This is a genomic window from Pseudoalteromonas sp. BZB3 (assembly GCF_040104455.1).
Taxonomy (GTDB): Bacteria; Pseudomonadota; Gammaproteobacteria; order Enterobacterales; family Alteromonadaceae; genus Pseudoalteromonas.
The window spans coordinates 230687-461372 of record NZ_JBECOS010000001.1 but is presented as its reverse complement, the minus strand read 5'-3'; the positions used below and the strand labels follow the sequence as shown (position 1 = coordinate 461372).

The 230686-nt window shown below is 42.5% G+C and carries 211 protein-coding genes, 4 tRNA genes and 1 other RNA gene (2 of these 216 cut by a window edge); 146 read left to right on the top strand and 70 right to left on the bottom strand.

From position 1 onward, the window contains the following. On the top strand, positions 1–145 hold the 3' portion of the coding sequence (locus ABMY35_RS02045) for a hypothetical protein (RefSeq protein ID WP_130255620.1). Its footprint begins 95 nt before the window's first position; the window shows 145 of its 240 coding nt (coding positions 96–240); its start codon lies off the left edge, out of view; the stop codon is at positions 143–145. Here the strand turns inward: ABMY35_RS02045 and ABMY35_RS02040 are convergent. Then, positions 128–1039, bottom strand: coding sequence for an AEC family transporter (locus tag ABMY35_RS02040; RefSeq protein ID WP_349284807.1), 912 nt, complete (start codon positions 1037–1039; stop codon positions 128–130). The two genes, ABMY35_RS02045 and ABMY35_RS02040, sit on opposite strands and share 18 nt — an antisense overlap. A 132-nt stretch (positions 1040–1171) precedes the next feature. On the opposite strand from ABMY35_RS02040, the gene ABMY35_RS02035 reads away from it, so the two are divergent. After that, on the top strand, positions 1172–1543 hold the full coding sequence (locus ABMY35_RS02035; protein WP_349284806.1) for a YacL family protein: 372 nt from the start codon (positions 1172–1174) through the stop codon (positions 1541–1543). A 20-nt stretch (positions 1544–1563) separates the two neighbouring features. Here the strand turns inward: ABMY35_RS02035 and ABMY35_RS02030 are convergent, their stop codons facing one another. Further along, entirely contained in the window at positions 1564–2280 is a 717-nt protein-coding gene (locus ABMY35_RS02030) for a 2OG-Fe(II) oxygenase (protein WP_349284805.1), read from the bottom strand. Between the two features lie 29 nt (positions 2281–2309). Here ABMY35_RS02030 and ABMY35_RS02025 point away from each other — a divergent pair, with 29 nt between their 5' ends. Next, a complete protein-coding gene (locus tag ABMY35_RS02025; RefSeq protein ID WP_349284804.1) occupies positions 2310–2699 on the top strand; it encodes a thioesterase family protein in 390 nt (129 codons plus the stop codon). Here the strand turns inward: ABMY35_RS02025 and ABMY35_RS02020 are convergent. The 3 genes from ABMY35_RS02020 to uvrA form a co-directional block, all read right to left on the bottom strand. Continuing rightward, positions 2680–3822 (bottom strand): hypothetical protein, encoded by a 1143-nt coding sequence (locus ABMY35_RS02020; RefSeq protein WP_349284803.1) that lies wholly within the window; start codon positions 3820–3822, stop codon positions 2680–2682. The genes ABMY35_RS02025 and ABMY35_RS02020 overlap by 20 nt on opposite strands. A 53-nt stretch (positions 3823–3875) precedes the next feature. Then, the gene (locus tag ABMY35_RS02015) at positions 3876–4988 is read right to left on the bottom strand and encodes a hypothetical protein (RefSeq protein ID WP_349284802.1); all 1113 of its coding nucleotides are present in this window, start codon (positions 4986–4988) and stop codon (positions 3876–3878) included. 141 nt (positions 4989–5129) lie between these two features. Continuing rightward, positions 5130–7949, bottom strand: coding sequence for an excinuclease ABC subunit UvrA (gene uvrA, locus ABMY35_RS02010; protein WP_349284801.1), 2820 nt, complete (start codon positions 7947–7949; stop codon positions 5130–5132). Positions 7950–8142: 193 nt separating this feature from the next. On the opposite strand from uvrA, the gene ABMY35_RS02005 reads away from it, so the two are divergent. The 4 genes from ABMY35_RS02005 (at position 8143) to ABMY35_RS01990 (ending at position 12807) form a co-directional block, all read left to right on the top strand. Then, positions 8143–8856, top strand: coding sequence for a transporter substrate-binding domain-containing protein (locus ABMY35_RS02005; RefSeq protein ID WP_349284800.1), 714 nt, complete (start codon positions 8143–8145; stop codon positions 8854–8856). Between the two features lie 68 nt (positions 8857–8924). Continuing rightward, the gene (locus ABMY35_RS02000; protein WP_349284799.1) at positions 8925–10292 is read left to right on the top strand and encodes an MFS transporter; all 1368 of its coding nucleotides are present in this window, start codon (positions 8925–8927) and stop codon (positions 10290–10292) included. A 17-nt stretch (positions 10293–10309) separates the two neighbouring features. After that, positions 10310–10975, top strand: a complete 666-nt coding sequence (gene ssb, locus ABMY35_RS01995; protein ID WP_349284798.1) for a single-stranded DNA-binding protein — start codon at positions 10310–10312, stop codon at positions 10973–10975. 176 nt (positions 10976–11151) lie between these two features. After that, positions 11152–12807, top strand: coding sequence for an EAL domain-containing protein (locus ABMY35_RS01990; RefSeq protein ID WP_349284797.1), 1656 nt, complete (start codon positions 11152–11154; stop codon positions 12805–12807). Here the strand turns inward: ABMY35_RS01990 and ABMY35_RS01985 are convergent. Then, on the bottom strand, positions 12793–13707 hold the full coding sequence (locus tag ABMY35_RS01985) for a pyridoxal-phosphate dependent enzyme (protein ID WP_349284796.1): 915 nt from the start codon (positions 13705–13707) through the stop codon (positions 12793–12795). The genes ABMY35_RS01990 and ABMY35_RS01985 overlap by 15 nt on opposite strands. 213 nt (positions 13708–13920) lie before the next feature. Here ABMY35_RS01985 and ABMY35_RS01980 point away from each other — a divergent pair, with 213 nt between their 5' ends. The 9 genes from ABMY35_RS01980 to tldD all read left to right on the top strand — a co-directional run bounded on the left by ABMY35_RS01980 (position 13921) and on the right by tldD (position 26690). Continuing rightward, positions 13921–15987 carry a formylglycine-generating enzyme family protein gene (locus ABMY35_RS01980; protein ID WP_349284795.1) on the top strand — a complete coding sequence of 689 codons (2067 nt, stop codon included), beginning with the start codon at positions 13921–13923 and terminating at the stop codon, positions 15985–15987. Between the two features lie 68 nt (positions 15988–16055). After that, positions 16056–17099, top strand: a complete 1044-nt coding sequence (locus ABMY35_RS01975; RefSeq protein ID WP_058028534.1) for a rod shape-determining protein — start codon at positions 16056–16058, stop codon at positions 17097–17099. Continuing rightward, entirely contained in the window at positions 17099–17938 is an 840-nt protein-coding gene (gene mreC / locus ABMY35_RS01970; protein WP_138481648.1) for a rod shape-determining protein MreC, read from the top strand. Before ABMY35_RS01975 ends, mreC begins: the two co-directional genes overlap by 1 nt. Beyond that, entirely contained in the window at positions 17931–18410 is a 480-nt protein-coding gene (gene mreD, locus ABMY35_RS01965; protein ID WP_138481646.1) for a rod shape-determining protein MreD, read from the top strand. The genes mreC and mreD overlap by 8 nt, the downstream gene beginning before the upstream one ends. Further along, a complete protein-coding gene (locus ABMY35_RS01960) occupies positions 18407–18985 on the top strand; it encodes a Maf family protein (protein WP_349284823.1) in 579 nt (192 codons plus the stop codon). The genes mreD and ABMY35_RS01960 overlap by 4 nt, the downstream gene beginning before the upstream one ends. Then, positions 18978–20450, top strand: a complete 1473-nt coding sequence (gene rng, locus ABMY35_RS01955) for a ribonuclease G (protein ID WP_349284794.1) — start codon at positions 18978–18980, stop codon at positions 20448–20450. The genes ABMY35_RS01960 and rng overlap by 8 nt, the downstream gene beginning before the upstream one ends. Before the next feature lie 15 nt (positions 20451–20465). Continuing rightward, positions 20466–24434, top strand: coding sequence for a YhdP family protein (locus ABMY35_RS01950; protein WP_349284793.1), 3969 nt, complete (start codon positions 20466–20468; stop codon positions 24432–24434). Next, on the top strand, positions 24434–25258 hold the full coding sequence (locus tag ABMY35_RS01945) for a carbon-nitrogen hydrolase family protein (RefSeq protein ID WP_349284792.1): 825 nt from the start codon (positions 24434–24436) through the stop codon (positions 25256–25258). Before ABMY35_RS01950 ends, ABMY35_RS01945 begins: the two co-directional genes overlap by 1 nt. Continuing rightward, entirely contained in the window at positions 25251–26690 is a 1440-nt protein-coding gene (gene tldD, locus ABMY35_RS01940; RefSeq protein ID WP_349284791.1) for a metalloprotease TldD, read from the top strand. The genes ABMY35_RS01945 and tldD overlap by 8 nt, the downstream gene beginning before the upstream one ends. Positions 26691–26766: 76 nt before the next feature. Here the strand turns inward: tldD and accC are convergent, their stop codons facing one another. The 5 genes from accC to cutA form a co-directional block, all read right to left on the bottom strand. Next, positions 26767–28110 (bottom strand): acetyl-CoA carboxylase biotin carboxylase subunit, encoded by a 1344-nt coding sequence (gene accC / locus ABMY35_RS01935; RefSeq protein ID WP_349284790.1) that lies wholly within the window; start codon positions 28108–28110, stop codon positions 26767–26769. 23 nt (positions 28111–28133) lie between these two features. Beyond that, on the bottom strand, positions 28134–28604 hold the full coding sequence (accB, locus tag ABMY35_RS01930; RefSeq protein ID WP_349284789.1) for an acetyl-CoA carboxylase biotin carboxyl carrier protein: 471 nt from the start codon (positions 28602–28604) through the stop codon (positions 28134–28136). A gap of 17 nt (positions 28605–28621) precedes the next feature. Further along, positions 28622–29083 carry a type II 3-dehydroquinate dehydratase gene (gene aroQ, locus ABMY35_RS01925; protein ID WP_349284788.1) on the bottom strand — a complete coding sequence of 154 codons (462 nt, stop codon included), beginning with the start codon at positions 29081–29083 and terminating at the stop codon, positions 28622–28624. A 231-nt stretch (positions 29084–29314) separates the two neighbouring features. Then, positions 29315–31081, bottom strand: a complete 1767-nt coding sequence (gene dsbD / locus ABMY35_RS01920) for a protein-disulfide reductase DsbD (RefSeq protein ID WP_349284787.1) — start codon at positions 31079–31081, stop codon at positions 29315–29317. Beyond that, the gene (cutA, locus tag ABMY35_RS01915) at positions 31081–31401 is read right to left on the bottom strand and encodes a divalent-cation tolerance protein CutA (RefSeq protein WP_349284786.1); all 321 of its coding nucleotides are present in this window, start codon (positions 31399–31401) and stop codon (positions 31081–31083) included. Before cutA ends, dsbD begins: the two co-directional genes overlap by 1 nt. A 187-nt stretch (positions 31402–31588) precedes the next feature. On the opposite strand from cutA, the gene ABMY35_RS01910 reads away from it, so the two are divergent. The 7 genes from ABMY35_RS01910 to ABMY35_RS01880 all read left to right on the top strand — a co-directional run bounded on the left by ABMY35_RS01910 (position 31589) and on the right by ABMY35_RS01880 (position 40648). Then, positions 31589–32119: an FxsA family protein gene (locus tag ABMY35_RS01910; RefSeq protein WP_349284785.1), complete on the top strand. Its 531-nt coding sequence runs from the start codon at positions 31589–31591 to the stop codon at positions 32117–32119. A gap of 150 nt (positions 32120–32269) precedes the next feature. Continuing rightward, entirely contained in the window at positions 32270–32557 is a 288-nt protein-coding gene (locus tag ABMY35_RS01905) for a co-chaperone GroES (protein ID WP_058028548.1), read from the top strand. A 46-nt stretch (positions 32558–32603) separates the two neighbouring features. Continuing rightward, positions 32604–34250, top strand: coding sequence for a chaperonin GroEL (gene groL / locus ABMY35_RS01900; protein ID WP_349284784.1), 1647 nt, complete (start codon positions 32604–32606; stop codon positions 34248–34250). Positions 34251–34432: 182 nt separating this feature from the next. After that, positions 34433–35686, top strand: coding sequence for an endonuclease/exonuclease/phosphatase family protein (locus tag ABMY35_RS01895; protein WP_349284783.1), 1254 nt, complete (start codon positions 34433–34435; stop codon positions 35684–35686). A gap of 244 nt (positions 35687–35930) precedes the next feature. Beyond that, positions 35931–36995: an efflux RND transporter periplasmic adaptor subunit gene (locus ABMY35_RS01890; RefSeq protein WP_349284782.1), complete on the top strand. Its 1065-nt coding sequence runs from the start codon at positions 35931–35933 to the stop codon at positions 36993–36995. Then, entirely contained in the window at positions 36995–40048 is a 3054-nt protein-coding gene (locus ABMY35_RS01885; RefSeq protein WP_349284781.1) for an efflux RND transporter permease subunit, read from the top strand. Before ABMY35_RS01890 ends, ABMY35_RS01885 begins: the two co-directional genes overlap by 1 nt. Positions 40049–40162: 114 nt before the next feature. Continuing rightward, a complete protein-coding gene (locus tag ABMY35_RS01880) occupies positions 40163–40648 on the top strand; it encodes a DUF3016 domain-containing protein (RefSeq protein ID WP_349284780.1) in 486 nt (161 codons plus the stop codon). 75 nt (positions 40649–40723) lie between these two features. On the opposite strand, the gene ABMY35_RS01875 is transcribed toward ABMY35_RS01880, so the two are convergent. The 3 genes from ABMY35_RS01875 to coaBC all read right to left on the bottom strand — a co-directional run bounded on the left by ABMY35_RS01875 (position 40724) and on the right by coaBC (position 45830). Further along, positions 40724–43480: a prolyl oligopeptidase family serine peptidase gene (locus ABMY35_RS01875; RefSeq protein ID WP_349284779.1), complete on the bottom strand. Its 2757-nt coding sequence runs from the start codon at positions 43478–43480 to the stop codon at positions 40724–40726. 365 nt (positions 43481–43845) lie between these two features. Beyond that, entirely contained in the window at positions 43846–44436 is a 591-nt protein-coding gene (slmA, locus tag ABMY35_RS01870; RefSeq protein ID WP_130254124.1) for a nucleoid occlusion factor SlmA, read from the bottom strand. Positions 44437–44642: 206 nt separating this feature from the next. Further along, positions 44643–45830, bottom strand: a complete 1188-nt coding sequence (gene coaBC, locus ABMY35_RS01865) for a bifunctional phosphopantothenoylcysteine decarboxylase/phosphopantothenate--cysteine ligase CoaBC (protein WP_349284778.1) — start codon at positions 45828–45830, stop codon at positions 44643–44645. 132 nt (positions 45831–45962) lie between these two features. On the opposite strand from coaBC, the gene radC reads away from it, so the two are divergent. The 3 genes from radC (at position 45963) to rpmG (ending at position 47313) form a co-directional block, all read left to right on the top strand. After that, positions 45963–46637, top strand: coding sequence for a DNA repair protein RadC (gene radC, locus ABMY35_RS01860; protein WP_058028556.1), 675 nt, complete (start codon positions 45963–45965; stop codon positions 46635–46637). A 272-nt stretch (positions 46638–46909) separates the two neighbouring features. After that, on the top strand, positions 46910–47146 hold the full coding sequence (gene rpmB / locus ABMY35_RS01855; protein WP_058028557.1) for a 50S ribosomal protein L28: 237 nt from the start codon (positions 46910–46912) through the stop codon (positions 47144–47146). A gap of 11 nt (positions 47147–47157) precedes the next feature. Continuing rightward, positions 47158–47313 carry a 50S ribosomal protein L33 gene (gene rpmG, locus ABMY35_RS01850; RefSeq protein ID WP_005493124.1) on the top strand — a complete coding sequence of 52 codons (156 nt, stop codon included), beginning with the start codon at positions 47158–47160 and terminating at the stop codon, positions 47311–47313. Positions 47314–47456: 143 nt separating this feature from the next. Here the strand turns inward: rpmG and asd are convergent, their stop codons facing one another. Both asd and rsgA read right to left on the bottom strand, forming a co-directional pair. Continuing rightward, entirely contained in the window at positions 47457–48314 is an 858-nt protein-coding gene (asd, locus tag ABMY35_RS01845; RefSeq protein WP_349284777.1) for an archaetidylserine decarboxylase, read from the bottom strand. Between the two features lie 60 nt (positions 48315–48374). Further along, positions 48375–49433: a small ribosomal subunit biogenesis GTPase RsgA gene (rsgA, locus tag ABMY35_RS01840; RefSeq protein ID WP_349284776.1), complete on the bottom strand. Its 1059-nt coding sequence runs from the start codon at positions 49431–49433 to the stop codon at positions 48375–48377. A gap of 202 nt (positions 49434–49635) precedes the next feature. On the opposite strand from rsgA, the gene orn reads away from it, so the two are divergent. From orn to alr, 17 genes are all read left to right on the top strand, one after another. Beyond that, a complete protein-coding gene (gene orn, locus ABMY35_RS01835; RefSeq protein ID WP_349284775.1) occupies positions 49636–50181 on the top strand; it encodes an oligoribonuclease in 546 nt (181 codons plus the stop codon). Between the two features lie 96 nt (positions 50182–50277). Beyond that, positions 50278–50353: transfer RNA gene (locus ABMY35_RS01830), tRNA-Gly, on the top strand. Positions 50354–50560: 207 nt separating this feature from the next. After that, positions 50561–50636, top strand: a tRNA-Gly gene (locus ABMY35_RS01825). A gap of 191 nt (positions 50637–50827) precedes the next feature. Further along, positions 50828–51169 (top strand): 30S ribosomal protein S6, encoded by a 342-nt coding sequence (gene rpsF / locus ABMY35_RS01820; protein WP_058028561.1) that lies wholly within the window; start codon positions 50828–50830, stop codon positions 51167–51169. A 29-nt stretch (positions 51170–51198) separates the two neighbouring features. After that, positions 51199–51522, top strand: coding sequence for a primosomal replication protein N (gene priB, locus ABMY35_RS01815; RefSeq protein WP_130254141.1), 324 nt, complete (start codon positions 51199–51201; stop codon positions 51520–51522). Between the two features lie 11 nt (positions 51523–51533). Beyond that, entirely contained in the window at positions 51534–51761 is a 228-nt protein-coding gene (rpsR, locus tag ABMY35_RS01810; RefSeq protein ID WP_010386263.1) for a 30S ribosomal protein S18, read from the top strand. Positions 51762–51797: 36 nt separating this feature from the next. After that, entirely contained in the window at positions 51798–52250 is a 453-nt protein-coding gene (rplI, locus tag ABMY35_RS01805; protein ID WP_138481601.1) for a 50S ribosomal protein L9, read from the top strand. A gap of 266 nt (positions 52251–52516) precedes the next feature. Next, positions 52517–52945 (top strand): type IV pilin protein, encoded by a 429-nt coding sequence (locus ABMY35_RS01800; RefSeq protein WP_349284774.1) that lies wholly within the window; start codon positions 52517–52519, stop codon positions 52943–52945. Continuing rightward, a complete protein-coding gene (locus ABMY35_RS01795; protein ID WP_349284773.1) occupies positions 52929–53393 on the top strand; it encodes a GspH/FimT family pseudopilin in 465 nt (154 codons plus the stop codon). The genes ABMY35_RS01800 and ABMY35_RS01795 overlap by 17 nt, the downstream gene beginning before the upstream one ends. Next, positions 53384–53809: a prepilin-type N-terminal cleavage/methylation domain-containing protein gene (locus tag ABMY35_RS01790; RefSeq protein WP_349284772.1), complete on the top strand. Its 426-nt coding sequence runs from the start codon at positions 53384–53386 to the stop codon at positions 53807–53809. The genes ABMY35_RS01795 and ABMY35_RS01790 overlap by 10 nt, the downstream gene beginning before the upstream one ends. After that, on the top strand, positions 53793–54329 hold the full coding sequence (locus ABMY35_RS01785) for a prepilin-type N-terminal cleavage/methylation domain-containing protein (RefSeq protein WP_349284771.1): 537 nt from the start codon (positions 53793–53795) through the stop codon (positions 54327–54329). Before ABMY35_RS01790 ends, ABMY35_RS01785 begins: the two co-directional genes overlap by 17 nt. Continuing rightward, entirely contained in the window at positions 54326–56149 is a 1824-nt protein-coding gene (locus ABMY35_RS01780; RefSeq protein WP_349284770.1) for a polymer-forming cytoskeletal protein, read from the top strand. Before ABMY35_RS01785 ends, ABMY35_RS01780 begins: the two co-directional genes overlap by 4 nt. Before the next feature lie 155 nt (positions 56150–56304). After that, a complete protein-coding gene (locus tag ABMY35_RS01775) occupies positions 56305–56868 on the top strand; it encodes a sigma-70 family RNA polymerase sigma factor (RefSeq protein WP_349284769.1) in 564 nt (187 codons plus the stop codon). Then, on the top strand, positions 56861–57337 hold the full coding sequence (locus ABMY35_RS01770; RefSeq protein WP_349284768.1) for a hypothetical protein: 477 nt from the start codon (positions 56861–56863) through the stop codon (positions 57335–57337). The genes ABMY35_RS01775 and ABMY35_RS01770 overlap by 8 nt, the downstream gene beginning before the upstream one ends. Positions 57338–57347: 10 nt before the next feature. After that, a complete protein-coding gene (locus ABMY35_RS01765; protein ID WP_349284767.1) occupies positions 57348–58286 on the top strand; it encodes a DUF4097 family beta strand repeat-containing protein in 939 nt (312 codons plus the stop codon). A 145-nt stretch (positions 58287–58431) separates the two neighbouring features. Continuing rightward, positions 58432–59811: a replicative DNA helicase gene (dnaB, locus tag ABMY35_RS01760; RefSeq protein ID WP_058028570.1), complete on the top strand. Its 1380-nt coding sequence runs from the start codon at positions 58432–58434 to the stop codon at positions 59809–59811. Positions 59812–59856: 45 nt separating this feature from the next. Continuing rightward, a complete protein-coding gene (gene alr, locus ABMY35_RS01755; protein WP_349284766.1) occupies positions 59857–60945 on the top strand; it encodes an alanine racemase in 1089 nt (362 codons plus the stop codon). A gap of 34 nt (positions 60946–60979) precedes the next feature. On the opposite strand, the gene ABMY35_RS01750 is transcribed toward alr, so the two are convergent. The 7 genes from ABMY35_RS01750 to yjgA form a co-directional block, all read right to left on the bottom strand. Further along, positions 60980–61408 (bottom strand): secondary thiamine-phosphate synthase enzyme YjbQ, encoded by a 429-nt coding sequence (locus tag ABMY35_RS01750; protein WP_349284765.1) that lies wholly within the window; start codon positions 61406–61408, stop codon positions 60980–60982. Continuing rightward, complete coding sequence (locus tag ABMY35_RS01745) at positions 61405–61872, bottom strand: chemotaxis protein CheX (protein ID WP_138481578.1); 468 nt, start codon at positions 61870–61872, stop codon at positions 61405–61407. Before ABMY35_RS01745 ends, ABMY35_RS01750 begins: the two co-directional genes overlap by 4 nt. Positions 61873–61941: 69 nt before the next feature. Continuing rightward, complete coding sequence (locus ABMY35_RS01740; RefSeq protein WP_058028574.1) at positions 61942–62376, bottom strand: transcriptional repressor; 435 nt, start codon at positions 62374–62376, stop codon at positions 61942–61944. Between the two features lie 140 nt (positions 62377–62516). After that, positions 62517–62888 carry a rhodanese-like domain-containing protein gene (locus ABMY35_RS01735; RefSeq protein ID WP_349284764.1) on the bottom strand — a complete coding sequence of 124 codons (372 nt, stop codon included), beginning with the start codon at positions 62886–62888 and terminating at the stop codon, positions 62517–62519. Between the two features lie 164 nt (positions 62889–63052). Beyond that, a complete protein-coding gene (locus ABMY35_RS01730) occupies positions 63053–63724 on the bottom strand; it encodes an OmpA family protein (RefSeq protein ID WP_349284763.1) in 672 nt (223 codons plus the stop codon). Positions 63725–63902: 178 nt separating this feature from the next. Beyond that, positions 63903–63979: transfer RNA gene (locus ABMY35_RS01725), tRNA-Ile, on the bottom strand. A 330-nt stretch (positions 63980–64309) separates the two neighbouring features. Further along, positions 64310–64831 carry a ribosome biogenesis factor YjgA gene (gene yjgA, locus ABMY35_RS01720; RefSeq protein ID WP_349284762.1) on the bottom strand — a complete coding sequence of 174 codons (522 nt, stop codon included), beginning with the start codon at positions 64829–64831 and terminating at the stop codon, positions 64310–64312. A gap of 130 nt (positions 64832–64961) precedes the next feature. Here yjgA and pmbA point away from each other — a divergent pair, with 130 nt between their 5' ends. Next, entirely contained in the window at positions 64962–66311 is a 1350-nt protein-coding gene (pmbA, locus tag ABMY35_RS01715; RefSeq protein ID WP_349284761.1) for a metalloprotease PmbA, read from the top strand. 58 nt (positions 66312–66369) lie between these two features. Here the strand turns inward: pmbA and mgtE are convergent, their stop codons facing one another. The 12 genes from mgtE to ABMY35_RS01655 form a co-directional block, all read right to left on the bottom strand. Further along, positions 66370–67728, bottom strand: a complete 1359-nt coding sequence (gene mgtE / locus ABMY35_RS01710) for a magnesium transporter (RefSeq protein ID WP_349284760.1) — start codon at positions 67726–67728, stop codon at positions 66370–66372. A 118-nt stretch (positions 67729–67846) separates the two neighbouring features. Then, positions 67847–68122 carry an HPr family phosphocarrier protein gene (locus ABMY35_RS01705; RefSeq protein WP_138481566.1) on the bottom strand — a complete coding sequence of 92 codons (276 nt, stop codon included), beginning with the start codon at positions 68120–68122 and terminating at the stop codon, positions 67847–67849. A 3-nt stretch (positions 68123–68125) separates the two neighbouring features. Beyond that, positions 68126–68974: an RNase adapter RapZ gene (gene rapZ, locus ABMY35_RS01700; protein ID WP_138481564.1), complete on the bottom strand. Its 849-nt coding sequence runs from the start codon at positions 68972–68974 to the stop codon at positions 68126–68128. Positions 68975–68991: 17 nt separating this feature from the next. Further along, a complete protein-coding gene (gene ptsN / locus ABMY35_RS01695) occupies positions 68992–69444 on the bottom strand; it encodes a PTS IIA-like nitrogen regulatory protein PtsN (protein ID WP_349284759.1) in 453 nt (150 codons plus the stop codon). 2 nt (positions 69445–69446) lie between these two features. After that, on the bottom strand, positions 69447–69734 hold the full coding sequence (gene hpf, locus ABMY35_RS01690) for a ribosome hibernation promoting factor (RefSeq protein WP_130255587.1): 288 nt from the start codon (positions 69732–69734) through the stop codon (positions 69447–69449). A gap of 28 nt (positions 69735–69762) precedes the next feature. Further along, positions 69763–71283, bottom strand: coding sequence for an RNA polymerase factor sigma-54 (locus tag ABMY35_RS01685; RefSeq protein WP_349284758.1), 1521 nt, complete (start codon positions 71281–71283; stop codon positions 69763–69765). 47 nt (positions 71284–71330) lie between these two features. Then, entirely contained in the window at positions 71331–72056 is a 726-nt protein-coding gene (gene lptB, locus ABMY35_RS01680; protein WP_138481556.1) for an LPS export ABC transporter ATP-binding protein, read from the bottom strand. A gap of 2 nt (positions 72057–72058) precedes the next feature. After that, positions 72059–72583, bottom strand: a complete 525-nt coding sequence (gene lptA / locus ABMY35_RS01675; protein ID WP_349284757.1) for a lipopolysaccharide transport periplasmic protein LptA — start codon at positions 72581–72583, stop codon at positions 72059–72061. After that, positions 72573–73127: an LPS export ABC transporter periplasmic protein LptC gene (gene lptC, locus ABMY35_RS01670; RefSeq protein WP_349284756.1), complete on the bottom strand. Its 555-nt coding sequence runs from the start codon at positions 73125–73127 to the stop codon at positions 72573–72575. The genes lptA and lptC overlap by 11 nt, the downstream gene beginning before the upstream one ends. After that, positions 73124–73675, bottom strand: a complete 552-nt coding sequence (kdsC, locus tag ABMY35_RS01665; RefSeq protein ID WP_349284755.1) for a 3-deoxy-manno-octulosonate-8-phosphatase KdsC — start codon at positions 73673–73675, stop codon at positions 73124–73126. The genes lptC and kdsC overlap by 4 nt, the downstream gene beginning before the upstream one ends. Beyond that, positions 73676–74647, bottom strand: a complete 972-nt coding sequence (locus tag ABMY35_RS01660) for a KpsF/GutQ family sugar-phosphate isomerase (protein WP_349284754.1) — start codon at positions 74645–74647, stop codon at positions 73676–73678. Between the two features lie 14 nt (positions 74648–74661). Further along, on the bottom strand, positions 74662–75621 hold the full coding sequence (locus tag ABMY35_RS01655) for a calcium/sodium antiporter (RefSeq protein WP_349284753.1): 960 nt from the start codon (positions 75619–75621) through the stop codon (positions 74662–74664). Between the two features lie 224 nt (positions 75622–75845). Here ABMY35_RS01655 and ABMY35_RS01650 point away from each other — a divergent pair, with 224 nt between their 5' ends. From ABMY35_RS01650 to murA, 7 genes are read left to right on the top strand one after another with little or no spacing between them, the layout of a single operon-like run. Further along, a complete protein-coding gene (locus ABMY35_RS01650; protein ID WP_083496624.1) occupies positions 75846–76652 on the top strand; it encodes an ATP-binding cassette domain-containing protein in 807 nt (268 codons plus the stop codon). Beyond that, positions 76649–77428: a lipid asymmetry maintenance ABC transporter permease subunit MlaE gene (gene mlaE, locus ABMY35_RS01645; protein ID WP_349284822.1), complete on the top strand. Its 780-nt coding sequence runs from the start codon at positions 76649–76651 to the stop codon at positions 77426–77428. Before ABMY35_RS01650 ends, mlaE begins: the two co-directional genes overlap by 4 nt. 15 nt (positions 77429–77443) lie before the next feature. Further along, entirely contained in the window at positions 77444–77989 is a 546-nt protein-coding gene (gene mlaD, locus ABMY35_RS01640) for an outer membrane lipid asymmetry maintenance protein MlaD (protein WP_138481544.1), read from the top strand. Between the two features lie 2 nt (positions 77990–77991). Continuing rightward, positions 77992–78666, top strand: coding sequence for an ABC transporter substrate-binding protein (locus tag ABMY35_RS01635; protein WP_349284752.1), 675 nt, complete (start codon positions 77992–77994; stop codon positions 78664–78666). After that, the gene (locus ABMY35_RS01630) at positions 78653–78952 is read left to right on the top strand and encodes an STAS domain-containing protein (protein ID WP_349284751.1); all 300 of its coding nucleotides are present in this window, start codon (positions 78653–78655) and stop codon (positions 78950–78952) included. Before ABMY35_RS01635 ends, ABMY35_RS01630 begins: the two co-directional genes overlap by 14 nt. A 5-nt stretch (positions 78953–78957) precedes the next feature. Further along, positions 78958–79215: a BolA family iron metabolism protein IbaG gene (ibaG, locus tag ABMY35_RS01625; RefSeq protein ID WP_058028609.1), complete on the top strand. Its 258-nt coding sequence runs from the start codon at positions 78958–78960 to the stop codon at positions 79213–79215. Positions 79216–79225: 10 nt separating this feature from the next. Further along, positions 79226–80485 (top strand): UDP-N-acetylglucosamine 1-carboxyvinyltransferase, encoded by a 1260-nt coding sequence (murA, locus tag ABMY35_RS01620; protein WP_349284750.1) that lies wholly within the window; start codon positions 79226–79228, stop codon positions 80483–80485. A gap of 143 nt (positions 80486–80628) precedes the next feature. On the opposite strand, the gene ABMY35_RS01615 is transcribed toward murA, so the two are convergent. From ABMY35_RS01615 to ABMY35_RS01605, 3 genes are all read right to left on the bottom strand, one after another. Next, positions 80629–81714 (bottom strand): trypsin-like peptidase domain-containing protein, encoded by a 1086-nt coding sequence (locus ABMY35_RS01615; protein ID WP_349284749.1) that lies wholly within the window; start codon positions 81712–81714, stop codon positions 80629–80631. Positions 81715–81849: 135 nt separating this feature from the next. After that, complete coding sequence (locus tag ABMY35_RS01610; RefSeq protein WP_349284748.1) at positions 81850–83202, bottom strand: Do family serine endopeptidase; 1353 nt, start codon at positions 83200–83202, stop codon at positions 81850–81852. Positions 83203–83363: 161 nt separating this feature from the next. Next, entirely contained in the window at positions 83364–83822 is a 459-nt protein-coding gene (locus ABMY35_RS01605) for a YhcB family protein (protein WP_349284747.1), read from the bottom strand. 153 nt (positions 83823–83975) lie between these two features. On the opposite strand from ABMY35_RS01605, the gene zapE reads away from it, so the two are divergent. From zapE to ABMY35_RS01565, 8 genes are all read left to right on the top strand, one after another. After that, entirely contained in the window at positions 83976–85064 is a 1089-nt protein-coding gene (gene zapE / locus ABMY35_RS01600; RefSeq protein WP_349284821.1) for a cell division protein ZapE, read from the top strand. Positions 85065–85474: 410 nt separating this feature from the next. Beyond that, positions 85475–85903: a 50S ribosomal protein L13 gene (gene rplM, locus ABMY35_RS01595; RefSeq protein WP_058028614.1), complete on the top strand. Its 429-nt coding sequence runs from the start codon at positions 85475–85477 to the stop codon at positions 85901–85903. An 11-nt stretch (positions 85904–85914) separates the two neighbouring features. Further along, the gene (gene rpsI, locus ABMY35_RS01590; protein WP_058028615.1) at positions 85915–86304 is read left to right on the top strand and encodes a 30S ribosomal protein S9; all 390 of its coding nucleotides are present in this window, start codon (positions 85915–85917) and stop codon (positions 86302–86304) included. A gap of 499 nt (positions 86305–86803) precedes the next feature. Beyond that, positions 86804–87391 (top strand): ubiquinol-cytochrome c reductase iron-sulfur subunit, encoded by a 588-nt coding sequence (gene petA / locus ABMY35_RS01585; protein WP_138481527.1) that lies wholly within the window; start codon positions 86804–86806, stop codon positions 87389–87391. Further along, the gene (locus ABMY35_RS01580) at positions 87391–88689 is read left to right on the top strand and encodes a cytochrome bc complex cytochrome b subunit (protein WP_130255570.1); all 1299 of its coding nucleotides are present in this window, start codon (positions 87391–87393) and stop codon (positions 88687–88689) included. Before petA ends, ABMY35_RS01580 begins: the two co-directional genes overlap by 1 nt. Further along, positions 88686–89423, top strand: coding sequence for a cytochrome c1 (locus tag ABMY35_RS01575; protein ID WP_058028618.1), 738 nt, complete (start codon positions 88686–88688; stop codon positions 89421–89423). The genes ABMY35_RS01580 and ABMY35_RS01575 overlap by 4 nt, the downstream gene beginning before the upstream one ends. Positions 89424–89523: 100 nt before the next feature. Beyond that, positions 89524–90150, top strand: coding sequence for a stringent starvation protein SspA (gene sspA, locus ABMY35_RS01570; RefSeq protein WP_058028619.1), 627 nt, complete (start codon positions 89524–89526; stop codon positions 90148–90150). Then, positions 90150–90575: a ClpXP protease specificity-enhancing factor gene (locus tag ABMY35_RS01565; RefSeq protein ID WP_349284746.1), complete on the top strand. Its 426-nt coding sequence runs from the start codon at positions 90150–90152 to the stop codon at positions 90573–90575. Before sspA ends, ABMY35_RS01565 begins: the two co-directional genes overlap by 1 nt. A gap of 469 nt (positions 90576–91044) precedes the next feature. On the opposite strand, the gene dolP is transcribed toward ABMY35_RS01565, so the two are convergent. Genes dolP through ABMY35_RS01545 form a run of 4 tightly spaced genes read right to left on the bottom strand, consistent with a single transcriptional unit; the run spans position 91045 to position 94476 of the window. Then, the gene (gene dolP / locus ABMY35_RS01560) at positions 91045–91611 is read right to left on the bottom strand and encodes a division/outer membrane stress-associated lipid-binding lipoprotein (protein WP_349284745.1); all 567 of its coding nucleotides are present in this window, start codon (positions 91609–91611) and stop codon (positions 91045–91047) included. Further along, positions 91611–92198, bottom strand: a complete 588-nt coding sequence (locus ABMY35_RS01555) for an SIS domain-containing protein (protein ID WP_349284744.1) — start codon at positions 92196–92198, stop codon at positions 91611–91613. The genes dolP and ABMY35_RS01555 overlap by 1 nt, the downstream gene beginning before the upstream one ends. A gap of 2 nt (positions 92199–92200) precedes the next feature. Further along, positions 92201–92566, bottom strand: a complete 366-nt coding sequence (locus ABMY35_RS01550; protein ID WP_138481517.1) for a YraN family protein — start codon at positions 92564–92566, stop codon at positions 92201–92203. A gap of 23 nt (positions 92567–92589) precedes the next feature. Further along, complete coding sequence (locus ABMY35_RS01545) at positions 92590–94476, bottom strand: penicillin-binding protein activator (RefSeq protein WP_349284743.1); 1887 nt, start codon at positions 94474–94476, stop codon at positions 92590–92592. A gap of 64 nt (positions 94477–94540) precedes the next feature. On the opposite strand from ABMY35_RS01545, the gene rsmI reads away from it, so the two are divergent. The 4 genes from rsmI (at position 94541) to ABMY35_RS01525 (ending at position 98657) form a co-directional block, all read left to right on the top strand. After that, on the top strand, positions 94541–95401 hold the full coding sequence (rsmI, locus tag ABMY35_RS01540) for a 16S rRNA (cytidine(1402)-2'-O)-methyltransferase (RefSeq protein WP_349284742.1): 861 nt from the start codon (positions 94541–94543) through the stop codon (positions 95399–95401). 49 nt (positions 95402–95450) lie between these two features. Then, an RNA gene (rnpB, locus tag ABMY35_RS01535) (RNase P RNA component class A) lies at positions 95451–95811 on the top strand. A gap of 230 nt (positions 95812–96041) precedes the next feature. Then, on the top strand, positions 96042–96776 hold the full coding sequence (locus ABMY35_RS01530) for a transporter substrate-binding domain-containing protein (RefSeq protein WP_349284741.1): 735 nt from the start codon (positions 96042–96044) through the stop codon (positions 96774–96776). Positions 96777–96995: 219 nt separating this feature from the next. Further along, complete coding sequence (locus ABMY35_RS01525) at positions 96996–98657, top strand: H-type lectin domain-containing protein (protein WP_349284740.1); 1662 nt, start codon at positions 96996–96998, stop codon at positions 98655–98657. A 76-nt stretch (positions 98658–98733) separates the two neighbouring features. Here the strand turns inward: ABMY35_RS01525 and ABMY35_RS01520 are convergent, their stop codons facing one another. Beyond that, positions 98734–100026 (bottom strand): metallophosphoesterase, encoded by a 1293-nt coding sequence (locus ABMY35_RS01520; protein ID WP_349284739.1) that lies wholly within the window; start codon positions 100024–100026, stop codon positions 98734–98736. Between the two features lie 45 nt (positions 100027–100071). Continuing rightward, positions 100072–102858, bottom strand: coding sequence for a TonB-dependent receptor (locus ABMY35_RS01515; RefSeq protein ID WP_349284738.1), 2787 nt, complete (start codon positions 102856–102858; stop codon positions 100072–100074). A gap of 323 nt (positions 102859–103181) precedes the next feature. Between ABMY35_RS01515 and ABMY35_RS01510 the strand changes: the two genes are divergently transcribed. Both ABMY35_RS01510 and ABMY35_RS01505 read left to right on the top strand, forming a co-directional pair. Beyond that, on the top strand, positions 103182–104093 hold the full coding sequence (locus tag ABMY35_RS01510; RefSeq protein ID WP_349284737.1) for a GGDEF domain-containing protein: 912 nt from the start codon (positions 103182–103184) through the stop codon (positions 104091–104093). Beyond that, positions 104090–105100 (top strand): AraC family transcriptional regulator ligand-binding domain-containing protein, encoded by a 1011-nt coding sequence (locus ABMY35_RS01505; RefSeq protein ID WP_349284736.1) that lies wholly within the window; start codon positions 104090–104092, stop codon positions 105098–105100. Before ABMY35_RS01510 ends, ABMY35_RS01505 begins: the two co-directional genes overlap by 4 nt. A 17-nt stretch (positions 105101–105117) precedes the next feature. Here ABMY35_RS01505 and ABMY35_RS01500 read toward each other — a convergent pair whose 3' ends face one another. The 5 genes from ABMY35_RS01500 to ABMY35_RS01480 all read right to left on the bottom strand — a co-directional run bounded on the left by ABMY35_RS01500 (position 105118) and on the right by ABMY35_RS01480 (position 109800). Next, positions 105118–106596: a HAMP domain-containing sensor histidine kinase gene (locus ABMY35_RS01500; protein WP_349284735.1), complete on the bottom strand. Its 1479-nt coding sequence runs from the start codon at positions 106594–106596 to the stop codon at positions 105118–105120. Then, positions 106593–107327, bottom strand: a complete 735-nt coding sequence (locus tag ABMY35_RS01495; RefSeq protein ID WP_138566159.1) for a response regulator transcription factor — start codon at positions 107325–107327, stop codon at positions 106593–106595. The genes ABMY35_RS01500 and ABMY35_RS01495 overlap by 4 nt, the downstream gene beginning before the upstream one ends. A gap of 91 nt (positions 107328–107418) precedes the next feature. Next, positions 107419–108129, bottom strand: coding sequence for a spondin domain-containing protein (locus ABMY35_RS01490; RefSeq protein WP_349284734.1), 711 nt, complete (start codon positions 108127–108129; stop codon positions 107419–107421). A gap of 10 nt (positions 108130–108139) precedes the next feature. Then, positions 108140–108844 carry a spondin domain-containing protein gene (locus ABMY35_RS01485; protein WP_349284733.1) on the bottom strand — a complete coding sequence of 235 codons (705 nt, stop codon included), beginning with the start codon at positions 108842–108844 and terminating at the stop codon, positions 108140–108142. Positions 108845–108969: 125 nt separating this feature from the next. Beyond that, a complete protein-coding gene (locus tag ABMY35_RS01480) occupies positions 108970–109800 on the bottom strand; it encodes a LysR family transcriptional regulator (RefSeq protein ID WP_349284732.1) in 831 nt (276 codons plus the stop codon). Positions 109801–110018: 218 nt separating this feature from the next. Here ABMY35_RS01480 and maoP point away from each other — a divergent pair, with 218 nt between their 5' ends. From maoP to ABMY35_RS01465, 3 genes are all read left to right on the top strand, one after another. After that, positions 110019–110363 (top strand): DUF413 domain-containing protein, encoded by a 345-nt coding sequence (gene maoP / locus ABMY35_RS01475; protein WP_171037223.1) that lies wholly within the window; start codon positions 110019–110021, stop codon positions 110361–110363. A 138-nt stretch (positions 110364–110501) separates the two neighbouring features. Beyond that, positions 110502–111548, top strand: a complete 1047-nt coding sequence (gene gshB / locus ABMY35_RS01470; RefSeq protein ID WP_058028645.1) for a glutathione synthase — start codon at positions 110502–110504, stop codon at positions 111546–111548. Beyond that, a complete protein-coding gene (locus ABMY35_RS01465; protein ID WP_349284731.1) occupies positions 111532–113517 on the top strand; it encodes a flavohemoglobin expression-modulating QEGLA motif protein in 1986 nt (661 codons plus the stop codon). The genes gshB and ABMY35_RS01465 overlap by 17 nt, the downstream gene beginning before the upstream one ends. 53 nt (positions 113518–113570) lie before the next feature. On the opposite strand, the gene ABMY35_RS01460 is transcribed toward ABMY35_RS01465, so the two are convergent. The 4 genes from ABMY35_RS01460 to ABMY35_RS01445 form a co-directional block, all read right to left on the bottom strand. Then, positions 113571–117860: a PAS domain-containing protein gene (locus tag ABMY35_RS01460; RefSeq protein WP_349284730.1), complete on the bottom strand. Its 4290-nt coding sequence runs from the start codon at positions 117858–117860 to the stop codon at positions 113571–113573. A 164-nt stretch (positions 117861–118024) separates the two neighbouring features. Beyond that, positions 118025–118624 (bottom strand): TetR/AcrR family transcriptional regulator, encoded by a 600-nt coding sequence (locus ABMY35_RS01455; RefSeq protein ID WP_349284729.1) that lies wholly within the window; start codon positions 118622–118624, stop codon positions 118025–118027. Next, positions 118621–119484 carry an alpha/beta fold hydrolase gene (locus ABMY35_RS01450; RefSeq protein WP_349284728.1) on the bottom strand — a complete coding sequence of 288 codons (864 nt, stop codon included), beginning with the start codon at positions 119482–119484 and terminating at the stop codon, positions 118621–118623. The genes ABMY35_RS01455 and ABMY35_RS01450 overlap by 4 nt, the downstream gene beginning before the upstream one ends. 178 nt (positions 119485–119662) lie before the next feature. Continuing rightward, the gene (locus tag ABMY35_RS01445) at positions 119663–120865 is read right to left on the bottom strand and encodes a hypothetical protein (RefSeq protein ID WP_349284727.1); all 1203 of its coding nucleotides are present in this window, start codon (positions 120863–120865) and stop codon (positions 119663–119665) included. Positions 120866–121103: 238 nt separating this feature from the next. On the opposite strand from ABMY35_RS01445, the gene ABMY35_RS01440 reads away from it, so the two are divergent. Next, positions 121104–123824, top strand: coding sequence for an ATP-binding protein (locus ABMY35_RS01440; protein ID WP_349284726.1), 2721 nt, complete (start codon positions 121104–121106; stop codon positions 123822–123824). Positions 123825–123859: 35 nt separating this feature from the next. On the opposite strand, the gene ABMY35_RS01435 is transcribed toward ABMY35_RS01440, so the two are convergent. After that, positions 123860–126829, bottom strand: a complete 2970-nt coding sequence (locus tag ABMY35_RS01435) for an EAL domain-containing protein (protein ID WP_349284725.1) — start codon at positions 126827–126829, stop codon at positions 123860–123862. A gap of 480 nt (positions 126830–127309) precedes the next feature. On the opposite strand from ABMY35_RS01435, the gene mraZ reads away from it, so the two are divergent. From mraZ to lpxC, 16 genes are all read left to right on the top strand, one after another. Further along, the gene (gene mraZ / locus ABMY35_RS01430; protein ID WP_349284724.1) at positions 127310–127768 is read left to right on the top strand and encodes a division/cell wall cluster transcriptional repressor MraZ; all 459 of its coding nucleotides are present in this window, start codon (positions 127310–127312) and stop codon (positions 127766–127768) included. A gap of 24 nt (positions 127769–127792) precedes the next feature. Then, complete coding sequence (rsmH, locus tag ABMY35_RS01425; RefSeq protein ID WP_349284723.1) at positions 127793–128728, top strand: 16S rRNA (cytosine(1402)-N(4))-methyltransferase RsmH; 936 nt, start codon at positions 127793–127795, stop codon at positions 128726–128728. After that, positions 128728–129051: a cell division protein FtsL gene (gene ftsL, locus ABMY35_RS01420; protein ID WP_349284722.1), complete on the top strand. Its 324-nt coding sequence runs from the start codon at positions 128728–128730 to the stop codon at positions 129049–129051. The genes rsmH and ftsL overlap by 1 nt, the downstream gene beginning before the upstream one ends. Beyond that, positions 129048–130865: a penicillin-binding transpeptidase domain-containing protein gene (locus ABMY35_RS01415; protein WP_349284721.1), complete on the top strand. Its 1818-nt coding sequence runs from the start codon at positions 129048–129050 to the stop codon at positions 130863–130865. Before ftsL ends, ABMY35_RS01415 begins: the two co-directional genes overlap by 4 nt. After that, entirely contained in the window at positions 130855–132339 is a 1485-nt protein-coding gene (locus ABMY35_RS01410) for a UDP-N-acetylmuramoyl-L-alanyl-D-glutamate--2,6-diaminopimelate ligase (RefSeq protein ID WP_349284720.1), read from the top strand. The genes ABMY35_RS01415 and ABMY35_RS01410 overlap by 11 nt, the downstream gene beginning before the upstream one ends. After that, positions 132336–133739 (top strand): UDP-N-acetylmuramoyl-tripeptide--D-alanyl-D-alanine ligase, encoded by a 1404-nt coding sequence (gene murF, locus ABMY35_RS01405; RefSeq protein ID WP_349284719.1) that lies wholly within the window; start codon positions 132336–132338, stop codon positions 133737–133739. The genes ABMY35_RS01410 and murF overlap by 4 nt, the downstream gene beginning before the upstream one ends. After that, positions 133733–134815 carry a phospho-N-acetylmuramoyl-pentapeptide-transferase gene (mraY, locus tag ABMY35_RS01400; protein ID WP_349284718.1) on the top strand — a complete coding sequence of 361 codons (1083 nt, stop codon included), beginning with the start codon at positions 133733–133735 and terminating at the stop codon, positions 134813–134815. The genes murF and mraY overlap by 7 nt, the downstream gene beginning before the upstream one ends. Beyond that, a complete protein-coding gene (gene murD, locus ABMY35_RS01395; protein ID WP_349284717.1) occupies positions 134816–136141 on the top strand; it encodes a UDP-N-acetylmuramoyl-L-alanine--D-glutamate ligase in 1326 nt (441 codons plus the stop codon). After that, a complete protein-coding gene (ftsW, locus tag ABMY35_RS01390; protein ID WP_349284716.1) occupies positions 136138–137313 on the top strand; it encodes a cell division protein FtsW in 1176 nt (391 codons plus the stop codon). The genes murD and ftsW overlap by 4 nt, the downstream gene beginning before the upstream one ends. 2 nt (positions 137314–137315) lie before the next feature. Next, a complete protein-coding gene (murG, locus tag ABMY35_RS01385) occupies positions 137316–138371 on the top strand; it encodes an undecaprenyldiphospho-muramoylpentapeptide beta-N-acetylglucosaminyltransferase (protein WP_349284820.1) in 1056 nt (351 codons plus the stop codon). After that, complete coding sequence (gene murC, locus ABMY35_RS01380) at positions 138372–139829, top strand: UDP-N-acetylmuramate--L-alanine ligase (RefSeq protein WP_349284715.1); 1458 nt, start codon at positions 138372–138374, stop codon at positions 139827–139829. Further along, positions 139826–140734 carry a D-alanine--D-alanine ligase gene (locus ABMY35_RS01375; RefSeq protein ID WP_349284714.1) on the top strand — a complete coding sequence of 303 codons (909 nt, stop codon included), beginning with the start codon at positions 139826–139828 and terminating at the stop codon, positions 140732–140734. Before murC ends, ABMY35_RS01375 begins: the two co-directional genes overlap by 4 nt. 1 nt (position 140735) lies before the next feature. Further along, complete coding sequence (locus ABMY35_RS01370) at positions 140736–141515, top strand: cell division protein FtsQ/DivIB (protein ID WP_349284713.1); 780 nt, start codon at positions 140736–140738, stop codon at positions 141513–141515. Then, positions 141512–142744, top strand: a complete 1233-nt coding sequence (ftsA, locus tag ABMY35_RS01365; protein WP_130255531.1) for a cell division protein FtsA — start codon at positions 141512–141514, stop codon at positions 142742–142744. Before ABMY35_RS01370 ends, ftsA begins: the two co-directional genes overlap by 4 nt. A 21-nt stretch (positions 142745–142765) precedes the next feature. After that, a complete protein-coding gene (gene ftsZ, locus ABMY35_RS01360; RefSeq protein ID WP_138566229.1) occupies positions 142766–144001 on the top strand; it encodes a cell division protein FtsZ in 1236 nt (411 codons plus the stop codon). 84 nt (positions 144002–144085) lie between these two features. Next, positions 144086–144997 carry a UDP-3-O-acyl-N-acetylglucosamine deacetylase gene (gene lpxC / locus ABMY35_RS01355; protein WP_058028665.1) on the top strand — a complete coding sequence of 304 codons (912 nt, stop codon included), beginning with the start codon at positions 144086–144088 and terminating at the stop codon, positions 144995–144997. Positions 144998–145033: 36 nt separating this feature from the next. On the opposite strand, the gene ABMY35_RS01350 is transcribed toward lpxC, so the two are convergent. Beyond that, positions 145034–145519, bottom strand: coding sequence for a DciA family protein (locus ABMY35_RS01350; protein ID WP_349284712.1), 486 nt, complete (start codon positions 145517–145519; stop codon positions 145034–145036). Between the two features lie 350 nt (positions 145520–145869). Between ABMY35_RS01350 and secA the strand changes: the two genes are divergently transcribed. The 5 genes from secA (at position 145870) to ABMY35_RS01325 (ending at position 155922) form a co-directional block, all read left to right on the top strand. Next, positions 145870–148578 carry a preprotein translocase subunit SecA gene (gene secA / locus ABMY35_RS01345; protein ID WP_349284711.1) on the top strand — a complete coding sequence of 903 codons (2709 nt, stop codon included), beginning with the start codon at positions 145870–145872 and terminating at the stop codon, positions 148576–148578. Between the two features lie 61 nt (positions 148579–148639). Next, complete coding sequence (gene mutT / locus ABMY35_RS01340) at positions 148640–149032, top strand: 8-oxo-dGTP diphosphatase MutT (protein WP_349284710.1); 393 nt, start codon at positions 148640–148642, stop codon at positions 149030–149032. 349 nt (positions 149033–149381) lie between these two features. Next, positions 149382–151973: a family 20 glycosylhydrolase gene (locus ABMY35_RS01335; RefSeq protein WP_349284709.1), complete on the top strand. Its 2592-nt coding sequence runs from the start codon at positions 149382–149384 to the stop codon at positions 151971–151973. Between the two features lie 195 nt (positions 151974–152168). Next, positions 152169–153497, top strand: coding sequence for a sugar MFS transporter (locus ABMY35_RS01330; protein WP_227009199.1), 1329 nt, complete (start codon positions 152169–152171; stop codon positions 153495–153497). A gap of 211 nt (positions 153498–153708) precedes the next feature. Next, positions 153709–155922, top strand: coding sequence for a YgiQ family radical SAM protein (locus tag ABMY35_RS01325; RefSeq protein WP_349284708.1), 2214 nt, complete (start codon positions 153709–153711; stop codon positions 155920–155922). A gap of 112 nt (positions 155923–156034) precedes the next feature. Here the strand turns inward: ABMY35_RS01325 and ABMY35_RS01320 are convergent, their stop codons facing one another. Further along, positions 156035–156328 (bottom strand): prephenate dehydrogenase, encoded by a 294-nt coding sequence (locus ABMY35_RS01320; protein ID WP_349284707.1) that lies wholly within the window; start codon positions 156326–156328, stop codon positions 156035–156037. 72 nt (positions 156329–156400) lie between these two features. Between ABMY35_RS01320 and ABMY35_RS01315 the strand changes: the two genes are divergently transcribed. Next, complete coding sequence (locus tag ABMY35_RS01315; RefSeq protein ID WP_058028673.1) at positions 156401–156610, top strand: hypothetical protein; 210 nt, start codon at positions 156401–156403, stop codon at positions 156608–156610. A gap of 15 nt (positions 156611–156625) precedes the next feature. On the opposite strand, the gene epmB is transcribed toward ABMY35_RS01315, so the two are convergent. Then, positions 156626–157639 carry an EF-P beta-lysylation protein EpmB gene (gene epmB / locus ABMY35_RS01310; RefSeq protein WP_349284706.1) on the bottom strand — a complete coding sequence of 338 codons (1014 nt, stop codon included), beginning with the start codon at positions 157637–157639 and terminating at the stop codon, positions 156626–156628. Positions 157640–157681: 42 nt separating this feature from the next. On the opposite strand from epmB, the gene efp reads away from it, so the two are divergent. Together efp and epmA are read left to right on the top strand one after the other, a co-directional pair. Beyond that, positions 157682–158248 (top strand): elongation factor P, encoded by a 567-nt coding sequence (efp, locus tag ABMY35_RS01305; RefSeq protein ID WP_058028675.1) that lies wholly within the window; start codon positions 157682–157684, stop codon positions 158246–158248. Between the two features lie 86 nt (positions 158249–158334). Next, positions 158335–159309, top strand: coding sequence for an elongation factor P--(R)-beta-lysine ligase (epmA, locus tag ABMY35_RS01300; RefSeq protein ID WP_349284705.1), 975 nt, complete (start codon positions 158335–158337; stop codon positions 159307–159309). A 168-nt stretch (positions 159310–159477) separates the two neighbouring features. Here the strand turns inward: epmA and ABMY35_RS01295 are convergent, their stop codons facing one another. The 3 genes from ABMY35_RS01295 to ABMY35_RS01285 all read right to left on the bottom strand — a co-directional run bounded on the left by ABMY35_RS01295 (position 159478) and on the right by ABMY35_RS01285 (position 162314). Beyond that, positions 159478–160686 carry a methyl-accepting chemotaxis protein gene (locus tag ABMY35_RS01295; protein ID WP_349284704.1) on the bottom strand — a complete coding sequence of 403 codons (1209 nt, stop codon included), beginning with the start codon at positions 160684–160686 and terminating at the stop codon, positions 159478–159480. Between the two features lie 72 nt (positions 160687–160758). After that, on the bottom strand, positions 160759–161451 hold the full coding sequence (locus tag ABMY35_RS01290) for a glycerophosphodiester phosphodiesterase family protein (protein ID WP_349284703.1): 693 nt from the start codon (positions 161449–161451) through the stop codon (positions 160759–160761). Next, complete coding sequence (locus ABMY35_RS01285; RefSeq protein WP_349284819.1) at positions 161451–162314, bottom strand: DMT family transporter; 864 nt, start codon at positions 162312–162314, stop codon at positions 161451–161453. Before ABMY35_RS01285 ends, ABMY35_RS01290 begins: the two co-directional genes overlap by 1 nt. A 152-nt stretch (positions 162315–162466) precedes the next feature. Here ABMY35_RS01285 and ABMY35_RS01280 point away from each other — a divergent pair, with 152 nt between their 5' ends. The 7 genes from ABMY35_RS01280 to rlmB all read left to right on the top strand — a co-directional run bounded on the left by ABMY35_RS01280 (position 162467) and on the right by rlmB (position 189443). Continuing rightward, positions 162467–163567, top strand: coding sequence for a histidine kinase (locus ABMY35_RS01280; RefSeq protein WP_349284702.1), 1101 nt, complete (start codon positions 162467–162469; stop codon positions 163565–163567). Continuing rightward, positions 163564–164166, top strand: a complete 603-nt coding sequence (locus ABMY35_RS01275; protein WP_349284701.1) for a response regulator transcription factor — start codon at positions 163564–163566, stop codon at positions 164164–164166. Before ABMY35_RS01280 ends, ABMY35_RS01275 begins: the two co-directional genes overlap by 4 nt. 139 nt (positions 164167–164305) lie before the next feature. After that, complete coding sequence (locus ABMY35_RS01270) at positions 164306–166492, top strand: ATP-binding protein (RefSeq protein ID WP_349284700.1); 2187 nt, start codon at positions 164306–164308, stop codon at positions 166490–166492. Positions 166493–166811: 319 nt separating this feature from the next. Further along, entirely contained in the window at positions 166812–181742 is a 14931-nt protein-coding gene (locus ABMY35_RS01265; protein WP_349284699.1) for an SdrD B-like domain-containing protein, read from the top strand. Next, a complete protein-coding gene (locus ABMY35_RS01260) occupies positions 181735–185811 on the top strand; it encodes an OmpA family protein (protein ID WP_349284698.1) in 4077 nt (1358 codons plus the stop codon). Before ABMY35_RS01265 ends, ABMY35_RS01260 begins: the two co-directional genes overlap by 8 nt. A gap of 342 nt (positions 185812–186153) precedes the next feature. Next, the gene (rnr, locus tag ABMY35_RS01255; RefSeq protein ID WP_349284697.1) at positions 186154–188700 is read left to right on the top strand and encodes a ribonuclease R; all 2547 of its coding nucleotides are present in this window, start codon (positions 186154–186156) and stop codon (positions 188698–188700) included. A 5-nt stretch (positions 188701–188705) separates the two neighbouring features. Further along, on the top strand, positions 188706–189443 hold the full coding sequence (gene rlmB / locus ABMY35_RS01250; RefSeq protein ID WP_349284696.1) for a 23S rRNA (guanosine(2251)-2'-O)-methyltransferase RlmB: 738 nt from the start codon (positions 188706–188708) through the stop codon (positions 189441–189443). Between the two features lie 331 nt (positions 189444–189774). Here the strand turns inward: rlmB and yjjG are convergent, their stop codons facing one another. The 3 genes from yjjG to ABMY35_RS01235 all read right to left on the bottom strand — a co-directional run bounded on the left by yjjG (position 189775) and on the right by ABMY35_RS01235 (position 192006). Continuing rightward, a complete protein-coding gene (gene yjjG, locus ABMY35_RS01245) occupies positions 189775–190461 on the bottom strand; it encodes a pyrimidine 5'-nucleotidase (protein WP_349284695.1) in 687 nt (228 codons plus the stop codon). Positions 190462–190468: 7 nt separating this feature from the next. Further along, positions 190469–191005 carry an inosine/xanthosine triphosphatase gene (gene yjjX, locus ABMY35_RS01240; protein WP_349284694.1) on the bottom strand — a complete coding sequence of 179 codons (537 nt, stop codon included), beginning with the start codon at positions 191003–191005 and terminating at the stop codon, positions 190469–190471. Between the two features lie 101 nt (positions 191006–191106). Beyond that, positions 191107–192006, bottom strand: coding sequence for a phosphoribulokinase (locus tag ABMY35_RS01235; RefSeq protein WP_130255511.1), 900 nt, complete (start codon positions 192004–192006; stop codon positions 191107–191109). Between the two features lie 224 nt (positions 192007–192230). Between ABMY35_RS01235 and ABMY35_RS01230 the strand changes: the two genes are divergently transcribed. From ABMY35_RS01230 to ABMY35_RS01205, 6 genes are all read left to right on the top strand, one after another. Next, positions 192231–193097, top strand: coding sequence for a hypothetical protein (locus ABMY35_RS01230; RefSeq protein ID WP_349284693.1), 867 nt, complete (start codon positions 192231–192233; stop codon positions 193095–193097). A gap of 74 nt (positions 193098–193171) precedes the next feature. Then, positions 193172–194182, top strand: coding sequence for a UDP-glucose 4-epimerase GalE (gene galE, locus ABMY35_RS01225; RefSeq protein ID WP_349284692.1), 1011 nt, complete (start codon positions 193172–193174; stop codon positions 194180–194182). A 421-nt stretch (positions 194183–194603) separates the two neighbouring features. Continuing rightward, positions 194604–194744: a hypothetical protein gene (locus ABMY35_RS01220; protein WP_349284691.1), complete on the top strand. Its 141-nt coding sequence runs from the start codon at positions 194604–194606 to the stop codon at positions 194742–194744. 248 nt (positions 194745–194992) lie between these two features. Next, positions 194993–195175: a hypothetical protein gene (locus tag ABMY35_RS01215; RefSeq protein ID WP_349284690.1), complete on the top strand. Its 183-nt coding sequence runs from the start codon at positions 194993–194995 to the stop codon at positions 195173–195175. Positions 195176–195188: 13 nt separating this feature from the next. Then, a complete protein-coding gene (locus tag ABMY35_RS01210) occupies positions 195189–195743 on the top strand; it encodes a hypothetical protein (protein ID WP_349284689.1) in 555 nt (184 codons plus the stop codon). Positions 195744–195752: 9 nt separating this feature from the next. Continuing rightward, the gene (locus ABMY35_RS01205; protein ID WP_349284688.1) at positions 195753–196112 is read left to right on the top strand and encodes a hypothetical protein; all 360 of its coding nucleotides are present in this window, start codon (positions 195753–195755) and stop codon (positions 196110–196112) included. A 58-nt stretch (positions 196113–196170) separates the two neighbouring features. On the opposite strand, the gene ABMY35_RS01200 is transcribed toward ABMY35_RS01205, so the two are convergent. Next, positions 196171–196635, bottom strand: coding sequence for a helix-turn-helix transcriptional regulator (locus ABMY35_RS01200; protein WP_349284687.1), 465 nt, complete (start codon positions 196633–196635; stop codon positions 196171–196173). 167 nt (positions 196636–196802) lie between these two features. Here ABMY35_RS01200 and ABMY35_RS01195 point away from each other — a divergent pair, with 167 nt between their 5' ends. The 11 genes from ABMY35_RS01195 to ABMY35_RS01145 are packed head-to-tail and all read left to right on the top strand — an operon-like array spanning position 196803 to position 202419. Continuing rightward, positions 196803–197081 (top strand): AlpA family phage regulatory protein, encoded by a 279-nt coding sequence (locus tag ABMY35_RS01195; RefSeq protein ID WP_349284686.1) that lies wholly within the window; start codon positions 196803–196805, stop codon positions 197079–197081. Then, a complete protein-coding gene (locus ABMY35_RS01190) occupies positions 197078–197332 on the top strand; it encodes a pyocin activator PrtN family protein (RefSeq protein ID WP_349284685.1) in 255 nt (84 codons plus the stop codon). The genes ABMY35_RS01195 and ABMY35_RS01190 overlap by 4 nt, the downstream gene beginning before the upstream one ends. Before the next feature lie 3 nt (positions 197333–197335). Beyond that, the gene (locus ABMY35_RS01185) at positions 197336–197581 is read left to right on the top strand and encodes a hypothetical protein (RefSeq protein ID WP_349284684.1); all 246 of its coding nucleotides are present in this window, start codon (positions 197336–197338) and stop codon (positions 197579–197581) included. Then, a complete protein-coding gene (locus tag ABMY35_RS01180) occupies positions 197581–197844 on the top strand; it encodes a hypothetical protein (RefSeq protein ID WP_349284683.1) in 264 nt (87 codons plus the stop codon). Before ABMY35_RS01185 ends, ABMY35_RS01180 begins: the two co-directional genes overlap by 1 nt. After that, positions 197835–199883 (top strand): hypothetical protein, encoded by a 2049-nt coding sequence (locus tag ABMY35_RS01175; RefSeq protein ID WP_349284682.1) that lies wholly within the window; start codon positions 197835–197837, stop codon positions 199881–199883. Before ABMY35_RS01180 ends, ABMY35_RS01175 begins: the two co-directional genes overlap by 10 nt. Then, the gene (locus ABMY35_RS01170; RefSeq protein WP_349284681.1) at positions 199871–200065 is read left to right on the top strand and encodes a hypothetical protein; all 195 of its coding nucleotides are present in this window, start codon (positions 199871–199873) and stop codon (positions 200063–200065) included. Before ABMY35_RS01175 ends, ABMY35_RS01170 begins: the two co-directional genes overlap by 13 nt. 3 nt (positions 200066–200068) lie before the next feature. After that, the gene (locus tag ABMY35_RS01165) at positions 200069–200422 is read left to right on the top strand and encodes a hypothetical protein (RefSeq protein WP_349284680.1); all 354 of its coding nucleotides are present in this window, start codon (positions 200069–200071) and stop codon (positions 200420–200422) included. Further along, on the top strand, positions 200403–200600 hold the full coding sequence (locus tag ABMY35_RS01160; protein ID WP_349284679.1) for a hypothetical protein: 198 nt from the start codon (positions 200403–200405) through the stop codon (positions 200598–200600). The genes ABMY35_RS01165 and ABMY35_RS01160 overlap by 20 nt, the downstream gene beginning before the upstream one ends. Further along, the gene (locus ABMY35_RS01155) at positions 200587–201147 is read left to right on the top strand and encodes a hypothetical protein (protein WP_349284678.1); all 561 of its coding nucleotides are present in this window, start codon (positions 200587–200589) and stop codon (positions 201145–201147) included. The genes ABMY35_RS01160 and ABMY35_RS01155 overlap by 14 nt, the downstream gene beginning before the upstream one ends. A gap of 28 nt (positions 201148–201175) precedes the next feature. Continuing rightward, positions 201176–201718 (top strand): hypothetical protein, encoded by a 543-nt coding sequence (locus tag ABMY35_RS01150; protein ID WP_349284677.1) that lies wholly within the window; start codon positions 201176–201178, stop codon positions 201716–201718. Continuing rightward, complete coding sequence (locus tag ABMY35_RS01145) at positions 201715–202419, top strand: hypothetical protein (protein WP_349284676.1); 705 nt, start codon at positions 201715–201717, stop codon at positions 202417–202419. Before ABMY35_RS01150 ends, ABMY35_RS01145 begins: the two co-directional genes overlap by 4 nt. 31 nt (positions 202420–202450) lie before the next feature. Here the strand turns inward: ABMY35_RS01145 and ABMY35_RS01140 are convergent, their stop codons facing one another. After that, positions 202451–203158 carry a right-handed parallel beta-helix repeat-containing protein gene (locus ABMY35_RS01140; protein WP_349284675.1) on the bottom strand — a complete coding sequence of 236 codons (708 nt, stop codon included), beginning with the start codon at positions 203156–203158 and terminating at the stop codon, positions 202451–202453. A gap of 125 nt (positions 203159–203283) precedes the next feature. On the opposite strand from ABMY35_RS01140, the gene ABMY35_RS01135 reads away from it, so the two are divergent. The 14 genes from ABMY35_RS01135 (at position 203284) to ABMY35_RS01070 (ending at position 210171) form a co-directional block, all read left to right on the top strand. Then, positions 203284–203496: a hypothetical protein gene (locus ABMY35_RS01135; protein WP_349284674.1), complete on the top strand. Its 213-nt coding sequence runs from the start codon at positions 203284–203286 to the stop codon at positions 203494–203496. 208 nt (positions 203497–203704) lie between these two features. After that, a complete protein-coding gene (locus ABMY35_RS01130) occupies positions 203705–204538 on the top strand; it encodes a major capsid protein P2 (RefSeq protein WP_349284673.1) in 834 nt (277 codons plus the stop codon). Between the two features lie 9 nt (positions 204539–204547). Further along, positions 204548–204817, top strand: a complete 270-nt coding sequence (locus ABMY35_RS01125) for a hypothetical protein (protein WP_349284672.1) — start codon at positions 204548–204550, stop codon at positions 204815–204817. Between the two features lie 2 nt (positions 204818–204819). Continuing rightward, positions 204820–204966: a hypothetical protein gene (locus ABMY35_RS01120; RefSeq protein WP_349284671.1), complete on the top strand. Its 147-nt coding sequence runs from the start codon at positions 204820–204822 to the stop codon at positions 204964–204966. Then, entirely contained in the window at positions 204966–205172 is a 207-nt protein-coding gene (locus ABMY35_RS01115; protein WP_349284670.1) for a hypothetical protein, read from the top strand. The genes ABMY35_RS01120 and ABMY35_RS01115 overlap by 1 nt, the downstream gene beginning before the upstream one ends. Then, positions 205159–205533 (top strand): hypothetical protein, encoded by a 375-nt coding sequence (locus tag ABMY35_RS01110; protein WP_349284669.1) that lies wholly within the window; start codon positions 205159–205161, stop codon positions 205531–205533. Before ABMY35_RS01115 ends, ABMY35_RS01110 begins: the two co-directional genes overlap by 14 nt. Next, a complete protein-coding gene (locus ABMY35_RS01105) occupies positions 205523–207124 on the top strand; it encodes a hypothetical protein (RefSeq protein WP_349284668.1) in 1602 nt (533 codons plus the stop codon). Before ABMY35_RS01110 ends, ABMY35_RS01105 begins: the two co-directional genes overlap by 11 nt. Further along, complete coding sequence (locus ABMY35_RS01100) at positions 207124–207747, top strand: hypothetical protein (protein ID WP_349284667.1); 624 nt, start codon at positions 207124–207126, stop codon at positions 207745–207747. Before ABMY35_RS01105 ends, ABMY35_RS01100 begins: the two co-directional genes overlap by 1 nt. Beyond that, complete coding sequence (locus ABMY35_RS01095; RefSeq protein WP_349284666.1) at positions 207744–208193, top strand: hypothetical protein; 450 nt, start codon at positions 207744–207746, stop codon at positions 208191–208193. Before ABMY35_RS01100 ends, ABMY35_RS01095 begins: the two co-directional genes overlap by 4 nt. Continuing rightward, on the top strand, positions 208190–209002 hold the full coding sequence (locus ABMY35_RS01090; RefSeq protein WP_349284665.1) for a hypothetical protein: 813 nt from the start codon (positions 208190–208192) through the stop codon (positions 209000–209002). Before ABMY35_RS01095 ends, ABMY35_RS01090 begins: the two co-directional genes overlap by 4 nt. A 9-nt stretch (positions 209003–209011) precedes the next feature. Further along, positions 209012–209293 carry a hypothetical protein gene (locus ABMY35_RS01085; protein ID WP_349284664.1) on the top strand — a complete coding sequence of 94 codons (282 nt, stop codon included), beginning with the start codon at positions 209012–209014 and terminating at the stop codon, positions 209291–209293. A gap of 57 nt (positions 209294–209350) precedes the next feature. Then, on the top strand, positions 209351–209758 hold the full coding sequence (locus ABMY35_RS01080) for a hypothetical protein (RefSeq protein WP_349284663.1): 408 nt from the start codon (positions 209351–209353) through the stop codon (positions 209756–209758). Positions 209759–209867: 109 nt separating this feature from the next. Beyond that, positions 209868–210032 (top strand): hypothetical protein, encoded by a 165-nt coding sequence (locus ABMY35_RS01075; RefSeq protein WP_165385473.1) that lies wholly within the window; start codon positions 209868–209870, stop codon positions 210030–210032. Further along, on the top strand, positions 210013–210171 hold the full coding sequence (locus ABMY35_RS01070) for a hypothetical protein (RefSeq protein ID WP_349284662.1): 159 nt from the start codon (positions 210013–210015) through the stop codon (positions 210169–210171). Before ABMY35_RS01075 ends, ABMY35_RS01070 begins: the two co-directional genes overlap by 20 nt. A gap of 36 nt (positions 210172–210207) precedes the next feature. Here the strand turns inward: ABMY35_RS01070 and ABMY35_RS01065 are convergent, their stop codons facing one another. Continuing rightward, the gene (locus ABMY35_RS01065; RefSeq protein WP_349284661.1) at positions 210208–211011 is read right to left on the bottom strand and encodes a hypothetical protein; all 804 of its coding nucleotides are present in this window, start codon (positions 211009–211011) and stop codon (positions 210208–210210) included. Positions 211012–211023: 12 nt separating this feature from the next. Then, the gene (locus ABMY35_RS01060; protein WP_349284660.1) at positions 211024–212094 is read right to left on the bottom strand and encodes a site-specific integrase; all 1071 of its coding nucleotides are present in this window, start codon (positions 212092–212094) and stop codon (positions 211024–211026) included. Between the two features lie 111 nt (positions 212095–212205). Between ABMY35_RS01060 and dusA the strand changes: the two genes are divergently transcribed. The 7 genes from dusA (at position 212206) to ABMY35_RS01025 (ending at position 217295) form a co-directional block, all read left to right on the top strand. Then, entirely contained in the window at positions 212206–213219 is a 1014-nt protein-coding gene (gene dusA / locus ABMY35_RS01055; RefSeq protein ID WP_349284659.1) for a tRNA dihydrouridine(20/20a) synthase DusA, read from the top strand. Between the two features lie 401 nt (positions 213220–213620). After that, positions 213621–214310, top strand: coding sequence for a PspA/IM30 family protein (locus ABMY35_RS01050; RefSeq protein WP_349284658.1), 690 nt, complete (start codon positions 213621–213623; stop codon positions 214308–214310). Between the two features lie 80 nt (positions 214311–214390). Then, the gene (locus ABMY35_RS01045; protein WP_349284657.1) at positions 214391–214591 is read left to right on the top strand and encodes a PspC domain-containing protein; all 201 of its coding nucleotides are present in this window, start codon (positions 214391–214393) and stop codon (positions 214589–214591) included. 38 nt (positions 214592–214629) lie between these two features. Continuing rightward, entirely contained in the window at positions 214630–214953 is a 324-nt protein-coding gene (locus tag ABMY35_RS01040) for a hypothetical protein (protein ID WP_349284656.1), read from the top strand. Positions 214954–215030: 77 nt separating this feature from the next. Continuing rightward, positions 215031–215534 (top strand): copper chaperone PCu(A)C, encoded by a 504-nt coding sequence (locus ABMY35_RS01035; RefSeq protein ID WP_349284655.1) that lies wholly within the window; start codon positions 215031–215033, stop codon positions 215532–215534. A 9-nt stretch (positions 215535–215543) separates the two neighbouring features. Continuing rightward, positions 215544–216530 carry a DUF2333 family protein gene (locus tag ABMY35_RS01030; RefSeq protein WP_349284654.1) on the top strand — a complete coding sequence of 329 codons (987 nt, stop codon included), beginning with the start codon at positions 215544–215546 and terminating at the stop codon, positions 216528–216530. A 3-nt stretch (positions 216531–216533) separates the two neighbouring features. Beyond that, the gene (locus tag ABMY35_RS01025; RefSeq protein ID WP_349284653.1) at positions 216534–217295 is read left to right on the top strand and encodes a TIGR04219 family outer membrane beta-barrel protein; all 762 of its coding nucleotides are present in this window, start codon (positions 216534–216536) and stop codon (positions 217293–217295) included. Between the two features lie 427 nt (positions 217296–217722). On the opposite strand, the gene ABMY35_RS01020 is transcribed toward ABMY35_RS01025, so the two are convergent. After that, entirely contained in the window at positions 217723–218598 is an 876-nt protein-coding gene (locus ABMY35_RS01020) for a TIGR03899 family protein (protein WP_349284652.1), read from the bottom strand. Continuing rightward, a complete protein-coding gene (locus ABMY35_RS01015) occupies positions 218595–218981 on the bottom strand; it encodes a hypothetical protein (RefSeq protein ID WP_349284651.1) in 387 nt (128 codons plus the stop codon). The genes ABMY35_RS01020 and ABMY35_RS01015 overlap by 4 nt, the downstream gene beginning before the upstream one ends. Before the next feature lie 388 nt (positions 218982–219369). Between ABMY35_RS01015 and ABMY35_RS01010 the strand changes: the two genes are divergently transcribed. After that, entirely contained in the window at positions 219370–221562 is a 2193-nt protein-coding gene (locus ABMY35_RS01010; protein WP_349284650.1) for an EAL domain-containing protein, read from the top strand. Between the two features lie 308 nt (positions 221563–221870). Here the strand turns inward: ABMY35_RS01010 and ABMY35_RS01005 are convergent. Next, positions 221871–221946: transfer RNA gene (locus ABMY35_RS01005), tRNA-His, on the bottom strand. Between the two features lie 174 nt (positions 221947–222120). On the opposite strand from ABMY35_RS01005, the gene ABMY35_RS01000 reads away from it, so the two are divergent. From ABMY35_RS01000 to ABMY35_RS00970, 7 genes are all read left to right on the top strand, one after another. Beyond that, a complete protein-coding gene (locus ABMY35_RS01000; RefSeq protein WP_349284649.1) occupies positions 222121–222936 on the top strand; it encodes a mechanosensitive ion channel domain-containing protein in 816 nt (271 codons plus the stop codon). Positions 222937–222954: 18 nt separating this feature from the next. Further along, a complete protein-coding gene (locus tag ABMY35_RS00995; RefSeq protein ID WP_349284648.1) occupies positions 222955–223731 on the top strand; it encodes a DUF481 domain-containing protein in 777 nt (258 codons plus the stop codon). 125 nt (positions 223732–223856) lie between these two features. Beyond that, the gene (locus ABMY35_RS00990; protein WP_349284818.1) at positions 223857–226460 is read left to right on the top strand and encodes an SLBB domain-containing protein; all 2604 of its coding nucleotides are present in this window, start codon (positions 223857–223859) and stop codon (positions 226458–226460) included. Positions 226461–226476: 16 nt separating this feature from the next. Beyond that, entirely contained in the window at positions 226477–227412 is a 936-nt protein-coding gene (locus tag ABMY35_RS00985) for a Wzz/FepE/Etk N-terminal domain-containing protein (RefSeq protein ID WP_349284647.1), read from the top strand. A gap of 16 nt (positions 227413–227428) precedes the next feature. After that, entirely contained in the window at positions 227429–228478 is a 1050-nt protein-coding gene (wecA, locus tag ABMY35_RS00980) for a UDP-N-acetylglucosamine--undecaprenyl-phosphate N-acetylglucosaminephosphotransferase (protein ID WP_349284646.1), read from the top strand. Between the two features lie 25 nt (positions 228479–228503). Beyond that, positions 228504–229790, top strand: a complete 1287-nt coding sequence (locus tag ABMY35_RS00975) for a hypothetical protein (RefSeq protein WP_349284645.1) — start codon at positions 228504–228506, stop codon at positions 229788–229790. Between the two features lie 58 nt (positions 229791–229848). Beyond that, positions 229849–230686: the 5' portion of a glycosyltransferase family 1 protein gene (locus ABMY35_RS00970; protein WP_349284644.1), read on the top strand. 239 nt of this gene lie beyond the right edge of the window; the window shows 838 of its 1077 coding nt (coding positions 1–838); its start codon is at positions 229849–229851; its stop codon lies beyond the right edge, outside the window.

The window sequence follows — 230686 nt, the reverse complement described above, 5'->3', positions numbered from 1 at the left end:
AGCACTTATTTTTGCAATCATTGTGTTTGGTGGGTATGCGCTTTGGTTTTTAGTACTTCCAGCGATTATTGCAGCGGTTGCACACTTATGGGCAATCATAGATGCAGCGAAATACACTAGCTATCGTTCACGGTACGAGCGCTAGCAACCACACACTTAAAGTAAAGACGCTGAGCAGTGTTGATAATACAACACTGCTGGCAGCAACATCTTGTTTTACTGATAATTGCCTTGCAACTAAATAAGCATTCACACCCATTGGTGATGCAGCCATCAGAGTGATAACGGCAACATGCGCTGTGGGTAGATTCAACACCCAAGTTGCGAAGGAAAAAACAGCGGCGGGTAGCAGACCGAGTTTAATAACGCTGATTATTAGTGCGCCTTTCCAAGCTTCTTTCACCGAGTATTGGTTTAAACTGGCGCCTAACACAAATAATGCCCCTGCGATTGCTGGCTCACTTAGTAAATCTAGCCCATTGATAAAGGTTGTAGGCAGTGGAAATGACATGGCATTTGCCACAATACCTAAGCTAATACTCAGCACGACAGGGTTGAGTATTAAGGGCTTTAATAACATACCCAAACTCCCTTTCACGTTACTACTTAAAATGAAGGTCAATGCAAACAAGAGTGCGCTATGAAAAGTGATCACCATAAACACTAATGCGCCATAATGCTCACCAAGTGCCATAATTATAATTGGCAAGCCAACTAATACCGTATTTGAATAACACCCAGAAAGCGCAAGAACTGCAGATTCAGCCACTGACAGCTTACCAAACACTTTAAATGCTACGCACACAGCTAAATATACAAGCACCACAGGCAGATAAAAGCTGAGTAGTAGATTGAGTGACAATGCCTGTTGTAAATCGGCTTTGTACATACTAAGAAAAAGAAAAACGGGAATGGCCAAATTGAAAATAATGGTACGCAGCCCTTCAAAATGAACTGAGGATAAGAATTGTATTTTGGCACAAATAAACCCAGCGGTGACCACGAAGATCAGCGGGAACAGAATATCAATTGGGTTCATATCTACTCGAAATAGTGTCGGAGCGTGAATTATCCTGTTTACGCGATGAAAGCTCAAGTCGCTGGGCAGTTTATGCCATGCAAAGTATAATATTCTTAGTTTATAAGTTTATTAATTTTGAGAGACAGTCGTATGGAGTATCAATTTATTCGTGACCCAATCAGTGGTTTCAGGGTCAAGATCAGTGACGAGCAAGCTTTGATTGGTCGCTGGTTTAACGAAGAGCTGGCTCACAATGAAGTTAAAGACTTACTTGCGCAATGTCGTAATATTAAGTCATTAAACACACCTTTGGTCAGACTGGGCAAAGAAGTACGCTTTAAGTTGTGTGAGCAAGAGGCATTATTTGAAGCGCATAGCTTATTTCATAACAACGATGACTTAGCGCAATATCAAGATGATGCACTTGAGCTAGACGAGCATGGCCTAATGGCAGTCTGTGGTTTTGAGGATTTTGTTGAGCTGTTAGAGGATTGGAGCGAATTTATAGGAAGAAGCCGCTAAGGCTTCTTCCAAGGTCAATCTTACATGGTGGCTTGCTCTGGTGGTGCACCGTAGATTTGTTCGGCCCTGTTAAATAGGACCCAAGACGTCAATATATATTTATCATTAGAAACAGGAATGCAGCCTCGGTGTGTATGGGTGAAATAAGCCGGTGCGACAACCATAGCGCCTTTCTTAGGGGCTATTTTTTTATTTTGATAGTGAAACTCAGTTTCTCCACCTTCTTCAACATCATTCAAATAAAACATAAATAACAGCACGCGATGAAGTGCTTCATTATGACCGACTTGTGGGTAAACCTCACTGTGCCAGTATAGATAACCGCCTTTTCCTGCTTGATATTTTTGCGCTTGAATGTTGCCTAAACGAAATAGCTGTTGGGTAAGTACATGAATTTGTGGTTTACCAACTTCTTCGAAATTATCGACAGTTAAGTCAACAGGTTGCCCTGTTTTTGGGTGGTACACCTTTAAACCAAATGCACCAATCATCATAAAGAAGTGCTCTTCAATATACTTAAACACATGCTGTGCGGTGACTTGTTGAATGTGTTGTAAAGTCTGTGCGTACTCAGGGTGTGCATTTAAATACAGATCGTGACTAATTTTTTTGTTTAGATCGACACCACCAGACGTGACCCCTTGCTTTAAGTGAGGGCTTTGGTCAAACTGCTGCACAAATGTATCGCAAAAGTCAGTTGAGAGTGCGTTGTCGTAAACGCGAATAAAATCTGTCATCTGAGTACCTACAGGATATTAGGATTATTATGTTGTCAGAAAAACTCATGCCGCGTTTTAGTGAAACCGACGTGCTCGGACACATCAACAATACCGCACTACCGGTTTGGTTTGAAGCCGCGCGTGTGCCTATTTTTAAGATTTTTACCCCAGACCTAGATCCAAAGCAATGGAAATTGATTGTTGCTAAGGTCGAAGTGACTTTTAAAGGCGAGTTGTTTTATGGTCAAGAAGTCGAAGTTAAAACTGCCATTGAGCGCATAGGGTCAAGCTCATTTGTGATTTTACAGCAAGCCTGGCAGCACGGAACGTGCTGCGCTGAGGGCAAAACCGTGATGGTACGTTATGATTTTGCGAATAAAGGCTCAGAACCATTAAGCGAAGAAGAAAAACAGCAGCTTACTGCTTTTCTTCTATAGGTATTGAAGCCGAAGATTTAAATTGGTGGCCAATGGCCACCGAAATACAAGGCTTGACTTCGTATTTATAGGTACGCTCTTGCTCAGATAGTTGCGTGATCTCTAAAATCTCATAATCATTTAGCTCTACCATGCGGCTCCCCTCAGTGACCTGACAGCGAGAATAGCTATCAGCTTCTAGTTCGTAGATAAAATAAGCCAGAATGGCTTTGATTTTATTATCGTATGCTTCGGCACGTTCAGAGAGTGAAATGGTTGCCGCATCACCTTCTCCGATATTCACAGAAAGCACCGGGCTTTGATCTTGCTGCGCTTGAGCAATGGCTTGATCGACTTGTTCTGCATTCACTTCTTTTGGCTTCGCTGGTTCAGACAGTTCTTTGTCAACTTCCTCGGTTACATTTGTGCTTACTGTGGTATTACTAAAACTTTCGATCACATTCGTGAACATAGTGCTCATGCCACCAAACATACCCGACGTGAATGTGAACATAAGTACAAAAACAAAGAGCATGACACACAGTGTCATACGCACAAAGCTGGTAATAATTGGAAATCGGTATTCTGGTGGGTGCCACATTGTGTGTAAACCAAAAGGGCGCATGAATAACAAAAGCAAGACATAGAAGGGCTGTAACAGTGGCACTAACAGTAAAATAGTCAGTGTGCTGATGAAGAACCAAGACGGTAAAGACAGCATTAAACTGAGGTTGTGGGTATATGGGAAGTGATCGGCACTGACTCCCGTAATATCATTAATTGCACCAGCCGCATAAGCTAACGCATAGTTGGCGATAAATGCGTAGAAAATCAATATGACGGCTTTGCCTGGTAGACTGTCCCAGAACTTCATTAACTTTGGCCAAAGCTCATTGAGTAGCGCAGAAATAATAATAGTGACCAATAAAAAACTTGAAGGTGAGAACATATCCTCCATCATTTGTGCATTTTCAGATACACCTGGTGGTGGGGTTGTTTCGCCGTTGATTTGATAGATGAAAAAAACAATAGCTGTTAGGTATAGGCGTTGAGAAAACGTCAAAGAGCGCCAGAACGTGAGCCACCTAGTTTTTAAACTATAGTAAAAACCTGATAGATGCTTGGGAGAAGGGAGCTTTTCCATGAGTTGGTCCGTTTTCTTATTATTTATCATTGTGAGCAGATCTTTATTCTTAACTAATATAGCGCTTTAGCTTGGCTAGACAAATGAAGTTCTATACCGGGTGAGATACAAGGCTTCACTTCAAAGTGATAGGCTTTTTCTTTACCCTCTACTGGCCAGATTTCCAAAATATCGTAATCATTGAGCTCTACAACACGTCTTCCTGATGTGACCTGACATCGAGAGTAGCTATCGGCTTCTAGTTCATAAATAAAGTAAGCAAGAATTTGCTTTATACGGTTGTCGTAGCTGTTAACGCGTTCGTTGTAGAGTTTTAGTTCTTTATCAACCTCATCAGAGTCTGAATTAAGTGTAGTTTTACTTTTTTCAGGGTTCGATATAGCTGAGCTATCGATATCTGAAGGTTGTTCTTGGTTAAATTTTCTAATGCCATAGGTTACTTTTACCGGCGTAAAATTACTAACTAAGGTGCTGAAAATAGTATTCATACTGCCAGCAACACCAGAAGACAAAGTTATAAAGTAAAAAAGGGCTGCGAGAAGTGTACATAAAAACATACGCAAAACACTCGTTATGACAGGGAACCTATATTCGGGTGAATGCCAGCGAGTGTGAAGCCCGAAGGGTCTCATTAACAATAGAAAGGCCATATAAATAGGTTGTAATAATGGTATCAGAACAAGCACCATAAAGGTGCTGAGCATAAACCAAGTCGGTACTGATAAGATTAAGCTCAAATTGTGGGTATATGGGAAGTGCTCAGCACTGACACCTGTAATTTCATTAATGGTGCCAGAGGCATAAGCCAGTGCATAGTTAGCTAAAAAAGCATAAAAAATAAAAGTAACGGTTTTACCGACAATACTCGCCCAAAACTTTATAATTCTTGGCCAAAGCTCGCATATTAATCCAACAAGAATAGCTAGCGTAAGCAAGTAAGTACTCGCACTGAATGAATCGGCCCAAATTATGCTTTTACTATTTTTATGTGCGTCATGGTCTCCAAAAAGCCCTGAAATAAAATCAGGCATTTCAGGAGAAAAAATTAGAAAAGCAATTAGATAAAATCTCTGTGGGAGTGTCAAAGACTGCCAAAAATTCACAACTTTACTGGCTAAATTTTTTATCGTTGTAGAGGCGCTTTTAATATTTGCTAGGACTTGCATGAATACATCCGTTATTCGTTTTATTATTTTTATTCTGGCTTTTCAATCTTTCAAAGATAAGAAAAAGGCTTGCCCCTATTATGAAGGCAAGCCTTAAAAAATTAAATAAAATTTAACACTATGCTAATTAGAGCGGAACCGCTAAAGCAAGGGTTTTAAATATCTACCTGTGTGAGATGCGTCACATTCAGCTACCACTTCAGGTGTACCCGAGATAAGAATTTGACCACCGCCAGCGCCACCTTCAGGGCCTAAGTCGACAATCCAATCAGCTGTTTTTATCACATCTAAATTGTGTTCAATCACCACTATGGTATTACCGTGGTCACGCAAGCGATGCAGTACTGCCAGTAATTGCTGGATATCGTGGAAGTGTAAGCCTGTGGTCGGCTCGTCCAAAATATATAAAGTTTTACCGGTGTCGCGTTTAGATAATTCTCTAGCGAGTTTTACACGCTGTGCTTCACCACCAGAAAGGGTGGTAGCAGCTTGACCTAAACGAATATAGGTTAAGCCTACATCCATTAGTGTTTGCAGTTTGCGGCTGATCGCTGGAATTTTATCGAAGAATTCACGGGCATCTTCAACCGTCATCTCTAGCACTTCATGGATGTTTTTACCTTTATAAAGTACTTCTAAGGTTTCACGGTTATAACGCTTACCCGCACACACATCACATGGTACGTATACATCAGGTAAGAAGTGCATTTCTACTTTGATAACACCGTCACCCTGACATGCTTCACAACGACCACCTTTTACGTTAAAACTAAAACGGCCGACTTTATAGCCACGGGAGCGCGCTTCTTGTGTGCCCGCAAACAGTTCACGAATGGCCGTGAAGATACCGGTATAGGTTGCAGGGTTTGAACGAGGAGTACGACCTATTGGGCTTTGATCAATGTCGATCACTTTATCGAAATGTTCAAGGCCTTGAATATCTTTGTGTGGTGCAGGCTCAGCCGTGGTCGCTCCATTCAGTGCTGTGTGAGCCAGCTTAAATAGTGTGTCATTAATAAGGGTTGATTTACCAGAGCCAGACACACCTGTGATACAGGTCATTAAACCAAATGGAATACGTAGGTCGACATTTTTTAAGTTATTACCTGTGGCGCCAAATAGTTCTAGCCATTTATCTTCTGGCTGGTGGCGTTGTTCTGGAACGACAATGGCTTTTGCGCCACTTAAGTACTGACCTGTTAAAGATTTAGTTGATTTAAGAATGTCTTCACGAGAACCCTCTGCAACGACATGGCCACCGTGTACACCTGCACCTGGGCCGATATCGATAATATGATCAGCTGCGCGAATTGCATCTTCATCGTGCTCAACCACAATCACGGTGTTACCTAAGTCACGTAAATGAGTTAACGTGCTAAGCAAGCGGTCGTTATCACGTTGATGAAGACCAATTGAAGGTTCATCAAGCACATACATAACGCCGACGAGGCCAGCACCAATTTGACTGGCAAGACGAATACGCTGCGCTTCACCGCCTGAAAGGGTATCAGCACTGCGCTCTAGTGATAAATAATTCAAACCAACATTGATTAAGAAAGATAATCGGTCGCGGATCTCTTTTAAGATTTTTTCAGCGATTTGTGCACGTTGCCCAGTGAGCTCTAACTCATCGAAGAAGGTCATTGCATCGCCGATGCTCATAAGCGTTACATCTGGCAGCGTTGTTTTACCTATAAACACATGACGTGCTTCTTCACGTAAACGTGAGCCATTACAGCTAGGACACGCTTGATTGGTTTGATACCTGGCAAGCTCTTCACGAACAGAGCTGGATTCAGTTTCACGATAACGGCGACTCATATTATTTAGCACGCCTTCAAATTCGTGATTACGAGTGATCACATCTCCGCGGTCATTGCGATAGTTAAAGGCAATCTTAGTTTTACCTGAGCCTTCTAGTACAACTTTTTGCGCGTCTTTAGATAACTTCTCAAAAGGTACTTCTAAGTCAAAATCATAATGCTCAGCCACAGATTGCAGCATTTGGAAGTAATAGAAGCTGCGTTTGTCCCAGCCTTTAATTGCACCGCCACTTAAGCTAAGTTCAGGATTTTGTACCACGCGACTTGGGTCGAAGTATTGTCTCACACCTAAGCCATCACAGCTTTGACAAGCGCCTGCCGGGTTATTGAACGAGAATAAACGCGGCTCTAGTTCAGTCATCGCATAGCCACAAGTCGGGCAGGCAAAGTTAGCAGAGAAAGTAAGCTCTGCTTGTTCTGTGTCGTCCATATTCGCAACAACAGCCACACCACCCGATAATTCTAATGCGGTTTCGAATGATTCAGCCAAACGTTGTTGTAAGCCATCTTTCACTTTAAAGCGGTCAACAACCACTTCAATGGTGTGTTTTTTATGTAATTCGAGGGTTGGTGGATCGCTTAAATCACACACTTCACCATCAACACGGGCGCGAATGTAGCCTTGAGCACTCAATTGCTCGAATAGTTTGACGTGTTCACCCTTACGGTTTTTTACCACAGGCGCCAACAGCATCAGCTTGCTACCTTCAGGTTGCTCTAAAACAGTATCTACCATCTGGCTGATAGTCTGTGCTGCAAGCGGTAAATCATGAGTCGGACAGCGAGGCTCACCCACACGTGCGAATAGTAAGCGCAGGTAATCGTAAATCTCGGTGATAGTACCCACAGTAGAACGAGGGTTGTGAGACGTTGATTTTTGCTCAATGGAAATTGCAGGTGAAAGACCTTCAATATGGTCTACATCGGGTTTTTCCATCAAAGATAAAAATTGGCGCGCATAAGCAGAAAGCGACTCGACATAACGGCGTTGGCCTTCTGCATATAAAGTATCAAACGCAAGAGAGGATTTGCCTGAGCCAGATAAACCTGTGATAACAATCAACTTATCACGTGGAATAGTCAGTGAAATATTCTTCAGGTTATGGGTGCGGGCGCCTCTTACTTCTATATTATCCATGATGCTCCAGTAACTGCTTGAGGGTGTAATCAAACTTCGCCACAGTATCGCACATTTTTGTGAAAATTATCGCTTCTTTATAAAAGCATCTACACTGAATAAGTGGTAAAAATGTGGCTAATAAATTTTGAAAAGTCTATACGTATCCTCTTTCTTTTTGGTTTTCAGTCTCAATACGCAAGCGCTTACGGACATGCGTGTTAACTCTGAGTGCAATATAGTGGTGCGTTTTGAAAATTTTGCTCGTTACAGTAACCAAGCCGACGCTTTGAGCTGGCACGGCCTAGACGTTGATTTTGCCAAAGCGCTTTTAGAAGAAGCAAACTGTAGCTATAGATTTGTAAGTTTACCTTGGGGCCGTTCAATCAAAATGCTTGAAACAGGTGAGATAGGCATGATGCTCAGTATGTCACCAACCAAGCAGCGTGAGCGGTTTGCTTATTTTATTGGCCCTCAACGCAACGAAACCATTGTGCTTGTGACTCATAAGTCTCGGCCTTATACACTTAAGAGTTATCAGGATTTATTGACATTACCAGCTCCAATCGCAATTCATCGAGATGCGGTTTATGGTCCTAAAGTTGACGCACTGTTAAAAAATACGCCGAATATAGAAGAGCGCTTTACAGTGATCACAAATAACAAACTGCGTATTAGCATGTTAAAGCATGGTCGAATCTCAGGCTTTTTTGCTGAGAAATATAATATGCTCTACCAATCTGAAAATAATCCAGATTATATGCAAGTAGAAATAAACCCTTTCGTCATTAATCGAGAGCCTGTTTACATTGCTCTTAGCAAGCAGAGTGTCTCTCCGAAAACGAAAGCGCGTTTGGAGCGGGCTTTAGAGCGACTAAAGCAAACAGGCAAAATTAGAGCAATTTTAAAAAAATACAAATTAGATTAAGTTTTTTGTAACGGCTATTTTTTTGTTAAACTGTCGCGCGCATTTGCGAGTCAGTTATAACGAGAATTATGTCTAACCAATCATTAAACGCCTTAGAAAAACGTGCTGCTTTTTCGCTAGCCAGTGTATTCGCATTCAGAATGCTCGGTTTATTTATGCTGATGCCTGTGCTCGCTATTTATGGTCAGTCACTTGAGCATGTCTCGCCAATGTGGATCGGTTTAGCAATCGGCGCATATGGTTTAACACAAGCTTTATTGCAGATCCCGATGGGCTGGTTATCCGATAAAGTGGGTAGAAAACCGGTCATCATTGGTGGCTTAGTCGTGTTTGCTATCGGTTCAGTGATTGCCGCAGTCGCAGATTCAATTTACTGGGTCACAGTTGGTCGAGCTTTACAAGGTATGGGCGCCATTGCCAGTGCTTTGTTGGCTTTAGCTGCAGATTTAAGTCGAGATGAGCAACGCCCTAAAGTGATGGCCGTGATAGGTATGTGTATCGGTCTAAGTTTTGCGGTTGCTATGCTACTTGGGCCAATGGTGGCGGCATCATTTGGTATTTCTGGGGTATTCTGGTTAACGGCAGGGCTGGCAATATTAGGTATTGTGATAGTGTCTTTTGTAGTTCCGAATGCTTTAAATCGCGCCCCAAAAGGCGATACAGTCGCCTCTGTTGCTGATATTAAACGACTTGCAAAGCATCCGCAGTTAGTTCGCTTAGATCTTGGTGTGATGTTACTTCACCTCACACTCACAACCTTATTTGTAGTCTTGCCGGGTCAGTTAATTATTGGCGGCTTAGCGGCTGAAAGTCATTGGCAGCTCTATATTCCCGTTTTATTGGCGGCATTTATTTTAATGGCGCCTTTGATGATCATTGCTATTAAAAAACAAAAAGAAAAACAGGTCTTTTTACTTTCTATTTTCGTGCTAATTTTTAGTGCCTTAGGCCTTATTTTGTTGCCAACATCAATCATGAGCATTGCCTTGTGTATGTTGTTTTACTTTATTGCCTTTAACTTCCTTGAAGCGACCATGCCGGCATTGGTATCGCGTATAGCCCCTGCTAATCAGAAGGGCTCTGCCATGGGAGTGTTCTCATCGGGACAGTTCTTCGGGGCATTTTTAGGTGGTATTTTAGGGGGTTATCTAGCGCAAATCGGTGAAGCGAATACAGTGTTTGCGGCTGCAGCAGGAGTTGGGGTAATATGGCTATTTATTGCATGGCAAATGCAGATCCCTCCTAAGAGTAAAGTGATCAGTTTAATGGCTGATTTATCCGACCCACATAGAGCCGAGCAGTTAGCTGAGCAATTGGTGGCGCTACCGGGAGTGATCGAAGCAACAATGGTGAACGATGAGAATCGTAGTTACCTAAAAGTAAATGATAAAGAATTTGATATAAACCAAGCAAAGCAAATACTTGGCTTGAATTAGTGTGAGGAGAGTGCGTCATGGCACGCGGTGTAAACAAAGTAATTTTGGTTGGTAACTTAGGCCAAGACCCAGAAGTTCGTTACATGCCAAATGGTAACGGTGTAGCAAACATCAGCATTGCTACAACAGATAGCTGGAAAGATAAAAACACAGGGCAAATGCAAGAGCGTACTGAGTGGCACCGTGTAGTGTTGTTCGGTAAATTAGCTGAAGTTGCAGGTGAATACTTACGTAAGGGCTCACAAGTTTATATCGAAGGTCGCTTACAGACTCGTAAATGGACAGATCAAAGCGGACAAGAAAAGTATTCAACAGAAATCGTTGTAGACATGGGCGGTCAGATGCAAATGCTTGGCGGTCGTGGCGAACAACAAGGTGGTGGTCAGTATCAAGGTCAGCAGTCTGGTGGTTTTAATAACCAACAGTCTCAATATAACCAAGCTCCACAGCAACAGCAGGCTCCACAACAGCAAGGTGGTTTCGCACCGCAGCAGCCAGCGCAACAACAAGGCGGCTTTGCACCTCAGCAGCAATCGGGGCAACAGCAAGGCGGCTTTGCACCTCAGCAGCAGTCGGGTCAACAGCAAGGTGGATTTGCACCAAAACCACAATCAGCACCACAAGGCGGTGCATCAAACCCGATGGAACCACCAATCGACTTTGATGACGATATTCCGTTCTAACGAGTAACTCGTTTATAAAACGAAATAGATTTAATAAAACCCTGCTTTTGCAGGGTTTTATTTTTTCTCTTATTGAAAATTATTTGCCAGTAACCTAATACTAGGCTTTCCGTGCGCTAAACTTGAGTTTTTAAGACTTGTGAACAACACTTAGTCAATGTTGATTGAGGTGTTGTATGGTGATGAAGCCGCTATTTAAACGCGTAACAGACACATTATCTAAGTGGTACTTAGCGATTGCCTCGATATTGCTTGTATGCTTTCTTAATGCACTGCTCATTCATTTATTTCACCTACAGATCCATCAAAGAGGTATGCAGTTTGTTCAGCAAGTTAGTTTACTGTCTGAAGCAGAGCGAACAGATGACAAACTCGATATATTGGCGCGACAATTTAACTTGCAGTTTGTCTCATTCGGCACAAAACCAAGTTCAAATATAAAAAACCTAGACACCTTTGAGTTTGCGGGCTCTACTATTTACGTACAACACACAAAAGTATTGCGGGAGTATGCAAGCACTTTATTGATGTTTAATTTGTTATTTATAGGTCTAATTGTGTTTGGTTATCGCTGGTGGCTGATATATAGAGTGAGACCAAAACCATTTCTTCGCCAACCACAGAAGTCTTTGCCTATCGAAAGAGAAAATGTGCTGCCTTCAATCCAGCAACCAAGAAGTACAGACGAGAACTTGTTTAGTATTTTTGCGTTGATCAAATGGAGCTATCACCTAGAAGAAGGTATCGACGCACAGCAGCATTTCGCGATTCAATTCCACAAGCACTTTTCTAAATATGCCAAATGTTCAGTTAAATACTTAAACTCAGGTGCTTTGGCGGTCACTATCGAGCAAGTTGCTTGGGGGGATGTCTCAGCAGTCAGTAAAAAAATGCACGAAATGGTGTATCAGATCCTGTTTGCCATTCGCGGCGACCTCTCACGTAAAGTGGTTAAATTAGGTGCTTGTTACTATCAGTCAAAATGTGATCAAACTCAGGTTTATCAGCTTGCACGCTCTGCACTGAGTGTTGCTACTAATAACGTGTGGCAGCATATTCACCTTACGCCACTCAATAAAACGCACGAAATATCTATGCAAAACTCAGAATCAGACTTCATTAAATATATTGAGAATGGCCAGTTCATTCTCTTTTTCCAACCCTTATTCTGTTTTGCGACTCAAGAAATTACTCAGAGTGAAGCATTATTAAGAGTGAGGCATGAGAAGCTAGGTTTAATTGCGGCCAAGCAATTTGTTCCTCAGTTACATAGCAAAGAAAGCTTGTGGACATTAGACACTTTTATTGTTGAGCATACTTTTAAGGTATTGAGTAAAGATAAAAGCCATTTGTTGGCGAGTGTGAACATTCATACTATTAATTGGTGCGCTCCTAAGTTTGCTAATTGGCTGTTGGAAAAGTTAGCACAAAGTCAGTTGGCAAAACGGGTGTTATTTGAAATGACCTTAGACGATTTTTGTCAGCAACGTGTATTACTTGAAGACATAGTGTTTAGACTTGAAACAGTTGGTACGGGGTTAGTACTTGACCAAGTATCAGAGTCCTTTAATGTGAAGGACTTAAAGCAAGTGAAATGTATTAAAGCCTTAAAACTGTCTTTTGATCTTGTTCATAACATAGATGAATCACATGCCCAGCAAAAAGTTGTACGTCATATCGTTAGGCAGGGTAAACAGCTTGGCTTACCTGTTTATGCTGTGGGGGTTGAAACACAAACCGAACTACAGTGCTTACAGCGCTTAGGTGTAAAAGGGGCTCAAGGATATTATTTTTCAGAGCCTCTTCAGCAATTAGAGCTAGCGGGTTATTAAGCCGCGATATCTCAAACCGTCAAGACCTTGTAAACCGCCAGTATGTATGGTCATGATACTACTGCCCTGTGGGAAGAAATCTTGGCTTATGAGTTGCCATACAGCAAAGAGCATTTTACCTGTATATATAGGTTCTAAAGGCAGTTGATATGTTTGTTTCATAAGTTGACAAAATGTCCAAACATCATCTGTGAATTTACCATATCCACCGTAATGATGATCTGTTAATAACTGCCAAGGTGCGCCACTGTGGTTATCTGTCAGTAGTAGCGCGATTTCTTTATTAAGATAGTCAGCTTGCTTTAAAACAGCGATGCCCATAACTTGGGTATTGTGTGCGCACCCTTTGGCAAGCCCCGCGACAGTACCTCCACTACCTGTTGCACAAATCACATAGTCTGATTGAGGTAAACTTTTCGCTAATTCAGCCACACCGCTCAGTGCCGCTTTATTAGTACCACCCTCGGGTATGATGAAGCTGTTAGGAAATTCAGTTTGTAGGATTTTCAGATAAGCAGGGTCATGGCGCAATCGATACGTTTTGCGGTTTACCGCATATAAGTTCATACCACAGGCACGCGCCATCTTAATGGTTGGGTTATTTTCATCAATGTCTGGCCCTCGAATAATTGCGTGGCCAGTTAAGTTGAAAGTTTTACATGCCATTGCACTGGCGTATAAATGATTTGAAAACGCTCCCCCAAAAGTGACGAATGAGCCACATCCTTTGTTTTTCATGTTGATCAAGTTGTATTTGAGCTTGCGCCATTTATTACCTGAAATGACCGGATGCAGTAAGTCATCTCGTTTAATTGCGAGCTTGATCTTTTTTTGTTCAAGTAGCGGATGTTGAATTTCTTGAACAGGAGATTCAGGCAATACAAACTGATTATTATCCATACTAATGATGATTGAGTGTAAAACCTCAGTCTAACAGCTGAGATCTTGAGATGAAAATATTTCTAGAAAGGTAGCAAGCGGGTGGATAATAGTTGTAAACTCACATATTAGTGTGTTCAAAGCTTGTGTTTTACTGTTTAAGTACATAGCATAAAGCATTAATTATAAAAAATAACAAAGACCAAATAATCGCCGCTTTTGGGAATGGAAAATATGCGAATCGCTCCTTTATCTTTCTTGATATCTGCTACTTTACTGGCAGCCAATGTATTTGCACAAGATACCGCGACCGTCACAGCAATCGAAGCTGAATTGTCAGTCAAGCAAAACGAATTAGAAAACTATACTCAGATTTTAGATAAGCATCTCAGTGAAGAAACACGTTTAGTGTCACAACTAGACTTACTAAGAAACCGTTCTACCGAGCTAGATAAAGAAAAAAACCAAGCGCTCGATGCAATGAACGAGTTATATCGTAGGCTTATCGATGATCCTTCTTTAAACATCTCAGCCGCTCAAACGCGATATCAAGAAGCGGTTGCTTTACACAAACTGAATAAAGAAGATATCACCATGCAATTGGCGGCGATTGCATCACATCGACAAGATATCAAACAGATTCGCATTACCAAACATACCTTAGTTAACACTCTTGAAAGCTTAAAAGACCAATTAAGCACAGCACGAGTCGAGCGCTTAAGAAACGAATTTAGCCGTGAAGGCACGCTAGAAATCGAACACACCATTAACTGTAAGCGTACAGAAACGCTAGCGGCATGTGAGCAACGTGGTCAGCAGATGGGTCTGCAAAAGTCGACGCAACGTTTTATTGACCAGCTATTTGCAAACTTGACTGAGCAGCGTCTAGTTGAGCCAAAACGCAACTTAGCTGGTGCACAAGTGAAGGTAGTGAGCAGTCATGTCACCGCAAGCTCTTTCAGTGGTCAAGGTAATTACAGCGTAAACTTGAGTGTAACGATGCGAGGCGATGTAAATGCTAGTCGCTTATGTGGCTTACTGAGCGTCGATAACCGCTTCTGTTCAGAATATGGCACGCCATTATCTGGCAGTATTGGGTATCAAAATAGTTACCCAACAACGTTCTCTGACACCCAGTTTAATTACGCAGAAGATAACACTGTAACGCAACCACGTGCGGTTATGCCAGTGGTAGAGCGAGCGCCAACACCTGTTGCATCAGCACCAGTTCAGAAACAAACAGATAAGCTGGTTGAGCTAACATTGCGCTCTAACGTATACGACGATGAAGTATTCATTAATGGTGTGAGTTACGGCTCAACAAAACTGAATATACAAATCCCAGTTGGCATGCATGAAATTGAAGTGCGTAAGTTGGGGTATGAACCTTATAAAACACGTGTGAATATTCGCCGTGCACAAACGATCCATGCGCAGCTTGTAAAAAAGCCTAGAGCGGCAAAGGTAGCTCAACCTTTGTCGTCGAACCCAAAAGTCGAGACTAAAAAGGTAGAGCAACCTGCAGTAAGTCTAGTTTCAGAGTCGCCAGTTACATCTCAGGCAGTGAGTTTGTTAAATCAGTCAGTGAACAACCAAATCAGTATTATTCCTGCGGGCTCATTTAAAATGGGTGATTTAACAGGCAACGGTTTGGCTAATGAAAGACCCGTTGTTGAAAAGGTGTTGAGCAACTCATACGCGATGCAAAGCAAAGAAGTGACGGTTTCTGAATTTCGACGCTTTGTACAAAGCACTGGGTTTACAACCGATGCTGAAAAAGCAAAAGGGTGCGCTTACTACCGAAACGGCGAACCAGTATGGGAGCTAGATTATAACTGGCAAAACCCAGGTTATGAGCAAAGTGAGAACTTTCCGGTTGTTTGTGTGTCTTATGAAGACGCAAAAGCCTATGCAAACTGGTTATCTGGGGAAGAAGGCAAACAATATCGTTTACCTAATGAGGTTGAGTGGGAGTACGCAGCGCGTGCAGGCACAACGTCAGAATATCCTTGGGGTAATGAGATTGGCAAAAACCTAGCAAACTGTGGTTGGTGTGGCAGTGAATGGTCAAATAAGAGTGCAGCCCCTGTTGGTGAGTTTGCACCTAATAACTATGGCCTATATGACACGGTAGGTAACGTGTGGGAGTGGACACAAAAACGTGCCTCTCAGAATGATGTAACTGTACGCGGTGGCGCTTGGAACTTTGCACCAAGTCTTGCGCGTGTATCGACACGTTTGGCGTTAGCACCCGATTTCAGAGCAAATTATATTGGCTTTCGTTTAGTACGAGAGCGCTAAAAATTATTAGTGGCAGCCTATTTGGCTGCCACTGTGTTTAAAAGAATTCTTTAAGGTTATTCAACCTCATGTTTAAAAAATTACGCGGATTATTCTCTAACGACCTATCAATCGATTTAGGTACGGCAAACACCCTTATTTATGTTAAAGAAGAAGGTATTGTACTAAACGAACCTTCAGTAGTGGCCATTCGTCAAGAGCGAGCTGGTGGGCCTAAAAGTGTGGCGTCAGTGGGTACTGCGGCAAAGCAAATGCTCGGTCGTACACCTGGCAACATCAAAGCAATTCGCCCAATGAAAGATGGGGTGATTGCTGATTTCTATGTGACTGAGAAAATGCTACAGCACTTCATCAAACAAGTGCATAATAATAATTTTATGCGCCCAAGCCCACGCGTACTTATTTGTGTACCTTGTGGTGCAACGCAAGTTGAAAAACGTGCTATTCGTGAATCAGCAATGGGTGCTGGAGCTCGTGAGGTATACCTAATTGAAGAGCCAATGGCAGCAGCGATTGGTGCAGGCTTACCTGTATCTGAAGCTACCGGTTCTATGGTTGTTGATATCGGTGGTGGTACAACCGAAGTTGCGATTATCTCTTTAAACGGTGTGGTTTATTCGTCATCTGTGCGTATCGGTGGTGATAAGTTTGACGAAGCGATTATCAACTATGTGCGTCGTAACTTTGGTAGCTTAATCGGTGAAGCAACAGCAGAGACTATCAAGCATGAAATTGGTTCGGCATTTAAGAGCGAAGAGCCAATTGAAATTGAAGTTCGCGGTCGTAACCTAGCGGAAGGTGTACCACGTTCATTTACTCTAAACTCACACGAAATTTTAGAAGCACTACAAGAGCCGCTAATGGGTATTGTGAGTGCGGTAATGGTTGCACTAGAGCAATCTCCACCAGAACTTGCTTCTGATATCTCAGCCCACGGTATGGTGTTAACTGGTGGCGGTGCGCTACTAAAAGACTTAGATAGACTGCTAATGGAAGAAACGGGCATTCCAGTTGTGGTTGCTGACGACCCGCTAACATGTGTTGCTAGAGGTGGTGGTAAAGCGCTTGAAATGATAGATATGCATGGTGGTGATGTATTTAGTTACGACTAATGAACTTATTATTTGGCCGTACGATATCACTACAATTTAGGCTGACCGTCGCGGTCATTTTAAGTATTTTACTGATACTTGGTGATCGCTATACGAGCGGCGGTACTGTATTGCGTACCAGCTTGCATACACTGGTAAGCCCACTGTTGTACTTTGCTAATGTGCCTTATGAGGTGCTGAGCCTAGGTGCGCGCAGTTTACAAACGCGAGATCAACTGCTTGACGAAAATCAAGCGCTCAGAGAAAAGCAGTTACTTCAGAGTGAGCAGCTGCAACAACTCCAATTCCTACAAAAAGAAAATCAAGAGTTAAGAGCGTTATTAAATGCCTCTTCGCGTGAGAAAAGCTCGCGTCTTATTGGTCAAGTACTCTCTGTGCATTCAAATCGATATAGTCACCAAGTGGTGATAAACCGAGGTACTATCGATGGTTTGCAAGTAGGGCAAGCGGTGATTGATGAGCTTGGTATTGTAGGTCAAGTGACGCATACCGGCACCACAACTTCTCGCGTCTTACTCGTGACAGACACCACACATGCAACGCCAGTCCGTATTTTAAGAAATGATGTGCGCACGGTCGTTGAGGGTATGGGTAAATTAAATCAGTTAACCCTGTCACATGTACCTCATAGTTTGGATGTCAGAATAGGGGATGTACTGGTGACTTCAGGGCTAGGTGGTACTTTTCCTGAGGGTTACCCAGTTGCAGTTGTAACCTCCATTGATCGTGATGAAAGTGTGCCTTTTGCGAAAGTGTATGCTGAGCCAATTGCACAATTAGACCGAGTCCGCTTATTGGTGGTATTGGGCAAACAAAGCTTGGAAAATCGTAATGATTAAGCGTCATTATTTATTGATTTGTTTTTCACTTTTTTTAGCATTAGTCATGGCACTGATGCCTTTACCCTTGTCTACAGATATCTTTCGACCTGACTGGGTATTGCTAGTTCTTATGTATTGGTCGTTGGCTTTACCCCACCGAGTTAACATTGGTTGGGCGTGGGTGACAGGGCTTATTATTGATTTAGCAACTGGCTCGCCGCTGGGGGTTAACTCATTGTGTTACTCAATATGTATTTATATTACCGTGAGTAATTTTCAAAAAATTCGTAACTTTTCGATTTGGCAGCAAGCAGTATTAGTTGGTTTGTTCTTAGCCTTATATCATTTGCTACAATTTTGGTTGAATCACTTCTTACTCGATATTTATTTTAATCCTGAGTATTTATGGCCCGCCCTGACGGGAATGTTCTGTTGGCCGTGGATCTTTTTACTACTGCGTAAATATCGAAGACAATTTAGGATCAGATAATGACCACGCTTTACCTCGCTTCAGCTTCAGCAAGACGTAAACAACTGCTTGCGCAATTGGGCTATGAGTTTACCCAATTTTCAGTCGACGCAGATGAATCGCAGCTCACTGGAGAAACGCCATTACAATTAGTTGAACGTTTGGCGCGCCTTAAGGCTCAAACAGGTGTGACTATGGGGTATGATGATAAACCCGTGTTAGGCAGTGATACTGTGGTTGTGGTGGGTAATTTAGCACTGGGTAAACCTGTTGATGAAGAAGATTTCACCGCTATGATGCAGCGTTTATCGGGGCGAACTCATCAAGTCCTAACCGCTATTGCTGTTGCCGATAAACACAAGGTATTGAGTCAAGTTGTGGCGACAGATGTAACGTTCAAAGCGCTAACAGGTGAAGAAATTAGCGCGTATTGGCAATCGGGCGAGCCGCAAGACAAAGCCGGCGGTTATGGGATCCAAGGTCTTGGAGGTCGTTTTGTTACCCAGATGTCGGGTAGCTATTTTGCCGTAGTCGGCTTACCTTTATATGAGACAGATGAATTAATAAAAGCATTTATAGCGGGGGCGCATGAGTAGTGAATTATTAATTAATGTGACACCTAGTGAGAGTCGTGTTGCGTTAATCGAAAATGGCGTGCTGCAAGAAATACAAGTTGAGCGAGTGGGCAACCTAGGTATTGTAGGTAATATTTACTTGGGTAAAGTAAGCCGTGTGTTACCGGGTATGCAGGCCGCCTTTGTAGATATAGGCTTAGAAAAAGCCGCATTTCTACACGCTTCTGATATCGTTAACAGTGCCTCTGTTGAGGAAGGCGTAGACGAACAGCCCGTCAAAAAAGTACAAGATATTCGTGAATTGGTTAAGCAAGGCCAATACATCATGGTACAAGTGGTAAAAGACCCACTGGGCACCAAAGGGGCACGTTTAACCACAGACATTACCATTCCTTCGCGTTATTTGGTGTTTATGCCAGATGCCACGCATGTTGGCGTAAGTCAGCGTATTGAAACTGAAGAAGAACGCGGTCGGCTTAAAAAGATTGTGGCTCAATACAATGATGAAAATGGTGGTTTCATCGTTCGTACTGCTGCCGAAGGCGCGACTGAGGCTGAACTGCAACACGATGCTGAGTTTTTGAAAAAACTATGGCAGAAAATCATTGGCCGTCGTCGAAAAACCAGTAAAGCAGCAATTTTGCATGAAGATCTGACTCTGGCATTTAGAACATTACGTGATTATGTTGGTGAAGACATGGAACGTATCCGTGTTGATTCAAAGCTGACCTATCAAGAGCTTAAAACCTTCACCGAAGAGTTCGTACCACTGTTGTCTAATGCCTTAGAGTACTATCCAGGTGAAAGGCCGATTTTCGATTTATTTGATGTTGAGAGTGAAATTCAAAAAGCGCTTCACCGAAAAGTGGAATTAAAATCAGGCGGTTATCTAATCATAGATCAAACCGAAGCGATGACGACGGTTGACGTAAACACAGGAGCGTTTGTTGGTCATCGTAATTTAGAAGAAACCATTTTCAATACTAATGTTGAGGCTACATCTGCAATTGCGCGTCAACTAAGACTGCGTAACCTTGGTGGTATTATTATTATCGACTTCATCGATATGGTCTCAGATGAGCACAAGCGTCGAGTATTACATTCTTTAGAAACAGCACTAGCTAAAGACAGAGCAAAAGCCAATATTAATGGTTTATCAGCTTTGGGCTTAGTAGAGATGACGCGCAAGCGAACGCGCGAGAGTTTAGAGCACATCTTATGTGATGTATGCCCATCATGTTCAGGCCGCGGCTCATTGAAAACCGTTGAGACAGTCTGCTATGAGATCCTTCGTGAAATTGTGCGAGTAAACCGCGCTTATGATGCTGATAAGTTCATGGTTTATGCATCGGCAGCGGTGAGTGAAGCGTTAATTAATGACGAGTATCACAACCTTGCAGAGCTTGAGCTGTTTATTGGTAAACAAGTTAGTATTCAAACCGAGAACTTGTATAGCCAAGAGCAGTTTGACGTTGTCATGATGTAAGGCGATTAAACACCCATGCAAGTCAAAGCGGTTTGTTTTTTTTGTTTGCGAAAAGTGTGGCAACTGATTGCTGTCACACTGGTTTTGCTTGCCGTTTTGGTTTCTGTTTTTCGCTATAGCTTGCCTTATGCGAATGACTATAAACACGACCTAGAAGTGCTCATTAATGAGCAGTTTAATGTCGACTTACGTATCGGCTCAATCACTGCGAGTTGGGAGGGCGTAGGTCCTGCCTTAGTGCTAGAAGACGTCACCTTTGACGATAACAACAACTCGCCAATTCGACTGCGTATCGATAACACCAGCCTACAAATTAACGTTATTGAGTCTTTGCGCTTTCTGCAACTGAGATCTGACTATTTTGTTTTAGAAGGCTTTGCTGCAGATGTCGATTTAAATGCACTAGATATCTCAACTCAACAAAGCGATACCGAGTTTGAACAACAGGCCTTAATAGAAAGCTTATTTCTGGGGGAATCAGGGCACTTTGCAATCAAAAATAGTAGCCTTAACCTCACGATACGCAATGGCAAAGAGCATACCCTGCTGCTTGAGGATGTTATTTGGCAAAACAATGTGTTGGCACATCGAGGTACAGGTGTGGTTGGGATCCCCGGACTCACCGAAGGGCAATTAAGTGCTGATTTACTCTTAACAGGTAAGAGATTGGCTGAATTAGCTGGAGAGGTTTACTTTCATGCATCCCAAGTAGATCTGCAAGATTGGCTATCGCCTTATTTAGACGAAAATAAACAAGACCTACACACCGATATCAACGGTCAAATGTGGATGTCATTGGCACATGGTAAGGTCAAAAACATTCAGTTGAATATGCAGCCGAGCCATATTCATTGGCAACAAGATAATCAGGCGCAGCAACTTAGCTTAATGCAGGCAAAAGGCTTGATGTTGCCAAGTAAATCAGGGTGGTCGTTACAAAGTTCAGAGATTAACTTCACCCGTAATAATCTTGCTTACTCCGATATTGCGATAGTTGCTGAATTGGCAGAGCGTCAATCCGTATGGTTTAAGGGGTTGGATTTACCACTTATTTCAGAGTTTATTCAATTAACCAATTTACCAAATACAGACTTACTTGCTGAGTTAGCCCCTGAAGGGGCACTAAAAGGCAAGTTAGAATTTGAAACCAATACCGAACCAAAAGTGTGGCTCTACTCTGACAAACTAAAGTGGCAGTATGCTCGAGGTATCCCAGCCACTGAGCCACTTCGCTTAGAAGTGAAAGCGATAGGTGAGCAGGCAGTCATAGAGCTATATTCGCAACAAGGGCAATTACATACTGAGGATATGTTTGCCAAACCGATTGCTTATGAGCAGTTTGCAGGGCGTTTTGATATAGATAAGTTTAATGGTCATTGGCGTGTTACCAGTGACTCTATTTGGCTAGATAATCAAGACTTAACCCTCGCAGCAGAAATGCAGTTGCGGTTACTTGAGCAACCTGAGCTTGATTTATACGTTGAAGTAAAAGGTGGTAACGGGCAAATCGCGAAGCACTATTTTCCACAGACGTTAATGGCTGAATCACTCATCAATTACTTAAATGGTGCCATCAAAGCGGGTCAGCATTTAGGTTCTCAAGTTTTGCTTTCTGGCAGGTTAACAGACTTTCCATATATAGATAAAACAGGTCGATTCGAAGTTTTATCTGAACTCAGCCAGACAGAGTTTGCCTTTGCGCCCGAATGGCCTGCAGTCAAAGAAGCGGCTGCGACACTGCATTTTGTCAATGAGCGCATGGACATTTACGTTGATGAAGGCAAGCTGATCAATCAGTCTATTGATGGTGGTGTGCAAGTTAGTCTGGCAAATTTAGAGCAGGCAAATAACCTCACAGTCGATATCAAACAAACAACGCAAGCACAAAGCTTAGGTGCATTTTTTGCCAAAACGCCTTTAAAAGATCCCTTAACAAACGTCTTTGATGTGGTACAAGCACAAGGTGCGGTGACGGGAGATGTGTTACTTGATATTGACCTTAAAAGTCTCGCTGTAAACGCCACAGGTCGAGTGCTATTGGATGATAACTCTGTCTATTTGGCTCAACCGGGCATGCAGTTAAATCAGGTGAGCGGGACATTAACATTCGATGATGAGGTTATAGATTTAAAGTCGGCGGCCGCGTCTTGGCTAGAGATGCCACTGACCCTATCGGTTCATGGTGAATCACAGGCGCAAGCTTACAAGGTTGAAATAGATACGTTACTAAAAGCGAGTACGGACAATTTATTACCTTATGGACATGGGATCATGGACGGTTACCTAGTAGGAACAACCGACTTAAACACGCAAGTTACATTAGACTTTGCACCACAAGGATTCACATATAACGCCAAATTTACATCAGACTTAATCGGCTTAGAAAGTACTTTACCACTGCCTTACAGCAAAAAAGCTGAGACCAGTTGGCCGTTATCTGGTCAAGTACGTGGTGACGACATTTCAAACCTTATCACGGCGAGTATTCAAGAAAAGCTATTCTTTAATGCCATTTTAGAAAATGAAACCGGTCGTTTTAGCAATACCCATATCATTGCAGCACGACAAGACCGAGGTTTAGCGCAACAAGATTTTCAGGTGTCTATTGAGTTACCTGAAATAGCATTGGTGCCGTGGGTAGATTTTATTGATCGTTTAATCCAGATCAGCGCTCAGCCTTCAGACAATCCTAGTATGTTGCCAAAGCTTCACGAAATTACTGCGCAAATTGATGCGTTAACAGTTTCAGGCTTACCATTTAACGATTTTGAAATGCGTTTAGAGCCAGTTGCAACAGGCACGCAAATCCGTCTCAATGCCAAAGAGTTACGTGCGACGGTCGCGGTACCAGAAGGTGGTTCAAGTCGACCTATCCAGATAGACAGTGATTATTTACGTTTAAATGTCCCTGAGGCCAAACCGGATACTGCCCCCTCAAAACCTGACAGTGCAGAGTCGTTACAATGGCTCACCCGTATGCCTGCCATTGAGATGTTGTGTGCTGATTGCAAAGTGAAAACCTACCAACTAGATAAAGTGTCATTGTCTATGTTTGGTGATGGGGAAAAGTTTAATATTTCAGAGTTAGTGGTTGATAAGCAAGATCATGTATTTAGAGGTCAAGGTAGTTGGCAAGACGGCATGACTGAGATCAGCGGCATCATGAATAGTCGTGATATTGGTGAATTGCTTTCAGAGTTCGACTTAACCTCGTCAATTAAAGATTCAAAAGCCAATATGCACTATCAACTGAGCTGGCAAGGCGCGCCTTATAAAGTCCATGTGCCTAGCCTAGCGGGAGACATTCAATGGGAGTTGGGCGAAGGTCATTTATCTGAGATCAGTGACAAAGGCGCACGGGTGTTCTCATTACTGAGTTTAGACTCGCTAGTACGTAAACTAAAACTCGATTTTCGTGATGTCTTTTCGAAAGGCTTCTTTTACAACAGTATGGAAGGCAGCATACAAATCGCAGAAGGGATCGCGTACACCAAAGACACGAAAATGGATGGGGTTCCCGCTGATTTGACCATTCAAGGCTTTGCCAACTTAGACACCCAAGAAATTAACTATGATTTAGCGGTCGCGCCTCAGGTGACATCGAGTTTACCTGTGATTGTGGGGTGGATGGTGAACCCAGTAACGGGTATTGCCGCTTTGGCACTCGACCAAGTGTTGCACTCGGCCAGGGTTATTTCTGAAATTAAGTTTAAAGTCACAGGTACTATGCAAGAGCCTGTGGTGACGGAGATCGACAGAAAGAGTCGCGAAATCGAGATCCCTAAACCTGCACAAAGTGAACCCCCAGCACCGAGTGAGCAGCCAGCCTCTCAACCAGGTGTTGAAGGTGAGGCCGCAAGTGAGCCTTTTGCGAGTGCCACTTCGGTTAAGGCTGAGAAGTTAGAAGCAGGTCAAATCCCAGTAAAAACACAACAAAACGAACAAAGCAAAAACAAAGATAAAGCGAACGAAGGAGGAAATTAATGCATCCTCAGGCCTTTATTGTGCAGATGTGCTCAACCATGAGCGCAGAGCAAAACTTCAACTATCTGCAACAGCAACTTACCCAAGCAAATTTAAAACAACCGACTTTAGTCTGTTTACCCGAAACTTGGTTATGTTTTAACAAAGACGGCGTAACAACGCTTGAACAGAGTAAAAGCAATCACCTTTGGGTTGAGATGTTAGCGCAACTGTGTCGCCAATTTGGTATTTGGCTTGCTGCAGGCACCATAGCATTACCCTCTGAAAATACTGGTAAATACCATGCTGCCAGCCTACTCTTTAATGAGCAGGGTGAGGTTGTCGCGCAATACAACAAGATCCATTTATTTGATGCGCAAGTACAAGATGGTAGTGGTGGCTATCGAGAGTCCAAATTTACCCAAGCAGGCAGTGATGTGGTAGTTGTTGATTCGCCCTTTGGCAGAATTGGTTTAAGTGTATGTTATGATGTGCGTTTTGCAGGCCTTTATCAGCAGATGATGGCACTGGGTGCAGATATTATTTTAGTCCCTAGTGCATTTACTACAGTCACCGGAAAAGCACATTGGTTGCCTTTACTGCAAGCCCGAGCCATAGAAACACAATGCTATGTATTGGCGGCAGCACAAGTAGGACAGCATGACAATGGCAGAGCGACTTACGGCCACAGTGTTGCTATCTCACCTTGGGGTGAGGTGTTAGCGAATGCCAAAACTGAGCTGACAAACATAGAGTGTCAGCTAGATTTATCAGAACTCCAACAAGTTCGTGCCAGTTTACCTGTGCACCAACATAACCGATTTAAGAGCACGTTTTATGAATAATGTTGAGCAGAACTTATTAACGGATAGCCAGCTTACCAGAGAGCAATTGGAGCAAACTCTAAGCTATATTCACCAACATCAAGTTGATTACGCAGATTTATACTTTCAATCAAGTTATAACGAGACTTGGGTGTTAGAAGATGGCCTCGTAAAAGAAGGCAGTTATAACATCGAGCGTGGTGTCGGTGTGCGTGCGGTATCAGGGGAAAAAACGGGTTTTTCATACTCAGATGCCATCAACATCGAAGCATTAAATAAAGCGGCAATGGCTGCGCGTAGTATTGCGCAAGCGGGCGAAAGCAAAACTGTACAAGTATTTAGTGATGTCTCAGCTAAGCAGCAATTTGCGCCACTGCAACCAATCACCAGCATGAGTGATAACGATAAGGTTGCACTATTAAAAGAGATTGAAAACTACATTCGTGAGCTTGCGCCTGATGCACAGCAGGTTGTCAGCTCGATGTCAGCTGTCTATGAAGAAGTGCTAGTAGCAGCCAGTGATGGCACCTTTGCAACTGACATTCGTCCGCTGATCCGCCTTAATTGTTCAGTATTACTTGAGAAGAATGGCCGCCGTGAGCGTGGCGGTGCAGGTGGCGGTGCACGTCTAGATTATGGCTACTTTAAAGAGCTAGTCGACGGCAAGCCTCGCTGGATGGAATACGCCAAAGAGGCGGTTCGTATGGCAAAGGTAAACCTGGAGGCGATTGACGCGCCAGCAGGCGCTATGCCTGTTGTGTTGGGTGCTGGTTGGCCAGGCGTGTTGTTACACGAAGCGGTAGGTCACGGTTTAGAAGGCGACTTTAACCGTAAAGGCGCATCGGCATTTAGCGGTAAAGTGGGCGAACAAGTAGCTTCTAGCCTATGTACAGTAGTTGATGATGGCACCATGGCTGACCGTCGTGGCTCCTTAAATATTGATGATGAAGGTACGCCAGCGGGTTATAACGTGCTTATTGAGAATGGTATTTTGAAAGGCTATATGCAAGACAAGATGAATTCGCGACTGATGGGCGTTGCCCCAACCGGTAATGGTCGTCGCGAGTCTTACGCGCACTTACCCATGCCGCGTATGACCAACACCTATATGTTACCGGGTGAGCACAGTCAAGAAGAGATCATCAGTACCGTGAAAAAAGGCGTGTTTGCGTCAAACTTCGGGGGAGGGCAGGTGGATATCACGTCGGGTAAGTTTGTATTCTCAGCCTCTGAAGCGTATTTAATTGAAGATGGTAAAATCACGCAACCAATCAAAGGTGCAACCTTAATCGGTAATGGACCAGATGTAATGCATAAGATCTCTATGGTCGGTAACGATTTAGAGCTAGATCGCGGTGTTGGCGTATGTGGTAAAGACGGTCAAAGTGTTCCGGTTGGTGTGGGCCAGCCAAGCTTGAAGATCGACGAAATCACAGTCGGTGGTACAGCTTAAGCAATAGTTTAGTTTCGAATTAAAGACATAAAAAAACCGATATCACTGATATCGGTTTTTTTGTAAAAGCGATGTCTTATTGAAGACCTAGCTTTTTCTCTAGGTAATGAATGTTCGTGCCACCATTTTGGAAGTGCTCATCCGCAAGGATGTCTTTATGTAATGGTGTGTTAGTTTTAATACCATCGATCACTAATTCATTTAAAGCATTACGCGCACGCGCGATTGCAACGTCACGGTTCTCACCATACGTGATAAGCTTACCGATCATTGAGTCGTAATGTGGTGGTACGCTGTAGTCAGCATAAATGTGGCTGTCCCAACGAATACCTAAGCCGCCAGCAGGGTGGAAGCGTGTGATTTTACCCGGTGAAGGAATAAAGCTCACAGGATCTTCTGCGTTAATACGACACTCAATGGCGTGACCTTTGATCACAACATCATCTTGTGTGATTGATAGAGGTTGACCCGCAGCGATTTTCAGCTGCTCTTTGATTAGGTCAACACCAGTAACCATTTCAGTTACAGGGTGCTCTACCTGGATACGCGTATTCATTTCGATGAAGTAGAATTCGCCATTTTCGTATAGGAATTCGAACGTACCTGCACCGCGATAACCGATTTCGATACATGCACGTGTACAACGGTCACCGATGAACTTACGCATTTCAGCTGTGATACCTGGCGCTGGAGCTTCTTCAACAACTTTCTGGTGACGACGCTGCATTGAACAGTCACGCTCACCTAAGTGAATTGCATTACCTTGACCATCAGCTAACACTTGAACTTCGATATGACGTGGGTTTTCAAGGAATTTCTCCATGTAAACCATGCCATTACCAAAGAACTGTTTTGCTTCTTGTTGAGTTAATGCGATTGAATCAATTAACTCTTGCTCAGAGCGAACAACACGCATACCACGACCACCGCCGCCACCTGCTGCTTTGATGATTACCGGGTAACCAATACGCTTAGCGATTTGAATGTTACGCTCGTTATCTTCAGTCAGTGGTCCGTCAGAACCTGGTACACAAGGTACACCTGCTTTACGCATCGCTTCGATGGCTGACACTTTGTCACCCATTAGACGAATTGTGTCGCCTTTAGGACCGATAAATACGAAGCCACTTTGCTCAACTTGATCTGCAAAATCAGCATTTTCAGATAAGAAACCGTAGCCCGGGTGAATTGCAACTGCGTCAGTTACTTCAGCCGCAGCAATAATACGAGGAATATCTAAGTAACTCTCAGCAGCAGCTGGTTTACCGATACAAATCGTTTCGTCTGCAAGTAGCACGTGCTTTAAGTCACGGTCAGCTGTTGAATGTACAGCAACCGTTTTAATACCTAGCTCTTTACAGGCACGCAATACGCGAAGTGCAATTTCACCTCGGTTCGCAATGACTACTTTGTCTAACATAGCATTTGCCTTCTATTGCGTGATTATTCGATGATGAATAGTGGTTGGTCGAACTCTACTGGCTCACCGTTTTCAACTAGGATAGCTTTAACTACACCCGCTTTGTCAGCTTCGATTTGGTTCATCATCTTCATCGCTTCAACGATACATAGTGTGTCGCCAACGTTTACAGACTGACCAACTTCAACGTACTTAGGTGCTTCAGGAGAAGCTGCTGCGTAGAAAGTGCCAACCATTGGAGAAAGTACTTTATGACCCGCAGGCTCTGCCGCTGGAGCAGCTTCAGCTGCTGGTGCAGGTGCAGGTGCAGGTGCCGCCGCGGGTGCAGCTACAGGAGCAGGTGCTGCAGCATAATGCTGTGGTTGTGCTGCGATAACTGGAGCGCTGCTGTGACGGTTAATACGTACCGACTCTTCACCTTCAGTGATCTCTAGCTCTGCAATACCTGATTCTTCTACTAATTCGATAAGTTTTTTAATTTTGCGAATGTCCATAATGGCCCGCCTGTTAGTTAATTTGCGTTATTTTTGTTGTGCAGTAGATGATGTGCGGCATTTAATGCTGCTTCATAACCTAGTGCGCCTAATCCACATATCACCCCTTCGGCCACGTCAGAAAAATAAGACTTATGACGAAAAGGCTCGCGTGCATGTACGTTAGATAAATGCACTTCGAAAAACGGTATGCTGACACTTAATAGCGCATCGCGTAGTGCGATACTGGTATGCGTAAAAGCGGCAGGGTTAATGACAATGGCATCGATAGCTTGCCATGCATCATGAATTGTATTTATTAGCTCTGCTTCACTATTACTTTGTACATGTGTCAGCGTGATATTCAGTTGCTCAGCTTGCTTTTCAAGGTTGTTCACAATGTCAGGCAAAGTCTGTGTGCCATATTTATCAGGCTCTCTACGGCCTAACATATTCAAGTTTGGGCCATTGAGTACTAAAATCTTAAATTTTGCAGACATAATTCGCGAAATTCCTTAAAAGCTATAACAAACTAAAAACTCACTCTATTTAGTTCGTTAAACTAAGCCGTTCGATTGAAAATAGCAACTTTTTCTCACGTTCGCAGACTATTATAGAGAGTTCGTGTTAAATAGCAGCAAAATACTGGTCTAATCAGCAAGGTGATGAGGTAGGTCAATAGCCTAGGCTGCTTGCTGAATTTATCAGCTCACAGCCTAAGGTTTGTATGCTTATTGTACGGTTTGGCGGACTTTTTCTAGATGAGATGTAAATTCTTCGGCGCTTTGAAAGCCAGTGATCCGTAAATTGCTCAGCTCGTTGCCTTGCGTATCAAAAAATAGGATGGCAGGTAAACCAACCACATTAAAGGTTTGGTAAATCTCTTTACTCACCTCATTGGTCACGGTCAGATCGAGCTTCAACAAAGAGAAGTCTTTAAACGCTTGCTTCACTTTGTCGTCTGAGAAGGTGTATTTCTCAAACTCTTTACAGGCGACACACCAATCAGCGTATAAATCGACCATGGCAATTTTACCTTGTTGGTTAGCTTGGGCGACTTCTTCACGAAGTGCAGCTAAATCAGGCAGCAGTTTAAACTTACCATCAGATGCGGTAGCAACCGTTGTTACTTTGGCTGGTGGCATTAATACATGCTTTGCCGTTAATACACCACCTATCATGAATAACACGGCAGCAGCCCAAAGTGTTGTTTTAAGCTTACTGGCTTGCTCTTGGCTTTGCCAATGGTGCAAAAATAGTGCGGTAATAATCAGCCAAACGCTGCCAAGTAAAAGAATGGTATTCCATTCAAGAATACGCTCTAACAAGACTAAAGGCACAACCAGCATCACGAAGCCAAACAGCATTTTCACTTGCTCCATCCAAGCGCCTGCTTTAGGGAGTAATTTACCACCAGATGTACCCAATAGTAACAGTGGTAGACCCATGCCCAGGCTTAGCACATAGAGAGTCAAACCACCCACGAGATAATCGCCACTTTGCGCAACATATAGTAGGGCAGCAGAGAGCGGAGCCGTGGTACACGGTGAAGCAATTAGGCCAGAAAGCACACCCATAAAGAAAACGCCCGTATAGTTACCCCCTTTTTGTTGGTTGCTGATGTTGGTTAGACGCGTCATAAACTTTTCTGGTAGTTTAATTTCGTACCAACCAAACATGGCAAAAGCTAGTAATACAAACAGTAAGCTGAAGCTAATCAGTACCGCAGGACTTTGTAAGTAACCTTGAATTTGCCCTCCAACCGCAGCCACAACCAGACCAAGCGAAGCGTAAGTGACGGCCATGCCTTGTACATACACAAATGACAGTGCGAATGCTTTTTTCGTCGATAACTTTGATTGGCCGGCAATCAAACTAGATAGGATAGGGAACATAGGGAACACACATGGTGTAAATGCTAGCAGCACGCCAACCCCAAAAAACACAGCTAGGTTGGTTAAAAAGTCTTGTTCAGCGAGTTTATTGACGAAGTCGTTACTATTATTACCTGCCGGCGCAGCCGTTTCAGCTGCTTTATTTGGCTTATCTGACACTTTGTTCAGCATAGAAAGCGGAATAGTGATCACTTCAGGTGGATAACAGAGTCCAGCTTCGGCGCAGCCTTGGTAGCGAATTTTAACAACGGCATCTTCACTAATATCACTTAGCCTAGAAACAACAACCAGCTCATCAAAGTACACTTCAGTCTTACCAAAGAACTCATCTTCTATTTCAACACCTGGGTCGAGTTCCGGCACTTTGATTTTGGCGTTCTTCGCAATGATCTCGAGTTTATGCTTATAAATGTAGTAGCCAGACGCAATGTCCCAGCCAGTGAATAAAATAGTACCTTGCTGATCGAAATCGAACTGAAAAGCTTCGTTTACCGGTAAGAAGGTTTGTTGTTTTGGGGCTAAAAGGCTATTTAACACCGTGTTGTTCGTTGCCTGTGCGGGAAGCATAAACAGCAAGCAAAACAAAAATGCCACTATGCGCATTAACTCAGTACCTCATTTATCCAATTAAAATAGTCAGGGTTGCCAGTCGATACATCAAGAACTTGGATCTCAGGCACATCATAGCTGTGGTGGCATTTTATACATGCCATTAATTCTTCCAAGCGTTGTACGTTGGTCTTAATGAAAAGTTTACTTTCTGTTTGTTGTTCAACTTTTCCTTGCCATACATACACAGACTCCACTTCGGGCAAAATGTTTACGCAGGCAGCCAATTTTTTTTCAACGAGTATCACAGCAAGTTTGTGCGCGTCATTTTTAGTCTCACATGTGGTGAGTACAATTTTATAATCGCTTGTCATAAGGTGCTTTTCTCTCAACCAGTTCACCGAAACCACGTATCATACTAGCGCAATGAATGGGCTAGCCCAAACGCTCGTTTACGCAAACTTACAATATAGTTGCCTTATAGAGGTTTATTTTGCGCCAGATTACTTGAAAATAGACCGAACTAGCCATATTTCTCTTTCATTGACTTTAGGAGACCCTATGTTTCGTATTTTATTTTTGCTTTTTATTGTGGTTCCCATTATTGAGATTGCGCTACTTATTCAAGTGAGTGATGTGATCGGTGGGTTTGCGACCATCGCATTAGTTATTATTACCGCCATCATCGGTGCTAAGTGTGTTAAACAACAAGGTCTAGGTGCATATACCAATGTGCAGCAACAAATGGCACAGGGCCAGTTGCCGGGCGAGCACATTTTTACCGGTCTGTGTGTGATCATCGCAGGTGTTTTACTAATGACACCGGGTATCATGACAGACGTACTTGGTTTTCTTTTATTAACCCCAGCTGTGCGCCGCTCATTATCTAAAGCGTTATTGGCACAAGCATCAGTAAAAGTACAAACTGGCTTTGGTGGTGGTTTTGGACAAAGCGGCCAACAAAGCACGCAGCAAAACAATCCTTTTGAGCAGCAAGCAAATCGTCCGTTTGAAGACGCGCAACCTCGTCAACCAGAACGTAACGTTGACGGCTCGAACACCTTTGAAGGTGAATATAAGCGTAAAGATTAAAAATTTTTAATTTTTTCTCTTGGGTTTTGAAAAATACATCCCCATAAAGAGTTGCAACATAGATTTAAAGTTTTTAGCCCAAGGCAATTGGGCTAATTGGTAGAAAATTAATATTCTGTCATTGTTCAAATTGTTAGGAGAACGACACACATGAACATTCGTCCTTTACATGATCGCGTTATTGTTAAGCGTCTAGAAGAAGAAACAAAGTCTGCTGGCGGTATCGTACTAACTGGTTCTGCAGCTGAAAAATCAACACGTGGTGAAATCGTTGCTGTTGGTAACGGTCGCGTGTTGGACAATGGTGAAGTGAGAGCACTTCAAGTAAAAGCAGGCGACACAGTACTGTTTGGCTCATACATTGAGAAAACAGAGAAGATCGAAGGTCAAGAGTACCTGATCATGCGCGAAGACAATATCTTAGGTATTGTTGAATAAGTCGAACTTACGGTTTTTACATACAGAATTTAGAGGAATATAAGACATGGCAGCTAAAGAAGTATTATTCGCAGGTGACGCACGCACAAAAATGTTAGCGGGCGTAAACGTACTAGCAAACGCAGTAAAAGTAACTTTAGGTCCAAAAGGCCGTAACGTAGTACTAGACAAGTCATTCGGCGCACCAACTATCACTAAAGATGGTGTATCTGTAGCGAAAGAAATCGAACTTGAAGACAAGTTTGAAAACATGGGCGCACAGATGGTTAAAGAAGTAGCGTCTAAAGCAAATGATGCTGCCGGTGACGGTACTACAACGGCAACAGTACTAGCACAAGCTATCGTAAACGAAGGCCTTAAAGCAGTTGCTGCGGGTATGAATCCAATGGACCTTAAGCGTGGTATCGACAAAGCCGTAGTTGCTGCAGTTGAAGAACTAAAAGCGCTTTCAGTACCATGTGCAGACGCAACTGCAATCGCGCAGGTAGGTACTATCTCAGCTAACTCAGACAAAGAAATCGGCGACATCATTGCAGAAGCAATGGAAAAAGTAGGTCGTGAGTCTGGCGTTATCACAGTTGAAGAAGGTCAGTCTCTAGAAAACGAACTAGACGTAGTAGAAGGTATGCAGTTTGACCGCGGTTACCTATCTCCGTACTTCATCAACAACGCTGAAAAAGGCCAAGTTGAACTAGATAACCCACACATTCTTCTAGTAGACAAAAAAGTATCTAACATCCGTGAGCTACTGCCTACACTAGAAGCGGTTGCTAAAACAAGCAAGCCACTACTAATTATTGCTGAAGACCTTGAAGGTGAAGCACTAGCAACGCTAGTAGTTAACAACATGCGTGGCATCGTGAAAGTTGCTGCAGTTAAAGCGCCTGGTTTCGGCGACCGTCGCAAAGCAATGCTACAAGACATCGCAATTCTAACTGGCGGTACAGTTATTTCTGAAGAGATTGGTCTAGAGCTTGAAAAAGCAACGATTGAAGACCTAGGTACAGCTAAGCGCGTTGTTATCACTAAAGATGATACAACAATCATCGATGGTGTTGGCGAGCAAGCTTCAATCGATGGTCGTGTTGAGCAGATCAAAGCACAAATCGCAGAAGCAACCTCTGATTACGACAAAGAAAAGCTACAAGAGCGTATGGCTAAACTAGCTGGCGGCGTAGCAGTAATCAAAGTTGGTGCTGCAACTGAAGTTGAAATGAAAGAGAAGAAAGACCGCGTTGAAGATGCGCTACACGCAACTCGCGCAGCGGTTGAAGAAGGTGTTGTACCAGGTGGTGGTGTTGCACTAGTTCGCGTAGCAAGCAAAATTGCTGAGCTGTCAGGTGACAACGAAGACCAAAATCACGGTGTTAAAGTAGCACTTCGTGCAATGGAAGCACCACTTCGTCAAATCGTTTCAAACGCAGGTGACGAAGCATCAGTTGTTGTAAACAACGTGAAAGGTGGCGAAGGTAACTATGGTTACAACGCGGCAAACGGTACTTACAACGATATGATCGAAATGGGTATCCTAGATCCAACTAAAGTAACGCGCTCAGCACTTCAGTTCGCTGCATCAGTTGCGGGTCTTATGATCACAACAGAAGCAATGGTTTCTGAAATCCCGCAAGAAGCACCAGCTGCACCAGACATGGGTGGCATGGGCGGAATGGGTGGCATGGGCGGCATGATGTAATCATTCCTCTAAGCACTAAACGCTTATAAAAAACCTCGCATTTGCGAGGTTTTTTGCGTTAAGGCCTATGCTTAGTGACTCGTCGTAATGCGTTGAGTTATTGAAATTAAGTATTTACTCTAAGGCGATTTTAAATTCTAGCAGTTGCTGAGAACCGGGCTCAGCACGTAAAGGATATTCTCATGAATAAAAGTGTATTGGCGTTTAACTTATTGGCAAGTTTAAGTATGGCGGGGGGGTCGCTGAATCATTCAAACACCGGTGAGCCGGCTGGATTGTCATCTCAAGAAACACAAAGTCAAACCAGTGATTTGGGTGTGCCTGCCAAGCAAGGTGAGCTTCGAGTTGCGGTTTTTAATGCGTATTTGAATCGCAAAAATGCCGGCGATATTCTGGCCGACGTACAAAGCGGTAACGATACACAAATTAAAAAAGTGGCAGAGATCATCCAACGCGTTCGCCCTGAGGTTTTATTACTGGCTGAGTTCGATTATGTAGCCGATGGCAGTGCAGTAAAAGCGCTAAGTAAAAATTACTTAAACGTCAGTCAAAATGGCGTAAAAGGTATTGATTATCCTTATTTTTACCTTGCAGAATCTAACACAGGTATTGTCACTGAATTTGATTTAAATAATGACGGTAAAGTGGGTGTCGGCGGTGGTGACGCTTATGGCTTTGGGGTCTTTCCTGGGCAATATGCCATGGTGTTGTTATCGCAGTATCCAATCATCACAGATAAAGTGCGCACCTTTCAAAAATTCTTATGGAAAGACATGCCTAATGTCACGTTGCCAGTAAATCCAGAGACGGGTGAAGCCTGGTATAACGAGGAAGAGCTTGAAATATTTAGGTTGTCGTCGAAAAGCCATTGGGATGTGCCAGTAAAAGTAGGTGATGAAGTCATTCACGTTCTTGCTAGTCACCCAACACCACCCGTGTTTGACGGTAAAGAAGACCGCAATGGCTTACGTAACCATGATGAAATTCGTTTTTGGTGGGATTATGTAGATCCAAATGCATCAGACTACATTTATGACGATAAAGGTCAAAAGGGTGGGTTAGGCAAGAATAAGCGCTTTGTGATCATGGGCGATTTAAATGCTTCTCCTGATGAAGGTAATGGCACGGGCAACCCGATGGCTAAATTATTTGCCAGCGAATATATTAATGGCAAGCTCGCGCCTGTTAGCGTGGGCGGCGTTGAGAATGCACCCAATAATCAATTTTCTGCGACTCATACTGCTGATTGGAAAATGCGTGCTGATTATGTGATCCCATCAACATTTGGCATTCAGGTTGAGCAAACCGCGGTGTTTTGGCCGAGCAAAACGGATGCAAACTATCATCTAGTTGGGCCGGGTCTGCAAAGCTCAGATCATCGTCTGGTTTGGTCTGATATTACATTAAATAAGCTGGCAACTGATGATACTAAGTAAAGCGGTAAAATAATTTATTACACCGCATTATTTATTTTGAAACTTTCTTGCAAACCGAAGCTCAAAGGCTTCGGTTTTTTATACCTGAAAACGTAAAATATGGCATCTTAGTTGGTAATTAATTTTTAGAATACAGCCTGTTATTCTCATAAAACTTGAAAAGTCGACTAGTATTAATGTCATGTAATTATAGTGAGTTACATCCTGCCCTTTGACATAACAACTACATCATGGTGATAAGACAATGAAAACAAGACAAACGCTTATGATGGTCGCAACTCTGACGATCATACTCACTGGCTGTTCTGAACCGCAAAATGATATGGCCAACCAAGAACAACTAAGGCCAGTCAGAACATTGCAACTCATTAAGCAAACAGAAGGACCATTACAGGAATTTCCGGCTGTTGTGGATGCAGCGAGTACCGCAGACTTGTCGTTTAAAGTGCCTGGCTCTATTACCGATTTATATGTAAAGCAGGGTCAACCGGTACAAGCGGGTGACCTGATTGCGCATATAGATGATACAGATTACAAATTAGCTGTAGACGAAGCACAAGCAAATTTTGATAAGGCTAAAGCCGATTTTGCTCGAGCTGAACAATTGATTGTCTCGGGTACCATTAGTCAGTCAGATTACGATAAATTAAAGTCGCAATTTACTAGCGCTAAAACCAAGTTAGCAAATGCGAAAAACAATCTTGCATATACCACCTTAAAAGCCTCATTTACCGGTGTTGTATCACGAACTCATGTAGAACAATTTGAAGAGATACAAGCCAAACAAGCCATTGCGACATTACAAGATATCGAACACATTAACCTAAAAGTGAATGTGCCTGAAAGCATCATGATCCGCGTCAGTAAAGAAGCGCCAAAACAGGTATTTGCTGAATTTGCTGCGATAAAAGAAGAGCGTTTTCCGCTGGAATTTGTCGAAGTCAGTACACAAGCTGATGAAGCGACAAAAACTTATGAAGTGACTTTTAGTATGTTACCTCCTGAGGGCTACAATATTTTACCTGGTATGACAGCAAAAGTGATGGCGGGTACGCCAAGTCGTACAGCAGCAAACCTGTATTTACCGTTGGCGACTGTATTAAAAGATAGCCAAGGTAATTATGTTTGGACGGTCGAATCTCAAGGAGAAAACAAGGGTAAAATAACGAAAACACCAGTCGTCATTGGCGAAATTTCATCACTAGGCTTTCCTGTTATTTCAGGCGTAGAGCAGGGGGATTTTGTTGTTACCGCGGGTATGAGTAAGGTTACCGATGGGCAAATAGTGAAGTTTTCAGGAGGTAAGTAATGAATATTACTCGTCTCGCGCTAGAGAACAATCGCACCACATGGGTGCTGATCCTAGTGCTCTTATTATCGGGGATCACTGCCTTTGACAAAATGCCGAAAGACTATGATCCAGGCTTTATTATCCGTACTGCGCAAGTGGTGACTTACTTTCCTGGTGCTAGTCCGCAGCGTGTTGAAGAGCTGGTGTCAGATAAAATCGAGAAAGTGGTACAGCAAATTCCTGAGCTCGACTTTGTCAGTAGTACCTCAAAAACGGGGGTATCGATTGTCAGTGTTAACATTAAAGAAAGTTACAAAGAGATGCGGCCGATATGGGATAACTTGCGCCGTAAAATTCAGTCGATAGAAAAAGATTTACCGAGCGACGCACAAGCCCCCATCGTCAATGATGAGTTTGGGGATGTGTTTGGCGTTGTGATTGGGTTAACCGCCGAAGGTTACACCTATCGCGAAATGGAAGAAGTGGCAGAGCAGGTGCGAGATCAATTATTGCGCTTACCAGAAGCCGCCAAAGTCGACATTTTTGGGGTGCAAGAGCAGCGTGTCTTTATTGAGTTTGAAAATGCCAAAATGGCGGCATTGGGTATCACCCCAAATCAATTAAAAGATCAACTTGCGGCTCGTAACATCGTAAACCCTGGCGGTTCAATCTACATTGAAGATGAAACTTTGGCGTTAGAGCCTAGTGGTAATTTTGAGTCAGTGGAAGATATTGCCAATACCATCATTAATGTCTCGGGTAGTCAGCAAGTGTTCTTGCTCAGTGATATTGCCCGTGTCTATCGCGATTACGTCGACCCTGCGAAGAGCAAGGTAAGAGTTGAGCAGCAAAGTGGCATGACTATCGCCATTTCTATGCGTCAAGGTGGTAACAACCTGCTACTCGGTGAGCAAGTCATTAATGCCCTGCACCATCTTGAATCGGTTTATCCGATTGGGGTTGAGTTTAAGCTGCTGTCATTTTTGCCCAAAGAAGTTGAAAAGAAAGTCTCGGACTTTGTGTCTAACCTTTTACAAGCTGTTTTAGTCGTGACTGTGGTCATGTTGTTTAGTCTTGGTCTAAGAACGGGTTTGATTGTTGCGAGCCTTATTCCAATGAGTATGGTGTTAGGCATTTTGGTGATGTCGTTTTTCAATATCAGCATCGACCAAATCTCTTTAGCTGCATTGATCATCGCATTGGGTATGTTAGTAGACAACGGCATCGTAATGTCTGAGAACATCATGGTTCAGATGGAGCGAGGGAAAGCGGCCATAGACGCAGCAGTTGATTCGGCACAGGAGCTGAAAATTCCATTGCTGGTGTCGTCTCTCACAACGGGCGCAGCGTTTTTACCTATCTTTTTAGCAGAATCGACGACGGGGGAATATACCGCCTCGCTATTTAAAGTGGTGACCATTACCTTACTATGTTCTTGGTTATTGGCGATGACCATGATCCCAATGCTGTGTGTGTATTTTACCAAGGTGAAGAAAGAGTCTGCTAATTACGATACTGGTTTTTACCTGTTCTATAAAAACATTTTGGCTGGACTGATTAGGTATCGTTGGCTCACAGTACTCGGCTGTGTTGGAATGTTGTTTATTGCTATACAAGGTATGCAGTACGTGCCTAAATTGTTCTTTCCTCCGTCAGATCGTGATTATTTTAAAGTTGAATTAGAGCTCCCTATTGGTACGCGTATTACTGCGACAGAGTCTGTTGTGCGTGATGTAGAATCGTTTATTGCTAACAACTTAAAAGTAAACGAACAAACAGAGCAAGGTGTTACGGACTGGGTAAGCTATATCGGCAATGGTGGGCCTAGATTTTTGTTAACACATAGCCCTGAGCCAACCAGCTCTAACTATGCCTTAATGATCATCACCACGACGTCTTACCAGCATATTGATAAGGTGATGAAGCAAATTGAAGAATATGCGTTGTCACGTCATCCCGATCTGCTCTTAAAGTTGCGCAAAATCGAAAATGGTGCACCGATAGCCAACCCGGTTGAAGTGAGGTTGCTCGGTGATGACATCAATGTACTGATGGGAATTGTTAATGAGTTAAAATCGAAAATGCGTGAAACTGCGGGCTTAAAGTCAATCAGCGACGATTGGGGATTGCCAATTAAGAAGCTGCAGATCAAAATTGACCAAGCACGAGCTCGCAGAGCGGGCTTGTCGAGCCGAGATATCGCAAACTCTTTACAAACTGGCTTGAGCGGCATGGAGCTTACCAAGTACAGAGAAGGCGATGAGCTTATTCCGATTACCTTGCGTTCAATCGCAGGTGACAGACAAGATATTGGTAAGCTTGAAGCTATGGTGGTGTATTCACAAGCAACAGGTCGCTCTGTGCCTCTGAAGCAAGTTGCTGACATCGAAGTTGTTTGGGAAAGCGCACAAATTTTACGTCGTGATCGCCTAAAAGCCGTTAAAGTTGGGGCGCAAATTGAAGGTATTACCGCCAATGAAGGGTTTGCCCAGCTACTTCCTTGGCTTGAGGAGCAAAAAGCAAATTGGCCATATGGATATGACTATGAACTCGGTGGTGAAGCTGAATCATCGGGCAAAGCCAACCAGTCAATTGCCGATAAGATGCCGATAGCTGTCTTTATTATTGTGATTCTATTAATAGGCCAATTTAACTCAATTCGTAAGTCAGTCATTGTGCTCACAACGATCCCACTTGGTTTTGTCGGGGTTGTGGCTGCGCTGTTACTCGGTCAGTCATTCTTTGGCTTTATGACACTTCTGGGTGTAATTTCACTGGCGGGTATCGTGATCAACAACGCTATTGTATTACTTGAGCGTATTAAGATGGAGTTAGATGAAGATAGTAGTCATCCTATACAAGCCATTATTTATGCAGCACAACAGCGTATGCGACCGATTTTACTGACAACCGCGACAACAGTTTTGGGATTAATTCCTCTGTACTTAGGCGGCGGCGAAATGTGGGAGCCCATGGCGCTGACCATAATGGGCGGGTTGTTGTTCTCGACCCTTTTAACCCTAGGAGTCGTACCTGTGTTGTATGCGTTGCTATTTGGCATGAAAAAGTAGCAAGCTAGAACAGTTCGTGTCTAAGTGTAAAAGTGTGTAATTGTGGCCCTAAAAAGGTTCCCATTACGCATTTTTTTGCTCATTATAGAGAGGAAAGTCTTTTAGGAGGTCATCATGAAAAAGTTATGTTTCACCTTACTCGCTTTGAGTATGCCATTTTTAAGTATCGCTGGAGAGGCGAAAGTTACTTGGAAAGACTTTAACGATTACCGCGATGTCTATCCAGGAAAGGAAGTGAAAGGCGCATATCACAAACGCGTCGCTAAGCAGTTTGAAAAGCATATCAGTAAATTGGCTGAACAGTTACCTGAAGGTTACAAATTAAATGTGACTTTTGATGACATAGACCTTGCTGGCGACGCGAGAATGAACATGCAAGATATACGTGTGATAAAGCCAATTTATTTTCCAAGGTTGACTATAAGTTATACCGTACAAGATAAATCAGGCGCGACGGTAAGTAGTGCTGAAAAGCTAGTATTAAAAGATATGAGCTTTATGGATCGCATTAAGAAAGGTCGTGAGACGTCTTTCTATTATGAAAAGAAACTATTGAGTGAGTGGTTTGAAGATAAGGTTTTGGTCAAAACCAGCGCTTAAACTTTTAATGCACTTAAAATTAAATAATAAAGCCTGCAGTTGCAGGCTTTATTATTGTTATGAGTATTTGTTTAATTACTCTGGTTGGTGTTTAACCCCATCTTTGATCCAATCAGCCGCAGGTTTTCCTTTCAGGTGATGATCAAAGTACTCCATCATACGAATTGAGAAATCCACTTGGTTCGGGAATTTCTTCAAGTGATGTGGCTCGCCCTCGTATTGTAAGAAAATGGCATCTTTATTGTGTCTACGAAGTTCTAAGTAGTATTGAATCCCTTCTTGCCATGGTACCGCGCCATCGTCATCACCAAACATGATCAGCACAGGTGTATTTACTTTGTCGGCAAAGAATACAGGCGAGTTTTCAATGTATAAATCGAGTGCTTGTGTCAGCGGTTTACCAATACGGCTCTGACCAGTTTCATACTGGAACTGACGGGCAAGGCCCGACTTTAAACGAATACCACTATATGCCGATGTCATATTCGATACAGGGGCACCTGATACAACCGCTTTAAACATATCTGTTTGCGTGATCATAAAGGCACTTTGGTAGCCTGCCCAAGAGTGACCTTGTAACCCAATCTTATCAGGGTGGGCAACTCCCATATCAATCAGCTTTTGCGCGGCGTTGATCATGGTTTGAGTTGATGATGGGCCCGGCTTACCAATTTCAAAACGAATATCAGGTAAGAACAATGCGTAACCGTTCGAGGTAAACATTGGGAAGTTCGGTCTGTGGTTTAACTCCATTTTCGGGAAGTTATACATACGTTGGCTCATATAGCGGTAGAAATAAATCACCGTAGGTACTTTATCACCTTCTTTATAGCCAGCAGGTTTGATTAGCACACCTTGTAAGTCTTCGCCGTTATAACCTTTATATTGCACTAATTCAGGTTTGCCACCCCATGCAAAGTTCTTCACTTGTGGGTTTAAGTCTGTCACTTTTTTAGTCTTTGCGAATGTGCTGGTGGTTTGCCAAAAATCAGGGAACTGATGATAGCTTTCTGTGGTGAAAATCAGTTTGTCGGCATGTTTAGCTTTAGCGACTAGTGCATAGCGGGCTTCGCCTTTTAGTACTGTTTTTACTTTACCTGTTGCTAGGTCCAGCGTTGCCACGCCCGACTGTTTATTTTCAGTGTTGTGGGTATGCAGCATTAAGGTGTCATTTGTAGCAAAACCAAGCTGATTTTGATCAAGATACTTTACGCGGTATTGGGTGTTTGTTTCACGACCCTTTGTTAAACGCTTAGCTTGTTGTGTGTTTACATCGAACGCCCAAATATCAAACTTCGAGTAGACATACACAATTGAGCCATCAAGTTGCCAACCCGCAAAGCCATAGCCAGGTTGCTCGCTTGGGTAGTCGTGTTTATCATCGGCGAAAATCGCTTCTCTGATGGCTTTGGTTAGAGGTGAAAGAGACTGAGATGATAGGTCTTTTAACCAAACTTGCTGATCTTTTAAGAATGCAGCATGGCTACCTGTCGGAGACAGGCTTGGTCTAAACGGCGAGCCTTCGATGATCTTGGTTTGCTCGCCAGTTTTTACATTAATGGCTGCATAATCGTTGAAGAAGCCTTCATACATGATGCGTTCTAAATGTGGCTTATCGTTACTTGCGAGTAAGAAGTTCGCTTCGGTGTTTAAGCGAATATTTGGCGCTTGCTCGTTAGCAAGCTGCACAACTTGCTCACCATTTAGATGATAAACTGCTTGATAGTGGCGGTTTTTGTTAGCTTGTTGCCATGTTTTGGCTTCACGAGTTTTAATTTCAGCATCATTATTGTGCCAAACCTGTAGGCCTTTTTGCGCACGAATAGTGTCGAAGTCAGTGAGTGACGCTTCGTCTTTGTACTTCAACTCTTTTGCTTTAGCTTCAAGCTCAGGGCGGTTTTGGAAGTATAAGCGCTCGCCTTGCTCAGACCAGTTGAGTTTAGCTGTTTTACCAGTGAACCAACCTGTTGGGTTGTTAATCTCTTTTAAGGTATTGGTATCACTGTGCCATAGCGTAATTTGATGATCGCGACGGCGAGTATCGTCGTTGACATAATTGGCCATGTTAAAAGCAACAATAGGCTTTTTAGGGTGCCAAACTGCTTGGCTTAAGGTGACCCCTGGCTCGTCGAATAAACTGCTTTGCGTTTGCGTGTTTAAATCAAAAAAGCCAATGTGGTTTTTTGCGCCATGCTTAGCATGAACATTAAATAGTACGCCATATTCTTTAGGGCTCAGCGCAAACTTACCAACATGTTCAATGGTGGTTTTGCTCATATCACGCAGGTTTACGATTACCAGTGAATAAAATTTGTCTTTTTTATCGGCCTTGATTTCGTTTTCAGGCTTGTCAGCTTTTTTGTCTGTTTTATCGTCTTCTGGTTTTTCTTTGGTGCGATAAGCAAGCCAGTTACCGTCATCACTGATTTGGTAATCAACTACTTCAGCAAAGGTAGTTTGCTTATCTGTGTTGGTATTAATCAAAATAAGATGATTTTTTAGTTTCTTCTTATCTTTTTTCTTGGTGGTTTCTTTTTCTAATAGAGTAGGCACTTGGGTGAACGCCACCCAGTTTGCAGCCTTGTTGATCTGTGGCTTAGTGCCTTGCGGAACTCGGGCAATGATTTTGTTTGTTGTTAAGTCATAGACTAAGCCTTCGCTGTTGCCGCGATAAGGCTTTGCAGAAAAAGTCAGAAATTGGCCGTTTTCAGAAAGTTGCTGGCCTTGTGCATAGCGAAAATCAAATACATCTTTAAACTCAAGATTTGATTTCGCCGCAACAGGCAAGCTGCACAGCACACTGGCTGCAATAAGAGAGTGGAACGCCTTCATGGTGCAAACCTAATTTTACTTATAAAGGTTTTTTTTATCACGCAGCAGGTAAAGACAAAAGGGCGATGCGGTCAATAACAGTAAGATACCAATCCTCAATAAGACTTAATCATTTTGAGAGATTAAAACTGACGTTAGCTTTGTTGAAAATTTCTTATTTAGAACAACTAAATAGCAAAATTTTCGCCTTGCCTACATGGAAGTAGGTACCTCAGCGATAGCAGGACGCGTAAGCGGTGCTACCGACAAATTTTACTTGCCTCAAAATAGATCACTTAATTAAGAGGATTGGTATGAGAGGTGAAACAGTGATTTTTGGGCACAAAAAAAGCGACATCTGTCGCTTTTTAGAATTTAATTGGCGATTAAGCTAACCAGATTTTTTGCAACTCTTGCCACTGTGCTTCAAATTGACTGCTTGGGCGAGTTTTAAAATCACTGCGAACAAACTGGTTCATTTTGCCTTCGATGTAAGCTAGGAAGAAATTGGCCAATGCAGCTTCGTCGGTAGTAAAGGCTTTGCCTTCTCGAAGTTTACGTTCACGTAGAACTTGTTTGAACTGGGTTTCTAACTTTTCAAATAGGCCTTGAATGCGTTCACGCAAACGCTCTTGTTCACCTTGAAGTGCATCACCAGTAAGAATGCGAGTGATCCCAGGGTTTTTCTCTGCGAATGCAAGAATGAGCAGCAAGATGTTATAAATACGACCCTGCGTTTCTTTTTCGTTATCTAAAATGATATTGATACGAGAAAGTAGGGTGTCTTCAATGAATTCAATTAAACCTTCAAACATGCGTGCTTTGCTTGGAAAGTGACGGTACAACGCCGCTTCAGATACGCCCACCTCAGCTGCTAATTTAGCTGTTGTGATACGTTGACCAGGGCTGGTTTCAAGCATTTGTGCGAGAGATTGTAGTATTTGCTCTTTGCGATTACTGCGCTTAGTCGCTGGCATGAATGGTCCTTTAATTTATCGTTATTATGTTCTATTTATACTTTGAATTATGCGGCGCATAATTCAGTGCAAACCCCAACAAGCTCACACTTTGTTGGGGATATGTTAATGGTTTATTCAGCTTGGTGCTAGTGTTTTCAAGTGACTTTCATTCATGTTTTGTACTGAAAAAAATACACCTTTGTAAGCCTTTGTTTTAAGGGTTTTTATAGCTTTTCGGCTAGTGCCTTTAGTAGAGACGTTGCTAGCTCAGCTTTACTATTGACTCCTAAATTGCGCTGTTCATCATGCCAGAACAATGTTAACGCATTGTGATCTGAGTTAAAGCCAAGCCCTTCTTGAGAGACATCATTGGCGCAGATCATATTCAGGTTTTTCTTTTCTAATTTGCCCTTAGCATACTTTTCAACATCTTGTGTTTCAGCTGCGAAACCAACCGTATAAGGGCGATGGTTTTTAAGTGCGGCAACTTCGGCAATGATGTCTGGGTTTTTCACCATGGTTAAAGTGATCTCATCACCTTGTTTTTTTATTTTTTGCTCTGCCACATTGGCTGCGCGATAATCCGCAACTGCAGCACAGCCGATAAAAATATCTGAGTTTTGTGCTTGCTCAAGGGCGGCATCTCGCATCTCTAATGCACTACTGACTTGGATAACTTCAGCCTCTGCTGGTGGCGTTAAAGTCACGGGGCCTGAAATAAGGGTTACTTTTGCGCCTAACTTAAGTGCCGCTTCTGCAATGGCATAGCCCATTTTGCCTGAGCTATGGTTGCTGATATAACGCACTGGATCAAGGGGTTCGCGGGTTGGGCCTGCAGTAATTGCAATAGTTTTACCTGCCAGTACGGGTTCAATGTCATCGCGCATACAAAGCTCAACGAGTTCCATTGGCTCTAGCATCCGACCCGCACCCACATCGCCACATGCTTGTTCGCCTTTACCCGGACCCCAAATATCTACGCCACGATTAGCAAGGGTTTTTAAGTTGGCTTGTGTTGCTGCGTGGGCGTACATTTGTTGGTTCATTGCGGGGGCAATAGCGATTTTAGCTGGCGTGGCAAGTAATAATGTGGTGAGTAAATCGTCGGCAATACCTGCTGCCATTTTCGCGATGATGTTTGAACTTGCTGGGGCAACGAGAATTAAGTCAGCCCATTTGGCAAATTCAATATGGCCCATGGCCGCTTCAGCACTCGGGTCGAGTAAAGAATCAGAAACAGGTTCTCCAGATACCGCTTGCATAGTCAGTGGAGTAATAAAATGCTTGGCAGAATCGGTCATAACCACTTTGACATTGCAGTTGCGCTCTTTTAATCGTCGAACTAATTCTGCACATTTATAAGCAGCAATACCGCCACTGATCCCCAAAACAATATTTTTTGCCTGTTTCATAGCTTGTTAAATCCAGTAAAAACTTGCTTAAACTCTACCATAGAGAAGTGACTGAGGGGTAACCTGCTTTTGTCTTTTATGATCCTTTGACTACACTTTAGTGCCTAGGAACAAAGGAATTAAGGACAAACTATGCAATTGAGTGCATTACCAAAACACACCCTACCGAGAGAAAAGTTACTGAAAAAAGGCCCGCATGCATTGAGTGATGCAGAGCTTTTGGCAATATTTTTAAGAACTGGAATCGCCGGCATGAATGCCATTGAATTGGCAGAATCACTACTAACCCAAAGTAGGTCATTACAAAACTTATTTAATGCCAGTTTAAAAGAGTTTTCAGCGTTGAAGGGTTTGGGGGAGGCCAAATATGTACAATTACAAGCCGTACTTGAATTGAGTAAACGCTATATGCGTGAAGCATGCTTGCGCGACACGGTATTCACTTCGCCTGATGCGGTGAATGACTACCTGTGTTTGCAATTAAAAGGGTTAGAGCACGAAGTGTTTATGGCGCTGTATTTAGATAACCAGAACCAACTTATTCATGACGAGATTTTATTTAATGGCACAATAAACGCGGCGAGTGTTTATCCTAGAGAAGTGGTAAAAGCGGCATTGAAGCATAATGCGGCCTCATTAATTTTTGCGCACAATCATCCCAGTGGCATTGCTGAGCCAAGCGAAGCCGATAAGTTAATTACCCAAAAATTACAAAAAGCCCTCGCTTTAGTGGACATTCACGTATTAGATCACCTTATTGTGGCAGGGAATCGCTGCATATCTTTTGCACAGCGAGGCTTGATTTAAGTGATTTATAGAAAGAAAACGTTAAAAAACGCAGCTTTGCTCAAAATATTGCAAATTAGTTTAATTTAAATGCAGTTTTTACTTTCCTAAGCACGATTCGATCATTATAATTGGCCGCTATCAAATTTACATATGAGCTGATTGATAGGACTAGATCCTTGATCTTTGCCTGCTAATGCTGTATAAAGAGCGCCCTCTGATTTACCCCAGGGCAAACAGTTAAGGCCCAAGGGAAAATTAAGCTCGAGCGAAGTTATTGGAGATATATAGACATGTCTAAAGTCTGTCAAGTTACAGGTAAGCGCCCAGTGGTAGGTAACCACCGTTCACACGCGCGCAACGCTACTAAGCGTCGCTTCCTACCTAACCTACAAACGCACCGTTTCTGGGTTGAAAGCGAAAAACGTTTTGTTACTTTACGTACTACTACTAAAGGTATGCGTATTATCGATAAAAAAGGCATCGACGCGGTATTAGTAGATATCCGTGCTCGCGGCGAAAAAGTTTAAGGAGCTGAATCATGCGTGATAAGATCCGTTTAGTTTCAACTGCTGGTACTGGTTATTTCTACACTACCGACAAGAACAAGCGTAACATGCCTGAAAAAATGGAAATCAAAAAGTACGATCCTAAAGTACGTAAGCACGTGATTTTCAAAGAAGCTAAAATCAAGTAATTTTAGTTTTAAAGAATTCAAAAACCCAGCCTCGGCTGGGTTTTTTGTTTTTTAATAAAGCGAGTTTCTAGATTCAAAAAAGCCATCTATACAAAGTATGGTGGCTTTTCTATCTATTTTAATTAACTAAAGTTTAATTAGTATTATTTAATTGTCGCGAATGGTGTGCCCATACGAGTTACTGTTTCAGGCTGCTCGCTACCTAAGAAGTCAGCTTGATCTTTACCCCAAGCTAAAATAACCGTTGAGCCTAGTTTAAAGCGGCCCATTTCATCGCCTTTCTTTAAATAGATTGCTTTGTCGCCTTCAACAGGGTAATTCCATGTCATTACGTCACGACCAGCCGGTGGTGTAACTGTCCCTGCCCAAATCGTTTCAATGCTTGCCACAATGGTTGCGCCGACTAAAGTCATCGCAAGTGGGCCTACTTTGGTATCGAAAATCGCCACGACACGCTCGTTTCGCGCAAACAAGTTAGGCACATTTTTCGCTGTAAGTGGATTTACCGAGAATAAATCGCCCGGTACGTAAATCATCTTACGCAGCGTGCCGTCAATTGGCATGTGGATACGGTGATAGTCTTTTGGTGCTAAATAAATACAGGCAAATTTACCACCCATAAATGGGTCTGCATCATCTTTATCACCACCGTGTAAATCTTGTACGCTGTAGTCATGACCTTTAGCTTGAATAAGCTGACCATCAACAATATCGCCTAATTGACTGATAGCGCCATCTACAGGGTGAGTAATGATGCTTTCATCTTCTGTTAATGGGCGAATGCCTGGTTTTAATGGGCGAGTAAAGAACTCATTAAAGGTTTTATAGTGCGCAGGATCTTCGTAAAGTGCCTCGCTCATATCAATCTTATACTGCTTGATAAACGCCTTAATTAAAGAAGTTGTCACGGAGCCTGCTTCGGCAGAAGCCAATTTACCAACTAGGCGAGAGATCCCATGCTTAGGCATGGCGTATTGCATGGCAATTTTAAATTTATCCATGGGGACTATAAATTCCTAAAAATAATTAGCGCAGATACTAACATAAAAACTGTAAATTTTTTAAACTCTTGGCGCGCGAGCACCCGCGCGGCCATCAGCCATTGATTCTAGAATACGGTGGTAGCTGTCAAAACGTAACTCAGTAATTTTACCCTGCTCAACGGCTTCTACCAAAATACACCCCGGATCATTAAGGTGTTTACAATCTCTAAAACGACAACCACCAATATACTCGCGGAACTCTTTAAAGCACCAAGTTACGCGTTCAACATCTAGATGCCATAGACCAAACTCACGGATCCCCGGTGAATCAATCAAGTTTCCGCCGCTCGGTAAGTGATGTAATCGTGATACAGTCGTGGTGTGCTGACCTAGACCGCTGTTTTCAGAGACTTCTTTGGTAAGAATATCTGCATCAGGCAGAACGGTATTGACGAGCGTTGATTTACCAACCCCTGATTGGCCTACAAAGATGTTGTTTTTACCAACTAAAATTTGCTTAAGCGCGTCAATGCCTTCACCAGTTTTGGTACTAACAAGGTGTACTTTGTAACCTAATTCGCGATAGATATCTAAAATCTCGTTAATGAACTCAAGCCCTTCATCATCAATTAAGTCGATTTTATTGAGCACTAAGATGGGCTCGATACCCATATCTTCACAAGCAACTAAATATCGGTCGATAATTTGCGGGGTGAACTCAGGCAAAATTGCAGACACCATTAAGATTTGGTCAATGTTTGCTGCAACGACTTTAACGCCATCATAAAAGTCTGGGCGGGTAAGCTGTGAACGGCGCTCTTCAATGGCCTCTATAACACCAGCGAGGTCACCATCACTGACTTTGGCACGACGAAAGAATACTTCATCACCGCATACTAAACCGCCAACGGTTCTGCGAATATTACAGCGTAATACTTCGCCGTCAGTGGTTTCTATATCGGCATGTTGGCCGAAACGGCTTATTACCACTGCTTTTTCAGTCTGACCTAAATTGTCGGTTTGCCACTGTGTATCTTGTTGCTCGCTATGCTGCTGTTTAGCTTTTCGCAAGCGTTTTTGATGGTTGGCACTGATCCGACGGGATTGGCCTTTACTGAGTTTCTTTTGTTTTGCCATAGGTACTTAGCTTGTCACTGATCAAAATCGCAATTAATAAAATTGCCTAAAATCACTCTGTTTACTTTGTGAGCATGGCTCAAATGGGCTATAACTCAATTAAATTAAGCGCTTTTAAAAAAAAAGCTTTAGGTAAACAAGTGAAGCTAATATGATATATCTAATTGCATTGGATCTAAAGGAAGTACCGCTAAGGTAGTTTATGTCTTTTAATGAATCAAATTTGATCTGGCTAGATCTTGAAATGACGGGCTTAGAGCCTAAAACAGATAAAATCTTAGAAATTGCTACGGTTATTACTGATGGTGATTTAAATGTATTAGCTGAAGGCCCTGTTATTGCTATTCATCAAAGTGATGAGTTGTTAGATAACATGGACGAATGGTGTACCAATCAACACGGTCGTTCAGGTTTGACAGCACGCTGTAAAGCCAGCAAGTTCACTGAAGACGATGCCATTGCACAAACTTTAGAGTTTTTAAAAGAGTGGGTACCACCTGGTAGCTCGCCTATGTGTGGTAATTCGATTGGACAGGACCGCCGCTTTTTAAATAAGTACATGCCTGAACTTGAGGCTTACTTTCACTATCGCAACCTAGATGTGAGTACAGTGAAAGAGCTAGCTCGCCGCTGGAAGCCTGAATTGCTTAGTGACGTTAAAAAGAAAAGCTCACACCTTGCGCTAGACGATATAAAAGATTCAATAATGGAATTAAAGGTTTATAAAGAAAAGTTCTTTAATCTTTAAAAACTGCTTGCAAAGCACCTGCATTATTGTAGAATCCTGCCCCGCTTAAGAGAGTAACTCTGCGGGGTTTATTATTTCTAGAGCAAATATTGTGATGCGGCACTAGCTCAGCTGGTAGAGCGCGACCTTGCCAAGGTCGAGGTCACGAGTTCGAACCTCGTGTGCCGCTCCAACTTCTTAATCTTGCTTTTACGCAAATTAATTAGTGTATAACTAATTATATGCAGTACTAACTCAGCTGCTATAGGAAATGACGCGACCTTGCGTATTTACCGACAAATTAAGAGTTAATTATGTGATGCGGTACTAGCTCAGCTGCGTCGGGTAATAGACGCGACCTTTGCGATATTACAAACAAATTAAGAGCTAAATATGGAATGCGGCACTAGCTCAGCTGGTAGAGCGCGACCTTGCCAAGGTCGAGGTCACGAGTTCGAACCTCGTGTGCCGCTCCAATCCTCTGCTTCAAATATACCCTTATTCACTTATAATCTTGATTAATAATTAGTCTTTTCTTGCTTTTTTCATTGCCAAAACTCCCAACTCAACGTAGAATACGCGCTCATTTCGGCTATCACATTTAGTTCCTTGCCTTCCCCCGACTGGCCGAAACGGGACAAGGCTATATTAACCGTAAGGAATATCCATGCGTCATTACGAAATCGTATTCATGGTTCACCCAGATCAAAGTGAGCAAGTACCTGGTATGATCGAGCGTTATACTGGTTCTATCACTGAAGCTGGTGGTCAAATTCACCGTCTAGAAGACTGGGGTCGTCGTCAACTGGCTTACCCAATCGAAAAGCTTCACAAAGCACACTATGTTCTAATGAACGTTGAAGCACCAACTGAAGTAATCAACGAGCTTGAAACTTCTTTCCGCTACAACGATGCAGTGCTACGTAACCTAGTTATGCGTACTAAAAACGCTGTAACTGAAGCGTCTCCTCTTGTTAAAGAAGAGAAAAAAGAAGCAGCTTCTGCTTAATCGTTATTGAATCTGGATTGATTAAATAGGTGACACAGCCTGATCTGTATACAAATCAATATGTGCTCTCGGGTACGGTTTGTAAAACACCCAAATTTAGTCAAAGCCCAGCTGGTATTCCACATTGCACGTTTGTACTTGAGCACAAATCAATGCAAGTCGAAGCCGAACTAAACAGAAATAGTTATGTTCGTCTAAGTGTGGTTGCAAGCGGTGCACAATTACAGAATCAAACACAGCATTTATACGTTGGGCAGGCAATACAAGTACGCGGTTTTTTAAATCGTCACGAAAACCGAAATGGTTTAAGTCAACTTGTCTTACATGCACAACATATTGAAAGAATTAATTGAGGAAATTACTCATGGCACGTTATTTCAGACGTCGTAAGTTCTGCCGTTTCAAAGCGGAAGGCGTACAACAAATCGATTACAAAGATCTAGCTACTCTTAAAAACTATGTAACTGAAAGTGGCAAAATCGTACCTAGCCGTATCACAGGTACTAGCGCTAAATACCAGCGCCAGCTAGCAACTGCTATCAAGCGTGCTCGCTACTTAGCCCTTCTTCCATACACTGACTTACATAAGTAAGCAGCGGATTAACTCGTTTTTAAAAGGTGTAGAAACATGCAAGTTATTCTACTAGACAAGATCGCAAACCTTGGTAACTTAGGTGACCAAGTTGCAGTTAAATCTGGCTTCGCTCGTAACTTCTTATTCCCTAAAGGTAAAGCAGTTCCAGCGACTAAAGCTAACATCGAAACTTTCGAAGCTCGTCGCGCTGAATTAGAAGCGAAGATTGCTGAAGAACTAACAGCTGCTCAAGCACGCGCTGAGAAGCTAGAAGCATTAGCTGAAGTTACTCTAGTATCTAAAGCTGGTGACGAAGGTAAGCTATTCGGTTCTATCGGTACACGTGACATCGCTGACGCTATCTCAGCTGTTGGTGTTGAAGTTGCTAAATCAGAAGTTCGTCTACCTCTAGGTACTATCCGTGAGACTGGCGAATTTGACGTTGCAATCTCTGTACACTCAGACGTAACTGCTACTATCAAAGTAATCGTTATTGCTGAAGCTTAATCTCTGATTAAGTATTGAAAAGCCGCGTGTTATGCACGCGGTTTTTATATAAAAAATAAAAACTATCAAACTCCCTCTTCGTTTAAACATCTCACGGATCTGAGCAAACGGTACATTGTGTAATTACATGTAATCCGTTCCTTTTTCATAAACATATATTATGTGGTATTTTAACTGCGGGTTTTGTCATACCTAATAACAAGTTAAGCTTTTGTTCCTTGTTAGGTTTGTGTTAAAAATGACAGCGCTGTTTTTTTGGGTAGAGTATGAATTCTAGAGTAATTACAAAAGGTTTTACGCTAATTGAGCTGTTAATTGTGGTTGCAATTGTTGCGATTACAACGACACTGGCGTATCCATCTTATCAAAAGTATATCCAAGATGGGCATCGTTCAGATGCACAACAAGGTATGTTGCAAACTGCGGCAATTTTAGAGCGAATTTACTCAAGAAACGGTGGTTATCCAGATAGTAATAGCTTTACGGATTTACCTAAATCAGCAGTTTATACGTTCGAGTATAAACATGACCCAGATTTACCGGCAGGGTCACCTGACTTTAGAAGTTTAAAGTTCACCTTAAAAGCAAAGCCAAAAGCCGGTAGTGTCCAGTCTTCTGACAGGTGTGCCGTTTTAGAGATCGACCAAACTGGTAAAACAACAGCAAGTGGGAATGGCAATGACTGCTGGAAATAAGCAAAAGTCACGCGGCTTTACTATGATTGAGTTATTAATCACGCTTGGTTTAGTAAGTATTTTAGCCATGCTAGCCGCTCCATCATTTGCTCAGTTTATAAAACAAGAACGCCTGACTAAAACAGCCAACCAATTAAACGCTGTGTATCGTTACGCCAGAAGTGAAGCGGTAAAGCGAGCTCAAACAGTTATTCTTACTAAACAAGACACTTCTTGGTTAGTAGAAATTGAAGTCGCAGGTGGCAGGGAGACGTTACGACAGTTCGACTCTAATTACCCAACAGTCAGTGCAGAGCTGGTTGATCGTATGATACGTTCAACGGGTGAATTAAATTTACAAAGCAATATCTTAATCTCTGACAACGATACTAATACCGACGATTATCGTTTATGTATTTTGCGAAGTGGGCAAAGCTGGTTAGGTAAGGCAGAAGAAAATTGCGCGTAAATGCTGGTTTTTCATTGCTAGAAGTATTGGTGTCTATGTTTATTGCGAGCATAGCGCTGATTGGTTTGGGTGTAACACAGCTGAAGTCACTGCAGTTCGCTAATAATAGCTTTGATTATACCGTCTCTCTTGTGCAGGCGCAGAATGCGATCGAACGCATGTGGCCGGAGCTTTGTGAAATACAGCATAACGCGCCATCAAAGTTTACAGAGCAATCATTTAGAGAGTCGTTACAGCCACCTGATAGCTTATCTTTTAGGTACGCTTTAACATTACCTGCGGCTTATAGTGGTGAGATGCCCATCACTGTGGCATGGCAAGATTTACGTGTGCCAGAGGAGGCTCAAAAGCAACTGCTTAATCAGGTCACATTGAATGCAAGTTTCGTCGAGGTGCCGAATGTGTGTAACCCATAAAGCGAGACAATCAGGATATACATTACTTGAGATGTTGGTGGCGATGGCGGTCGGCTTGTTTCTACTTGCTGGTGTTGCCATGTCTTATTCGGCGATAAAAAGTACAGTAAGAATGACCCAAGAGCTATCGGATGCGCAAGAGGTGATCCGTTATACCAGCCAAGTATTTACGCGTAGTGTTAAGCAAACGAACAGTGAGCCTATTATTAGCGCAGCCCCTTTGACGATTCAATTTCAGCAACTTGCCAATGTATTATCTTGCCAAGGCACGACCCCAGCTGTGGATTACACTGAAACTTATGCACTTGAAAATGGTTATCTAACCTGTGACATTGGCGATGGTAACGGCGCGCTACAACTGCTCAAGGGCATAGAGGCCATTAACTTTGCATATAATAATCATCTAGTCAGCGTGACGGTCAAACCGATAAATATGCCAAGTCACTTTGGAGTAGGGCTGCAAATAGATATTGCCACCACGCAATTAATTCTGCTCGAAGCATTTAAGGAAAGCGTATGAAGCAGCAGTCAGGATTCACTTTAATCAAAGTCATGTTAATGAGCACGATGGCCAGTGTCGTGGTTTTTGGTGCACTTAAAGAAACAGTGATCCAAGAGCGTTTAACGGGTAACTTTCAAAAAGATATGAATGCACGTTTACTCGCTGAAAAAGGTATTTTTACGGCAGCTAAAAGTTTGCAAACAGCAGTATCAAATAACACCAACTTGACCGTTGATGAGTTAGTTAACCAATATGGTTTACACGCCGGAAACGGTGATATAGGCGATGACACGGCTTATAAAGCACGCTTAAGTAAAAATGCTGATGGGTTACTTGAAATTACGAGTCTAGGTCAGCGCTATTATGGTGATGCGAATCAACAACTTGTTGCGCGTTTTGAATTAAAGCCAGCGGATATCAACTCCCCATTTCAACATGCAGTTACTGGATGTAAGGGCGTTAATCTATCAGGCAGTGGTGTCGTTGATAGTTATGACTCTAGTAAAGGCCCATACTCTGAAACTAACCGCGATTCTTCTGGTCATGTAAATACTGTGATTGGTGACTCGAGTGTCACCATTACTGGAAATTCGCCGATTAAAGGCGATGTGAAAGCATCGGGAGTGATATATCTTAAAGGCTCTTCACCCATTATCGGAGATGTACACTCTAATACCGGCGTTGAGATCAGTGGTGGCGGCGGCACGGGTTATCGTGTTGAAGGTAATGTTTACTCTGGGGGCTTTTTTACTCATCGCGGTGGTGAAGTAAAGGGTTATGTCAGAGCTATAGGCAATGTTGAGATGAAATGGGGCAGTAAGATCATTAATGCAAACAATGATCCTTACGACATTATGTATGGTGGAAGCGGTAGTTTTCCTGCGAGCTATCATTCGCAAGATGTAGTTCAGTTAGAAGATGGCTCGACAAGACAAAATGTACCTTATTCTGATGCTTACTTCAGAAAAATGCCAGAAATAGAGCCTGTTAAAGTGTATGAACCAAGCTCTCCAGATTATGACCCTGCGAAGCCAAATAAAGAGTGTGACCCCTTTGAATTACCTCTGAATATGCCTGACGTGATGGCTCAAAATTCGAATAGAAGTCAAGATTTCGCTGTTGGTGCGACTCAGTTTTATAAGTTTACTCCTGACATAGGCCGCTTGATGACATCTCAAGTTGGCATCAAAAAGGCTGTTGCGTTAGATTCCGAAAAAGCAGAGATCTATTTGTTTGATAACTTAAGTCAACGACATGGCATTACAGGGACGAATGAAGAGCGCGTGTTTGGTATGAAAAACTTTAAGTTATACAGTGATGGGAAAATGACTATCACAGGGGGCGATGTCATCTTTTTAGTCGATGGTGATTTTTTGCTAAGTGGTAATGCCAAGTTAACCATTGAATCTGGCAGTAGTTTAACTGTATTTACTACCGGTAAAGTGATCTTAGGTGCAAGCGGTCAAGTGATCACAGAAAAAGAGGGGCTGACGGTAAGTGGTATCCCCAGTTTGAATTTCTTTTCTTCATATTCTGGCAAAGATGGTTTTCAGGTAAAAGGGGCATCAGATATGTATGCGACAATTTATGCGCCCTTAACACAAGTAAAACTCTCAGGAAGTGGACAACTCTATGGCACCGTTCGTGGCTCAATTATTGACTCTTCTGGTGGTAGTGGTGTGCATTTTGATTCGGCTCTGAAAGATGTGAACTTTGGCTCAGGCGGCGGTAGCAATGAGAAACCTCAGCTTATTTTCAAAGGTTGGTTCTTTGAACCGGCCAAACCTTTGCCTGATCTAGAAGAAGACGAAGGAGAGACCTCTAACACTGATAACTAACAGCATTTCATTGCAAAACCAGTTTTGCTTTGTAATGCTGTCCCCTCAATTTTTTTTAATTTCTTTTAAACCTTTTTAAGCCAAGGTGGCGTCTTAGATAATAATAATGAAGCAAAACGCCAAACTGGGTAGAAACCCGATAAAGGAATAACGTCATGTTAATCGATGCCAAACAGGCATTTTCGAATACGAATAAAGACGAGCAAACAGATGACCTTATACATAGAGTACAACAAGGTGATCAAGCTGCGTTTGCCCAGCTTTACCGTCAGCATGAAAAACCTGTATTTGCTTTATGTTTGAGGCTGCTTGCAGATCAACAGCATGCAGAAGATGTCTCACAAGAAGTATTTGTACAGTTGTGGCATAAAATCTCACAGTTTCAGGGTCAGTCAAAGTTTTCAACTTGGTTGCATAGTGTAACGAGCAATATTGCCATTAGTTATTTACGCAAACATAAAAACTGGCTGCAAAAAGTTGTGAGCTTTGAACAAAGCGGCATGGATGAACAAAGCCTAGCCATGTGTAATGGGTTAAACGGACTAGATAAGCTAATTTTGCGTTTGCCTGAGCGTGCTCGTTTGGTATTTGTACTTCATGCAGTTGAAGGCTATCGCCATGAAGAAATCGGCAATATGTTAGGCATGGCTGTAGGCTCAAGTAAGTCGCAATATCATCGCGCAAGACAATTATTACAGGAGTGGTACGAGCATGAGTAAAGTCAACTTTGACGACTTCTTAAAAGAAGAGCTAGCAAAACCAAGTGAAGTAGCGCCTAGTCGCGACTTATGGCCTGGTATTGAGCGAGCAATTGCAGAGCCAGCTAAGAGCAGTGTCAATGATAAGCAGTATTGGCCTAAGGTGACAGGTATTGCAGCGTGTTTTATCGCGGGTTTATTAGCATGGAATGTCAGTATAATGGGCCCTGAGCAAAACACGATGAGAGATTTAAGTGCATTGTTTGAACAGCAAAAACAAGCATTACTCGTACAGTATGAAGCACAGCCAGCTTTAACAAATGACTGGCAACAACAACTTGATGAACTAGAGCAGGCCGAACAAGCTGTGAAGCTTGCCTTACAAAATGACCCTGAAAATGCCGCGTTGCTTAAGATGCTCGCGCAGGTTTATCAGCAGCAATTAGATTTAATCAACCGTGTACATGCACCAAGTTGGCAACAAATTTAGGAGAAGAAAGATGAAAAAATTACTAACAGGACTGCTATTTTTCCCCATTGCTTGTATTGCCGGTGAAGCCATCGATAAGCAAATTTCAGTACCAGCCAATGGTAAGATTGTAATTGAAAACCAACGCGGTGAAGTAGACATTAAATCTTGGGACAAGTCAGAATTTAAGGTTACGGGCTCACTCGATGATATTGCTAAAGGTTATAAACTTGAGAACAACGGCTCTGTCACCGAGTTTATTGTTGAAATGCCTAAGCGTTATAAAGGCTGGAATAAAGGCGATGGTTCTAAACTGACTATTTATATGCCAAAAAACAGTGAGTTGAGCTTTGAAGGCATAAATGTGAATATCTCTGCGACTGAATTATTAGCGGGTGCCCGTATTAAAACGGTTAACGGTGACATCAAAGCGACGCAGCTTAAAGGTAAAGTAAGCCTTGAAACGGTTAATGGCGATGTTGATGCAAACAATCTATCGGGTGATTTACGCTTTGAAACGGTTAATGGTGACATCAATGATACTAACTCTAAAGGTGAATTGCGATTCAATGCCGTGAATGGTGATATTGAAAGTGACACTGAAGCGACAGATATTCGTCTTGAAAACGTTAATGGCGAAGTAGACTTCAAAGTTGCCTCTTTAAGGGACTTGCGTCTAAATACAGTAAACGGCGAGATTAAAGTACAAGTTAAAGTGCTACAGTCTAATGCTCGCATTAATATGGATACTGTAAGTGGTGATGTTCGCTTGTATTTCCCGAGCGACGTGTCAGCTCGCTTTGATATTGATGCACACTCAGGCGGTCGCATAATCAATGAGTTAAGCAGTGATAAAGTAAAGAAAGCCAAGTATGGCCCGTCTCGTGAATTAGAATTTATGCTCAATGGCGGTGATGCCGATGTTGAAATTGATACCGTCAGTGGTCGTATTGAATTAAAGAAAAACTAGGCACATCGTAAAGTTGATAAGAGGTCTCTATGTGAGGCCTCTTTTATTTAAGCTATTCTAATAATTAGAAAGTCGCTTTACGCTTTTAAGTTGCTTCGCTAGGAGCTAAAATACTTCTCTTAATTCTTTCAGATTGTGTAGTGCTATGGCTAAACCAGATCATCAAGTCGATACCCTCAAAGTTCCTCCTCATTCAATCGAAGCCGAGCAGTCAGTGCTTGGTGGTTTAATGCTTGATAATCAGGCGTTTGACCGTGTTGCTGAGTTGGTTGTATCGCAAGACTTTTACACTCGCACGCATAAATTAATTTTTGAAGCGATGGAAAAGCTGGTTGAGCAAAGTCAACCTATCGACTTAATCACTATCTCTGAAAGCCTAGAAAAGAATAACCAACTGAGTGCTGTGGGTGGTTTTGCCTATTTAGCTGAAATTGCTAAAAACACACCAAGTGCTGCTAACATCGATGCTTATGCTGCGATTGTACGTGAGCGTGCGGTTGTTCGTGAGATGATCACGGTTGCCAATGAAATTGCTGAAGCGGGCTTTAATCCTGAAGGGCGTGATAGCCATGAGCTACTCGATTTAGCTGAAAGTAAAGTATTTAAAATTGCAGAGCAGCGCTCAAAAAGCACTGAAGGCCCACAAAGTATTCACTCAATCTTAGAAAAAACAGTCGATAAGATTGAAGAGCTTTATCAGTCACCGCAGGACGGTGTAACAGGGGTAAGTTCTGGCTATAACGACTTAGACCAAATGACAGCAGGTTTACAGCCGTCAGATTTAATCATCGTAGCGGCACGTCCTTCAATGGGTAAAACCACCTTTGCGATGAACTTGGCTGAGCATGCGGCGATGACCCAAGACAAGCCTGTACTGATTTACTCATTAGAAATGCCCTCAGAACAGATCATGATGAGGATGCTGGCTTCTTTAGGTCGAATTAACCAGACTAAGGTACGTACAGGTCAGTTAGATGATGAAGATTGGGCGCGTTTATCGTCAACCATGGGTCTATTGATGGAAAAAGGCAAGATGTACATTGATGATGCATCAGGCTTAACACCAACCGATGTACGTTCTCGTGCACGCCGTATTGCTCGTGACCATGGCGGTATCAGCATGATCATGGTCGACTATTTGCAGTTAATGCGTGTACCAAGCTTATCAGATAATCGTACCCTTGAGATTGCCGAAATCTCTCGTTCATTAAAAGCACTAGCAAAAGAGTTACAATGCCCGGTTATCGCGCTGTCTCAGCTTAACCGTACCCTAGAGCAACGTGCTGATAAACGACCGGTAAACTCCGACTTACGTGAATCGGGTTCAATCGAGCAGGATGCCGACTTAATCATGTTCATCTATCGTGATGAAGTGTATAACGAAGACAGCCCAGATAAAGGCGTGGCAGAAATAATCATAGGTAAACAGCGTAATGGTCCAATTGGTAAGGTTAGGTTAACCTTCCAGGGGCAATTCTCTCGTTTTGACAATTACGCAGGCCCTGCATTTGATGATGAGTATTAAGCACTAGCAGCTTAATACTTTTGCAGGTCGCACACGAGAGGCAGTATGAGATTAGCAACCGCAGAAATTAACTTAACCGCGCTGGAACAAAACCTCGCGCGTATCAAAAAAATTGCCCCAAACAGCAAAGTGATGGCAGTATTAAAAGCCAATGCATATGGGCATGGATTGGTGACGATTGCACAGCATTTGCAGGGGGCAGATGCATTTGCTGTGGCCAGAATCGATGAAGCTTTGGCTCTTCGAGCAGGTGGCCTGACCAAACCTATCGTCTTATTAGAAGGTTTCTTTGAAGCGAGTGACTTACCTATTTTACTGGCGAATAACTTCGAAACCATCATTCATGACGAGCATCAATTAAGTGCACTAGAGCAGGCCAATTTAGATGCACCGATTGCTACTTGGCTTAAAATAGATACCGGTATGCATCGTTTAGGGGTTGAGCCTGAACAACTAGAGCAGTTTTATGCTCGCCTTAAAGCCACTAAAAATGCTAAGCGTAATGTGCGTTTAATGACGCACTTCCCCTGTGCTGACGATACTAATAACGAAAAAACGCTTTCTCAGATCCAACATTTTTCCAAATTAGTCGGTGATAAAGTCGAACAAACTTGTTTGGCCAATTCTGCGGGCATAATTGCTTGGCCAGATAGCCATGGCGACTGGATAAGACCCGGACTTATGCTATATGGCGTTTCACCTATGCTTGACTCAGTCGGCTCAGAGCATGGTTTATCAGCGGTGATGTCTTTAAAAACACGCGTGATAGCAAAGCGTGCTATTCCTGCGGGAGAGCGAGTAGGCTATGGTGGTCGTTGGCAGAGTCAAACAGCTACACAACTTGCTGTAGTTGCAATGGGCTATGGTGATGGTTATCCGCGTCACGCTCAAGAAGGCACACCGGTTGTGATCAATGGCAAACGATATGGTATTGTCGGCAGTGTGTCGATGGATATGATTACGGTAGACATTGGCGCTGAGAATGACTTAGTTCAGGTCGGTGACGAAGTTGAAATGTGGGGTGAAAATTTATCAGTAGAAGAAGTGGCACAGTGTGCTGGTACTATTCCTTATGAACTGCTGTGTAATGTCACGCCGAGAGTGAGTTACCAATACATAAAAGATAAAAAATAAGCGGCCAATGTGCCGCTTATTTTTTGATGTGAAATCAATAAAGTTCGCCAGACAAGGTGGCAATAATACTTCTGCCGCCGGCGCAGTCTCTATGCTCACCTAAATACACACCTTGCCACGTCCCCAAAATGAGTCGCCCATGACTAATTGGAATGGTGATCTGGCAGCCAAGCGTGCTTGATTTGATGTGAGCAGGCATATCGTCTTCACCTTCATAGTCATGCTTATAGTAGGGCTGACGTTCAGGCACAAAATTATTAAAGTGGCTTTCCATATCCATACGCACGGTCGGATCGGCATTTTCATTGATTGTTAAACTGGCCGACGTATGCTGCAAGAATAAATGCAAAAGGCCAACTTGATAGTTATGGATCTCGGGAAGTTGCTTGAGAATGTCATCGGTAATTAGGTGAAAGCCGCGAGACTTCGCGGCTAGGGTGAATTTAGCTTGCTGCCAACTCATAGCTTATCGAAGCTCACCTCGATGTTGGCATTACCGTCAGCCGAAGTGAATGGCATAATAATTTTAGCGCCTTCACATTTGTGCGTAATGGTGTGACCTGGGCCCGACACTACAATCGGGGTTGCCATATCAAAGTCATAGCCTTTTTCACCGAGTAAGTTTTTTGCGCCGCCAGTGACCATATTGGTGATTTCCCCCACCATATCTGTTACTTCTTCATTTATTGCATCTGGGCGCTCGCCAAGCATGCGCTCCATGATTGTTAGCGCTAGTTGCTCATCAAAAGTAATAGAAAAAGAACCCTTAGTCTGTGGGCCTACCATACCGATCAAGCCCGATACATCGCCTTGCGCAACTTCACCTTTTTTGATTTTTGGTTTACCAGGTGTCAGCTCAGTTTGAGCCATGGTTGCTAAGACATTTATTAATGATGATAAAAAAGGGTTTATGAACTCTACTTTCATGTGCTGTTCCCTTGATTCTTAATTATATAGTTCTAGGTTAAGTGTAGTGGTTTAATTGCATAACTGCACTTAGTCTTTACACTTTTCACACTTGCCATGTGCTTCTATTGTTTGGTTACTTACCTGAAAGCCTCGCTCTGACGCTAAGTTATTCAGTTCATGCGAAATTAAACTTGAATGAAGCTCGTCAACATGCCCACAATCATCACAGATCAACAACTGTACAGGATGAATATGGTCGAAATGATGACACAGCATAAATGCATTGGTGCTTTCAATTTTATGGATAAAACCAAGCTCAGATAAAAAGTCTAAAGCGCGATAAATCGTTGCTGGCTTAGCACCAGGCTCAGAGACTTTTAATTCTTCTAAAAGATCATAGGCACCCACGCCACCTTGCTTAGCAGCAAGTAGACGGAAGACTTTTTCACGGATCGCCGTAAAACGTGCGCCACGGTTATCACAGACTTGTTTTGCTTTATCGACTAATTGTTCAACATTCATACTTTAAAATCCTTACACTGCCAAACAATACTATCACATTCTTTAAAATAGTCTTGTTTTCGTGATGATTTATTCCGATATCTCAGCATGTTTAATCATCTTGAAGTGGTGACAAGAGAGCAAATAAAATACTTAAAGTGTTATTTCACAGTGGGCAAACTCTCAGCCTGCCAAGCATTCATATCACCGCTTAAGTGTAAAAGGTTAAATCCGTCTTTAGACAGCGCACGTTCAAAGATCCCCGCTCTACGACCTGAGCGACAGTATACAACAAGCGTTTTTTGTTTTAGTGAATTGAGTAAATCTTGGTGCTGTTCGATCTTATTAAAAGGAATGTTAATAGCCCCTTTTACATGTCCCGCTGCAAATTCTTCAGGGCTTCTGACATCGATAATTTGATGTGGTGTTGCGGACATTTGATTAATTAGTAGTGCCTGTTGGGATATTTGCTCAGTTTTACCTAAAGCAACGAAACTACATAACAGTATTGAAAGTAGTAGAAAAAAACGCATAGTTATCTCCTATTCATATATTGAGTAATCATACATATAAAATGAAGAAAAGGTTTAGAAGTTCAAGGAGAAAATCTATCAAAATAGGCTCAGTAAAGGGAAATACACTGGAAATTAGAAAGCCCAGTTCTTATGTATGAGCTGGGCTAAAGTATGAAATGAAATTACTTCTTCGCAGGGAAGATGCTGATTTCAACACGTCTGTTACAAGTGCGGCCAGCTTTGGTGCTGTTATCGCAAATAGGAAGAGACTCACCTAGACCTTCGGTGAATAAACGATTTGCTGCAACCTTCTGGCTTTGTAAGTAAGCTTTTACTGAGTTCGCACGCTTTTCAGAGAGAGTTTTATTTAAAGACTCGCTACCTGAGCTGTCAGTATGACCTTCGATTAATAGCTGCGTATCAGGATACTCAACAAGTACTTTCGCAACACCACCTAGTGTCTGATAAATTGAAGTACTTAACTTGTCTGAACCTGAATCAAAGCCGATACCGTTTTGCATAATTAATACGAGTTTATCTTCACCCACTCTTTTTACTTGAACGCCAGAGTTCATTAACTCTTCGCGAAGTGCAGCTTCTTGCTTATCGAAGTAATAGCCAACACCTGCACCGATTGCACCTCCGGTAGTTGCACCAATTAGCGCACGCTTTCTGCGATCATCAGCATCTTTACCGGTCGCTAGACCTACGATGGCACCCGATACTACGCCAATAATGGCGCCTCTTGTTGCTGAGTTTGTTTCGGTCTCACCCGTAGTCGCATTTTGACGCTGCGACATTTGACAACCTGAAACTAAAATTAATGCACTCAGTGCTACTGCTAATTTTTTCACGTAATGTTCTCGACTTGATGTTCTGGTTAAAATAAACGCATAGAGTTAGAAATGAGCTAGTGCCTAGATGCTAGACTTTAAGCCATTAAAAACATGTATATTGTAATATGAGTAATGAGTTTAAAAAGCTTTGATTATAAAAAGATAGATTTGAATGAAGTATGAAAATAGGAGTAAATGGTGGCCCCACCTGGACTCGAACCAGGGACCTAACGATTATGAGTCGTGTGCTCTAACCAACTGAGCTATAGGGCCATTTGAAGTTTTTGCTTTTTGTACTTCGTCCTGAAGCTGTTTTCCGGTCTCGGAATAAACGCTTAGGGTCGCTTCGCTAATATCCCTTCGCTTCCTCGACGTTTTCTTTTTTCAAAAGAAAACCTATCTGAGCTATAGGGCCATTTAAAAGTGCTTGAAACCGAATGGAATCGTAAAAAGCGCAGGCAGTATAAAAATTTTTATAAGGCTTGTCACCACTTAAAGTCGAAAAAATCTACTTATCTTGTTCAATTGCTTAATAAAGAATCATTTTTTAAAGAGGGGCGAAACTGCGGCTAACTGTTTAACCGCAGCAAGCACACTCAGAGATTAAGGCATCATGACTTCTTTAAGATACTGAAATAGATCTTTGTGGCCTTTTGCTGGCTTTTCGGCTTTGGCTTCTTTCGCTGCTTGGCGAACTAATTGGCGAAGTTTTTGTCTTTCCAGCGACGGGTACTGTTCTAAAAGCTCGTTAATTAAGCTGTCACCATTATTGATTAACTCAGTTCTGGTTGATTCAATCTTGTTAAGTAAAACATCGGCTTGATTGTTTTTGTTCAGCATTAACTCAATAGCAGCTTCAATGTCAGCGACATTGTCTGTAAGGCGGAGTGTTTTACTGATGTAGTTAATATGACGGCGATACGCTTCAGACTTAGCTCTGATCTTGTCAGCAACAACCATGGCTTCTATAAGGTCATCGCTTAGCGGTAACTTATCACGCTGCTTTTTACTCATAGCTGCTAAATCGATAGCTAGTTGTTGGTACTGCTGTGCGTCACGTTTTAGCTCGCTTTTTGAAACGTAAATAATTTCTTCTTCAATAACGGGTTTCTTTTTCTTAGCCATGGTGCGGAGTTTCTATAAAAATTTTGCAGATTATAACAATTATACGCCATAAATGCTGTGCCTTGATAAGGCGAAGTCGAATATGTGTGTTAGCATTTAGATATTAAAGGTGTTTTTAGAGAGCATAAATATGAAATCTGAGCAGCAAAGTGCGATTTTTACTCAAATAGATGAAGTCAAACAGGCCGTATCAGAGGCGTTGTCCCACGCAATAAAACTTGGTGCAACAGCAGCAGAAGCAGCAATGTCGAGCACTTCAGGCTTGTCTGTGAGTACGCGTATGGGTGAGGTTGAGACCATTGAGTTTAACCAAGATGGCGGCTTGGGGATCAGTGTTTATGTGGGAAATCATAAAGGCTCTGCATCTACCGCTGATTTGAGCCCTAAAGCGCTTCGCTCTGTGGTTGAAAAAGCCATTGATATTGCGAAGTTTACTTCGGATGACCCTTGTAATGGCGTAGCTGATAAAGCGCTGCTTGAGATGTCTCCGCCAGATTTAGACTTATATCACCCTTGGGAAGTAACACCAGAGCAGGGTGTTGAGCTGTGTATTGAAGCTGAAAAAGCGGCATTAGAGTTTGATGAGCGTATTGTTAACTCAGATGGTGCGAGTTTCTCTAGTCATGAAGGCTTACGAGTTTATGGTAATACCCACGGTTTTTTGGCGGGCTTCCCGAGAACACGTCATAGCTTAAGCACTATGGTGATTGGTCAAGATGGCGAGCAAATGCAGCGCGATCATGCTTATACTCTCAGTCGTGAGCAATCTGGTTTAAAATCGGCACAATCGGTCGGCCTTGAAGCCGCTGAGTCAACCATTGCTCGTTTGAACAGTAGAAAAATTGCCACCATGAAGACGCCTGTGGTGTTTCGAGCGGATATTGCGAATAGTTTGTTTGGGCATTTGGTTTCAGCAATCGGTGGTGGTGCGTTATATCGTAAGTCGAGCTTCTTGTTAGACTCTTTGGGTAAGCAAATTTTTAGTGACAAAGTAAATGTGTCAGAGCGCCCACATTTATTGCAAGGATTAGCGTCTAGCCCATTTGATAGTGAAGGGGTAAAAACGCTGGATCGTGAAATCATTCACGGTGGTGAATTGCAAACCTATTTACTTGCAAGTTATGCGGCAAGAAAAATGGGTATGACAGCCACAGGCCATGCTGGCGGTATTCATAATTGGTTAGTGCAGCAGACGCACGATGACCTAAAGGCTGTTCTTAAGGAAATGGGCACAGGGTTGTTAGTGACAGAATTAATGGGCCAAGGTGTGAATTCAGTGACAGGAGACTACTCTCGAGGCGCAGCAGGTTTTTGGGTTGAGCAGGGCGAGCTCCAATATCCGGTGAGCGAAATCACAATTGCTGGCAATCTAAAAGACATGTTCATGAATGTGCAGGCCATTGGTGGAGATATTGAAGCGCGTGGTAGTGTACAAACAGGGTCGATATTAATTGAGTCAATGCAGGTCGCAGGGGAATAGGCCTTAATTAAAGTAAAAGCCCGCGATATTGAGCGGGCTTTTTTGTGTTTGGAGGGGTCTAAACTAAGAACCAGGTCGCTGTGCCTAAGAAGGCAAAGATACCCACAATATCTGTGACTGTGGTAAGTACCACACTGCCCGCAAGGGCTGGATCTATGTTCATACGCTTTAAGATGATGGGGATACTGGCACCGGCTATACCGGCTGCAAGTAAGTTCATGAACATAGCAAAGGCGATCACGCCACCAAGTACGAAATCCCACTGCCATATGGCGACAACACCTGCGATTAACAGAGACCAAAGCACACCATTTAGTGCCCCGATGGCGAGCTCTTTACCGAGCAAGAACTTCTGGTTGGTGTTGTTGATATGGCCAAGGGCAATACCACGAATAACTAAAGTTAGGGTTTGGCTACCTGCCACCCCACCCATACTAGGTACAATGCCATTAAGCACCGCTAAAATAGGGAGTATATCTAGTGTACTTTCGAAAAAGCTGGCGACAAAGGCGGCAAGCAAAGCCGTTAAAAGGTTAATGCCAAGCCAGATAGAGCGGCGCTGGCTACTTTTCAAAACCGGTGCGAAGGTATCTTCTTCATCATCTAGACCCGCCATGCTTAACAAGCTGTGTTCAGCGTCTTCACGAATAACGTCTACGATGTCATCAATGGTGATTCGACCAAGCAGTTGTAAGTTATCATCAACAACCGCTGCTGAAATCCAGTTATGACGTTCGAAGAGTTGCGCCACGTCACTTTCATCCATTGAAACGGGAATAGTTTCTTTCTCATCATCCATGAGTTCTGCAACCACTTTATCGGGGGAGTTCGTTAAAAGGGTTGCGACAGGCAGCGCCCCGATAAACTGGTTTTCTTTATCGACGACATATAAATCGTCGGTGCCATCGGGTAACTCGCCTCGTAGGCGTAAATAACGCAGTACCACGTCGAGCGTCACATCAGGCCTAATGGTGACCGTATCTGTGCTCATTAATGCACCCGCAGAGCGCTCTTGATAAGAAAGCGCTTGGGTTGCCCTTGCCCTATCTTGGGCGTCCATTGCGCCGACAACGTCTTGATAGACGTCATCAGGTAAGCTTCTTAGTACTTCACCTAAGTCATCGTCATCCATATCCTCAGTTGCGGCTGCAATGAGCTCTGGATCCATTTGGTTGATAATACCAATACGAACGTCTTCAGATAGCTCTTCGAGTACATCACCTTGAATATCAGGGTCAACTAATTGCCATAGCTGTGTACGCACTTTGTGCGGGGAAGATTCAAGTAGTAATGCGGTGTCGCAGGGGGGAGTTTCAGCCAGAATACGCCTAACCTGAACAAACTGACCATTGTTTATTGCGTGCGTTACTTGTTGTAATTGTTGCAACGTATAGTCTTGTTCTAAGGCTTCTGGCATAGGCAATCCATTTATTAGGTGGTGTGCACCGAGAATAAAGGTTTAGGCAGTTACTGTGGGCGCCTAAAAAGAGTGCCTTAAGTTTAACGTAATTTTTGCAGAGTTACCAAGTGCTTGGTTACTCATCTTCATGAAATTTTTGTGCAATTAACTCGCCAATGGCGGTGAGTGCAGGCTGGGCATCTGGACCTTCACAGCAAACTCGAAGCTGCTTCCCATGACTGCTTTCAAGCATGAGCAAAGCGAGTACACTATCACCAGGAGCTTCTTTGTCATCTTGGTAAAGTGTGATCTGCGCATCAAACTGTTGGGCTAATTGTGCAAGTACTGTGGCTGCGCGTGCATGCAGACCACACTTGTTTTGGATTAGAAAAGTATCTTCTGCCTTAACCATGCTTTAGTCTACGTCTTGTTCGCGGTGACGTATTTGCACATTGTTATGAGTTTTAGCAAAGCTTTCACCAATGGTTTGTGCTAGGTAAACAGAGCGGTGTTGTCCGCCAGTACAACCAATTGCAATGGTTAAATAGCTGCGATTATTGCGCTCTAGATGAGGTAACCAAGTCTGGACAAAGGTTTGGATCTGCCACGTGAACTTTTGCACTATGCTGTGGCTTGCTAGATAATCTTTAACTGGTTGATCTAAACCTGTCAGTGGTTTTAGTTCAGGCTCCCAATGCGGGTTTGGTAAAAAGCGCGCATCAAATACATAATCGGCTTGTTTAGGGATCCCATGTTTAAAACCAAAAGATAAGAAAGTAATGATAAGTTGCTTATCTTTTTTGCCAAGGATCTGCTCTCGAATGGTTTCTGCTAGCTGGTGTACACTTAAATCTGTCGTATCGAGCAGCACATCTGCTCGTGTGATTAACACATCGAGTAATTTCTTTTCTTCTTTAATTGCTAAATCAAGCGGCAGGTTATTTAAAGAAAGCGGATGCAATCGGCGTGTTTCTGAAAAGCGTTTGATCAGTGCTTGGTCATCACTATCTAAATAGAACAGCGTGGGATTTGCAAAGCCTGGTAAGTATTCAAGAATATCATTAAATTCTTGTTGCTCTTTTGGCAGGTTACGAACATCGATACTGACGGCTATTTTGTCATAGTTATCAGAAACACTTCTAACCAAAGAGGGAAGGAGATTAACTGGAATGTTATCAACACAATAATAACCTAGGTCTTCCAATACCCTTAAGGCAACGGATTTGCCCGACCCTGAGCGACCACTAATGATGATCAGTTCCATGGATTCCTCTCTGTTAATTAATCTTGAAGTGCAATAAGTTGATAGAGTGCCTCATCGTCTTTTGCATGACGAAGTTGCTTGCAAAACTCTTTGTTGTTTAGTTTATCAGCAATTTCAGCTAAGGTCTTTAGATGTTCTGCATTATTACCTTCAGGTACAAGCATTGCCAAGAGAATATCGACAGGTCGGTTATCTATTGCGTCAAAATCAATACCGTTTTGATTAGTCACTAAAATGGCAAAAATAGTATCAATGCCTGTAAGGCGGCCATGAGGAATAGCAATACCTTTGCCTATGCCTGTGCTACCTAGTTTTTCCCGCGTTAGGAATGCATCTAATATTTCGTGGGCGTTATGCTCTGGAAGGTGTTGGCTCGCTAATTCACTGATGTACTCTAGCGCACGTTTTTTGCTATTAAAAAGGACCGCAGCTTTACTGCAGTCCTTGTTGATAATCGAGCTAAGTTTCATGGTTAGTGTCGAGTTAATTTCTCTTTGTGTTTGATAACTTGGCGATCGAGTTTATCAACGAGTTTATCAATGGCTGCGTACATATCAGAGTGTTCATCTGAAGCGAAAATTTCACCGCCATTTAAATGAACGGTAGCTTCGGCTTTTTGTACCAGCTTCTCAACATCTAAGATCACGTGAACGTTATTAATGTGATCAAAATGCCTTTCTAGCTTTGCAAACTTCGTGTTTACATAGTCTCTTAATGAATCTGTAATTTCTACGTGACGACCAGTTAAATTTAGTTGCATAAGCATTTTCCTTCTCTTGGTTTACGTCTTAAATCAAGCTCTTACGCTGATTTGACGGTGGAATAGAGAGTGACTCGCGGTATTTTGCAATTGTACGACGTGCCACTTTGATTCCCTGTTCTGCCAATATATCTGCAATTTTGCTGTCGCTCAATGGCTTAGCTGTATTTTCTGCAGCAATTAGCTTTTTGATCAATGCTCTAATCGCAGTCGATGAGCATTCACCTCCGTTTTCAGTGCTTACGTGACTTGAGAAGAAGTACTTCAACTCAAAAATGCCACGGGGTGTATGCATGTACTTCTGAGTGGTGACACGAGAAATGGTAGACTCGTGCATCTCGACCATCTCAGCAACATCATTCAAAACCATAGGCTTCATTGCCTCAGGTCCATGTTCAAAGAATGCCTGTTGTTGTTGCACAATGCAATTGGTAACTTTCATTAAAGTGTCATTACGGCTTTCTAAGCTCTTAATAAACCATTTTGCTTCTTGTAGGTGAGAGCGAATGAATTGGCTGTCAGTGCTTGATTTTACTGAGCGTGACATTGCCGCATAATGATCATTAACCCTAATTTTAGGCATACATTCAGGGTTTAGCTCAACAACCCAGCGACCTTTTACTTTTTTCACCGACACATCAGGAATAACATACTCAGATTCTTCACGAATAATGCTGGCGGCAGGTTTAGGATTAAGGCTGTGAATGAGTGTCATCACTTCTTTTAACTCAGGCTCTTTGAGCTTGGTCTTTTTCATGATAGTGCGGTAATCACGGCTAGCAAGTAGATCAATATGCTCGCTTAACACCATTTTTGTTTCGCTAATGAATGGCGTATCAGCCTCAAACTGGTTAAGTTGAATACATAAGCATTCTTGTAATGATCGAGCCGCAATACCGATAGGGTCAAAGAGTTGAATACGCTTTAATACAGCCTCAACTTCATCGAGTTCAATTAATTCTTCGTCATTACCTTCATTGATGCTTTCTAAGAGTTCTTCGGTACTGACGGTAAGTAAGCCTGCGTCATCAACGGCTTCAACAATGGCAACGGCAATGGCTTTATCGGTTGGGCTGAATGGCGTGAGTTCTAATTGCCACATTAAATATTCGTGTAATGTTTCAGTGGTCTCACCCTGATAAACCGTTTCGTCTTCAGGCATAGGGCCGCTACTGGTGCTCGGTGCTGCACTCATGTACTCGTCCCATGTCACATCCATCGCGAGATCGTCACTGACAGTGTCTTTACTCAGTGCTGCATCGCTATCGAGTTCGTAATCGCTGGTCGGTTCATCACCGTGACCATCATCAGTAGAATTAGAGAGTTGCTCGCTAGAGTCAGTGTCTTTGGTCGCTTTGTCTGAATCATTGCCATCAGTACTTGGCTCTAATTCCGACTCATCTACTTCGAGTAAAGGGTTGCTATCCAGCGCTTCTTGGATCTCTTGCTGTAGATCAAGTGTGCTCAATTGCAGCAAGCGAATTGCTTGTTGCAATTGTGGTGTCATGGTTAGTTGCTGCCCCATGCGCAGCTGTAGCGATTGCCTCATGTATTTCTAACAATCCTTTTTGTTATTTGGATTATGTCTTGCTTTAACTATAGACGGAATTGTTCACCTAGGTAGACGTCTCTTACGGTTTGATCAGCTAAAACTGACTCAGGCGTACCTGACGCGATTAATTCACCATGTGAAACAATATAAGCTTTCTCACAAACATCAAGGGTTTCTCTTACATTGTGATCTGTAATGAGGACACCAATGCCGCGGTTTTTTAAATGCTCAACAATTTTCTTTATATCTAACACCGAAATCGGATCAACGCCAGCAAAAGGCTCGTCTAAAAGAATAAATTTAGGGTTTGCGGCTAAAGCGCGAGCAATTTCAACTCGGCGACGCTCACCACCTGATAAAGCCATGCCCTGACTGTCCCGAATATGTTGAATATTAAACTCATCCAGTAAGTCGTCTAAAGTTTGCTCTCTTTGTACTTTATTGAGGTCTTTACGGGTCTCTAAAATAGCCATTAAGTTTTGATAAACAGTCAACTTTCTGAAGATTGAGGACTCTTGAGGCAGATAACCAATGCCCATGCGTGCTCTACTGTGCATAGGTAGCAAAGTGATATCTTCATCATCTATTGTGACTTTGCCTTTATCGCTAGGCACAAGACCAACGATCATGTAAAAACTGGTGGTTTTACCTGCGCCATTAGGACCGAGAAGACCAACAATGCTTCCGGCTTCCACACTTAGGCTGACATTTTTTACGACTTGGCGGCCTTTGTAGCTTTTTGCTAGGGCTGTGGCAGTTAACACACTCATGCTCATTGACCTTGTTCAGGGTTAGACTTTGATGCTTTTTTCTCTGGTATCAATACCGTGTGAACACGTTGCTGATTTTGTTCGTTTCGCTCAGCACTGATCAGTTGCTTCTCGATGTCATAAATAATCGCTTCAGCTTTTGTACTTTGACCTCCCAGGCTTATTTCAGCTTTGCCTTTGATGGTAAGTAGTCTATTGGCAACGTCATACCTAACTTCTTCTGCGCTGGCGCTTAATACTGTGCCATCCGGTTGCTTTTCGATAAAACGAGCTGGTTTGCCTGTTGCGACTAAAAGCTGCTTGTTTTCACCGAGTTCTTCACGCTGATGTACTTCCAATCTGTCTGCATAAATTTCACGGTTGCCATGAATGATTTCAACATTTTCTTCAAAGATACCAATGTTTGTCTTTAATTGTGCTTGCTGCTTACCTGCTTTAATTGATACTTGTGACATAGGTGCTGTTTCAGCCAAAGCAAAGTTTGAAAAGCCGAGTAGTAGCAGTGAAAGAAGTAGTTTATTGGTCATAATAAATGGTTCGCGTATGGTTAATGAGCTCAATAATTTCAGTATTGAGGTCGGCATTGAGGCCTTGTCCTTTTATATTTAAATGAGGACCCACAATTTCTACGGGTAGATCTGAGCGCATGGCGCGCTGAGTTATATCTACTTGAATATGGTCTGCGCTGATTTGGCTTATCATAGCACCTTCAGTCAGATTTAGGGCTTTAACATCTCCCTCTAAAATCAGCATATTATTTTCATATAAAGTGGCTTCATTGGCCGAAAGTTGCCAATTTTGTGGGCCATTAAACAGGGTGAATGTAGGCGAGGTAAAATGGCTAAATCCGAGCTGCTGATAAAGCTCCATTTTATTCGCTTCGACTAGATAATTTCGCATACCGGCTTCAGAATATTTAGTTTGCTTTAAATTTGTAGCAACATAATCTGGCGTGGCGATGCTCTCTTCTTCGGTCGAACTTTGCTTTTTAGGTTGATCAAAATACGGTGACCATATCCAATACATGGTCAGTGCAAAAATAATTAATAATATGACGCGGTTGACCGTCATGCGCTTGTTCCTGATGTGCCGAGTGTATGACCCTGGCACAACATGAGTAAGTCAGTTAGTTCTCTCACTGCGCCAAATCCACCAGGCAGTAAAGTCGTGTAGTGTGAAAGATTGCGAATGATTGGGTGTGCATCATTTACGGCCACTGCAAAACCCACTTGCTCCATGACTGGCAAATCAGGACCGTCGTCACCAATATAAGCAATTTCGATATCTGTCAGGTTTAGGTTGGCTTTCAGCTCTTCGTAAGCTTGCAACTTGTCTTCTTGCCCTTGGTAAATATGTTTTACTTTTAAGCTAGTCATACGTTGCTGAACAATCTGTGAATGGCGACCGGTGATGACGGCAACTTCAACGCCTGAGTTGATCAGTGCTTTTATACCGAAGCCATCTTTGGTGTTAAATGCCTTTAATTCTTCGCCGTTATTGCCAAGGTAAATACGGCCGTCAGAGAATACGCCGTCAATATCACAAATAAGTAACTTAATTTGCTTTGCTCTGGTTACTACATCCTGACTAATAGGCTGATATAAGTCGGCAAATTGCATTTAAATGACTCCTGCTTTTAATAAGTCTTGCATGTTCAGAGCGCCAATTGGGCGATTAGTTTCATCAACCACGATTAACCCATTAATGCGTTTGTTTTCCATGATGTTTAACGCCTCAGCCGCAAGCATATCAGCTTTTGCGGTTGTACATTTGACTGTCATTGCATCATCAATTTTTGCGCTGTGCAAATCGAGTTTTTGCTCAATAATACGGCGTAAGTCTCCGTCGGTAAAAATACCGGCTAAGATTCCCTTTTCATCGACGATTGCCGTCATACCTAAGCCTTTGCTCGATATTTCGAATAACGCATCTTTGATTAGCTTGCCTGTTTCGATGATTGGCATTTGCTCACCTTGATGCATGATGTCATCTAAGGTCAGTAATAAACGTCTACCGAGAGAACCACCAGGATGCGAAAGTGCAAAATCATCGGCAGTAAAGCCACGTGCTTCTAGTAGGGCAACGGCAAGTGCATCTCCCATTACCAGTGTTGCCGTCGTGCTCGCTGTTGGCGCCAATCCTAATGGGCAGGCTTCTTTTGAGACCGCGATACATAAATGAATATCTGAAAGGTTAGCCATTGAAGAATTAGGGTTGCCAGTCATGGCAATGGTTTTTGCACCAATGCGCTTTATAACAGGAATAATATTAACGACTTCGCTGGTCTCTCCTGAGTTTGAGATCAATAAAACCACATCGTCTTTGGTGATCATACCCAGGTCACCATGGCTTGCTTCACCTGGGTGAACAAAAAAAGCGGGGGTGCCTGTACTGGCGAGTGTCGCAGCTATTTTGTTGCCTATGTGTCCAGATTTACCCATACCAATGACTATGGTTCTGCCCTGGCAGTCAAAAACAGCTTGGCATGCTTCAACAAAGCTTTCATCAATATATTGTGCAATTTCATCAATGGCTTGTTTTTCAATATCGATGACATTTAAAGCCGTTTTAGTAAATTGTTCAGCAGTCATGTGCACTCCAACAACTAAATAATGTAATACATGTACCCGATGAACGCGGCAAGAAGCAGGCCCCCTTCAACGCGGTTGATGCGGCGAGTGCCTTTGAGGCTTAGGCTCATCGCGATTAAAATGAACGTCGCGCCTAGCATAATGTAAATGTCGCGTTGTGCGATGTTTGCATCTATGTCTGCTGGGTTTAAGATCCCCGCAATAGAAAGAACAGCGAGAATATTAAAAATATTTGAGCCAATGATGTTACCCATTGCTAGGTCGTCTTCGTTTTTAAGTACGCCAGCGATACAGGCTGCGAGCTCTGGAAGACTGGTACCAACCGCAATGATTGTCAGGCCAATTAATAAGTCGCTCATACCAAAATATTTGGCAATATCAATGGCTGCTTCAATAAGGTAACCTGAGCTAATAGGAAGCATGATCATACCCACGACTAACCATAAAATAGCTTTGTTGGTTGGTACATCATTAGGTACTTCATCACATGCTTCAGCAACTAAAGGGTCATCGTCTTGGTTGCCTGAGCGTTTGGTTAAAATGAGTAAGGTTGCGAGAAAAGTGATAAAGCCAGCAAATAAAACAAGGCCTTCAGTGCGAGTAAAGTGATTGTCACTGACGATGAACCAAGCACCTAAAGACACAATTACAAGTAATGGCATTTCGCGTTTTAAGATACCAGAGCCAACTGAAAGTGGGCGCAATAGTGCGGTAATACCTAATACCAGTAATATATTGGCGATGTTCGAGCCCACCGCATTACCTACTGCGGTATCTGTTTTATCTGCAAAAGCAGCCTGCGCTGCAACCATCATTTCCGGGGCCGATGAGCCCATTGCTACTATAGTTAAACCTACGATTAATGTCGGTACACCGAAATTTCTTGCCAATGCTGCCGCGCCAAAGACAAAGCGGTCCGCACTCCAAACTAACGCGGCAAAACCAAGTATCAAAATGATGAAAGATAAAATCATAAAAAGAATATGCCAACAACGAAAACAAAATTGCGGCAAATAGTATCAAAAGCATAAAAAAAAGTATAAACAAAACGCTAGGTAAAAAGCTTTATTCATGAAGTGAGCTATTACTAAAGCAGAGCTGTATCTATCGCTTACAAAATTTTACGAATTCTCTTTTCACACTAAAACCAAAAAAAAGTATGATATACAAATTGGTGAACCAGAATGTGGAGCGCGACTTGTCGCAATCAATTATCGAAATCAAGGATGTAACTTTCTCCAGAGGTGATAGGACCATCTATAAGAACATGAGTTTCTCGGTACCAAAGGGGAAGATAACCGCAATTATGGGCCCGAGTGGTATTGGTAAAACCACTATGTTGCGCCTTATTGGTGGTCAATTAAAGCCGGATAGTGGCGATATTACATTTGAAGGGCAAAGTGTACCGGGTATGACCCGTGCTGAACTTTACGAAGCCCGTACGAAAATGAGCATGCTCTTTCAAAGCGGTGCGCTTTTTACAGATATGTCAGTATTCGACAATATCGCTTTTCCTCTTAGAGAACATACGCAATTAAGTGAAGAGCTAATTCGCCTTGTTGTACTTATGAAGCTTCAAGCTGTCGGTCTTCGTGGTGCCAGAGATTTAATGCCGTCAGAACTATCTGGTGGTATGGCAAGACGTGCAGCACTAGCACGCTCAATAGCCTTAGATCCTGAGCTCATCATGTACGATGAACCGTTTGCTGGACAAGATCCAATTTCAATGGGCGTGTTAGTACGCCTGATCAAGTCGCTTAATCAAGTGTTAGGTTTGTCTTCTTTAATCGTAACGCACGATGTAACAGAAGTGCTGAGTATTGCCGATCATGTGGTGATTATTGCTGAACAAGGCGTGATTGGCACGGGTACGCCAGAGCAGATGTTGCAACATAGTTCACCACTGGTGCAGCAATTCTTGAAAGGGTTATCAGACGGTCCAGTGCCTTTCCACTTTAAAGCTGCCCCTTACGAAGATGAATTGTTACTAGGAGCCCAGCAATAATGGATTTTTTACAAGCACTAGGCCATAAAACACTGGGTCGTTTTGCCTCATTGGGGCGTGCAACACGTATGTTATTGGGCGCCTTACTTAGCGTGCCTAATTTTAAAAAAGGCACGCCGCTGTTAATTAAGCAGCTTTACATGGTAGGTCATCAATCATTATTGATCATCATGGTGTCGGGCTTATTCATCGGTATGGTACTGGCTTTACAAGGTTATACTGTTTTGGTGGGGTACGGCGCTGAAGACAGCTTAGGTCCTTTGGTTGCACTGAGTCTACTGCGAGAGTTGGGTCCGGTTGTAACTGCACTATTATTTGCCGGTCGAGCGGGCAGTGCATTAACCGCCGAAATTGGTTTGATGAAAGCAACCGAGCAGTTATCAAGTCTGGAAATGATGGCAATTGACCCACTTAAAAGGGTTGTAGCGCCGCGTTTTTGGGCTGGTTTTATCAGTATGCCACTTTTGGCACTGATATTTTCCGCCGTTGCAATTATTGGTGCGCACTTAGTAGGTGTTGATTGGTTAGGTGTCGATTCAGGCAGCTTCTGGTCAATCATGCAGTCTCAGGTGTCGTTCCAGCAAGATATTTTAAATGGCATGATCAAGAGCTTCGTTTTTGCACTGATCGTGACATGGATTGCGCTTTACAAAGGATACGACTGTGTTCCTACATCAGAAGGGATCAGTAAAGCGACCACAGAAACAGTTGTTCATTCGTCGCTGGCCGTTTTAGGTTTCGACTTTTTATTAACAGCGGTGATGTTTTCAAGTTAAGGGTTTTGAGAAATTATGAATACACGGAAAATAGAAATTTTAGTTGGCTTATTTGTCGCACTTGGCGTGGCAGCGTTTGCTATTTTAGCGCTTAAAGTTGCAAACTCAGGGATCAGTGGTAATGGTGATACATACACGCTGAGCGCTAAATTTGAAAATATTGGTTCTCTAAAAACGCGTGCGCCGATTAAAGTGGGCGGTGTCGTGATCGGTCGCGTTGAAAGTATTTATATTCACCCACAAGAGTTTTTACCAGTTGTGAATATGAGTATTGATGCAAGCTACGAGTGTCAGTTTTCTGATACAACCTCGGTCTCTATTTTAACATCAGGTATTTTAGGTGAGCAGTACCTTGGCCTTTCTCCAGTTATTGCTGCTGAATCAGCGAAGCAAAGCTGTTTAGGAAATGAAGTGACAAGTAATGCAGGCTCTGAATTAGATGACCTATTCGGTGTTGAAAGTGTCGCGCTTAAAAATGGTGACATGTTAACTGATACTAAATCGGCATTGGTGCTTGAAGAGCTAATTGGTCAATTCCTGTTTAACCAAGGTGGGGAATAATCATGTTTAAGAAGTTTTTAATGGTTGCTGCAGGTTTAGTGATGTCTGCTCAGGTGCTCGCCGCATCACAGGTGGATTTAACCGATCCGTATAAAATGGTTGAGCAGGTTGCTGACAATACATTTAAACGTGTAGCCACAGATCAAGGCATCATCTCGGCTGACAAAGAGCACTTACGTGTTATTGTTGAACAAGAACTGATGCCATATGTAGATTACAAGTATGCGGCTTATCGTGTGCTTGGTAGCTATATTCAAAAAGTACGTACCATGACAGATCCAGCTGAGAAAAAGCAGGCTGTTGAGCATATTAAAACATTCATTGATGTATTTCAGCGCTACTTAGTGGCAACTTATGCTGGCGTATTTACTCAGTATAAAAACCAAAAGGTGGAGTTTGGAGAAGCCCGCAGTTTTGATGACGATGATGTTGCAGTTGTAAAAACCCGCATTGTTGAGCCAGGTAAACCTGATATCAAGATTGACTTCAAGGTACGCAAAGGGAAAGACAATGAGTGGCGTGCATATGACATGATGGCAGAGGGTATTTCATTACTTGATGCGAAACAAACTGAATTGCATGGTGTGCTGCGTCAACAAGGTATCGAACATGTCATCGACCTTCTAGATAAAAAGAGCCGTTTACCAGTTCAATTCAGAGGTGATGATGGCAACTAATTTGCAGTTTTCACCACAACATGAAGGTGTGGTAGCGATTAAGGGAGAATTAACCCGAAATAGCTTAATAGATGAACGCCTTCTTAACCAACAGCTACAAAGTACGCAGTCAGTCCTATATTTTGACCTTTCTGAGGTTTCTAGGGTTGACACGGCGGGCTTAGCTTGGTTAATTCACTCTTTAGGTCTTTTGCAACGCCAAGGTAAGCGCCTTGAGCTGAAAAATATACCTGAGCAACTGCATAAATTGATGGAGTTAGGCCAGGTATCTAACTTATTTGAGTGAATCTAATGGAAACAAACCAAGTCGAAGCGGTATTACAAGAAGCATTGTCACTAGAAGAAGTCATAGTTAAAGCCAATGGTAGTCACTATGAGGTGATTGCAGTTGGTGAATGTTTTGACGGGGCGAGTCGAGTTAAGAAGCAACAGCTAGTTTACGGGCCTTTGATGGATGTGATCAAAGACGGCACCATTCACGCTTTAAGCATTAAAGCCTTCACGCCAACAGAGTGGCAAAGAGAACGTAAATTCATCCTTCCTCAATAACGGAGCCACAATGGATCAGTTTGTTATCCAAGGTGGCACCACCCTAGCTGGTGAAGTCACAATCTCGGGCGCTAAAAATGCCGCCCTTCCTATTCTTTTTGCAGCCTTACTTGGTAATGGCAAGAGTATTTTCTCGAATGTACCCCAACTTCGTGACATAGGCACAACTGAAGCGCTTCTGAAGACGCTTGGCGCAGAAGTTAAATGGCATGGTGATAATCTTGAAGTCGACGGAAGTACCGTTGATAAAGTGTTAGCGCCATATGAGCTTGTAAAGCAGATGCGTGCATCTGTATTGGCATTAGGGCCTTTATTAGCCCGTTTTGGTCAAGCCCAAGTTTCTTTGCCGGGTGGTTGTGCCATTGGTGCTCGCCCAGTCGATTTACACATTCGCGGCCTTGAAAAGATGGGCGCAACTATTAATGTAGAAAATGGCTATATCAATGCGACGTCTTCGGGTCGGTTGCAGGGCGCTGACATCTACATGGAAACCGTGAGTGTGGGCGCGACCGAAAACTTACTGATGGCGGCAACGCTTGCTGATGGTAAAACAGTTTTAGAAAATGCTGCGCGTGAACCAGAAATTGTGAATCTTGCTGAATGTCTAGTAGCAATGGGTGCAAAGATTACAGGTGCAGGCACTCACCGTATTGAAATAGAAGGGGTCGAGCAGCTATCTGGATGCGAGCATAAAATCTTACCAGACCGTATTGAAACAGGTACTTTCTTGGTGGCTGCAGCAATGGCGAAAGGTGAGGTGTTATGTAAGAACACCGATTACCATAGCTTAGAGCCTGTGCTAGAAAAGCTGCGAGATGCTAATGCCTTAGTTGAAGTGCAACAAGACAGCATCTACATCGATATGCGTCAGCGCGAGTTAAAAGCTGTGAACATTAAAACCATGCCTCACCCTGGCTTTCCAACGGATATGCAGGCGCAGTTTACGGCTATGAATGTGGTAGCAAATGGCAGTGCAACAATCACAGAAACGATTTTTGAGAATCGTTTTATGCATGTGCCTGAATTACAGCGTATGGGTGCCAATATTCGTTTAGAAGGCAATACAGCTATTTGTGGCGATACTGAAAAACTATCGGGCGCACAAGTCATGGCGACTGATTTACGTGCGTCTGCGAGCTTAATTTTGACGGGTATTGTGGCGCAAGGCGAAACTGTGGTTGATCGCATCTATCATGTTGATAGAGGGTATCAGCGTATCGAAGATAAGCTAAGTAAGTTAGGTGCGAATATTAAACGCCGTCACAACTAAATTATACCAATCCTCAAAATAGATCACTTAACTATGAGGATTGGTATTACACGACTTATCTATTTTCATTTTACGAGCGACTTAGTTAGAGAGGTCGCTTTTTTATATGTTATTGCTTGCGCTGGCTGAGTGAACGAATTGAATTAGTTCGTGTTAATTTCCAGTTCAGCGACAGTCAGCGCAATAGTCCGATGCTCACCATTTCTAAGTACCTCAAACTCAAGTTCAGTCCCAGGCTTGGTATTGCCAATAAACTGTAATGTTTTTTGCGGATTAGAAATCGATTGGCCCGCAACTTTAACAATAATATCTCTATCTTGCATACCGGCTTGCCAAGCAGGGCCTAATGGGTCCAGTTCGCTGATCAACAAGCCAACAATCGGAGTGTATAAGTCGGTTACTTCATTTCCTGAGCTATCAACGGCTGTGCCTCTAAAACCTAAATACCCGCGAACGACTCGACCATCCGCAATGAGCCGTTGCATGACTTGTTTGGCTAGCTGGTAAGGTACAGCGAAAGAGATCCCTTGTATGTCGATGTTTAAGCGAGTTCTAAATTGTGCAGAGGTAATGCCAACGAGAATACCGTTTGAGTTAACTAAAGCCCCACCAGAATTGCCTACATTCACAGCGGCGTCCATTTGCAGCAAATTGTTATATTGACTATCAGTGAGTGTTTGCTTACCAGTGGCACTTATTACCCCTTGGGTAATGGTTTGACCTAAATTAAGTGGGTTACCAATCGCCAAGACCACATCACCAACACGGGGAATAAACTCATCATCGGTTGGGATAACGGGTAGGTGCTGGCCTGGGATTTTTAGCAAAGCGAGATCGGTGATGGTATCAAAACCGATAACTTGTACATCATAGAAGCGTCTACCGTCAGTCAAGATGACCATGATTTGGTCAGCGTCATTAACAACATGGTAGTTTGTTAGAATATAGCCATCGCTCGACATAATCACACCAGAGCCGAGCTCTTGTGTGGTGTTACGTCTTTGGTAACGAGGCACAGATGAAATACTTTCAGAAAAAATCGTCACGACGGCAGGTGAGGCCTTAGCGACTGAGTCGGCAAAGCTCATATGATTGCTGGTGTAATGGCTTGGCATGGCGAGCTTTGGCAAAATAGCGCTCTTTAGATTGGGTGAAAACCAAATCACTAAAAATGCGATCCCAAGTCCGACAAACAAAGGGGGAAGAATAAATTTAAAAAGTTTTAGCACGCCATCGCTCATTTTTATTCATTTTACAACAACCAGTTATTTTATCTTACTGAAAGCAGAATAGTAATGATGGCACAAATAAAAATGCAGCGACAATAAGACGCTGCATTTTTTTTAGCTAAAACTTAAAACAGGTTATTGAATTAGAATAAACACAGAGTCTCTCCCGCGTTTAATACCCAATACGATGTTGCCTTGAATGTCTTCGATTAAGTTGCTCATATCGCGAATGTTCTTAACGCGCTGACGGTTCACTTGCATGATCACATCACCTTCTTCAAGGCCAACTCGCAGAGCTGGTGAGCGTTCTTCGATACTAGAGACAATGACACCTTGGTTGCCGTTACGCTCGCCACTTTCCAGCACAGCACCGCGTAGCATCGGGTGTACTTTATCTGCTTGAGCTTGCAGCTCGCCTTGGCCTTTAAGTGTCACTTCAATGGTACGTTTTCTACCGTCGCGGAATACACCTAGCTCAATGGTTCTACCTTCACCTATGGTGGCGATTTTGCCTCTAAGCTCTTCGAAACTTTGGATCTCATCACCATTCAGACTGACAATCACATCATTGGCTTTAATACCGGCTTCGTTTGCCGCTGAGTCTTTTACTATTTGCATAACAAAGGCACCTTGCTGAACTTCTAAATCTTGCGCTTTTGCTAGGCCTGCATCTAGTGTACGGCCAATAATACCTAAAGAGCCTCGGCGTACTTGTCCAAATTCGATTATTTGATCAACGAGGTTCTTCATCATATTAGAAGGGATGGCAAAACCGATACCGACATTACCGCCCGAAGCGCCAAGAATGGCAGTATTAATGCCGATTAGCTCACCGTTTAAGTTTACCAAAGCGCCACCTGAGTTACCTTGGTTAATAGCCGCGTCGGTTTGAATGAAGTCTTCATAGCCTTCGATATTCAAGCCGCTTCGGCCAAGAGCACTTACAATACCTGATGTTACAGTATGGCTTAGGCCGAACGGGTTACCGATGGCAACTGAGAAGTCACCGACTCGTAGCTTGTCAGAATTAGCCAGTTTCACCTCTGTGAGGTTGTCCGCGTCGATTTCTAGCAATGCGATATCAGATTCTTTATCGCGACCAACCAGTTTGGCATCAAATTCTCGCCCATCTTTCAAAGTAACGATAATTTTGTCGGCTTCGTCGATAACATGGCTGTTTGTTACTACGTACCCTTCATTGGCATCAATAATGACACCAGAACCTAACCCACTAAAAGGGCGCTTTTGGTTACGAGGTTGAGGGTTACCAAAGAAGTAGTCAAAAGGGTCGACACGACGGCGAACCTCTTTTGCGCCTGATACACGAATACTCACAACCCCAGGTGTAACGCGTTCTAGCATTGGCGCAAGGGTAGGTAAAGACTGGCCATCGACCGCGACAGGGAGTTTGGCTTCAACTGCTGTAGGAGAAAGGAAAAGGGCTGTTGAAAAAATAGCAGCAGATAATAACGATAGTTTTAGTTTCATAGTCAATAAGTACTCCGAAAAGTAATAACGCCCATTTTCTTTTAATCATTAAAAAACCGGGCATATATCATTGATGATAGGTAAGTAAACTTTTTGCTTTCTTACCTGTTCGTCATTTTTGGTAACTGTACTTACTGACTATGGGGGCTAAAAAAAGTTCATCAAGAGACTTTTGATTGCTCAACTTCTGAGCTCTCGCCTGAGAAAATACCTGTTTCACCTTCAGCATAATCGCTTGGTTGCGCTGACAATGTATCATTTTTCGCTTCACGGCGGCGCTCAGGGCGGCTTTGTAACGAAGCTTGTAGTTGCTCCGTGGTCTCTTTTGAGAAGAAAGGTTCATCAGGCATAGCAGGTTTAACATTTAGTAGTGCTTTATCTGTTTCTTCGACATGGATCAGAAGCTGAGAGTAACTGTCTTGCATTTTAGTCATTAACTTCTTAGTGCTTGCAAGGTGATCTGCTACTTCTTGGCGGTATTGCTCTAATTCGTGCTTTGCAGATTGTACTTGTTGCTCCAAATCGTCATGCTTAAGTTGTTTCTTGGTGATCATTGAACCTAAGAAAAATGCAGCAATAGCAACTACCACAATTAATCCTAACCAAGCAAATGTTGTCATAGAGAGTCTCCTTAAAAATACGCGCTCTATAAGTGTAGCAATTATTCGGCTACGTAATAAAAAATGTAATTCAAACTATCAGCTAAATATACGCGGAGTTTTGATGCGTGTTAATATATGCCTCAAATAAAAACGTTTAGTTTGTGAAAAATGATGACACCTTGGGAAAAATATCAACAAGACCTACAACGAGATGACTTTCAATATGATGCGGCACAAGAAAACGCAGTAAAGCATTTACAGCGTTTGTACGATGATATCGTGAATCAACCTGAACAGCCCCAAGGTTTCTTTTCTCGCTTATTTAATCGACAGCCACAGCAAAAAATTACTGGCCTTTACTTTTGGGGCGGCGTAGGACGCGGTAAAACATACTTAGTTGACACCTTTTATGAGGCATTACCAACAGATAGGAAAATGCGAGTGCATTTTCACCGTTTCATGCATCGTGTACATGATGAGCTTAAAAAGCTAAAGGAAGTAAAAGATCCACTGGAGACTGTGGCCGATATTTTAAAAAAAGAAACAGACATCATTTGTTTTGATGAGTTTTTTGTTCAAGATATTACCGATGCCATGTTGCTGGGTGGCTTAATGCAGGCGCTCTTTGCACGTGATATTATTTTAGTCGCGACCTCTAATATTGTTCCTGATGAGCTATATCGAAATGGCCTTCAGCGTGCTCGTTTCTTACCTGCCATTGCCCTAGTTAAAGAAAATACTGAAGTCGTCAACGTCGATTCTGGCATTGACTATCGCTTGAGAACGTTAGAGCAAGCCGAAATCTTCCACAGCCCGCTCGATGCACAAGCAGATAAAAACTTGTTTGAGTATTTTGATAAGCTCTCACCTGAACCGGGCAAACTTGATGAAGCTATCGAAATCGAAGGGCGCTTGATCAAAACCCGAAAAGTTGCCGATAGTATTGTGATGTTCGATTTCACACAAATTTGTGAAACGGCGCGTTCACAAGTAGACTATATGGAGATCAGTCGTATATACAACACTGTGATCCTTTCTAATGTAAAACAGATGGGACAGCAGAATGATGATGCTGCCAGACGTTTTATCGCTTTGGTTGATGAATTCTATGAGCGTAATGTAACGCTTATTATCTCAGCCGCCGCACCGATCACAGAGTTATATACCGATGGCACACTTAATTTTGAATTTAGGCGCTGTATCAGTCGTTTACAAGAGATGCAGTCGCACGAATACCTCGCAAGAGAACATATCGCCTAAATGAATACCAACCCTCAATAATACTTAATCATGTTTGAGGTACTAAAACTGATGCTAGCTTCGTTGAATAATTGCTTATTTAGAACAACTAAATAGCAAAATTATCGCCTTGCTATCGACAAGTTTTACTTGCCTAAAAATAGATTACTTAATTAAGAGGATTGGTATAAGTTTCTCGCTCAAATCAACGCGATTATTTTTTTTGTAGAAAAAACAGTCGCACACTGGAAAAGCCTCTTCTGTGTTGCTATAATCCGCGGCCTGCCACGTTGCGTTCTATAGCCCTCGTCGGCTTAGCCACCGATTTGAGCGGCATAAAAGTCTTAAACTCGAAGGGGTTCAAGCACTCATAGTAAAGCGGTAACTTTTTGTTACCTGTGGTTTTAATTTGAAACATTGGATTTTATTTAATGAAAACGTTTGTTGCTAAGCCAGAATCTGTAAAACGTGACTGGTACGTAGTTGACGCTGAAGGTAAAACTTTAGGTCGTATTGCTACTGAAATCGCTCGTCGCCTACGCGGTAAGCATAAAGCTGAGTACACACCTCATGTTGACACTGGTGATTACATCATCGTAATCAACGCTGAGAAAGTTACTGTTACTGGTAACAAAACAACTGACAAAGTGTACTATGCTCACTCTGGTTTCCCAGGTGGCCTTAAGTCTATCACTTTCGATAAGCTTCAAGCTAAAAAGCCTGAAATGATTATCGAAAAAGCAGTTAAAGGTATGTTACCAAAAGGCCCTCTAGGTCGTGAAATGTACCGCAAACTAAAAGTATACGCAGGTTCTGAGCACGCTCACGCAGCTCAACAGCCTCAAGTACTGGACATTTAAGGAGCTAACTCATGGCAAATCAATACTACGGTACAGGTCGTCGTAAAAGTTCAAGTGCTCGCGTATTCTTACGCCCAGGTACTGGCAACATCGTAATCAATCAACGTTCTATCGAAGAATACTTCGGTCGTGAAACTTCTCGCATGGTTGTTCGTCAGCCTCTAGAGCTAGTTGAAATGACTGAAAAGTTTGACCTATACATCACTGTTGCTGGTGGTGGTTCAACTGGTCAAGCTGGTGCTATCCGTCACGGTATCACTCGTGCGCTTATGGAGTTTGACGAGTCACTACGTCCTACTCTACGTAAAGCTGGCTTTGTTACTCGCGACGCTCGTAAAGTTGAGCGTAAGAAAGTGGGTCTTAAGAAAGCACGTAAGAACACTCAATTCTCGAAGCGTTAATTTTTTACGTTTACAAGAATTCAAAAACCCAGCTTATGCTGGGTTTTTTGTTTTAAAAGTCCAAATATTTTTCATTTCCTATCCCAACCCACGTCAAACAATCTGTGTTCGACTTATTGTTTACCTAATATTTTCAATATTTATTGTAATTAGTGAAGATCTGACGATAAATCAGCGCTTTTTTTTGCTACAATTGCTGGGCAAGTAAAGTGAGTAAGGTTTGATGCCCTTTTGGGTACCCTCGTCTCCTCATAGATGGGGTTGATCTTGGTCAGTATATTGTGGTTATAAAAACGTTATCATAACTAACTAGCTTTCGAGGCTACGACTAAAATGGGTAGTAAAATCCATGCTTTATTAGTCTTGATACGGGTAATAACCTTGTTTTCATCAAGGTAATTATTTATGATCGCGTCTATTTTGTAGTTTCTTAATTTAACCTGCTGTAACTGATGTTCTCAATATAGCAAGTGTTGAGGATCATAGTGGAGATAAGTGGATGAGCAATGCGCCTGTAGACAACAGCCGACGTCGCTTTTTGACCATAGCTACCTCTGTTGTAGGTGGTGTTGGTGCGGCTGGAGCTGCTGTTCCTTTTATTGCGTCTTGGAATCCAAGTGAGCGAGCTAAATCTGCGGGTGCGCCTGTAGAAGTAGATATCAGCAAACTTGAGCCTGGACAATTAATTCGTGTTGAGTGGCGAGGTAAGCCTGTATGGGTTATCAATCGTACGCCAAAAATGCTTGAGCAGATGAAAGCTCACGAAGGTCAACTTCGTGATCCGCAATCTGAAGAGCCTCAACAATTAGATTCAGCTAAGAATGAATACCGTTCTAAGCGCCCTGAAATTTTCGTGGCGGTTGGTATTTGTACTCACCTAGGCTGTTCACCAAGCTTTTTTAATGGCGGCTTCGGTGAGTTCGTTGAAGGTACTGAATCAGGTTTCTTCTGTCCTTGTCACGGTTCTAAGTTCGACATGGCTGGCCGAGTATTCCAAGCGGTGCCTGCACCTCTAAACTTAGAAATCCCACCTTACACCTTTATTGATGATACAACCATTTTGGTTGGTGAAGAAGAGGTTGCATAATGGCTGGTAAACAAGATAACGCTTCAACAGGTGTTGTTGGTAACGTCATCAACTGGATTGATGACCGCATCCCAATGACACGTGTTTGGAACATGCACATCGCGCAATATCCTGCGCCAAAAAACTTTAACTTCTGGTACTTATTTGGTTCTTTAGCTATTTTAGTACTAGTTAACCAAATTTTAACTGGTATCTGGCTAACAATGAGCTATGTTCCTTCAGCTGAAGGCGCATTTGCTTCAATCGAATACATCATGCGTGATGTTGAATACGGTTGGTTATTGAGATACATGCACTCAACGGGTGCCTCGGCATTCTTCGTGGTTGTGTATTTACACATGTTCCGCGGTATGATCTATGGCTCGTACCAAAAACCACGTGAACTTCTATGGCTATTCGGTATGCTAATTTTCTTAGCATTAATGGCTGAAGCGTTCATGGGTTACTTACTACCTTGGGGTCAGATGTCATTCTGGGGTGCTCAGGTAATCATTTCACTATTCGGTGCGATTCCGGTAATTGGTGATGATCTAACTCAGTGGATCCGTGGTGACTACGTAATCTCTGGTGCGACGCTTAACCGTTTCTTTGCACTACACGTAATTGCACTACCACTTGTACTCGTTATTCTAGTATTCCTTCACATTGTTGCGCTTCACGAAGTGGGTTCAAACAACCCTGACGGTGTTGATATTAAGCGTAAGAAAGGTTCTGTGGCTGAAGAAGATAAGCCTAAGTTCCAATTCCATGAATATTACACAAACAAGAAAGACATTGTCGATGCAATCCCGTTCCACCCTTATTACACAGTTAAAGATGTATTAGGTGTAGCTGGTTTCTTAATCTTCTTCTGTTGGGTTGTTTTCTTTGCACCAGAGATGGGTGGTTTCTTCCTAGAAGCGCCAAACTTTGAAGCAGCTAACCCGCTGAAGACACCAGAGCATATCTTCCCTGTTTGGTACTTTACGCCATTCTACGCAATCCTACGTGCTATCCCTGATAAGCTAATGGGTGTAATTGCAATGGGTGCATCGATCGTACTACTGGCATTACTACCGTGGTTAGATCGTGGCAAGGTGCGTTCAATTCGTTACCGTAGTAAGTGGCACAAGCTAAACATTGCTCAGTTCGTAGTGACATTCATCATCCTAGGTTGGGCTGGTGCGACACCTCAGACTGATTTGTCTACAGTACTATCGAGAATTACGACTGTAACTTACTTCATGTTCTTCGTATTGCTATTCGTATACTCGAAGAATGAGCAGACTAAACCATTGCCTGAGAGGTTAACGAAATGATGAAGAAGCTAATTATTGGTTTATTCGCATTGCTGCCTACTTTTGCAATGGCTGCAGGTCCTTCGGTACCACTACTTGAGTCAAACCATGACTTAACTGACAATGCGTCTTTACAGCGCGGTGCTAAGTTGTTCATGAACTACTGTCTTGGTTGTCACCAAATGCAGTATCAGCGTTATGAGCGTACTTTCCGTGATATCGGTATTCCTGTAGAGATCGGTCAAGAAACGCTTATCTTCGATGGTTCTAAAGTTGGTAGTCATATCAATAATGCAATCAAGATCGAAGATGCTGCAACTTGGTTTGGTGCTCCACCGCCAGATTTAACACTAGTTGCACGTGTACGTGGCGCTGATTGGATTTACACTTACCTGAAGTCTTTCTATGTAGATGAAAGCCGTCCGTTTGGTGTAAACAACTCAGTATTCCCTTCAGTGGGTATGCCACACGTACTTCAAGAACTTCAAGGTGTGCCAACTGCACGTTTTGAAGAGGTTGAAGAACACGGTGTTAAAGTTCAAAAAGTAGTTGAAATCACAACAGATGGTTCTGGTGAGATGAGTGCTGATGAGTATGATCAAGCAGTGCGTGACTTAACGAACTTTATGGCTTATGTTGGTGAACCAACTCGCTTAAAATCAGAAGCGCTAGGTTATAAGGTATTAGGATTTTTAGTAATCTTATTTATCTTGGCCTTCTTCTTGAAGAAAGAGTACTGGAGAGATGTTCACTAATACAGTGGTGCATTTTTAAAGTAATTTTGTAATAGGGGCGCATGCCCCTATTACTGTTTATAATGATTTATTACTTATTGTAATTTTAATGGAGGTAGGCATGGCCGTAGCTGCCAATAAGCGCCCTGTAATGACGCTTTTCTCAGGTGCTAACTGTATGTATAGCCATCAAGTACGTATCGTTTTAGCCGAAAAAGGTGTGAGTGTAGATATTCACTTAGCAGAAAAAGATAACCTGCCTGAAGCGCTTCACGAAATAAACCCATATGGCACAGTACCGACATTGATCGACCGTGAGCTTGGTTTATATGAAGCGAACATCATCATGGAATATTTAGATGAGCGTTTCCCGCACCCACCATTAATGCCTGTATACCCAGTAATGCGTGGTCGTAGCCGTCTAATGATGCACCGTATCGAAACTGATTGGTATACATTAGCAGCTAAAATCAAGCAAGGTGGCAGCGATGCAGATCAGGCTCGTAAAGAGTTAACTGAAGCCCTTCTTGCAATTGCGCCAATCTTTACTGAAGCTCCTTACTTCATGAGTGAAGAGTTCAGCCTAGTAGATTGTTATCTAGCACCACTATTATGGCGTCTACCTGAAATGGGTATCGACCTTAATGGTGCAGGTGCAAAAGAGCTTAAAGAATACATGCTTCGTTTATTTGAGCGTGATTCATTCCAAGCTTCTTTAACAGAAGCTGAGCGCGAGATTAGAGCATAATGACGCCAAATCGCCCATATTTGCTCAGAGCGTTTTACGATTGGATTGTCGATAATGAATGCACGCCGCACTTGGTCGTGAACGCTGAATATCCAGCTGTTCAAGTACCAACGCAGTTTGTACAAGATGGTCAAATTGTTTTAAACATTAGTCCTAGTGCAGTGACCCACTTTGATATGGATAACCAGCAGCTAAGCTTTAATGCCCGCTTTTCTGGTCAGCCTATTCAGGTGTATGTGCCTATGGGCGCTGTACTGGCAATATATGCGCGTGAGAACGGTGAAGGTACCGTTTTTACTCAAGAAACTTTTCCTGAGTATGAAGAAGAGCCGCAGGTTGAATCTGAAGAAGTTATTGAAGCCACTGAAGAGAAGCCTAAAGAGCCTGAAAAGAAAAAAGGCGCGCATCTTCGCGTTGTGAAATAAGTGCTTTAAAGCACTTATTTGTATTTTAAAAAACCCGCTTCGGCGGGTTTTTTATTGCGGTGCAAACTAGCGTGCGAAGCACGCGCTGTTTGCGCAAGGTGAAATGAACCATTCAAAAAAATGTTGAGGTCTGGAGTAGTGAGGGAGTGAGCTAATGGAGCTGTAGAAGGTAGATATATGCTGATTACAAAGTTCTGAATCATACATTAGGGACACATGTTAAGGTGTTTAGCGTGACTTCATCACGAAATCAATTCACCTTGCGTAAAAGAACCGTACTCACTTCGTTCGCAGTCGGTAACCTTTTACACCATTCTTGCGCAAAGGAAATGAAGTGCTACGTACTTATCATTAACCCTTTGCACGTAAACTCACAATCGGAGGTGATTAGCGTGACTTCATCACGAAATCAGTTCACCTTGCGCAAAAGAACCGTACTCACTTCGTTCGCAGTCGGTAACCTTTTGCACTATAAATATTCAAAAGCTTTGATGACTCTTTTTACACCGTTGACATGACGAGCGATTTCAACCGCCATATCAGCTTCTTCTTCTGATACTAAGCCCATTAAGAAGACTTCGCTGTTTTCTGTGACCACTTTGATGTTATTACCTGTGATGGTCTCTGCTGTGAGTAGTTTGGTTTTTACTTTTGAAGTTAGCCAGGTGTCGTGGGTTTGTGTGGCGATGCCAATGCGTGTACCAATGCGCAATTGGTTATGGATATTCTTGACGGTAACGGCATTCCTGACAGCTTGTGCAGCTTGTGACATTAGATTATTAGAAGGTACTTGGCCAACAAGTAAAATGGTGCCATTGACACTGACGACACTGATATTAGCTTGCTCGCTTAGGTTCGGTACCCTTTTAAGCGCTAAGGTAGCTTTAATTTCAATGTTGTTATCGTCTATTTGCGAGCCTATAGTGCGCCTATCATTAGCTGCAGATACAGCACCCGCTGTACCAGCTACAACGGCAGCAGCACAGCCTTGAAGGAGTGTAAGAATGGTTATAATTGCTAGGTGTTTAAATGGCATTACTGATCATCCTGAGGGAACAAGGTGTTATCAATTAATTGACTAAGACAGTGCACATTGAATAAGTGTGACTCAATAATACGACTGGGGCGCTTACTTGGCGTCAATATTTCAACATCATTGGGGCCGAGTAGGCCAATTAACTCGCCTCCTTCATCACCTACTAGCGCAATGACTTTCATGTCTTTGGTAAGCGCTGCTTCTACTGCAGAAATAATATTTTTTTCATTGCCATCAATAGCAAAGACAACTAGTAGATCGCCCTGTTGTGCAAAGGCACGAACTTGACGCGAAAACTTGTCGCTATCATGCTCCGTATTGTGCATGTCTAAGTGAATATGATTTTGTGATAAAGCGATAGCAGGAAGGCAAGGTCGCTCTGTCTCATAGTGGTTTATAAGCAGACCAGCAAAGTGCTCAGCAAGCATATTACAGCTAGACTCACCGCAGCAGATTACTTTATTGCCATTAATTAAACCTTGCACGATTGTCATGGCTGCAGCTTCAAGAACATCAGGAAGGACTTCACCTGCAGCGATTTGTGCTTGAATACTCTCAGTAAAAATTGTTTTTATTGATTCTTGCATAATTAATATATGTTTTTAATCCACTTTATATTATCTGAACTAACCCCTTCGATAGCAATAAAGTCTATTCGTATAGGTAAATTCTTTAGCTTTTTGCACTCTAAGTAATGATAAATACTTCTCTGCAGCTTTTGAAGCTTAGACCGGCTTAAAGCTGCAATAGCGCCACCGTAGCTTTGGCTTTTTCTATATTTGACTTCAATAAAAACTAGGGTGCTTTGATCTTCCATGATGAGGTCTATCTCACCATATTTGCAATTATAATTACGAGCAACGGCTCTTAACCCTCGCGCCTGTAAATATTGCTCTGCTAGTTGCTCGTAGTGCATGCCTTTGGCACGCGTATTGGCAAACAATCCTTTTAGCATACAATCCCTTATTTAATATTGAATTAATCCCTTAAGCTTTCTTGGAAGCGATTATGATTTTGCATAAACAGCGGTGTTGGTTTTTGTTCTTCAAGTTGCACCAGTTGAATTTGTTTTTGTTTGTATTGTGCCCAGTTTAATCGCCTTTCAACGGTATTATTATTTTTAATGCTGAGTTTACCTGTTAGGCCAGAGTAAGCTTTACCAGGGATCTTAGCTAATTGTTTTAGTTCAGGGATAAGGTGAACGGCGTCAAAGGCCATGGCAAATAAGCGCTGCTCTATATCTGCTTGTTCAGGCCAGAGTGCATCGTATTGTGCTCTGAGATTAAACTTATCAACTGATTTGTTTAGCATCCAAGGCTGCTCAGTAAAGAATAAGCCTTCAAGGTCGCCTTTGTCAGTGTGATCCATACGCTTAGAGTAGCTTCTTGAGCTTGCGTATAGAGGAATGCGTTTGGCAAAAGTACTGACATTGACGTCAAGATAAGGCTTCAATAAACGTGTTTCGATGGCATCGCCCAGAATGTAGATGACATCAATATCCATGCGAGAACGCGTTTCACTCTCTACCTCTTTTCTGAATAGGCTTTTTACAGCTTTGATCCGCTCTTTAGAAGCGTCTACCTCAAGTAAGTTAGCTACGACTTTCGCCATATCTTTGCTATCAGTATATAGACCTACTTCTGGTTCAATCAGACTATAGTTTTGCCATTCATTTTTGAAATGATTTACGAGTCTTAAGCCTGATAGTGTATCTGGTGCCAATAACATAGGCTTTTGAAATTTCTGCGATAAGAAATGCACCATAGCTTGTTCGACTTCATGCTCAGGATTTAGGGCAAAAAAGTATTGTTCACCTGCTAAGCTAGGGGTTTCTGAAGTATTTAAATGAAGTGTTGGTGTGCTTTGGATGGCGCTGCTGTTACTCACTTTTTCGATGTTGTCTTTAAGTAACGGACCAATGATGAAGTCAAATTGTTGAGAGGCGAGTTGCCTGTCTATGTCTTCAGCACTGAGTTGCTCGTCAATAAAAGTGATTTCTGTAATCTCACTGTGATCCATTGCTGCTAAGAACCCATTTTTTAGGGCGCTGCCCAGCCGTTTGCTACTGCCACTTTGGGGTAGTAGTACAGCGATACGTTTTGCCTGATAGGGGGCAAGATTTACCGCGTTTTGAACTTTCTTGGGCAAGATGTAAGTTGCTGGGTGATTAACAAAGCGACGCTGCCAATTATTAAGCGCTTGATGAAGTTGTATACCAGAACCGATATAAATTTGTTGGTATTTTGCTAATTTTACCCAGCCCCTTTGGACCACTGTACCTCGGTCGAAGCGCTCTAGCGCATAAGATGAAAGCTGTTGCAGTGCTTGCCAGATTTCATCATTTAAATTTGCCACTTCTACTTTATCAGTGAAGCTTAAATCGGCCGCTTTAAAATAATAGGTAAGCGCTTTTTTAGGCATACCTTGAGAAGCATAAATACGGCCCATTAGATACTGATGCCACGCTTTATGCTCAGGTAGAGACAGTCGTTCTTTTAAAGTTTTAAGAATGTTGAGTGCTGTGCTGTAATTATTGAGCTCTGTTCTTGCTAGTGCGATATAAAGTTTATTTTGTACATAATCGACAGTTTCGTTTCGTTCTAATGCGAGGCAGGCTTGTTCTAAAATAGGCCAGTTTTGCTCTTTTATGGCATTTTCTCGGGCACTATAAAGTAACTGAATACGAGAAGCTCCTTGCTTGGCTCGAGCTTTGTTCAGTAGTCCTTCTGCATTGAGGAGTTCAGGTGCTTGAGTTTGCGGCTGATTCTGCACAGCACGGGGTTGAGCTGGTGATTTTTCGGTTGTACTACACGCCGATAAACCCGACAATACACCTATTACAAGACAAATTACTTTCAGTCGCACCGCAACTTCCTAACGATAAACATTCCTCAAAGGGATATCTTACTGACTGAAACTGGAGAGCTCAATGACAAAAGCACAGAATACAGACAAAATTGGTACCCTTTACGTGGTCGCAACGCCGATCGGCAACTTGGCCGATATCAGTGAGCGTGCTTTAACAACTTTAGCAGAGGTTGACTTAATTGCCGCTGAAGATACCCGTCATACGGGTAAGCTATTGAGTCATTTCAATATCAAAGCAAAAACTTTTGCGCTGCATGATCATAACGAAAAACAAAAAGCACAGCAGATTTTAGATTGGCTAAACGAAGGGCTTGATATTGCACTAGTGTCAGACGCGGGCACACCGCTTATTAGCGACCCCGGTTATGCGGTTGTGAATTTATGTCGTAACGAGGGAGCTGATGTTACGCCTGTACCTGGTGCATGTGCAGCGATCACAGCATTGTGCTGTTCGGGCTTACCGACAGATAGATTCCAGTTTATTGGTTTTACACCGGCGAAAAGCCAAGCCCGTCAGCAATTCTTTGTCGATGCATTTGAAAGTGGTATTACCAGCATCATGTATGAAAGCACTCACCGCATCATGGCTAGTCTTGAAGACCTGCAAACTGCGTTAGGTGCAGAGCAACATGTGGTGTTTGCGAAAGAACTGACTAAAACATATGAAACTTTCTTTAGTGGCTCGGTGGGTGAGTTAATTGAGTATTTGACCAATGAACCAGAGAAGCAGCGTGGCGAGCTCGTGTTAATGCTACCTGGCAAGGCCAAACAACAAGACGAAATACCAGCCGATGCACGTAAAATGCTGAGTTTACTGGAGCCTGAAATGCCACTGAAAAAAGCCTGTGGTGTGGTTGCTGAGTACTTTGGTCTGAAGAAAAATGCGCTATATAAAGCAGTAATTGCTGATAAAGAAGATTAACCGCAAAAAAGCGTGTGATTTTACTGCATCTTGCGTATAATCGCCCGCCTGAGTCAGCCGGATAATCGCTGCCTGTGACGAAAATGATCAGGGGGAGGAAAGTCCGGGCTCCACAGGGCAGGGTGCCAGCTAACGGCTGGGAGGCGTGAGCCTACGACAAGTGCAGCAGAGAGGAGACCGCCAACTTCGGTTGGTAAGGGTGAAAGGGTGCGGTAAGAGCGCACCGGGCCACTGGTAACAGTTGGTTGCAAGGTAAACTCCACCCGGAGCAAGACCAAATAGGGTTCCTTATGGTGTGGCCCACATCGGAACCGGGTAGGTTGCTTGAGCCTAGTAGCAATGCTAGACCTAGACGAATGATTATCACCTCGCAAGAGGGACAGAACCCGGCTTACAGGCTGACTCACACCCAACCGTAAATGTTTAAATTTTAAATGTTTACGGTTGGGCTTCTATATTTATTCCAACAACTCTTTCCTTTTATTTTTATTTCTATCAATCTAGTTCTTAGTATTGTTGGTTTTTTACTACGATAGCTAAAGATTAATAAATAAAAATGCCATCTAGTTTGGCCGATATATACTTTATTCAGAAGTATGCCCTATACTTTTCTTATTGTTAAATTTATAGAGAAAGGTGTATGTCAGGTCTGTTGCTCAATGCACTCATACTGTCTACAAGCCTACAATTATCTTCGCCAAATATTCAGTGGTATACTGAAGATTACCCACCTTTCAATTATCAAAGCCAAGGTCAGTTACATGGTCTAGCTTTTAATGTGCTCCGCACTGCGTATCAAAACCTTGATTGGCATATGAATGCGTCAAATATCATGCTAACCCCATGGCCGCGTGCTTATAAGGCGGTACAGCAACAAGAAAACAGCTGTGTATTTTCGATGACTTATACAGAATCTCGAGCAAAGTTATTTAATTTTGTAGGTTTGGTGATACCCAACACGGTTGCTGTGATTGCACATAAAAATAGTGGCATCTCGATTGAGCAGTTAAAACGAGATAAAACATTAACTTTTGGTGTTGTTAAAAACGATATTGGTCATCAGTCTTTATTGGATTTTGGGATCCCTGAATCTCAATTTGTTTATTTGAAAACAGGCCTTGAGCTAGTAAGAATGGTTGATTACAAGCGGGTTGATTTGATTGCATATGGTGATGCGATTGCGCGTTACCAATTTAAGCGCGCAAAAATAGACCCACAGAATTATCGTTTGTTACTCCCTTTACTAGAATCAAAGCTTGGGTATGCATGTAATAAGAGTGTGCCGAAAACACTTCTTCAGCGATTAGATAAAGCCATCAAAGCTGCTGTTTTAGCGCAACCTGAGTTATTGCAATATCATGATATCGGTGAATGAAGAGAGAAGTTAAAAACCGTTTAACCTCTGAATACGACCACTTAATTATTTACATTAATAAAATATTTGCATCTGGTCAGTGATGTTGGCATATTCTAACAAGGTTACAAAGTTATAATGGAAGCATCTACCTTTACGGATTAAGGCCCACATAAATCGGAACACATGTGTCATTTCTTTGTGTCATTTTTTATTAGGATATGAATTAGGGTTCTAATTATGCTAAAGATGCCACACACTTTTCTTTCTATTTTTGCGTTCTCAGCAACAACACTGGCTACTCAAGTTGAAGCTAATAGCTGTGAAGGTGAACTATTTTCTATTAACTCTGGTCGCGGTGCTCCAGGTGTTTTATTTAGCCTGCAAGAGCAAGATAAAACAGCTAAAGCGCTTTCAATGGCCGAATTTAGCTCAGCCGCTATGGCGTATGATTCAACATTAAACCGTATGTACTATGCGTCTTCACCAATCCCTTTTGAATATAAAGTGGATTTGAGTGAGCTTGACGCTCCAGAAGAAGTACTTGCGCAAATTCCGGTTCAGGGCGATCGATTTAAATATAGCAGACTTGCTTATTATGACTTTGCAACTAAAACACACCACAGAATAAATGGTACAACAAAATCTGTGATTGGTATGGCGTATGATGCTGAAAATGATCAGCTCATAGCCAATAGTTATGACAAATTGTATAGCATCAATAAATTAGATGGCAGCGCAACTGCGCTAATGCATTTTGATAACGCCGATGGCCAATATCGTGGCGATTTAGTGTTTAAAGATGGTGATCTGCACTTAGTGACTTCTAGTTCGGTTTATTTGATAGACCGTACAGACCCAGAAAATTACAGCATGAGTAAGTTGTCAGATCATAACCTTATCGCTGTGACTGGTGCTACTTTGGCGCAAAATGGCGATATGATGATCAGTCGTACTGTCATTAATGATCATGGTCATAAGAACCAATCTAAGCTTTATAAGCTTAACCCTCACACTGGTGGTACTTGCTTAGTTGCGACATTACCGCTTCGTATCAATGATTTAGCTACCAATACCAACAGTGCAGTGGCGTGTTATAGCCAAGACCCTTGTGCGTTAGATAACAAAATCACACTGATCTCAAATAGTATTTTTAAAGATTTGGATCATAATTGGCGTAACTATAGCTTCGGTGATACCAACTTTTATGCCCCAGCTGTATTTACCTCAGCTCCCACATTTAATGGTGGTCACGGTGGGGTGAACCGTGTGAGGAATGTCGCGCCAAATTCGTTTGACGTTGCTTTTAAGGAGTGGAATTACTTAGATCAAGTACATCCTTGGAAAGAATCATTTGACTACATGGCTCTTGAACAAGGTCGTTATACGATGACTGATGGTACTGTATTTGAAGTGGGGAGTTTCGAATTAGATGGTACTAAAACGTTTAAAGATATTAACTTTGCAGAAAGTTTTGCCAATAACCCCTATGTATTCTTACAAGTGCAAACTTATGAAGGCGGCCATACCATTGCAACCCGTGTGAAAGACATCTCAAATACCGGCTTTAAAGCTGCATTTTTCGAGCAAGATACACTTAACGAAGGGCATACTACAGAAGTAGTGTCGTACATTGCAATTATGCCAGGCACAGGCTCGACGGGGTCACTTGAAACGCAATCTGGCAGCAAAGCTTATAGCCTATTCAGTGCGGATATAGATCATAACGGTGGTCAAATTGGTGAACATTTCTATGTGTTAGCTGAGGAGACATCTAAAGACTCAGAAACAGCGCATACCATGGAAACGCTCCATGTTCTGGATGTTGCAGGCGTTAGCCTAGTTCAGCAAGTGAGTAGTAATGGTGGTGATAACTTAAGTATACGTCGTATACAGCAGTAATTATCTCTCGTAATTTAAATGAAAAGCCAGTGTTTACACTGGCTTTTTTGTGTGCGCTTATTACTTAAATAAAGGGTTAGTCACTTCGATGCTTGAAGCTAAAACCTTGCTCTTTTACTGGTTTGCCACTGCCATCAATGGGCGTTGAGTAAAATTGAACTTTCAGTTCATCCGTATGATTATCTAGCTCGATATGGGCAAAGCCCCAGGTAAAACTCTTCGACCACACTAAGTCATATTCTGGGTAGCGTTTTTCTTGTTGTTCAGCAAAGGGGGTATGTGTACCGCGCATTTTCGACGCAGCACCACTGATAATAAGTGGTAGCTTGGGTGTACTATTATCCGGCAGTACGCGTGAGCAGTCATCGGTCAGTAGCTCTAAGTCGTGCTCATGACCTGCAATGTAAGCATCTGCGTACTGGCACAACTCTGGCAAAATTAAACGTCGCAAGACATGGCCTTCATCGTATTTGGTGCCGCCGATTGACCATAAAATATGGTGGCCATAGACAATTTTCCATTTAGCTGTTGAGTTTTTTAAGCCTTTGGCAAGCCAAGCAAGTTGCTTGTGATCTTCTCCATTTACAGGCTCTTCATGTTTTTCAATATCTTCCACGCTGGCAGCACCGGATGCCAAAGCTGAGGCGAGTCCTTGCTCTGAACCATCAGGCAGCAGTGGCACTTCATAGAAGTGTTGGCCCGACAGCAACATATTGGTGTCGAGTACAAAAAACTCCACATCATTACCAGGCGAGCCTTTTTTATAGCTGTAATAGCCGCGCTCAGCCATGTAAAAGTTAGGCTGTGTTTTCATCCATTCAGTTTGCAATGCAACGCCTTTACGAGAGGTTTTCCAATCGTGATTACCGAGCGCAGAGTAAACTACAAGATCTGGTTTTTGATCAAATAGAGGCTGTAATGGTGCTTTGATCAGATCGTTCATACGTTGTTGATCGTCTTTACCATCTTTGGCATCGGCGCCGTCGGGATAAATGTTGTCGCCCAACTGAATGCCAAACTGACACTCTGCGGTCTTACAAAATTCAGCCATGGCTTTGCCGACAGGTAACGCACCGCCTTGCTCTGTGGCTATATTTGTACCGGGATAAATATAAATAGGTGCATGGCCAAATTCGTCAATCGGGCGGTGCTCAGCAAGCCAGTCGGCTTTTTCTGCGGCGATAAACTCCTCTTTTGTTTTCGGTTTATCAATGTGCTTTTGTTTTGGGTAATCGACATGGTAGCCGCCATCTCCAAAGGCTAAAAAGGCGATATTTTGCTGTGTGTCTTGAGCGTGTAACGCGACTGAGCTACAACCGACCGTAAGCAAAGTGGCTGTGATGAGTGAGGTTAACTGAGACTTTTTCATACTGCTGCCGCAAGCTTTTTACTTGCGGCTCCATAAAGTTAAAATTTAAAAAGAGGTCAATGTGAAGCCCAGCTCAAACGAGCGACCATAGGTTTCGTATTGATAGTTATATTGACTCTGACCGTGGTAAAGGTAGTAAGGCTCATCAGTTAGGTTGACTGCATTGAAGTAGATCTGCGTTTGGTCATTAAAATAGTACTTGGCGCTGAAATCTAACTGAGTGTGTGCGTCTTGCATCACGCGGGCATCGTTATCTTCATGAGAGAAGCTTTTGCTTTTATAGCTTGCGCTTAAACGCGTACTAAAATGGTCGCTTTCATAGCCGAACATTAAATTCGCAACGGTGTCAGACTGGTTTGGTAGCTTATCGTCGGCATCAATAAAAGTCCCGTTTGCTGACAACATCAGGCCATTTTTGAAGTTCTTTGTATAAGCAAGCTCAACGCCTGAGAGACTGGCATCCCCCCCATTGACTGCTTGCATCACTTCTTTAAAGCCATCCCACTGTCCGTTATCTTGCACTTCTTCAGTGGTGATAAAGTTATCTATGTCTTTGTAGAATACGCCAGCTGAAATTACGCCAATATGACCCGGGTAGTATTCAATAGACCAGTCAAGGTTCGTCGATTCATATGGGTCTAAATGCGGATTACCGACTTCAGCCTTACGCTCGGTTTCAATCTGACCATCTTCTTCGGTGGTTTCTGATTCAATGATTTGAAATGCCGCAGAATCTGAGAAGCCCGGTCTAGCTAGGGTGCTGGTGTACGCAAATCGCGTCACGAGTTTGTCATTAATATCGTAGCGAACAGTTAAATTCGGTAATAAATGACTGTAGTCTTTATCAACTGCCCAAGGGTTAATCTCAACAAGCTCATCATCGTTTACTTCGTCTTTAATTAGCTCTACTTTGTTACCTGATGTGCTGTAATCAGTCGCTTCATAGCGCAGGCCGGTGATCACCTGCCAAGCACCCATATCGATAGTGAACATGGCGTAAGCGGCAAAAATATCTTCGTTGCTGGTAAAGCTTTTGCCTTTTGTTTCGATATCAGAATCTAATTGATTAACGTCAAACTCAGCACGGTTGGTTGCGACAAATCGTGCAATCTCAGAACGAGATAAACCCGGGCCAAAAGCACTGAGTGACCAATCGGGCGATGGCGCAGCAAATTGCGCAGCTGTGGCATCATTAAAGCCACCATCGAACACTGTCGAGCTCACATCATTGAATTTCTCACGTTGCGCATATTTCGCCCCAAATTTGAGCTGGGTGTTGTAGCCAGCTAAGGTAAAGTCTTTGCTTAGATCTAGCTTTAAACTCAGGCTTTCATCTTCGGTATTGTTGTTTTCCCAAACTAACTCATCTAATTCGAAGTTTTCGAGCTGGTGGGCATTGGCTGATTGTGTCAGGGCAGGCGCATGGCCTAAGTGGCTGTAGCCGAGTGTAAAGTCTTCTCCCGCAAAATCAGCATCAATGCGATTGGGCTCTTCTTCAGAAGACTTGGAATACCCGATGCTATACTCCACAAACCAATCGCTGAGTTGGTGTTCGGCCCCCGTGACTAATGACAAAATAGTTTGCGACTCATATCTGTCTTTGGTGTCACGATCCATTTCTGCGCCACTAAATTGTGCGCTTGAATCGTTAAATTGACCTGAGACTAATTCACCTTTATCAAACTTATACTCATTGCGCAGACGGAACTCATCATCTGAGAACTCGCTATACAGTGTGCGCAGGTAGTATTTGCTGAAATCATTGCTGTGCAAATCAAGGTTTAGGGCTGCACCTAGTCGTTCTCGTTTAATCTTATAGTGACGTTGTTCAATTTCTTCAGCACCAAATAGTTCTACTTCTTCACCATTGTCGGTTTCAAGCTCGAGCATTTGCCAGCCACCATCGGTCTCCATATTGTGCGAGCCAAATTCTCGTTCAGACCAAGATAGGGCTGTGGCTATACCCAGATCAAACTGTTTGTTAAGGGTATAAACGTCGGTAAAGCTGGCAGAGAGCTTAGGGCTGGTGGCTTCAACTTGTTCGTTGTAAGTGGCTTGTGCACTCACGCTGTAGCTTTGACCTTCACGGTCAAAGGCACTTAAGCTTTTGACTTCGATGCTGCCACCGATGGCACTGGCATCCATATCTGGGGTAACGGTTTTACTGACTTCAAGGCTTTGCACCAGCTCGCTTGGGATCACATCCATGGCGACACTACGAACACCAGATTCTGGTGAGGGCACATTTGCGCCATTGATGGTGACATTATTCAAACTGGGGTCGATACCACGAATGCCAACAAATCGGCCTTCGCCTTGGTCGCGTTGAATAAACATACCGGGTAAACGCTGTAACGCTTCAGCCGCATTTTGGTCAGGAAGCTGACCTATTGAGTCGCTGCTAACAATAGACTTTACGCCCATGGCATTTTTCTGGCGATTAAGCGCGCCAGCTTGTCCTGCGCGTTGACCCACCACAATGACATCTTCGATGTAGGCGTCTTGGTTCTTAAGAGCAATACGTTGAGTGAGTACTTCATTCTCTTTGATGATGATTTGACGTTCGACACTTTTCGCGCCTAGATAATCCACGACCAAGGTATATTGACCAGCAGGCAGGTTTGTTAAGCGAAATCGACCATCGCGTTCAGAGCTGATGGTACGGTTTAATTCTTTTATGCTTATCTTGGCTCCTTCAAAGTACACCGAATTATTGGTATCGGTAATACGACCTTCAAGGGTATTGGCAAAAGCATGTGAACTTATTAATGCACAAGTGGTAGCTAATGCGATTTTAGAACGAGTAAATCTAGACGGTTTATGTGTTTTCATCTTTCTCTTCTCAGTTTGCACAGGAGTATTTGGGTTTATTGATAACGACGGCAAAAGTAGAGAACTCAGATTAAAGAAATATGTCAGTACAAAAGCAAAGCAGTCAAAATTCGCTTAAAACGAGGTTTTTCGTCGGTATTTTTTGCCTTATTGAGCCAATATGACCCCCTACAATCTTGGTATGATTGTTTTAAGTGCCATAAAACATGGGGAAAAGTGCCGAGTTGTCATAATCGCATCACCTTTGATGAGCTAAAGTGACCCTACGATAAAACCTGCCAGCTTTGTAGCATGGTGATACTTTTAAGCGCTTATTTGCTGTTATGACCGATTCATTTTTAAAACTTCACACGCGACTATTACTATTGCTAGGAGTGTTTATTGCCGCAGCAATATGCATGGTGAGCCTTTTTGGTAGTGCCAAGCCTGCCAGCGAGATAGATTGGATTGACTGCTTTGGTGAGGGTGGTATCGCGGTGATGACCTTGATTTGGTTACTGGCGACCTTGCTCACTCGGCCTAAAGGCAAGGTAACGAACTTATTGTTTCTTGGCTTGAGTGCTTTACATATTTCTTTGTTGCTCGACTTCTTAGATGAATTTTATCGCTTTGATCTTGAATATGACTGGCTAACGAGTTTAGAAGCGCTTCCTGCGACTTTAGGAATGGGGCTGATGAGCTTAGCAATGTATTTTTGGTATCACGAACAGCAGGTCTTAAATCATCTACTGCAAAAGAAAGAACGCTTTTATCGTGAGCATGGCTTAACGGACTTTATTACTGGTTTGTACCGCGCTGATTATATGAAAAAACAGGTAGCGCGCGAGTTACACGCTTACCGTGAGAGTGGAACTGGATTTTGTATGGCTTTACTTGATATTAAAGGGTTCAGTGAATTTAATCGTAAATATGGGGGCGTGCGAAGCAATAGTTTGCTCTCAGATATTGGTCAGATCATCACGCTTAACTTGCGGGAGTCCGATTTGGCCTGCCGTTATGCCTCTGATAGGTTTATTGTGTTGTTACCTGATACTGATTTAGTGGAAGCACATGCCGTGATTGAACAGGTGGCGCAAATGGTGGCCAGTCATACGCCGTATGATAATCACAATAGCGCACTGGGTTTTGAAGGTGTGCAATGGCAATGTATGGCAGGGCGCAAAGATGACGATCACAGCACCTTGTTACAACGTTTAAGCCAAAGCTTAAATGAACTCAAAGCGGTGGCGGCATGAGGCAGGTATTTGAAAGTGACAGCCCTATTTTGGCAATGCAGCCATTATTACTGCCTTTAATTGAGATGGCTGAACAAAGAGGTGTGAGTAGTCATAAGTTACTCAAAGGCAGTCGTCTGTTTAATGAAGACTTACATCAGCCAAACAAGCGAGTGAGTTTTAAGCAGGTGGCGCAAATTTTTGACAATGCTCAAACGCTCCTAAGTCAAGATGGCGTGAGCTTTTTAGTGGCGAGACATTGGCTATTTAGCCAGCCTGAAGCGGCCTTTCAGGCACTACTTAATAGCCGGAATTTGTTAGATATGAGCCGAGTCTTACAAGTTAGGCAAGCGCAAATTTGGCCATTGATGTTCTTTCAAAGTTATCGTAGCGCAAATGCGTGCCATTTTGTCGTGAACCCCGCGATAGCTCAGTTGTCAGCACCTTGCATGGAGTTTATGGCCGAATTTCTAATAGCGGTGATTGACCAGCTATGCCGATGGCGCTTTGACATGGTGTCGCATTTGACAGTCAAACTGCCCTATGCGCAACCTGAACATGTGGAACAATATCAATCGCATCTGCAGCTGCAATATCATTTTTCACAGCCTTGTTTTATGGTGAGTGTGCCCACTACTTACATGTATCGGCCACAAACTTTAGCGTTAACTTCTATGCGTGGTTTCTATCTTCAGCAATCAAAATATACAGAAAAGAATGTTGGGTTTTTACAGTATGTTTGTTCATTACTCGCTCTGAACCCCAAGCAATCTGCAACCGAGCTCAGTGAGAGTTTAGGTGTGAGTATAGCGACTTTAAAAAGGAAGTTAAAAGCCCACAATACCAGTTTGCAAGTATTGAAAGATCAGCTACAAAAGCAGCAAGCGGTGATCCATATAAGTGAGCGGGGTTGTTCAAATGAACAGGTTGCGCAACAGCTTGATTATGCAGATGTGACAAACTTTCGCCGCAACTTTAAACGCTGGACGGGCATGACGCCCAGCGAGCTAAGGAAGTTGTTTAATTAAATTAATCCAGGTTCAGGTTAATGAAGTGCATCTGTGGCTTTACGCACCGCAAAAGAAAACTCGGTGCCTTTACCTAATTCGCTATCAACCTTGATCTCTGATTTTAACAAACGAATAAGGCGGGAGGTTATCGCCAGCCCTAGACCCGCATGGGTCTTTTTACAGCCTTGACTGTTGCTTGCCTTGTAGCGGGCTTCAAAAATATAAGGCAGCTCTTTGGCATTGATACCCAGTCCGGTATCTCGCACGGCCAAGGCATATTGTTTATTGTGTTCGCTGACTTCAATGGTGATATTTCCTCCCGACGGTGTATGTCGAATGGCGTTATCAATCAAGTTCGTTAGCACCCGCTCTAATTTGGCGATGTCAGAGTAAACTTGGGCATCAAAGGTTTTGGGTTGCACAGTTAAAGTAATGTTGGCTTGCTCAGTTTTTAGTGCGAACTTTGCTAAAATGTCATAAATCAATTCACCTAAATTAAATACTTCAAATTGTACATTTGCATGACCTGATTCAAGGTGTGCAAGCTCGAATATTTGGTCGATCAAGCTTTTCAATTGGGTGCAATTCTTAAGCGCAACTTGAAGGTAATGTATTTGTTGCTCAGGCTTAGCATGCTGTTTTTCAATTAACTCTAAGTACCCTTGTAATGAAGCAAGCGGAGTACGCAAATCATGAGAGAGGTGGGCTAATAATTGACGGCGTTGTGAGTCGAGTTCTGTGAGCTGTGCCATCTGTTGATTAATGGTCACCAGCATTTGATTAACACCATTGCCAAGCTGGTGGACTTCGTTATCAGAGTTTGACCACTGTGGCATAGTCAACTCAGTTAAATCAAATTTCGCGTCTTCAGCTTTGTGAATAAAGTCGCCAAGTTGCTTGAGGGGCGAGGTGATATAGCGAAAGAGCAGCACAGCTACGAACATTAAAATGATCACTAAGATCAACAAACCAGCAGAATGTTGAAATAAATGATCTGAACTACTGATCTGGGTAAAAATAGAGTCATATGCTGAAGAGCCGATAATTACATATAAATACCCCTGAAGCGTGTCGTTGTTATAAACTGGTGCAACAGAGAAGATTTTTTGTTGATCAAAACTGCGCGGATCATCGCCAAAAATCGGTAAGTTGTGTGGCTCTTCTATGAGCTGCATCAAAGGGCGTAAATCGACACTTTGCTTCTTAACATCACCAGGTTTAGCGGAGTAGGTGACTAATTTGCCGCTAGGATCGACAAAGTAAAACTCAAAAGATGGGCCCAGTACCATCAAGGTATGAAATAGGCTTTCAAGGGCCTTATAGTCGTAAACGCCTTGTTTTAGCAAGGGGTTGTCATTGGCTAGGTGTTCTGCAAGGCCTAAATGAAGTTTTTGCTCAGCTTGAGATCGAGACACTTCAGACACACACTGCGTCCAAGTCACAAACGAAATGAGTATGATGAAAAGCACCGTTGAAATGGTCAGACTTAGGCGCTGATAAAGAGATTGGATCATAATGATGCCTGTTGCAATGATTTGGCGTTAAGTTTGTAACCCACCCCCCACACTGTTTCTATGATGTCTTGTTGGCATAAGTTACCTAACTTACTGCGTAGACGGTTTATGTGTGAGTTAACGGTATGTTCGTAACCTGAGTGGTCATAACCCCAAACTGATTCGAGTAATTGGGCACGTGAAAATACTTGATTAGGGTGTTTGGCAAAGAAGTGGATCAAATCAAATTCGGTTGCTGTGAGGTCAATAAGTTGATCGTTGATAAAGACTTCATGGCCTCCGGTATCGATTTGCAGCGCGCCTAACATCAAGGCAGTTGGCGCTGTTGCGATTGTATCGGTTGGCTGTTGCTGCATTTTGAGCAATTTAATATGGCGGATCTGTGCTTTGATCCTTGCTTGGAATTCTCGATAGCTAAATGGTTTGCAAATATAGTCATCGGCACCAATCTCTAGGCCAATTACTCTGTCCATCTCACTACTTTTAGAGGTCAGTAATACCACGCTGATATGAGGAAATAGAGATTTGATCTCTCGGCAAACACTAAGACCGTCCATGCCAGGCAACATAATATCGAGTAGCACTATGTCGAAATGGTCTTGCATTAATTTTGCCATGGCGCTTTCCCCATCGCTTACGTGTTCAACATCCAGTGCCAATTCTTTTAAATGCACTTGAACTAACCCTGCAATATCGAGATCGTCTTCAACGACCAATACTTTATGCTGCATATCTCAACCCTCTTAAAGTAAATCATGCCTTTAATAGGCTGTTATTTACTTTGCAATGCCCATTACACGCCGTGTAATGGGCATGTAGGGCTTATTTCATTCTTGTTATTGTGACCATCATTAGTGGGTTATCGAATTTATGTGTGCTATCTAGCACTGAGCTAGAGAGCCCGTCATCATTACCGACAACGCCAGGATGCATCGCGACCTTATCCATGGCTTCTCGGGCACTATTGAAGCCTTCTCCGCCATCGGCAGGACCAGGAATAGTCCCTTGTGCTTCAGTATTTGCTTCGGTACCTGCATCATACGCATGGGTACGCATTGAAATACTGTCGCCTTCTGCTAGGTTTGATACGTCCATAGCATTAAGACCGGTAAACCCATCATTTGTATTCACCATCATGGTGATTACAGACAATTTATAGTCTTCAAGACTTTCGGTAGTGAGCATTAACTCTTGGCTTGAACCTGGCGCAAGTGGGGCATCTGCTGAGCTTGACATCATAACCACATCTAATCCGAGTAGCCCTGAATTATCCCCGCCTTCAGCTAAGGTTTCTAATTCGGCGCTGGCCGCCTCACCGATTTGCCAAAATTGTCCTTCTTTATGTAGTGCAATACCAATTGGCGAAAGTGGCTGTCCGTTAGTGAGGTTCACCGCTGTCACTTTTAGCATAATTTCTTCTGCTGCTGGCGGCGTAGGCATAGGTGTTTCTAGCATCACATCATTGTCGTCATCACCACAACCTGCGAGTAATAGGCCTGCAAATACAGGCACACATAATTTGAGTGCTTTCATGTTAGGCCCCTTACTTTACTGTTACAGTCACTTTAGCTACTGGATTCAACCAACGGTGTACTGTGTTGTGTAAGTCGCTTTTACCGCCTGTTGCTTCGTCATCACCTAAATTTCCGCGGTGAATATGTACCATCATGTTGGTTTCTTCATTGGTTACACCACTGCCTTGCGTACCAGGAGCCATACCCGGAGAGGCTGGAATACCCAATGAGCCAGGTGCACCAGAGCCATCAACAACCAGTTCGTTGTTTGCTTCTGTGCCTGCATCATAGGCATTTAGGTAGATATGATATGTGCCTGCTTCAGTTGGAATAGGCCAAGCATCAAGGCCCACAAAGCCATCGTTGGTTGGTAACATCATGGCGACAATAGACAGGGTTGAATTAGTTTCAGAACTTTCAACCATCGCCATAGTTGATGCGGTAGGTGCTAATAACCCTTCAGCTGGATTTGCTGCAGCGCTAGCATTGATGCCTGATAGCACATCCACAAGACCTGAAATATCGCCGCCTTCAGCCATTGCTTGTAATGGCTCAGACGCTTTGCTGCCAATTTGGTAAAGGTGTGCGTCACTGCTGTGTGCTGCGACAAGGAGCGGGGTGAAATAAATACCTTGTGTGAGGTTGGTAATTTTTACTTCTACATCAGCGGCCATTGCTGTACCGCCAGCCATTAATGTTAGTCCTGCGATGAGTGCACTTGTTGCTTTGTTCATGTCTTGCTCTTTATAGTTTTGTTAAACACAAATCTAGTTTGCAAGACAGTTATCGCGAAACTATGGCTAATTATTCACAAATTTATCACAAGAGTGTTTTAAATTTATCGCAGCGGAGATTTCTACTACTGAAGCTTAGAAAACAATGCCTTAAACTCAGTAATTAATTGCTCCTGAGGGTTGTTTTTACGATAAACCAAGTAAATTGGTCGCTTAATTTGTAACGGTGTTTCGATTTCAAATAACTCGCCGCTTTCAATTAGCGCTTGAACCAGAGGGTAGGGCAAGTAAGCAAATCCGCCTTTAGTTTGTAAAACTTCAAGTGCAATCATAGCGGCAGAGGTTTTAAAGTTAGGGGTGACTTTATGGTGCAAAGCGTGTTCTTTTTGAAAGGTGATACCCCAATCAACTAACACATAATCTTCGACTTTGGCCTCGAATTGAGGGCGGCTCCCAACCAATGACAAATCAAAATGACCAATTAGCTCATTACAAAAGTCGCTGTCTTTGATCGGATCGGTGAGTAAGCCCACATCTAATGAACGGTCTTCTAACTTTCTTTGAATCGCCTCTCGAACAGAGAGCTCAGCACCAACAACTAGGTCTTCAAAGAGTGCCAGCATGTCTTGAATACGAGAGCTAAAAAAAGCGTCCCAAACATTGGGCGTAGCTGCAACACTAAAGGTATTTTTCTGCATGGCGGCAATTGATAAAGAGAGCTTAGACTGTGCCATTTGGCTCACCATCAAATGCGCATGAGATAACAGCGCTTCTCCGGCAGGGGTTAGCCTTAAATTATTTTTTTCTCGAATAAAAAGAGCCGTATTATAAAACTCTTCAAGTTGTTTTATTCTTGCACTGACAGCAGCTTGGGTGATATACAAAGTTTCTGCAGCGCGTCCAAAATGGCGATTTTCTGCAACGGCGATAAACGTTTTAAAGACTCTAATATCCATCAGTCATGGCTCACTTCTTATAATGGCCTCAATTTAAAAAAATATTATCTTCACGACAAATATTTTTTGTTTTTCTTCTTATTGGTTTTTGCATACATTCCGCAAATAAGAGCTTTCTTTGCTCTTGGCAATAATTTGTTCATAAAAGCTGGGTATAGATTAATCAGTTGTATCTCACTTTATTTAACCGTTATATGGCAAACCACTTAGGGGAACATATGAATACGACGATCCGTAAAGGTAAAACACTGTTTTATGGCGACCACACATTTTCACATGGGTTATCAAGAAGCGGTCATTTTACGTTGAAAGAGGCTGAGTTTTTAGAAAGCTACGGCCATACGTTAAGTGCACTGGCGAATGAGACGTTGCAGCCTGAAAATGACGAAGAGCAATTATTTGTAGTACAGGTAAATGATGAGGGTGAAAGCACCTTACATGCTGCCAAACTTTGGAAAAAATACTTAAAAGCAATTAATAAAAGCAAAGTGGGTCATAGCTTCTCAAGAAGCAGCGGCCGTACTGTGCAAGACATGGGGAATGAATTCAGCTTAGCTGATTAATCATACGACCCAATCTTTATATCTGATTGCCAATTAGCCAGTTTCGACTGGCTAATTTTATTTCTGTTACTGATATACCAATCCTCAAAAATAGTGAGTTAAGCGGGTTGGTACTTAAAACCTTAAAGACATATAGCCATGAAAATTTGTTTTATTATGTACCCTTGGGATCGTGTTGAGCCTGAGACAGATACTACGCTTCGTTTAATTCATGAGTGTGTTAAGCGCGGTCATACTGTTGCTATGTCAACGGTGAATAACCTGACTATTCGAGATAGCGTGGCGAGTGCATTCTGTGATGTATTTACACGTAAAACAAAGTGTTCTGACAATGTCGTAAGTTTTTACAAAAATGCCGATCTAAAGCGCACTCAACTACCGCTTGCAGGTTTTGATGCCATTATCATGCGTGCGAATCCGCCGCTAGATACCTTAGCATTGAATTTCTTAGACTCAGTGCGTGGCGATACTTTCATCATGAATGACTTAGATGGTTTGCGTATTGCGAACAACAAAATCTACACGGCGTCTTTTCAAGATACTGAGAGCGAGTTTATTCCAGCTACACACGTATCAAAAAACCGCGAATACTTAGAGCGTATTTTTGATGAGTCTGACAGCGATCGCATGATCTTAAAGCCCCTAGATGGGTTTGGTGGCCGTGGTGTGATTGTCATAGAAAAGTCGGCACGTCAGAGCTTTAGATCGTTACTCGATTTTTATATCGGCGGTGATGAAAATGGCAAAGGCGAAAACTACGTTATTTTGCAAGATTATGTTGAAGGTGCGGAAGAGGGAGATGTGCGCATTATGATGCTCAACGGCGAACCGATTGGTGCTATGAAGCGTGTGCCTGCGAATGGTGATCTGCGTTCAAACGTACATGCGGGTGGCCGAGTTGTGAAACATAAATTGACTGAGCAAGAGAAAAAGCTATGTAAGTACATCGGCCCTAAACTTGTTCGCGATGGCTTGTATCTAACAGGCATTGACGTTATCGGCGGCAAGCTAATTGAAGTGAATGTATTAAGCCCCGGTGGCATTGTACGTATCAACAAATTAAACCGCGTGAAATTACAAGCACAAGTAATTGATTTTGTTGAAAGTGTCGTGCATGCCAAAGAGCTAGTACGCAACCGTAAAACTGAATTCAGACAGGTAATCGAAAATGCTAACGCTGTCTGAGCAGGCGTGTATCGCGAAAATTATTAAAGGTGAGAGCTTTCACGCTGAAGTCGAAGGCGGCGCGTTTATTGTTAAAATTGATGAATATACGCCGGTGGTCTGTGCGGCCATTCATAACGGCCACCGTTTGCGTAAAGATCTAGAAAAAAGTTTTATGCTCAGCAAAGATGAGCGATTTTTTGAAGAAGATCCTTATACCGATGAGCTTATTTCGTCATTTCCTATTCAGTTAATAGGAAACGACTCGCGTTTTGAATACGACTTAAACCGTGCAAAAACCTTGTCGACATATTTTAAAACAGCATGGAATAAACAGGTGTGGCAAAAGCCGTTGAGTGCGAAACAACGTACAATTAGTCAAGCTAAGCATGAGTCTTTTTATAATGTGCTTGAGGCGATCATTGCCAAAGTAGAGTCACTGTTCAGCCGTGCAATTGTGTTTGATATTCACTCGTACAACTACAAGCGTATCGAAAAAGACACGCCGACGTTTAATATTGGCTCAGGGCAAATTGATGTCGAGCGCTGGGGCAGTGTGGTGAAGCATTTTGAGAAGCAATTGAATAAGATTGAGTTGCCTAACTTAGCAGTGCGCGCTGCAACAGACGAAGTGTTTCACGGTCGTGGTTACTTGATAAGTCATGTGAATGCACACTTTGATAACACCTTAGTGCTACCAACTGAAGTCAAAAAAGTCTTTATGGATGAAACATCGGGTGATGTTTATCCTCTGGTGCTTGAAGAGTTAAAAGCAGGTTTTAAGAGTGCTATCTCTGAAACCGCTGCGTATTTTATTCGCCGTTTTGGCAGTAAAAAGCGCATGCAAAAAGCCGATATGCTGTCTTCCAGTATCAGCCCAGAGGTACTAGAGGTTGATAAAGCGTTATTCTCGTTATGTCGTCATATCGAAACGCTGAACTTTATTAACCCAGTAAACCTGCAAGCGCAGCGTAAGAAGTTTATGAAAAATAGCTATGTTGCGCCGAGTTTTAACTATAAGCAGCTAGACCTTAATCCTTATAAGTTCAGAGAAAAGCTATATAAGTTACCGGTTGATAATATTCTCGATGCCGATATCCAGCAGCTGTATCGTCATATCATTGATAATTTGGCGAACAAAATTGATTTGTTGGCCACCATAGGTACCGATGAGTTTATGTATAACTCATTAAAATATTATGGCGAGCCGAGTGAAGATGACATTGCGAACGCACGATTCTTACTACACTTAAAGCCACAAATTGATGAAAATGAAAAAGTATTGAATGCGGATGAGGCAATCGCTTGCTTTAAAGCGCAGGCGCAAGAGTGGGGCTTAAACTGTCGTATCGAGAAGTCGGCAAAAATAGTTGCCAAGGCCATGGTCAATAACGACAAAGCGCTGTTATTAGTTAACCGAGACGCCAGTTTTACCGAAAAAGAAATTCATGCTTTTGCTTTTCATGAGTTAGGCATTCATATGGTGACGACGCTGAATGCTAAAAAGCAACCGCTGAAGGTGTTTGGGTTAGGTTTGTCAGGTAATACTCATACTCAAGAAGGTTTGGCAATCTACAGTGAGTATTGCTCGGGGAGTTTGACACTATCGCGCCTGCAAACTTTGGCACTGCGTGTTATTGCCGTAAATTACATGCTGAAGCATCGCGATTTTGTGAAAACCTTCCACACTTTAGTCAGTGAGTTTGAGTTGGACAGAGAGTTTGCTTTTACTTTAACAACCCGTGTTTATCGAGGCGGTGGGTTTACCAAAGATTATCTATATCTAAGCGGATTTAGAGATATCGTTGAGCTGGCAAAGACACAACCGCTCGATAATTTACTGGTAGGTAAAACCGGATTACTTGATTTTGCGATTACTAACGAAGTGGTTGAGCGTGGCTTGGTAAATAAACCAACGCCTTTATTTGATTTGAGCTATCGCTCTTCAGGAAATGATGTATTGGATTTTATTGTGCAATCAGTACGTTAATAGATAAATTTCGAACAAATAACAATCGAGCGCCCATCACGAGTGGGCGTTTTTTATTTATGATTTGAGTCTGTTGACGGCTTTGTATTTGAGCTAAGCAAGGCTGTCTTCAACGCATTTAAGTTTATAGGCTTGGCAATATATTCATTCATTCCCGCGTCTAAGCACTTTTCTTTGTCGCCTTCCATCGCATTGGCTGTCATGGCAATGATATAGGTAGATTGATGGTGCAAGCCCGCTTTACCCTGTCTTATAAGACGCGTGGCTTGGAAACCATCCATCTCGGGCATTTGTACGTCCATCAAGATGACATCATAAGGAGTGGCTTGTGAGTTTAATTGCGTTAAAGCTTGTTGCCCATTTTCAGCACAGTCACACTTCAGGCCTAAGTTTTTAAGAACGCCTTTAGCCACTATTTGGTTCACTGGATTATCCTCTACAAGCAGAATGTTTAAATCTAGTAGGTGTTTAAGATCATCTATCCCAGAGGTATCATCAGTCTGCTGCAGTTCATTAATATAATGATGTGTGATCAGCGGTTTGGCGTTTTTTAAAGAGTCTCCCTTATCAGAGATAATTTTGAGTGCGCCTAATAAATCTTGTGTTGTAGTGGGTTTTGGAAAATACCCTTTAAAGCCCAAATCGGCGAAATACTTTGCGTCACCCCGGGTTTGTATTGAGGTCATCATGATAAGTTGCATTTGCTCGCACTCAGGCAGATTTTGCAGGTATTGTGCTAGTTGAGCGCCATCCATATTTGGCATTTGCATATCTAAAATAGCAATATCAAACATAGGCCCAGTTTGGCTCTTACAAAGAGTTAAGGCATGCTCACCACTGTGACTGGTCGTGACTTTTGCACCCCATTGCGATAATTGCTTGTCTATAATTTCTCTATTGGTTTCGTTGTCGTCGACGACCAAAATATTCAGCGAGGAAATGTCTACATCAGGCACCTTAGTGTGATTTTTCTCACAGCTAGAGACTTGGAGTGAACAGGTAAACTCACTGCCTTCTCCTAGCGTACTCTGTAAAGAGATTGAGCCATTCATACGATTACAAAGCTTTTTAACAATGGCCAAGCCAAGGCCTGTTCCCCCATAGTTTCTGGTTGTAGAGGAGTCAGCTTGGCTGAAGGTTTCAAAGACGTGAGTTTGCTTGTCTTGCGCGATTCCTATGCCGGTATCTTTAACCGTTAGGATAAGTGTTAGGCTATCTAAGTCTGTGCCTTGTAAATGCGCAGAAATTAAAATCTCGCCGTTATGAGTAAACTTAATTGCATTACCGATTAAATTTGTGAGAATTTGCCTAATTCTTCCAGGGTCGCTAATAATCATTTGGTTTGCTAACTCTGTTGTGTCGAGGATCAGTTCTAGCCCTTTGGCTTCGACCGTCATGGCAAATGACTCGCATAATTCACCAAGCAAAGTTGTAAGATTAAAAGGAATATTTTCTAATTCGAGTTTATCGGCATCAATCTTAGAAAAATCGAGAATGTCATTGATCAGGATCAGTAATGAGTTTGCACTACTTTGCGCAATTGAAACACGGTGCTGCTGTTCATCAGAAAGTTCACTGCTTGTGAGTAAATCAAGCATACCAATCACCCCATTCATCGGCGTTCTAATTTCATGGCTCATACTGGCCAAGAATTCATTTTTCGCTATGACGGCTGTTTCGGCGTCAGTTTTTGCCTGTTTCAGGGCGTGTTCGTATTCTACGCGTTCGGTTACGTCATAGTTTACACCCACGACATTAGTAACAAGACCATCTTCATTTACCTTGTTGATAGCAGAGGCTTTTATATGACGGATTTTGCCATTAGGTAAGATAATTCTAAATTGTGTATCAAATTTAATATCTCGTTTAATCGCTTCACTTAACAATGTTTCCGTTGAAGCTTTATCATCAGGGTGTAAAGACTCCTCCCATGCGTTGTATGCTGCTGAAAAGTCAGATTCAGGGATGCCATACAGTTTGAACATCCAGTTGTCCCAGCTTAACGTGTCATCGACTAGGTTATAGTCGAAAATTCCGATACCAGCTGAATCTGCAGCTAGCGCCATACGTTCGTTTTTATCTTGTATTTCTTGCTCAGCTTGCTTTGAAGCGCTAATGTCTAAGTGGGTGCCTATCATGCGTTTTGGTGAGCCATCAATATGCCACTCAACCACACGACCGGTGTCCAATATCCAGACCCAGTGACCGAGTTTGTGTTTCATACGAATTTCACACAGATATATCTCTTTCTCTCGATTCCAGTGCTCTCGAAGCGCATGCTCTGAGTATTTAAAATCTTCTGGATGAACCTGATTTACCCAAGTTAAGGTATCGGTAGGCTCTAGTTCACTGAGTTTGTAACCTAAAATATTTGCCCAGCGCTCGTTATAGGTAGTTTTACCTGAGTCAATTTCCCAGTCCCAAATGCCGACACCGGTTGAATCCAAAACAAATTCGAGCCTTTGATTACTGAACTTAAGCTTGTTTTGCGCTTCGACTCGCTCGGTAATATCTTGGAATGAACCAAACATACGAACACACTTTCCGTCCTTAAACTCCGTCTGCCCTTTGGCCTCAACCCAGACTTCATTGCCTTTGGCTGTGACAATTTGTAGTTCTTCTTGGTAGGGATCGCCGGTTTGCATTGATAGTGCAACTAGTTCTGAAATACGTTCTTGACTAAACCCTGGCTTATAAAAGTTGATGGCTGTGCTAAGCTCTGGCTCAAAATCAGCCTCTACCTCGTGTATTTGTTTGGTCATGTCTGACCAATATACTTTTTCTGTGGCCAAGTCGAATTCCCAAGCGCCTATATTGGCTTGTTCACTCATTTGCGCCATAAGCTGTTGCTGTGAAAGTAATTTATTTTCTTGTTCTTCGCGCATGAACTCATGGCTTATCCAGTGGGCGAGTAATTGCACGATTTCGAGGTCTGATTGTGTAAAAGCATGTGGGGTGACTTCAGGGCTCGAAAAGTTCAGCGTACCAATGCGCTTTCCTGATACAACGAGTGGGCAGCCAATATAACTCTCTAGGGAAAAGTTTTCGTAACATGGATGCGTGGCAATATCACTTTGTCCAACATGATGATAGGCAATGGCATGGCTTGCTTTAAGTGTATGGAGACAATAAGAGTGTTGGTACTCGAAGGTAGTACCCGGAGTAATTGCCCCATTAGGGGTCGAGGCATATTTAACCAAATAAGAGTTCTTAGCTTCGTCTATGTTACTGACAATAGCTAAAGGTAAATTAAACACCTCTCTACCTAGCAACAGTAAGCGTTCTATTTTTTCGTCTAAAGATTGCGCCGGATCACTGGTAATCTTATGAATTTGTGTGAGTGTCTCTAAAGTTCGTTTCTTTTCAGTGATATCGTGTTGAATGATGATAGAGCTATTTACTTCATTTTCAATGTGTTTGATAGGCACAATGCTGGTATCAAACCAATAAAGTCGACCATCTTTGGCTTTGTTGCAAATCTCTCCTTGCCAAACGTTTCGATTCTTAATGGCATTATCGACTTCTTGATAAAAAGCCTCACTATGAATACCGCTGTGTAAGTTTTTGATGCTTTGACCGAGTAGTTCTTTCTTGTTGAAACCATATTGCTCAGTAAATTTACTATTATAAAATAACAGTTTAGCTTGACTATCAACACGCATAACAACCGCATGCTGATTGATTGCAAATTGCACGTCTTTTACGCGATTCTTTTCTAACAACAGCTTTTGATAGGTCTCAGATAACCAACGTTGCGTCGGTTTGAAAATCGCAAATACTAAGAATAAAATCACCAGTAGTGAAAGACCCCAAAGGGCTAGGTTTATTCTTTGTAATGTTAATTGTTGCGCAAGACTGGCTTGTTCAAACAAGGTGACGGTGTGGTTTAAATCAAGTAAAAGCTGCTCACTATCAAACTGTTCGAATAGCTTCAGGTCATTTATTAACTTTTTATTAGACGCTTCGACCGCTAAGCGGGTAAAGCGCTCTAAACGTGTGGTGAGTTGCGTATCTTTAAAATGTTGGGCCAGCTTAGTCTGTGTTTCAGCACTTTTTGTTTTGAATTTTTCTATTAAAAATTGCTGGTTGTCTAAAAGCTTAGCTGCGATGCGCTGAATTTCTTGCGCTCTTTCAGGTGCCTCCAAACGGTGCGTAAATAAGGCTAAACGCTGCGACAACATACGTTGCTCGCCTGCAATATTGATAATCTTTGCGCTATCTCGCTGTTTTATTTGCTGCTCGTTTAAAGTGACAAATGAGGTAGTTATGGCCAGTACGATAACTAAAAGAGCTAGTTTGTAGCGCCTTGAAAAAGTCGCAATAAATGACTCGGTACTGATCATATAAAGCACGCCCTTGTGGTTTTTATTTTCTTAGAATTACTTGCTTTGAGAGTAATCGCTGATACATCAACAACTATGAGTATAAACTATCACAACAAATGTGCTGAGTTGCAGTAATTTATTTGCTTCTCTTATGAGCGGCGGTGGCTTTAGGGGTTTAATAGTTAAGCTTTATATTGCGCTATTAACCTTAAGACACTTTGCTTGAATAGCTCACCTGCTTTATTTTGAGAAAGAGTATATTTTGTAATGGCATGGCCTAAATATAAACTATAAAGTTCGTAGGCTATGACGCTACTTGGGATGTCAGGTGAGAACTGCTTTTGCTCAATACAGCGCGCAATACGGTGCGTTAGGTAACCCAATAGGCGCTCTTGTTGGTCGATAACAAAGCTGCGTACCTGTGAGTCAGGTCGATTTTGAAATTCAACCACAGCCTTGATAAACGGGCAACTCATTTTTGGATCGTTGAACATGTCATTGATCCAGGTGCTCCAGCAGTCTAGTAACTTGATCAGGTGATCTAAAGGGTTTTCACAGCGAGCCGGGGTGATCACTCGGTCAATAAATAATGCTTCGCCATATTGTAAGATGGCAACTTGCATGTCTTCTTTATTTTTAAAATGAGAAATAACACCCGTTCGAGATAAACCACAGAGTTTTGCAACGCTGCCGATGGTGACATCAGCAAGGCCGTATTGACTGCTGTATCTAATACTTTGTTTGAGGATCTCGTTACGAGTGCGTTCGCCTTTGCTTATCAAGTAGTTATCACCTGAGTTATATGTTGTATGACTTTAGTATCTCCTAAAAGCCTTCGATGACCAAGCCCTTGAGTAGTAAACAGTGGTGATTGGTGTGTTTGCAGATAATCGGTGAGGCTTTGATAACTGGCGTATCGGTCTTGTTCATCATGAATAAAGTGGATGTGCTCAGAGAGTTTACTTGTATGCTGGCTGAGACATAGACTTTGCCACTGCCGATTAAACTCGGCGCCAATATTTTCTAGTACATGAGTGAGAAGCTTGGTAGAAATTCCCGCTTTACTGACTTTTTCGAACATGAGTTCAAAGAAGTGAATTGGCGTAGCAATTAAGATCAGTTTTTTATTGGCTAGTTTGTCTTCAGGTAAATTCAGTGTTGCAACCGCGCCCATTGAGTGCGCCACAATGGCGTGTATGTGATGTCCTTTTTGCTCAAAATACTCGATGGTGGCGTTTAAAGTCTCAATGAAATTCAATAAATGAGTTTGTTTACCTGCGGACTTGCCATGGGCAATGTGATCAATGGCTGCGACTTTAAATCCTTGCGATAACAAATTGATAATCATGGTCTCAAATCCAGAGCTGTTATCTGCCCAGCCGTGACTGACAATCACTAAGTTTTGGCCTTCTCCAAACAGATTAATATGTGCTTGGCCCAAAGAGGTCTCTAGATTAATGACATCACCAGCTTCAAGTTCATTAAAGGTGTAATGACGTTTACCAAATGGATTGAGTAGCAGCTTTTTACCAACAGTAAGGCTGAGCTTTGGCGCGACTTTTATTAGCCCGCCAGATAAAGCGCGCGTGACATTTTGAACGCCAAAACGGTTCTGCTTGTCGTGAAAATAGTTGAATTTCATGTTTAAAGCCAAAAATAGTACAAGTGTTATATTTTAAAATAGTTCAACTGTACTATTTTGTAAAGTGGTTATTTTGATGGTAGGTGGTTAGGTATTATTGGGAGAAGTGGGGGAAGTAAAAAATAGACAGAAAAAAAGCTGCCACAGGCAGCCTTAAAAAATCAAAATAAAAGCACCGCTATTGCATCATGCTTGCTGTTTTTGGGTTGGCAAGCAGTTCGCTAAATAGCGCCCAAACTTCATCTTGCGTACCTGTTTTTGTTTGCTTTTCAATGTAGTTCTTAACGATATCTTGGCCAAGATTGTAATTGATAACATATGCACGGTTAGCGTTTATAAAGCCCAGACGTTGTTGCGCTTTTTTCTCAGTCACTAGGGTGTATTTGACAAGTAATTCAATGGCTTTTTGATCGTCAATTTCACCATCTAAGTAACGTTTTGCGACCATGTTATCCGCATATGACAGTTGCTGCTTCACAGTCTGCACTTGGTAGTACAACTCGACCTTGCTGGCATCTAGTCCTGCCAATGGAAATAAAACGTCTTTTTCAAATTTAATACGTTCAGCGTGTGGGAAAACCACATCAACGCCGTAATTAGCGCTACCTTCAGCAAGCAATGACATTGGCGAGAACAGCGGGTAAACGGAGTATTCAATCCAGCCTTTACCATTCACTAGATGCTTTTCCATGAGGGAATTAAACACATGGTGCCCCGGGTAGCCTTCGTGACTAGCTAAATCTATCGCACGGGCGATATAAATAGGGAAGTCAGTATTCACTTGAATTAAACTATAGCTGTTTCCTTGGTACCAGTTGTAGCCGCTCCACACTTTATCTTGAACATATTCAATGGTGAAACTCTCTTGCTCTTCAAGCTCTATATACTGCTTGGTTCTTTTACGAGATTCAACCACAGCCGCTTTAAACACACTGTCTAGCTTGTCCTTGGGGATCACAAACTGCTCAATAAAATCATTCATGCGCTCACTAACAGAGCCATTTCCTGGTAGCATTAAGTCTAATTTATTCAGTGCTTTATCTAGCTCAGCTTCGGTAATATTTGGAGAAACAGCGTCGTATAAACGCAAAGACTCATCATCAAAGCTGACTTTTTCTTTATTGATAATTTGGATGAAAGTCAGCATTGACTTAGTTTGTACTTGGAGAAATGCCTTACGCTGTGATTGCGCTTCTGAGTTTGGCACTTGCTCTAATTGATCAAGCAGCGTTGAGATATCTACTTTTAAGTCTTTAAAAGGTCGCTTTTCACCCGTTCGCCACTCGCTAGGGCCATAATAAGCATCGACATAATAAGGGTGGTGCTCACCTACAGCCAAAGCTAATTTGACATACTGTTCTGCTAAATTATCTAGGGTCATGGGAGTGTCCTCTTCGGTGTTTAACATGTTTGATTGGCAGCCCAAAAGTGTGGCTAACAAACAAAGAATAACGAGTGTAATACGCATGATGGAGCTCGGCTTGGTAAAATGGAATGCGGATCATAGCTGAAATAAATATTGTATACAATTTTGGTTTTGGGACTTTGATGTAAAACACGGCTTAGTCTGATAACTTATGCTATGTTTTTAACATGTTTGAAATTATATATTTATGGTTATGCTGAAAGCAGAGGGTATACAAGACGCTCCTTTTACAATCAAAAGTGGGTATTTTTCAGGTATCACCATTAGCTGCTTTGTATTGGGTTTGTTTGGCACACTGTTTAATATAGAGCCCGGTTTTGCGAGTGCTATTTGGCCCGCTGCAGGCTGGTCTGTTGCCTGTTTGTTGGCGTTTGGTCGATTTTCACTTCTACCATTATTCTTCGGAACACTATTAGCGAACCTATATAACTCAGGTTTTTTTGGCGTTCCCTTTGATTTCTCAAATCTCCTTTGGAACGCTTTACGTAGCGCCGCAGCCGTGCTGCAGTGTATTTTTGCTTATTCATTGATGAAACGTTTTTGTCGTTTTCCGCTAAATTTTCAAAATGCAGAAACACTCATTAAAGCGCTCTTATTTGCCGGGCCCATCGCCAGTATTGTATCGTCTTCATTCGGTGCATGGAGCTTATTGCAACAAGGGTTTATCCAGTCTGATAGTCTGCTGTTTGTATGGTTTACTTGGTGGGTAGGCGACACCGTTGGTGTATTATTTTTCCTACCGCTATGTACTTTTTTGTTTAAAAGCCGCAGCTATACAGAAGTCAGTCATAAATCATGGATTTTAGCGTCCGCATGCTTACTGTTTATCACAGTATGTTGGACCTTTAATTACTCTCGTAATGTCTATTATGACAACCATTACACTCGCTTTGCGAACATCACTGAGCAAAAGCTAGTTTCGATGCAGTTATTAAAAAATTCTATTGAAAATGATTTAAAAGCGCTCGGGGTATTAATGCAAACGGGTCATACGATGAATATCGATGAATTTGAGCATTATAGCTATTTTTTAAGTGATGATTTTGAGCTATATCGCGCCTTAGGATGGGTTGATTTTGTTCGAACTGAAAACCTTGCTGCTTGGCAAAAGTCTCTGGCGCAGTCGGGCATTGCAGATGCAAAAATCAAACAAGCCCCCGGCAGCAATGAGATTGAAGATATTTTATTACCTATCAGCTTAATAGCCCCATATAAAGCCAATGCGCCAGCAATTGGTTTAGATGTCATGAGCCACCCTATTGCGGGGCCGGCTGCGGCAAAAGCGATTAAGCAAAAAACGCCCATCGCAACAGCGCCATTAGTGCTGGCGCAACAAACAAACAAGGCGACAGGGAATGTGGTGTATTTTCCTGTTTTTGATAAAAATGACCCCGATAGGTTATTGGGGTTGAGTGAAGTAGTACTGGAAATTGATGTTATCGTTGAACGGATTTTATCAACTAGTCGTTATAAAAATAGTTTCAGTTACACTTTAAGTGATTTATCAAAGCAAGACTTTTGGTATAGCTATACGCCTGAAGTTAAGCATGATCTTCATGATTTGCACTTTACCACAGAATATCAAATAGATTGGTTTGGTCGTAGTTGGAAGCTGAGTTTTGAAAGTACCGAGAGCTTTGAGAACAACAATAAAGACTGGTTAAGTTGGTTAACCCTCACAATAGGGTTGATAGTTGCCGCATTGGGCATGTCATTTACCATGATTTTAGCTGGGTTTAATGAGCAGCTAAGAGTGCGTGTTGATAAACAAACAGCGCAACTAGAAGAGCTGGTGGTTGAACTAAAGCAAGCAGACAAAGTTAAGAGTGAATTCTTGGCAAATATGAGCCATGAAATTCGTACACCGATGAATGGGATCTTGGGTACTTTGCAACTATTACTTAAGACAGCATTAAGTGAGAAGAACCATGAGCTGGTAGCCAGTGCGCTGGGCTCAAGTCGATCATTATTAGCGATATTAAATGACATTCTTGATTTATCTAAACTTGAAGCTGGTAAGGTCAAGATAGAGAGTGCACCACTGTCGATAAAAAGTTTAATTGATCAAGTGATCAGAAACCAATCTCGAGCAGCAAAAGCAAAAGAGCTACAGTTAAGTATTGAGATAGCATCTGAAGTTTGGCTATTTAGACAAGGCGATAGCACACGTATTAAGCAGGTGCTTGAGAATATTATTTCAAACGCCATTAAGTTTACTTCAGATGGAGAGGTCAAAGTCACTGTTTCAGAGATGGGTGATGATCAGGTTGTCATTACAGTGAAAGACACTGGAATAGGGCTCAGTGACGAGCAAATAGCACGTCTTTTTAATCGTTTTGAGCAAGCCGATGCGTCTACAACAAGAAAGTATGGCGGTACAGGACTCGGTTTATCTATTTCTGAACAGCTAGTTGGCTTAATGGGTGGTGAGATCTCTGTATCAAGCCAACTTCACCATGGCAGCAGTTTTGAGGTTGTTTTACCGCTCATAAAAATACCTGCAGAGCAGGTTATTGAAACAGCAGAAGTTCATGCAGCTCTCCCTGATCTGCAAGAGTATAAGATCTTGGTCGCTGAAGATAATCAGGTAAACCGCTTGGTCATTAATGCAATGCTGGCACCAACACAAGCGAGCATAGACTTTGCTGAAAATGGCTTGCAAGCAACTCAGATGGCGACAAACCAGCATTATGATTTAGTGCTGATGGACATTCAAATGCCTGAAATGGATGGTGTGCAGGCCTGCCAGATAATCAAAGAGCAACTCCCTAAATTGCCCATCGTTGCTTTGACAGCCAATGTAATGGAGCAAGATGTTAAAACGTATCTGAGCTCAGGTTTCACCGCTCATCTAGGTAAGCCGATAGAGATAGACGGCTTGATGAGTTTGCTTAAGCGACTTTTAGACTCTTAATCATATTTTGTATTTAGTTTTTTAATGAAGCTGTTTTAAACGCCTTTCATAAAGTCTAAATAAGCCTTTTCAGGCATAGGTTTAGCATAATAATAGCCCTGACCATAATCGCAGCCTGCAGCAAGTAATTGCAGGTGTTGCGCTTCGGTTTCAATGCCTTCAGCAATCACCTTTAAACCCAGTTGATGTGCCATCATGATCATGGCTTCGCATAATGCAAGATCATCAGGGCTTTCCGCGATGCCATCTACAAAGCGCTTATCGATTTTAATAAAGTCGGTATCCATCTGCTTTAAATAAGCCAACGATGAATAACCGGTGCCAAAGTCATCGAGTGCTAATGCAAAGCCTTGCTTCGATAATTGATTTAAACGCGACTGGGTACGTTGCTGGGCGTTCATCATTAAGCCTTCAGTGATCTCAATAACAAATTGCTCAGCATTTAAAGACAGCTCATCAAGGTGTGTTTTCCAATCAACCAGACGGCTATGTTTAGAAGAAAACTGTATCGGTGAAACGTTAATACTTAATTGCACTTGCTGATTTGCAGATATGAGTTTCTTTTGAGTGCGGCAAGCTGTTGCAAAAATAAATTCGCCAATTTCTAATATAAGCTGTGTTTCTTCAGCAAGCGGAATAAACATCGCTGGACTTATAATGCCCTTATCTGGGTGTTGCCATCTGATCAGGGCTTCGGCTTTGACTGCCTTACGTGATGACATCTCAACGATAGGTTGAAAATACAACTCAAATTGCTGCTTTTGTATCGCAATACGTAAATCTTTCAGCAGTTGCATGCGTTGTTCAGTGGCCTTACGCATCTGAGCGTCAAAAAAGGCAAAGCCATTACGCCCTTGTTGCTTAGCCAAATACATGGCTTGATCTGCTGCTTTGAGCAGTAGACCACTGCTGTTACCATCTTTAGGTGCGGTTGCAATCCCGACACTGGCACTAATATGGCAAGCCTCTTTGTCTAAATAAATAGCTGGCTTCAACAATGTAAGCACTTGCTCACCTATTTGCATTAGGTGCTCATGCTGAGTACTTTCAGAGATCACTAATACAAATTCATCGCCCCCAATACGAGAAATTAAACTACATTTACCTGCCAGCAGGTTGAGTCTATTAGCAACTTCCCTGAGTAGCTTGTCGCCATGGTAATGACCTAAACTGTCGTTAATATCTTTGAAGTGATCGAGATCGAGTAGCAAGATGGCCAATGAATTCCCTTCACTGAGTTGTTGCTTTAAATGACGTTTCAGTTCTAAGCGGTTCGCTAATTCAGTGAGTTGGTCGAAATGAGTACGACGCCAAATCAACTCGTCTTGACGCTTTTTCTCACTGATATCAGTGAAAATAGCGACTCTTCGATAAGGAGAGCCTGTATCATCATAAACAGAGTTAATGGTAAGCCATTCGGTAAATAGTTCGCCATTTTTGCGCCTATTTATGATTTCACCTTGCCATGTACCTTTAGATTGGATCTGCTGCCACATGTCATCATAAAATTGCTTAGTGTGCTTGCCTGAGCCCAGTAATGCGGTATTTTTACCCAAGACTTCAGCTTTTGAGTAGCCGGTGACTTTTTCGAAAGAGGGGTTTACATCCAAAATAATACCGTTAGCGTCGGTGATGGTCATTCCCTCACTCGAGTTCTTATACACCATGGCTGCTAACTTCATCGCTTCTTCTTGTTGCTTACGCGCTGTAATATCACGCAGCACGATAATAGCTTGCTGGTGGGTATCTAAGAGGTTAGTTCGTGCTTCAAAGGTATGAAGATTGCCATCGACCTGCGCAGAAAATTCAAATTGATTTGTGTCACTGAGTGAGTGATTTTGTAATGTTTTAAGTAATTGGTCGCAGCTGTGCTGAGGCAGTAGATCGAGTATGTGCTTGGGTGGGCTCGAAAAGGTGACATTAGACGCCAATACTTTACCTTCGTTATCAATACGCAAATAGGTATCGGGTAGCGCCTGGATCAGGCTAGCTAATTCGGCATGTTTATGTGCGAGCGCATTCTCAGCGGTGAGCCTTTGGGTTGCCATATTCTCAAAGTTGCTTGCGATACTATTAAACTCAGGAGATAAGCCACTTTGTTGTAAGCGTGTTTTGTTACCTTTAGCAAAAGCATCCAACGCGTTTTGAAGTGACTTTAAAGGTTGCAGTAGCACCTTATTGAGCTGTTTTCGTGCTTGCCAAAACATAAGTAACAGTGCGGCACTAAATAAAGTAAAGATCAGGCTGACTTTGCGATTTGCGGCGGCAATTGCATGCTCAAAGGGAATAGATAAATGTAGCGTGAGCTGGCTACTCGAATTGTTTTCGACGATATGTTGTCTTAAGTAAATTCTGCGCTCACCAGTTGGGGCTTCAAATTGTAAAACTCCTTGAAAGTGCATATTGGGCCAATGCTCATTTGCAGGTTGACCGAGTTGTGCATAATCAAACGGATAATTGGCAACGATATTGTGATCAACATCGGTAATAATGGCTTGAGAATTAGCTGGCAGAGTCAACTGATTTAGGCTTTGACTCCACTGCTCAAGTAATTTAGCTACAGCAAGTATATGAGTTAAGTTACCGTGATGATCAAAAACAGGCATCGCAAAATTGACGGTTAAGCGGTTAATTGAACGATCAACCTGAAACTGACCAATCGCAAACTGTTGCGTTTCTAAAGCGCTTTGAAAATAACGCCTGTCTTTTATGTTTATGCTTTGATTGGCATTTTTTACTGTACATAAGACATCACCATTCAGATCTACCAAACCAATATTGGCAATGTTAGGGGTGATCAAACTCGCGTCTTTGAGCAGGCTGCTGCATTGGCCATTATTGGCTTTCAGCAGTTCATCATGTTTCGCTAATTGGGAAAGTAATCTTTTGGTTGCGTTGAGATCGGCGCGTTGCAGCTGTGAGATCTGTAATGCAAGCGCACGTGCTTGTTGCTCATGCTCTTTTAAAATATCTGTACGCTCTTCAAGTAACTGAAAGAGGATCACGGCTAAGCCAGGCAAGCAAAGCAAAAAGAGTAAGCGATTAAAGCGACGTGGTATTGATAAATTTAAAATAATAACGCTCGGTGATTTACAGCAGCAAGAATCTTAATTGTATAAAAAAATCCAGTCTAGCGCCAAGTTTGGCGATGAATTTAACTGATTATTCTTTGCACAAGAAGATGAAACCCACTTTGCTCGTTACAGCCAGTCGAAGGGCCACTTTTATAAAATCATAACTGTGCAAAAAATAGATGGATTTTTGTTATAAAAAAGTTTCATTTCTGCCTTTTCGGGTTTTCTCAAGCATTTCATAGGCTTTCAGCAAAGCCGCATTTTATCTAGGTTTTTTGATATTTCCGGCTTAGTTTTCGGCTTGACAAAAATACTCGTCAAGTCATAGACTGTGCAGTTGTGGGAAAAAGTGGTTTTTTGTGGATCAAATTGGATCTAAAGGGTTAAAAATACGATAAGGTTGGTTGCTCCATGTTTTCAGGTGCAAGTGCGCTAAGTTTGGATGATAAAGGTCGATTTGCGATACCAACTAAGTATCGTCAACCGCTTTTGTCTGAAGAGCAGGGCTCGCTGATTTGCACTATTGCGATTAACGAACCATGCCTTTGGTTATACCCTCGTAGCGAGTGGGATGAAATTGCCGCTCGACTTGTCAAGCTCTCCAGCATGAATCCAAGAGCGCGTCGATTGCAGCGCATGCTGGTCGGGCACGCCACTGAGTACCAATTAGATAAGAATGGCCGCATTTTACTTTCTCCGGCATTACGTAACTACGCAGGTTTGGGGAAAAAGATCATGCTCATAGGGCTATTAAATAAATTTGAGATTTGGGATGAGTCGAAATGGCACCAGCAAATGCAGCTTGATACAGAGATTGAGCGTGCAGGTGACTTTGAGATGATCCCTGAATTTGAAAACTTTTCGCTTTAGCAAACAAAAAGGCTTACATAACGCATGACTGCGCAATTTACCCATGTATCAGTTTTGATGAATGAAACGTTAGACGCGTTAGGCATCAAAGCCGATGGTACCTATATCGATGGCACATTTGGCCGAGGCGGCCACTCGGGTCAAATTTTAAGCCGTTTAGGTGAGCAAGGCCGTTTGCAAGCTATCGATCAAGATCCGCAGGCGATCGAAGCCTCCAAGAAATTTGCTGATGATACCCGTTTTAATATCGCACATACGCGCTTTTCAAACATTGAACAAGTCGCCACAGAAGCGGGTATTCTTGGCCAAGTTGATGGCATCTTATTAGATATTGGTGTTTCTTCACCACAATTGGACGATGCTGACCGCGGTTTCAGCTTTATGAAAGATGGTCCGCTTGATATGCGCATGAACCCCACATCTGGCCGCAGTGCTGCACAGTGGTTAGCCGAAGCTGAGCTTGAAGACATCGCGTTTGTGATCAAAAAATATGGTGAAGAAAAGTTTGGCCGTCGCATAGCGCATAAAATTGTTGAAACCCGTGATGAAACACCTATCACTACCACTAAGCAGTTGGCTGATTTAGTTGATGAAGCGGTACCGGTGAAAGATAAGCACAAGCACCCAGCAACGCGCACTTTCCAAGCTATTCGTATTTACATCAACAGTGAGCTAGAAGAAATTCAAACGGCATTACAAGCGTCACTGTCGGTATTAAAGCCGGGCGGTCGTTTGGTAGTGATCTCATTCCACTCTTTGGAAGATCGCATTGTTAAGCAGTTCATCAAGAAACAAAGTAAAGGTGAGGCTGTCCCGCGTGGCTTGCCATTAACGGAAGCACAGTTGAATAAAAACCTGACACTGAAGGCGCTGGGCAAAGCCATAAAACCAACCGCTGAGGAAATAGCTGTTAACCCAAGATCACGTAGCTCAGTATTGCGAGTAGCGCAAAAACTATAATGAATAAACCACAAAGCCGACAGCCTAAGCTGTTTAATGAGATATTTGCAGGCCTTTTAGCGAATAAGCTAACGGGCTTTTTGCTTATTTGTATCTTTGCTTCGGCTTTGGGGGTTGTACAAGTCACTTATCTATCTCGTCAGCAAGTGATCCAGCAGGACAAACTCTTACAAGAGCGTGACGAATTGGACTTGCAATGGCGTTACTTACTGGTTGAAGAAGAATTCTATTCGCAACATGCGCGCATCGAAGAAGTGGCAACCACGCAGCTAGAAATGAAGCGCCCAACCAGTAAAGATGAGCAAGTGGTGGTGTTGCCATGAAAAAAGCAAAAGCCAATAGCTCAAAAACACTCATAACTTGGCGCTTTGCACTGGTGTGTACTGTGTTAGTCATGGTGTTTTTAACCTTGATGGCCCGTGCTGCCTATTTACAAGTGATTGAGCCCGATCATGCCCGTGAAGAAAGTGCAAAGCGCACGGTACGTGTTGAAACTCTTAAAGTGCAACGCGGTATGATTTTTGACAGAAATGGTAAAGAGCTTGCTGTCAGTGTGCCCGTTGTGAGTGTGTATGCCGATCCCCTTGCACTAGATAAAGCGCTTGGCAAAAGAGTCATTCGTGCCGCGCGAAAAAACAAAGAAGATCACAAAGCGCTGGCCGAAAATGAACAAGAAATGACATACCGCAAACAAGTACGGTATGACAATGATATTCGTTGGCGCGAGCTTGCAGACGTATTACAAATTGATCATGAAGAAGTGGATGAACGTTTACGTGACAACCCTGCACGCCGATTTGTTTACTTAAAGCGTCAAGTCACGCCCGCAGTTGCAAGCTATATCAGTCAATTAAAATTGCCCGGTATTCACTTACTAGACGAATCAAAACGTTACTATCCGAGTGGCGAAGTCACCGCACATGTGTTGGGCTTCACCAATATTGATGGTAAAGGCATCGAAGGCATCGAAAAGCTATTTGAGAATGCCCTTACAGGTGCAGAAGGTAAAAGAACCATTCGTAAAGACGCCCGTGGTCGTGAGATCCAAGTATTATCTGAAGAGCAACGTGTTGAGCCAGAAGATATTCAACTCAGCATTGATTTACGTATTCAGGCAATTGCTTATAAAGCCTTAAAAAGTGCGGTACTGAGCTATCAAGCGACTTCAGGCTCTGCCATGGTGGTGGATGTGAAAACCGGTGAAGTACTTGCTATGGTAAACAGTCCAAGCTTCAACCCGAATGATATGCGCGATGCACACCCTTACAAACGCCGAAATCGCGCCATTACTGATTTATTTGAGCCAGGGTCGACCCTTAAACCGCTGGCTGTTTTAGCGGGGCTCGATCATGATGTGATTGAAGCCGATGACACCATCAATACTTTCCCTGGCTGGATGCGCCTTGGTGGTAGTTTAGTCAAAGACGAGCGTAATCACGGTGAAATGACACTCAGAGAAATTCTTAAAGTATCGTCTAACATGGGCGTGGCCAAAATTAGTCAAATGCTGCCAAAAGAATATCTCGTTGGTTTATATCAAAAAGTAGGCTTTGGTGAAGATACAGGCACCATGATGGTGGGTGAGAGTAGTGGTCTTTTTTACCCAAACCGTCGTTGGTCAGATTTTGAAATTGCAACTTTATCATACGGCTATGCGGTCTCAGTGAGTACCGCGCAAGTAGCACGTTTATATGCCACATTTGGCGCTGGGGGCATTTCTCGCCCTTTAACTATCTTAAAGCAAGATACGCCGCCAGAGGGTGAGCGTCTATTCAAAGAAGAAGACGTCAAAGCGGTTGTAGAAATGATGGAGTCTGTATTTGAAAAAGGCGGTACTGCGGCAAACGTCAAAGTCGATGGTTACCGTGCAGCAGGTAAAACCGGTACTTCTGAGAAAGCAGTAGCAGGTGGGTATGGTGATGAATATGTCGGTTATTTTGCCGGTGTTGCCCCAGTTACGAACCCTCGTTTAGCTGTGGTGGTGATGATCAATGAACCTGGCGGCGATGTTTACTACGGTGGTCAAACCGCAGGCCCTGCTTTTGCTGAAATTATGTCGAACGCATTACGTATTTTGAATGTGGCACCAGATAAAGGCCGCGTTGCTTATTTGTCGGAGAAAAAAGATGCGCTTTAATTTATCTCACACATTAGCAGCGTTAAACATTGAGTATTCAGGGATTGAGCTCCCTACACAAACTGCCGACTTACAGCTCGATAGTCGTGCAGTCAAAGCCAATGATGTATTTATTGCCATTAAAGGCCATATAAGTAATGGCGAAAACTTTATTGCGGCGGCTTTTAGCAAGGGCGCAAGCTGTGCATTGGTTGACGCAACGAGTTTTACGTCACTAGATCAAAGCCTAGGTTTGTTGATCCCAATTGAGAATTTGGCTGAGCGCATTGCTGAAATCGCCAAAACTTATTATCAGAGTCCAACCGACCGCTTAAAAGTGATTGGTGTAACAGGCACCAATGGTAAGTCAACCACGACAGCCATGATAGCAGCGCTTGCAGATGCCATTGGTACACCGGCTGCGGTTGTCGGTACTTTGGGTTATGGCAAAGTAGATGACCTAACGCCACTGCAAAACACCACGCCGTCGGCTGTGGACTTACAACGCATTTTTGCAACCCTTGCAGAACATAATCAACTGGCGGCCATCGAGGTTTCATCTCATGGTTTAGTTCAAGGCCGCGTAAAAGAAACACAATTCAGTACCGCGGTTTTTACCAACCTTTCACGTGATCATTTAGATTATCACGGCGACATGCACAGTTATGCACAAGCAAAGCGCTTGCTGTTTACTGAATGCATGCCAAAACACTGTGTTGTAAATCATGATGATGCAGTTGCACAAAGCTGGATCGCACAATCTAGTTTTAGCAACTTAGTGGTATATGGCAAAAAGCCAACAGCACACAATTTCTCTCAGTTTGTTTGGTTTGATGAGGTTGAATGTCATCAAGCAGGTATTCGAGCAACGCTCTCCACTTCTTGGGGGGAAGCGACCATTAATGTACCGCTATTTGGTCAATTTAATCTTTATAACCTAGCGGCTGCGATGGCGGCACTCTTGGTTGAAGGCTATGGCTTTAGGGCATTGTGTAATGCGGTTTCTTCACTAAAACCAGTTGCGGGTCGTATGCAGGCATTTACGGTTGAAGGTAAACCGACGTGCGTGGTTGATTATGCCCACACCCCAGATGCGTTGGCTTTGGCGTTACAAGCTCTTCAGCAACACGTACCTGGCCAAGTTACTTGTGTGTTTGGCTGCGGGGGCGACCGCGATAAAGGCAAGCGACCGATGATGGCGCAAGCGGCTGAGCAAAACGCCGATAAACTGGTGATCACCAGTGATAACCCACGTAGTGAAAGTCCCGAAGATATTATCGCAGACGTTAAGGCTGGGCTCAGTCAACCTGAGTATGCTTATTGCCAACCTGACCGAGCTAAAGCCATTGCTTACGCGGTTGAGCAAACATCTGCTTCAGGCGTGGTACTGGTAGCTGGCAAGGGACACGAAGATTATCAAATTATCGGTGATCAAACGATCACCTTCTGTGACAGAGCATGGGTAATGAAAATTTTAAAAGGGGATAAAGCATGATCACAATGGATTTTGCTTGGCTTACAGCCGTATTAAACACCCCAGTAAGTTGTGGCGAGAATTTATCTGTCAGCAATATCAACACCGATACTAGAACAATTAAAAATGATGAGGTGTTTTTAGCGCTGAAAGGACCAAATTTTGATGGTCATAAATTTGTCCAGCAGGCGTATGAAAAAGGCGCCATTGCAGCGATTGTCGATAAACCAGTGGAATGCGACATTCCACAGTTTGTGGTGGCCGATACTCGTTTAGCTTTAGGGCACATTGGTGCTGCCGTAATGGCACAAGTAGCGCCAAAAACCATTGCCATTACGGGTAGTGTGGGTAAAACCACAGTGAAAGAAATGTGCGCGGCGATTTTGTCGCAAAAAGGCAAAGTGCTGGCAACTAATGGCAATTTTAACAATGACATCGGTGTACCGCTGACGTTAATTCGTTTGTCAGAAGACGACGAGTATGCGGTGATTGAACTTGGCGCTAACCATATTGGCGAGATTGCTTATACTACGCAAATGACTAAGCCGGACGTCGCGGCAATCTGTAATGTTGCACCAGCACACATTGAAGGCTTTGGTTCAATTGAAGGCGTGGCGCAAGCTAAAGGTGAGATTTTCTCTGGCTTAAAAGAAAACGGCTGTGCTGTATTTAACTGCGATATTAATCCTGAATTTCGCCAGATGTGGAATAGCAGCATGTTTGATAAGCGTATCAAGTGCATTGCCACAGATGAGGCGCTCGATATTTGGGCTGAACAAGTGACTTTAAACGACACCGCTCACGCCAGCTTCTTACTTTGTGATGGTGAACAAAAAGTGCCTGTGACCCTTGCGTTACCGGGTGAGCACAATGTCACCAATGCTCTAATTGCAGCAGCTTTGACCACTGAGCTAGGCGCCAGTTTAAATGAAGTTGCAGCGGCGCTTGAGAGCATGAGTGCAGTCAAAGGCCGTGTGAACCTTATTAAGGTCAACGAAAACTTAACCGTGATTGACGATACCTACAATGCCAATGTGCGCTCGGTCAAAGCGGCAATCGACTTATTGACTAAAATGCCAGGCTATAAGGTGTTTGCACTAGGTGATATGGGCGAACTTGGTGAACATGCTCGTGAGTATCACCAAGAAGTCGGTGAATATGCTAAGCAGCAAGGGATCGACGCGTTATTTACCTTAGGGGTACTGAGCCGTTATAGCAGTGATGTGTTTGAAATTGCCGATAGACACTTTTCAACGCGTCCACATTTATTGGCCTCAATTAATCAAACTTTAGCGGCGCAAAATGGTCCATGTACTGTGATAGTAAAAGGCTCTCGCAGTGCGCGTATGGAATTACTAGTAGAAGAATTAATAACAACAAGTGGTGAACAAGCAGCCACAGATGGAGTATCAGCATGTTAGTGTGGTTGGCTGAATATTTAACCCAGTATTACAGTGGCTTTAACGTCTTTTCTTACCTAACGCTGCGTGCGATTTTAGGTATTTTAACCGCGTTATTGTTATCGCTTTATTTCGGTCCGATTTTGATCCGCGCACTTCAGCGCATGCAAATTGGCCAAACGGTACGTGATGATGGTCCAGAATCACATTTATCTAAGTCTGGTACGCCGACCATGGGTGGGGTGTTGATCTTAGGTGCCATTTTTACCAGCACTTTAATGTGGGGCGATTTAAGCAATAAATACGTGTGGGTGACGCTATTTGTTTTAGGTAGCTTGGGCGTCGTTGGTTTTGTTGACGACTATCGCAAAGTGATCCGCAAAGATTCAAAAGGCCTAATCGCTCGTTGGAAATATTTCTGGCAGTCGGTGATCGCCATGACTGTGGCGAGCTTCTTATATTTCACGTCACTAGACCCAAATGAAACCGTGCTAGTTGTGCCTTTCTTGAAAGAAGTGATGCCGCAGCTTGGTATTTTCTATTTGGTTATGAGCTATTTTGTGATTGTCGGTACATCTAATGCGGTAAACCTCACCGATGGTCTCGATGGCTTGGCGATAGTTCCGACTATTTTAGTGGCATCAGCCCTTGCGATTATTGCCTATTTAACTGGTAACGCAAATTTCTCGGAGTACTTACATTTACCGCATTTACCACTGGCCAGTGAGCTGGTCGTAGTGTGTACCGCCATTGTTGGCGCGGGGTTAGGCTTCTTATGGTTTAACACCTATCCAGCACAAGTATTTATGGGTGATGTGGGTTCATTAGCGCTGGGTGGCGCACTGGGTATTATCGCGATTTTAGTACGTCAAGAGCTTGTGCTGTTGATTATGGGTGGGGTGTTTGTGATGGAGGCGCTGTCGGTCATTTTGCAGGTCGGTTCATACAAACTACGTGGTCAGCGCATTTTTAGAATGGCACCGATCCACCACCATTATGAATTAAAGGGTTGGCCGGAGCCGCGTGTGATCGTGCGCTTTTGGATCATTTCGATTGTGTTAGTACTCGCAGGATTGGCAACGCTGAAGATCAGATAAATGCAGTATTTAAACGAGTTAAAAAATAAAAACATCACTGTGCTCGGACTGGGAATTACCGGTCTGGGCATTGTGCGTTTTTTACTGTCTCACGGTATTACGCCGCGCGTGGTAGACAGCCGTGCTGTACCGCCAGGTTCGCAATGGCTTGCTGATAATGCACCTGACTGCGAAGCGGTGTTTGGTTCGCTGGCACAGGCGAGTTTACAGAGTGCTGATTTAATCATTATCAGCCCTGGTATTGCGTTATTTGAGCAAAGTGTTGCTGAAGCGATAGCGCATGGTGTTGAAGTGATTGGTGACATCGAGCTGTTTGCACGCTTAAACACTAAACCTGTCATCGCGGTAACCGGTTCAAATGGTAAATCGACGGTGGTGAGTCTTGCCACTGAAGTGCTTAAAGAGGCTGGTTATAAAGTGGGGCTAGGCGGTAATATTGGCACCGCTGCGCTAGACCTTCTTGAGCAAGATTTTGATGTGTTTGTATTAGAGTTATCGAGCTTTCAGCTCGAAACCACGCAAAGTCTAGTTTGTACCAGTGCCATGATCTTAAATGTCACTGAAGATCATATGGACCGTTACCCTGATTTCGCCGCCTATTGCCAAGCAAAACAGCGAATTTATCAACATGCCAAGCATGTGGTATTTAACGCCATAGATAACAATACACTGGCCAATGCAGGTATCGGTGTGAGTGTAGCATTAGCGCAAGCAGATTATTGTCTTCAGACACATGACGGTGGTTTGTATTTCGCTGCACATCAGCAGCCTGTTTTGCCTGTCTCTAGTTTGACTATGGTGGGTAAACACAACCAGTTTAATGCGTTGGCTGTAATGGCATTGCTTGAGCCTTTTAACATTGATAAAGCGGCATTTGCAGCAGCATTTAAAAACTTCACAGGCCTGGCACATCGTTGCCAGTTAGTGACTGATGTAGCTGGGGTAAAATACTTCAATGATTCTAAAGCAACCAATGTCGGTGCGACGGTCGCTGCACTTGAAAGCTTAAAAGATGATGTAAACAAAATCGTGCTTATTGCCGGTGGTGATGCCAAAGGGGCTGACCTATCACCTTTACGTGAGCCATTGCAAGCTGCTTGTCGCGCTGTGATTTGTTTTGGTCAAGATGGAGCAAAGTTTTTACCACTACATGAGCAAAGTCACCTTGTTGCTGATTTACAACACGCCATTTTAAAGGCGCAGTCACTGGCACAAAACGGTGATGCTGTATTACTAGCACCGGCCTGTGCCAGCATAGATATGTTCCCGAATTACATGGTGCGCGGCGAAGCTTTTTGTAAAGCCGTAGCGGAGCTTGCACCATGATGACCTTCGCTGAGCTAAGAATGCAACTTACGCCAAAACAGTCAAATGCACTTTTTGATGTGCCTTTGTTGTACGCCATGCTGTGTTTAATCGGCATTGGTTTTGTGATGGTGACCAGTGCTTCTATGCCAGTGGCTGAGCGACTTTATAACAATCCTTATGGCATAGCGATGCGTCACGGGGTGTTTTTAGGATTAGGTTTCTTTTTATTTTGGTTTAGCACTAGCGTGCCCATGGATTGGTGGAAGAAATGTAACCCATACCTATTATTCTTTGGGTTGTTTTTATTGTGTTTGGTATTAGTCGTTGGTCGAGAAGTCAATGGCTCTAAGCGTTGGATCCCAATCGGTCCAATTGGTTTTCAAGTGGCTGAAGCTGCCAAGCTTTACTTTTTTAGTTATATCGCTGGTTACTTGGTTCGTAAGCGTGAAGAAGTACAAGAGAACTTAAAGGGCTTTGCTAAGCCCATTGCAGTATTTGCGGTTTATGCATTACTGATATTAAAACAACCTGACTTAGGTACCGTAGTGGTGATGTTTGTGACGACAGTGGGTCTGCTGTTTTTAGCTGGCGCTAAGTTATGGCAGTTTTTTATGCTGATCTTAACGGGGATCGGCTTGATAGTGGTACTCATCGTGTTCGAACCTTACCGCTGGCGACGTGTTACTGGCTTTTTAGATCCTTGGGATGATCCATTCGGTGCCGGTTATCAATTAGTCCAGTCACTTATGGCTTATAGCCAAGGGGGTTGGTTTGGTCAAGGCCTAGGTAATAGTGTGCAGAAGCTGCAGTATTTACCTGAGGCGCATAACGATTTTATTTTCGCGGTTATCGCCGAGGAGCTAGGCTTTGTCGGCGTAACCAGTATCTTGCTGTTGCTTGGTGTTTTGGTATTTAGAGCCTTATTAATCGGCCAGAAAGCATTAAAGCATGGTAAAGAATATGAAGGCTATTTTGCGCTGGCCATTGGTATTTGGTTTGCGTTCCAAACCATGGTGAACATTGGAGCAAGTGCCGGCATTTTGCCAACCAAAGGCTTAACTTTGCCGTTTGTATCTTACGGCGGCTCGAGCTTTTTAATTATGGTGATTGCAGCGGGTGTGCTGCAGCGTATTGATTTTGAAACCAAGTTATCGAGCCGACAAGCAACGGCGAGGAATGGGCGACGATGACAGTGAAAAAGCATTTAATGGTGGTCGCCGGTGGTACGGGCGGTCATATTTTCCCAGGTATTGCGGTTGCAGAGCATATGCAGCAACAAGATTGGACAGTGTCTTGGGTAGGCACAGCCGACAGAATGGAAGCGCAATTAGTGCCAAAGCACGGTTTCGATATTGACTTTGTCGAAGTCCAAGGCGTGCGCGGTAACGGTATTACTCGTTTACTCAAAGCGCCATTTATGGTGCTAAAAGCCATTTTGGCGGCGAAGAAAATTATCAAACAGCGCAAGCCGGCGGTGATCTTAGCTATGGGCGGATACGTCACGGGCCCTGTTGGCATTGCTGCAAAATTATCTGGTGTGCCCTTGGTTATCCACGAGCAGAATGCAGTGGCTGGGTTTAGTAATAAGCTTTTGGCAACAGTCGCTAATCAAGTGTTGGCAGCTTTTCCTAATGCCTTTGCAAATAAAGCTGAAGTGGTTGGTAATCCAGTTCGAACCAGTGTCAGTTCAATTGCTAAAAAACCACAGACTGAAAAATTGAATGTGCTAGTCGTTGGCGGTTCGTTGGGTGCGCAAGTATTAAACGATCGACTGCCAGAGGTATTTTCGACATTGGCAAAAGACTTTTCGTTGAGTGTACGCCATCAAAGTGGGCGAAATAACCAAGGTAAACTCAAAAGTGCTTATGTTGGTTGCGAATTAGATGCACAAGTTGATGAATTTATTCACGACATGGATGCAGCCTATGCATGGGCAGATTTGGTGATCTGCCGCGCAGGGGCTCTCACTGTGAGTGAAATCGCTGCAGCAGGAAAAGCGGCTTTGTTTGTGCCATTACCGCATGCGGTTGACGATCACCAAACGGCGAATGCCCGTTATTTGGTGGATCAACAAGGTGGCTTACTGATGCCGCAACATGATTTTACGGCTGAGCAATTAGTTCAGTTATTAACACCATATTTTAAACAACCAAGTTTATTGTCAGATATTGCTGATAAAGCAAAGCAGTTAGCGAAATCTGACGCCACCGAACGCGTCGCGAAGGTGTGTGGTGAGTTGGCAAAATAAATGAATTTAGATAAAGAGACGCAAGTGAACGAAGCGAATAATCGAAGAGCAATGAGACGCATCAATACCATACATTTTGTAGGTATTGGTGGTGCTGGTATGGGCGGTATTGCTGAGGTACTAGCCTACGAAGGTTATCGTATTACAGGCTCAGACATAGCACAGAACGCGATGACAGAGCGATTGATTAAAGCGGGTGCAGAAGTCTTCATTGGTCACCACGAAAATAACATTAAAGATGCCAATGTGGTTGTGGTTTCGACAGCGATTGATGTCAATAATCCTGAAATTAAAGCTGCGAAAGCGGCGCGTATTCCAATTGTTCGTCGTGCTGAAATGTTGGCTGAGCTCATGCGTTATCGTCATGGTATTGCCATTGCGGGTACGCATGGTAAAACAACGACAACCAGTTTGATCGCTAGCATTTTTGCTAAAGCTGAACTTGATCCTACGTTTGTCATCGGTGGCTTATTAAATAGTGCAGGTACTAATGCCAAGTTAGGCACCAGTGATTATTTAATCGCTGAAGCCGATGAAAGTGATGCTTCTTTCTTACATCTACAGCCAATGGTATCGGTTGTCACCAATATCGAAGCGGATCACATGGATACCTACGAAGGTGACTTCGAAAAGATGAAAGATACCTATGTAGAGTTCATCCATAACTTGCCTTTTTATGGCTTGGCAGTGGTATGTATTGACTCGGACGTTGCCGCTGAACTTATACCTCGCTTTGCACGCCCAACTATTACTTATGGTGAGCATGAAGCGGCAGACTATCGTTTAGTAGACTTCAAGCAAACGGTAAATAGCAGCGAATTTAAAGTGGTTACTAAGTCAGGTGAAGAGATCGCGGTGCATTTAAATATGCCAGGTAAACACAACGCGTTGAATGCGACTGCGGCGATTGCCGTGGCGAAAGATCACAATATCAGCAATGCTGCGATTTTAGCAGCACTCACAGAGTTTGAAGGCATAGGCCGTCGCTTCCAACATTACGGCACATTTGATAATGAACAAGGTAATGTGATGCTGGTTGATGATTATGGTCACCACCCATCAGAAGTTGATGTCACTATTGCCGCTGCAAAAGCAGGCTGGCCTGAGCGTCGATTGGTGATGATTTATCAGCCGCATCGTTTTACACGTACTCGTGACTTATATGAAGATTTTGTCAAAGTACTCTCTAAAGTTGATCAACTTATTTTGTTAGATGTATACAGTGCTGGCGAAGCCCCTATTGTAGGTGCTGACAGCAAGAGCTTATGCAGAAGTTTACGTCAAAGAGGCGTAGAGCCAATTCATGTTGCAGATAACGAAGAATTGGGCAAAGTCCTTTCAAATGCTTTACAAGACAGCGACCTTGTGATCACGCAAGGTGCCGGCAACATTGGTCAAATCGTTAAGAAGTTGGCAGCAACAGAGATGTCACTCGCTGCGTTAAAAGGTGAATCATGAAACAGTTTGGTAAAGTAGCAGTATTACTAGGCGGAACGTCAGCTGAACGTGAAGTGTCATTAAACTCAGGCAATGCCGTTTTGAATGCACTGATTGCAACTGGCGTTGATGCGTTTGCGTTTGACCCGGCAGAACGTGCGCTTTCAGAGTTAAAGGCCTCAGGCGTTGATCGTGTATTTATTGCTTTGCATGGTCGTGGTGGCGAAGATGGTACCATTCAAGGTGCGCTTGAATTTATGGGTATTCCTTACACGGGAAGTGGCGTATTAGGCAGTGCTTTGGCAATGGATAAAATTCGCTGTAAGCAGCTGTTCCAGTCAGCACAATTAAGCACTGCGGCATTTGTGGTTGTTGATGCGAAAGCGGGCTTTGATGCAGCCAACATTATCAATGAGTTTGGCAAAGTCATGGTGAAGCCAAGCCATGAAGGCTCGAGCATTGGTATGGCTCAAGCCGAAACGGCAGAGCAATTAACCGATGCCTTAAATAATGCCTTTAAGTATGACGACCAGGTTTTAGTTGAGCAGTGGATCACTGGCCGTGAGTTTACTGTTGCCATGTTAGGTAATGAAGCATTACCTGTTATTGAAATGGTAACCCCGCGAGGTTTTTATGACTATGAAGCCAAATACAAAGTAAATAGTACTGAATACCATTGTCCAGCAGCATTGAGCGATGCGCATACGCAGCAATTACAAATTATGGCGACGCATGCTTTTGCTATAGTTGGTGCGCAAGGTTGGGGCCGCGTTGATGCAATGCAAGATGAAAATGGGCAATTTTACTTACTAGAAGTGAATACTGTGCCAGGCATGACAGAAAAATCCTTGGTGCCTATGGCGGCCAAAGCGGTTGGCGTAACTTTTGAGCAATTAGTTGTTCGCATTTTGGAGCAAACGCTTTAATATGCGTGCTCTTTTTGAGAAAGCTCAGGCAGTTAATTCACAACTCAATTGGCAAAAGATATTGAGTGTGGGCTTTTTCGTATTGGTAGCAGGCTTACTGGTTCGCGGTGGCTACTGGGTATCTGATTGGTTGGTTGAAAACCAAGATGCACAAATAAAGAAAATAGTGGTGTTAGGCAAACCTAAATACACCTCTGACAAAGAGGTCGTCGCTGCTATTAAACAGGTTGATTTAAGTAGTTATTTTCAACTGAATGTGAAAGCAGTACAGCGCTCGGTACAGGACTTACCTTGGGTCGCAACGGTATCGGTAAGAAAACAATGGCCTGACGAATTACAGGTTTACATTGTTGAGCATAAACCCGTGGCCATTTGGAATAGCGACTTGCTGTTAAATGCTAAAGGCCAAGTGTTTCAGGCAGACAACGAAGCCTTACAGGCTTACTTGCCCCAACTATACGGGCCTGAAGGAAGTGAACTAGAGGCCTGGCAAGCATTCTTACAGTTTAAAGATATGCTGGCAGTAAACGATTTTAATTTGGTGAGTTTAGCGCTGTCTGAGCGTTTTGCTTGGCAATTATGGCTTGAAGATGGCGTTCGACTTAACCTTGGGCGCGAAGAAAAAGCCAGAAGAGTACAAAGATTTATAGACGTGTATCCGAGTATGCAAATCCCAGAGGGCGGTGTACTTGATACGGTAGATTTAAGGTATGACACCGGCCTTGCGGTGAGCTGGAAGTTTCCAGCACAAACAGAACAACAAAATAAGAGTGAAGCATGACTAAGTCAGTAGAAAGAAACTTAGTAATCGGCCTCGATGTTGGTACCTCAAAAGTGGTAGCAACAGTAGGTGAGATAACAGCAGACAATCAGCTCAGTATCGTTGGTGTGGGGTGTCAGGAATCTCATGGAATGGATAAAGGGGGAGTGAACGATCTCAACCTAGTTTCTGATTCCATTCGCCGCGCAGTCGACGAAGCCGAATTAATGGCTGATTGCCGAATAGGTTCAGTTTACCTTGGTATTTCAGGTAAGCACATTCAGTGTCAAAACGAGAGTGGTGTTGTTGCGATTAATAACGCAGAAGTGACTGAAGACGATATGGACAATGTGATGCATATTGCCCGTTCAGTGCCTATTTCTGCAGAACGCAAAATGCTTCATTCATTGGCGCAAGAATATAGCATCGATATGCAAGAGGGCATTAAAAACCCACTTGGCATGAGTGGTGTGCGTATGGAAGCGAAAGCTCACATCATCACCTGCTCAAATGATATGGCCAAAAATATAGAGAAGTGTGTTGAGCGTTGTGGTCTTCAAGTGGACCAATTAACGTTTGGCGCATTGGCATCAAGCTATGCGGTTTTAACCGATGATGAAAAAGAGTTAGGCGTCGCAGTGCTTGATATCGGTGGTGGTACCATGGACTTAGCCATTTATGTCAATGGTGCATTGCGCCATACCGCCGTGATCCCTGTAGCTGGTAACCAAGTCACGGGCGACATAGCTAAGATTTTCAGAACGCCAATTTCTCATGCTGAGTCGCTAAAAGTGCAATATGCTTGCGCTAGCAGCCAAATGGCCAGCAGTGAAGAAACCATTGAAGTGCCAAGTGTTGGTGGCCGTCCAGCGCGATTAATGTCGCGCCATACATTATCTGAAGTGGTTGAGCCAAGATTCAGAGAATTATTTGAACTGGCGTTAGAAGAAATTCGCCGTTCTGGTTTTGAGGATCAAATAGCCGCAGGTTTAGTCGTAACAGGCGGTACTGCAAAGATGGCTGGCGCATTAGAAGTGGCTGAAGATATCTGCCAAATGCCAGTTAGAATAGGCAAACCTGTAAATATCACAGGTTTAACAGATTATGTTGACGATCCTGCATATGCAACAGCCGTAGGTTTGTTACAATACGGCCGTTCTCTACATTCGGTTAATGCACAAAAGTCGAGAGTAGATGCGGACGTGAGTTGGTGGAGCCGCGTTTCAAAGTGGTTCCAAGGTGAGTTTTAAACTCGAGTCGGAGAGTGAATGATGTTTGATATTATGGAACAACACAGCGAAGAAGCTGTGATCAAAGTGATTGGTGTTGGCGGAGGCGGCGGTAACGCTGTTGAGCACATGGTAAAACAAGAAATCGAAGGTGTGCGATTTATTGCTGCTAACACAGACGCGCAGGCGCTACGCAAGTCATCTGCAGATGTAACTGTACAGTTAGGTACGCAAATTACATCTGGTCTAGGTGCGGGTGCAAACCCAGAAGTTGGCCGAAAGTCTGCGGAAGAAGATATTGAAACGATTAAAGAAGCGTTAGATGGTGCAGACATGGTCTTTATCGCAGCCGGTATGGGCGGTGGTACAGGTACGGGTGCAGCACCTGTTGTTGCGCGCGTAGCAAAAGATTTAGGTATTTTGACTGTAGCAGTGGTAACACGCCCATTTGACCTTGAAGGCAAAAAGCGTATGGCTGCAGCTGATCAAGGTATTTCAGAGTTGTCAGAAATTGTAGATTCACTTATTACAATTCCTAACAACAAATTACTTAAGGTTTTAGGTAAAGGCACTACACTGTTAGACGCATTCGCGAAAGCGAACGATGTACTATACGGTGCGGTTCAAGGTATCGCAGAACTTATTACCCGTTCAGGTCTTATCAACGTTGACTTTGCAGACGTACGTACAGTTATGTCGGCAATGGGCACTGCAATGATGGGTACAGCGTCAGCGTCTGGTCCAGATCGTGCGCAAGAAGCTGCAGAAGCGGCTATCTCAAGCCCACTATTAGAAGACGTAGATTTAACCGGTGCAAAAGGTATTTTGGTTAATATCACAGCGGGTATGGATATCACCATTGAAGAGTTTGAAGTGGTTGGTAATCATGTGAAGGCATTAGCGTCTGAAAACGCGACTGTGGTAGTCGGTGCAGTAATCGACCCAGAAATGAGTGATGAGCTACGTGTAACTGTTGTTGCAACAGGTTTAGGTGGTGATCGTCGTCCGCAGTTTGGCATTATTGATAACGGTATGCAGCAGGTTTCGGGTAGTGATGCACAAACAGCTGCGCCGGCGTCAAGCCAACCAGGTATGTTTGTACCAAGCTTTACGCAAACAAGCACTGAGCAGCCAACAAGTGCACCAGAGCAAACACAGAGTCAAGCAACTCAAGCTCCTAAAACACCGGCTCCAGAGAGCAAGCCAGCTGCGTCTGGTGAGACTGAAAAAGGCGATTACTTTGATATTCCAGCCTTTTTACGTAAACAGTCTGACTAACAAACTGGTTGCATATTAAACGATTGGCAGCTGGTCGTATCTGTGATACAATCCGCGGTCCAAGTGACATGAATAGGCGAAGTTATGATTAGACAACGTACAATTGCTGAAGTTGTTAAAGCGACAGGTGTCGGTCTACATAAAGGTGAAAAGGTTACCATTACTCTCCGACCAGCGAGCGAGAATACCGGTGTTGTATTCCGTCGTGTCGACCTTGATCCTGTTGTTGATTTTGAAACCACACCAGAAGCTGTTGGCGACACACAGTTATGTACATGTTTAACTAACAAAGATGGTGTGCGTTTATCGACCACTGAGCATCTGATTGCTGCTGTTGCTGCACTGGGTATTGATAACCTTGTTGTTGAATTAGATAGTGCTGAAGTACCGATTATGGACGGCAGTGCATTACCGTTCATTTATTTATTACAAAAAGGCGGTATCAAAGAACAACAAGTTGCTAAACGTTTTATTCGTATTAAAGAAACTGTGCGTGTTGAAGACGGCGATAAGTGGGCTGAAATAACCCCTTACGATGGTTTCCACATTGATTTTGAGATTGACTTTGATCACCCAGCAATCAATGACAGCCGTCAGCGTATCGGTCTTGATATTACGGCACAGAGTTTTACTGAAGAAATTAGTCGCGCACGTACGTTTGGTTTTATGAAAGACATCGAATATATGCATGCCAACAACCTAGCACTAGGTGGTAGCATGGATAACGCGGTTGTTTTAGATGAGTACAAAGTACTTAACCCGAACGGCTTACGATACGATGATGAGTTTGTAAAACACAAGATCTTAGATTGTGTGGGTGATATGTTTATGGCTGGCCATAACATTCTAGGTAAGATCACCTGTTACAAGTCAGGTCACGGTTTAAATAACAAACTGTTACGTCAAATTATGGCGACTGAATCAGCGTGGGAGTGGGCAACATTTGAAGAGCCAATTCATATGCCTGCGCCAGGTATGGAGCTTGCAAAAGCTTAGTACAGATTGATTATAAAAAAATGACGCTTTTTAGCGTCATTTTTTTTGCTTGTTTTTTGCCGCGTGGGCAGCGAGCTTGAGTAGTTTTGCTTGTAAACTCGGCGGTGCATGCGCTGCAAGCTCTGTTAATTGTTCTGCAGTGCTTTCGCTCATGGTTCGACTGCTTTTTTGTGTCTTGAAGCTAGGTTTGGGCTCACTTAATCTTAACTGTGCATCTGGGTTAGAAGTGACTTTAACTTGTCCGCATTCAGCAAACCCGTTTTGTCTAAGATGAGATAAAATATCTAATTTCAGATAGTTAAGTCGAGTTGCTAATGTGGCAGAAACGGCTTCAATCACCAAAGTGCCATCTCGATAATTTGCCACGCGACACTTTTTACTCAAGATAGGGCCAAGCGCTTTATCAAGCTCTGCTTGTAAAATTTGTAGACTATCGGTTTTTGCACCGAATTGGGTGATCTTGTTTGACCACTTGCCCATCAATTCATCTATGGATTTTGGATCATAGCGATTTTTAGCCATACAGCAGATACCACTTCAAAATTAACTTACCCAAGTATACCAGTATAACGACAGACGAGAAGTGATTCTTGTCAGTGAAAGTGCTTGAAATTTATGCCTGTCGTCACCATATAAAGAGAATTACCAGTTGGACCATCTTGCGGAACAAATGAATTGCCAAGGCTTTTTTGCTTGATTGCATTTCAAAGGTTTGCAGACAGCGTGAGTCTGGTATGATAGGGGCAATTTTATATTCGGCATTCAGTAGGGCTTGATTGCTTTTACTGCCAACAGGACGCAGGGTGGCCATTGATATCCAATGCTAAAAGTGGATATGCGGTCAGCCATCACTAGAGTGAAATGGTTTAAACATGATAGCGAACATTTTTACCAAAATTTTTGGTAGTCGTAACGACCGAACGATTAAAAAACTAAGAAAGACGGTCGCATTAATTAATGCATTAGAAGAACAATTTAGCGCACTTTCTGATGAAGAATTAAAAGCAAAAACAGCAGATTTCAGAACGCGTTATGAGCAAGGTACTAGCCTTGACGATTTATTACCTGAAGCATTTGCGACGGTACGTGAAGCTTCAAAACGTGTCTATGGCATGCGTCACTTCGATGTACAGATGATCGGTGGTATGGTGTTGCACCAAGGTCGCATTTCAGAAATGCGCACCGGTGAAGGTAAAACTCTTACAGCAACTCTACCTGCCTACTTAAATGGTTTAACGGGTAAAGGTGTTCACGTTATTACTGTGAATGATTACCTTGCAAAACGTGATGCCGAAACAAACCGCCCGCTATTTGAATTCCTAGGTCTAACTGTTGGTTGTAATGTACCAGGTATGATGCCAGATGCTAAGAAGCAAGCGTATGCTGCAGACATCACATATGGTACGAACAACGAATTTGGTTTCGACTACCTGCGTGACAATATGGCATTTAGCATTGAAGAGCGTGTGCAGCGTCCACTGCATTTTGCCGTTGTGGATGAGGTTGACTCAATCCTAATCGATGAAGCACGTACGCCACTTATCATCTCGGGTCCTGCCGAAGATAGCTCTGAACTTTACGCTCGTATAAACACCATAGTGCCATCACTGACTCTGCAAGAGAAAGAAGATGAAGAAGGCGTTGAAGGTGACGGTGATTACACCCTTGATGAAAAATCTAAGCAAGTGCACCTAACAGAGCGCGGTCAGTTAAAAGTTGAAGAGCTACTTACTGAAAATGGCCTGATTGAAGAAGGTGACTCACTGTATTCTGCAGGTAACATCTCACTATTAAGCCATGTTTATGCAGCACTACGTGCTCATAAGCTGTATCAAAAAGACGTAGATTACGTGGTGAAAGACAACGAAGTTATCATCGTTGACGAACACACAGGTCGTACAATGGAAGGCCGCCGTTGGTCAGAGGGCTTACACCAAGCTGTAGAAGCAAAAGAGGGTGTGCGCATTCAAAATGAAAACCAAACACTTGCGTCTATTACTTTCCAGAATTATTTCCGTATCTACGAAAAGCTATCTGGCATGACAGGTACTGCCGATACTGAAGCGTTCGAATTTCAATCAATTTATGGCCTAGACACTGTTGTTATTCCAACTAACCGCCCGATGATCCGTGATGATCGTGCTGACTTAGTTTATTTAACTCAGGATGAAAAGTTTGAAGCCATTCTTGCAGACATTAAAGACTGTCAAGAGCGTGGTCAGCCAGTATTAGTGGGTACGATTTCAATCGAAAGTTCTGAGTACTTATCTCAGTTCTTACGTAAAGAAAAAATTGAACACAACGTACTGAACGCGAAATTCCACGCCCAAGAAGCAGACATCGTTGCTGATGCAGGTTTACCGGGTAAAGTGACTATTGCAACTAACATGGCTGGTCGTGGTACCGATATCGTATTAGGTGGTAACTGGCAAAGCGAAGTGGCTAAGCTAGAAAATCCTTCTGAAGAGCAAATCGCTGAAATTAAAGCGAAGTGGCAAGAAACTCACGATGCAGTTATCGCGGCAGGTGGTCTTCATATCATTGGTACAGAGCGTCACGAATCTCGCCGTATCGATAACCAGTTACGTGGTCGTTCTGGTCGTCAAGGTGATGCAGGTTCAAGTCGTTTTTATCTATCGATGGACGATGCACTAATGCGTATCTTCGCGGGTGAGCGCATGACAAACATGATGCGTAAACTGGGTATGCAACGTGGTGAAGCAATTGAGCACCCTTGGGTTAACCGTGCGATTGAAAACGCACAACGCAAAGTAGAAGCACGTAACTTCGACATTCGTAAGCAGTTACTTGAGTATGATGATGTTGCAAACGACCAGCGTCGTGTTGTGTACGAGCAGCGTAACGAGCTTCTTGAAGAAGGCGATATTTCAGAAACAATTACAGCTATCCGCAGCGATGTTGTGAATGGCATGATTGATCAGTACATCCCGCCACAAAGCTTAGCTGAAATGTGGGATATTCCAGCGCTTGAAGAGCGTATTAAAGCTGACTTCTTAATTGAACTGCCAATTTCTCAGTGGCTAGCTGATGATGACAAGCTTTACGAAGAGACATTACGTGAGCGTATCACTGAAGAGATCGACAGCGCATACAAACAAAAAGAATTGATGGTAGGCCCAGATGTACTGCGTCATTTCGAAAAAGCAGTTATGCTACAAAGCTTAGATCAACATTGGAAAGATCACTTAGCTGCAATGGACCATCTTCGTCAGGGTATCCACTTACGTGGCTATGCTCAGAAGAATCCGAAGCAAGAATATAAGCGTGAATCTTTCGAACTATTCTCTGCAATGCTTGAAAACCTTAAAACTGACGTAGTGGGTATTCTAGCGAAGGTACAAGTTCGTGCAGAAGAAGATGTTGAGAAAGTTGAAGAGCAACACCGTCGTGCAGAGCAAGCACCACGTGAATATCAGCATGCTGAAGCTGAGCATGTTGGCGGTGACGTACCTGAAGGTGCAGTTGTGGCTTCACGCACAGAGCCAAAAGTTGGTCGTAATGAGCCTTGTCCTTGTGGCTCAGGTAAAAAGTTTAAGCAGTGTTGTGGCAAGTTAAAATAATCACACACGCGTAAATCATTAAAAAGCGACTTTATAGTCGCTTTTTTTATCGGAGAAGAAAATGACAAAGAAAGTAGTTGAAGTCGCGGTTGGCGTAATCAAGCGTGATGAGCACATATTTATTACTAAACGTGATGAGACTCAGCATCAAGGTGGTCTTTGGGAATTCCCTGGCGGTAAAATTGAAGCAGGTGAGTCAGTCACAGAGGCGCTGGCGAGGGAATTAAAAGAAGAAGTGAATATTGACGTGCATAGCTCACAAAGTTTGCTTGAAATTGAGCATGACTATGGTGATAAGTGCGTGAAGTTGTTTATTCATATCGTTGAAGACTTCTCTGGCGAAGCAACAGGACTTGAAGGGCAGGCATCGCAGTGGGTGGCAATCAATGATCTGAACAATTGGGCGTTTCCTGCTGCAAATGTTGCCATTATTGATGCGTTACAAAAACAGTAACTAGCTAACAAAAGAGTGATGACTTCAGCGTTTTGAATTGACAGTAACAAGAAAGTGCTTTTATAAAAAAGTGACTAAATAATACTGGCTCTGAGAGCTAAAAAGTCAGATATAACCGTAATTTAATAAAATTTAATTTATCTAAATCCGCGAAATTGCGGGTTTTTTTATTTTATGAGCTGTTCATGGAAAATATTTGATAGCGCTGTCATTTTGCATTTACTATGATGAAATTATTGAACTGAAAATCGCACTCGCAATAAAACATGGGCGTGCAGTTCTTACTTTGTCGTCCTAAGCTAACTGTAGTGGCGAGTCGACCGTATTTTACGTTTACCAAGGAGCTAAAATGATAAACAAGAAATTTGCTCTAGCGGGTATCATGGCTGCAATGCCATTATTTGCTCAAGCTGGTTTATCTCAACAACAAGTAGATAATTTCGCAAAAGGTACAGCACTGACTTTTGCAGTTGAAGACAACTTTCATAACGGTGCAGCCAGCTTTATCGGCTCTATGCGTTTACAAAATAATTCGTCGGTTGCTTTGCCAAAAGGCAAAAGTGATTGGCAAATTTACGTGCATTCAGTGCGTAAAATTTCAAAGGTCAATACCCAAGGTATTGCTATTGAACACATCAATGGTGACTTACACCGTTTTGTACCAACAAACGAGTTTAAAGGTCTAAAGGCTGGTGAAAGTTTAAATGTCGAGTTTGAAGCGGGGGCTTGGGTTGCTTCTTACTCTGATTTTATGCCACGTGCTTTCTTAGTCAGTAACAAACAAAAACCAGCCATTTTTGCTAATACTGACACCGAAGACCTCACAACATTTATTGCGCCATTTGAACGTGATAATCAGCTTTATCGTTACAACGAGCCAAAAGATCAAACAAAACTTGCTACTCCAGCGCTTCGTTTTGAGCGTAATCAAAGCAATATTGAAGTAAGCAAAGAAGATGCGCTAAAACGTATTATTCCAAAGCCTCACTCGGTTGATTTCAACCGTGGTACTGCAGAGCTTGATAGCAATTGGCAAATTCGTTTCGCAGGACGATTAAAGTCAGAAGTGGCCGTTTTCCAAGAAGATCTTGCCGACTATGGCTTAACACTCAAGGCTGAAGCCGATCATATTTCAGCAGGCAAAACGCCGACTATTTTCTTGAAAGTGAATGATACACTCAAAGTTGATGGTAAAGTGGCTTCTGAAAGCTATCACCTAGAAATTGATGATGACAAAGTAGTTATTACAGGTAGCGACAACGCGGGTGTCTTTTACGGTATTCAAAGCTTCTTAGCGCTAATCCTTGCAGATGCAAAAAATACAGTGTCAGTGCCTAACGTAGAGGTAGAAGATACGCCGCGTTTTGCTTGGCGTGGTATGCATTACGATAATGGTCGTAACTATCATGGTAAAGATGCGCTGTTCAAAATGGTTGAACAGATGGGTCGTTATAAAATGAATAAGTTCCACTGGCATTTTTCTGAAGATGAGGGCTGGCGCTTAGAGATCCCAGGATTACCTGAGCTAACAGACATTGGCGGTTATCGTTGTTTCGATTTAGAAGAGCGTAGCTGTTTGTTAACTCAGTTAGGTACTGGGCCATTTAAGTCGGGCACAGGTAATGGTTATTTAAGCCGTGAGGACTTCGTTGAGTTATTAAAGTTTGCTAAAGCGCGCCATATTGACATCATTCCTGAAATTGAAGGTCCGGGTCACGCTCGTGCCTCAATTATCGCGATGGAAGCACGCTATGATCGCTTAATGGCAGAAGGTAAACCTGAAGAGGCTAAAGCGTATCTATTATCTGATCCGAAAGATACTTCTCAGTACTTAACGGTTCAAAATTACACCGACAATTCAATGAATGCGTGTATGGATTCGACTTATGCATTTATTGAAAAAGTTACTTACGAGCTGCAAAACATGTATCGCGAGGCGGGTACACGTTTAACGAATCTTCACTTTGGTGGTGACGAAGTTGGTGCTGGCTCTTGGGTTGGTTCTCCGGTGTGTCAGGCGATGTTCGCTGATCCAAATAACGGTGTAGCGGGTCCAAATGATTTAAAGCCTTACTTCACTCAGCGTGTAGCAACTATGTTTGCTAAACGTGGCATCGCACCTGGTGCGTGGGAAGATGGGTTAATGTACGATAAAATTAATCCGTTTAAGCGTGATGAATTCCCAAATGAAGTATTTACAGCAAACGTATGGGATAACATCTGGGAATGGGGCGTTGCAGATAGAGCACACCGCCTAGCAAACAATGGTTATCAGGTTATTTTATCTCATGGTACACATTTGTACTTTGACCACCCTTACGAAGCGCATCCTGAAGAACGCGGTTACTACTGGGCGACACGATATACCGACACCAAGAAAACATTTAGCTATATGCCAGACGATGTCTATGCTAATGCCGACTATACCCGCAGCCGTGAGCCGATTGTTAATTTAGAAGCATTAGTCGGTCGTGAGCTACCGAAACTTGAAAAGCCAGAAAATATTTTAGGTATTCAAGGTCAGGTATGGAGTGAAACTATCCGTACTGAAGATCAAGTTCTCCGCATGGTATTCCCGCGTATCCTTGCTGTTGCTGAGCGTGCTTGGCACAAAGCAAACTGGGAAGGCAGTAAGATTGAAGCAAAGGCATTTGCTAAAGACTGGCACACTTATGCTGCTGCATTGAGTGTGAAAGAGCTTGCTAAGCTTGATCGTGATGGTGTGAATATCAATTTACCTGTACCAGGCGCAAAAGTAGAAAATGGCCAGCTAGTGGCTAACTCTGCGTTCCCACACTTAGTGATTCAATACAGTACAGATGGCGGCGAATCTTGGTCAGAGTACACCTCGCCTGTTTATGTAAGTGGTAAAAATGCGGTGCAATTACGCACAACATTAAACGGCAAAAAGTTTAGCCGTGTTACGCAGTTAACACTTTAGTAAAGAGTTACCCATCAAACAAAGGGCCGAATGGCCCTTTTTTAATTAGCTGGTAAGGCTAGTAATAGAACAAATTTTAACGTAAAGTTAAATGTCAGCGCTGTCATTTTTGTTTACATGATGTAAAAAGCTGAAAAGATTTTATGGCATTGTGCCAATCTGACATAATTAAAATCACACAACGAGTAGAAGTTTATGGAAGCAACTGTGTCAAATTCAACGACAACTAAAAGCAATGCCATTCCTTTGGCTATCGTTGCGGCGATGTTCTTTATTCTGGGTTTTGTTACCTGGTTGAATGGTTCATTAATGCCGTATCTAAAGCAACTTTTTGATCTGACACCTATTCAGGCGTCTTTGATATTATTCTCTTTTTATATTGCAGTGACATTTACTGCTATCCCATCGGCAAAATTTGTTAAGAAAGTGGGATACAAAAACGGTATGGCCATCAGTATCGGTATGATGATGGCAACAGCTCTGTTATATATCCCTGCTGCGAAAACTCAGGTGTTTGCGCTATTTTTAGTGGCCCAGTTTACTATGGGTATCGCGCAAACTATTTTACAAACCGCAGTTAACCCTTACGTAGTTCGTTTAGGGCCAGAAGAGTCGGCAGCTGCGCGTGTAAGTATCATGGGTATTCTTAACAAGTTTGCCGGCGTTATTGCGCCATTAGCATTCACCGCACTTGTTTTAGGTGGCTTTAGTGAAGCGGCTTCAAGCGCGCCTTTATCACAAGTTGAAAAAGATGCTATGGCAGGAAACTTAGTGATGCCTTACCTAGGTCTTGCTGCATTTATTGGTTTGTTTGCATTGGGTATTAAATTTGCGCCACTACCTGAGATTGAAGAAGAAAGTGAAGACAAGTCGTCAGGTACCGTAAAAGAAGCATTAGCTCACCCAAATTTAGCCCTAGGTGTAATAGCTCTATTTTTATATGTAGCCGTTGAAGTAATTGCAGGCGATACTATCGGTTCTTTTGCGTTAGAATTTGGTGCATCTAATTATAGTATTATGACATCAGTAACCATGACATTTATGGTTACTGGTTACATACTAGGTATTTTCCTAATCCCTAAAGTTATTTCCCAGGAAAAGGCCTTAACTATTTCAGCAGTCTTGGGCTTGTTATTGACAGTTTGCATTGTTTTTGCCGACTCTTCAGCTGTAATTGGATTACCAGCCACAATTACACTACCAATCTTTGGAACTGTTGCGTTTGTAGGTGATGTGCCTCTTGCCGTTTTCTTTTTAGCACTATGTGGTTTAGCAAATGCAATCATGTGGCCGGCAATTTGGCCATTAGCTTTGTCTGGACTTGGCAAGCTAACTAGTGTAGCTTCTGGTTTATTAGTTATGGGTATTGCTGGTGGTGCTTTTGGTCCACTTTTCCTAGGTTTAGCAAAAGGTTCTGAAGCAACGGTTGCATCTAGCCAAACAGCATACCTGGTATTATTACCATGTTACCTATTTATCCTCTTCTATGCCCTAAAAGGTCATAAAATGAGAAGTTGGAAGTAAAGCATTTCTATCTAAAAGTAGAAATAATCCCGTGTGTAATGCCACCGTAAGGTGGCATTTTTTTGCCTAAAATTTGCTCTCCATATCTTTCCTACTTTCAACACCCTAGCAGTTACTAATAAACGTAGCGAGCTCACTGTGACTGTTTCAGATTCCAGCATGGTTCGATATGCGGTATAATCGGCGCCTTTTTTCTATTGGGGCAATTTACATGAACGCGTTAAAAGCGGAACGAGCACTGTTTTCCTATCCCAAATATTGGGCGGAATGTTATGGCAATGCACCTTTTCTTCCGACAACTCGACAAGAGATGGACGAACTAGGCTGGGATAGCTGTGACATTGTGTTAGTAACCGGTGATGCGTATGTAGATCACCCAAGCTTCGGCATGGCCGTTATCGGCCGTGTTTTAGAAGCACAAGGCTTTAGAGTCGGTATTATTGCGCAGCCCGATTGGTCAAATAAAGATGCCTTTATGTCACTGGGCAAACCAAACTTATTCTTTGGTGTAACCGCTGGCAATATGGATTCGATGATCAACCGTTATACGGCTGAAAAACGTATGCGTCACGATGATGCTTACACGCCGGGCAATGTCGGTGGTAAACGTCCAGACAGAGCGGTTGTGGTATATAGCCAACGCTGTCGCGAAGCTTATAAAGATGTACCTCTGGTAATTGGTGGTATTGAAGCCAGCTTACGTCGTATTGCCCACTACGATTATTGGCAAGAAAAAGTGCGCCGCAGCATTATCTTTGATGCTAAGGCTGACATTCTTATTTATGGTAATGCTGAGCGTCCGTTAGTCGAAGTGGCACATCGTATTGCTGCTGGTGATGATATTAGCCAGATCCAGAATATTCGCGGTACTGCGGTTATCCGTAAAGAGCCGTTAGATGGATGGCGCGGTAGTGATTCAACAGCCATCGATAAAGTGGGCAAAATTGACCCAATTCCAAACCCATACGGTGCTGATGATGTGGGCTGTAGTAAATCTGAGTTTGCTAAAGCTGGCATAGATTTAAAAGTAGAAGAAGCCAAACCTATCGTGGTTCAACCACCAAAATTAAAACCATGGGAAAAAGCGTATGTAAAGCTGCCTGCTTTTGAGCAAGTAAGTGTGAATAAGCCGCTTTATGCTCATGCTTCACGTATTTTACACCAAGAAACCAACCCAGGTTGTGCCCGTGCGTTATATCAGCGTCATGGCGACCGTTATGTGTGGGTGAACCCACCTGCTTTTCCATTAGAAACTGAAGAAATGGATATGGTATTTGGTTTACCATACCAGCGTGTGCCTCATCCTAAATATGGTAATGAAAAGATCCCTGCCTACGATATGATCAAAACTTCGGTAAACATCATGCGAGGGTGTTTTGGTGGTTGTAGTTTCTGCTCTATTACAGAGCATGAAGGGCGAATTATTCAAAGCCGTTCAGAAGAGTCGATTCTAGATGAAATTGAACAAATTCGTGACAAAGTACCCGGCTTTACTGGCGTTATCTCAGACTTAGGCGGCCCAACAGCTAATATGTACAAGCTGCGTTGTAAGAGCAAAAAGGCAGAGAGTACATGTCGACGTTTATCCTGTGTGTTCCCTGATATTTGTAAGCATATGGATACTGATCACACGCCAACGATTAACTTGTATCGTAAAGCGCGTGATGTGAAGGGCATCAAAAAAATCCTTATTGCATCCGGTGTGCGTTACGACTTAGCGATTGAAGATCCTCGCTATGTAAAAGAGCTGGTGTCACATCACGTTGGCGGCTATTTGAAAATTGCGCCTGAACATACCGAGTCTGGCCCGCTTTCAAAAATGATGAAACCGGGGATGGGGGCATACGACAAGTTCAAAGAGCTGTTTGATAAGTACTCCAAAGAAGCGGGTAAAAAGCAATACTTGATCCCGTACTTTATCTCGGCTCACCCAGGTACGACCGACGAAGATATGGTGAACATGGCGCTATGGCTAAAAGCCCATGATTTTAAACTCGACCAAGTGCAAAACTTCTATCCCTCTCCAATGGCAAATGCGACGACGATTTACCATACAGAGATGAATTCGCTGCGCAATATAAAGAACAACAAAGAAGTGGTGAGTGTGCCGAAAGGGGCTAGACAGCGCCGCTTACACAAAGCCATTTTACGTTACCATGATCCTGCAGGTTGGCCGATGATCCGTGAAGCGCTTCGAAACATGGGTAAAGCGAATTTAATCGGCGGTGGGCCAAATTGTTTGGTGCCAGACGAAACCAGACAAGAAAAAGCGCAGCGCGGAAAAAAAGGTACAGGTCATGGGCAACAAGCCCGTAAGGGCGGTAAACCTGCACTTACGCGTCATACCGGTTTTAGTCAGTTTAAAAAGGCCAATACTAAGCCGAGAGTTGGGGCGAATAAACAAAGAGCCAGCAAGCCTAAATAGCAGGTATAATCAAAAAAGCTGTCGTAAGACAGCTTTTTTGTAACTATAAGAAGGGAAATCGCGAGGCTTATACCGAACCTCTTAATTAAGAGCCCTATTTTTAGGGTTGGTATTATTTAAATGTAGCCAGCAATTGAATCAGGTTTTGGATCTTAAACACCACGGCTTTTAATTTCTCTTCGTCTAAATTTTCCATTTTGCTTAGCGCTTCAACGTCAGCGGCGGTATCTAGCACATAAGGCTTGAAGCGTTTTGCTTCAAAATCAAAGCCCGCATTTTTATCGAATAATGCAGTGAATTTTCCATGCCCTTGTTGCTGTAATTCATCTAATTTTTTATCAGCATCAAGTGCCTGACGGTAAACGACTTTTAGATTTTCATTGAGTTTTTCAATAACAGCTTGCATGTTTTTCCTAAAGTTGTCGGTAAATCGGCCGATAGTGTACGAGGATTCAACTAAAAAGTCAGGTATATGCTTATGAATATTTCCGGAAGTAACCTACCTGCTATGTCTGGTGCGGGCGAGAGTGGCGAAGTATACAGCGCTAAACTTGCCAAGTCGCAACAACAAGCAGATGGTAAAGCTGCACTTGCTTTGATTGAAGCCGCAGGGTCGAGCGCTGCTGCGCAAAGTCCTGCAAAATCAACCACAGCAACTTTAGGCAATAATATTAACGTGTACGTTTAATCGTACTTTTTGATATTAGCGCAGCTGTAAATCAATCGGTGTCTTACTTGTTTTGCCGCCGATTTCTCTTACTAACTTGGGTACCAAAAAGCCAGGTAGCTCAGCCAGCATACCCGCCATCAAAGTAAGCGCAGCTTCTTCTGAGATATCAAAATGACTGGCGCCTTCGACTTTGTCTAATAAGTGTAGGTAATAAGGCAGAATATCCGCCTCAAATAGGCGTTCGCTCAGTGCCACTTGCGCTTCTACAGTATCATTTATCCCTTTTAACAAAACCGCTTGATTAAGTAGTGTTACATTCGCTTGTTTGAGCATTTGCATGGCGCGTTCAAAGTCATCGTCAATTTCGTTGCCGTGATTAATATGATTCACAAAGATGATTTTTAGCGGGCTCGCTTTAAAGCGCTCGCATAACTCAGGCGTAATACGTGCAGGGATCACCACAGGCAAGCGGCTATGAATACGCAGGCGTTTAATTTGTGGTAGTTGCTCTAATTGTTCTATAAACCAGCTAATGGCGTTGTCTTTGGCCATTAAAGGATCGCCGCCACTTAAAATGACTTCATTCACATGCGTGTGATTTTTTAAGTACTCAAGCACTTCGAGCAAAGCTTGCTTGTTTACTTGATTATCTTGATACGGGAAGTGACGCCTAAAGCAGTATCGACAGTTCACCGCGCAGCCAGTTTTAAACATCACTAGCACGCGAGAGCGATATTTATGCAATAAGCCTGGTATGGCACTTTGTTGTTCTTCTAAAGGATCTTTGTTGTAGCCAATTTGAGTAATAAACTCTTGGTGCTGAGGTAGCACTTGAAGTAATAATGGGTCATTGGGATCGCCAAAACGCATCTTCTTTATAAACGGCAGTGGCACACGCATCGGGAATAAACGACGCGCTTCTAGGTCTTTTTCACTGACATGACTGTTGATGCCAAGCATTTTTACTAGAGTTTTAGGGCAAGTGACCACATTTGCCAATTCTTTTTGCCAGTTACTATGCAAATTTACTTCATTTGTTTGTATCATTAGCAGGTTTATTACTCGATAAAAGAAGATTAGAGGATACCGATGGCGAATTATAGCACCAACGAGTTCAAGGGCGGCCTAAAAATTATGATCGATGGCGAGCCGTGCACCATCTTAGAAAATGAAATGGTTAAGCCGGGTAAAGGCCAAGCGTTCAACCGCGTTAAGATCCGTAAACTGATCTCAGGTAAAGTACTTGAGAAGACATTCAAGTCTGGTGATTCAGTAGAAGGTGCTGACGTAATGGAAACTGAGCTAGCTTACCTATACACAGACGGTGAGTTCTGGCATTTCATGAACAACGACACATTTGAGCAGATCGCGGCTGACGAAAAAGCAATGGGCGACAACGTAAAATGGTTAGTTGAAAACGACGTATGTACAATTACACTTTGGAACGGTAACCCAATTGCGGTAACTCCCCCAAACTTTGTAGAGCTAGAGATCACTGATACTGATCCAGGTCTAAAAGGTGACACAGCGGGTACAGGTGGTAAGCCTGCAACACTCACTACAGGTGCTGTAGTACGTGTGCCACTTTTCGTTCAAATCGGCGAAGTAGTGAAAGTAGATACGCGTAGCGGTGAATACGTAGGTCGTGTGAAGTAACATTCAGTTATTTCTGAGACCAAATAATCCCAGCTTAAGCTGGGATTTTTTATGGTTAGAATATATTTATAAAAGAGTTAGATATTATGTCTGAGAACAACTGGGCACCGAGTGCGGATATTCAAACACTTAAGCAACGGGCAGTAATTATCGCGAAAATTCGTCAGTTTTTTGCTGAGCGTGATGTAATGGAAGTTGAAACACCAAGCTTATCAGCTGCCAGTGTGACAGATGTTCATCTAGCGACTTTTGCGACTGAGTTTGTGGGCCCTGGCAATGCCAAAGGGTTGCCTTTGTACATGCAAACCTCTCCTGAATTTGCCATGAAGCGCTTGCTTGCCGCTGGCAGTGGCGCCATTTATCAATTAGCTAAAGCATTTCGCAATGAAGAGTCGGGTCGTCATCACAATCCTGAATTTACGATGTTGGAATGGTATCGCCCGGGGTTTGATGAATTTGATTTAATGAACGAAATTGATGCGCTGATGCAGCTTATATTGAACTGCAAAAAAGCCACCTCTGTGAGTTATCAACAAGTCTTTATAGATGTATTAGGTCTAGACCCACTTGAAGTAACACTGAGCGAGCTACAGCGACTCGCAACAGAAAAAGGCTATGGCGATATTGCCGCAAATGAAACTCACAAAGACACGCTGTTACAATTGCTATTTTGTATGGAAGTCGAGCCTAAGATAGGCATTGAAGCACCTTGTTTTGTGTATCACTTTCCAGCCTCACAAGCAGCATTGGCGCAATTAAATCCAGATGACACTCGCGTAGCAGGGCGCTTTGAGTTGTATTTTAAAGGCATGGAATTGGCCAATGGCTTTAATGAACTCACGGATAGCAAAGAGCAAGCAGCGCGTTTTGCGGAAGATAACCAGTTCAGAGTGCAAATGGGCTTGCCAGAAGTGGCAGCAGATGAGCGCTTTTTAGCGGCGCTCACACATGGTTTGCCACAATGTTCGGGTGTAGCGCTAGGCATTGATAGGTTAGTGATGCTATCTACGGGCAAGTCGTCAATTAAAGAGGTGATAGCCTTTGATATCACACGTGCCTAATCCTCGTCATCTTTCAAATCATACCTTTGTTGGCTAAGCTGTATTCTGGAGCGCCAGTCCGAGTTCAATCACATAGATGCCTATGCTTATGAACTCACTTGCTTGCCGCCTCTGCATAATTTGAAATTTATAGGGGATAAATAAATCCACTAATAAAGCTACTTCTTTTTACCTCACGAAGCGGCGTAATTCCTCTTGCGTCGTTTGTGTGAGTTTTTGAGCTTGTTGGCATTGCTCCGAAGCCGCATCAATTTGCTGTTTTGCTTGTTGTGCAAGTTCAACAATATTGAGTACCGTTTGATGGGTGTGGTTTTGCGTCGTTTCAAGTTGATGTACTTCACCGACGATGGCTTCGAGCTGTGTTTGGTTATGCTCAAAGTCACTACACATGCTAGCAAACCCTCCCGACGTCTCACTGATGGCTTTCTCAGCCGAGCTTGAATGACTAATCAACTGTTGTGACTCTTGATGTGTCTCTCCGACTAACACATCCATTTGGTTGATGAAGTCACTGATCTGACGCGTCGCATCGTTTACCTTAACTGATAGATTTCTAACTTCATCGGCAACCACCGCAAAACCTCGACCAGCTTCACCAGCACGTGCAGCTTCAATTGCAGCATTCAGCGCCAGCAAATTAGTTTGGTCCGAAAACTCTTCAACCATCTTCAGGATGCTGCGTATATTGTCGCTGTTCTCTTTTAGCCCTGCGACAGTATTGGCGAAATTACCAAGTAATTGCGTGATGTGCTGAATTTCACCCACTAAGGTAGACAAAGACTGTGATGAACCACGCACAAAGTGTAGGCTTTCGGTATTGGCTTGATATACATGATCGGTATTGCCCACAATACTTTGCAAGCTATGGGTCACTTGGTCGCTGGCGGCAATGATAGAGTCACTGCTCGAAATTTGTTGCGCACCCAATTCAGAGGTTTGTTGCATAGAATGAGTGATTTCTTGGTTAGAGTTGGCTGCAACTTCTGCGCTATGATAAGTGTTGTTGAGTAGCTCACTTAAGCGGCTGGTAAAGTGATTATATTGCTCACTGACTTCGCGGAATTCATCGTAGGTAAACTGCGGTAACTTAGCCTCTAGATTGCCATCATCTCTATTTATTTGTTCTAACGTATCGCGCATGGCTTTGATTGGACGTACGATAAGAAAACGCATATAAAATAATGTGAAGATAAATCCACCGATAGCGCCAAGTGCCATTAACCAAAATAGTCCTGTGCCTTGTTTATCTTCAGTTAATTCAGCATACAGCCAAAATAAAGTGATGAGCTGGAAAGCAAATAAAAAGCTCAGGTTGCCGAATATCTTTCTAGAGAGAGTAAAAAAGAAACTCTGTTCAATTTGATTATATAAACTCATGTATAGACTCATATTTTGGCTCTTGATTTGCCAATTTCTTTTAATTCTAGAACATACTAGAGATTTCTTGCATTATCGCGACAAAATCATTTTAGCGTAGCAGGGGTAATTACTAAAAATACCATCTACGCCTAAGTTCTGCATTTCTTCTATTTCTTGTTGTTTATCGACCGTATAGGTCATCACCTTTAGGCCTCTTTGCTTGGCATCTGCCACAAACTCATGGTTAATAAAGTTCTTATCTAAATGCACACTGTGAGCATGCAGATTTTCTGCAAAGTAGGCGTAATTAAGCGGGATAGAGGCGGTTAATGCGCCTATTTTAACCCAAGGCAGGTTTTGCTTAAGCCATTTTAGCTGGTGGTGATCGAACGAGGAAAGCAACAACTGTTCACGCTCAATAATGCCCTCAGTCACATTTTGTTCGAGGATTTGAACTAGTTTATCTAGGCCAAAGGTGTGCTTAAGCTCTAGGTTGATTTGAGTTTGTGTACCAATCAGCTCGAGTACCTGTTGTAAATTAAGGACATGTTGACCCTCTCCAGCATCGAGTTTTGCGATTTCTGAAAATGGTGTATCAACCACGCGGCCATTGCCATTGGTTGTTCGGTCTAACCAAGAATCATGAATGATCACAAAGTCATCGGCGCAACTTTGTACGTCGAGTTCTATGCCATCAACTTGGGCTTGCAAAGCCACTGTAATGGCAGAAGCTGTATTTTCAGGATAGTTACCACTGGCACCTCGGTGCGCAAAGATCTGCATTAGGCTTTTTTCCTTGTGATTGACCAAGTTTCAAAACAGGCTGCGCTGATAACCAGCAAGCCGCCGATTAAAGTCATCATATTTGGCTGTTCTGACAATAGCATAAAAGCCAATACGGTGCCGTACAAGGGTTGCAAACAAGAAATTAACCCGGCCGTTGTCGCTGATAGAAATCTTAAACTGCTAGCAAAGAGTGCATGCGGCGCCGCGGTAAAAATAATACCCGCCAATAACAGCAACCAAATATCTTGTTCGGGTAAGTCTGTCGGCCCAACATCAACGAAAGCACAAAGCATTAAACTAGCCACAATAGTTTGATAAAGCATAGTCTGCGGGCCGCCATAAGATGAGAAGTACTGCTTTTGCAGCAAATTTCTTAACGCAAATAACAACCCTGAGAAAATGCCTGTGACTATCCCTAATGTAACGTCATTACCCAGGTTAGCTTCTGGCACTAATAAGTAAATTCCGAATAACACCGTCATAGCGCTTATAATATCTTTGCTTTTAAGCTTCTGCTTACTGACAAAAGGTTCTAAAAATACGGTGATTACAGGATAAGTAAAGAAAGCGATAATGCCAGTTGCGATGCCTGCTAGTTGCATACCGGCAAAGTAAGTCACCCAATGTAAGCCAACCACAATACCTAACATTATGGCGATGCCGTAATCTTTTTTGTGATTAAGGGCGATGGCTTTGCCTTGAAATTTGAGCAAGCAAACTAGGGCAATAAAGGCGATGGCTGTACGGTATACTGTAATATCAAGCGCTGATAAGGCAATGAGTTTAGAAAATAGTGCAGTACCACCGAAAAGCAGGACGGCGGTATGGAGCTGAATAAGAGCAGATTGTTCTGAGCGCATGAGCGTGTCGTGTTGTCTTTTTTTTGAGTCTATCATTGATGACACTTGTCACTAAACAAATTATGAATAGCAGTTAGTCTATGCAATTATATGTGCCTATTATGTCTTCGAGCACTAACCCAATAACAGACTGACCCGGAACTGGAATGAACATGCTTAACAAACCCCATAATATGGCATTAGCCCACCCCAACAAGCAATTTTGGAATTGGGGACCACTGTTTTTTTCAAGTTTTTTCTTTTTTCCTCTACTGACTAATTGGCAGTCGTTATCTGTGGGCGATATTACTGCGCAGCTAGCTATCTATGCGTTTTTTGTGTTTCTATATGGTATTGCTTTGTACAAGAAAGGTGAGTCGGTAACGTCTAGCTTGGCTGCTATGGCTTTACTCTGTTGCTTGGGTACTTATGTGACCTATGGCACTCACTCTTTATTTGGCTTTATCGGCTTTTTCTGTGGTTTTAATTATCGCCGAAAGCAAAGTTTTATGATGATGGCAGCATTGCTGGTGGTTATTTTTATTAGTGCATTTTTATTTGTGCCAGTGAAATCACTGTACTTTGTTTCTCCTGCAGCGATTGTCAGTATTGGGTTGTTTATTTTTGGCATGATGGAGCAAAGAGAGCGACTCTATCGTGATCAACAAGCAAAAGACCAGCAACAAATTGAGCAGTTGGGAGCAATTGCTGAGCGAGAACGTATTGCTCGAGACTTACATGATTTACTAGGCCATTCACTGTCATCAATTGCGCTTAAAGCTGAGCTTGCTAGTAAGCTCACGACATCAGGAGCAAATGAACAAGCTTCACAAGAATCGGAGCAGGTGGCGCAATTAGCCCGAGACTTATTAAGCGAGGTTCGACAAGCCGTTTCTGGTTTAAAACAAGTGGGGCTATATGCGCAGATTGATGTATTAATCGCACGTTTGCAAGATGCAGGTTTTATTGTCGAGCAATCAATTGATCGGGTCGTGTTAAGTGCAGAACAAGAATCTAATTTGTGTTTTATCTTTAAAGAAGCGGTGACCAACATAATCCGCCACAGCAAAGGAAAGTATGTTAAATTACAATTAAGTTCCCAAAGTGGGGTCGTTGAGTTGCAGATCAAAGATGATGGTATCGTTAAAAAATATCAGTGTGGAAATGGCGTTGAAGGGATCAAAGACAGGGTCGCGACACTGCAGGGGCAGTTTGATATTAGTACAGATTCAGGAATGGCCATCAACATTCAGTTTAAGGAGCGCGTTGCATGATCAAAGTATTAGTCGTCGAAGATCAAGGGTTAGTACGAGGGGCCATTAGCGCATTGTTAGGATTAGATGTGCAAATAGAAGTAATTGCACAAGCTCAAGATGGATTAGAAGGGTTAAATGCGCTTCAAGAGCATGAAATCGACATTGTGCTCACTGATATTGAAATGCCAAATATGACAGGGCTTGAACTTGCTGAGCAAGTCATAGAAAAGTACCCGAATAGTAAAGTGGTCATTATGACGACTTTTTCTAGGGCGGGATATATTCGTCGTGCCATGGGCATGGGGGTGAAAGGGTTTGTACTTAAAGAAGCGCCCAGTGAGTATTTAGTCAATACCCTGAAAAAAGTCATGGTAGGACAAAAAGTCATTGATCCTGAGCTGGCAATGAGTGCGTTAGAAGACAATGATCCTCTTTCTGAAAAAGAGCGTAAAGCGTTACGTTTTGCGAGTGAAGGGTTAAAAACTGCTGAAATTGCACAGAAATTGTTTTTGAGTGAAGGCACAATTAGAAATTATTTGTCAGAAGCGATTGCGAAACTAAACGCAACAAATCGAGTTGATGCGGCCCGAATAGCTAAACAAAAAGGCTGGCTGTAATTTAACCTGCCATGTAGACTGTTGCAAAAGACTGAATGTTTGTAATGTAGAGTAATATACTTACTCTATTAATTTGCTTTAAAATCATATTTTTAAATATTAAACTCATCCTAATTTCCTAGTTCAAAATAAGTGGATTATGCAAGAGCTACATTTCGCGATGCCAATAATGTCGTTAACGGCGATTATTTCTGCTGGTGTGATGACCCTTAATTGGTTCATGTATCAGAGTGCCGATGGCGTTAAACAATGGATGTACTCTATGCAGTTGATGGCACTGACCTGTTTGCTTTTAATTGGAATTAGCTACCAGCCAGAAACGATTACTTTTGCAGCCCTTATTTGTCTATTCGCGACTTTCTACTTTTTTGTTTCAGGCACAGAAAAATTCTTCAAAGTGAAGCACTCTCCAAAACTATGGCTCGCGATAGGTGTGGTTTATTTTGGACTCACAATCTGGTTTAGCTTTATAGATTCAAACAGAGCAATGCGTTATATCGCCTCCTATTCTTTGGTATCAATCGCCATGGGGTTGTCCATTCGTGCACTGATGATTTGCACACCTTGCCAACATCAGCGTACTAATTTGTCGCGTTGGGGCTTTTTGGTTTCATGCTTGTGTGTGTTTTCCGTTTTATCTATTCATTTATTAACATTAGATGCGCAGCCTACGACAGCAGCATTATCAAATTTACACACCACTCAGGTGTTGGTGATTGCTGCAACAGTGTGTTTACCAATTATTTTATGTGTGGCGTTCAGTCTTTTATGTGGTGCACAGCAACTTGAGAAAATGGCTGTGCTAGCGCAAAAGAATAAACAAACCAGTTTATTAAAAGGGCGCTTCTTAACTATGCTCAGCCATGAACTCAGAACGCCTTTGAATGCCATAGTGGGCCACGCTGATATGTTAAAACGTATTCCGCGTGAACCGCAAAAACATGCGCAATTATGTGATGTGATCAGCGAAGCTGCACTTTCACTTTCAGATTTGGCAAATCAAGTGTTACTGCAAGCGAAGGGCGAGCAAGTCGGTGCTTTGTTAAAGCCCACAAGCCTAGCCGAGCAAGCGCAAACTGTGCATGAATTACTTCTGCCACTTGCTAAAAACAAAGACTTAAACTTTAAACTGCGTGTTGATGAACGCTTGAGTGAGCTTTACTTTTTAACAGACAAAGAATCTCTGCCACTGGTCTTAAAGAACCTTGTATCAAATGCGATTAAATACACAGACTATGGTGAGGTCGTTTTATCCGTCAGTATGCATGAGCAAAAAGTGCAAGCAGACGATACTCAGCAAGTCGTCAGGTTCTCTGTTTCAGATACGGGCGTAGGTTTAAGTAAAAGCGCACTGGATTATATTTTCGAGCCTTTTGCGAGCAGCCAACTTGAGCATAATATCAGTAATAGTGCGGGTTTTGGCTTAAGTTTAAGTAAGCAGCTTGTAGAAAACTTAGGCGGAGCATTAACGGTGAACAGCGAGCTAAGCAAAGGCACTGTTTTTACTTTTGATTTAATTTTGTCTGTTTGTGAGGCGCCTGAGCGAATAGTCGATGAGAGTAACCTAAAGTCGCCTGAACAGCTCGTATCCAATCATATTCTTATTGTTGAAGATAACTTATTGAGTCAAGAGGTGCTTAAGCACTACTTACAAGATACTAATATGGAGTGCGAGTACGTAAGAACACTCAAAGCTGCGAGCGACATCATGGTTGATAATCAGTTTGATGTCATTTTATTAGACATGCACCTACCTGATGGTTATGGCTTAGAATGGTGGCAAAATTTACAAAGTCAGTTTGAACCAGCCCAAGCTCCTACTGTGATTGCGCTGACAGGTGATGTTGATGAGCGAGCACAACAGAGATATTTACAACAAGGTATTGCTTATTGTTTAGAAAAACCGGTATCAGGTTCGACACTATTATCTGTTTTAGAGCATGTGGGTACAGCACATACAACACAGATAAACCCACTGCAGTTATTAAACGAAGCGCTGATACAACGTTTAAATCAGCAATTTGATAGTCACTTTTTAAATACTAAATTGATGTATTTAGCAGATACATTTGATTACGAGTTTGCTCAGTTGAAAGGTTTAGCTGATATTCAAGCCATCGATCAGCTTGAAATAAAACTACAGACTTTAATACAAGAATGTATTGAGTTAGGCCTGAAAGCCCTAGCCCAAGCGCTGGAAGAAACCAATCAGGCCGTCAAGGCGAAGCAAGTAATTGATTGGCGCGCTTTACATCATTACGCAAAACAAAATGCACTTGCATTGCAAAACTATCAACAGAAGTTTGTTTCAGGTATAGGGAATTAGTCGACTTTTAAGGTTAGAAACTTTGCCATATCCTGTTTTTTAGAAAGTACATAGAGCAGTGCTCACTGCTTTTTTTGGTGAAATAATAGTTAAATTGCATATATTACAGCATATTACATATTTGCTAAAAAGTATTACTTTTAAAGTTAACCCCTCATCTCTAAATATTACATAGAAATCAACTTCTACATATTATTTCCATAATTATCTGAAATTGTTTTAATTTTGTGCATATTACACTGGATTACACCCTCCTTTATCATTAGACTTCCCTGCTCGAATTGCGTTGTGTTTAATTTAGGTAAATTTGGTTCTAGGGATGTTTAGTAAGCTATTAAAGTTAATGTTATTGCCGCTTTTACTTTTAGCGAGTTCGGTGTGGGCAGTGGATATTCAAATATCTACGTTTGAAGACATAGATACCACAGTACCTCGTGGCGGAGAAGTCAGATATAACATCGAGTTTACTAACAGTGAAGAAGACACTGCAGAAAATGTTGTGGTTGAGTTCTTCATTCCAGAAACAACCAATTTTGTCTCGAGCACCAGAAGCTGCCAAGTGCAAGCCTACCTTGACGCGGGAAAATCACGAAATAAATTACGATGTGAGATGGGAAGCATAAGAGGGCGAACATCTGGCTCTTTGCAAATAACCATAATTACTACTGCTGCAACAGGCTTAACCATTGAACCTAGCGTACGTATTACTGCAGATAATGAAGATCCCTCTAAATTACTAAACAACGAAGAAACACAAAATACGTCAATCGTCGCGGGTGTTGATTTGGCTGTCACAACACTGACATCAGATCCATCGGATGTATACCTCAATCAAACTTACCAATATCGTGTTCAAGTTAAAAATAATGGGCCAGATGATGCTGCTAACGTGGTGTTAAAGCATACTTTACCAAGCTTTGCACAGTGGAACTCAGGAAGCAGCAAGACTTCAGGATGGAGCTGTAGTCGAACGAACCAAGTGATCACTTGTACTAAAGGTGCCTTGTCATCAGGGCAGAGTGCTTCACTAAGCTTCGCATCAAGTGTGACACAACTGGGGAGCGGAGTAGTAACGGCGAGTTCCGCGGTTTCAAGTGATACAGCCGAACTTGATAGTAGTAATAACAGTAAAACTGTGAATACAAAACTAAAAGAGCATGCCGATCTTGCAGTATCTGTGGCAACAATGATCCCAGGTTATTGGGGCATAGATCCAAATACGGCTCACAGTTATGAAATCACAGTTAGAAATTTAGGACCAAGTAGAGCATTAAAACCTATTATGACGTTCACTTTGAAAGATGGCATTACCTTTCAAAGTGTCACACCTGCAACAGGTTGGAGTTGTAATAGGAGCGGGCAACAAGTTTCTTGTAGTGCAACTTCTTTAGATATTAATGACAGCGATGTCATCATCGTGCGTGCATTATCTCCTCAAGTTAAAGGTCAGTATGTCTCTACAGCTAAGATTGCTACTGACAGCAATGGCGGCTCTGTAGACCTAAATAGCCGTAATAACTCAGCGAATGGCACGATTAATGTTGTTATTCCACAGACTCTCAGTGTCAGCAAAACAATTGATGGGGGTAGAAATTCTTTTGTAAGTGGTGAGCAATTTACCTTTAAGATTACTGTGACTAATAGTGGAGATACGAAAGAGTTAATCAACTTAGAGGATACGCTACCAAACCAAGTGGCTTTAATTTCTCCACTAAGTTCAGCCGTTACTTCAGATGACTTTAATTGTTCTGTGTCTGGCCAAAAAGTAACTTGTTTGCCAAAAGTCGCATCAATAGCGAAAGACCAAACTAAACAAGTTCAATTAACGGTTAGGGCTGTTTCTGTTGGGAATAGTATTACCAATACAGCTACTGTGACACAAAAGACAGGAGATGCTGCAACAGGCAGTGTTTCTTTTAATGTCGCCTCAAGCGCAGCGAAACTGGTTTTACAAAAGACCTCTAACTTGGCTTGGAATAATAAGAATTACATGGGCCAAACATTCAACTATTATCTGCAAGTTGAAAATACGGGAGCTGGCGCAGCGTCGAATGTTGCGCTTCAAGATACGCTAAGCGACGGCTATATCCCGGTTAGCTTTATATCTCAACGCAATGTGAATGGTACATGGCAAACATCCAGTGATTGGGTATGTTCAATCGCTTCGCCAACATTGAATTGTACTGCAAGTTCTATTGCGGCTTATACCAAGACGCGTGTCGTGTTAACTGTAAGAGCGCCTTATAACAATCAGCTTCCTCGAAATACTTTTTCCGTTGGGTATGGTGGTAATAACTTCCAAACTTCATACACGGGTTGGGGCTTTCAACCAATTAACCCTGTTAAATTAAGTGTTTCTAAAACAAAGCGTGCGAAAGATACTAAGAATACTAAGTTAGTCGCCAAAGGCGCTTTGATAGAGAGCATTATTAAAGTAAAAAATAATGGCGAAGGTGCAACACAAGGTACATTAACACTCGAAGATGCGCTTAAAGACGGGGAACAGTATGTCAGTGCCAGTGGTAGTAATTGGTCGTGTACACATCGAGAGCCATTAGCGAACGGGACTGGTGGCATTGTTTCTTGTGTGTTTAGTAATAAATTACAGGCCGGTACTCAAACCAACAAGGTGACCATTACCACTCGGGCTGTGGCTGAAGGCACATTAACTAACATTGCGACAGCCAAAGATGTGGGTGGTTCAGAGGTTAGTGCACAAAAAACTAAATCTATCACAAGCTCGCAAACTGCAGACCTTGCAATATCAAAAACAGTAGATAAAACATCACTGTCAGCAACTGAGAGTGAGCTGAATTATACGTTAACAGTGAGTAATCTTTCAGGTTCAAATATCACTGGAAACGATATAAAAATTAGTTCAAATACAGGCAAAGCAGCCGTTTTGATAACGGATGACTTTACCGCAACGTTTAAATCGAAATACGACAGTCAAGCAACCGCTATTCGCTTTCCTAGCACAGTAACCAGTTCACGCGGTAGTCAATTTAGCTGTCAAAGCAAAGAGACTGGTAGCTTTGAAAATACCAAGACACAAATCTTATGTCATCTAGTCAAAAATGAAGTGTTTGCTGTTGGTGATCAAGTTCAAGTCCCAATTACCGTCGCGCGTCCATTTGTATTGACTAATGGGCAAGTTATCAATGAAGCCTCAGTATCATCACATACTCATTTAGATCTTGAAACGGCAAATAATACGGCCCAAGTTGCAAGCAATGTTGCAGCTAAATTTGATGTTGCAGTCACTCAAGTGAGCTATGCGCAAAACCCTGTTAGCACAGGCGATAACGCCATCATGACCATTGAGCTAGCCAACCTTGGGGCGAGTAAAGCGTCAGGTGTTGAGCTAGTTCATACATTTACCAAACCGGCAGCGAATACATTTACTTTTATTAGTAGCCGCTTTTCAAGAAGCGGACAAAGCAATGTTTGTAGTTTTAATTCTGCGGTGAATAGGCTGACTTGTAATATCGGGGAACTGGCAAGTAACGAGGCGCAAACAGTTGTGGTGACAGTTTTACCAAAAAGTGCTTCTAATCGAATGGATTGGCGACTTGATGGGACATCTGTGATCAGTGCTGACAATATGCAGTTTGATAATTTATCGAGTAACAACAGCAAATCTCAGGCCTTGCAAGTAAACACACGTACAGCAAACCTAAAAATTGAAAATAATGATATTGATGATCCGCTAGGTTGGTACCCAAGCCCAAGAGGATTTCCAGGCTCTCTTGATAACATTGTGGTCTATAAAGTTGACCTAGAATACTTAACTGATAACGATGGTAATACATCTGTTGCTAGTGGCGTAGGGTATGACTTTCAAGTGACCCCTAAGGGTGTCAATCAAACCCTTAAATTTTTATGTGATAGCGGTGCCAATAATACTTGCTCAGTCTCTCAAGCACGCTGTAGTAATACTGGGCAAAGTTTCACAGGGCAAACAACGTTTAACTGTAGAGGGCCAGAAAACAGCAGTGATAGCAGCTTAGAAGAGTATGAGCTTCGAGAAAATACCGCTGGCAATAATGCAATTTATACCCGCTATATGTTTTTTGAAGTGATTTCTCGCCCTTCGACTACCGGTGAAGTAGCAGAAACGTTGGCCACTATTTTCTCAAATGAAAAAGACAATGTACCTGCTAATAATAGCGAAGCTGAGAAAACCTCTATTCGAGTGGCTGTAGACTTATCCCTCACTAAAGAAGCATCTGTGCCTCAAGTTGCAGTGGGGAGTGAGTTTGAATATATCATCAAAGTAAGTAATGCAGGCCCGGGTGATAGCGCAGGCAACGTTGTTTATGATTATCTGCCAACTTACTTGAGCTTAAATGGTGCAGTCAGTACTTCTAAAGGCGTATGTACTGCAAGTCGAGCTACCGCACCTAGCAGCAGCCAAGTAACTGACTTTATTCGTTGTGATATTGATCTGATTGCGATGAATGAAACGCCAATTGAAATTCGTGTTCCCGTTAAGCTCAATAGTATGCCGAGTGGTGAACAAGTCGTGAATGAAGCATGGATTGAAACAAAAGGCTTTGATACCAATAAGACGAATAATCGAAACTCTGCGACTACGCCTGTAGTCAAAGGCATTATCTCAGGTAAGGTGTTTTTCGACTTACAAAATGATGGCGTATTTTCGAGTACAACAGACAATGGGTTAGTAAATATTCAAATCTTATTGAATGGTAACCTAGATGCTGGTGGCAGTATCACGCAAAAAAGTGTGATGACGAACGGATCTGGTGAGTTTTCTTTTACTGATCTTGCTCCAGGCACTTATACACTGACGCAACCTACCCAATCAGCCTTAAATCAATACCTAGATGGTAAAGATAGCCGTAGCGGTGAAATTTTAGCGAACAGTGAGAATAGCGATCTAATCTCAAATATTCGCCTTACAGCAGGTAGCTCATCATTAAATCATACATTTGCAGAGCGTGGCGCTGCATCAGTAAGTGGTTATGTTTGGGTTGATGAAAATGATAATGGCTTTAAAGAGGCTGCAGAAACCAGCGGTATCGAAAATGTCACCCTGACTTTAACTGGTACAGACATACACAGTAAAAGTGTGACTTTAACTACTCAAACCAATGCGCAAGGCTTTTACCTTATTGATGGCTTTACTGGCGGTAATTACCGTCTGACACAAACTCAACCAAGCGAATACAATGATGGTTTAGAAAGTGAGGCTGGTGCTGTTATCGAGAATACGCGCGGCACAGATGTTATCCAGTTAGGGACGGTAACAAATAAAGCTAAGTTAGAAAATCGAAATTTTGCTGAATTATTAAAAGTGCAGCCTGCGAGTTTATCGGGTCGTGTATTTGTAGATGCTAATGAAAACAATATGTTTGATGGTGCAGAAGCTGGTATTCAGAATATTGTTATCCAATTAACAGGTACTGATCATACTGGTGCCACGGTTGATAAGCGTGAAACAACCGACGCAGATGGCACTTATAGATTTAGCGATATTCAGCCTAGTAATGCCAGTGGTTATACATTAACGCAGCTATCACAAGATATTTTGGTCGCTAATTATGAAGATGGCGCAGAAAGTATCGCTTCATCTGTTGTTGCGCAACCAAGTGCGGGTGACAGCTTGAGTGTTAACCTTGCTTCAGGACAGACGCTATCTGAATATAACTTTGCCGAATTAACGCTTTCTAGAGAAGGCATTATCGCGGGTTACGTTTATATCGACAGTAATGATGACGGTATAAAAGCAAGTGAAGAGCTGCCACTAGAAAACGTACAGTTTACGCTTTCTGGTATAACCATCAGCGGTAAAGCAATCAGTAATGTTCAGGTTGTGAGTAATGCCTCAGGTCGATTTGAATTCACGGGTCTTGAACCTAGTAACTCAGAAGGTTACAAGGTGACACAAACATCACCGCAACACTATGTAGATGGCCTTGAGCGTTTTAATCGCACAGAAGTGGCAGGGTCTCGCAGCACAGATGAAATCACGAAAATTACATTAACACGTAAACAAATTCGTGAAGATCTGTATTTTGCTGAATTGATCCCACCGACCAATAAAAAGATCGTGGCGAAAGTGCTGCTTGATATTAATCAAGATGGTACTTTCAATGGCGAAGATACATGGCTACAAGGTGTTAATGTAACGCTTACTGGCACAAACGTGTTCGGTCAGCAGTTAAATATTACCCGAGCAACAGATCAAAATGGTGTTGTTGAATTTACTGAGTTACACCCTGCAAAAGTTGCTGCGCAATACACGCTAACGCAAGCTGTTGTTGCTGAGTATGCGGATGGTAAAGACTATTTAAATAGCATCGAAGTAGCTGATCATAGCGTTGATAAAGTTGTGATCACGATACTAAATTCAACACCGACAATATTATTTACTGAAAAGCCGAAAATTGGTGATAGACAGGTATCCGGTCGCGTATTCCTAGACACGTTACAAGATGGTGAACTTGAAACTGCTGAACTAGATAAAGCACTTGAAAACATCAAAGTAACGCTTATCGGTAAAGACAAGTTTGGTCGCGAGGTGTCACTAACGCGCACTACAGACATCAACGGTCAGTACGAGTTTGCAGGCTTAACAGAAGCAAATGCTGATGGTTACTCTGTAGCTGCAACTTTCTCAGGCAAAACTGAAAATGAGAACGGTAAAGATTACCTTATCATTGGTGCAAACCGCACTGAGTCAAACACAGCAAACAGCATAGTTAAAGTTGACTTAACGGGTGCAAACAAATCAGCAACCGTATATTTCACAGAAGAACTGAAGCCAGTTAATTACCAAGTATCAGGTCGTGTCTTCCTAGATACTTTACAAGACGGAGAACTTGAAGCTGCTGAGCTTGATAAAGCGCTTGAAAACATCACAGTTACGTTGACGGGTAAAGACAAGTTTGGCCGCGAGGTGTCACTAACGCGCACTACAGACATCAACGGTCAGTACGAGTTTGCAGATTTAACCGAAGCGAATGCTGATGGTTACTCTGTAGCTGCAACTTTCTCAGGCAAAACTGAAAATGAGAACGGTAAAGATTACCTTATCATTGGTGCAAACCGCACTGAGTCAAACACAGCAAACAGCATAGTTAAAGTTGACTTAACGGGTGCAAACAAATCAGCAACCGTAGATTTTACTGAAAAACTGAAGCCAGTTAGTTACGAAGTATCAGGTCGTGTCTTCCTAGATACTTTACAAGATGGTGAATTAGAAACAGTTGAGCTAGATGAGGCTATTAAAGACATCGCTGTCACGTTAACTGGTCAAGATATCTTTGGCCGCGCAGTGTCGCTAACCCGCACCACAGATATGAATGGCCTTTACGCATTCGATAACCTAGTCGAAGCCAATGCTGATGGGTACACCGTATCAGCCGCTTTCTCTGGCAATGCGTTGAATGAAAATGGTCAAGACTATTTAAACATTGGTGCTACTCGAACCGAGTCGGATACGGCAAACAGTATCGTCAAAGTTGATCTAACGGGTGCAAACAAATCAGCTATCGTAGATTTTACTGAAAAACTGAAGCCAGTTAATTACGAAGTATCAGGTCGTGTATTCCTAGATACCTTACAAGACGGTGAACTTGAAACTACCGAGCTTGATAAAGCACTTGATAACATCACAGTCACGTTAACGGGTAAAGACAAGTTTGGTCGCGATGTATTACTAACGCGCAACACAGACATCAACGGCCAGTACACGTTTGCAGATTTAACCGAAGCGAATGCTGATGGTTACAGCGTGACAGCAATACAGTCTGGTCTTGCAAACCACTTAGACGGAAAAGAGTACTTGGTTGTGGGCGCAAGTAGCACTGGATCACAAACTGCAAACAATACGGTTGTGGTTGATCTAACGGCTAATACACGCTCAGCAACAGTGGACTTCACCGAGCAACTAGGCACAATTACTTATTCGATTTCAGGTCGCGTATTCCTAGACACGCTACAAGACGGAGAACTTGAAGCTGCTGAGCTTGATAAAGCGCTTGAAAACATCACAGTTACGTTGACAGGTAAAGACAAGTTTGGCCGCACGGTGTCACTAACACGCACTACAGATACGAACGGTCAGTACGCGTTTGCTGATTTAGCTGAAGCGAATGCTGATGGTTACAGCGTGACAGCAACACAGTCAGGCCTTACAAATCACCAAGACGGTAAAGACCACTTGATTGTTGGTGCAAATCGCACTGGATCGCAAACTGCAAGCAACACAGTTGTGGTTGATTTAACTGCAAATACACGCTCAGCAACCGTGGACTTCACCGAGCAACTAGGCACAATTCCTTATTCAATCTCAGGTCGTGTATTCCTAGACACGCTACAAGACGGAGAACTTGAAGCTGCTGAGCTTGATAAAGCACTTGAGAACATCACAGTTACGCTGACTGGTAAAGACAAGTTCGGTCGCGCGGTGTCACTAACGCGAACCACAGATACCAATGGTCAGTTCGAGTTTGCAGACTTAACCGAAGCAAACAAAGATGGCTATTCAATCACAGCTACATTCTCGGGTAGCGCAGCGCATAAAGTTGGTAAGTACTATGTTGCCATTGGCACAAATCGCACTGGCTCAAACGTTGATAGTAGTACTGTAAACGTCGATCTTAGTGGCGTGAACAAGTCAGTGATCGTAGATTTCACAGAAAAACTGAAGCCAGTTAATTACGAAGTATCAGGTCGCGTTTTCCTAGATACTTTGCAAGACGGTGAATTAGAAACAGCAGAGTTAGATGAGGCTATTAAAGACATCGCTGTCACGTTAACTGGTCAAGATATCTTTGGTCGCGCAGTGTCACTAACACGCACCACAGATATCAATGGTCAGTACGAGTTTGCAGACTTAACAGAAGCAAATGATGATGGTTACTCAGTAGCTGCAACTTTCTCAGGTAACACTGAAAACGAGAACGGTAAAGATTACCTAATCATCGGTGCAAACCGCACTGAGTCAAACACGGTAAACAGCAGTGTCAAAGTTGACTTAACGGGTGCAAACAAATCAGCAACCGTAGACTTTACTGAAAAACTGAAGCCAGTTGATTATGAAGTATCTGGTCGTGTCTTCCTAGATACCTTGCAAGACGGCAAATTAGAAACAGCTGAGTTAGATGAGGCTATTAAAGACATCGTTATCACGTTAACTGGACAAGATATCTTTGGCCGCGCAGTGTCGCTAACCCGCACTACAGATGTGAACGGACAATATGCGTTTACTGATTTAACCGAAGCGAATACTGATGGTTACAGCGTGACAGCAACACAGTCAGGTCTGACAAATCATTTAGACGGTAAAGACTACTTGGTTGTAGGTGCAAATCGCATCGGATCGCAAGCTTCAAGCAACACAGTTGTGATTGATTTAACTGCTGGTACACGTTTAGTAACAGTGGACTTTACAGAGCAGTTAGAGCCAGAAAATCGCAGTATTTCTGGCCGTGTATTCCTAGACACCTTACAAGATGGTGAACTTGAAGTAGCTGAGCTAGACAAAGCCCTTGAAAGCATCACAATCACGCTGACAGGTAAAGACACCTTTGGTCGCACTGTATCGCACACTCAAGCAACCAAAGTTGACGGTGCTTACTCGTTCATAGGTTTAACAGCGGCGAATGATGCGGGTTACACGGTAACAGCAGCGCAATCAGGAATTTCTAAACAACTAAATGGTCAAGATTATTTAATCTTAGGCGCTGCGAAAACAGCCTCAAATACAGCTAACAATTCAGTCATTGTGGCATTGTCAGGCAACACAGAGACTGCTGGTGTTGATTTCACAGAGATGTTAGCTGATGAAGAGCGTCGTATAACTGGTCGTGTGTTCTTAGATACTCAACAAGATGGTGAGCTTGAAGCGGCAGAGCTAGATAAAGCGCTCGAAAATATTACAGTCACACTGACAGGTAACGACATCTTTGGCCGCTCTGTATCTCGCACTCAAACAACCCAAACGGATGGTATATACACATTCACAGGTTTAACGGCGGCTAATGATGCGGGTTATAAGCTTCAAGCGAGTTCTGGCGGTTATGTGAATGGTAAAGATTATCTAACCACATCAGGTGTAACGACTATATCTGACATGTCTGACAACGCCGTTCTAGTAAAGTTAAGCGGTTCGAATGAGCAAGCAACGGTTGATTTCACTGAATTACCAAAAGCAGGCGAAGGTCAAATCACAGGTCGTGTATTCTTTGATGCTCAGCAAGATGGTGAGTTAGAAGCTGTTGAATTAGATAAACCGCTATCGGCTGTGTCAATCTCACTTGTAGGTACAGATATTTATGGTCGTACCGTAACGTTCCAGACGCAAACCAATGAGCTAGGTCAATTTAACTTCGCCAATTTAACTGCTGCGAATGATGCAGGCTACACAGTTACAGCGGGCTCTGGTGGCTTTAGCAATGGTCTTGATTACTTAACCATTGCAAGGTCAACAACCCAGCTAGATGCAGAAAATAACGCCATTGCAGTGAAGCTAACTGAAACAACGCTAACAGCAAACATTGACTTCACTGAGCAACCAGATGATGGCACTAAAACGATCCGCGGCTCTGTGTTTGTTGATACCGAGCAAGATGGTCAATTCGAGGCTGCTAAAGGCGATAGTGCATTAACACAAGTGATGGTGACCCTTACTGGTCGGGATCAATATGGTCGTGAGGTCAATCAAACTGCGCAAACTGATGCCCAAGGTGGCTTTGAGTTTACCCGCTTACATGAAGCAGATAGCACAGGTTATGTGATCACACATGCACTTGTATCGCCATATCGTGATGGTTTTGATTACCAAGATGGCGCACGCACAGCGAAACAACCTGACACTGAGCACACCCATGGTATTCGCTTTGAGTCACAAGAGACGGTTGTGTATGACATGACAGAACGCTTACCTGCCAATGAAGGGGTTATTTCTGGGCAATTGATTCTCGATATTAATCAGAATGGTCGTTTAGAGGAACAGGATATCGTCATTACTGATGCTCAGATCACGTTAACGGGTATAGATCTATTAGCGCGTGATGTGTCTCTATCGGTGCAAACAGATGCACAAGGGCGTTTTGAATTTACGCAATTATTTGCATCAAATAATCAAGGTTATCAACTCGCGCATCAACAAGTTACGCCTTACTTAGACGGGCTTGATTATCTAGACAGTAAGCAAGTTGATTCAACAGATGATGTGATTGCAAATATTGCTGTAACTGCTGCGTCACGTACGTCATTGTTACTAACCGAGCAGTTGCCTGAAAACACCGCTAAGATATCGGGCCGCGTGTTTGTGGATATCGCTCAAAACGGTGTGTTTGAAGCACAAGACGTGGTGTTACCTCAAGTCACCTTGCAGTTGTCTGGCCAAAACGTATTAGGTCAAAGCATATCGCTTACTACCCAGACTGATGAGCAAGGTGACTTTAGCTTCGAGCAGTTGTATGCATCTGATGCTGCGGGCTATCAAGTAAATCAAGTACAGCCTGCACAGTATATTGATGGTGCTGATTACTTAAATACGCAACGTATTTCAGAGCAAAATGATTTGATCTCTGTTCTGGTTCTGAATGCGGGTCAGCAGCAAACGTCGCTGATTTTCACTGAGCAATTTAATGAATTAGGCAGTATTGCTGCACAGGTTTATTTAGATGCGGATCAGAATGGTGTACCAAGTGACACAGAGCTAGGCCTACCAGCTGTTACTGTGACATTAGTCGGGACTGATATTTATGGTCGTGAAGTCTCGCTTGAACAGCCAACAAATGAGCAAGGCATTGTTAAGTTTGAAGGGCTTGCTGCCAGTGACACGCAAGGTTATGTGTTAATCCAGTCTCAGCCGGAAGGTTACTTTGATGGTAAAGAATCTGATCAAGGTGTAGTACTTGCTGAAAATAACGATCAGTTCAGCATTACACTTGCGCCTGAACAACAAAGAACAGGACTTGCTTTTGCGGAGCTTGAAGCGGGTAGTATTGCTGGTCATGTTTATGTCGATAGTGATAACAGCGGTACATTTGCAAATGATGCAGATCGTGCAATTGCTTATGTGACATTAACGCTAAAAGGTAATGACTTATTTGGTCAGTCGCTAGAGCGTCAGGTTCAAACTGATATTGATGGCGCATACCAGTTTACTGGTTTGCCACCAAGCGATGGCAACGGGTATCAGGTAAGCCAAGCACAACCAGAGTTCTACCTTGATGGCTTGGATTATATTGCTGGCGTTGTTGTTGAAAACTCAGCGCAAACAGATGTTATTTATGTTGGCGTATTAAAATCAGCTGAGCAAATCAACAACATAGACTTTACAGAAGCGTATGGCCTTGCGGTGATGGGCTATGTGTTTGTTGATAAACAAGACCAAGGTGTTTTAACGCTGGCAGACGATATGTCAGAGATTGCAATTGCCAACAGCGAAATCACGCTCACAGGCTATGACTACCGAGGTCAGTCGGTTGAAATGACCACCACTACCGACGAAAACGGTCAATATCGTTTTGAAAAACTTGCACCGAGTGATGAGCAAGGTTATGCGATTTCGCAGACCACTCAGCCAAGCGATTACATCGATGGTTCTGAGTCACTTAACGAAGAAGTGTTTGCCAACTCGAAAGGTCGTGACGACATCTTTACGGTAGAGCTAAAAGAGTTACAAACCTTCGGCATGTATAACTTTGCTGAGCTACCTCGAGCTTCATTGGCTGGTGCCGTATATGTTGATAGCAACGAAGACGGTGTGCTTAATGACTCGGAACAGTTACGTGTTGGCAATGTTGAAATCACCCTAGAGGGCACAACCTTAGAGGGTGAAGCGGTGAACCTGACAGTGCGCACTGATGAGCAAGGGGAATACTTGTTCGACTACCTTCGCCCAGGCCAATACAGCATTACTCAAACTCAACCATCAGCATGGTTAGACGGTGAAGAGCAACTTGGTTCATTAGGCGGTGAAGTCGGTCAAGACACCTTCACGAATATCAACTTAGAGCTTGGCGTAAAAGGAGCTGGTTACTACTTTGCTGAGCGTGGTAGTCACCTAAGCGGTACGGTTTATGTCGATTTAAATGACAATGGTACTCAAGAAAATAATGAGCTGGGTCTTGCGAATACACAGCTAGTTATTTCGGGTACCGATTTAGACGGTCAGCCTGTGCAACGTGAAGTACTTACTGACGGGTATGGCCGTTACCAGTTTAAGCAACTACCTCTGAGTGGTGGTGAAGGTTTTACTATCACCGAAACACAACCTGAGAATACCCAAGATGGTCTGGACAGCATTGGTAGTATTGGCGGTGTTCAAGAGCAAAATGACGAGCTGAAGCACATTCAGATCAGCGAGCACGTTACTCATGGCGTTGACTATAACTTCGGTGAGCAACTGATGGATCCGGCGAGTATCAGTGGTCTAGTTTGGCTCGATAAAAACCATAACCGTGCCAAAGATGACAACAACGGTCAGTCGGGTTGGATAGTCGAGCTTTTACTTGACCCGCAAACGGGTGAAGCAAATCCATTAGACGAAGAGCCGTTGGCAACCACGACTTCGGATGAAAATGGTCGCTACACATTTGCAGGCCTACCAGTTGGTATCTACGAAATTCGTTTCCGCCACCCTCAAGGTGGGGTTATTTACGGCACACCTGTGACTGATGATCCTGACGCATCGAGTGAGAAAGGCACCATCTTAAACCTTCGCTTAAGTGCTGGTGAAGAGGTCGATAACCAGTCATTACCAATTGATCCATCGGGCGTGGTGTACAATGCGCAAACGCGTAAGCCAATTCAAGGTGCGATCGTGAAGATCATTGGCCCAGCAGGCTTTGAACCAGATCTACACTTGGTAGGGGGCAGTGCGAACGTTGAACAAACGACCGCAGAAGATGGTTTCTATCAGTTCTTATTCTTCTCACAAGCACCAACGGGAATTTACCGTTTAGAAGTCACCGAACCAGTTGGTTACTTAGCAGGGGGCTCAACACAGATCCCTGTGTGTGAAAACACCTTAACCGCGGGTGCGAGTAAGTTACCTATATTGGTGCATTTTGAAGAGTTGGTACCACAGTTAGACGCACCAATTCATGATCCGAGCGCGTGTGTGGCACATTCAGATCAGATCACTCAAAACAACACCAGTACTCAGTACTATCAGAGCTTCTATATCGATCCTACGTTACCATCTGGCAATGTGGTGAATAACCATATTCCGCTCGACCCGTACGGTGATGACATGGTGCAGGTAAGTAAAACGGCATTAAAACAAGATGTGGTGATTGGTGAGCTAGTGCCTTATCAGATCAGCTACAAGAACCGTTCGAGTGAGACATTAGCGCCACTTTCTTTAATCGACCAACTACCAGCTGGCCTGAAATATGTACCGGGTAGTGCCCGTGTTGATGGTTTTACCAAAGAACCTGAAGTACTTGGTCGCGTACTACGTTGGCACAGTTACAGGCTGGCTCCTGAGCAAGTGATAAACATCGAGCTGATGGTTGTGGTGGGCAGTGGTGTAAGCCAAGGCACTTATATCAATCAAGCATGGAGCGAGTTTATTGGTGGTCAGCATTCACTTGATAGCGGTTGGCGTATTTCAAATATTGCCACTGCAGCTGTGCGTGTTATTCCAGATCCGGTATTCGACTGTAGTGACTTGAGCGGTAAAGTATTTAATGACCTCAACCGCAATGGCTATCAAGATGGCGATGAAAAGGGTCTACCTGCGGTGCGTTTAGCCACGGCACAAGGCTTGTGGATCACCACCGACGAGCATGGCCGTTATCACTTAGCCTGTGCCGATATTCCAAATGCGGTTCGTGGTAGCAACTTCATCGTTAAAGTCGATGAGCGTAGCTTACCGACTGGTGTACGTATTGTGTCTGAAAACCCACGTGTAGTGCGTTTAACGCGTGGTAAATCACAGCAAGTTGATTTTGCCGCCAATATTCACCGAGTGGCGCGTATTCAACTGACACCAAGCGCGTTTGTTGAAAACCAACTTGCTGATGATTACGAAACACGTTTATTGGCATTACTTGATGCGCTAGATACACGCCCAACGGTGATCCGTGTGGCTTATCAGGCCAAGCCGTCACTACAGACAGATCAACAACTGAACAACTTAAAGCACTGGCTAAGCGAACAAGCTGAGCTCAGAGAATTACAGCTAACCATAGAAACAGAAATGACCCCAGTAGCAATTCCTACCTTGTCTTCTCTAACTAAGGAGACAAGCCATGACTAAATTACCTTCATTGAGCCCAATTATGCTTGGGCTAGTTTTGGGCCTGCCAGCTTATGTGCAGGCTGAGGAAGCGCAACCCGTATTACCTAAAGCTGGGGTGGCGAAAAACACCGAGCAAGTGTTAGTACAAAAACACTTTGTATTTCATGGTCTAGCCGCACCAACCCCTAAAACGGTGCAAGAAGACTACACAGAGCAAAGCGATCATAAAGCGGAGTTTGTAGAAGAGTCGGCCATTCGCTTCGTATCGGGTAAGCATTACTTAACCGGCTCAACACGTCGTGAAATGAATCGTATTGTGGATTTTTTACGTGGTAAAAAGCAGCTGCGTATTCATTTTATTGGTCATGCCGACTCACAACGCTTAAGTCCCAGAGCGAAGAAGATCTATAAAACTAACCAAGGCTTGTCTGAGCACCGAGCGAAAATTGTATCCGAGTTCTTCCGTCAGCAATTAGAACTCGATCCGTCGGTGCTCACCACAGAAGGTCGCTCTAATCACGAACCAGTCGCAGATAACGGCACGCTTGAAGGTATGGCGAGAAACCGCCGCGTAGAAGTCATTGCCGTCTACATTAAAGAAAAAACCAAAACCCGTGAAGTCATGGGAGCCATGCCGAGTCGTGAGCTGGTTTGTCAGGGGGCGCTTGCTAATGCTGCACCTATGATGATCACATTAGATGGTGAAGCGTTTTCTGATCAAGACAGCAGTAATAACGCCGATGAACAGCGTTGTGCTGACGTTGCATTAGCCAACATGCAACTGCAACTGAAGTACGATCCAATTAACCTTATTCCACGTTTGAGTGTTCAGCATGCACTCACTAAGTCGGGCAATACCCTGATGATGCACTTGCGTGGTTACAGCAATTACGATGCATTTATTGATTATGCAGAAGTGCAGATCATGGCGCCGGATGGTCGTTCAATTCTAACCAAGGTTAAATTAGACAAAAATCACAATGGTAAATGGCGACTACCGGGCAACTTGCTAGGTATGAGTTTGCAGTATCGTCTGCGTGTTTACGATAAACACGGTCGCTACGACGATACACAAATGCAGCAAGTAGACTTTAGACCGCGCTTTGCGGTCGAAGCTGAAAAAGTTGATGGCTACTTGATGACCGCCTACGGCGAGTCACAGATTGCACAAAAGAATATCAAGCTCAATGGCGGCATGTTGACTCTGTACGGTGAGCAAGTGCCAGATCGCCATAACGTGTATTTCTTAGGGCGCACCGTTGCCATTACCCGTGAGCGTAAGTTTGTGCATCAACAAATTGTCCATACCGGTTTCCATCGTGCCGAAGTTGCGGTACTTGATGGTGACGGTAACGGCCATTTAATTCACCGCGACTTGGAGCTGCCAGAAAGCGATTGGTTTTATGTGGCGATGGCTGATCTGACACTGGGTCAAAACAGTCATAATGGGCCTGTTGAGCTACTTTCTAGCGATCACAATAAAGATGGCAATTTATTCGCAACGGGTCGTTTAGCCGGTTACATCACAGGTAAATGGCGCGACGAATACAAGGTCACTGCTCGGATCGACACTCAAGAGCAGCCAGTCAATAAACTGCTATCTGGGTTACATGAAAAAGATCCGAATAGCCTTTTCCGTCGCTTAGAAGAAGAGCAGCACCCAGCCGAATATGGCGATGATTCAGTGGTGCAAGATGATGCGCCTTCAAACGGTAAGGTGTATTTAAAAATCGCCAAAGATGACTCGCACGTGATGTGGGGTAACTTCTTTACTAAGATCCAAGATACCGAGCTGGCGCGAGTTGAGCGCGGCTTATACGGTTTACAAACTCAGTATCAGAGCGAAGCAAAAACCAGTTTTATGGATGCAAGCACCCAAGCGCAAGTGTTTGTTGCTCAAGCTGAAACCATGCCTGCATTTGAATCTCATCGCGCGACAGGTGGTTCACTCTATTACTTACAGCATCAAGATATTGTGCGCGGCTCAGAGCAGCTTGCCATTGAAGTACGTGACAAAACCTCAGGCTTAGTGCTAGTCAGGCGCTCGCTGATGGCAGGGCAAGATTACGACATTGATGCGTTGCAAGGCCGAGTTATTCTAAATCGCCCGCTGTCGTCATTCGAACAAGACGACCTGGTGGTGCGCGCCGCAGCCATGGATGCCAATCCGGTATTCTTAACGGCGCAATACGAATTTACCCCAGGTTTTGATGAGCTCGACAACCTCTCTTACGGTGCGCGTGTTAGTCATTGGCTAACCGAGCAAGTCAAAGTCGGTGCGACACTGAGCGAGCAGCAACTCGATAGTCACGATGACAGCTTATATGCCCTAGATGCCACTTATCGACTGAGCGAGCACAGCTATGTAAAAGTTGAAGTCGCCCAATCAGAGGGCATTGGCGAAACACTGAACTCATTTAATGGCGGCATGAATTTTAATCCGGTGCAATCGGGCATGTTACCTGTAAAAGCCAATGCGCAGCGCATTGAAGCGGCATTCTCTCTGGCCGACTTATTTACTCAAAATAATGATGAGGCAGAAGAGGCATCTCGTCTGCAATTCTATTGGCAGAAAATGCAAGCGGGCTTCTCGGGCGTAGGCCAAACCAGTCGCACCGATACCACGCTTGCAGGTATTAAAGGTGAGTTTGAGCTCAGTGATGACACACAGTTAATCGTCAAAGCCGATCAAAATAAACAACAAGCGCTTGAACAGCGTCAAGCAGTAGAAGTGAATGTTGCTCATCAGGTGAGTGACAATTGGCAAGCAACCGCAGGTATTCGTCATGACGATAGAGAGCCATTACAGGTGCTTGCTAATTCAACACCTTCGCCGCTCAACCTAGATCAAGGTGCGCGCACCGATGCGGTTGTACAACTTGACTACCAAGGTACAACCGATTGGCAGGCCTATGGTTTTGTACAAGCTACTTTGAATAGCGAGTCGAGCAGGTTGCGTAATAATCGAGTTGGTCTAGGTGGTGAAATTCAGTTGACTGAAAAGCTGGCTCTTAATGGTGAAATCTCTGACGGTAACTTGGGCTTGGCTGGAAAAGTCGGGGTCAGCTATGACTATGCGCCAGAAAGCAATATTTATGTAGATTTTAGTGATGACCCTGATGGCGGCATTATTACTCAAGGCAAACAAAAAAACTGGGTAACGGGTGCTAAGCATCGCTTTAACGATAGTACTAGCATGTATGCCGAGCAATTATGGCAATCACAAGCGCAACAGCAAGGACTAACTCACGCTTACGGTATTGATCATCAAATCAATAGTCGTTGGCTGGTCGGGGTGAACTTTGAGACGGGTGAACTAGAAAGTGACACCAGTAAAGTGCAGCGTGACGGTACAGGACTGTCAATTAGTTATACTTCGCCGATTTTCCAGTGGCGCAGTGCCATTGAATATCGTGAAGATCAAGACAGCACTCAAACTCGCACGTCGTGGTTAACGCGTCAAAACTTACGTGCCAACTTAAACGAAAATTGGCGCGCACAATTGCGCTTTGATTGGGCGAAGAGTGATTCATCTCAACAAGCCGAAGTGGGCGCGTTGAATAGCGACTTTACTGAAGCACAGTTTGGAGTTGCATATCGACCATTAAAAGCGAGCCCTTGGTCGGGACTTGCGTCAGTGACTTATCTCGAAGATTTAGCACCCGCAGGGCAGCTAAATGGTATTGGCCTTGATAATACACCACAGCAACGCAGTCGAGTTTGGGCAGTGGACGTGAATTATCAGCTCACACCTAAATGGCGTTTCGGTACTAAACTCGCTGAGCGTCATGGTGAAATGCGCATGCGTGATGGCAACAGTCCATGGTTCGACTCAACTGCATCACTCCAAGTGTTTAGAGCCGACTACCATTTACAACATAACTGGGATGCTACATTAGAATGGCGCCGCCTAGCCGTAGACTTGGCACAAGATCAACGCGAAGGCGCTTTAATTAGTATTCATCGCCACATTGGTGAACACATGAAGTTAGGTGTGGGCTACAACTTTACCGATTTCTCTGATGATCTCACTGATTTAGACTACGACTCAAAAGGTTGGTTTATCAACATAGTGGGTAAATTCTAAAGTAGGCAAAAAACTCTCTGATTGGCTGCTTAATCGCGGCCTTTTTTGTAAGTCGTAGTTCACGGTGACAATTTGCATTTTGGCTCTGTGCTTTGTCGGGCTATAGCCGCGACCTACAGTTAAAACAAGCAATTGTATTTTAGGTGCAATTTTACATCGCGTATTGGTGTTTATACCGCGCTTTAATGCAGGTCGTCGATTACGGCGACAACTGGTTTGATAGCAAAAACCTAGTTATTTTCGCTGCAAACTAAATTGTTTATAAAAGCTTCATCTTGATAGTTAGGTCATTATTCAGAAGTGCGTTAGAATAGAGGTAACTTTATTCGAAAATAGCAGTGAATGACAAAACAGGATCCCCATCTCCAACGAGAGCAAGAAAAATACGATAACCCGGTACCAAGCCGCGAGTTTATTTTAGAGCACATCAAAAAAGCCCCAGCGAAAGCCACGACGTTTAGCCATCTTTGTAGCAGTCTTAATGTATTTGAAGAAGACCGCCAAATTGCATTTAAGCGTCGCTTGCGTGCAATGGAGCGTGACGGTCAGCTGCATTTTAATAAATTTAAGCGCTACGTGATCCCAACTGACGATGGGTTAGTGAAAGGTCGTGTGATTGGACATCGTGATGGTTTTGGCTTTTTAGTCGTTGAAGGTGAGCCAAAAGATTGGTTTATTGCTAAACACCAAATGAACTCGGTATTACACGGTGATATCGTACTTGCAAAAGCGGCCAGTCGCGGCAGTGGCGGTAAAGTCGAAGCGCGTATTGTTCGTGTGCTAGAGAGTGAGCGCGCGCCGATTATTGGCCGTTATTTCGTTGAGTATGGCTCTGCGGTGGTGGTGCCAGAAGATCCAAGGATCACGCAAGATATTATTATTCTGCCAGGCTCCGAAGGTGGTGCGCGTCACAACCAAATGGTGCAAGTGGAGATCACACAGCGTCCAAGTCGTCAAATGAATGCAGTAGGTCGTGTGACTGATGTACTGGGTGACCATATGGCGCCGGGCATGGAAATTGAAGTGGCACTTCGTAATCATGATATTCCCCATGAATGGCCTGACAAAGTCGTTGATCAAGTTGCAAAGCACGGCGAATTTGTAGAAGAAGCAGATAAAAAAGGGCGTGTAGATTTACGTCACTTACCGCTAGTGACCATAGATGGTGAAGATGCTCGAGATTTTGATGATGCAGTTTACTGTGAGCGCAAAAAGTCAGGTGGCTGGCGTTTATGGGTCGCAATTGCTGATGTCTCGCACTATGTACCAAAAGGCAGCCCGCTTGATAAAGAAGCGATAGAGCGCGGTAACTCAGTCTATTTCCCTGAGCAAGTGATCCCTATGCTGCCAAAAGTGTTATCAAATGGCCTGTGTTCACTGAATCCGAAAGTAGACCGCCTATGTATGGTGGCAGAAATAACTGTGTCAGAAGCCGGTAACTTATCTGGTTATCGTTTTTACGAAGCGGTGATGAATTCACATGCACGACTGACTTACACCAAAGTACACAGTATTTTGCAAGGCGATGAAGTGCTACGTGAGCAATATGCAGAGCAAGTGCCGCATCTCACCGATTTGCACCAAATGTATATGGCGCTTAAGTCTTCTCGCCAGCAGCGCGGGGCGATTGAGTTTGAAACGGTTGAAACGCGTTTTGTGTTTAACGCACATCGTAAGATTGAATCAATCGTACCTGTCGTCCGTAATGATGCACACAAACTCATTGAAGAGTGTATGATCTTAGCAAACGTCGCTGCAGCTAAATTGCTTGAAAAGCACGAAGCTCCAGCGCTGTACCGTGTACATGACGAGCCTGATCAAGAAAAACTGAGTCATTTTAGACAGTTCTTAAATGACTTGGGCATTGAAAGTAATCTTGCTAATGACCCATCTCCGTTAGAGTTGACCGAAGCACTCGCACAATTGGGTGAGCGTCCAGAGCAAGAGCTGATCCAAACCATGTTGCTCCGCTCAATGAAACAAGCGGTTTATCAGCCTGATAACATCGGTCACTATGGTTTGGCGTTAAAGGCTTATGCGCATTTTACTTCACCAATCCGTCGTTATCCTGATCTGGTTGTGCACCGTGCGATCAAAGCAATCTTAGCATCTCAAGGTCAGCAAACATCTGGCGAATATGCTTATGAAAATGATGAAGCCGATCAGTTGGGTGAACAGTGTTCAATGACCGAGCGTCGTGCAGATGATGCGACTCGCGAAGTAGCCGACTGGCTGAAATGTGAGTTTATGCAAGATCATGTCGGCAGTGAGTTTAGCGGTGTCGTTTCATCGGTAACTAATTTTGGCTTATTCGTTCGCCTAGATGAGTTACAAATCGATGGCATGATCCATGTGTCGACACTGGGTAATGAGTTCTTCCATTTTGATGGCGCGAAACATTGCCTTGTGGGTGAGCACAGTCATCAGGTTTATCGCTTAGGTGATAAGCTACAAGTCCAAGTATCGTCAGTCAGTTTAGACGAGCGCCGTATCAATCTAGTGCTCGCTGGCGAGTTAGTGCAAGACCGCTATGCGCGCCGAAGAGCTAAGCCTTCAACAAGCCGCTCGACAGATAAACCGAGTCGTAAACCAAGCGTGCGAGAGCAGCTTAAAGCAGGTAAAATCCCGGGTAAATCGACTAAGTCGGATGAGCAAGCGAGTGAAACACGAGGCGAGAGCCGTGATGCCAAGCGCAGCTCAAAACGTAACGAACAAGATAAAAAGCCAAAAAAAGGCAAAAAGACGACGCCTAAAGGCAAACTAAAAAAAGCCAAGAAGGCAGCACTTGATAACCCAACGGGTGCTAAAAAGTCTAAAAAGACCAAAGCAAAGAAAACGCGTCCAGGTAAAAATGCCCGCAAACGCACGAAACCGAGCGCAGGAGAATAAAGACAGTGAGCAGTGAATTAATTTTTGGTTTTCATTCTATCGAAGCAATTTTAGCGAATGAACCTGAGCGCTTTTTAGAGATCTTTGCATTAAAAGGTCGTGAAGATAAGCGTTTGAATCCTGTAGTTAATGAAGCGCGTAAATTTGGCATTTCAGTGCAATTTATGCAGCGTAAAGCATTAGATAACAAAGCCAATGGTGAGCAGCACCAAGGCATCATGGCACGTGTAAAACCTGCGCGTCAGTACAGCGAAAAAGATCTTGATGAGATCATTGCCCGTGAAGCGACACCTTTCTTTCTAGTTTTAGATGGTGTTACTGATCCACATAATCTAGGCGCATGCTTACGTAGTGCAGATGCGGCTGGAGTACACGGCGTAATTGTGCCAAAGGATAAGTCAGCAAAGCTTAACGGTACAGCCCGTAAAGTTGCTTGTGGTGCAGCGGAAACAGTACCTCTTATTCAAGTAACTAACCTTGCGCGTACATTACGTGACATTAAAGAAGCTGGTGTATGGGTTGTTGGTACTGCAGGTGAAACGGATACCCATGTATTCGATGCCAACCTAACAGGCCCTATGGCCATTGTGATGGGTGCTGAAGGTGACGGCATGCGCCGCTTAACGCGTGAGCATTGCGACGTGTTAGTTAAAATCCCAATGGTTGGTACGGTATCAAGTTTGAACGTATCAGTAGCAACGGGAATTTGTTTATTTGAAGTGCTACGTCAACGTAGTCTTTAAATAAGATAAATATATGAAAAAGCACGATTGATATCGTACTTTTTTTGTGTCGTCATTGGTAGCGTTATTATTTGAGTTATCCCGATATAATTTGTCGGGCTAAAGCCTCGACCTACATTTAAAACAAACCTTTCTAAGTCGGCGAGATTTTACATCGCTCTTTTAATGTAGGTCGTCATTTATGGCGACACAGATCTGAGTTTTAACTATCTATACTTGTCGGGCTAAAGCCGCGGCCTACATTTAAAGCAAACTTTTCTATAGCAGGCGAGATTTTACATTGGTCTTCAAATGTAGGTCGTCATTTATGGCGACAATGGCAAATGTTAATCTATGCAGCAATTTTATCAGCTAATAACTCTGCTAATTCATACAAGGAACTAACCGTATAGGTTGGCTTAATCCCGTCTTTACCTTCAACACCCGCGTGTTGTAACCAACAGCTATCTATGCCAAAACGATTCGCACCTAACACATCGCTTTCTAAGGTATCACCTACCATTAGCACCTTACTTTTATCTGGATTACCCAGTTTTGCTAATGCTGCGGCGAAAGGTTCAGGTGCCGGTTTTGCTTTACCAATTTGCTCTGAAATGATCAAAGCTTCAAAGTAATCTGCAAAGCCGGTATGGGCTAAACGTTTTTGCTGCAATTTGGTAAAACCATTGGTGATGATCCCAAGTTTCACTTTGCCATGCAGTGATTCAAGCAGGGCTTTAGCGCCTAGCAGTGGCTGACAGATCCCTGCCATGGCATCCAAAAATGCGTCGTTTAACTCTTGTGGTTTGACGTTGAGCTCTGCCGCTAGTTTTGTGAAGCGAGTGACTTGCAACGTTTCAGCGTTAATCTCACCATTTTGATATTGCACCCAAAGAGCTGCGTTATCGTCTTTATACCCTTGGTAATCTTGCTCACTGAATTCAACACCGTAGTTTAATAACATGGTTTTCAAACCTAGATAGGCGTTGAAGCTAAATAGGGTTTCGTCGGCATCAAATAAAATATGTGTGTACTGCATCGTGCTATCACTTATTGTAGAGTTCAGGGTGATTAAATGGCGCCATCGCAAGTAATAAAGCTTGTGTATAGCTACTTTCACGGGTTGCTAGATGATTGGTTAGTAAACCAATTGCACCGCCTTTTTGTTTGATGTTTTCGGTATTGAATAAATCATCCATCACATGGCCCAACTCCTCACCCGCCAGTAATTTATCATAAACCGATTGTGGTAGAGGCAAGTTGCAACTACGACCAATGCTGGTGTGTTTACCATCTGAAATAACCACAAAAGCAAAGGTGGCAGGGCCGTAGCTAAACTGATTTGCACCGCCTTCCATTGCACAGTAAAAGTCTGCCTGATGATATTTTATCAGATGTTTAACGCGGTTTTCAGCACCGATGCGAGTATCGTCTTCTCCTAAAGGCTGATCAGGCACGCCACTTGGGGCATGCATACCTTGGCAATCAAGCGTGTGCTCAGGGAAGTACTGTGTGAAAATTTCTTTGGCAGCGGCCACTTTGACCGGATTTTGTGAGCCAACAAGTATTTTTAAAGAAGGCATTATCCCGTGCTCCTTTTATCAGTTGAGCAACTAGTCTAATGTTTTATGAGCGACTTAACTATGTTTTAAATGTTAGAAATAATGAATCGTTGAATTGATCTCTAAATGGGTAAATCAACCGGTGCCATATTTTCCAGCGCCCGTTTTTTTACCAGCAGATCTTTTATCAGCGGGGTTAAGACGAGTTCCATCGCCAGACCCATCTTTCCACCTGGGACAACCAAGGTATTGACTCGAGACATAAAGCTGCCATCTATCATTTGCAAGTAATAAGGAAAGTCCACGTTGTCGATGCCTCGAAAGCGAATAACCACAAAGCTTTCATCGAGAGAAGGAATATCTTTCGCGCTAAATGGGTTTGAAGTATCAACGGTTGGTACGCGCTGAAAGTTAATGTGTGTGCGAGAAAACTGTGGCGTGATATGAGTAATGTAATCATCCATACTTCGAACAATTGAGGTCATCACAGCTTCACGAGAATGGCCGCGCTCATTAGTATCGCGGATCATTTTTTGGATCCACTCAAGGTTAACAATAGGCACCATGCCGATCAGTAAGTCAACATGCTTAGCAACGTCGTGTTCATCAGTTACCACACCACCATGTAACCCTTCGTAAAACAGCATATCAGAGTTAGGCTCTAAATCTTGATAGGGGGTGAAGGTGCCGGGGAGTTGGTTATAAGGTACGGCTTCATCAAAGGTGTGTAAATAACGTCTTAATTTACCCGTGCCATGCTCACCATATTCAGCAAATAAGGTTTCAAGACCGGCAAAGTCATTGGCCTCTTGACCAAAGTAACTGATGTGTTTGCCTTCTTGTAAGGCTTCTCGCTTTAGCTTATCCATTTCTGGGCGAGTGAAACGATGAAAACTATCGCCCTCTACAAAAGCAGCATTAGCCTCAAGGCTGCGGAAAATATGTTTAATCGCATTGGTGGTAGTGGTCGTGCCAGCACCTGAGCTACCTGTTATCGCAATGATCGGGTGTTTTTGAGACATATTAACCTGCTAATGATTGTAATTATAAGCGCAAATAGGTGATTTACCTGTTTGATGTTACCTGAAGGTTAAGAGATAGCAAGCATTTCAAATTCCGTGCTCTTAGAGTGCTATGGTTGTGTTTTGTTTTTGGTGAAATGCGAAAGCCTCGTTATGATAGAAACATAACTCCGCTCATTTGCTAAAAAGAGCAATAAAAAAGCATGACCAATTAAGGGATTTCCATGTATAAAAAAATGGCTTTAGCTGTCAGTTACAGTTTAGTTTTCACCGGTTCAGTATTTGCAAATACGTTCCCAAGTAGCCAGATTTATTTAGCGACAGAACTTGAAAATGGCATTAAGGTGAAACCAATCACGGGTGCAAAGGGTTACCACAATCAACCCTTAGTGACAGAAGACGGCATCTATTTTACGCAATCAGTCGGTGACGGTGATAAAAGCCAGATGGACTTATTCTTTTATGATTTTAGTAAAGCCAGCGCTGAGAATTTAACGAATTCACCGGTGTCAGAATATTCTCCGACTTTATATCCTCACGAAGCGGGCTTGTCGAGTATCGTTGTAGAAGCCAATGGTAAACAAAAGCTATGGTTTTATCCATTCGATAAAAGCCAAGCACCAAAACGCATTTTTGACCATATTGAACCGGTTGGTTACCATGCATGGGGTAAAACTGAAGATTTAGTGATGTTTATCCTAGGTGAGCCACATACACTGCAATACACAGATTTAACCGGTCATTTACCGAAAGTAGTTGCGGGTGATATTGGCAGAAGTTTGGCGTTTAACGAAAAACGTTCGCTTTACTCGTTTACATATCAAGAAGGTAATCTGCATTGGTTTGCGACTTTCTCACCTAAAACGCAGCAAGTTAAGCAACACTTTGTGATGCCAAAGCAAGTACGAGATTACACCTGGATTGATTCAGATACCGTTGCTTATGCCATTGATAACCGTATTTATACACGCAATATTGAGCAGCCTAAGCAAGTGTCTCAATGGCATAACTTTACTTCGTATTGTGACTCGCAAATTACCCGATTAAGTTATAAAGAAGGAAAAATGGCATTTGTTTGTCAAAAATTGTAATTCTCAAAGCAATCTTTTTTGATGTTAGTTACACTTAATACAAACTTTTAGGATAAACATTTTAAGGGCTAGTGATGGCAATTTTAGTAACAGGTGGTGCGGGTTATATTGGTTCTCACACGGTTTTAGAGCTACTAAATCAAGGCGACGAAGTGATTGTTGTCGATAACTTAAGTAATTCATCGTCAGAATCATTGAAGCGTGTTGCTGAGATTACAGGTAAAGAAGTTAGTTTTTACCAAGGTGATATTTTAGATAAAGCATTCTTAGATTCAGTATTCGTACAACATAGTATTGAACAAGTTATTCATTTTGCTGGTTTAAAAGCGGTGGGTGAGTCGGTTCAAAAGCCAATAGAGTACTACCAAAATAACGTACAAGGTACGCTCAGCTTACTTGATGCCATGCGTGATGCTGGTGTATTTAAGTTGGTATTTAGCTCATCAGCTACCGTTTATGGCGACCCTGCAAGCCTGCCTATTCGTGAAGACTTCCCGGTGGGTGGCACAACTAACCCATATGGCACGTCTAAGTTGATGGTTGAAATGGTACTGCAAGATGTTGCCAAATCCGACCCACGTTGGGCGTTTGCAATTTTACGCTACTTCAACCCTGTCGGCGCGCATAAATCTGGCCGCATTGGTGAAGATCCAAATGGTATTCCTAATAACTTACTACCTTACATTTCACAGGTAGCGGTAGGTAAATTAGCGCAACTCGGTGTTTTTGGTGATGACTACGATACCAAAGACGGTACTGGTGTTCGTGACTATATCCACGTCGTTGATTTAGCTATCGGCCATTTAAAGGCGTTAAATAAAATCAACGCAGAAGCTGGCGCGCATATCTACAACCTAGGTACAGGTAATGGCTACTCAGTATTCGAAATGGTTACCGCTTTTGAGAAAGCAGCCAACAAGCCAGTACCATATGAAGTTAAAGCGCGTCGCCCTGGTGACATCGCAGCTTGTTACGCAGCACCAGAAAAAGCCCTCAACGAGCTGGGGTGGCAAGCTGATCGCGGTATCGACGAAATGATGGAAGATACTTGGCGCTGGCAAAGCAATAACCCGAACGGGTATTAATGCTTTTACGATAGCCATGTCATATATTCTAAAACGGTCAAATCATGTGGCCGTTTTTATATCTATTAATGAATGGTATAATTTGCAGCTACTTTTGGGCCCTGCCTAATTCAAACCTTATACAATCAAAGCAGCTAAATGCTTTGTATAAAGATCATATAGTTAGAGGTAATTTGTGACGACTCAAGCACTAGACCGCCGTTTTTCTGTTGCACCTATGCTGGATTGGACTGACTTTCTTTTAAGATAAGCTCTTTTAGGTTGTTAGGGTTCCTATTATGTCCCCGTTAATTTTGAGGGTTCCTCAATAATCATTAAAAAACTCATTAATTTTAGCTTTTAAAGGTTATCCATTGCGTTTCTTTTCTGGGTATATTAGGTTGTTTCTTGAACATTTAATAAAAAACGTTTAAGGAAAACAATGAAAAATATCAAAGCTTCTAAGCTTAAAGAAAAAGAGTTAGGTGCAAACTATGCATCGTTAGTGTCGGGTGGTGCTTGTGGCTTTTGTGGTGGTGTTAAGAACCCTGATGAACCAAAAAGGCCTCCAAAAGAGAAATAAGATTGAATTGGTTAAGTTTTAAGAATAAGCAGCAATTTAATTGCTGCTTTTTTTATCACAAAAATTCAAAAAAACCTCCCTGAATTTCCTACAATTTCCCTGAGTTTCCTTTTCTAAAATTACCGTAATTACAGGCTTTTTAACTGTATTTCTTTAGGTTAGTATTTCCGCACTTGTTGTACGCTTGTTTCAAATACGTTAACATTCGCGCAACAAGGATTTTGGATAATTAGAATTAAGGAATTCACATGAAGCAATTAAATCCAATCCAACTATCACAAGTTTGCGGCGGCAATAAAGGCAGCGGCGGTGGTGGTGGCGTAATCCCTCCAGCTCTTACAGCCGATTTGCTTATTAGCAAAAGTGCCGAATCAAACGGCAGTGGCGGCGGTGACGGTGTAGAGCCTCCAAAAGCCTCAATTGCTCCTTAAAACAGGAGTTAGTATGACGGTAAACGAGATTTTTGCAGCCTTAGGTTATGTGATTATAGGCCTTCAATCATTGGCTGTTGTAGTTTTTGTATTGTTCAGTTATCAAAAGGCTTCACAATTATTTTTTGGTGGCAGAAAAGACATAAACTCAGAAGCTGACGCTTTTATGCATAGCTGTTTTATAACTGCAATATCGGTTGCCGTTATACATTTTTCAACAAGCAGTTTGAGAGATTTAATTCTAGCGCTTGAAGTAGAAAAAATGGAACTTCGTCAGATTTACTATTTCTTTCTATTTCTTATGGAATTTTTATTTATTACATGCGTATTTATGTTTCATAAAATTCGCGAATGTAAGTTCTCACAAGTGGCTAGGATAGCCATGTTAATGGGGTTAGTTATTTGTGCTAACCAAATCGTCCAGTTTTATATTCGCGGCGTTCAAGGATATGATTTTTATATGCCCTACTACAAAGGGATAATTTTGTTTGCGAATGTCGTAACTTTATTTGTTATAAGTGTTTATCCTGTAATGAGTGTGTTGCGTCAACGCAAAAAGCAATACTAGGAAGTTCAAATGTCTAATTCAACATTATTAATTTTGTTTATGTTGTCCATCTTAAGCTTAGGCTTGGTAATGTATTTATCCTCTCTGCCAGAGAGTAGCAAGTTATTCAAGTTTGAATCAAAATTGTTCGAGTGGTTAAGAACTAAGAAAGTATTTATCGACAAAGTTGAACAAACGACAATTTCTCACTCTAACGCCCATGAAATAGTGGTGAGTCTTGGTGAGAGATTAGAAAAAGAAGATGTTGAATCCTACAAAAAGATTAAGAGCGAATTACATCCGCAAGCTATAGAGTATTTTCACAGGACTAAGGGTATGAACGTTGAGCCCGCAGTGATTAACAAACCAGAGTTAAAACTGGTTAAATAGCGTTTATGAAATAAATAAAAAAGGCTGCATATGCAGCCTTTTTTAATGCCTAAATAACTTAACCGACTTTGCTTTTTAGCGAAGAACCAAAGTGACCCTCAATAATTGGTTCAACCTCTTTGAATACGAGTTTTCCGCAAGCTTCAAAATCAATTTTATCGGTATTCACTTCTATCCAACCAAGATAGCCAAACATTTTCATTGATTCGGCTACTTCTGATACAAATTTATCATGAAACTCTTCACGACTAATTAAACTTTGTGGCTGTGTATTAGTTGCAGTTTCTGGTGAGATTTGTCCACTAGATGGATCAGTGTCACCAGTCATTAGCCACAATGTAAACTTTTTATAGTCTTTATATTCAAGAATCGCCTTCAAAGTTGAAGCGGTTGGAGAGGTTGCACCAGTTTCATATCTTTTGTAAGAAGCTAGCGGAATGCCAACGGCATCAACAAATTTCTGTTGGCTTAGTCTCGAATATTCTCTAATTGATTTCACTTTTTCACTAAAATCATTTGACATGATATCTAATCTTCACCTAGTATTTGCGTCAATGGTGTCATATTGATCCTGAAAATTCAGTTTTGATATCAATTTGACCTAGTTAAAGCAAGTTAAAGCTCTAACAAATGATACTAGCACAGGAAATCATGAAGTTAATCATAGATTAGAGCCAGAAAGGATAAAAAATGGATTTAAATACGAGAGTTAATATCAAAGGCGAACCAATTTCTGTCGATGACGAAATGATTTCGGCTAAAAAGGTAGCTGAATTGTGTGGTGTGTCTCGTCCGATGGTTTATAAACTGGTTTCTGATTTCATGTTCCCACCAAAGCACAAGTTAACCACGACTAGAGTTGGCTGGCTGAAAAGCGATGTTGCAGAGTGGAAACGTTTGGGCGTTGACGTTTTCTACAGAACGTATGGTGAAACCCTTCGAGTTAGAGCTTTAAAGGGGGTCGCATGAATATGACGTTTGCGCTTTTAGCGCGCTTTAATAATCCAGTAGTTCCTCTTAAAGATATTAGTGAAGAATTCTTTGGGATTAAGCCCAAAACAGCAGAGCAAAGAGCAAAAGCTGCATCTTTACCAGTTCCGACTTTTAAAGTTCGTGATTCAGAGCGTTCACCGACAATGGTAAATATTTCTGACTTAGGGGCTTTTCTAGAGGAGCGCTACCAGCAGGGGCGCGAAGATTGGGATAAGGTTAACGGGTGATTTATGAGCCAGCTTCGAGTTGAAAAGTTAATTACAGATCCTTCGCATTGGAACCACCAAGTTTCTAAAGTTCGTGAGTTTAGAGATTCGCTTGCAAATTCAATCGCCATTGGTAGGGCAAACCTAAAACCAAAGAGAGAAGTTACCATCAAGCCGCTTCACGACGATTCAGCACCGCTTAGAGGTCTTGCGCTTGCATCAGTTATGGAAAAGCGCGGTGTTCTTCGTGGTTGGGGAGATAACTGCTAATGGAGTTATTATCACATGAAAAGTCGTTGTTACTCGAAACTGTAAAAATTCGAATCACTGCTGCAAAAGATATGTTGAACGGTTTGAATGCAGCTAAAGATAGTTGTTTCAGTATAAAGCTTAAATATGATTTGGTTCAGTTGGAGAGCTTGGCTAAGAAGCTTCAAGAGGAAGACAAGCGTGATATTGAGCAATTAATTTTGCAAGACGAGCGAGATATGGATGCTCTTTTTGGAGAGCAAGAGGGTGTTAAATGCCCATAAATATATCTGAATCTGAAATCCTTAAAGCAGTACAAAGCGCCCAATCTGGCGCTTTTTTTCGTGATTCATTAACTCCCGTTTCCGAGATTGAAGTTCAAAATTCAATTACTTGGCTTGAGCATAAGGAAGATACTTATCGCTCTAAATCCCGCGAAGCGGCCGAGGCGAAGCCGCTGGAAAAAGCTAGGCTTGTCATAAGTCGCAAAAGTCCGACAGCGCATTTTTCTGGTAAAAATGGCACGAAAGGCACTGACAAACAGCATGAGAAAAACGCTCAGCTTGAAAGTCTATTTTCTAATGCCTTAGTGAACATGAACGAAGCGAAGCGCTCAGAGTGGCTTGGCTTGAATGAGGGCGAGTATTTAGACCTAGAAACGGGCGAAGTTAAGACCAAAAAAGTCACCGAAGTTGACCGTTATCACTTCGAAGGCCAAGTGACTCAGCCAATTACTGAGCCATTGCCCTCAAACAAAAAGCCCAAACTCACTAGACCCAACTACAAAAAAACACTCACACACTTTCAAACTCGAAACTGGAACAACGAATATCGCATTGTCTGTACTCAGTTAACCAGTTCGAGTGATGCGCCAGACGCAAACACAGGTGAGCGCATTACTCAGGCGTTGACTAGTCGCGCTCGCGGTAAAATTGTTGAATCAGGTGTTTACATGCAAGCGGTGAAAGGGGGCTTTAATGCGTTCTTAACTGTTACGCTTGATGAAAAAGCCCGTTTTAAGCTCGATAACAAACACTACAAAAAAGACCGAGGCGGAAAAGCGGGGCAAATTATTCCTATAGCGTATAACCAAAATGGCGAAAAGCTAGAGTTTGAAATGGCCGAGAATGAAGAAATTATTGCGGACGGTCGTTTTACTTTTATCAAGTTTGATTTTGCCACCATTGGCGAGCAGTTGAGCCCGTTTTTAGACAGTGTTGGCAAGATGCACAAGCGCGGATGGTGGGCAAAGCGTGAGTTATTCAAAGAGTTCGTTCACACAGATTTAATGCACAACAACGAGCGCCTTTATCCTTGGGGTGTGGTTGAGTGTATTGAAAAGTGCGATACCCGCGCAATCACCAATCAGAAAATGGAAATCTGTAAAATTGAGTGTGAGCAAGACCCTAATAAGCGCCCCGTTTTTGATTACATGTGGGTAGCCGAAGCCCCAAGAAAAATATACGAAACACGCTCATACCCTTGGGGTAAGGTTGATTCGGTCGGTCATCAAAATTATCACGCGCATATGCTTATGCGCTGGAATGTTCCGCACCACCACTTTAGAGAGTGGGCTGAAATTATTGAAAGTAAGTGGTCTAAAGGCATGGTGCATATTGAGCGTATTAAAAGCCCTGCCGCTGCCAGTTCTTACCTGTTAAAAGCCTTGGGTTATATGTCGTCTGAGGGCAAAGGTGACCAAGGCGAAATACGCGGTAACCGATATAATATTTCTAAATATGCTCGCGCCGAAGCTTGGGAGAATTGCGCAACGCATGAATCTCAACACATGTACCGACTGATTCAAGAGTACTTGCAATCGCTAGATGAAAAGCGCAAACGCAAAAACAAAGCCCAATCCAGAGTTAAAGCGCTCGTTGCCAAAACAGCCAAGTTAAAAACCATTAATGGGTCAGACTACAGCGACAAGCGCCAAAGATTCATTGAAAAGCTAGAAGAACAACTCGAACTTGCCACCGATAAAGCCAAAGGCTTAGCCGAAAGCTTACACGGTAATTTTGCTCGCGGTGGTGTTGCCAAGTTCGCCAATGCAGTCGAGTTTCAACAATTCATAAATAACGCCATAGGCGTTCGCGGTTGGCGGCTTAAAACCGTCTTTAGTCGTGAATGCTCACGCGAGTATATCCAACAACAAAGAGCAGAAGAAAACGCAGTAACCAAGATGCTCAAATCTGCTCAGCGTGTCGTTGATGAATCAATCGAAAGCGTTATTTCATGGTACTCGCGGTTTGAGCGAGTAAGCCCTAATGATGATGAATATCACACTATGTCACTGGTGACGGGGGACTTATGCGCGAACTAACCCGCAATCAAAAGTATGAAAAACAACGCAAGGATAAAGGCCAAAAGAAGGTGACTTTTTGGATACCAGAGCAGGCCGAAATCGAAGTAAAGCAAATGTGCGAGTTCTTGTGTGAGAACCCTGATCACATTCCATTTATGGCTCGCTCTTTAACTACTGGAAAAATGAAAAAGGCAATTTAAATTATGAATGAAAAAATACTAGAACACGCAGCTCAGCACGTTGGTATCAGTGGATTTTGTGAAATGGCTATTGAGCAAGCTAAAAATGGCAAAGTTGATTCGCTTGTATCCACTGCATCAGCGCTACTAATTGGAGCGAAACCAAAGTTCTACGAGATGAATATTAATAGTGATGATAGCAATTCCGTGAACGTGTGGTTTATCAGTGAAGCGACCAAAGAAACGCATAGCTTTACGTTGCCATTGTGTGAAGGTATTGCTGAAAGAATAGATGAAGTAGTGGCGTTGTTTTCTGCCCTATCTCTTGAGTTTGCATTCAAACAAACAGGAGTGACTCATGCAAAACGTGTTCAATAATTTAAAGCGCTGCAAAGCGTTAAAAGAGCAAGCGGAGCAATGCAACGCTTTTCAAATTGATAAAAAGCTAAAGCTAGCGGATGAAGCAGTAACGCTTAGTTTTGAAGTTATCGAAGAGATTGCCAATGCAGTATCAGGCATTCAAAAACAATTGGGGGTTCAAAATGAAACTGCATAAATACGAAGGTAAAACCGTTCCTGTTGAAGGTGGCACAATTCCACTTAGAAACAGTAAAAACTCAGTTATTGGCGTGTTTCGTCATCACTGCGGCAACGTTGCAACCGTTCACAATAACACTGGCCGCAAAAAGCATTTGGTCTATATGCATTGTGATAGATGTCGTTGTGACCAAGCCAGCGGCGAAGAATATCAACAACAAGTACGCGACAACATGTACCCAACACTTGAAGCGCTTTATGCTGCTGAATCAAGTCAAGAAACGGTTACTGATACCGTTAACCAAGAAGTGCCAGAAACACAAGAAACACCAGAATTAGCGGTTTACAGCGATGCTGAACCGTTAGAAGTGGTTGAGGTTGAGTCAGAAGTTGAACAAGTCAAAGAAACGGTTTCAGAAACCGTAAACCAGCTGCCCGAACAACCACAAACTAAGCAAGTAGAAACCCAGTCAAAAGCCGCGAATGAGGGCGTTCAGCCTAAAAAGCTAGCTATTTGTGCTGGGCTTGGTGCGTTGCTTGGTGGCTTGTTTGCACTTGCCAGTTAACCGTTAATTTTACGAGTAAGGAAATAACATGACAGAACAGTCAAAACAGGCAGAAACCACAGATAACGGGGTTTCTAAACCAGAAAACAGTTTTTTAGATGGTCGAGAAAACGAAGCGAAGGTACTTGAGCAATCTCTTGGTGAAGTAGACCAAGAGCTTAATTTTGTTCCGCCAGAAGAAGCGGTAATTTCAGAGGGCGAGACTAGCTCGCTTGAACCACAAGCCGCACCGCAAATGTCAAACGATGATGCAGCGGGTGCAGCGTTTATGTTGCTTAGTACTTATGAAAGCACTATGCGTGCATTGGTGGGTAAAGGGTTCACTTTACCAGATGATATGAAACAAGAAGCAATCGAGAAGTACACGCCTTTAATTGTTAAATATGGCCCGTCTGCCTTGGGTGTACTTGGTCAGTATCAAGACGAGTTTGTGGCTGGTGTATTTACGATTTCGCTAGTTCGAGAGTCGTTTAGCCAGATGAAGCAAATCAAACAAGACAAGAAAGCATCTGAACAACCATCAAAAACGCCAGAAACCCCAAATGATGCGGTTTCTAAGGATGCAGCATGAGACCAATAAACCCGAATGAAGCACTTCCCGCATTGCATTGCTTGTACGCGGGTACTACAGGCGCGGGTAAGTCTACCGCAGTAAAGCAGATGAAAAGAGTCAAGCAAACAGATCAGGTGTTGCTATTTGATTGGTACGGTGAACATAAAGGCAAACGCTTTCTAAACAGCGAAGTACGGACTTATACAACGCTTAAGACCTTTTTTAAGGCGGCTAAAATGGGTCGCCAAACTAACAGGGGGTTTAAAATCGCCTTTACCCCAGCAAAAGCAATTGAAGGTCTGAGCGCCAAGAGAAAGGTATTTCTAGAGTTCTTGCGGTGTTGCTGGGCTTTGGGTGACGGAAAACACAAAAAGCTGCTGCATATTTACCTTGAAGAAATTAACCGTGTCACGGTGTCAGCGGGTAATGAAGACTCTGTTTATGGGGAATTGCTTGAAGTAGGCCGTAAATTTGGTTTTGTACTGCATAGCGTGAGCCAGCGATTACAGCCAATACCCAATACTGTGATCTCTATGTCACCCTATAAGTGGATTGGGATGCAAGAAGCGATAGGGGACGTTAAGCGGGTATCGAGAGAAATCGGGGTATCTGACAAGGACATCATGGATTTAGACAAACTAGAGTACTTTTTTAAGTCGCCAGGATTCAAAAATGTCGAACGGGGTAAGCTTAAATTTCCCAATAAAAAAGCCGCTTAAGCGGCTTTTTTATCAAAGAAAATATTGTCAATTAAGCAAAATATGTAATTACCGCTAGCATAATATTGTAAATATTTACGCCTGTTAGCGAGCAAGTAATAGCAGCTTCATTAAGCCACTGGCCTAACTTCTTTTCTTCCATTACCGGAACAATATCTTCTTTTTTCATGTGTGGAGAGAGCTGGCCAATAACTTCTTTCGCTTCTAGCAAAGTATCTGAAGGGATTTTTTCAGTCAAACCATGCTGTCTTAATATTAACTCTAGTTCTGGTGAGTAAATATCAAATACAACATCATTATTTTCTGCTTCAATATCATTTACTTTGACATTTGCGGTCTCAGTTGCTTTTAGAACGGTTTTGTTATTCTTAAATTTACCTCGGTTTATTTCTATTCCCATGTTTAATCCCTCAGATTTATGTTTATCTTCAATGTCAAAAGCTTTACCGCAGTCTTCTACTTCTAAATTATCAATTATTAAGTTTTGCGGACCTTCAGTTTTGACTCCAGTTCCACAGTTAGTGATTTTACAATCACGAATAATAGTTGCTCCAGATGCTTGAGAGTGAATAGCAGTAGCATTTGTCTGAAAAAAGCTATTTAAAATATCTTGGAATTGATGAGCGTAGTAATGGTCATCAATTAAGTGTGCTAATGAGCCTCGCGGCGGTCTTTTTCCTGTTACTTGAAAAAGAGCCGTATAAAGCCTTACTAAGAATGAGATTTTGTTAGTTTTCATCTATTTTCCTTAATAATTTCTATTAATTTAACCTAATAGGTTAACCCGCCACAAACCCTATTGACGTTAACCGTAAACTTTTTCTAGATTTATCCCCACTCAAGCAGCAACGAACAGCAAGACGAATGAAACTAAATATATTAATCACACTTGGCTCAGCGGTTGCCGCTTTTGTAATTGTTAAATTCGCCAAAAGGAAAGGCAATGTTCAAGTTATGGAACAAAAAAGCCCTACAGTTGGACACAAGTCAGATACCAACGAAGTCGAGCTTTCCGCTTCTTCGAACGGATTCGAGACTGACACCCAAAGGGCTAAACAAGAAAAAGCGTCGACTTAAAAACCGACGTAAACGCGCGGCCAGAGGCGGTTGGAGCATCTGGGGTAATTTAGGTAATAGACACGTTAATCAAAAGGAATTTTAAATGTCTGCAAAAACTAAAAATCACTTAATCACTTTCGGTATCGCAACAGTAGCGGCGGCGCTTGTGGTTTGGGCATCTAACAACGTAGATGCGGTTGAAGACGTAATCGGCTAGGGGTAAGCAATGTCACAGAAAACACCTGCAAAGGTAAAATTACCCGCGTTTAGCGGCTTAAATTTTGAAGAGTCATGGACAACCAAGCTGCAAGCGGGTTGGTCGTTTCACCGTATTGATTTAATCACTAATTTAAAGTCGGCTAAATCAATCAGTAAAATCAAAATTGATATTGGCGGCGCTGATGTGCTGTCGATTACTGGCGAGCGTTTACGCCAACTTAACGCGCTTTATGATGACCACACGGAAGAAGGCCGCTTTGTGCTTGATTTAAGTAACTTCCGTTACCGCACAATCAAGGGTATTTACCAAACCATGCTAGCAACAACGTTAACCCAAGACGTAACGCTAACGGTGGAGTTTGGCAAACGTGATACCTCTGCGGGCGACCCAGAAAAGCCAGTAATGCGTGCAACGTCATACATTACAAAAACTGACGCTTTAGGCGCGGTATTCATGCCATTCAAAAAAGAGCTTTCGCAAATGACAGCGGGCGCGGGCGACCATGTTTATGACTACCCGAACGGCGCGGCGAATGTGTTTCTTCAACGTTTAATCTTTGATGAAAACGAAGTGAAGATTTCACGCATTTTGGTTAAGCGTGGCGGTAACACAATTCACACCTACGAGCGTGAAGACCTCGACTTTGACTTGCAAGAGCTTGCGGGCTTGAAGCTGCAAGAGGGTATTTGTGTTCTTGACTTCACTTTGTTTGGTTTTGGCTCTGATGGTGCGTTACCAACTCAAGGTCTTTCGTTTGAATTTATGGTTGACGGTAAAGGCTCAATCAAAACTTACGTAGAAGGTTTTGAGCAGAAGAAGCTAATTCGCCCAGCGGCGTAAGGGGCTGCTATGTGGAAGGGAATTCTAGAAGGGGGCTTTGAATCACTTGGGGAGATTGGAAAAACAATCGCCACGGGTTTGGTTGAAGTCAAAAAGGAAGAAGCACGACAGCCTGAGCGCATGAAACAGGTTGAGCCAATCAAAGGGAAAAACCCTGATGGTTCAACCACAGTGGCAGCGCCAAGAGTACAAGCACCAATCAGTCAAAATACATTGCTGATTGGTGGGGCGATTGGCTTGGGCTTAATCGCAGTGCTTTTAATCGCTACAAGGAAGTAACTATGTTGCCATTAGTTCCAATTTTAGCCGCTGGCGGCGGCTTGTTTGTGGGAAGTTCGCTTGGTGGGTTTGGTAAAAGCCTTGTTCGTCTAGCGGTCATTGGTGGTGTGGGTTACATGGCTTATAAAACAGTATTGGTGAAAAAGTAATGTTTCCAGCACTCCCCCAAAACTTCACAAACACAGGGCAAATGCCCATTAGTGGCGGTGATGCTAAGTCAGGTAATGGTGATTCGGTTTATAACAATCACACCCGCTTCGGCGGTATGACTTACAACAAAGGCCTGCCACAGTGGGCGATTTTTGCAGGGCTTGGGCTGGCTGTTTTTTGGGTGTTTACCAGTGCAAAGCGTTGAATTAACTGATTCGGTTTTACGCGTTCTGCGCCCCGCGCTTTATGGCGCAAAGGGAACGATTAAGCGCGAGATACGACAAGGAAAAAGCAAGCTTCATCAAGTGAATGAACTTTACATAGTGACTCGCAAGGAAGCGAGCGAGCTTGTAGTCGTGGCTATCGCGGGGCGCAAATTATTAGACGCTGTAGAACCATTAATTAGATATGCAAAGGCGGTTGGGTGTAGCTCAATTCGTTGGCACACCCGAAACCCTGAGCATGTTCAACACGGCTTTGCCAATTTACCCATAGAACGGCCAATACTTAAAAAAGGACTTTTTAATGATGAATACATTTTTAGGTTGGTGCTAGATGGGCGGTAAATCAAGAAGCAACCAAAGCACTAGCACAAAGCAAACATCATATAGTCAAGTGAACGACGGCCAGTTTGCAGGGGCGAGTAATGTTGATGCGTCACGCACCGACATTGATTATGAAGTCGATAACTCCATTGAGTACGAGCTAGACCAAGAGATAGATAATTCGGTTGAGTATGACTTAGACCAAGACATAGACAATTCTATTGAGTATGACTTAGACCAAGACATAGACAACTCAGTCGAGCAGGACATTGATAATTCTCAGCACTACGACCTAGACCAAGACATAGATAATTCAGTCGAACAAGACATAGATAATTCTATTGAAATGGAAGGCGATTTCGCTGGGGTGTCTGGCACTGTCACCGTGTTAGATGGTGGCGCGATTGAAATGGCCGAAAACGTTTCAATGGCTGGCATAGAAGGGAATCTTGAAGCGCTGGACATGGCGAGCGGCTTAAGTGAATTTGCCTTATCTGAAATGGGTAGCACCGTTGAAGAAATGGCGGGTGTCACTGATGGCGCTTTTGGTTTATCAGAGTACGCACTAAATGAAATGCGCGGCGTTGCTGATGGTGCTTTTGACTTGTCATCGGATGCAATGAGCGATATGCGTGATTTAACGCATGACGCTCTATCAGAAATGAGCGACTTGGGTAGTGATGGTTTCAGCTTGGCTGAAAGTGCCATTGATACCGGTGCTGATTTAGCGCAAAGCCTTACAGTGCAATCACTTGATTCAATGAGTGGTGTTTCTGGTGATGCACTGGCGCAAATGGGTGATGTATCAACGGTATCAATCGAAGAAATGGGCGACTTAAGCCGACACTCAATTGATAGCGTGAGCGATACAAACCAGTTTCTTGCGAGTACCTACATTGACGGATTGAACACAGCCAGTGCAAGCAATGCTGAGTTCATGGCTGATGTTACGGAAAGCAATTTAGATTCAATGGCAAATCTGTCAACTCATGCAATTGATAGTGTGAGTGAGTCTAATCAGTTTCTTGCTAGCACGTACATTGATGGATTAAACACAGCCAGTGCAAACAACGCTGAGTATATGGCTGATGTAACGAGCGACAACATTAACGCAATTACTGAACTAAGCGGCGAGCTTGGTGCGGGCAATCAAGCGTTAATGGCGAATGTTGCCGAGCAGTTATCGAGCGGGTACACGGAAGGTTTAGGTGTTCTAGCAAATATGAGCGAACACACCTCAGAAACTCTTGCTGATAGTCACAATCAAAATCTTGCGGTGTTGAGTGAATTAGCAAACAACACACTAAGCGGTACACAAGATTTTGCTGAGTCAATGACTGAAAACTTAGGTGATGCACACAGCCAAAACATAGCGCTTTTGTCTAACTTGCAAACCGATGTGACTGAGTTCTTAACCGATGCAGGGCAAGCCAATGTTGCAGCGAATAATGCAGCGCTTGAACATGTATCGGCTTTGGCTCAATCAACGAGCTTACAGGGTCAAGACTTGGTCGCTAAATCTGCGAGTGACATGGTGCGCTATATCAGTATTGCGCTTGGTGCGGGTATCTCAGTAATCGCACTGATTATGATCATAGGGAGGTCGAAATAATGTCAAAAATTAGTGTTCAACCTCATAGTAACGCGCAATTACAAACGCCCGCTAAGTTTCTAAGTATCTTAGATGCTTCACACACATTCATCATTACTGTGCCTGACAATGGTGATGTTGTGGGTGCAACGGGTCGTCAGTATGAGCTAGACAATGTGAACTATGTCATTGTCGATAACCCATCTGATGATGTGCTTGAAATTGAATTTGAGCGCTCAAATATTCGAATCACGGCCATTGCTGACGGCAATGTGAAAGTGGTAAATAAGCTCAAAATCGACAGTATTGACGATGAAGTTAATGTAAAAATTAACGATGAAGTAAAAGTGTTGTCACGCTCAGAAGTGGGCTTGGGCTTAGATTCATTAGACGACATCGACATCGAACCACAGCAATCGAAAAAGGTCATTAATGCGAACCCAAATCGCAAAGAGCTTATTTTGCAAAATACCAGCGCGAACCCTGTAGAAATTCGTGTCGGTGGTGTAAATGTAGGTCAGCGAAACGGCGGCATTATTAAAGCGGGTGGGGCACTTGGTCTAAGTAATGGCGCAGCGGTTTATGCGTTTAATACTGACCAAAGCTACAGCGCAAAGCTTAGTATTATTGAGGTGTTGCTATGAGTTACATAAGCAACCCACAAAATAATGCCAGTTTACTGGCTGAAATACTCACAAACATGGACCCAAGCCAACATGACGCGGTTGTGCTGCTTAACCAATTGACTGAATCAGTCTCGGGTTTAGCTTATGCGCAAGTATCTAGCATGTTACGCGGGCATAGCGACTGGCAAGACGGTCAAGCGCAAATCGGTAATGTTGCCGAGTTGGTCGCAATCAGTATTAAGCATGGCGTTGAAATTAACGACCTAATTAATGCGGTTGCGGGTAATACGTCACTAGTAATCGGGAATGGTCATGCAATAAATGACCTTGCCACCGCATTGACTGAAAACTTAACTATGAGTCTGGGCAATGGTGTTACAGCAAATACCGCGCTTGGGCTTGGAATTGAAAATGCCATGGCTGAAATTCAGCAGGCACAGAATGAAATCAAGGAAATGATATGAGTTCAAATTTAGAGAACCTAGGCTTTTTAGCCGCTGACGTTCGCAAGTTATTAGATGCCATTCGTGGCGGTCTAATTGCAGATATGAAAACAGAGCAAGTTCAGATTCTAGAAGGATTTGAAACTGCTTATAACGCAGCACTATCAGCGTTCACTCAACAAAAAGGTGAAGCGTTAAACCAGTTCAACCAAGAAAGAGCAGAGGCTTTTGCGGCAGCAGATAGCCAGTTGCAACAACGTCGCGCTGCGGTGGATGCGGTATTGGCTGATTTGCATGGTCACGCGTATCAAAGAGCACTGTATTTTGACGGCCATTTGCACACAAAGCTGTCACTAGGTATTCAAGCTGACCAGCTTGATAACACAATCAGTGAATGGGTTAAAGTTCCGTCTGGGTTAAATGGGATTGGTGATGAGTCGTACTTGTCAGAGTATGACAATCTAACAGTGCTGCATCTTAAAAGAGCGCACATTCTTCCGGGTGGATATCCCGACCATGTAACCGACCACAGCATTACAAGATTTCAATTTGTTGTAGCTAATACTGTAGCAAGCTCAGCTCAAATTAACACCGAAATTCAGCGTCGTGGTTTGGTTGTTGGTAATGTTGGCGGTTGGGACTTTGCAACTAAAACAGCGGAAATTAATGTTTTAAAAATTGCTGAATTGCATCCATCTCAAACGCTTTTTGTTCGACTTGTGAACACACCATATGTGGATGGTACAGAAGCGCAGGAAATTACCGCTTTTGGTGGTGTTTGTAGTTTTTCAGTGGATAAAGTAATTAACTATCCACGCGTATCAAATTAAGGGAATAGTATGGAAATCAAAACAGAGCTGGGAAAGGTGTTACTTGATGGGAGTGCAGTTGAAGAGCTTGTGAAATTAGGTCACACAGAAGATGCTGCAAAGGGTTATGTTAGAACTGCAATGCAAGAGGTTGAAGGTCTAACTGTTATTCAGCAAAGACAACAAGCTTATAAACAAGAAGCCGACCCGCTTTTCATTGAATGGCAATTCGACCAAACGCCAGAAGCAGAGCAAGCTTGGCGCGCCAAGGTTGAAGAAATCAAAGCGCGCTATCCAAAACCAGCGGCTTAAGCCATGTCTAAACCACTCATAGCAGCCGCAGGGCTGCTAATTTTAGGAGTTGTATTCATGGCAACCAATAAACCGCGCAACGTGCGCAACAACAACCCGCTCAACATTCGCGCCAATGGTATTAAATGGGATGGGGCAGTGGGTGACGATGGTGAGTTTGTTAAATTTGAATCGCCCGAAATGGGTTTTCGTGCAGCATTCAAAACATTGATGACATACCGCAATAAGCACGACTTAACCACAGTCGAGAGTATCATTAATCGCTGGGCACCAAGTTCAGAGAACCACACAGAAAGCTACATTGATTTTGTTCATTCTCGTTTAGGCACAAGTCGAGCATGGTTCTTTGATGATGAAGTCCCACTCGAAAAATACCCGCAGCTAATTCTAGCTATGGCTGATTTTGAAGGCGCAAAAGGCGCGTTTAATCTCACTCAAGTTCAGCGAGGTATCGCACTTGCTTAATACCAAATGGATGATAACCACAGTCGCGGGCGCAGTGCTTGGCGCGTTTGTGGTGTATCAAATTAAAAAACGCACCAAAGGGATTTTGGACGATGACTAAGGGGGCAGGATGCCAGACACAGCAACAATCGCTATTCTTATCCAAATTGGGGTAGGGGTAGCAACAGTCGCAGCCGTTCGCACGGATGTTGGGTGGCTTAAGCAAGGAATGAAAGAGCTTAAGGAACGAGTAACCAAACTGGAGAACAAAAACCATGTTAAGCACTCTGGGTAAATACCTATTAACCAAACTCGCAACCGAAGTATTCATCAAGCGCGTTTGTCTCGCCACAGCCAAACACTTGGCAAGCAAGAAAACCAACAAACTAGATGATGAATTGGTCAGCGCATTAGATGAAGCGTTGAATAAGTAAAAGAAAGCCGCTAATTAGCGGCTTTTTTATGAGAACCTATGACGAGGCAACTATCTTATCTTGATAAATATCATGCAGCGTCCACTTTTCAAACGAGAAAGTTTTCATGAATGAAGTAAAGCCTTCGAGATTCTGTATATTATTTATTTGAAGGGTTCCTAGTATAAAGTTTGTTAGGTTACCCTCATCATCTATGAAAATGTAAAAAGGCTCATTTCTATGTTTGTCGTATATTGTTAATTTATATTTATACCAAGCTAAATGTGCAATCTCGTAGTTTTGTGATTCAGCAGTAATCACTGCAATATCAGGGTCCATTAAAGGAGCATTTATATTTCTACACTTATAAATAGCTTTGTCGGTAGAAATAGCAATTTGAGCATTTATGAATTCTTGAGGTTTTATTCCTCGCTCAAAGTATTTTAATGTAGGAGGTAGGAAGATTTTTTCAGTTTCATATGGTTTGATAAATAGTGGAGATTGCGCAAAGTCTTTAAGTACTAACTTCTCCCCAGTTTCAAGAAGTAAGTAGAGCCTAGTAATAATAACTGTCTTATCTTTGTCGTTCAATAATGTAACATCCGTAACATGCATAGGCAGACCTTGACCTGCAAGAGTGCTGAATGAGGCTTTTACATCTAAGCCTACTTTTTTGTATGAAAGATATATACCTAATGATGTGGCAATTAAGAAGAAAAAAGGCTTAATGAAAAAATCAAAGCTTTCAATGATTTCTTTTAAGTTTGCTCCTTTGAAAAACTCTAAAAAAGGAACGTCTGATATTATGGCTCCAGTCATAATTAGTAATACACAAACAGCAAAAATTTCTAGTTTTGACATTATTAGCTTTCCTTAATCAAACTTCTCATGCAACTTATGCGGAAACAGCTGCGTATAAACTTGCCATAGTACATTCAAGTTTCTATGGCCTGTCACTTGGGCTACTTCTTCAATTGAGTAGCCCTTTTCAAATAAACGGCTTGCACCTTCGCGGCGTAGGTCGTGATAACGTAAATCTTTAATACCCAACTCATTGCGCACACGCTGAAAGCCAGCGGTTACACTTCGGGCATTAAAAGGAAAAATTAGCTCGCTGGTTTTTGGTTGTTTATATGCCAGGTCAAACGCACCACCTAGTAATGGCACTATCATGTGATTACCTTGTTTCTTACGCGGGTCTTTACGGTCACGCACAATCACGGTCTTATGGTCAACGTTCAGATCATCCCATGTGATTTTGCACACTTCACCAATACGCATACAGGTCAAAATACTGAACTCTAGAATGTCTAAGTAAGGTATTTGAGCCTGTGCGCCTTTGCGGTTTTCCATTCGGGTTTTAAGCCCTTGCTTCAGGCGGTTTAGTTCGTTTTCAGTTGGGCGGCGGGTTCGCTTTTGGCTTTTGCCAATTAACCCCATTTTGATAAGTACAGGCACAGCATCATCAAAAATTTTATGATTGGCTTCAATATTCCAAATTGGGTTGGCTTCTTTCATGACTGAGCGCAGATAAGCAACATCATGGTAAATAGTGGCAGGGCCCGCGCCAGCATCGCGGCGGTTACTGCAATGCTCTATTAGGTCACTCACTTTTAATTGGTCAGATTGAATGTTGGCTATGTCGCAATCCATCAGCATCTTAATGACATATTGCTTAGTGCGGCCTGTTTTGTTCCAAAGGTCGTGATTTTCAAAATACATATTGAGCAGGGTGCCCAGTGTGACCGTGTGCTTTTTCTCAGTCACCCTTTCAGATTCGATTTCATGAACCCTTTTTTTACCCCAAGATTCAGCGAGTGCTTTTGTGCTGAAAGTTTTACTTTCATTGTGTATAATCTCGCCCTTAGATTTTTCGCGCACCACGCACTTGTAGCGTTGTTCGCCAGACGACAATTTTCGTTTTTCGATAGTAAAACCAGCCATTAGAAAGTCCCTCTGAAAAGATGATTTGTCCTACCCGTTGAGGGTGACACTAGGGTGACTGTATATCGAAATTCGGGGTAATTCAAGGTAATTCAAGGCGGTTCAGTAATTATGATAAATGTAGATAAAACAGGCTCTAGCCCTTTAAATACAGGCGATTCAGCATTTAGAAGGTTCTCTGTTGCGCCTATGCTGGATTGGACTGACCGTCATTGCAGAACTTTCCATAGAAAATTGTCTAAACATGCGGTGCTTTATACAGAAATGATTACCACCGGTGCTATTTTATTTGGTAAAGGGGATTATTTGGCGTTTGGTGAACATGAATTACCAGTGGCGCTGCAGCTAGGGGGCTCAGATCCTGAAGCATTGGCAAAGTGTGCGAAGAAAGCCGATGAATACGGGTATAGCGAGATTAACCTAAATGTAGGCTGCCCGTCTGATCGTGTTCAAAACGGTCGCTTTGGTGCGTGCTTAATGGCTGAGCCGCAGCTGGTGGCTGAGTGTGTTGCTGCGATGAAAGCGCAAACTGACGTGCCTGTGACTGTAAAAACACGCATTGGTATTGATGAGCAAGACAGCTACGAGTTTTTAACCACGCTGATTGAAGCGGTTAAAGATGTGGGGTGTGATGACTTTATCATCCATGCGCGTAAGGCTTGGTTACAGGGGTTAAGTCCAAAAGAAAACCGTGAGATCCCACCGCTTGATTATCCGCGTGTATATCAGTTGAAAAAAGATTACCCAGACTTGCATATCAGTATAAATGGTGGCGTTAAAACCATTGAAGAATGCCAGCATCATCTAACGTATATTGATGGGGTGATGGTTGGTCGAGAAGCTTATAGCAACCCATTTATGTTATCGCAGGTTGATGAGCTGTTGTACGGTGGTGAAGCGTTTACGCAGACTCGCCATGAAGTGGTTCGCAGTATGTATGATTACTTTGAAGCGCAAATGAGCGAAGGTGCGAACTTCTGGCATATTGCTCGCCACATGTTAGGTATTTTCCAAAACCAACCGGGTGCGCGAGGGTATCGCCGTCATTTATCAGAGAATGGACATAAGAAAGGCTCGGGTATTGAGATAATGGAAAAAGCACTGACGTTCGTGCCTGAACTGTAAAATTTTAGTGTTTAAACATAATAGGAGAAGCCGCTTAACTAAGCGGCTTCTTTGTTTTCATATACGATGAGTTTGCGTAATGCATCAAAATGCACGGGGTAAACCTGCGACTACATATCTGGGGTTTCTTGTTTTTTGATTATCGCCTTAAACGACGACCGACAAAAATATCGTGATGGGCCTTACCTGTAGGTCGTGGCTTTAGCCCGACAATAACCCACAAAAATTTCATGTTAACTAAATTGACTACTTTTTAGTTTATTTAACGAAATCATTAAATTTGTCTCTCCTATAAAAACTTCCAGAAATCATTAAGTTTATGTTTTATAACATTTTTGTATTTTGGCATAAAGATTGGAATAGCTCTAGTAACCCAATTGCCAAATGCATAGGAGCAGAACATGGCTTTAATCGACAGAATTGAAGATCTTATTAAATCAGAAATTAATGCGTTTTTAGACAAAGCAGAAGATCCACAAAAAATGACTGCGCAGATTGAGAGTGAGTTACAAGATGCCTTGGCTGAGTGTCGTTCAACTGCTGCACAAATTATTGCAGAGCAAAAAGTCTTATCAAGACAGCATGAAGATCTTGCAAAAGGTATTGAGCGTTGGCAGCAACAAGCTGAGCTAGCGGTAAGTAAAGGTCGTGATGATCTAGCAAAATCAGCACTTATCGAAAAGCAAAAGCTTGTAGACGCTCAGGAAGACAACCAAAAGCAAGCGGCACAATTAGAAGACGCGCTGCACAAGCTGAATGAAGATGCCGCTAGGCTAAGTAATAAAATTGCTGAGGTAAAAGCAAAACAGCAGCAATTTTACAGAGCACAAAATAGTGCAGTAGCAAGATTAAAAGTACGTAGCACGTTAAATAGTGAAGAAGTACAAAATGTTTGCGCACGCTTTTCACAACTAGAACAAAAAGTGGAGCGTATCGAAGCACAAGTTGAAAGTTACGATATTGGTAAAAATGATATTTATCAAGAGTTCAAACAAATAGAGCAAGACGAAAAGCTGAGTGACGAGCTGGTTGCACTGAAGCAAAAAGTGACAGCTAAGCAGGTTTCAGAAGCATCAACTTCTGCGCAGTAACCAAAAGTTTGCTAGGTATTAATTCGTTTTGACAGGCTCGGCGCAACGAGGCGCCTCCCTAATTTTTCAGGAGTAAGGTTATGAATATGCAACAAACAACGAAAACATGTCGTCGTATTTTAGCGAGAAAGAAAATTGCAGGTGTATGTGCTGGGCTAGCAGAACGTTTTGATTTACCAGTATGGCTAACTCGAGTATTAACTTTGTTGGTATTTTTAAAGTTCCCAATGATGACGGTGATTGCATACGGATTATGCGCTGTACTGTGGCCAAAGCAGTAATTGCTAGATATTAAGTTGTAAAGACGTAGGAGGTAATTATGAAAACAGCATTGATTTTATTAGCAGCATTACTATTTATTAGCGCATTAAGCTGGGTTCAAACACCTGTTATGTTCTTTGCTATGCCTGAATTTATTTGGGAAATAAGCTGGGTCGGTATCGAGCTAGTTGCGCTTTTAGCTGGCATTATTGCTGTGATCGCGCTGGTGGCATTAGTGAGTGTTGGAGTAATTGGATTGGTGTTAGTTGTGCTCATTGGGCTAGTGTTAGCATTATTATTTAATTCCATCTTTATTGCTCTGCCATTACTTATGTTAGTTGGATTAGCTTGGTTACTTAAGGAAGAATCTCCAGCATATTAGATCTCTACCAGATCAAAGGGTTTCTTGATTTTTCATGCTATGATGTTGCAAGTTAAACTTTTTTCAAAGGAATAAGCATGTTATTAAGAACCCTTTCTCTGGCGGCGGCACTATTACTTTCTGTTTTATCGCAGGCACATGAAGGCCACAGTCACGACCATAGTCACGTACAAAAAGAACTCATGGTGACAGATGCTCAAATTCGTACATTCTTACCGGCGGCAAAATCAACTGCAGCTTATTTCACTATTCATAACCCAATGGATAAATCGGTTTTTCTGAAGAAAGCAACGATTCGGGGGATTGGGCGTGTTGAGATCCATGAGCATGTGCACAAGAATGGCATGATGCGCATGCAAAGAGTCGAATCAGTTGAATTACCTGCGAATCAACAAATAGTGTTCCAGCCGGGTGGTTTTCATTTAATGGCTTTTGAGCCTGAGCATAAATTAAAAGTCGGTGAAAAGCGCAAGTTGACGTTATATTTTGATAATGGCGACAGGCTGTATAGTTTTGTAGAAGTCGTATCTTTGAAAGATACTTTTGAAAAGCCAAAAAATTCACATCATAACCACCATTAAGGAGGGTTTATGCAACAGCATTTAGGAAAAATTGCAGGCGGGTTTGCAGGTTTAGTTGTAGTCGGTTACTTAATCGCGGTTTACTGGAGCTTTGAACCAGCAGCATTCAATGTCGTTGAAAAGGCAAAGCAAACTGCTGAGCAGCAACAAGTTAAATTAGTACCCGGTTATGTCACGTCAACAGCACTTATTGAAGTAAGTGAGACCTTACTGAATAAGCCTGGTGGGTATTTATCAAATGATAAAATGCCACCGAGTGTGTTAATGGATAATATGCCAGCGTGGGAGTATGGTGCCCTTGAAATGGTGCGAGATTTGGCTTTATCAATGCGAAAAGACTTCAGCCGATCTCAATCACAATCTACAGAGCACCCTGCGTTAAAAAAAGCTCAACCACAATTTAATATTAGCTCAACAGCTTGGATCTGGCCCAGTGCAGAAGGTGAATATCAAGTGGGTATTGAGCAGTTAAAGTTGTATCGCGCACAGATTGCGAACCCTCAAGATAGAGAGAGCCAGTTTTATGCTCGTGCAGATAACCTACGTGGCTGGTTAAAAGAAGCAGAGAAACGTTTAGGTAGTTTAAGTCAAAGATTAAGTGCCAGTGTAGGACAAGATAGAGTTAACACAGATCTCGCTGGTGACTCAGCTGCAAACCAAGCGACCAGTGCACCTAGTCATCATGTAGTGAAAACATCATGGTGGAAAATTGACGATGTTTTTTATGAGTCGCGCGGCGCAACTTGGGCATTATTGCACTTTCTAAAAGCAGTAGAACATGATTTTGCTGATGTACTTGAGAAAAAGAATGCTAAAGTTAGTTTACAGCAAATTATTCGCGAGCTTGAGTCAACGCAAGAAACCGTGTGGAGTCCAATGATTTTAAACGGTAATGGCTTTGGTTTTGTTGCTAACCACTCGCTGGTAATGGCAAACTATATATCAAGAGCAAATGCAGCTCTTATTGAACTCAGTGAACTTCTAGCGCAAGGATAAAAAATGAAAAAGTACTGTTTAGCTGCAGCATTATCAATTGCTTTCTTAGCACCGGTTGCAAAAGCAGATATGTTGTTAGGTTTATACGTAGGGGCTGATGGCTGGCAGAGTGAAAACTCAGGTAGTTTTGCAGGTAAAGGTCAGGCAGAAAATTTCAACTTCGAAGATAAGACATTCTCAAGCTACTATGCAGCGTTTGAGCACCCAGTGCCGTTAATTCCAAATATTAAGCTGAAGTACACACAATTAGAGCTGGATGGTAAAACAACTCTAACTGAAACATTTGAGTTCGATGGTCAAGACTTCACAGTCGGCACAGAAGCAAATCTAATGACAGATTTTAGTCACATGGATTACACGCTTTATTATGAATTATTTGATAACGATTTAGTGTCGTTTGACTTTGGTGTAACAGTAAAGCATTTTGATGGTGATGCTACCGTTCAAGGTACGGTAGCAGGCCAGTCAACAACAGAATCTATTGATTTTTCGGCACCAATTCCACTAGGTTATTTACGTGGTGAAGTAGGCTTACCATTAACTGGTTTGAGCGTTTTTGCAGAAGGTAATCTATTGGCAATCGACGATAGCAAAATTCAAGATTACCAAGTAGGTATCGCTTGGGAAGTGATTGACAATCTAGCTGTTGATGTAGCGATCCGTGCTGGCTATCGTTCATTTATCATTGAGTTAGACGATGTAGATGACATCAGCACTGATTTAGACGTATCAGGCCCATTTGCAGGTATTCAGGTTCACTTCTAAGATTTGAATGTTAAATGTAACGAGCTGGCGAGTGAAAAGTTAGCGAGTTACAGGCAATGAATATATGTAGGCGCGGATTTATTCCGCGCTCTTTTGTGCCTGCATAAAGTCAGCGCTTACTATCATGCAAAATATACATTGCGAAGCAAGGTTACTTTTACGCAAGGTGAAATGAGCAATTTGAGCTGCCGCAATGGAGTGCGCTATTTGTAGCTTTGTAGGACGTTATTTATGGAATCAATTTAAAAACTTTGTTGCACTAAAGCACACCTACAGATGATTGAACTTAGTGTTGTATAAGCCGTTATTTATAGTGAACTTTAAAGTTATACTTAGACCCTTAATTGGCAACCTATCATTTGCTTACTGCTTACTGCTTACTGCTTACTGCTTACTGCTTACTGCTTACTGCTTACGACTCTATAACCTAACTCCACTCAAAGCTAAACTCTTCCTGCATTGCTTGCTCTAACAACTGCTTATACTGCTTATTAACCGGTGCGGTGATTAGGCGTTTTAGCTCTTCCCCTGTTTGAGTCAATTTGTAATAACTTAAGACCAACTCACTGCTCTTGGCTGTAAGCGTTAATTTCTGACCTTGAAAACTTAAACTAAAACTCTGCCCTTGCTTCAGGCTTGGGGACTCTATTTCTTTTCTGTACATTAAGCCAATATCCATCAAGGTGAGAATATTGGGAAAGCTCAAACCTGACTGGGCTAAATTAATAGATTCTTTATTTCCTTTACGTAAAAGATCAAAGAAAGACGGTTTCTTATAGTGGCCCAGCATAATAAGGTAGCTTCCTTCATACTCAACAAAACCGCATAAAGGCGCGCATTTTTGTAATGCGTTGGCTTCTTTTTGGGTCATTAGCTTAAGTGTTTGTAGGCTTTTTATTGAAAATGTACCTGGAGATAGGGTTTCACCCACTAAAATTTTAGCCCATAAAGTTTGCATAGCCTGATTGGTAATGTCTTCAGCAAGCGCAATAAAATGTTCGAGCCAGTCGGGATCTGGGCGACCCTTGCTGATCACATCTGGGCATAAACTTAAGGCACCAGCCATAATGGCTTCAATATTAATTTGTCGCTGTATTTTTTGTAGTTGCTGCCTTTTGAGTGCGCGTTTGAGTGCAGAGTTATTCGATTGAACAGAGTACTCGACGGTGCGCTTTCCTTGTGCTGAGTATTCAGATTGGTCAGATGTTTTTTTAAAAGACGCTTTCTTTACCATTGGGTAACCAAGCTTTTCTTCAATCAGCAAAGCAAGGCTTGCTTTAGAATTCGCTTTTTTTACTGTCATTGAATGTCCTTATCAGCAAGTTGAATATGTGAACGTAAATTATTTATGCTGGAAGTAAACATTTTATCGGCCAGTGAACGAATATATAAAACAATAACCCCCCCGCTCAACGTAGAATGAATGGTGCCTTTCAATGAGTGGTTGATAGTTAATGTATGCTCATTGTGAATGAGGCTTACGTTTCCAAGCAATGCATGTTCATTATTGACCAAGATAGAATACTGTAGGTGGCTTTGAGATACTTCAGTAATAGTAACCTCAATATTGGCACTCGAGGTTTGTAAAAATACATTTGCGCCTAAAGTATTGCTTGGAGATGAAATATCAATACTGAGCTTTGAACTGAACTTATCCCACGCCATAAGCTTAGGCCAGTGTTTCAAGTCAAATAAGAGAGGCCTTACTTGTTTATCAGAGCCCTTGAGGTCACTTGTTTGCTGAATACTAAAATGCCGTGGTAAAAACACCAGTACCAGAAGCACAAGCACCATGGTTAGTAAGCTAAACTTTAACGTTTTGGCACGAATAGAAATAACGGCACTCCTAGAATGATATTGGCTGGTTTTACTTTTATTTCGATAAGATAGTCTATACTAATTCAATGACCTAAATAAATAAGTTGCAATTAAGCAATTGATGTTGAAGTCATTAGGGTTTACCTCAGCTAACAATTAAGATATACCTTAAAGCAAGCGAACATACCCACTTCATTTACGTTTTATTAAAAATAATAAAACTTTAACTCAAGCGGTAGAAGTTGAAGGAATTTGAATGGCGTCTGAGCAAGATGACTTTTTGTTTTTAGATCATGAAGATGATACACCAGAAAATAACGAGCCACAGGGCTTTTGGGATATTCTGGTTGTTGACGATGATCCTGAAATACACTCTGTGACTAAACTTGCTTTATCTGGCGTTGAGTTTTGGGGCAAGGCGTTGCGCTTTCATCATGCTTATTCTGGTGAAGAGGCGATTAACGAGTTAATCCAGCATCCAGAAATATGCTTATTACTGCTTGATGTGGTGATGGAGTCAGACGATGCTGGTCTTAAAGTTGTCAAAAAAGTTCGAGACGATCTCGATAATCATAATGTTCGAATTATTCTAAGAACAGGTCAGCCAGGTCATGCACCTGAAGAACAGGTTATTCGTGAATACGACATCAATGACTACAAAATGAAAACAGAGCTTACGCGAAGTAAGCTAGTGACGTCATTAATGACCGCTTTGCGTTCTTTTCAACAGATATGTGAGTTAGAAGCTCAAAGTGAAGGATTAACGAATATTTTAAGTGCCTCCAATGCGATTTTAGGGCACAACAACATTAGTGGCTTTAGTCAGGCTGTGGTGATGCAGTTAGCTAATATTTTAGCGAATGACGCCAATGGCTTTGTGTGTGCTCAAGTTTCAGGTACTAATTCATTGGTTTTGTTAGGTGGCACAACGCAATATCACGAGTTTATAGGGCAAGGTGTTGAGCAACTCGATAATGGCCGTGCGATTATGCAGGTCAAAACTTGCATTGAGCAGCAATGTCATCAACAAACAGAACATGACCTCACGTTATTCCTTGAAAAAAATAATGAACAAGCGGCGATTTTTATAGAATTAGCTTTGCCTCCAATGGCGCGGCAAATTCAATTTGCGGAGATACTCTTAGCCAACGTCAGTGTGGGTTTAGATAATATTAAGCTATTCAGCCAGATCAGAGAAGTTGCATATAAAGATCCCTTAACAAAGCTAGCAAATCGCACTAGCTTTGTAGAGCGCTTAGAGAAAAACCCTTGTGACGACGGCTTATCTTTAATTTTGTTAGACATTGCTCAGTTCTCAGATATCAATAATGGCTTAGGACAAGAAGTAGGAAATCAGTTATTGATGGCTGTGATGCATCGCCTAGAGCAAGATATTCCTAACGCAAAAGCCTTAGCTAGAATTGGCGCTGATGTTTTTGCATTTTTACTACCGACCAGCTCTTTGAATGAAGAGTTACTCGTTGATGCCCTAACTATTCCTTATCAGTTAAAAGAGCATTTATTGTCTATTCACTTTCATATTGGCTTATGTAAATGTGAAGACTTCAGTGACACAGGTCTAGAAACCTTAAAGAAAGGGTATATAGCGCTTAACCAAGCAAAGCAGAGTCACAAGGTTTTTGATTGGTATACACCAGACTTAGAAGAAAAAATGGCATGGCGTTTAGGTTTGATCAGGCAATTAAGAAGTGACTTTGAGCAACACAAATTAGAAGTCTGGTACCAGCCACAATTTTCTCTGAAAACGCAGCAAATTATAGGTTGTGAAGCGTTATTACGCTGGCCATCGGGGAATGGGCGCTATATTTCCCCTGGTATTTTTGTGCCACTGGCTGAAAGCTCAGGTTTGATTGTTGAAATAGGGCAATGGGTACTCGAGCAAGCTTGTCAGCAGCAAAAACGTTTTGCTCAATTAGGGCTGGATATTTGTGTTGCTGTAAACGTGTCGGTGCCTCAATTTAAAACGCCTGATTACGCTAAAACAGTGATTAATACTCTAGAGCAATATCAGGTGCCAAGTAGCAAAATAGAGCTTGAGGTCACTGAAAGTGTTGTGATGGACGAAATTGGAAGCGTCATCGATACGTTAGACGAGTTAAAACGTTATGGTATTGAAGTGGCCATCGATGACTTTGGTACTGGTTTTTCTTCGCTAAGCTATTTACAGAAGCTGCCTTTATCTCGCCTCAAAATCGATAGAGCTTTCGTTAAAGACATTCCTGAGAGCGATACTGGCGCGATCGCCGAATTAATCGTATCCCTTGGTAAAAATCTCGGTTTGAAAACCATTGCTGAAGGCGTTGAAACGCAAGTTCAGTTAGAGCGTTTACAGCAAATGGGCTGTGATGAAATTCAAGGCTTCTTACTCGGTAAGCCAATGCCGGTTGATGAACTAATGCTGTTTGCTCAGAATAAGCTTGGCTCTTAGGTTTTACTTTCAACCCTTATTTTTAAATTATCGAAAAAATTAAAGGGTACACTTTTAATGTAGGTCATCATTTATGGCGACAATATTAACTATTTGCGAGCTGTAACTGATTTATGATTTAAAGACAGGTAAAGAAGAGCTTTCATATTCTCAAAAAGGTTTTTGCTTATTTAGAGTTTACGCTTACAGGCCATCGTTTATGGCAACAAGAAAATCAGTGTAATACTTTGATGAAATTGATAATTAAAAAAGATGAGAATTAGAAACTTTAAGTAAGATTCTTGAATCTGAAAACACAGAAGAGAAGATGGGGCGACTGATGGGGCTCGAACCCACGACAACCGGAATCACAATCCAGGGCTCTACCAACTGAGCTACAGCCGCCGCAATACCACCTTGTTTGGTGTGGCGCGCATAATACATAAAAAAACTTGGCTTGCAAAGCATAAATTCGATTTTATTTAAATTTAATGAAAAAGTACTTTTTCATAAAGGTAAAGTTCATATTCAGCATGTATAATGCGCAAAATTCACTCATCAAAAAATTAAGGAGAGTGCATGGACGTTCTAATCAACTGGATCAACGAAAATTCAGATCTAATTACTCACTATATTTTGCAAGGCATTTTAGCCATCGTAATTCTACTATTAGGATTAAAGGTCGCTAAGTTCTTTGGTAATTTTACCGAAAAAGCATTTGCAAAAAGAAAAATTGATAAAGCGGTTGCCGGTTTTATCTCAAATATCGTCTATGCGCTGGTATTCGCTGCGACGGTATTAATGGCCTTATCGCAAGTTGGTATCGAAACCACATCGTTCGTTGCCATCTTAGGTGCTGCAGGTTTAGCCGTTGGTTTGGCACTTCAAGGATCACTATCTAATTTTGCTTCTGGTGTGTTAATAATCATTCTTCGCCCGTTCAAGTCTGGTGACTATATTGAAGCCGGCGGCAAAGCGGGTAGCGTTGAACGTATAGAGATATTTGCAACAGAATTACGCACTCCAGATAATAAAGTCATTATCATGCCTAATTCAGCAATCATGGGGGGCGCTATTGTTAATTATTCTCGCCAAAAAACTCGTCGTATCGATTTAGTTATCGGTGTGAGTTATGACGCTGACCTTCGCCAAGCAAAAGAAGTATTAAAGAGTGTACTAGACAAAGAGTCTCGCATATTAAAAGATCCAGCCTATACTGTTGCTGTTTCTGAATTAGCTGATTCAAGCGTAAACTTTGTTGTGAGACCTTGGGTAAATACAACAGAGTATTGGCCAACTTATTTCGACCTAATCGAAAATATTAAGATTGCGTTAGACGAAGCGAATATTGCTATCCCATATCCACAAATGGATGTTCACCTACATAAAGATTAATTACAGGGTAATCTATAAATGAAATTAAAACTTTTATCTCTTTGCGTTATTGCAGCAACCTCTTTTCAAAGTTTCGCAGAAGAAGCTGAAGAGCAGAAAACATGGGATGTAACAAGTGAAGTAGGTGCGATTATCACCAGTGGTAACACCTCAACGACTACACTTAAAGGTGGCATCAAAGCAAAGCATCACTTAGAAAACTGGAACAACGAATACAAGCTAGATGGCATCTATAAAGAAGATGAAATTGACAATGATGCGGGCGAGCGCGAGAAAAAACGTACCAATGAAAAGTATTCAGTATCAGCGCAAGGTAACTATAAGCTAAATGAAGATCATAGCCATTTATTCGTCTATGGTTCATATGATTCAGATTACTTTGGTGCGTACCGTAATGAAGCAGTATTATCAATTGGTTACGGCCTTCGCTTGCTTAATCGAAGTGATATGTATTTGAATGCTGAAATTGGTCCTGGTATCAAACGCTTTGAAGAGCAAAAGAAATTTGATGAAAATGGTGTGCGTTTACCAACTGTGACAGACAATGAAGCAATTGGCGTTGCTAAGTTAGATTATAACTGGCAGATCTCAGACAACGCGCGTTTCACACAATTAGTCGCAGTTGAATACGGTGATACCAACACAAAAACAGTATCAGAATCTGCGCTATTGACAAAAATCAACGGCTCACTACAGATGAAATTTGCATATAACGTCACGCACAACTCTGATGTAAGTGATGATAAAGAAAATACAGATACTGAAACGTCTTTAACATTAGTTTACAGCTTTTAACATACCATTGTCGTAAACTTGTAATATAGAAAAAAAAAGGGGCTTCAGCCCCTTTTTCTATGTATGGTAATTCGTGTAGAATATGCAATCTTTTTGGCCATAGCTTATAGGATTTAAGTTTGAATATGTTTTTTAAACGTGTTTTTGTATTGATTTTAATGCTTTTTTCGAGCGTTTCTCTGGCATTTACACCAACCCAAGCACAAATAGAACAGTTTAAAAAATTACCAAAAGCTCAGCAAGAAGCCCTTGCTAAGCAATATGGTATCAATTTATCTTCTTTAACTAGTGTATCACAGCAGTCTCAAGCGAAGATGCAAACACAACCTTCGGTGTCTGAACGTGAGTCTGGCAGTTCTGAAAAAGAAAATGAAGCTGAACGCTTAAATCCGATTGATGAACCACTTAAACCGTTTGGTTATAACCTTTTCTCAGGTACTCCAACAACGTTTGCTCCGCCTGAAAATGCAGCTGTCCCAGATACCTATGTGCTAGGGAAAGGTGATGTGGTTAATGTTAACTTTTACGGTAAAGAAAGTGTTTCTCATAGTCTAAAAATAGACAACGAAGGTCGTTTATCGATCCCAAACTTTTCACCAGAGCAAGTTGCAGGCCTTAGATACGGTGAGTTTAAAAAATTAATTCAAGAGAAAATCCAAAAAGAAGCAATTGGTTTAAATGTATTCGTTTCAATGTCCCAATTAAATCCAATGCGTATTCTAGTTGTTGGTGAAGCTTACAAACCAGGTAGCTTTATGGTTTCACCACTATCTACAGTAACTCATGCTTTATACGCTTCAGGTGGCTTGACTGACATAGCAAGTTTGAGAAATATTCAAGTAAAGCGAAATGGCAAAACAGTCGCTACTTTAGACTTATACGACCTACTGTTAGATGGTAACACAGAAGGGGATATTAACCTTCGCTCTGGTGATGTCGTGTTTATTCCATCGGTTGGCCCACAAATAACAGTAAAAGGTGCAGTTAAAAGGGAAGGTATTTTCGAATTAACACAAGAAGATGATCAAGCATCACTGATGAAAATGTTTGGTGGTTTTAAAGAAAATGCATTCACTAAAAATGTAGCTGTTCGCCGTATCGTTGATGGTGCTAAAAGTCGAATTGTTTCAGCTGATTTTTCTAACTTTACAAGTGGTTTTAAACCAAAAGCTGGAGATCAACTTACTGTAAAAGAAGTGAGTGAAGTAGTTACAAATTCAGTAACTTTGATCGGTGCGGTTGTCAGACCAGGGTCGTATGAATGGTATGAAGGTATTACCATTGATAAGTTGTTTCTAAACTTCCGAGATGACTTACTTCCTCAAGCCGATTTTAATTACTCAATTATTGTCAGAGAGAAGTCTGCATTAGGTGAAATTGAGGTATTCCAATTTTCGCTTTCTGACGCGCTTCAGAGCAAAAATGTCGCTCTAGAAAAGAATGATGAAATCTATATATTTAGTCGCTTCCAGAAGAAAAATGTTGAAGAATTGGCATTAGAGAACTTAGCACTGACAGAAGAGCAGAAACGTCAACAAGAAAAAGTGAAGTTATGGCATGTTTTTGAGTTCGAACAGTTTAAGAACACAGTTCAACTATCTAATGAGATTTCAAAAAATAAATTTACTAATTTCAATACACCTGAAGATAAAATGTATGCAAGTTTTAGTCGTAAAAAGCTACTAAAACCAGTACTCAAACGCTTAGAGTTTCAAAGCTCTAACCTAACAAAATCACGTATATTAGAAGTACGTGGGCAAGTTCGATTCCCAGGAAAATACCCACTGTCGTGCAACTCAACAGTCGAGAAAGCGATCAAGGCAGCTGGCGGTTTATTAGAATCAGCTTTCACTGAAAAGGCTGAATTAACACGCTTTATTAATACAGAGTCAAGTCTTTTTGAGCATTTGCAAATCGATATTAACGATGAAAAAGTCTTAGCCATGCAATTAGAAGGTAAAGATACATTAAATGTACTCATGCAACCGAATTGGCAAGATGATTACAAGGTGAATCTTGCGGGAGAAGTTCGCTTCCCTGGGACCTACACAGTAAACCGCGGTGAAACTCTATATGATGTTATTGAGCGTGCTGGTGGTCTATCGGCTCATGCAGAACCTAAAGCCGCGATTTTTACTAGGCTAGCTATTAAAAAGCAAGAACAGGCCCAGTTATCAAAACTTTCTGACGAATTAAGAAGAGAAATTGCATCGAAAAGCTTTCAGCAATCTGTAGGTGGTGGAAGCTCAATTAACTATGATGAAATGAGTAGGCTTTTGAGTGATTTGGCTAATGTGGAAGCTGTTGGAAGGTTAGTAATAGATTTACCTGATATTTTGCAAAAAGAAGAGTTTTTAATTTTGCAAGATGGTGACTCTTTATATGTACCAGGTAGACAAGATTCTATTTCAATTATCGGTGAAGTTAATTACTCATCTTCGCATCTGTATAAGGCGGGTGTATCTATTGAACAGTATTTAGAGTTGAGTGGTGGTATCAGAGATCGAGCAAATGAAGAGCAGATATATGTAATCAAAGCAAATGGTGCTGTTTTCATTCCAAAGTCATCAGGGTGGTTCTCTGTAAATTATCAAAGTCAGTTAGAGCCAGGTGACACTATTGTTGTTCCAATGGATCCATCCCATATGGATAACCTAACTCTTTGGAATACCGCAACTCAGATATTCTTCCAGCTAACAGCTGGACTTGCAGCCATTTCGGGGATATAGAGGGACTTAACAAAGTATGACTAATTTAATGGCAAAAGCATCAAGACAAGAAGCTTCAGAATTAGAGTTGACAGAGATAATTAAAATCTTCGCTTATTATAAGTGGCTAATCGTTGCTATCACTTTTCTTGCTAGCGTCGCTGGTGTTGTGTATGCGCTGCAGGTTGAGGATGTTTATAAAGCAGAGGCTACTTTGTCCCCTGTAAAAGAGCAATCGGAAAGCGCAGGTCAATTGGGTCAGTTAGGTGGCCTGGCAAGTTTAGCTGGCCTCAATGTATCCAGTAGCAATAATAAAGTTACCTTAGCGATTGAAAAAATGTCTTCAAGAAGGTTTATTATTAACCTTATAGAAAAGAACAATTTATTGCCTGAACTTTTTGCAGTAAAGTCTTGGAATAAAGAAACAGATACTCTGATATTTGATGATACTATTTTTAATTCAAAGACAATGCAATGGGTTGAAAAGAAGAAACCAAGGCCTAGTTTACAAAAAGCATACTATGAATTTTTGAAAGTTTATAGCGTTAGCCAGGCAAAAAGCTCTGGGCTTGTAAAGGTGAAAATAGAACACATATCTCCATCAGTGGCAAAAAAGTGGGTAGACTTGGTTGTTAGTCAAATAAATGTTGAGATGAAGAATAAAGATGTTCTTGAGGCAAAAAAAAGCATTTCTTTTTTAGAAAAGCAGCTAAAAGAGACTAGCGTGGTTGATATACGCTCATTACTCCATAGCCTTATAGAGGGTCATGTAAGAACAATAATGTTTTCTCAGGCTAGAGATGAATATATTTTGTCTACAATAGATCCTGCGATTATTGAAGAAAGAAAGGTGGCGCCTAATAGAGCTTTTATTGTTGTTTTATTTGTACTTATAGGTGGCTTTTCTAGTTTTATATTGTCTATGTTTCTTTATATTAGAAACAAGCAAAACCTAGTTATGAAATTAAGCTAAACTTGGTGTTTATTTAATGGAAATTTATTCTTTCTTTTTTCTTGTCCTTTCTTTTTTTATTAGCGCAGTTGCTATCGTTTTGATTAATCCACTGGCTAAAAAAGTTGGGTTGGTTGATATACCAAATCAAAGAAAACATCATGTAGGAAGTACTCCTTTAATAGGTGGAGTCTGTATTTATATTGGTGTGCTTATTATTAGTTTGTTATTTCTGAATAATATCGCATCACTAAACGTATATATACTTTCAAGTACTATAATATTAGTTCTAGGAGTGTTAGATGATAAGTTTGACTTATCTGTAAGGTTAAGAATAGTCGTCCAGATATTTTGTGCTTCGCTCATGGTGTTTTATGCGGATGTTTATTTATCATCATTTGGTAATATTCTTGGTGACTTTGAGTTTACATTAAACTCGATGGGGGGCTTTATATCTATTGTTGCAGTGATAGCAGTAATTAACGCTTTCAATATGATGGATGGTATCGATGGGCTTGCGGGGGTTTTAAGCCTGGTCACGTTTTTCTTTCTCGCTGTGATGTTGTTTAGTGTCAATAGTATGTGGGCTGCTTTATGTTTAATTTACATATCTTCTATTTCAGCATTTTTGATCTTTAACTTAAGGTTAAATAAAAAGTACTGCGAGAAAATCTTTATGGGCGATGCAGGGAGTATGCTTATAGGTTTCACTATAGTTTGGTTATTGATAGAAGCCTCTAAAGACAATGTTGGTGCAATTCAGCCTGTTACAGCTTTATATTTCATAGCTATTCCACTCATGGATATGGTTGCGATTATGTACCGTAGATTAAAAAAGAAAAAGTCACCTTTTAAGCCTGATAGAGATCACCTACATCATATATTTGAGCGTGCGGGTTTAAGCAGGAAGAGATCATTGGTTTGGATTTCTATTTTTGCGTTAATTATAGCTTTATTTGGTTCATTCCTTCAGTTCTTTGGTATTCAAGAGTGGGTTAGATTTTATATTTTTATTGGTTTGTTCTTTATTTATAATTACTCATTATCTCATATTTGGCGGATTTTGAGTTGGATAAGAAAGCGTTAAATGCGTTATTTTTACAATCATTACTATGAAGATAAAACTATCTAAAAATAAAGAAGCAATACTTATATTACTCGGTCTTATATCTGTTTATTTTTCCTTGTTACCTGGCTTAGGCGAAACTCAAGCTCTTATATTATTCTCAATTGGGCTACTCACTATTGTAAATCATGTGCTGGATTTCAGCTGGGAGTTTAAGGTAGGTGTTAAACGCTTTTGCATATTTATTTTTTTGTTTTTTTTTATAATCTTATCCTTTAGCTCTGTTGTGTTTTCGAGTGGTGGAGCTTCTGTTTTTATAAAATATTTAATAGCAGGCGTGATTGCATTAGCTTGTTTTAGATACAACCCAAGTGACCACAAAAACTCGTATGTTCCTTTATATTTTTTGCTTGGAATCCTCTTTCTTGGTGTGCTTCAAAGTTTTTTTGGTGCAAAACTATTTTTGCCAATTTATAGTGTTTTTATGCCAAGAGCTATTTTGAGTAGTGACTTAGCTGAAAGAGGGGTTACGATATTGGCCCCAGAACAAAGCTATATGATTCTGATAGTTACTTTGGTGTTTCTAACTTCGTTAGTATCAATGAGAGTTAATAATACAAATAGTAAGTTTCCAACATTGATTGCTTTTCTAGTATTTTTTGTATTGGTGAAGATAATTGGCTCAGCATTAGGTTTTATTATGCTAGTTCTGTTTTTCTTGAGTTATATTTTTCCAAAAGTTGTTATGAAAATGAACTTTTTTGCTACTTTTATTTCTCTTGTTGTGAGTTTTGCTATTTTTAGATATGAACTTTACCCAGAAAGGTTCAACTTTGTAATTGAATTGGTTAATGTAACAAGTCTAAGCTATTTTTTAAGCTTAGTTTCAACTCTGGAGCCCAGTGGTTCTACCAGGCTGATACTGGGGGTGGCTGCTTGGGTCGAAGGAATTGAGAAAGTTTTTGCAATAACTCCTGGCGTAATTGAAAATGAGTGGGCTTCGATTTTAAAGGCGCAAGGTTACTACTTCCTCGAAAATCACGAGGTACTTGGGCGTCAGTATATAAATGAAATTCCATCTACTCCACAAACGTTATTTTATTCGTTACTAGGTGATTATGGTATAGTTCCTTCAGTAATCTTCTTAGTGTTGATATTTAGAATGCTGACGTATTCCAGTGCATTATTTAAGGATATTTTATTCTATTTTATCTTGTCGTATATATTTATTGTTCTTTTTTATCAGAGTGGACTAACTAGTCCTTTTTTATTCTTAGCTGTTTCATTATTAGTTCATTATTCAAAGTTTTTAAAGCAGCAGAATAGAGATTAATTTCATTTATGTATCAGTGTTTAGTTTTAATGTCTATTTAGGTAAGGGGGGACTTAAAATGAAGGTAGGAATTGACGCACGTTGGATGGTTGGGAAGTATAGAGGTATGGGTAAGTTTGCTTGGCAGCTGATCAATCCGGTTAAAGACTCCTCCATTGCATACGTTACGCGTAAACAACAAAGTTCAAAGTTAACAACGGTTAAATCTGGTCACAGTTTTTTCCCTTATTGGGAGCAATTAGTGCTTCCTTGGTTAGCAAAAAGACATTCATTAAGTCATTTGGTCTGCCCCTATAATACAGCCCCTATTTTTTTAAATAAAAATACGAAGTTAGTTGTGGTGGTGCACGACTTAATATTTATGAGAAGCTTCAAAGAATTACCCTTATCTCAATCTATATACCAGTCTTTAGGTAGGCTTTACAGAATGTTTGTAGTGCCATTAATCATCAATAAGGCTGATACGATTATTACTGTCTCTGAATACACAGCTGAAGAGATCAGACGAGACTATGGTGACAATTTAAAAGTATTCGTTATTCCTAATTCAATACCCTCAAAGTGGTTAGACTCTCAAGTATTAGACTTGAAAGAACGAAGTAATTATATATTAACGGTGGCAGGGGATTCACCTAGTAAAAACTTAGATAAGGTCATAACTGCCTTTTCACAGTCGGATACGGCCGAAAAAATGAACACTAAGTTATTAGTGGTGGGAATTAGAGCTGACGGTCATAAAAAATACGAGAAATTAATAGAGTCACTGGGTATGTCTGGGCGAGTAGAGTTTATTGATTTTGTCGATGAGTCAGAATTAATAAAATTGTATAGTTATGCAAAAGGGTTTGTATTTGGTTCTTTATTTGAAGGTTTCGGTATCCCACTTCTAGAAGCAA

Bases quoted from the DNA above. Each gene is read 5' to 3' on its own strand.
- lptA (WP_349284757.1), bottom strand. From the start codon at position 72,583: ATGACCAATAAACTACTTCTTTCACTGCTACTACTCGGCTTTTCAAAC.
- ABMY35_RS01950 (WP_349284793.1), top strand. From the start codon at position 20,466: ATGCAAGTCAAAGCGGTTTGTTTTTTTTGTTTGCGAAAAGTGTGGCAA.
- mreD (WP_138481646.1), top strand. From the start codon at position 17,931: ATGATTAAGCGTCATTATTTATTGATTTGTTTTTCACTTTTTTTAGCA.
- ftsZ (WP_138566229.1), top strand. From the start codon at position 142,766: ATGTTTGATATTATGGAACAACACAGCGAAGAAGCTGTGATCAAAGTG.
- ABMY35_RS01885 (WP_349284781.1), top strand. From the start codon at position 36,995: ATGAATATTACTCGTCTCGCGCTAGAGAACAATCGCACCACATGGGTG.
- ABMY35_RS01910 (WP_349284785.1), top strand. From the start codon at position 31,589: ATGTTTCGTATTTTATTTTTGCTTTTTATTGTGGTTCCCATTATTGAG.
- ABMY35_RS00975 (WP_349284645.1), top strand. From the start codon at position 228,504: ATGAAGATAAAACTATCTAAAAATAAAGAAGCAATACTTATATTACTC.
- ABMY35_RS01040 (WP_349284656.1), top strand. From the start codon at position 214,630: ATGAAAACAGCATTGATTTTATTAGCAGCATTACTATTTATTAGCGCA.
- sspA (WP_058028619.1), top strand. From the start codon at position 89,524: ATGGCCGTAGCTGCCAATAAGCGCCCTGTAATGACGCTTTTCTCAGGT.
- ABMY35_RS01550 (WP_138481517.1), bottom strand. From the start codon at position 92,566: ATGCTAAAAGGATTGTTTGCCAATACGCGTGCCAAAGGCATGCACTAC.
- ABMY35_RS01740 (WP_058028574.1), bottom strand. From the start codon at position 62,376: ATGAATGTTGAACAATTAGTCGATAAAGCAAAACAAGTCTGTGATAAC.
- murD (WP_349284717.1), top strand. From the start codon at position 134,816: ATGCAGTATTTAAACGAGTTAAAAAATAAAAACATCACTGTGCTCGGA.
- ABMY35_RS01500 (WP_349284735.1), bottom strand. From the start codon at position 106,596: ATGATCCAATCTCTTTATCAGCGCCTAAGTCTGACCATTTCAACGGTG.
- radC (WP_058028556.1), top strand. From the start codon at position 45,963: ATGCAATTGAGTGCATTACCAAAACACACCCTACCGAGAGAAAAGTTA.
- ABMY35_RS01160 (WP_349284679.1), top strand. From the start codon at position 200,403: ATGCAAAACGTGTTCAATAATTTAAAGCGCTGCAAAGCGTTAAAAGAG.
- epmB (WP_349284706.1), bottom strand. From the start codon at position 157,639: ATGATACAAACAAATGAAGTAAATTTGCATAGTAACTGGCAAAAAGAA.
- ABMY35_RS01320 (WP_349284707.1), bottom strand. From the start codon at position 156,328: ATGCAAGCTGTTATTGAAAAACTCAATGAAAATCTAAAAGTCGTTTAC.
- ABMY35_RS01555 (WP_349284744.1), bottom strand. From the start codon at position 92,198: ATGCAAGAATCAATAAAAACAATTTTTACTGAGAGTATTCAAGCACAA.
- ABMY35_RS01785 (WP_349284771.1), top strand. From the start codon at position 53,793: ATGTGTGTAACCCATAAAGCGAGACAATCAGGATATACATTACTTGAG.
- ABMY35_RS01065 (WP_349284661.1), bottom strand. From the start codon at position 211,011: ATGTCAAAACTAGAAATTTTTGCTGTTTGTGTATTACTAATTATGACT.
- hpf (WP_130255587.1), bottom strand. From the start codon at position 69,734: ATGCAACTAAATTTAACTGGTCGTCACGTAGAAATTACAGATTCATTA.
- ABMY35_RS01580 (WP_130255570.1), top strand. From the start codon at position 87,391: ATGGCTGGTAAACAAGATAACGCTTCAACAGGTGTTGTTGGTAACGTC.
- ABMY35_RS01105 (WP_349284668.1), top strand. From the start codon at position 205,523: ATGGGCGGTAAATCAAGAAGCAACCAAAGCACTAGCACAAAGCAAACA.
- ABMY35_RS01265 (WP_349284699.1), top strand. From the start codon at position 166,812: ATGTTTAGTAAGCTATTAAAGTTAATGTTATTGCCGCTTTTACTTTTA.
- ABMY35_RS01975 (WP_058028534.1), top strand. From the start codon at position 16,056: ATGTTTAAAAAATTACGCGGATTATTCTCTAACGACCTATCAATCGAT.
- zapE (WP_349284821.1), top strand. From the start codon at position 83,976: ATGACACCTTGGGAAAAATATCAACAAGACCTACAACGAGATGACTTT.
- ABMY35_RS01775 (WP_349284769.1), top strand. From the start codon at position 56,305: ATGTTAATCGATGCCAAACAGGCATTTTCGAATACGAATAAAGACGAG.
- ABMY35_RS01180 (WP_349284683.1), top strand. From the start codon at position 197,581: ATGGAGTTATTATCACATGAAAAGTCGTTGTTACTCGAAACTGTAAAA.
- ABMY35_RS01090 (WP_349284665.1), top strand. From the start codon at position 208,190: ATGAGTTCAAATTTAGAGAACCTAGGCTTTTTAGCCGCTGACGTTCGC.
- ABMY35_RS01635 (WP_349284752.1), top strand. From the start codon at position 77,992: ATGTTTAAGAAGTTTTTAATGGTTGCTGCAGGTTTAGTGATGTCTGCT.
- mutT (WP_349284710.1), top strand. From the start codon at position 148,640: ATGACAAAGAAAGTAGTTGAAGTCGCGGTTGGCGTAATCAAGCGTGAT.
- groL (WP_349284784.1), top strand. From the start codon at position 32,604: ATGGCAGCTAAAGAAGTATTATTCGCAGGTGACGCACGCACAAAAATG.
- ABMY35_RS01880 (WP_349284780.1), top strand. From the start codon at position 40,163: ATGAAAAAGTTATGTTTCACCTTACTCGCTTTGAGTATGCCATTTTTA.
- ftsW (WP_349284716.1), top strand. From the start codon at position 136,138: ATGATGACCTTCGCTGAGCTAAGAATGCAACTTACGCCAAAACAGTCA.
- ABMY35_RS01445 (WP_349284727.1), bottom strand. From the start codon at position 120,865: ATGACCCTAGATAATTTAGCAGAACAGTATGTCAAATTAGCTTTGGCT.
- ABMY35_RS01170 (WP_349284681.1), top strand. From the start codon at position 199,871: ATGCGCGAACTAACCCGCAATCAAAAGTATGAAAAACAACGCAAGGAT.
- ABMY35_RS01220 (WP_349284691.1), top strand. From the start codon at position 194,604: ATGAAAAATATCAAAGCTTCTAAGCTTAAAGAAAAAGAGTTAGGTGCA.
- efp (WP_058028675.1), top strand. From the start codon at position 157,682: ATGGCGAATTATAGCACCAACGAGTTCAAGGGCGGCCTAAAAATTATG.
- ABMY35_RS01630 (WP_349284751.1), top strand. From the start codon at position 78,653: ATGATGGCAACTAATTTGCAGTTTTCACCACAACATGAAGGTGTGGTA.
- kdsC (WP_349284755.1), bottom strand. From the start codon at position 73,675: ATGCAATTTGCCGACTTATATCAGCCTATTAGTCAGGATGTAGTAACC.
- ABMY35_RS01525 (WP_349284740.1), top strand. From the start codon at position 96,996: ATGCTAAAGATGCCACACACTTTTCTTTCTATTTTTGCGTTCTCAGCA.
- ABMY35_RS01530 (WP_349284741.1), top strand. From the start codon at position 96,042: ATGTCAGGTCTGTTGCTCAATGCACTCATACTGTCTACAAGCCTACAA.
- ABMY35_RS01020 (WP_349284652.1), bottom strand. From the start codon at position 218,598: ATGACAGTAAAAAAAGCGAATTCTAAAGCAAGCCTTGCTTTGCTGATT.
- ftsA (WP_130255531.1), top strand. From the start codon at position 141,512: ATGACTAAGTCAGTAGAAAGAAACTTAGTAATCGGCCTCGATGTTGGT.
- ABMY35_RS02040 (WP_349284807.1), bottom strand. From the start codon at position 1,039: ATGAACCCAATTGATATTCTGTTCCCGCTGATCTTCGTGGTCACCGCT.
- ABMY35_RS01045 (WP_349284657.1), top strand. From the start codon at position 214,391: ATGAATATGCAACAAACAACGAAAACATGTCGTCGTATTTTAGCGAGA.
- dolP (WP_349284745.1), bottom strand. From the start codon at position 91,611: ATGCCATTTAAACACCTAGCAATTATAACCATTCTTACACTCCTTCAA.
- ABMY35_RS01415 (WP_349284721.1), top strand. From the start codon at position 129,048: ATGAAAAAAGCAAAAGCCAATAGCTCAAAAACACTCATAACTTGGCGC.
- ABMY35_RS01335 (WP_349284709.1), top strand. From the start codon at position 149,382: ATGATAAACAAGAAATTTGCTCTAGCGGGTATCATGGCTGCAATGCCA.
- yjjX (WP_349284694.1), bottom strand. From the start codon at position 191,005: ATGCCTTCTTTAAAAATACTTGTTGGCTCACAAAATCCGGTCAAAGTG.
- lptC (WP_349284756.1), bottom strand. From the start codon at position 73,127: ATGACGGTCAACCGCGTCATATTATTAATTATTTTTGCACTGACCATG.
- coaBC (WP_349284778.1), bottom strand. From the start codon at position 45,830: ATGAAACAGGCAAAAAATATTGTTTTGGGGATCAGTGGCGGTATTGCT.
- ABMY35_RS01490 (WP_349284734.1), bottom strand. From the start codon at position 108,129: ATGAAAGCACTCAAATTATGTGTGCCTGTATTTGCAGGCCTATTACTC.
- alr (WP_349284766.1), top strand. From the start codon at position 59,857: ATGAGATTAGCAACCGCAGAAATTAACTTAACCGCGCTGGAACAAAAC.
- ABMY35_RS01200 (WP_349284687.1), bottom strand. From the start codon at position 196,635: ATGTCAAATGATTTTAGTGAAAAAGTGAAATCAATTAGAGAATATTCG.
- dnaB (WP_058028570.1), top strand. From the start codon at position 58,432: ATGGCTAAACCAGATCATCAAGTCGATACCCTCAAAGTTCCTCCTCAT.
- slmA (WP_130254124.1), bottom strand. From the start codon at position 44,436: ATGCCAGCGACTAAGCGCAGTAATCGCAAAGAGCAAATACTACAATCT.
- ABMY35_RS01145 (WP_349284676.1), top strand. From the start codon at position 201,715: ATGAGACCAATAAACCCGAATGAAGCACTTCCCGCATTGCATTGCTTG.
- ABMY35_RS01285 (WP_349284819.1), bottom strand. From the start codon at position 162,314: ATGCGCTCAGAACAATCTGCTCTTATTCAGCTCCATACCGCCGTCCTG.
- ABMY35_RS01745 (WP_138481578.1), bottom strand. From the start codon at position 61,872: ATGAAAGTAGAGTTCATAAACCCTTTTTTATCATCATTAATAAATGTC.
- galE (WP_349284692.1), top strand. From the start codon at position 193,172: ATGGCAATTTTAGTAACAGGTGGTGCGGGTTATATTGGTTCTCACACG.
- aroQ (WP_349284788.1), bottom strand. From the start codon at position 29,083: ATGTCTGCAAAATTTAAGATTTTAGTACTCAATGGCCCAAACTTGAAT.
- ABMY35_RS01510 (WP_349284737.1), top strand. From the start codon at position 103,182: ATGACCGATTCATTTTTAAAACTTCACACGCGACTATTACTATTGCTA.
- rnr (WP_349284697.1), top strand. From the start codon at position 186,154: ATGACAAAACAGGATCCCCATCTCCAACGAGAGCAAGAAAAATACGAT.
- ABMY35_RS01520 (WP_349284739.1), bottom strand. From the start codon at position 100,026: ATGAAAAAGTCTCAGTTAACCTCACTCATCACAGCCACTTTGCTTACG.
- ABMY35_RS00995 (WP_349284648.1), top strand. From the start codon at position 222,955: ATGAAATTAAAACTTTTATCTCTTTGCGTTATTGCAGCAACCTCTTTT.
- ABMY35_RS01655 (WP_349284753.1), bottom strand. From the start codon at position 75,621: ATGATTTTATCTTTCATCATTTTGATACTTGGTTTTGCCGCGTTAGTT.
- rpmB (WP_058028557.1), top strand. From the start codon at position 46,910: ATGTCTAAAGTCTGTCAAGTTACAGGTAAGCGCCCAGTGGTAGGTAAC.
- rapZ (WP_138481564.1), bottom strand. From the start codon at position 68,974: ATGGAACTGATCATCATTAGTGGTCGCTCAGGGTCGGGCAAATCCGTT.
- lptB (WP_138481556.1), bottom strand. From the start codon at position 72,056: ATGAGTGTGTTAACTGCCACAGCCCTAGCAAAAAGCTACAAAGGCCGC.
- ssb (WP_349284798.1), top strand. From the start codon at position 10,310: ATGGCACGCGGTGTAAACAAAGTAATTTTGGTTGGTAACTTAGGCCAA.
- ABMY35_RS01480 (WP_349284732.1), bottom strand. From the start codon at position 109,800: ATGGATATTAGAGTCTTTAAAACGTTTATCGCCGTTGCAGAAAATCGC.
- gshB (WP_058028645.1), top strand. From the start codon at position 110,502: ATGAAAATTTGTTTTATTATGTACCCTTGGGATCGTGTTGAGCCTGAG.
- ABMY35_RS01210 (WP_349284689.1), top strand. From the start codon at position 195,189: ATGACGGTAAACGAGATTTTTGCAGCCTTAGGTTATGTGATTATAGGC.
- ABMY35_RS01450 (WP_349284728.1), bottom strand. From the start codon at position 119,484: ATGAAATTCAACTATTTTCACGACAAGCAGAACCGTTTTGGCGTTCAA.
- ABMY35_RS01890 (WP_349284782.1), top strand. From the start codon at position 35,931: ATGAAAACAAGACAAACGCTTATGATGGTCGCAACTCTGACGATCATA.
- ABMY35_RS01485 (WP_349284733.1), bottom strand. From the start codon at position 108,844: ATGAACAAAGCAACAAGTGCACTCATCGCAGGACTAACATTAATGGCT.
- ABMY35_RS01290 (WP_349284703.1), bottom strand. From the start codon at position 161,451: ATGCAGATCTTTGCGCACCGAGGTGCCAGTGGTAACTATCCTGAAAAT.
- ABMY35_RS02000 (WP_349284799.1), top strand. From the start codon at position 8,925: ATGTCTAACCAATCATTAAACGCCTTAGAAAAACGTGCTGCTTTTTCG.
- ptsN (WP_349284759.1), bottom strand. From the start codon at position 69,444: ATGAAACTTAGCTCGATTATCAACAAGGACTGCAGTAAAGCTGCGGTC.
- ABMY35_RS00990 (WP_349284818.1), top strand. From the start codon at position 223,857: ATGTTTTTTAAACGTGTTTTTGTATTGATTTTAATGCTTTTTTCGAGC.
- ABMY35_RS01000 (WP_349284649.1), top strand. From the start codon at position 222,121: ATGGACGTTCTAATCAACTGGATCAACGAAAATTCAGATCTAATTACT.
- ABMY35_RS01660 (WP_349284754.1), bottom strand. From the start codon at position 74,647: ATGACTGCTGAACAATTTACTAAAACGGCTTTAAATGTCATCGATATT.
- ABMY35_RS01575 (WP_058028618.1), top strand. From the start codon at position 88,686: ATGATGAAGAAGCTAATTATTGGTTTATTCGCATTGCTGCCTACTTTT.
- ABMY35_RS01085 (WP_349284664.1), top strand. From the start codon at position 209,012: ATGGAAATCAAAACAGAGCTGGGAAAGGTGTTACTTGATGGGAGTGCA.
- rplI (WP_138481601.1), top strand. From the start codon at position 51,798: ATGCAAGTTATTCTACTAGACAAGATCGCAAACCTTGGTAACTTAGGT.
- ABMY35_RS01185 (WP_349284684.1), top strand. From the start codon at position 197,336: ATGAGCCAGCTTCGAGTTGAAAAGTTAATTACAGATCCTTCGCATTGG.
- ABMY35_RS01460 (WP_349284730.1), bottom strand. From the start codon at position 117,860: ATGATCAGTACCGAGTCATTTATTGCGACTTTTTCAAGGCGCTACAAA.
- asd (WP_349284777.1), bottom strand. From the start codon at position 48,314: ATGGATAAATTTAAAATTGCCATGCAATACGCCATGCCTAAGCATGGG.
- dusA (WP_349284659.1), top strand. From the start codon at position 212,206: ATGATAAATGTAGATAAAACAGGCTCTAGCCCTTTAAATACAGGCGAT.
- ABMY35_RS01215 (WP_349284690.1), top strand. From the start codon at position 194,993: ATGAAGCAATTAAATCCAATCCAACTATCACAAGTTTGCGGCGGCAAT.
- ibaG (WP_058028609.1), top strand. From the start codon at position 78,958: ATGGAAACAAACCAAGTCGAAGCGGTATTACAAGAAGCATTGTCACTA.
- petA (WP_138481527.1), top strand. From the start codon at position 86,804: ATGAGCAATGCGCCTGTAGACAACAGCCGACGTCGCTTTTTGACCATA.
- ABMY35_RS01515 (WP_349284738.1), bottom strand. From the start codon at position 102,858: ATGAAAACACATAAACCGTCTAGATTTACTCGTTCTAAAATCGCATTA.
- ABMY35_RS01260 (WP_349284698.1), top strand. From the start codon at position 181,735: ATGACTAAATTACCTTCATTGAGCCCAATTATGCTTGGGCTAGTTTTG.
- ABMY35_RS01235 (WP_130255511.1), bottom strand. From the start codon at position 192,006: ATGTCTCAAAAACACCCGATCATTGCGATAACAGGTAGCTCAGGTGCT.
- ABMY35_RS02035 (WP_349284806.1), top strand. From the start codon at position 1,172: ATGGAGTATCAATTTATTCGTGACCCAATCAGTGGTTTCAGGGTCAAG.
- ABMY35_RS02020 (WP_349284803.1), bottom strand. From the start codon at position 3,822: ATGGAAAAGCTCCCTTCTCCCAAGCATCTATCAGGTTTTTACTATAGT.
- ABMY35_RS01035 (WP_349284655.1), top strand. From the start codon at position 215,031: ATGTTATTAAGAACCCTTTCTCTGGCGGCGGCACTATTACTTTCTGTT.
- ftsL (WP_349284722.1), top strand. From the start codon at position 128,728: ATGAATAAACCACAAAGCCGACAGCCTAAGCTGTTTAATGAGATATTT.
- murC (WP_349284715.1), top strand. From the start codon at position 138,372: ATGAATTTAGATAAAGAGACGCAAGTGAACGAAGCGAATAATCGAAGA.
- ABMY35_RS01060 (WP_349284660.1), bottom strand. From the start codon at position 212,094: ATGGCTGGTTTTACTATCGAAAAACGAAAATTGTCGTCTGGCGAACAA.
- mraZ (WP_349284724.1), top strand. From the start codon at position 127,310: ATGTTTTCAGGTGCAAGTGCGCTAAGTTTGGATGATAAAGGTCGATTT.
- murF (WP_349284719.1), top strand. From the start codon at position 132,336: ATGATCACAATGGATTTTGCTTGGCTTACAGCCGTATTAAACACCCCA.
- ABMY35_RS01010 (WP_349284650.1), top strand. From the start codon at position 219,370: ATGGCGTCTGAGCAAGATGACTTTTTGTTTTTAGATCATGAAGATGAT.
- uvrA (WP_349284801.1), bottom strand. From the start codon at position 7,949: ATGGATAATATAGAAGTAAGAGGCGCCCGCACCCATAACCTGAAGAAT.
- ABMY35_RS01135 (WP_349284674.1), top strand. From the start codon at position 203,284: ATGAAACTAAATATATTAATCACACTTGGCTCAGCGGTTGCCGCTTTT.
- ABMY35_RS01070 (WP_349284662.1), top strand. From the start codon at position 210,013: ATGTTAAGCACTCTGGGTAAATACCTATTAACCAAACTCGCAACCGAA.
- ABMY35_RS01115 (WP_349284670.1), top strand. From the start codon at position 204,966: ATGTTTCCAGCACTCCCCCAAAACTTCACAAACACAGGGCAAATGCCC.
- ABMY35_RS01610 (WP_349284748.1), bottom strand. From the start codon at position 83,202: ATGAAACTAAAACTATCGTTATTATCTGCTGCTATTTTTTCAACAGCC.
- mlaD (WP_138481544.1), top strand. From the start codon at position 77,444: ATGAATACACGGAAAATAGAAATTTTAGTTGGCTTATTTGTCGCACTT.
- ABMY35_RS01735 (WP_349284764.1), bottom strand. From the start codon at position 62,888: ATGCGTTTTTTTCTACTACTTTCAATACTGTTATGTAGTTTCGTTGCT.
- ABMY35_RS01190 (WP_349284685.1), top strand. From the start codon at position 197,078: ATGAATATGACGTTTGCGCTTTTAGCGCGCTTTAATAATCCAGTAGTT.
- tldD (WP_349284791.1), top strand. From the start codon at position 25,251: ATGAATAATGTTGAGCAGAACTTATTAACGGATAGCCAGCTTACCAGA.
- ABMY35_RS01295 (WP_349284704.1), bottom strand. From the start codon at position 160,686: ATGAGTTTATATAATCAAATTGAACAGAGTTTCTTTTTTACTCTCTCT.
- murA (WP_349284750.1), top strand. From the start codon at position 79,226: ATGGATCAGTTTGTTATCCAAGGTGGCACCACCCTAGCTGGTGAAGTC.
- ABMY35_RS01120 (WP_349284671.1), top strand. From the start codon at position 204,820: ATGTTGCCATTAGTTCCAATTTTAGCCGCTGGCGGCGGCTTGTTTGTG.
- rpmG (WP_005493124.1), top strand. From the start codon at position 47,158: ATGCGTGATAAGATCCGTTTAGTTTCAACTGCTGGTACTGGTTATTTC.
- ABMY35_RS02015 (WP_349284802.1), bottom strand. From the start codon at position 4,988: ATGCAAGTCCTAGCAAATATTAAAAGCGCCTCTACAACGATAAAAAAT.
- orn (WP_349284775.1), top strand. From the start codon at position 49,636: ATGTCTTTTAATGAATCAAATTTGATCTGGCTAGATCTTGAAATGACG.
- ABMY35_RS01125 (WP_349284672.1), top strand. From the start codon at position 204,548: ATGTGGAAGGGAATTCTAGAAGGGGGCTTTGAATCACTTGGGGAGATT.
- secA (WP_349284711.1), top strand. From the start codon at position 145,870: ATGATAGCGAACATTTTTACCAAAATTTTTGGTAGTCGTAACGACCGA.
- ABMY35_RS01165 (WP_349284680.1), top strand. From the start codon at position 200,069: ATGAATGAAAAAATACTAGAACACGCAGCTCAGCACGTTGGTATCAGT.
- ABMY35_RS01375 (WP_349284714.1), top strand. From the start codon at position 139,826: ATGAAACAGTTTGGTAAAGTAGCAGTATTACTAGGCGGAACGTCAGCT.
- rplM (WP_058028614.1), top strand. From the start codon at position 85,475: ATGAAAACGTTTGTTGCTAAGCCAGAATCTGTAAAACGTGACTGGTAC.
- ABMY35_RS01465 (WP_349284731.1), top strand. From the start codon at position 111,532: ATGCTAACGCTGTCTGAGCAGGCGTGTATCGCGAAAATTATTAAAGGT.
- ABMY35_RS01275 (WP_349284701.1), top strand. From the start codon at position 163,564: ATGATCAAAGTATTAGTCGTCGAAGATCAAGGGTTAGTACGAGGGGCC.
- ABMY35_RS01895 (WP_349284783.1), top strand. From the start codon at position 34,433: ATGAATAAAAGTGTATTGGCGTTTAACTTATTGGCAAGTTTAAGTATG.
- ABMY35_RS01605 (WP_349284747.1), bottom strand. From the start codon at position 83,822: ATGACAACATTTGCTTGGTTAGGATTAATTGTGGTAGTTGCTATTGCT.
- ABMY35_RS01350 (WP_349284712.1), bottom strand. From the start codon at position 145,519: ATGGCTAAAAATCGCTATGATCCAAAATCCATAGATGAATTGATGGGC.
- ABMY35_RS01140 (WP_349284675.1), bottom strand. From the start codon at position 203,158: ATGAAAACTAACAAAATCTCATTCTTAGTAAGGCTTTATACGGCTCTT.
- ABMY35_RS02030 (WP_349284805.1), bottom strand. From the start codon at position 2,280: ATGACAGATTTTATTCGCGTTTACGACAACGCACTCTCAACTGACTTT.
- ABMY35_RS01230 (WP_349284693.1), top strand. From the start codon at position 192,231: ATGTATAAAAAAATGGCTTTAGCTGTCAGTTACAGTTTAGTTTTCACC.
- ABMY35_RS01155 (WP_349284678.1), top strand. From the start codon at position 200,587: ATGAAACTGCATAAATACGAAGGTAAAACCGTTCCTGTTGAAGGTGGC.
- maoP (WP_171037223.1), top strand. From the start codon at position 110,019: ATGAATACGACGATCCGTAAAGGTAAAACACTGTTTTATGGCGACCAC.
- rpsF (WP_058028561.1), top strand. From the start codon at position 50,828: ATGCGTCATTACGAAATCGTATTCATGGTTCACCCAGATCAAAGTGAG.
- ABMY35_RS01150 (WP_349284677.1), top strand. From the start codon at position 201,176: ATGACAGAACAGTCAAAACAGGCAGAAACCACAGATAACGGGGTTTCT.
- ABMY35_RS01770 (WP_349284768.1), top strand. From the start codon at position 56,861: ATGAGTAAAGTCAACTTTGACGACTTCTTAAAAGAAGAGCTAGCAAAA.
- lpxC (WP_058028665.1), top strand. From the start codon at position 144,086: ATGATTAGACAACGTACAATTGCTGAAGTTGTTAAAGCGACAGGTGTC.
- accC (WP_349284790.1), bottom strand. From the start codon at position 28,110: ATGTTAGACAAAGTAGTCATTGCGAACCGAGGTGAAATTGCACTTCGC.
- ABMY35_RS01325 (WP_349284708.1), top strand. From the start codon at position 153,709: ATGAACGCGTTAAAAGCGGAACGAGCACTGTTTTCCTATCCCAAATAT.
- accB (WP_349284789.1), bottom strand. From the start codon at position 28,604: ATGGACATTCGCAAAATTAAAAAACTTATCGAATTAGTAGAAGAATCA.
- epmA (WP_349284705.1), top strand. From the start codon at position 158,335: ATGTCTGAGAACAACTGGGCACCGAGTGCGGATATTCAAACACTTAAG.
- ABMY35_RS01100 (WP_349284667.1), top strand. From the start codon at position 207,124: ATGTCAAAAATTAGTGTTCAACCTCATAGTAACGCGCAATTACAAACG.
- ABMY35_RS01030 (WP_349284654.1), top strand. From the start codon at position 215,544: ATGCAACAGCATTTAGGAAAAATTGCAGGCGGGTTTGCAGGTTTAGTT.
- ABMY35_RS01765 (WP_349284767.1), top strand. From the start codon at position 57,348: ATGAAAAAATTACTAACAGGACTGCTATTTTTCCCCATTGCTTGTATT.
- ABMY35_RS01195 (WP_349284686.1), top strand. From the start codon at position 196,803: ATGGATTTAAATACGAGAGTTAATATCAAAGGCGAACCAATTTCTGTC.
- ABMY35_RS01270 (WP_349284700.1), top strand. From the start codon at position 164,306: ATGCAAGAGCTACATTTCGCGATGCCAATAATGTCGTTAACGGCGATT.
- ABMY35_RS01330 (WP_227009199.1), top strand. From the start codon at position 152,169: ATGGAAGCAACTGTGTCAAATTCAACGACAACTAAAAGCAATGCCATT.
- ABMY35_RS01905 (WP_058028548.1), top strand. From the start codon at position 32,270: ATGAACATTCGTCCTTTACATGATCGCGTTATTGTTAAGCGTCTAGAA.
- rsmH (WP_349284723.1), top strand. From the start codon at position 127,793: ATGACTGCGCAATTTACCCATGTATCAGTTTTGATGAATGAAACGTTA.
- ABMY35_RS01315 (WP_058028673.1), top strand. From the start codon at position 156,401: ATGAATATTTCCGGAAGTAACCTACCTGCTATGTCTGGTGCGGGCGAG.
- ABMY35_RS01985 (WP_349284796.1), bottom strand. From the start codon at position 13,707: ATGGATAATAATCAGTTTGTATTGCCTGAATCTCCTGTTCAAGAAATT.
- yjjG (WP_349284695.1), bottom strand. From the start codon at position 190,461: ATGCAGTACACACATATTTTATTTGATGCCGACGAAACCCTATTTAGC.
- mreC (WP_138481648.1), top strand. From the start codon at position 17,099: ATGAACTTATTATTTGGCCGTACGATATCACTACAATTTAGGCTGACC.
- ABMY35_RS01505 (WP_349284736.1), top strand. From the start codon at position 104,090: ATGAGGCAGGTATTTGAAAGTGACAGCCCTATTTTGGCAATGCAGCCA.
- ABMY35_RS02025 (WP_349284804.1), top strand. From the start codon at position 2,310: ATGTTGTCAGAAAAACTCATGCCGCGTTTTAGTGAAACCGACGTGCTC.
- ABMY35_RS01075 (WP_165385473.1), top strand. From the start codon at position 209,868: ATGCCAGACACAGCAACAATCGCTATTCTTATCCAAATTGGGGTAGGG.
- ABMY35_RS01175 (WP_349284682.1), top strand. From the start codon at position 197,835: ATGCCCATAAATATATCTGAATCTGAAATCCTTAAAGCAGTACAAAGC.
- ABMY35_RS01025 (WP_349284653.1), top strand. From the start codon at position 216,534: ATGAAAAAGTACTGTTTAGCTGCAGCATTATCAATTGCTTTCTTAGCA.
- yjgA (WP_349284762.1), bottom strand. From the start codon at position 64,831: ATGGCTAAGAAAAAGAAACCCGTTATTGAAGAAGAAATTATTTACGTT.
- ABMY35_RS01875 (WP_349284779.1), bottom strand. From the start codon at position 43,480: ATGAAGGCGTTCCACTCTCTTATTGCAGCCAGTGTGCTGTGCAGCTTG.
- rsmI (WP_349284742.1), top strand. From the start codon at position 94,541: ATGACAAAAGCACAGAATACAGACAAAATTGGTACCCTTTACGTGGTC.
- ABMY35_RS01370 (WP_349284713.1), top strand. From the start codon at position 140,736: ATGCGTGCTCTTTTTGAGAAAGCTCAGGCAGTTAATTCACAACTCAAT.
- ABMY35_RS01080 (WP_349284663.1), top strand. From the start codon at position 209,351: ATGGCAACCAATAAACCGCGCAACGTGCGCAACAACAACCCGCTCAAC.
- ABMY35_RS01800 (WP_349284774.1), top strand. From the start codon at position 52,517: ATGAATTCTAGAGTAATTACAAAAGGTTTTACGCTAATTGAGCTGTTA.
- ABMY35_RS01050 (WP_349284658.1), top strand. From the start codon at position 213,621: ATGGCTTTAATCGACAGAATTGAAGATCTTATTAAATCAGAAATTAAT.
- wecA (WP_349284646.1), top strand. From the start codon at position 227,429: ATGGAAATTTATTCTTTCTTTTTTCTTGTCCTTTCTTTTTTTATTAGC.
- ABMY35_RS01565 (WP_349284746.1), top strand. From the start codon at position 90,150: ATGACGCCAAATCGCCCATATTTGCTCAGAGCGTTTTACGATTGGATT.
- ABMY35_RS01990 (WP_349284797.1), top strand. From the start codon at position 11,152: ATGGTGATGAAGCCGCTATTTAAACGCGTAACAGACACATTATCTAAG.
- ABMY35_RS01130 (WP_349284673.1), top strand. From the start codon at position 203,705: ATGTCACAGAAAACACCTGCAAAGGTAAAATTACCCGCGTTTAGCGGC.
- ABMY35_RS01095 (WP_349284666.1), top strand. From the start codon at position 207,744: ATGAGTTACATAAGCAACCCACAAAATAATGCCAGTTTACTGGCTGAA.
- ABMY35_RS01410 (WP_349284720.1), top strand. From the start codon at position 130,855: ATGCGCTTTAATTTATCTCACACATTAGCAGCGTTAAACATTGAGTAT.
- ABMY35_RS01205 (WP_349284688.1), top strand. From the start codon at position 195,753: ATGTCTAATTCAACATTATTAATTTTGTTTATGTTGTCCATCTTAAGC.
- dsbD (WP_349284787.1), bottom strand. From the start codon at position 31,081: ATGCGCATAGTGGCATTTTTGTTTTGCTTGCTGTTTATGCTTCCCGCA.
- mgtE (WP_349284760.1), bottom strand. From the start codon at position 67,728: ATGCCAGAAGCCTTAGAACAAGACTATACGTTGCAACAATTACAACAA.
- mraY (WP_349284718.1), top strand. From the start codon at position 133,733: ATGTTAGTGTGGTTGGCTGAATATTTAACCCAGTATTACAGTGGCTTT.
- rsgA (WP_349284776.1), bottom strand. From the start codon at position 49,433: ATGGCAAAACAAAAGAAACTCAGTAAAGGCCAATCCCGTCGGATCAGT.
- ABMY35_RS01945 (WP_349284792.1), top strand. From the start codon at position 24,434: ATGCATCCTCAGGCCTTTATTGTGCAGATGTGCTCAACCATGAGCGCA.
- rng (WP_349284794.1), top strand. From the start codon at position 18,978: ATGAGTAGTGAATTATTAATTAATGTGACACCTAGTGAGAGTCGTGTT.
- ABMY35_RS01685 (WP_349284758.1), bottom strand. From the start codon at position 71,283: ATGAGGCAATCGCTACAGCTGCGCATGGGGCAGCAACTAACCATGACA.
- rpsR (WP_010386263.1), top strand. From the start codon at position 51,534: ATGGCACGTTATTTCAGACGTCGTAAGTTCTGCCGTTTCAAAGCGGAA.
- ABMY35_RS01750 (WP_349284765.1), bottom strand. From the start codon at position 61,408: ATGAGTTGGCAGCAAGCTAAATTCACCCTAGCCGCGAAGTCTCGCGGC.
- rpsI (WP_058028615.1), top strand. From the start codon at position 85,915: ATGGCAAATCAATACTACGGTACAGGTCGTCGTAAAAGTTCAAGTGCT.
- ABMY35_RS01795 (WP_349284773.1), top strand. From the start codon at position 52,929: ATGACTGCTGGAAATAAGCAAAAGTCACGCGGCTTTACTATGATTGAG.
- ABMY35_RS01280 (WP_349284702.1), top strand. From the start codon at position 162,467: ATGCTTAACAAACCCCATAATATGGCATTAGCCCACCCCAACAAGCAA.
- ABMY35_RS01780 (WP_349284770.1), top strand. From the start codon at position 54,326: ATGAAGCAGCAGTCAGGATTCACTTTAATCAAAGTCATGTTAATGAGC.
- ABMY35_RS02005 (WP_349284800.1), top strand. From the start codon at position 8,143: ATGCGTGTTAACTCTGAGTGCAATATAGTGGTGCGTTTTGAAAATTTT.
- ABMY35_RS01495 (WP_138566159.1), bottom strand. From the start codon at position 107,327: ATGCAGCATAAAGTATTGGTCGTTGAAGACGATCTCGATATTGCAGGG.
- cutA (WP_349284786.1), bottom strand. From the start codon at position 31,401: ATGACAAGCGATTATAAAATTGTACTCACCACATGTGAGACTAAAAAT.
- ABMY35_RS01980 (WP_349284795.1), top strand. From the start codon at position 13,921: ATGCGAATCGCTCCTTTATCTTTCTTGATATCTGCTACTTTACTGGCA.
- ABMY35_RS00985 (WP_349284647.1), top strand. From the start codon at position 226,477: ATGACTAATTTAATGGCAAAAGCATCAAGACAAGAAGCTTCAGAATTA.
- ABMY35_RS01705 (WP_138481566.1), bottom strand. From the start codon at position 68,122: ATGGTTAAGGCAGAAGATACTTTTCTAATCCAAAACAAGTGTGGTCTG.
- pmbA (WP_349284761.1), top strand. From the start codon at position 64,962: ATGAAATCTGAGCAGCAAAGTGCGATTTTTACTCAAATAGATGAAGTC.
- ABMY35_RS01440 (WP_349284726.1), top strand. From the start codon at position 121,104: ATGCTGAAAGCAGAGGGTATACAAGACGCTCCTTTTACAATCAAAAGT.